At 59.7% G+C, this 230,686-nt stretch carries 215 protein-coding genes, 4 tRNA genes and 1 riboswitch (2 of these 220 cut by a window edge); of the genes, 91 read left to right on the top strand and 128 right to left on the bottom strand.

Annotation, left to right across the window (positions count from 1 at the left end; translation table 11 throughout):
- Positions 1-907 carry the 5' portion of a serine/threonine-protein kinase gene (locus ACIOJF_RS02800; protein ID WP_146112907.1) on the bottom strand. The gene continues 692 nt to the left of window position 1, outside the view, so the window shows 907 of its 1,599 coding nt (coding positions 1-907); it begins with the start codon at positions 905-907; its stop codon lies off the left edge, out of view.
- On the opposite strand from ACIOJF_RS02800, the gene lipB reads away from it, so the two are divergent.
- The 3 genes from lipB to ACIOJF_RS02785 all read left to right on the top strand — a co-directional run bounded on the left by lipB (position 899) and on the right by ACIOJF_RS02785 (position 3,522).
- Entirely contained in the window at positions 899-1,573 is a 675-nt protein-coding gene (lipB, locus tag ACIOJF_RS02795) for a lipoyl(octanoyl) transferase LipB (RefSeq protein WP_286134117.1), read from the top strand. The genes ACIOJF_RS02800 and lipB overlap by 9 nt on opposite strands.
- Positions 1,574-1,607: 34 nt before the next feature.
- A complete protein-coding gene (gene lipA, locus ACIOJF_RS02790) occupies positions 1,608-2,606 on the top strand; it encodes a lipoyl synthase (RefSeq protein ID WP_105656778.1) in 999 nt (332 codons plus the stop codon).
- A 166-nt stretch (positions 2,607-2,772) separates the two neighbouring features.
- Positions 2,773-3,522 carry a DUF4191 domain-containing protein gene (locus ACIOJF_RS02785; protein ID WP_105656779.1) on the top strand — a complete coding sequence of 250 codons (750 nt, stop codon included), beginning with the start codon at positions 2,773-2,775 and terminating at the stop codon, positions 3,520-3,522.
- A 70-nt stretch (positions 3,523-3,592) separates the two neighbouring features.
- On the opposite strand, the gene ACIOJF_RS02780 is transcribed toward ACIOJF_RS02785, so the two are convergent.
- Positions 3,593-4,030, bottom strand: a complete 438-nt coding sequence (locus tag ACIOJF_RS02780) for an RDD family protein (RefSeq protein WP_105656860.1) — start codon at positions 4,028-4,030, stop codon at positions 3,593-3,595.
- 274 nt (positions 4,031-4,304) lie between these two features.
- On the opposite strand from ACIOJF_RS02780, the gene glnA (ACIOJF_RS02775) reads away from it, so the two are divergent.
- Positions 4,305-5,729 (top strand): type I glutamate--ammonia ligase, encoded by a 1,425-nt coding sequence (gene glnA / locus ACIOJF_RS02775; protein ID WP_105656780.1) that lies wholly within the window; start codon positions 4,305-4,307, stop codon positions 5,727-5,729.
- A gap of 162 nt (positions 5,730-5,891) precedes the next feature.
- Here the strand turns inward: glnA (ACIOJF_RS02775) and ACIOJF_RS02770 are convergent, their stop codons facing one another.
- From ACIOJF_RS02770 to glnA (ACIOJF_RS02755), 4 genes are all read right to left on the bottom strand, one after another.
- The gene (locus ACIOJF_RS02770) at positions 5,892-6,362 is read right to left on the bottom strand and encodes a nucleoside deaminase (RefSeq protein WP_105656781.1); all 471 of its coding nucleotides are present in this window, start codon (positions 6,360-6,362) and stop codon (positions 5,892-5,894) included.
- Between the two features lie 105 nt (positions 6,363-6,467).
- Positions 6,468-6,950: a DUF1990 family protein gene (locus ACIOJF_RS02765; protein WP_388022446.1), complete on the bottom strand. Its 483-nt coding sequence runs from the start codon at positions 6,948-6,950 to the stop codon at positions 6,468-6,470.
- 8 nt (positions 6,951-6,958) lie between these two features.
- A complete protein-coding gene (locus ACIOJF_RS02760) occupies positions 6,959-9,985 on the bottom strand; it encodes a bifunctional [glutamine synthetase] adenylyltransferase/[glutamine synthetase]-adenylyl-L-tyrosine phosphorylase (protein ID WP_402741160.1) in 3,027 nt (1,008 codons plus the stop codon).
- Between the two features lie 52 nt (positions 9,986-10,037).
- Positions 10,038-11,378, bottom strand: coding sequence for a type I glutamate--ammonia ligase (gene glnA, locus ACIOJF_RS02755; RefSeq protein ID WP_105656784.1), 1,341 nt, complete (start codon positions 11,376-11,378; stop codon positions 10,038-10,040).
- 136 nt (positions 11,379-11,514) lie between these two features.
- Between glnA (ACIOJF_RS02755) and panB the strand changes: the two genes are divergently transcribed.
- Positions 11,515-12,351 (top strand): 3-methyl-2-oxobutanoate hydroxymethyltransferase, encoded by an 837-nt coding sequence (panB, locus tag ACIOJF_RS02750; protein WP_402741159.1) that lies wholly within the window; start codon positions 11,515-11,517, stop codon positions 12,349-12,351.
- Between the two features lie 110 nt (positions 12,352-12,461).
- On the opposite strand, the gene ACIOJF_RS02745 is transcribed toward panB, so the two are convergent.
- Entirely contained in the window at positions 12,462-12,656 is a 195-nt protein-coding gene (locus ACIOJF_RS02745) for a hypothetical protein (RefSeq protein ID WP_105656786.1), read from the bottom strand.
- A 133-nt stretch (positions 12,657-12,789) separates the two neighbouring features.
- Between ACIOJF_RS02745 and map the strand changes: the two genes are divergently transcribed.
- Positions 12,790-13,665, top strand: coding sequence for a type I methionyl aminopeptidase (map, locus tag ACIOJF_RS02740; RefSeq protein WP_402741158.1), 876 nt, complete (start codon positions 12,790-12,792; stop codon positions 13,663-13,665).
- A gap of 82 nt (positions 13,666-13,747) precedes the next feature.
- On the opposite strand, the gene nrdR is transcribed toward map, so the two are convergent.
- The 24 genes from nrdR to dinB all read right to left on the bottom strand — a co-directional run bounded on the left by nrdR (position 13,748) and on the right by dinB (position 42,114).
- A complete protein-coding gene (gene nrdR, locus ACIOJF_RS02735) occupies positions 13,748-14,236 on the bottom strand; it encodes a transcriptional regulator NrdR (protein ID WP_105656788.1) in 489 nt (162 codons plus the stop codon).
- 84 nt (positions 14,237-14,320) lie between these two features.
- Positions 14,321-15,673, bottom strand: a complete 1,353-nt coding sequence (gene hisD, locus ACIOJF_RS02730; protein WP_105656789.1) for a histidinol dehydrogenase — start codon at positions 15,671-15,673, stop codon at positions 14,321-14,323.
- Between the two features lie 77 nt (positions 15,674-15,750).
- Positions 15,751-19,314 (bottom strand): DNA polymerase III subunit alpha, encoded by a 3,564-nt coding sequence (gene dnaE, locus ACIOJF_RS02725; protein ID WP_105656790.1) that lies wholly within the window; start codon positions 19,312-19,314, stop codon positions 15,751-15,753.
- Between the two features lie 106 nt (positions 19,315-19,420).
- Entirely contained in the window at positions 19,421-20,365 is a 945-nt protein-coding gene (locus ACIOJF_RS02720; RefSeq protein ID WP_105656791.1) for an RluA family pseudouridine synthase, read from the bottom strand.
- The gene (gene lspA / locus ACIOJF_RS02715) at positions 20,362-20,943 is read right to left on the bottom strand and encodes a signal peptidase II (protein WP_332485981.1); all 582 of its coding nucleotides are present in this window, start codon (positions 20,941-20,943) and stop codon (positions 20,362-20,364) included. Before lspA ends, ACIOJF_RS02720 begins: the two co-directional genes overlap by 4 nt.
- A gap of 97 nt (positions 20,944-21,040) precedes the next feature.
- On the bottom strand, positions 21,041-21,790 hold the full coding sequence (locus ACIOJF_RS02710) for a DivIVA domain-containing protein (RefSeq protein ID WP_105656793.1): 750 nt from the start codon (positions 21,788-21,790) through the stop codon (positions 21,041-21,043).
- A gap of 230 nt (positions 21,791-22,020) precedes the next feature.
- Positions 22,021-22,317 carry a YggT family protein gene (locus tag ACIOJF_RS02705; protein ID WP_105656794.1) on the bottom strand — a complete coding sequence of 99 codons (297 nt, stop codon included), beginning with the start codon at positions 22,315-22,317 and terminating at the stop codon, positions 22,021-22,023.
- A gap of 23 nt (positions 22,318-22,340) precedes the next feature.
- Entirely contained in the window at positions 22,341-22,892 is a 552-nt protein-coding gene (locus ACIOJF_RS02700) for a cell division protein SepF (RefSeq protein ID WP_105656795.1), read from the bottom strand.
- A gap of 125 nt (positions 22,893-23,017) precedes the next feature.
- Positions 23,018-23,740, bottom strand: coding sequence for a polyphenol oxidase family protein (locus tag ACIOJF_RS02695; RefSeq protein ID WP_105661482.1), 723 nt, complete (start codon positions 23,738-23,740; stop codon positions 23,018-23,020).
- A gap of 20 nt (positions 23,741-23,760) precedes the next feature.
- Entirely contained in the window at positions 23,761-24,960 is a 1,200-nt protein-coding gene (ftsZ, locus tag ACIOJF_RS02690) for a cell division protein FtsZ (RefSeq protein ID WP_105656797.1), read from the bottom strand.
- Positions 24,961-25,179: 219 nt separating this feature from the next.
- Entirely contained in the window at positions 25,180-25,914 is a 735-nt protein-coding gene (locus ACIOJF_RS02685) for a cell division protein FtsQ/DivIB (protein ID WP_105656798.1), read from the bottom strand.
- Positions 25,915-25,976: 62 nt separating this feature from the next.
- Positions 25,977-27,374: a UDP-N-acetylmuramate--L-alanine ligase gene (gene murC, locus ACIOJF_RS02680; RefSeq protein ID WP_105661483.1), complete on the bottom strand. Its 1,398-nt coding sequence runs from the start codon at positions 27,372-27,374 to the stop codon at positions 25,977-25,979.
- A 4-nt stretch (positions 27,375-27,378) separates the two neighbouring features.
- A complete protein-coding gene (gene murG / locus ACIOJF_RS02675) occupies positions 27,379-28,500 on the bottom strand; it encodes an undecaprenyldiphospho-muramoylpentapeptide beta-N-acetylglucosaminyltransferase (protein WP_105661484.1) in 1,122 nt (373 codons plus the stop codon).
- Positions 28,501-28,599: 99 nt separating this feature from the next.
- Positions 28,600-29,853, bottom strand: a complete 1,254-nt coding sequence (gene ftsW / locus ACIOJF_RS02670) for a putative lipid II flippase FtsW (RefSeq protein WP_402734768.1) — start codon at positions 29,851-29,853, stop codon at positions 28,600-28,602.
- A 43-nt stretch (positions 29,854-29,896) separates the two neighbouring features.
- Positions 29,897-31,441 carry a UDP-N-acetylmuramoyl-L-alanine--D-glutamate ligase gene (murD, locus tag ACIOJF_RS02665; RefSeq protein ID WP_105661486.1) on the bottom strand — a complete coding sequence of 515 codons (1,545 nt, stop codon included), beginning with the start codon at positions 31,439-31,441 and terminating at the stop codon, positions 29,897-29,899.
- The gene (gene mraY, locus ACIOJF_RS02660; protein WP_105656803.1) at positions 31,423-32,526 is read right to left on the bottom strand and encodes a phospho-N-acetylmuramoyl-pentapeptide-transferase; all 1,104 of its coding nucleotides are present in this window, start codon (positions 32,524-32,526) and stop codon (positions 31,423-31,425) included. The genes murD and mraY overlap by 19 nt, the downstream gene beginning before the upstream one ends.
- Positions 32,523-33,980 carry a UDP-N-acetylmuramoyl-tripeptide--D-alanyl-D-alanine ligase gene (murF, locus tag ACIOJF_RS02655; RefSeq protein WP_105661487.1) on the bottom strand — a complete coding sequence of 486 codons (1,458 nt, stop codon included), beginning with the start codon at positions 33,978-33,980 and terminating at the stop codon, positions 32,523-32,525. Before murF ends, mraY begins: the two co-directional genes overlap by 4 nt.
- Before the next feature lie 50 nt (positions 33,981-34,030).
- Positions 34,031-35,623 (bottom strand): UDP-N-acetylmuramoyl-L-alanyl-D-glutamate--2,6-diaminopimelate ligase, encoded by a 1,593-nt coding sequence (locus ACIOJF_RS02650; RefSeq protein WP_105656805.1) that lies wholly within the window; start codon positions 35,621-35,623, stop codon positions 34,031-34,033.
- Positions 35,617-37,431 (bottom strand): penicillin-binding protein 2, encoded by a 1,815-nt coding sequence (locus ACIOJF_RS02645; protein ID WP_286134108.1) that lies wholly within the window; start codon positions 37,429-37,431, stop codon positions 35,617-35,619. Before ACIOJF_RS02645 ends, ACIOJF_RS02650 begins: the two co-directional genes overlap by 7 nt.
- Positions 37,432-37,505: 74 nt before the next feature.
- Positions 37,506-38,276 (bottom strand): hypothetical protein, encoded by a 771-nt coding sequence (locus tag ACIOJF_RS02640; protein WP_105656806.1) that lies wholly within the window; start codon positions 38,274-38,276, stop codon positions 37,506-37,508.
- 1 nt (position 38,277) lies between these two features.
- On the bottom strand, positions 38,278-39,270 hold the full coding sequence (gene rsmH, locus ACIOJF_RS02635; RefSeq protein WP_181148802.1) for a 16S rRNA (cytosine(1402)-N(4))-methyltransferase RsmH: 993 nt from the start codon (positions 39,268-39,270) through the stop codon (positions 38,278-38,280).
- Positions 39,271-39,440: 170 nt separating this feature from the next.
- Entirely contained in the window at positions 39,441-39,854 is a 414-nt protein-coding gene (gene mraZ, locus ACIOJF_RS02630) for a division/cell wall cluster transcriptional repressor MraZ (RefSeq protein WP_038990697.1), read from the bottom strand.
- A gap of 527 nt (positions 39,855-40,381) precedes the next feature.
- Positions 40,382-40,765, bottom strand: coding sequence for a DUF3040 domain-containing protein (locus ACIOJF_RS02625; protein WP_105656808.1), 384 nt, complete (start codon positions 40,763-40,765; stop codon positions 40,382-40,384).
- 182 nt (positions 40,766-40,947) lie between these two features.
- On the bottom strand, positions 40,948-42,114 hold the full coding sequence (gene dinB / locus ACIOJF_RS02620; protein ID WP_133834285.1) for a DNA polymerase IV: 1,167 nt from the start codon (positions 42,112-42,114) through the stop codon (positions 40,948-40,950).
- 162 nt (positions 42,115-42,276) lie between these two features.
- Between dinB and ACIOJF_RS02615 the strand changes: the two genes are divergently transcribed.
- On the top strand, positions 42,277-43,383 hold the full coding sequence (locus ACIOJF_RS02615) for a polyprenyl synthetase family protein (RefSeq protein ID WP_105656810.1): 1,107 nt from the start codon (positions 42,277-42,279) through the stop codon (positions 43,381-43,383).
- Positions 43,384-43,483: 100 nt separating this feature from the next.
- Here the strand turns inward: ACIOJF_RS02615 and ACIOJF_RS02610 are convergent, their stop codons facing one another.
- Positions 43,484-43,837 (bottom strand): Rv2175c family DNA-binding protein, encoded by a 354-nt coding sequence (locus ACIOJF_RS02610; RefSeq protein WP_105656811.1) that lies wholly within the window; start codon positions 43,835-43,837, stop codon positions 43,484-43,486.
- Positions 43,838-44,043: 206 nt separating this feature from the next.
- On the opposite strand from ACIOJF_RS02610, the gene ACIOJF_RS02605 reads away from it, so the two are divergent.
- Complete coding sequence (locus tag ACIOJF_RS02605) at positions 44,044-45,765, top strand: lytic transglycosylase domain-containing protein (RefSeq protein WP_166650794.1); 1,722 nt, start codon at positions 44,044-44,046, stop codon at positions 45,763-45,765.
- 77 nt (positions 45,766-45,842) lie between these two features.
- On the opposite strand, the gene ACIOJF_RS02600 is transcribed toward ACIOJF_RS02605, so the two are convergent.
- The 5 genes from ACIOJF_RS02600 to ACIOJF_RS02580 form a co-directional block, all read right to left on the bottom strand.
- Entirely contained in the window at positions 45,843-47,330 is a 1,488-nt protein-coding gene (locus ACIOJF_RS02600) for a sensor histidine kinase (RefSeq protein ID WP_105656813.1), read from the bottom strand.
- A gap of 9 nt (positions 47,331-47,339) precedes the next feature.
- Positions 47,340-52,133 (bottom strand): NAD-glutamate dehydrogenase, encoded by a 4,794-nt coding sequence (locus ACIOJF_RS02595; RefSeq protein ID WP_105656862.1) that lies wholly within the window; start codon positions 52,131-52,133, stop codon positions 47,340-47,342.
- 125 nt (positions 52,134-52,258) lie between these two features.
- Positions 52,259-53,506: a chromosome partitioning protein gene (locus ACIOJF_RS02590; protein WP_105661489.1), complete on the bottom strand. Its 1,248-nt coding sequence runs from the start codon at positions 53,504-53,506 to the stop codon at positions 52,259-52,261.
- Positions 53,503-54,168, bottom strand: coding sequence for a flagella basal body P-ring formation protein FlgA (locus ACIOJF_RS02585; protein ID WP_166650796.1), 666 nt, complete (start codon positions 54,166-54,168; stop codon positions 53,503-53,505). The genes ACIOJF_RS02590 and ACIOJF_RS02585 overlap by 4 nt, the downstream gene beginning before the upstream one ends.
- Positions 54,169-54,258: 90 nt before the next feature.
- A complete protein-coding gene (locus tag ACIOJF_RS02580; RefSeq protein WP_133834288.1) occupies positions 54,259-54,885 on the bottom strand; it encodes a hypothetical protein in 627 nt (208 codons plus the stop codon).
- A 56-nt stretch (positions 54,886-54,941) separates the two neighbouring features.
- Here ACIOJF_RS02580 and ACIOJF_RS02575 point away from each other — a divergent pair, with 56 nt between their 5' ends.
- The 21 genes from ACIOJF_RS02575 to ACIOJF_RS02475 all read left to right on the top strand — a co-directional run bounded on the left by ACIOJF_RS02575 (position 54,942) and on the right by ACIOJF_RS02475 (position 74,948).
- Positions 54,942-55,664 carry a hypothetical protein gene (locus ACIOJF_RS02575; RefSeq protein ID WP_146112239.1) on the top strand — a complete coding sequence of 241 codons (723 nt, stop codon included), beginning with the start codon at positions 54,942-54,944 and terminating at the stop codon, positions 55,662-55,664.
- Positions 55,665-55,704: 40 nt separating this feature from the next.
- On the top strand, positions 55,705-56,190 hold the full coding sequence (locus ACIOJF_RS02570; protein ID WP_402741157.1) for an Rv3235 family protein: 486 nt from the start codon (positions 55,705-55,707) through the stop codon (positions 56,188-56,190).
- 29 nt (positions 56,191-56,219) lie between these two features.
- On the top strand, positions 56,220-57,788 hold the full coding sequence (locus ACIOJF_RS02565; RefSeq protein ID WP_402741156.1) for a recombinase family protein: 1,569 nt from the start codon (positions 56,220-56,222) through the stop codon (positions 57,786-57,788).
- 169 nt (positions 57,789-57,957) lie between these two features.
- Positions 57,958-58,284, top strand: coding sequence for a hypothetical protein (locus tag ACIOJF_RS02560; RefSeq protein WP_402741155.1), 327 nt, complete (start codon positions 57,958-57,960; stop codon positions 58,282-58,284).
- Between the two features lie 251 nt (positions 58,285-58,535).
- Entirely contained in the window at positions 58,536-60,119 is a 1,584-nt protein-coding gene (locus ACIOJF_RS02555) for a DUF5906 domain-containing protein (protein WP_402741154.1), read from the top strand.
- Between the two features lie 444 nt (positions 60,120-60,563).
- Positions 60,564-60,728 carry a hypothetical protein gene (locus ACIOJF_RS02550; RefSeq protein ID WP_402741153.1) on the top strand — a complete coding sequence of 55 codons (165 nt, stop codon included), beginning with the start codon at positions 60,564-60,566 and terminating at the stop codon, positions 60,726-60,728.
- A 37-nt stretch (positions 60,729-60,765) separates the two neighbouring features.
- Positions 60,766-61,257, top strand: a complete 492-nt coding sequence (locus ACIOJF_RS02545) for a M23 family metallopeptidase (RefSeq protein WP_402741152.1) — start codon at positions 60,766-60,768, stop codon at positions 61,255-61,257.
- Complete coding sequence (locus ACIOJF_RS02540) at positions 61,223-61,495, top strand: HNH endonuclease (protein WP_402741151.1); 273 nt, start codon at positions 61,223-61,225, stop codon at positions 61,493-61,495. The genes ACIOJF_RS02545 and ACIOJF_RS02540 overlap by 35 nt, the downstream gene beginning before the upstream one ends.
- Positions 61,496-61,661: 166 nt before the next feature.
- Positions 61,662-61,931 (top strand): hypothetical protein, encoded by a 270-nt coding sequence (locus ACIOJF_RS02535; RefSeq protein WP_402741150.1) that lies wholly within the window; start codon positions 61,662-61,664, stop codon positions 61,929-61,931.
- Positions 61,924-63,345 carry a hypothetical protein gene (locus ACIOJF_RS02530; RefSeq protein ID WP_402741149.1) on the top strand — a complete coding sequence of 474 codons (1,422 nt, stop codon included), beginning with the start codon at positions 61,924-61,926 and terminating at the stop codon, positions 63,343-63,345. Before ACIOJF_RS02535 ends, ACIOJF_RS02530 begins: the two co-directional genes overlap by 8 nt.
- 346 nt (positions 63,346-63,691) lie before the next feature.
- Positions 63,692-64,855, top strand: coding sequence for a phage portal protein (locus ACIOJF_RS02525; RefSeq protein ID WP_402741148.1), 1,164 nt, complete (start codon positions 63,692-63,694; stop codon positions 64,853-64,855).
- Positions 64,842-66,272, top strand: a complete 1,431-nt coding sequence (locus ACIOJF_RS02520) for a hypothetical protein (protein ID WP_402741147.1) — start codon at positions 64,842-64,844, stop codon at positions 66,270-66,272. The genes ACIOJF_RS02525 and ACIOJF_RS02520 overlap by 14 nt, the downstream gene beginning before the upstream one ends.
- Before the next feature lie 47 nt (positions 66,273-66,319).
- Positions 66,320-66,589 (top strand): hypothetical protein, encoded by a 270-nt coding sequence (locus ACIOJF_RS02515; RefSeq protein WP_402735820.1) that lies wholly within the window; start codon positions 66,320-66,322, stop codon positions 66,587-66,589.
- Positions 66,590-66,946: 357 nt separating this feature from the next.
- Entirely contained in the window at positions 66,947-67,366 is a 420-nt protein-coding gene (locus tag ACIOJF_RS02510; protein ID WP_402741146.1) for a hypothetical protein, read from the top strand.
- A gap of 2 nt (positions 67,367-67,368) precedes the next feature.
- A complete protein-coding gene (locus tag ACIOJF_RS02505; protein ID WP_402741145.1) occupies positions 67,369-67,743 on the top strand; it encodes a hypothetical protein in 375 nt (124 codons plus the stop codon).
- A gap of 3 nt (positions 67,744-67,746) precedes the next feature.
- On the top strand, positions 67,747-68,040 hold the full coding sequence (locus ACIOJF_RS02500; protein ID WP_402735824.1) for a hypothetical protein: 294 nt from the start codon (positions 67,747-67,749) through the stop codon (positions 68,038-68,040).
- Between the two features lie 145 nt (positions 68,041-68,185).
- Positions 68,186-70,306, top strand: a complete 2,121-nt coding sequence (locus ACIOJF_RS02495) for a hypothetical protein (protein WP_402741144.1) — start codon at positions 68,186-68,188, stop codon at positions 70,304-70,306.
- On the top strand, positions 70,306-71,568 hold the full coding sequence (locus ACIOJF_RS02490; protein WP_402741143.1) for a hypothetical protein: 1,263 nt from the start codon (positions 70,306-70,308) through the stop codon (positions 71,566-71,568). Before ACIOJF_RS02495 ends, ACIOJF_RS02490 begins: the two co-directional genes overlap by 1 nt.
- Positions 71,568-73,436: an SGNH/GDSL hydrolase family protein gene (locus ACIOJF_RS02485; protein ID WP_402741142.1), complete on the top strand. Its 1,869-nt coding sequence runs from the start codon at positions 71,568-71,570 to the stop codon at positions 73,434-73,436. Before ACIOJF_RS02490 ends, ACIOJF_RS02485 begins: the two co-directional genes overlap by 1 nt.
- 571 nt (positions 73,437-74,007) lie before the next feature.
- Positions 74,008-74,412 carry a hypothetical protein gene (locus ACIOJF_RS02480; protein ID WP_402741141.1) on the top strand — a complete coding sequence of 135 codons (405 nt, stop codon included), beginning with the start codon at positions 74,008-74,010 and terminating at the stop codon, positions 74,410-74,412.
- Positions 74,413-74,477: 65 nt separating this feature from the next.
- A complete protein-coding gene (locus tag ACIOJF_RS02475; RefSeq protein WP_402741140.1) occupies positions 74,478-74,948 on the top strand; it encodes a hypothetical protein in 471 nt (156 codons plus the stop codon).
- Between the two features lie 134 nt (positions 74,949-75,082).
- Here the strand turns inward: ACIOJF_RS02475 and secA are convergent, their stop codons facing one another.
- From secA to ACIOJF_RS02410, 13 genes are all read right to left on the bottom strand, one after another.
- Positions 75,083-77,731: a preprotein translocase subunit SecA gene (secA, locus tag ACIOJF_RS02470; RefSeq protein ID WP_105661490.1), complete on the bottom strand. Its 2,649-nt coding sequence runs from the start codon at positions 77,729-77,731 to the stop codon at positions 75,083-75,085.
- 133 nt (positions 77,732-77,864) lie between these two features.
- Entirely contained in the window at positions 77,865-79,037 is a 1,173-nt protein-coding gene (locus ACIOJF_RS02465) for a winged helix-turn-helix domain-containing protein (RefSeq protein WP_402734766.1), read from the bottom strand.
- A gap of 20 nt (positions 79,038-79,057) precedes the next feature.
- Positions 79,058-79,756 carry a ribosome hibernation-promoting factor, HPF/YfiA family gene (gene hpf / locus ACIOJF_RS02460; protein ID WP_105656863.1) on the bottom strand — a complete coding sequence of 233 codons (699 nt, stop codon included), beginning with the start codon at positions 79,754-79,756 and terminating at the stop codon, positions 79,058-79,060.
- A 169-nt stretch (positions 79,757-79,925) separates the two neighbouring features.
- Positions 79,926-80,714 carry a hypothetical protein gene (locus ACIOJF_RS02455; RefSeq protein ID WP_332498147.1) on the bottom strand — a complete coding sequence of 263 codons (789 nt, stop codon included), beginning with the start codon at positions 80,712-80,714 and terminating at the stop codon, positions 79,926-79,928.
- A 69-nt stretch (positions 80,715-80,783) separates the two neighbouring features.
- Positions 80,784-82,487, bottom strand: coding sequence for an LpqB family beta-propeller domain-containing protein (locus ACIOJF_RS02450; RefSeq protein ID WP_105656822.1), 1,704 nt, complete (start codon positions 82,485-82,487; stop codon positions 80,784-80,786).
- Positions 82,487-84,307 carry an MtrAB system histidine kinase MtrB gene (mtrB, locus tag ACIOJF_RS02445; RefSeq protein ID WP_105656823.1) on the bottom strand — a complete coding sequence of 607 codons (1,821 nt, stop codon included), beginning with the start codon at positions 84,305-84,307 and terminating at the stop codon, positions 82,487-82,489. The genes ACIOJF_RS02450 and mtrB overlap by 1 nt, the downstream gene beginning before the upstream one ends.
- Complete coding sequence (mtrA, locus tag ACIOJF_RS02440; protein ID WP_105656824.1) at positions 84,304-84,984, bottom strand: MtrAB system response regulator MtrA; 681 nt, start codon at positions 84,982-84,984, stop codon at positions 84,304-84,306. The genes mtrB and mtrA overlap by 4 nt, the downstream gene beginning before the upstream one ends.
- A gap of 136 nt (positions 84,985-85,120) precedes the next feature.
- A complete protein-coding gene (locus ACIOJF_RS02435) occupies positions 85,121-86,185 on the bottom strand; it encodes a hypothetical protein (RefSeq protein WP_105656825.1) in 1,065 nt (354 codons plus the stop codon).
- Positions 86,178-86,549, bottom strand: coding sequence for a chorismate mutase (locus ACIOJF_RS02430; RefSeq protein ID WP_105656864.1), 372 nt, complete (start codon positions 86,547-86,549; stop codon positions 86,178-86,180). The genes ACIOJF_RS02435 and ACIOJF_RS02430 overlap by 8 nt, the downstream gene beginning before the upstream one ends.
- A 110-nt stretch (positions 86,550-86,659) precedes the next feature.
- Positions 86,660-88,354: an ABC transporter ATP-binding protein gene (locus tag ACIOJF_RS02425; protein ID WP_105656826.1), complete on the bottom strand. Its 1,695-nt coding sequence runs from the start codon at positions 88,352-88,354 to the stop codon at positions 86,660-86,662.
- The gene (locus ACIOJF_RS02420) at positions 88,351-89,337 is read right to left on the bottom strand and encodes an ABC transporter permease (RefSeq protein ID WP_105656827.1); all 987 of its coding nucleotides are present in this window, start codon (positions 89,335-89,337) and stop codon (positions 88,351-88,353) included. Before ACIOJF_RS02420 ends, ACIOJF_RS02425 begins: the two co-directional genes overlap by 4 nt.
- 2 nt (positions 89,338-89,339) lie before the next feature.
- Positions 89,340-90,431, bottom strand: a complete 1,092-nt coding sequence (locus ACIOJF_RS02415) for an ABC transporter permease (protein ID WP_105656828.1) — start codon at positions 90,429-90,431, stop codon at positions 89,340-89,342.
- Between the two features lie 146 nt (positions 90,432-90,577).
- Positions 90,578-92,209 (bottom strand): ABC transporter substrate-binding protein, encoded by a 1,632-nt coding sequence (locus ACIOJF_RS02410; protein WP_133834292.1) that lies wholly within the window; start codon positions 92,207-92,209, stop codon positions 90,578-90,580.
- 227 nt (positions 92,210-92,436) lie between these two features.
- Between ACIOJF_RS02410 and ACIOJF_RS02405 the strand changes: the two genes are divergently transcribed.
- The gene (locus ACIOJF_RS02405) at positions 92,437-92,796 is read left to right on the top strand and encodes a hypothetical protein (protein ID WP_105656830.1); all 360 of its coding nucleotides are present in this window, start codon (positions 92,437-92,439) and stop codon (positions 92,794-92,796) included.
- Between the two features lie 679 nt (positions 92,797-93,475).
- Here ACIOJF_RS02405 and mnmA read toward each other — a convergent pair.
- From mnmA to ACIOJF_RS02390, 3 genes are read right to left on the bottom strand one after another with little or no spacing between them, the layout of a single operon-like run.
- Positions 93,476-94,612, bottom strand: coding sequence for a tRNA 2-thiouridine(34) synthase MnmA (gene mnmA / locus ACIOJF_RS02400; protein ID WP_105656831.1), 1,137 nt, complete (start codon positions 94,610-94,612; stop codon positions 93,476-93,478).
- A complete protein-coding gene (locus ACIOJF_RS02395; RefSeq protein WP_105656832.1) occupies positions 94,609-95,844 on the bottom strand; it encodes a cysteine desulfurase family protein in 1,236 nt (411 codons plus the stop codon). The genes mnmA and ACIOJF_RS02395 overlap by 4 nt, the downstream gene beginning before the upstream one ends.
- Before the next feature lie 29 nt (positions 95,845-95,873).
- Positions 95,874-96,683 carry a hypothetical protein gene (locus ACIOJF_RS02390; protein ID WP_105656833.1) on the bottom strand — a complete coding sequence of 270 codons (810 nt, stop codon included), beginning with the start codon at positions 96,681-96,683 and terminating at the stop codon, positions 95,874-95,876.
- Positions 96,684-96,795: 112 nt separating this feature from the next.
- Between ACIOJF_RS02390 and folP the strand changes: the two genes are divergently transcribed.
- Positions 96,796-97,722, top strand: a complete 927-nt coding sequence (gene folP / locus ACIOJF_RS02385) for a dihydropteroate synthase (protein WP_402741139.1) — start codon at positions 96,796-96,798, stop codon at positions 97,720-97,722.
- Positions 97,723-97,734: 12 nt separating this feature from the next.
- Positions 97,735-98,493, top strand: coding sequence for a pyrimidine reductase family protein (locus ACIOJF_RS02380; RefSeq protein ID WP_105661497.1), 759 nt, complete (start codon positions 97,735-97,737; stop codon positions 98,491-98,493).
- Here ACIOJF_RS02380 and ACIOJF_RS02375 read toward each other — a convergent pair.
- Positions 98,462-99,361 carry a diacylglycerol kinase family protein gene (locus ACIOJF_RS02375; RefSeq protein ID WP_166650798.1) on the bottom strand — a complete coding sequence of 300 codons (900 nt, stop codon included), beginning with the start codon at positions 99,359-99,361 and terminating at the stop codon, positions 98,462-98,464. The two genes, ACIOJF_RS02380 and ACIOJF_RS02375, sit on opposite strands and share 32 nt — an antisense overlap.
- 51 nt (positions 99,362-99,412) lie before the next feature.
- Here ACIOJF_RS02375 and ACIOJF_RS02370 point away from each other — a divergent pair, with 51 nt between their 5' ends.
- From ACIOJF_RS02370 to ACIOJF_RS02360, 3 genes are all read left to right on the top strand, one after another.
- Positions 99,413-100,378, top strand: coding sequence for a J domain-containing protein (locus ACIOJF_RS02370; RefSeq protein WP_146112240.1), 966 nt, complete (start codon positions 99,413-99,415; stop codon positions 100,376-100,378).
- Between the two features lie 44 nt (positions 100,379-100,422).
- The gene (locus tag ACIOJF_RS02365; RefSeq protein WP_105656838.1) at positions 100,423-100,884 is read left to right on the top strand and encodes a tRNA (cytidine(34)-2'-O)-methyltransferase; all 462 of its coding nucleotides are present in this window, start codon (positions 100,423-100,425) and stop codon (positions 100,882-100,884) included.
- A 123-nt stretch (positions 100,885-101,007) separates the two neighbouring features.
- The gene (locus tag ACIOJF_RS02360; protein ID WP_105656839.1) at positions 101,008-101,565 is read left to right on the top strand and encodes an anti-sigma factor domain-containing protein; all 558 of its coding nucleotides are present in this window, start codon (positions 101,008-101,010) and stop codon (positions 101,563-101,565) included.
- Between the two features lie 91 nt (positions 101,566-101,656).
- On the opposite strand, the gene ACIOJF_RS02355 is transcribed toward ACIOJF_RS02360, so the two are convergent.
- The 4 genes from ACIOJF_RS02355 to ACIOJF_RS02340 all read right to left on the bottom strand — a co-directional run bounded on the left by ACIOJF_RS02355 (position 101,657) and on the right by ACIOJF_RS02340 (position 105,907).
- On the bottom strand, positions 101,657-102,418 hold the full coding sequence (locus ACIOJF_RS02355) for a PIG-L deacetylase family protein (protein ID WP_105661499.1): 762 nt from the start codon (positions 102,416-102,418) through the stop codon (positions 101,657-101,659).
- Entirely contained in the window at positions 102,415-103,359 is a 945-nt protein-coding gene (locus tag ACIOJF_RS02350; protein ID WP_133834293.1) for an electron transfer flavoprotein subunit alpha/FixB family protein, read from the bottom strand. Before ACIOJF_RS02350 ends, ACIOJF_RS02355 begins: the two co-directional genes overlap by 4 nt.
- Positions 103,360-103,371: 12 nt before the next feature.
- Positions 103,372-104,193, bottom strand: a complete 822-nt coding sequence (locus tag ACIOJF_RS02345; protein ID WP_181149011.1) for an electron transfer flavoprotein subunit beta/FixA family protein — start codon at positions 104,191-104,193, stop codon at positions 103,372-103,374.
- 190 nt (positions 104,194-104,383) lie between these two features.
- The gene (locus ACIOJF_RS02340) at positions 104,384-105,907 is read right to left on the bottom strand and encodes a S1C family serine protease (protein ID WP_133834294.1); all 1,524 of its coding nucleotides are present in this window, start codon (positions 105,905-105,907) and stop codon (positions 104,384-104,386) included.
- Between the two features lie 319 nt (positions 105,908-106,226).
- Here ACIOJF_RS02340 and ACIOJF_RS02335 point away from each other — a divergent pair, with 319 nt between their 5' ends.
- The 3 genes from ACIOJF_RS02335 to ACIOJF_RS02325 all read left to right on the top strand — a co-directional run bounded on the left by ACIOJF_RS02335 (position 106,227) and on the right by ACIOJF_RS02325 (position 110,432).
- Entirely contained in the window at positions 106,227-108,212 is a 1,986-nt protein-coding gene (locus ACIOJF_RS02335; protein WP_402741138.1) for a TPM domain-containing protein, read from the top strand.
- A 70-nt stretch (positions 108,213-108,282) separates the two neighbouring features.
- Positions 108,283-109,014, top strand: coding sequence for a PspA/IM30 family protein (locus tag ACIOJF_RS02330; protein WP_105656844.1), 732 nt, complete (start codon positions 108,283-108,285; stop codon positions 109,012-109,014).
- A 221-nt stretch (positions 109,015-109,235) separates the two neighbouring features.
- A complete protein-coding gene (locus ACIOJF_RS02325; RefSeq protein WP_402741137.1) occupies positions 109,236-110,432 on the top strand; it encodes an IS481 family transposase in 1,197 nt (398 codons plus the stop codon).
- Between the two features lie 48 nt (positions 110,433-110,480).
- On the opposite strand, the gene ACIOJF_RS02320 is transcribed toward ACIOJF_RS02325, so the two are convergent.
- From ACIOJF_RS02320 to ACIOJF_RS02295, 6 genes are all read right to left on the bottom strand, one after another.
- Positions 110,481-110,554, bottom strand: a tRNA-Met gene (locus tag ACIOJF_RS02320).
- Positions 110,555-110,912: 358 nt separating this feature from the next.
- A tRNA-Met gene (locus ACIOJF_RS02315) sits at positions 110,913-110,986 on the bottom strand.
- A 263-nt stretch (positions 110,987-111,249) separates the two neighbouring features.
- Positions 111,250-111,323: transfer RNA gene (locus ACIOJF_RS02310), tRNA-Met, on the bottom strand.
- 465 nt (positions 111,324-111,788) lie between these two features.
- A tRNA-Met gene (locus ACIOJF_RS02305) sits at positions 111,789-111,862 on the bottom strand.
- Between the two features lie 62 nt (positions 111,863-111,924).
- Positions 111,925-114,960 (bottom strand): UPF0182 family protein, encoded by a 3,036-nt coding sequence (locus tag ACIOJF_RS02300; RefSeq protein ID WP_402741136.1) that lies wholly within the window; start codon positions 114,958-114,960, stop codon positions 111,925-111,927.
- A 130-nt stretch (positions 114,961-115,090) separates the two neighbouring features.
- Positions 115,091-116,038 carry a PDZ domain-containing protein gene (locus ACIOJF_RS02295; protein WP_402741135.1) on the bottom strand — a complete coding sequence of 316 codons (948 nt, stop codon included), beginning with the start codon at positions 116,036-116,038 and terminating at the stop codon, positions 115,091-115,093.
- Positions 116,039-116,387: 349 nt separating this feature from the next.
- Here ACIOJF_RS02295 and ACIOJF_RS02290 point away from each other — a divergent pair, with 349 nt between their 5' ends.
- Positions 116,388-117,815, top strand: a complete 1,428-nt coding sequence (locus ACIOJF_RS02290; RefSeq protein ID WP_105661504.1) for a zinc-dependent metalloprotease — start codon at positions 116,388-116,390, stop codon at positions 117,813-117,815.
- Positions 117,816-117,876: 61 nt separating this feature from the next.
- Here ACIOJF_RS02290 and ACIOJF_RS02285 read toward each other — a convergent pair whose 3' ends face one another.
- The 3 genes from ACIOJF_RS02285 to nudC form a co-directional block, all read right to left on the bottom strand.
- Entirely contained in the window at positions 117,877-118,488 is a 612-nt protein-coding gene (locus ACIOJF_RS02285) for a M48 family metallopeptidase (RefSeq protein WP_105661505.1), read from the bottom strand.
- Between the two features lie 125 nt (positions 118,489-118,613).
- Positions 118,614-120,737 carry an ATP-dependent DNA helicase UvrD2 gene (locus ACIOJF_RS02280; RefSeq protein WP_105661506.1) on the bottom strand — a complete coding sequence of 708 codons (2,124 nt, stop codon included), beginning with the start codon at positions 120,735-120,737 and terminating at the stop codon, positions 118,614-118,616.
- The gene (nudC, locus tag ACIOJF_RS02275) at positions 120,734-121,570 is read right to left on the bottom strand and encodes an NAD(+) diphosphatase (RefSeq protein ID WP_286134575.1); all 837 of its coding nucleotides are present in this window, start codon (positions 121,568-121,570) and stop codon (positions 120,734-120,736) included. The genes ACIOJF_RS02280 and nudC overlap by 4 nt, the downstream gene beginning before the upstream one ends.
- A gap of 259 nt (positions 121,571-121,829) precedes the next feature.
- On the opposite strand from nudC, the gene ACIOJF_RS02270 reads away from it, so the two are divergent.
- A complete protein-coding gene (locus tag ACIOJF_RS02270; RefSeq protein ID WP_105657502.1) occupies positions 121,830-123,140 on the top strand; it encodes a phosphotransferase in 1,311 nt (436 codons plus the stop codon).
- Between the two features lie 23 nt (positions 123,141-123,163).
- Here the strand turns inward: ACIOJF_RS02270 and ACIOJF_RS02265 are convergent, their stop codons facing one another.
- From ACIOJF_RS02265 to ACIOJF_RS02255, 3 genes are read right to left on the bottom strand one after another with little or no spacing between them, the layout of a single operon-like run.
- Complete coding sequence (locus tag ACIOJF_RS02265; RefSeq protein WP_105661508.1) at positions 123,164-126,481, bottom strand: ATP-dependent DNA helicase; 3,318 nt, start codon at positions 126,479-126,481, stop codon at positions 123,164-123,166.
- Complete coding sequence (locus ACIOJF_RS02260; protein ID WP_133833705.1) at positions 126,478-129,690, bottom strand: ATP-dependent DNA helicase; 3,213 nt, start codon at positions 129,688-129,690, stop codon at positions 126,478-126,480. Before ACIOJF_RS02260 ends, ACIOJF_RS02265 begins: the two co-directional genes overlap by 4 nt.
- Positions 129,687-130,076: an MGMT family protein gene (locus ACIOJF_RS02255; protein ID WP_166650728.1), complete on the bottom strand. Its 390-nt coding sequence runs from the start codon at positions 130,074-130,076 to the stop codon at positions 129,687-129,689. The genes ACIOJF_RS02260 and ACIOJF_RS02255 overlap by 4 nt, the downstream gene beginning before the upstream one ends.
- 88 nt (positions 130,077-130,164) lie before the next feature.
- On the opposite strand from ACIOJF_RS02255, the gene ACIOJF_RS02250 reads away from it, so the two are divergent.
- The 4 genes from ACIOJF_RS02250 (at position 130,165) to ACIOJF_RS02235 (ending at position 133,708) form a co-directional block, all read left to right on the top strand.
- Positions 130,165-130,848, top strand: a complete 684-nt coding sequence (locus ACIOJF_RS02250; protein WP_105657505.1) for a 3'-5' exonuclease — start codon at positions 130,165-130,167, stop codon at positions 130,846-130,848.
- A gap of 246 nt (positions 130,849-131,094) precedes the next feature.
- The gene (locus tag ACIOJF_RS02245; RefSeq protein ID WP_105657506.1) at positions 131,095-132,087 is read left to right on the top strand and encodes a methionine ABC transporter ATP-binding protein; all 993 of its coding nucleotides are present in this window, start codon (positions 131,095-131,097) and stop codon (positions 132,085-132,087) included.
- 3 nt (positions 132,088-132,090) lie between these two features.
- Positions 132,091-132,756 (top strand): methionine ABC transporter permease, encoded by a 666-nt coding sequence (locus tag ACIOJF_RS02240; RefSeq protein WP_105657507.1) that lies wholly within the window; start codon positions 132,091-132,093, stop codon positions 132,754-132,756.
- Positions 132,757-132,859: 103 nt separating this feature from the next.
- Positions 132,860-133,708, top strand: coding sequence for a MetQ/NlpA family ABC transporter substrate-binding protein (locus ACIOJF_RS02235; protein WP_105657508.1), 849 nt, complete (start codon positions 132,860-132,862; stop codon positions 133,706-133,708).
- Between the two features lie 176 nt (positions 133,709-133,884).
- Here the strand turns inward: ACIOJF_RS02235 and hemL are convergent, their stop codons facing one another.
- The 8 genes from hemL to hemE form a co-directional block, all read right to left on the bottom strand.
- Complete coding sequence (gene hemL / locus ACIOJF_RS02230; RefSeq protein WP_400288341.1) at positions 133,885-135,192, bottom strand: glutamate-1-semialdehyde 2,1-aminomutase; 1,308 nt, start codon at positions 135,190-135,192, stop codon at positions 133,885-133,887.
- A gap of 4 nt (positions 135,193-135,196) precedes the next feature.
- Positions 135,197-136,180 (bottom strand): porphobilinogen synthase, encoded by a 984-nt coding sequence (gene hemB, locus ACIOJF_RS02225; protein ID WP_105657510.1) that lies wholly within the window; start codon positions 136,178-136,180, stop codon positions 135,197-135,199.
- Positions 136,181-136,242: 62 nt separating this feature from the next.
- Positions 136,243-137,034 (bottom strand): uroporphyrinogen-III synthase, encoded by a 792-nt coding sequence (locus ACIOJF_RS02220; protein WP_105657511.1) that lies wholly within the window; start codon positions 137,032-137,034, stop codon positions 136,243-136,245.
- Positions 137,035-137,043: 9 nt separating this feature from the next.
- Positions 137,044-138,018, bottom strand: a complete 975-nt coding sequence (hemC, locus tag ACIOJF_RS02215) for a hydroxymethylbilane synthase (protein ID WP_105657512.1) — start codon at positions 138,016-138,018, stop codon at positions 137,044-137,046.
- The gene (locus ACIOJF_RS02210) at positions 138,015-139,220 is read right to left on the bottom strand and encodes a ferrochelatase (RefSeq protein ID WP_402741134.1); all 1,206 of its coding nucleotides are present in this window, start codon (positions 139,218-139,220) and stop codon (positions 138,015-138,017) included. The genes hemC and ACIOJF_RS02210 overlap by 4 nt, the downstream gene beginning before the upstream one ends.
- Positions 139,217-139,903, bottom strand: a complete 687-nt coding sequence (hemQ, locus tag ACIOJF_RS02205) for a hydrogen peroxide-dependent heme synthase (RefSeq protein WP_105657676.1) — start codon at positions 139,901-139,903, stop codon at positions 139,217-139,219. Before hemQ ends, ACIOJF_RS02210 begins: the two co-directional genes overlap by 4 nt.
- 92 nt (positions 139,904-139,995) lie before the next feature.
- Positions 139,996-141,588, bottom strand: coding sequence for a protoporphyrinogen oxidase (gene hemG / locus ACIOJF_RS02200; RefSeq protein ID WP_402741133.1), 1,593 nt, complete (start codon positions 141,586-141,588; stop codon positions 139,996-139,998).
- 106 nt (positions 141,589-141,694) lie between these two features.
- Positions 141,695-142,750: a uroporphyrinogen decarboxylase gene (gene hemE / locus ACIOJF_RS02195; protein ID WP_332594821.1), complete on the bottom strand. Its 1,056-nt coding sequence runs from the start codon at positions 142,748-142,750 to the stop codon at positions 141,695-141,697.
- Between the two features lie 148 nt (positions 142,751-142,898).
- Here hemE and ACIOJF_RS02190 point away from each other — a divergent pair, with 148 nt between their 5' ends.
- The 6 genes from ACIOJF_RS02190 to ACIOJF_RS02165 all read left to right on the top strand — a co-directional run bounded on the left by ACIOJF_RS02190 (position 142,899) and on the right by ACIOJF_RS02165 (position 149,686).
- Positions 142,899-144,218 (top strand): glutamyl-tRNA reductase, encoded by a 1,320-nt coding sequence (locus tag ACIOJF_RS02190; RefSeq protein ID WP_402741132.1) that lies wholly within the window; start codon positions 142,899-142,901, stop codon positions 144,216-144,218.
- Between the two features lie 138 nt (positions 144,219-144,356).
- Positions 144,357-144,980 carry a TetR/AcrR family transcriptional regulator gene (locus ACIOJF_RS02185; RefSeq protein ID WP_105657677.1) on the top strand — a complete coding sequence of 208 codons (624 nt, stop codon included), beginning with the start codon at positions 144,357-144,359 and terminating at the stop codon, positions 144,978-144,980.
- 64 nt (positions 144,981-145,044) lie between these two features.
- Positions 145,045-145,266: a DUF3107 domain-containing protein gene (locus ACIOJF_RS02180; RefSeq protein ID WP_105657517.1), complete on the top strand. Its 222-nt coding sequence runs from the start codon at positions 145,045-145,047 to the stop codon at positions 145,264-145,266.
- 121 nt (positions 145,267-145,387) lie between these two features.
- Entirely contained in the window at positions 145,388-146,833 is a 1,446-nt protein-coding gene (locus tag ACIOJF_RS02175) for an RNB domain-containing ribonuclease (protein WP_105661511.1), read from the top strand.
- A 264-nt stretch (positions 146,834-147,097) separates the two neighbouring features.
- Positions 147,098-148,723, top strand: coding sequence for a DEAD/DEAH box helicase (locus ACIOJF_RS02170; RefSeq protein WP_105657519.1), 1,626 nt, complete (start codon positions 147,098-147,100; stop codon positions 148,721-148,723).
- Positions 148,724-148,801: 78 nt separating this feature from the next.
- Positions 148,802-149,686 carry a site-specific DNA-methyltransferase gene (locus ACIOJF_RS02165; RefSeq protein WP_105657678.1) on the top strand — a complete coding sequence of 295 codons (885 nt, stop codon included), beginning with the start codon at positions 148,802-148,804 and terminating at the stop codon, positions 149,684-149,686.
- Here the strand turns inward: ACIOJF_RS02165 and ACIOJF_RS02160 are convergent.
- Positions 149,671-150,516 carry a PHP domain-containing protein gene (locus tag ACIOJF_RS02160; protein ID WP_105661512.1) on the bottom strand — a complete coding sequence of 282 codons (846 nt, stop codon included), beginning with the start codon at positions 150,514-150,516 and terminating at the stop codon, positions 149,671-149,673. The genes ACIOJF_RS02165 and ACIOJF_RS02160 overlap by 16 nt on opposite strands.
- 65 nt (positions 150,517-150,581) lie before the next feature.
- On the opposite strand from ACIOJF_RS02160, the gene ACIOJF_RS02155 reads away from it, so the two are divergent.
- Positions 150,582-152,129, top strand: a complete 1,548-nt coding sequence (locus ACIOJF_RS02155; RefSeq protein WP_105661513.1) for an aminopeptidase P family protein — start codon at positions 150,582-150,584, stop codon at positions 152,127-152,129.
- Between the two features lie 86 nt (positions 152,130-152,215).
- Here ACIOJF_RS02155 and ACIOJF_RS02150 read toward each other — a convergent pair whose 3' ends face one another.
- A complete protein-coding gene (locus ACIOJF_RS02150; protein ID WP_181148842.1) occupies positions 152,216-153,073 on the bottom strand; it encodes a general stress protein in 858 nt (285 codons plus the stop codon).
- 132 nt (positions 153,074-153,205) lie between these two features.
- On the opposite strand from ACIOJF_RS02150, the gene ACIOJF_RS02145 reads away from it, so the two are divergent.
- The 3 genes from ACIOJF_RS02145 to ACIOJF_RS02135 are packed head-to-tail and all read left to right on the top strand — an operon-like array spanning position 153,206 to position 156,214.
- Positions 153,206-154,456 (top strand): magnesium transporter MgtE N-terminal domain-containing protein, encoded by a 1,251-nt coding sequence (locus ACIOJF_RS02145; RefSeq protein WP_105657522.1) that lies wholly within the window; start codon positions 153,206-153,208, stop codon positions 154,454-154,456.
- A gap of 42 nt (positions 154,457-154,498) precedes the next feature.
- Positions 154,499-155,107 carry a DUF1003 domain-containing protein gene (locus ACIOJF_RS02140; protein ID WP_105657523.1) on the top strand — a complete coding sequence of 203 codons (609 nt, stop codon included), beginning with the start codon at positions 154,499-154,501 and terminating at the stop codon, positions 155,105-155,107.
- A 3-nt stretch (positions 155,108-155,110) separates the two neighbouring features.
- Positions 155,111-156,214, top strand: coding sequence for an Mrp/NBP35 family ATP-binding protein (locus tag ACIOJF_RS02135; RefSeq protein ID WP_105661514.1), 1,104 nt, complete (start codon positions 155,111-155,113; stop codon positions 156,212-156,214).
- Positions 156,215-156,226: 12 nt separating this feature from the next.
- Here ACIOJF_RS02135 and ACIOJF_RS02130 read toward each other — a convergent pair whose 3' ends face one another.
- Positions 156,227-156,631 (bottom strand): sec-independent translocase, encoded by a 405-nt coding sequence (locus tag ACIOJF_RS02130; protein ID WP_105661515.1) that lies wholly within the window; start codon positions 156,629-156,631, stop codon positions 156,227-156,229.
- 77 nt (positions 156,632-156,708) lie between these two features.
- A complete protein-coding gene (sigE, locus tag ACIOJF_RS02125) occupies positions 156,709-157,326 on the bottom strand; it encodes an RNA polymerase sigma factor SigE (RefSeq protein ID WP_105657526.1) in 618 nt (205 codons plus the stop codon).
- 138 nt (positions 157,327-157,464) lie between these two features.
- Here sigE and ACIOJF_RS02120 point away from each other — a divergent pair, with 138 nt between their 5' ends.
- Entirely contained in the window at positions 157,465-158,130 is a 666-nt protein-coding gene (locus ACIOJF_RS02120) for an O-methyltransferase (RefSeq protein ID WP_105657527.1), read from the top strand.
- Between the two features lie 96 nt (positions 158,131-158,226).
- On the opposite strand, the gene ACIOJF_RS02115 is transcribed toward ACIOJF_RS02120, so the two are convergent.
- The 3 genes from ACIOJF_RS02115 to ACIOJF_RS02105 all read right to left on the bottom strand — a co-directional run bounded on the left by ACIOJF_RS02115 (position 158,227) and on the right by ACIOJF_RS02105 (position 159,651).
- Positions 158,227-158,394 (bottom strand): DUF3117 domain-containing protein, encoded by a 168-nt coding sequence (locus ACIOJF_RS02115; RefSeq protein ID WP_013349509.1) that lies wholly within the window; start codon positions 158,392-158,394, stop codon positions 158,227-158,229.
- A gap of 123 nt (positions 158,395-158,517) precedes the next feature.
- On the bottom strand, positions 158,518-158,862 hold the full coding sequence (locus tag ACIOJF_RS02110) for a DivIVA domain-containing protein (RefSeq protein WP_105657528.1): 345 nt from the start codon (positions 158,860-158,862) through the stop codon (positions 158,518-158,520).
- Between the two features lie 3 nt (positions 158,863-158,865).
- On the bottom strand, positions 158,866-159,651 hold the full coding sequence (locus ACIOJF_RS02105; RefSeq protein ID WP_105661516.1) for a TIGR00730 family Rossman fold protein: 786 nt from the start codon (positions 159,649-159,651) through the stop codon (positions 158,866-158,868).
- Between the two features lie 177 nt (positions 159,652-159,828).
- Between ACIOJF_RS02105 and ACIOJF_RS02100 the strand changes: the two genes are divergently transcribed.
- The 4 genes from ACIOJF_RS02100 to ACIOJF_RS02085 all read left to right on the top strand — a co-directional run bounded on the left by ACIOJF_RS02100 (position 159,829) and on the right by ACIOJF_RS02085 (position 163,147).
- Positions 159,829-160,560, top strand: a complete 732-nt coding sequence (locus ACIOJF_RS02100) for an amino acid ABC transporter ATP-binding protein (protein WP_181148852.1) — start codon at positions 159,829-159,831, stop codon at positions 160,558-160,560.
- 31 nt (positions 160,561-160,591) lie between these two features.
- On the top strand, positions 160,592-161,422 hold the full coding sequence (locus ACIOJF_RS02095; RefSeq protein ID WP_105657531.1) for a glutamate ABC transporter substrate-binding protein: 831 nt from the start codon (positions 160,592-160,594) through the stop codon (positions 161,420-161,422).
- Positions 161,423-161,561: 139 nt separating this feature from the next.
- The gene (locus ACIOJF_RS02090; protein WP_105657532.1) at positions 161,562-162,239 is read left to right on the top strand and encodes an amino acid ABC transporter permease; all 678 of its coding nucleotides are present in this window, start codon (positions 161,562-161,564) and stop codon (positions 162,237-162,239) included.
- Positions 162,236-163,147, top strand: a complete 912-nt coding sequence (locus ACIOJF_RS02085) for an amino acid ABC transporter permease (protein ID WP_105661517.1) — start codon at positions 162,236-162,238, stop codon at positions 163,145-163,147. The genes ACIOJF_RS02090 and ACIOJF_RS02085 overlap by 4 nt, the downstream gene beginning before the upstream one ends.
- Positions 163,148-163,234: 87 nt before the next feature.
- On the opposite strand, the gene dapE is transcribed toward ACIOJF_RS02085, so the two are convergent.
- Positions 163,235-164,311 (bottom strand): succinyl-diaminopimelate desuccinylase, encoded by a 1,077-nt coding sequence (gene dapE, locus ACIOJF_RS02080; protein ID WP_105661518.1) that lies wholly within the window; start codon positions 164,309-164,311, stop codon positions 163,235-163,237.
- A gap of 82 nt (positions 164,312-164,393) precedes the next feature.
- Between dapE and dapD the strand changes: the two genes are divergently transcribed.
- On the top strand, positions 164,394-165,347 hold the full coding sequence (dapD, locus tag ACIOJF_RS02075) for a 2,3,4,5-tetrahydropyridine-2,6-dicarboxylate N-succinyltransferase (RefSeq protein WP_105657535.1): 954 nt from the start codon (positions 164,394-164,396) through the stop codon (positions 165,345-165,347).
- Positions 165,348-165,409: 62 nt separating this feature from the next.
- On the opposite strand, the gene ACIOJF_RS02070 is transcribed toward dapD, so the two are convergent.
- From ACIOJF_RS02070 to fdxA, 4 genes are all read right to left on the bottom strand, one after another.
- A complete protein-coding gene (locus ACIOJF_RS02070; RefSeq protein ID WP_133833694.1) occupies positions 165,410-165,958 on the bottom strand; it encodes a hypothetical protein in 549 nt (182 codons plus the stop codon).
- 202 nt (positions 165,959-166,160) lie between these two features.
- Entirely contained in the window at positions 166,161-167,447 is a 1,287-nt protein-coding gene (locus ACIOJF_RS02065) for a citrate synthase (RefSeq protein WP_105657537.1), read from the bottom strand.
- A 98-nt stretch (positions 167,448-167,545) separates the two neighbouring features.
- Positions 167,546-168,661, bottom strand: a complete 1,116-nt coding sequence (dapC, locus tag ACIOJF_RS02060) for a succinyldiaminopimelate transaminase (protein WP_105661519.1) — start codon at positions 168,659-168,661, stop codon at positions 167,546-167,548.
- A 12-nt stretch (positions 168,662-168,673) separates the two neighbouring features.
- Positions 168,674-168,997, bottom strand: a complete 324-nt coding sequence (gene fdxA, locus ACIOJF_RS02055) for a ferredoxin (protein WP_013349521.1) — start codon at positions 168,995-168,997, stop codon at positions 168,674-168,676.
- 215 nt (positions 168,998-169,212) lie between these two features.
- Between fdxA and ACIOJF_RS02050 the strand changes: the two genes are divergently transcribed.
- Together ACIOJF_RS02050 and ACIOJF_RS02045 are read left to right on the top strand one after the other, a co-directional pair.
- Complete coding sequence (locus tag ACIOJF_RS02050; RefSeq protein WP_402741131.1) at positions 169,213-169,455, top strand: hypothetical protein; 243 nt, start codon at positions 169,213-169,215, stop codon at positions 169,453-169,455.
- 125 nt (positions 169,456-169,580) lie between these two features.
- Positions 169,581-170,090, top strand: coding sequence for a helix-turn-helix domain-containing protein (locus tag ACIOJF_RS02045; protein ID WP_105657540.1), 510 nt, complete (start codon positions 169,581-169,583; stop codon positions 170,088-170,090).
- A 63-nt stretch (positions 170,091-170,153) separates the two neighbouring features.
- Here ACIOJF_RS02045 and ACIOJF_RS02040 read toward each other — a convergent pair whose 3' ends face one another.
- The 7 genes from ACIOJF_RS02040 to thiO all read right to left on the bottom strand — a co-directional run bounded on the left by ACIOJF_RS02040 (position 170,154) and on the right by thiO (position 176,572).
- Positions 170,154-170,591, bottom strand: a complete 438-nt coding sequence (locus ACIOJF_RS02040; protein WP_105657541.1) for a hypothetical protein — start codon at positions 170,589-170,591, stop codon at positions 170,154-170,156.
- Positions 170,572-172,479, bottom strand: a complete 1,908-nt coding sequence (gene typA / locus ACIOJF_RS02035) for a translational GTPase TypA (RefSeq protein WP_105657542.1) — start codon at positions 172,477-172,479, stop codon at positions 170,572-170,574. The genes ACIOJF_RS02040 and typA overlap by 20 nt, the downstream gene beginning before the upstream one ends.
- Positions 172,480-172,626: 147 nt before the next feature.
- On the bottom strand, positions 172,627-173,169 hold the full coding sequence (locus ACIOJF_RS02030; protein ID WP_181148843.1) for a GNAT family N-acetyltransferase: 543 nt from the start codon (positions 173,167-173,169) through the stop codon (positions 172,627-172,629).
- A 67-nt stretch (positions 173,170-173,236) separates the two neighbouring features.
- Positions 173,237-174,382: a molybdopterin-synthase adenylyltransferase MoeB gene (gene moeB / locus ACIOJF_RS02025; RefSeq protein WP_105661521.1), complete on the bottom strand. Its 1,146-nt coding sequence runs from the start codon at positions 174,380-174,382 to the stop codon at positions 173,237-173,239.
- Positions 174,379-175,200, bottom strand: a complete 822-nt coding sequence (locus tag ACIOJF_RS02020) for a thiazole synthase (protein ID WP_105661522.1) — start codon at positions 175,198-175,200, stop codon at positions 174,379-174,381. The genes moeB and ACIOJF_RS02020 overlap by 4 nt, the downstream gene beginning before the upstream one ends.
- Positions 175,201-175,202: 2 nt before the next feature.
- Positions 175,203-175,448 (bottom strand): sulfur carrier protein ThiS, encoded by a 246-nt coding sequence (gene thiS / locus ACIOJF_RS02015; protein ID WP_105657546.1) that lies wholly within the window; start codon positions 175,446-175,448, stop codon positions 175,203-175,205.
- Between the two features lie 26 nt (positions 175,449-175,474).
- Complete coding sequence (gene thiO / locus ACIOJF_RS02010) at positions 175,475-176,572, bottom strand: glycine oxidase ThiO (protein ID WP_105661579.1); 1,098 nt, start codon at positions 176,570-176,572, stop codon at positions 175,475-175,477.
- Positions 176,570-176,674: riboswitch (TPP riboswitch) on the bottom strand. Its footprint overlaps the gene before it by 3 nt.
- A gap of 10 nt (positions 176,675-176,684) precedes the next feature.
- On the opposite strand from thiO, the gene ACIOJF_RS02005 reads away from it, so the two are divergent.
- Positions 176,685-177,713 (top strand): GNAT family N-acetyltransferase, encoded by a 1,029-nt coding sequence (locus tag ACIOJF_RS02005; protein ID WP_105661523.1) that lies wholly within the window; start codon positions 176,685-176,687, stop codon positions 177,711-177,713.
- 83 nt (positions 177,714-177,796) lie between these two features.
- Here ACIOJF_RS02005 and ACIOJF_RS02000 read toward each other — a convergent pair whose 3' ends face one another.
- From ACIOJF_RS02000 to ACIOJF_RS01975, 6 genes are all read right to left on the bottom strand, one after another.
- Positions 177,797-179,017: a mechanosensitive ion channel gene (locus ACIOJF_RS02000; RefSeq protein WP_105661524.1), complete on the bottom strand. Its 1,221-nt coding sequence runs from the start codon at positions 179,015-179,017 to the stop codon at positions 177,797-177,799.
- A gap of 294 nt (positions 179,018-179,311) precedes the next feature.
- Entirely contained in the window at positions 179,312-179,743 is a 432-nt protein-coding gene (locus tag ACIOJF_RS01995) for an OsmC family protein (protein WP_105661525.1), read from the bottom strand.
- A 31-nt stretch (positions 179,744-179,774) separates the two neighbouring features.
- Positions 179,775-180,209 (bottom strand): GNAT family N-acetyltransferase, encoded by a 435-nt coding sequence (locus tag ACIOJF_RS01990; RefSeq protein ID WP_181149015.1) that lies wholly within the window; start codon positions 180,207-180,209, stop codon positions 179,775-179,777.
- Positions 180,210-180,330: 121 nt separating this feature from the next.
- On the bottom strand, positions 180,331-181,125 hold the full coding sequence (locus ACIOJF_RS01985; RefSeq protein ID WP_181149016.1) for an alpha/beta fold hydrolase: 795 nt from the start codon (positions 181,123-181,125) through the stop codon (positions 180,331-180,333).
- Positions 181,116-181,835, bottom strand: a complete 720-nt coding sequence (locus ACIOJF_RS01980; protein ID WP_219844348.1) for a lysoplasmalogenase — start codon at positions 181,833-181,835, stop codon at positions 181,116-181,118. The genes ACIOJF_RS01985 and ACIOJF_RS01980 overlap by 10 nt, the downstream gene beginning before the upstream one ends.
- A gap of 60 nt (positions 181,836-181,895) precedes the next feature.
- The gene (locus ACIOJF_RS01975) at positions 181,896-182,582 is read right to left on the bottom strand and encodes a VOC family protein (protein ID WP_105661528.1); all 687 of its coding nucleotides are present in this window, start codon (positions 182,580-182,582) and stop codon (positions 181,896-181,898) included.
- Positions 182,583-182,756: 174 nt separating this feature from the next.
- Here ACIOJF_RS01975 and ACIOJF_RS01970 point away from each other — a divergent pair, with 174 nt between their 5' ends.
- The 4 genes from ACIOJF_RS01970 to ACIOJF_RS01955 all read left to right on the top strand — a co-directional run bounded on the left by ACIOJF_RS01970 (position 182,757) and on the right by ACIOJF_RS01955 (position 186,476).
- On the top strand, positions 182,757-182,885 hold the full coding sequence (locus tag ACIOJF_RS01970; protein ID WP_402741130.1) for a hypothetical protein: 129 nt from the start codon (positions 182,757-182,759) through the stop codon (positions 182,883-182,885).
- 23 nt (positions 182,886-182,908) lie between these two features.
- Positions 182,909-184,969 (top strand): FAD-dependent oxidoreductase, encoded by a 2,061-nt coding sequence (locus ACIOJF_RS01965; protein WP_402741129.1) that lies wholly within the window; start codon positions 182,909-182,911, stop codon positions 184,967-184,969.
- A 116-nt stretch (positions 184,970-185,085) separates the two neighbouring features.
- A complete protein-coding gene (locus ACIOJF_RS01960; RefSeq protein WP_105657553.1) occupies positions 185,086-185,985 on the top strand; it encodes a GNAT family N-acetyltransferase in 900 nt (299 codons plus the stop codon).
- Positions 185,982-186,476, top strand: a complete 495-nt coding sequence (locus ACIOJF_RS01955; protein ID WP_332727124.1) for a DinB family protein — start codon at positions 185,982-185,984, stop codon at positions 186,474-186,476. The genes ACIOJF_RS01960 and ACIOJF_RS01955 overlap by 4 nt, the downstream gene beginning before the upstream one ends.
- On the opposite strand, the gene ACIOJF_RS01950 is transcribed toward ACIOJF_RS01955, so the two are convergent.
- Positions 186,473-187,177 (bottom strand): hypothetical protein, encoded by a 705-nt coding sequence (locus tag ACIOJF_RS01950; RefSeq protein WP_402741128.1) that lies wholly within the window; start codon positions 187,175-187,177, stop codon positions 186,473-186,475. The two genes, ACIOJF_RS01955 and ACIOJF_RS01950, sit on opposite strands and share 4 nt — an antisense overlap.
- 183 nt (positions 187,178-187,360) lie before the next feature.
- On the opposite strand from ACIOJF_RS01950, the gene ACIOJF_RS01945 reads away from it, so the two are divergent.
- The 3 genes from ACIOJF_RS01945 to ACIOJF_RS01935 are packed head-to-tail and all read left to right on the top strand — an operon-like array spanning position 187,361 to position 188,744.
- Positions 187,361-187,792: a hypothetical protein gene (locus tag ACIOJF_RS01945; protein ID WP_402741127.1), complete on the top strand. Its 432-nt coding sequence runs from the start codon at positions 187,361-187,363 to the stop codon at positions 187,790-187,792.
- Between the two features lie 5 nt (positions 187,793-187,797).
- On the top strand, positions 187,798-188,085 hold the full coding sequence (locus tag ACIOJF_RS01940; protein WP_105657557.1) for a transcriptional regulator: 288 nt from the start codon (positions 187,798-187,800) through the stop codon (positions 188,083-188,085).
- Positions 188,086-188,126: 41 nt separating this feature from the next.
- Positions 188,127-188,744, top strand: a complete 618-nt coding sequence (locus ACIOJF_RS01935) for an NAD(P)-binding oxidoreductase (RefSeq protein ID WP_332503777.1) — start codon at positions 188,127-188,129, stop codon at positions 188,742-188,744.
- 227 nt (positions 188,745-188,971) lie between these two features.
- Here ACIOJF_RS01935 and ACIOJF_RS01930 read toward each other — a convergent pair whose 3' ends face one another.
- The 4 genes from ACIOJF_RS01930 to ACIOJF_RS01915 all read right to left on the bottom strand — a co-directional run bounded on the left by ACIOJF_RS01930 (position 188,972) and on the right by ACIOJF_RS01915 (position 191,344).
- Positions 188,972-189,733 carry an isocitrate lyase/phosphoenolpyruvate mutase family protein gene (locus ACIOJF_RS01930; protein WP_402741126.1) on the bottom strand — a complete coding sequence of 254 codons (762 nt, stop codon included), beginning with the start codon at positions 189,731-189,733 and terminating at the stop codon, positions 188,972-188,974.
- 129 nt (positions 189,734-189,862) lie between these two features.
- A complete protein-coding gene (locus ACIOJF_RS01925) occupies positions 189,863-190,300 on the bottom strand; it encodes a GNAT family N-acetyltransferase (protein ID WP_332489190.1) in 438 nt (145 codons plus the stop codon).
- Between the two features lie 67 nt (positions 190,301-190,367).
- Positions 190,368-190,754 (bottom strand): VOC family protein, encoded by a 387-nt coding sequence (locus ACIOJF_RS01920; RefSeq protein ID WP_332498454.1) that lies wholly within the window; start codon positions 190,752-190,754, stop codon positions 190,368-190,370.
- 56 nt (positions 190,755-190,810) lie between these two features.
- A complete protein-coding gene (locus ACIOJF_RS01915) occupies positions 190,811-191,344 on the bottom strand; it encodes a GNAT family N-acetyltransferase (protein ID WP_402741125.1) in 534 nt (177 codons plus the stop codon).
- A gap of 181 nt (positions 191,345-191,525) precedes the next feature.
- Here ACIOJF_RS01915 and ACIOJF_RS01910 point away from each other — a divergent pair, with 181 nt between their 5' ends.
- Positions 191,526-191,819: a Fe-S cluster assembly protein HesB gene (locus ACIOJF_RS01910; RefSeq protein WP_105657563.1), complete on the top strand. Its 294-nt coding sequence runs from the start codon at positions 191,526-191,528 to the stop codon at positions 191,817-191,819.
- A 180-nt stretch (positions 191,820-191,999) separates the two neighbouring features.
- Entirely contained in the window at positions 192,000-192,578 is a 579-nt protein-coding gene (locus ACIOJF_RS01905; protein WP_166650721.1) for a CDP-alcohol phosphatidyltransferase family protein, read from the top strand.
- Here the strand turns inward: ACIOJF_RS01905 and ACIOJF_RS01900 are convergent.
- The 3 genes from ACIOJF_RS01900 to ACIOJF_RS01890 are packed head-to-tail and all read right to left on the bottom strand — an operon-like array spanning position 192,575 to position 194,391.
- Entirely contained in the window at positions 192,575-193,102 is a 528-nt protein-coding gene (locus ACIOJF_RS01900) for a 2'-5' RNA ligase family protein (RefSeq protein WP_133833671.1), read from the bottom strand. The genes ACIOJF_RS01905 and ACIOJF_RS01900 overlap by 4 nt on opposite strands.
- Positions 193,095-193,640, bottom strand: a complete 546-nt coding sequence (locus tag ACIOJF_RS01895) for a GNAT family N-acetyltransferase (RefSeq protein ID WP_332489187.1) — start codon at positions 193,638-193,640, stop codon at positions 193,095-193,097. The genes ACIOJF_RS01900 and ACIOJF_RS01895 overlap by 8 nt, the downstream gene beginning before the upstream one ends.
- Positions 193,633-194,391: a class I SAM-dependent methyltransferase gene (locus ACIOJF_RS01890; protein ID WP_402741124.1), complete on the bottom strand. Its 759-nt coding sequence runs from the start codon at positions 194,389-194,391 to the stop codon at positions 193,633-193,635. The genes ACIOJF_RS01895 and ACIOJF_RS01890 overlap by 8 nt, the downstream gene beginning before the upstream one ends.
- Before the next feature lie 647 nt (positions 194,392-195,038).
- Here ACIOJF_RS01890 and ACIOJF_RS01885 point away from each other — a divergent pair.
- The 4 genes from ACIOJF_RS01885 to ACIOJF_RS01870 all read left to right on the top strand — a co-directional run bounded on the left by ACIOJF_RS01885 (position 195,039) and on the right by ACIOJF_RS01870 (position 199,534).
- Positions 195,039-196,187 carry an acetyl-CoA C-acetyltransferase gene (locus ACIOJF_RS01885; RefSeq protein ID WP_402741123.1) on the top strand — a complete coding sequence of 383 codons (1,149 nt, stop codon included), beginning with the start codon at positions 195,039-195,041 and terminating at the stop codon, positions 196,185-196,187.
- A 30-nt stretch (positions 196,188-196,217) separates the two neighbouring features.
- Complete coding sequence (locus tag ACIOJF_RS01880) at positions 196,218-197,810, top strand: fatty acyl-CoA synthetase (RefSeq protein WP_402741122.1); 1,593 nt, start codon at positions 196,218-196,220, stop codon at positions 197,808-197,810.
- Positions 197,807-199,006 (top strand): acyl-CoA dehydrogenase family protein, encoded by a 1,200-nt coding sequence (locus ACIOJF_RS01875; RefSeq protein WP_332489183.1) that lies wholly within the window; start codon positions 197,807-197,809, stop codon positions 199,004-199,006. Before ACIOJF_RS01880 ends, ACIOJF_RS01875 begins: the two co-directional genes overlap by 4 nt.
- Before the next feature lie 63 nt (positions 199,007-199,069).
- The gene (locus ACIOJF_RS01870) at positions 199,070-199,534 is read left to right on the top strand and encodes a phage tail protein (protein WP_332498457.1); all 465 of its coding nucleotides are present in this window, start codon (positions 199,070-199,072) and stop codon (positions 199,532-199,534) included.
- Positions 199,535-199,600: 66 nt separating this feature from the next.
- Here the strand turns inward: ACIOJF_RS01870 and ACIOJF_RS01865 are convergent, their stop codons facing one another.
- Positions 199,601-200,464 carry an MBL fold metallo-hydrolase gene (locus ACIOJF_RS01865; protein ID WP_402741121.1) on the bottom strand — a complete coding sequence of 288 codons (864 nt, stop codon included), beginning with the start codon at positions 200,462-200,464 and terminating at the stop codon, positions 199,601-199,603.
- Positions 200,465-200,493: 29 nt separating this feature from the next.
- Positions 200,494-201,459: an RluA family pseudouridine synthase gene (locus tag ACIOJF_RS01860; protein ID WP_402695935.1), complete on the bottom strand. Its 966-nt coding sequence runs from the start codon at positions 201,457-201,459 to the stop codon at positions 200,494-200,496.
- A gap of 368 nt (positions 201,460-201,827) precedes the next feature.
- Here ACIOJF_RS01860 and ACIOJF_RS01855 point away from each other — a divergent pair, with 368 nt between their 5' ends.
- From ACIOJF_RS01855 to ACIOJF_RS01830, 6 genes are all read left to right on the top strand, one after another.
- A complete protein-coding gene (locus tag ACIOJF_RS01855; protein ID WP_133833663.1) occupies positions 201,828-202,511 on the top strand; it encodes an MSMEG_4193 family putative phosphomutase in 684 nt (227 codons plus the stop codon).
- A 10-nt stretch (positions 202,512-202,521) separates the two neighbouring features.
- The gene (locus tag ACIOJF_RS01850; RefSeq protein WP_133833662.1) at positions 202,522-203,061 is read left to right on the top strand and encodes a DUF3090 domain-containing protein; all 540 of its coding nucleotides are present in this window, start codon (positions 202,522-202,524) and stop codon (positions 203,059-203,061) included.
- Positions 203,058-203,825, top strand: coding sequence for an SCO1664 family protein (locus ACIOJF_RS01845; protein ID WP_133833661.1), 768 nt, complete (start codon positions 203,058-203,060; stop codon positions 203,823-203,825). Before ACIOJF_RS01850 ends, ACIOJF_RS01845 begins: the two co-directional genes overlap by 4 nt.
- 73 nt (positions 203,826-203,898) lie before the next feature.
- Positions 203,899-204,627 (top strand): alpha/beta fold hydrolase, encoded by a 729-nt coding sequence (locus ACIOJF_RS01840; protein WP_286134191.1) that lies wholly within the window; start codon positions 203,899-203,901, stop codon positions 204,625-204,627.
- Between the two features lie 158 nt (positions 204,628-204,785).
- Positions 204,786-205,172, top strand: a complete 387-nt coding sequence (locus ACIOJF_RS01835) for a hypothetical protein (RefSeq protein ID WP_133833660.1) — start codon at positions 204,786-204,788, stop codon at positions 205,170-205,172.
- 271 nt (positions 205,173-205,443) lie between these two features.
- Positions 205,444-205,737, top strand: a complete 294-nt coding sequence (locus ACIOJF_RS01830) for a DUF4287 domain-containing protein (protein ID WP_105657576.1) — start codon at positions 205,444-205,446, stop codon at positions 205,735-205,737.
- A gap of 397 nt (positions 205,738-206,134) precedes the next feature.
- On the opposite strand, the gene ACIOJF_RS01825 is transcribed toward ACIOJF_RS01830, so the two are convergent.
- Positions 206,135-206,722: a GNAT family N-acetyltransferase gene (locus ACIOJF_RS01825; protein WP_402741120.1), complete on the bottom strand. Its 588-nt coding sequence runs from the start codon at positions 206,720-206,722 to the stop codon at positions 206,135-206,137.
- A 297-nt stretch (positions 206,723-207,019) separates the two neighbouring features.
- Positions 207,020-208,351, bottom strand: coding sequence for an NtaA/DmoA family FMN-dependent monooxygenase (locus ACIOJF_RS01820; RefSeq protein WP_105657682.1), 1,332 nt, complete (start codon positions 208,349-208,351; stop codon positions 207,020-207,022).
- Between the two features lie 177 nt (positions 208,352-208,528).
- Between ACIOJF_RS01820 and ACIOJF_RS01815 the strand changes: the two genes are divergently transcribed.
- A complete protein-coding gene (locus ACIOJF_RS01815; RefSeq protein ID WP_286172149.1) occupies positions 208,529-208,669 on the top strand; it encodes a MerR family DNA-binding transcriptional regulator in 141 nt (46 codons plus the stop codon).
- Entirely contained in the window at positions 208,663-208,887 is a 225-nt protein-coding gene (locus ACIOJF_RS01810) for a hypothetical protein (RefSeq protein WP_402741119.1), read from the top strand. The genes ACIOJF_RS01815 and ACIOJF_RS01810 overlap by 7 nt, the downstream gene beginning before the upstream one ends.
- 477 nt (positions 208,888-209,364) lie before the next feature.
- Here the strand turns inward: ACIOJF_RS01810 and ACIOJF_RS01805 are convergent, their stop codons facing one another.
- On the bottom strand, positions 209,365-209,811 hold the full coding sequence (locus tag ACIOJF_RS01805) for an NUDIX domain-containing protein (protein ID WP_105657580.1): 447 nt from the start codon (positions 209,809-209,811) through the stop codon (positions 209,365-209,367).
- 807 nt (positions 209,812-210,618) lie between these two features.
- On the opposite strand from ACIOJF_RS01805, the gene ACIOJF_RS01800 reads away from it, so the two are divergent.
- Together ACIOJF_RS01800 and ACIOJF_RS01795 are read left to right on the top strand one after the other, a co-directional pair.
- Complete coding sequence (locus ACIOJF_RS01800) at positions 210,619-210,864, top strand: hypothetical protein (protein WP_105657581.1); 246 nt, start codon at positions 210,619-210,621, stop codon at positions 210,862-210,864.
- Complete coding sequence (locus ACIOJF_RS01795) at positions 210,861-211,850, top strand: Clp protease N-terminal domain-containing protein (RefSeq protein WP_105657582.1); 990 nt, start codon at positions 210,861-210,863, stop codon at positions 211,848-211,850. The genes ACIOJF_RS01800 and ACIOJF_RS01795 overlap by 4 nt, the downstream gene beginning before the upstream one ends.
- A 102-nt stretch (positions 211,851-211,952) precedes the next feature.
- Here the strand turns inward: ACIOJF_RS01795 and ychF are convergent, their stop codons facing one another.
- From ychF to ACIOJF_RS01780, 3 genes are all read right to left on the bottom strand, one after another.
- Entirely contained in the window at positions 211,953-213,038 is a 1,086-nt protein-coding gene (gene ychF, locus ACIOJF_RS01790; RefSeq protein WP_105657583.1) for a redox-regulated ATPase YchF, read from the bottom strand.
- Between the two features lie 72 nt (positions 213,039-213,110).
- Positions 213,111-214,202 carry a 4-hydroxy-3-methylbut-2-enyl diphosphate reductase gene (locus ACIOJF_RS01785; RefSeq protein ID WP_402741118.1) on the bottom strand — a complete coding sequence of 364 codons (1,092 nt, stop codon included), beginning with the start codon at positions 214,200-214,202 and terminating at the stop codon, positions 213,111-213,113.
- A gap of 100 nt (positions 214,203-214,302) precedes the next feature.
- A complete protein-coding gene (locus tag ACIOJF_RS01780; protein ID WP_166650720.1) occupies positions 214,303-215,496 on the bottom strand; it encodes an SH3 domain-containing protein in 1,194 nt (397 codons plus the stop codon).
- A 277-nt stretch (positions 215,497-215,773) separates the two neighbouring features.
- Here ACIOJF_RS01780 and xseA point away from each other — a divergent pair, with 277 nt between their 5' ends.
- Both xseA and ACIOJF_RS01770 read left to right on the top strand, forming a co-directional pair.
- Positions 215,774-217,036 (top strand): exodeoxyribonuclease VII large subunit, encoded by a 1,263-nt coding sequence (xseA, locus tag ACIOJF_RS01775; RefSeq protein ID WP_105657586.1) that lies wholly within the window; start codon positions 215,774-215,776, stop codon positions 217,034-217,036.
- Between the two features lie 28 nt (positions 217,037-217,064).
- Entirely contained in the window at positions 217,065-217,295 is a 231-nt protein-coding gene (locus ACIOJF_RS01770) for an exodeoxyribonuclease VII small subunit (RefSeq protein ID WP_105657587.1), read from the top strand.
- A gap of 17 nt (positions 217,296-217,312) precedes the next feature.
- Here the strand turns inward: ACIOJF_RS01770 and ACIOJF_RS01765 are convergent, their stop codons facing one another.
- From ACIOJF_RS01765 to ACIOJF_RS01750, 4 genes are all read right to left on the bottom strand, one after another.
- On the bottom strand, positions 217,313-218,176 hold the full coding sequence (locus ACIOJF_RS01765) for a PPK2 family polyphosphate kinase (protein WP_105657588.1): 864 nt from the start codon (positions 218,174-218,176) through the stop codon (positions 217,313-217,315).
- Between the two features lie 303 nt (positions 218,177-218,479).
- The gene (locus tag ACIOJF_RS01760; RefSeq protein ID WP_105657589.1) at positions 218,480-219,700 is read right to left on the bottom strand and encodes a pyridoxal phosphate-dependent aminotransferase; all 1,221 of its coding nucleotides are present in this window, start codon (positions 219,698-219,700) and stop codon (positions 218,480-218,482) included.
- A 92-nt stretch (positions 219,701-219,792) separates the two neighbouring features.
- Positions 219,793-220,698: a glycine betaine ABC transporter substrate-binding protein gene (locus tag ACIOJF_RS01755; protein WP_105657590.1), complete on the bottom strand. Its 906-nt coding sequence runs from the start codon at positions 220,696-220,698 to the stop codon at positions 219,793-219,795.
- Positions 220,699-220,738: 40 nt separating this feature from the next.
- Complete coding sequence (locus ACIOJF_RS01750; protein ID WP_105657591.1) at positions 220,739-221,209, bottom strand: NUDIX hydrolase; 471 nt, start codon at positions 221,207-221,209, stop codon at positions 220,739-220,741.
- Positions 221,210-221,321: 112 nt separating this feature from the next.
- On the opposite strand from ACIOJF_RS01750, the gene ACIOJF_RS01745 reads away from it, so the two are divergent.
- Positions 221,322-221,828, top strand: coding sequence for an Lrp/AsnC family transcriptional regulator (locus ACIOJF_RS01745; RefSeq protein ID WP_105657592.1), 507 nt, complete (start codon positions 221,322-221,324; stop codon positions 221,826-221,828).
- A gap of 68 nt (positions 221,829-221,896) precedes the next feature.
- On the opposite strand, the gene ACIOJF_RS01740 is transcribed toward ACIOJF_RS01745, so the two are convergent.
- Entirely contained in the window at positions 221,897-222,730 is an 834-nt protein-coding gene (locus tag ACIOJF_RS01740; protein WP_105657593.1) for a hypothetical protein, read from the bottom strand.
- Positions 222,731-222,910: 180 nt separating this feature from the next.
- Positions 222,911-223,531: a GNAT family N-acetyltransferase gene (locus tag ACIOJF_RS01735; RefSeq protein ID WP_105657594.1), complete on the bottom strand. Its 621-nt coding sequence runs from the start codon at positions 223,529-223,531 to the stop codon at positions 222,911-222,913.
- A gap of 85 nt (positions 223,532-223,616) precedes the next feature.
- Between ACIOJF_RS01735 and ACIOJF_RS01730 the strand changes: the two genes are divergently transcribed.
- Positions 223,617-224,231 (top strand): 5-formyltetrahydrofolate cyclo-ligase, encoded by a 615-nt coding sequence (locus ACIOJF_RS01730; RefSeq protein ID WP_105657595.1) that lies wholly within the window; start codon positions 223,617-223,619, stop codon positions 224,229-224,231.
- A 61-nt stretch (positions 224,232-224,292) separates the two neighbouring features.
- Complete coding sequence (locus ACIOJF_RS01725) at positions 224,293-225,003, top strand: RcpC/CpaB family pilus assembly protein (protein WP_105657596.1); 711 nt, start codon at positions 224,293-224,295, stop codon at positions 225,001-225,003.
- A gap of 4 nt (positions 225,004-225,007) precedes the next feature.
- Here ACIOJF_RS01725 and ACIOJF_RS01720 read toward each other — a convergent pair whose 3' ends face one another.
- The 3 genes from ACIOJF_RS01720 to guaA form a co-directional block, all read right to left on the bottom strand.
- Entirely contained in the window at positions 225,008-225,325 is a 318-nt protein-coding gene (locus tag ACIOJF_RS01720; RefSeq protein WP_402741117.1) for a hypothetical protein, read from the bottom strand.
- Entirely contained in the window at positions 225,325-229,548 is a 4,224-nt protein-coding gene (locus ACIOJF_RS01715) for a DUF4011 domain-containing protein (RefSeq protein ID WP_402741116.1), read from the bottom strand. The genes ACIOJF_RS01720 and ACIOJF_RS01715 overlap by 1 nt, the downstream gene beginning before the upstream one ends.
- A gap of 185 nt (positions 229,549-229,733) precedes the next feature.
- A protein-coding gene (guaA, locus tag ACIOJF_RS01710; protein WP_105657599.1) for a glutamine-hydrolyzing GMP synthase crosses the window boundary here: on the bottom strand, positions 229,734-230,686 show its 3' portion. The gene runs 634 nt beyond the window's last position; only the last 953 of its 1,587 coding nucleotides appear in the window; its start codon lies off the right edge, out of view — the gene reads right to left on this strand; its stop codon occupies positions 229,734-229,736.

Raw genomic sequence — 230,686 nt, 5'->3', positions numbered from 1 at the left:
TGGTCTCCATCAGATGAGTAGCTTCTGGAGCTACATGCCCTTCCCAGCTGATGGGCTCTGCCGGACAGCTTGCGAACAACGTTCGAGCAAACTGATCTGCGGTCGGTCGTGCTTGCGGATCTGGATTCAGCGAATCGATCAACAGTTCATGAATGATCGAAGGGATTCCGGGGAACATCACGCTTGCCGGTGGACGCATCAGTTCCTCTTCGGGAATCCGTCCGGATAGGAGAAACCACAAGCAGGCGCCCAGCGAAAACACGTCCTGCTCTCCAACTTGGCTTTCCCGTACCCCGGCCTGCATTTCAGGGGCCATGAATCCTGGCGTACCGGAGCCGGTGAGCGCCTGCCGTGCTGAAGCTGATTCCTGGAAGTCAATGATCTTCGGCATTCCCTTGGCAGTGAGCAATATATTGGCCGGCGATAAGTCTCCATGGCGTTGGCCCTGCGCATGCATCACCGAAAGCGTCTGCGCGATGGGTGCCAGCGCGGTCACGCACTCCCCCAGGCCAAAGGCGCTTCGACTTGCCACAAGATCAGCCACGCTGCCACCGGGGCAATATTCCATAGCCAGCCCCTCGCCCAATTGTGTCGACAGGGTTCCGTAGAAATCAACGACATATTTCCTTGACTGCTTTACCTGCTCTTGGCGAAGCGAAGTGATGTTTTCCATAGTCAGGCTAAGTTTTAGCGTGAGGTACAACTGGTCGCTTTCCCTCCGGATCAGCCAAACTTTACACGGTGACTTGGAACTTAGCGGCCTTACCGTGACATGCCCGGGGCTTGTCGGCCACGCTAGAACATTCGTAGAATCATCCATGACTCCGTTGTAACCCAGAATCGTAAATTGCAAGCTGGATATCCACAGATGGGTTCGACGGCTCTGAATTAGCGACCGATCGTTCAAGAGCGTAGGCTAGCCGTCATGGCGATCGAATTCGAACGAGTCGGACTAGGCTCAAAATTTGTGCCCTACATGGAAGCTTGGGATTACCAAATCCAACTGCATGATGCGGTAGCCGCGGACACGCAAACCCCAAAAGTCCTGTTCCTGGAGCACGAAGCGGTTTACACCGCAGGCAAGCGAACTGAACCTGAAGATCTCCCGATGGACGGGACCCCCGTGGTGGATGTGGATCGCGGTGGAAAGTTGACCTGGCATGGCCCGGGACAGCTCATTGGCTACCCCATCGTCAAGCTACGCAAGATCAGCGCAATCCGACTTTACGTGGAGACCTTGGAAGAAGCCCTGATTAACGTGGTCAGCGAGCTAGGCATTCCGACGGCCCAGATCAAGGGCCGCTCCGGGGTCTGGGTACCGGGCAAAGATGGCGCTCAGGACCGCAAAATCGCAGCCATTGGAATCCGCATCAACCACGGTGTCACCATGCACGGTTTCGCATTGAACTGCTCTAACGCGCTTTCCGCCTACGAACAGATCATCCCCTGCGGCATCTCCGATGCAGGTGTCACCACCATTTCCGAAGAACTCGGCCGTACCGTCACCCCCGAAGACGTCGTTGACCGCGTACAAACCGAAATAGAGCGTCTGCTCACCCCTCAAGTCGTCTAGACAGTCACGCCCTCACCAAAGAAAGAGCTGTTTAATGAGCGTCGAACCAGAAGGCCGCCGTATGCTGCGCGTAGAAAAGCGCAACGCTGCCGTACCTGTGGAGCGTAAGCCAGAATGGATCAAGGCCAAGTTGAGCATTGGCCCTGAATACGTTGGCCTGAAAAATCTCGTACAGAGCGAAGGCTTGCATACGGTCTGCGAAGAAGCAGGCTGCCCGAACATCTTCGAGTGCTGGGAAGACCGCGAGGCTTCCTTCCTGATCGGCGGTTCAGAGTGCACCCGCCGTTGCGACTTCTGCCAGATCGCCACCGGCAAGCCCTTGGCAATTGACCGCTCAGAGCCATTCAAGGTCGCCATGAGCGTGAAGAAGATGGATCTGCGCTACGCCACCGTAACCGGCGTCGCCCGTGATGACCTCGAAGACGAGGGCACCTGGCTGTATGCCGAGACTGTGCGGCAGATCCACAAGATGAATCCAAGCACCGGCGTAGAGCTGCTGATCCCCGATTTCAGCGGCAAGCCGGAGAACCTGGATACCATCTGCGATTCGGAGCCAGAAGTCTACGCCCACAACGTAGAGACTGTGCCTCGCCTGTTCAAGCGCATCCGCCCGGCTTTCCGTTACGAGCGTTCCATGGATGTGATCACCCATGGCCGCAAGCGTGGCTTGATCACCAAGTCCAACCTGATTCTGGGTATGGGCGAAACTCGAGAAGAAATTTCCGAGGCCATGCGTGATCTCCATGAGGCAGGCTGCGATCTGCTGACTTTGACCCAGTACCTGCGCCCAACCGACCTGCATCTGCCAGTCGACCGCTGGGTCACCCCGCAGGAGTTCCTGGAGCTTCAGCAAGAAGCCGAAGAACTCGGCTTTGCCGGAGTCATGGCGGGGCCACTGGTCCGTTCTTCCTACCGCGCTGGCCGCCTGTGGGCCGGCGCCATGCGCAAGAAGGGCCGCGAAATCCCAGAGGCATTGGCACATATCGAGTCCTCGGGCAACACGCGCCAGGAAGCAGCTTCGCTGATCAAGTAGCTCGGTCCAGTGGACCCCACGGCTAAGGCCCCGGAACTCCTGATGGAATCCATCGAGGGTTCCGGGGCTTTCCCACTGCCCGTCCATGGGCAATTCAGCTGAAAATGCCGTGTTCGATCCGGCTCGGCTTAGAACTATCAACTTCATCGCGTAGAATTAAGGCACTATGGCCAAAAACTCCGACAACGACGCAGCCGCGCCTAAGCGTGGCTTGTTTTCGCGTAAACCAAAAGCTGAGAAGAAGAACAAAGAACCGGGCCGCCTGAAGCAAATTGGCCAGGTCTTCCAGATGACTCGCCGCAATGACCCGATGGTCGTGTGGTGGATGGCATTGGCAGCCTTGGCCGTCATTGCTGTCTGCTTGGTCATCGGCTTCTTGATCAAAAACTGGATCACGATGTTGATCATCGCAATCCCGCTGGCGCTCCTTGCTGCAATGTTCGTGATGTCCCGCCGCGCAGAGAAAGCTGCGTTCTCGCAGCTTGAGGGCCGCCCCGGCGCTGCCGGCGCCGCCATGAGTGTGCTGCGTCGCGGCTGGATCCTGAAGCAGGAACCAGTTGCCTACAACCGCCACCAGGATCTGGTGTTCCTCGGTATCGGTCGCCCGGGCATCGTCCTGGTCACTGAGGGACCAAAGAGCCGGGTTCGTGAGCTTGCCTCTTCCGAGCGCAAGCGCATCGCCCGCGTTCTGCCGAACGTTCCCGTGCACATCATCAACGCTGGTTCCGAAGAAGGCCAGACCCCGTTGGCTGAAGTCGGCAAGGCAATGAAGAAGCTTCCAAAGTCGATTACGAAGCTGGAAGTCAGCGCAATCGACAAGCGCTTGAGCACGTTGACCGCGAATCGTCTGCCTATCCCCAAGGGCGTAGACCCGAACCGCGTCCGTCCAAACCGCCGCGCTACGCGCGGACGCTAAAGACAACTACTAAAGAAGCCGCAACTGGAATTTCTAGTTGCGGCTTCTTTCTTGCTGTCCGGATCTATTGCTAGGAGATATTCACCAGGATGGTCTTGGGCAAACGATCATGCAGTCCACGCTGGTCCTTGTCGGTGACGAAGGCCGGAATAGCCAGGCAAAGCAGCAAGGAACGAATCAGGCCTTGGAACGGCTTGATTGCGGTTCCATCCAGCGACTGCACCTGCATTCCAAAGGTACGGTGCCCGATCGTGTGCCCGGTGAACCCGACACCGATGATCTGCCCGGCGCAGAACAGGCTCAATGTTGCCAGATCGTGGCTGTCAAACAGCCACCAGCTCAGCAGCATCGAGAGCCCCCAGTCCAAGAGCAGTGCACCGACCCGTCGCGGGAATCTGGCAATGGAGCCGGGGCCCTTCTCGGGGCGCCCCATATCCTGCCCGGGCCATTGTTGCGTATTATGCTGCGGCGGCCCTTCAAGCCACGAGCTGAAGTCTTTTCTTTCCACCAATACAGTCTATCCAGCGATTCTGTGCGCCAGTTAGAACGCGATAACCAGGTAGCAAGTATCCAAGTCAGATTGTTACAGCAGGCAATCAGCGCAGATCAGCGCGATACGACACGCCCGGATTCTCCGCTTGTAACAGGTTGGAAACAATAGAGACACCATTCAGAAATGGATTATAGGTAAGCTTGATACGTAAGCAAGAGGACCAGCCGGATCATTCCGGCTACCGGTTCCGTTTACCAAACCTTATATCTCACCAGGGAGTCACCTGCACATGTTTACCAGTCCAGAAGAAGTCTTGGCATATATTGCCGAAGAGGACATCAAGTTCGTCGATATCCGTTTCACCGACCTACCAGGTGTACAGCAGCACTTCAACGTGCCTGCCAAGTCCGTGGATGCCGACTTCTTCGTCAACGGCCAGCTCTTCGATGGTTCTTCCATCCGCGGCTTCGCCGGCATCTCTGATTCCGACATGCAGCTGATCCCGGACGTCACCACCGGCTTCATCGATCCCTTCCGCCTGGAAAAGACCCTGGCCTTCAACTTCTCGATCATCAACCCACGCACCGGTGAGCCGTACCACCGCGACCCACGTGGCGTTGCGGAACGTGCCGAGGCATACCTGGAATCGACCGGTATCGCTGACACCGCGTTCTTCGCCCCAGAAGCAGAATTCTTCATCTTCGAAGACGTTCGCTACGAATCCAAGCCACAGGGCGCGTTCTACTCGATCGATTCCGACGAGGCACCTTGGAACACCGGCCGCAAGGAAGAAGGCGGCAACCAGGGTTACAAGACCCCGTACAAGGGCGGCTACTTCCCAGTTGCACCGACTGACAAGCAGGCTGACCTGCGCGACGCGATCTGCGTCGAGCTGGACAAGGCTGGCCTTGAGGTTGAACGCAGCCACCACGAGGTGGGCGCTGCCGGCCAGGCAGAAATCAACTACAAGTTCAACACCATGGTTCACTCCGCTGATGAACTGATGCTCTTCAAGTACATCGTGAAGAACGTCGCTGACGCGTGGGGCAAGTCCGCAACCTTCATGCCAAAGCCAGTCTTCGGCGACAACGGCTCGGGCATGCACGTGCACCAGTCGCTGTGGGCCAACGGCGAACCGCTGTTCTACGATGAAAAGGGCTACGCTGGCCTGTCCGATACCGCACGCTGGTACATCGGCGGCCTGCTGAAGCACGCAGACGCCGTGCTCGCGTTCACCAACCCAACCGTGAACTCCTACCGCCGCCTGGTCAAGGGCTACGAAGCTCCAGTGAACATGGTTTACTCGCAGGGCAACCGCTCTGCCGGTATCCGTATCCCGATCACCGGTTCGAACCCTAAGGCGAAGCGCATCGAGTTCCGCGCTCCGGATGCTTCCTCGAACCCATACCTGGCGTTCGCAGCCCAGCTGATGGCTGGCCTGGACGGCATCAAGAACCGCATTGAACCTGCAGAGCCAATCGACAAGGACCTCTACGAGCTTCCTGCCGAAGAGGCCAAGGAAATCCAGCGCGCACCTGAAAGCCTCGAAGAGGCGCTCAAGGCCCTGGAAGCTGATCACGAGTTCCTGCTCGAAGGCGGCGTCTTCACCGAGGACCTGATCCAGACTTGGGTCGAGTACAAGCGTGAAAACGAAATCAAGCCATTGAGCCTGCGCCCGAACCCATACGAGTTCGAGCTCTACTACGGTTGCTAATCAGCTGACGGGGCATCGCCCCGTGTAGTTTGCAGAGGAGTCTGCACAAAGCGCAAGAACTATGTTCTGGCACTTGTGCGGACTCCTCTGTTTAAGCATCAGTGTGGGCCCGCACATGGGCGGCCATCGCGCTCAGGGCAAGTGCCGCCCCGATAACAAGTACTAGTATTCCTGCTTGTCGCTCTTTGCTTCCCAAAGCTCAAATGCCCTGAGCGCACCGGAATCTTCAACCTTGGTAAACGGAATTTTCCGCTCGCTCATGGGAAGCTCAAGCTCCTTGTAAATGAAATCATCATCGAAGCCGATCTTCGCGGCTTCGTCGCGCGTATTCGCGTAGTAGACATGCTCGAAGCGGGACCAATAGATGGCACCCAGGCACATGGGACATGGCTCGCAGCTGGTGTAGAGCTCGCATTGCGACAGATCGAAGGTTCCCAGTGCTTGTCCCGCTGCGCGGATGGCATTGATTTCGGCGTGCGCCGTTGGATCCTGGCTACCCACCACCGAGTTGTAGCCAGCGGAAACGACTTTTCCGTCAAGGACTACCACCGCGCCAAATGGTCCGCTGTCATTGGATTCCAGGGCCAGCAAGGACTGATCAATGGCAGCCTGCAGCATCTTTGGGTCCAGCATTTTCGAAGCTCCCCTGCACTCATTATTCGCGTAGAGATTACAATCCCCACCCTAGTCCCCCGCATCCTGTTCCGGCGGGAAGCGCAGGAAATTGCCGGTTGCGGACTAAGGTTTCAGCGCACGAAGGTAACGCTGACGTGTCACCCACTGCGCCAGGAGCAGCGCCTTGAAGACTCGACGCCAAGCAGGCACATCAGAAGGTGCCGTGACCGACCTGATCAGCAGGAAAACTTGCTCGTCCGTGCGTTCAAGAATGAAAGCTTCCACACCCTGAACTGGATGCCCCGGCAGCGTCCGGTAGGAAAACCCTACCCAATCACTTTCCGCAACGACGTCAACGACCTCCACAGGTTCATGGATGCGCAATGGTCCGACACCGATGGTGATCAAGGGTTGCTGGCCCACGGCGACCGGCAACTGCGGCTGAAGCCTGAACCCGCTGCGTGTCTTGACTTCCCAACGGAGCAAGGCAGCGCACGCAACGTTCCACAGGGCTACTCCCCTACCTAGCAGCACGCGGCGTTGCCACGGCCTGGATGAAGCAGCCAGCGGGCTCCAGGTACGTTCCAGCAGCGTTTCAACGGCCACCGCGGTTCCTAGTTCTCAAAGCCGTAGAACAGCAGTTCAAAGATGCCACGCGCGTGCCGGGTTGCACGCAAGTAGTCCTCTTCGAGTTCCACGCCAAAGTGCGGCTCATAGCCGCACCACCGAGCCACGGCTTCCATATCGCGCGCCGAACTCGGCAAGACATCGCTGGAACGTCCGGACGTGATGATTTCAGCACTGCGAATCTGCGTAGCCAGCCGCCAAGCAATCGCCAGCAGTTCGCTATCGTCTTGCGCAATGAGCTCCAATTTCGCCAGCTCTTCCAACGCCCGGAGCGTCGAGGTGGTGCGCAGGGATTCGTGCTTCCAGGCGTATTGCAACTGGTAGAACTGCACCAGCCATTCAATGTCCGAGAGCGAGCCTCGTCCCAGTTTCAGGTGGCGGTTGGGGTCGGCACCTCGTGGGAGCCGTTCGGACTCAACGCGGGCCTTGATCTTGCGGATATCCCGGATCTCCGACTCGTCCAGTCCCTTGCCGTAGCGCACCGGCCTAATCAATTCCATGAAATCTTCAGCCAACTGGTCATCGCCGGCAAACGGGCGTGCACGCTGCAACGCCTGGCGTTCCCAGATTTCCACCCATCGCTGGTAATAGGTGGCGTAGGCGTCGAGAGAACGGACCAGCATTCCCTGGCGGCCCTCGGGGCGCAGATCCGAGTCCACTTTCAATTTCACTTCAGCTGGAATGGCTGGTTTCAACGGTTTGGCGGTCCACGACACCAGGTCGGTAACTACCCGAAGCGCTTGTTCTTGAGCAGCTTGGGCCGTGGCGCCAGGAACCGGGCGCTGCACGAACAGGACGTCCGCATCAGAGCCGTAGCCGATTTCCCGACCGCCTTGGCGGCCCATGGCAATGACCGAAACGACAGCATGTTCCCCGTGCTTGGCCTGGTCAGCAGCCAAGAGGACCGTCAGCACCCCGTCAACCATGGCGGCGTCGATGTTAGAGAGTGCTACGCCAACTTCGTCAACGGTCAGCAGGCCGGCGCCGTCGGCAAGCGCGACACGCAAGAACTCGCGGCGGCGCACCATGCGGATCATGCGGATGGCAGCTTCTGGCTGCTTCGTGCGATGGATGATCGAGGTGTTCTGCTGCAGCAGGTTCTCGAATGTCTGCGGCGTCAAGGACGCGTCGGAGCCCAGCCAAGCGGCCGCCGCCGGCTCATTGGCCAGCAGGTCGGTCAGGAAGCGCGTATTGGAGAGCAAGTGGCTCAGCCGTTCGGCGGCAGCGTTGGTATCGCGCAGCATGCCGAGGAACCAATGGGACTTGCCCAGCGCTTCGCTGAGCCGGCGGAAGCCCAGCAATCCAGCATCCGGGTCCACCCCGCGGGCAAACCAGTCCAGGAGTACCGGCAGCAATTGCCGTTGCAATGACGCACTGCGCGAGACCCCACCGGTCAGGGCTTCAATGTGCCGCATCGCCGCCTTCGGGTCGAGATAGCCCAGGGCGCGCAGGCGGGCTTGCGCCGATTCGGCGGTGAGCTTGACATCATCGGCCGAGAGGTTGGAACTACTGACCAGGAGCGGACGGTAGAAAATACGCTCGTGCAGCGAACGCACCATGCGCTTGGTTTCATTCCAGCGGCGCATCAGCTTCTCCGGGCTGCTGAGCTGCAGGTCTCCGGCACCACGGATCGATCGTGCAAGCACGCGCTGGGCGCTTTCTGCCAGGGGCATCAAGTGGGTACGGCGCAATTGGCTGAGCTGTATCCGGTGCTCCAGCAAGCGCAGGAAACGGTATGAGTCATCGAAATTCGTCGCATCATCACGGCCGATGTAGCCGATATCGCTCATCGCTTGGATGGCCAGGGTGGTGGTTGGCACCTGGATGGCGGGGTCGACTCGACCATGGACGAGTTGGAGCAGCTGGACGGTGAATTCGACATCGCGCAGTCCACCGGGGCCCAGCTTGATTTGCCACGCAACATCTTGCTTGTCGATGTTGTCGCTGACGCGTCGGCGCATGGCCTGGACGGATTCAACGAAGCCCTCACGCTCGGAACTGGACCAAACCATTGGCGAAACCATCCGCTCATAAGAGCGTCCCAGTTCCTTGTCGCCGGCAATCGCGCGGGCCTTGAGCAGGGCTTGGAATTCCCATGAATGGGCCCACCGGCGGTAATACGCTTCATGGGATGAGAGCGTACGGGTCAAGGCCCCGTCCTTGCCCTCGGGGCGAAGATTCGCATCCACTTCCCAGAGCATCGGCTCAGGGCCAGGGACCATCAGTGCACGTGCCGTGTTCCCGCAGATCACCGTCGCGATCGCGGCGGCCAGGTCGTCATCGATTCCCGGCATGGAATCGTGGACGTAAATGACATCGACGTCCGAAATATAGTTCAGTTCACGTGCACCGCACTTGCCCATGCCAATGATGGTGATCTTAACCCGATCAACGTCGCCAGCATCATATTGTTCGGCGGCTTCGGCCCGGGCAATGGCCAATGCCCCCTCCAACGCGGCACCAGCCATGTCGGCCAGTTCGGCGGCGACCAGGGGCAGAATGCGCTGCGGCTGGGTGGAACCCAAGTCCCGGTGGGCCAGCGAGAGCAAGGCCTTGCGGTAGGCGGTGCGCAAGCGCTGTCGCGCTTCAGCACCGGTATGGGAAGAGACCCAGTGCCCGCCGTCTGATTGCTTGGCCTCGATCGATGCCAGCAAGTCCTCGACCAGCTGTTCCGCGGGCACGGGGACGAATTCACCGGGTGGGGCGTGGCGGACGATCTCCAGCGCCTCGGGACAACGCATGAGGAACTCCCCGAGCGCAGAAGAGCTGCCCAGAAGCCTGACGAGCCCTTGGCAGCTATCGGGCTCCAGGAAGATATCGATGACTTCCGGGTGCCGATCTACCAACCGCAGGGCCAGCAGCAGTGCCTGGTCCGGATCTGGCGCATGCGCCATCTTGCTCACGATCAGGCTGGGATCAATCCGGGACAGTTCCTCGGCCTGAAGGAATTTCTTGGCCCTTTCGATGTCGCTGAAGCCAGCGTTGAGCAATGCTCGCGAGGGTACTTCCGGCATGGTGTCTCGTGTTCTCCCGCATTTCGCCGCGCAGCTTCACGCGGCGAAGTCTCTAGAGGATTCCCAAATACTTGTTCAGTTCGTAGGGGGTAATGACCTGACGGTACTCTTCCCATTCGGTGCGCTTGTTCGACAGGAACGAGTTGAATACCTGCTCGCCGAGGATCTCGGCCATCAGTTCCGACTCTTCCATGGCGCGCAATGCGTCGTGCAGGCTGCCAGGCAGCGGAACGTGGCCCGAGGCGCGGCGTTCTGCCGTGGACAGGCTCCAGACATCATCCTCGGTTGGCTCTTCCAGCTCGTAGCCTTCGCGGATGCCCTTCAGCCCAGCGCCCAGCAATACTGCGTAGGCCAGGTACGGATTGGCTGCCGAGTCGATACCGCGGTATTCCACGCGGGCGGACTGTCCCTTGCCTGGCTTGTACAGCGGCACGCGGACCAGTGCCGAGCGGTTGTTGTGCCCCCACGAACGGTGGCTCGGCGCCTCGCCTCCACCCCACAACCGCTTGTACGAGTTCACGTACTGGTTGGTGATGGCGGTCATTTCCGGCGCATGGTGCAAGATGCCGGCGATGAAGGACCGGGCCACATCGGAGAGCTGGTATTCGCGGCCAGCTTCGAAGAACGCGTTAGCGTCACCTTCGAACAAGGAGAAGTGGGTATGCATGCCGCTGCCCGGATGGTCGGCAAATGGCTTGGGCATGAAGGTTGCGTGGATGCCTTTCTGCATCGCCATCTCCTTGATGACGGTACGGAAGGTCATGATGTTATCGGCGGTCTGCAAGGCATCTGCGTAGCGCAGATCGATTTCGTTCTGGCCTGGACCTGTTTCGTGGTGGGAGAACTCCACCGAAATGCCCAGCGCTTCCAGCGTGGTCACGGAAGCACGGCGGAAGTCCTGCCCCACGCCATCTGGCACGTGGTCGAAGTAGCCACCGTTGTCGATCGGCTGGGGACGGCCATTGGCATCCAGTTGATCGTTCTCCAGCAAATAGAATTCGATCTCCGGGTGGGTGTAGCAAGTGAAACCCATATTCGATGCTTCGGCCAGCTGGCGCTTGAGCACCTGGCGCGGATCTGCATTGGACGGCTGGCCCTCAGGGGTCAGGATGTCGCAGAACATGCGGGAGGTCGGTTCGACTTCGCCGCGCCACGGCAGGATCTGGAAGGTGGCAGGATCTGGCTGAAGCAACATGTCAGACTCGGAGATCCGGGACAGTCCATCAATGGAGGAACCATCGAATCCCAGACCTTCTTCGAAAGCATCTTCAACTTCAGCAGGAGCCAACGCCACCGACTTGAGCGAACCAACGACGTCAGTAAACCACATTCGCACAAATCGAACGTCGCGTTCTTCAATGGTGCGCAGTACAAATTCCTGCTGACGATCCATTTTCCACCACCTTTGGGATTCTGATATCCGGCGCTGATCACAACCGGTAAGAAAATTGACCTGTGGCAACACTATATCGGTTCAGAACCGTCCCAACGATCAGCATCGCCCTGTCCAAGTGCGATAAAGTCGATTCATGCCACAACCATACCTAGGGAACCCTGAAAAAGTCCCGTCCCGTATCCGACTTCATCATTTGCAGCAGGCCAAGGACAATGGCGAAAAATTCGCGATGTTAACTGCTTATGACGTAATGATGGCAGAGATTTTCGATTCGGCCGGGATCGAGATGCTGCTGGTTGGCGACTCCGCTGCCAATACCGTACTCGGCTACGAGTCCACGCTGCCGATTACCCTCGACGAAATGATCATGTTCACCAAAGCTGTCGCCAACGGGGCCAAACGCGCCATGGTCGTTGCCGACCTCCCGTTTGGCAGCTACGAGCAGTCCCCTGCCCAGGCCGTTGCCACTGCGGTGCGCCTGATGAAGGAGGGCCATGCCCACGCGGTCAAGATGGAGGGCACCGCGCAATACGCCGAGCATGTCCGCGCCATGGTCCTTGCCGGAGTTCCCGTTATCGGGCACATCGGATTCACTCCGCAGTCCGAGCATGCATTGGGCGGGTACCGTGTGCAGGGCCGTGGCGACGCAGTAGAGCAGATGAAGCACGACGCTGTGCAATTGCAGGATGCAGGCGCCTTCTGCATCCTGATGGAAATGGTGCCAAGCCCGGTCGCTGCCAAAATCGATGCCGCGCTGAAGGTGCCGACCATCGGCATCGGCGCTGGCAATTCCACCACCGGACAGGTCCTGGTTTGGCAGGACATGCTGGGTCTTGGCGGGGCCCGCACCCCGCGCTTCGTGAAGAAGTACGCTGATCTGCGTGAGGTTGTCGGCAACGCGGTGCGCGAGTACCACCAGGACGTGGTTTCCGGCACCTTCCCCTCGGCAGAGTACGAGTTCAAGGAATAGAAGCCGGCTCACGCCATATCGCAAAGCGGTGCGCTGCCTCGATGTCATCCATCGTGGCAGCGCACCGCTTTGCCATTCGCCGCACCGGCCTGGCTCGGTGCCCTTGACTTCTACTCGTCGTCTTCCTCTGCGTCGTCCCACGCCTCATTGCGTGCCTGGACCTTCGCCATTGCCGCTTCGGCTTCAGCAACCGTGTCATATGGGCCAAGCAACTGCGACCAATCAGACTGCGGGCCATTCTCCACGGTCTTGGTCGAGACGTTGTACCAGTACTGCCCCTCGCCCGGGGTGCCAACTGAGCTCATGGAAAACTCCTCTATTCTCGATTCTTGCTGCTTCTTCCACGGTATCCCAACCGGCGGAAAATAGGTGCAACACCACCTGTTCTATCGGCTATCTCCTAGCGAAGCGGCAGATACGTGAAGCTAGAATAAAAGCATGGCTATTGCTTCAACTGCACCCCTTGGAAATCTCACCGCCGGCACGGTCTCCCCGGAACTTCCGGTACCGAAACACATTGAACGCCCCGAATACGTTGGCAAGAAGGAACCTGCCAGCAACACGGCTTCGGAAATCAAAAGCCCAGAAGTCATCGAACGCATTCGCATAGCTTCAAGGATTGCCGCTCAGGCACTGCAGGAAGTTGGCAAGGCTTGCCAGCCGGGAGCCACCACCGACCAGCTCGATCGGCTTGGCCACGAATTCCTCATGGATCACAACGCCTACCCGTCAACCTTGGGCTACCGCGGATTCCCCAAGTCGCTGTGCTCCTCGTTGAACGAGGTCATCTGCCACGGCATCCCGGACACCACCGTGTTGCAAGATGGCGACATCATCAATATCGATATCACCGCCTTCATCGGTGGCGTTCACGGAGATAACAACGCCACCTTCCTGGTCGGTGACGTGGATGAAGAATCGAGCCTGCTGGTCGAGCGCACCGAAAACTCGCTGAAGCGCGCCATCAAGGCCGTGATGCCAGGGCGTGAGATCAATGTGATCGGCCGAAGCATTGAAACCTACGCCAAGCGGTTCGGCTACGGCGTGGTCCGCGACTTCACCGGCCACGGCGTCGGCGAGGCCTTCCATTCCGGCTTGATCATCCCGCACTACGATGCGGCGCCGGCCTACAACACTCCCATCGAGCCGGGCATGGTTTTCACCATCGAGCCGATGCTCACCTTGGGCACCGTCGAATGGGACATGTGGGAAGACGACTGGACCGTGACCACCAAGGACAAGAAGCGCACCGCGCAGTTCGAGCACACCCTGCTGGTCACCGATGATGGCGCGGAAATTCTCACCCTGCCATAGCCGCTGCGACGCCTACGCCAAACGCCAGTGCCCTCGACCTCGAAAGGTCTGGGGCACTGGCGTTTGCTCTATGCGAAAACTGCTAGTCAGCCGAGAGCGGACGCTGGTTTCCCTGCGGAACCTTGCCACGGCGATCGCGCAGCCGGGCAATGGCGGTCTCGAAATCAGTCAGCGACTGGAAGTTGTGGTAGACACTGGCAAAGCGCAGGTAAGCGACCTCGTCGAGGCGCGACAATGGCTCCAAGATGGCCAAGCCCACCTGGTGGGCCGGGATTTCAGCAGCCCCGGAGGTCCGGACCGCCTCTTCGACTTCCTGGGCCAGGACGGCAAGATCGTGATCGGTGACCGGGCGGCCCTGGCAGGCCTTGCGGACACCATTAATGACCTTGTTGCGCGAGAACGGTTCTACGGCACCGGACTGCTTGAGCACGTTGAGGCTGGCAGTCTCGGTGGTGGTGAAACGGCGCGAACAAGCCGTGCACTGGCGTCGGCGGCGGATCGAGACGCCGTCGTCGGCAACTCGACTATCGACCACTCGGGAATCCGCATTGCGGCAATACGGGCAGTTCACGGCACCTCCATCTGTAGCCTAAGAAGCATTCTCGGTTCACCCATGGTGGCAAGAATCAACTCATGTCACCTAACAGTTTAGCGTCTATTGCGCGTTTCGCACCGCGACCGCGTCACCATGGGCTGGCAGGTCCTCGGCATTGGCAAGATTAATCACGTGAGCGGCCACTTCGCCCAGCGCTGCCTTGTCGTAGTTGATCACCTGGATGGCTTTCAAGAAGGTGTTCACGTTCAGCCCCGACGCGTGCAGCGCGGTGCCACTGGTCGGCAGCACGTGGTTGGATCCTGCGCAGTAGTCGCCCAGCGAAACCGGGGCATAGGCGCCGACAAACACTGCGCCAGCGGCGGTGATGCGGGCCGCGGTGGATTCCGCCTCGGCCACCATGATTTCCAGGTGCTCGGCGGCGTAGGCGTTGCACACCTCGATCCCCTGCTCCAGGTCCTTGACCAAGATGACGGCCGATTGGGATCCTGACAGTGCCTCTGTCACACGGGCGGAGTGCTTGGTGGCGGCAACCTGCACCATGAGTTCCTTGCGCACGCCAGCAGCTAGTTCAGGTGAATCGGTAATCAGCACGGCCGCGGCGTTGGCATCGTGTTCTGCCTGCGAAATCATATCGGCAGCGACGAAGCCCGGGTTAGCTCCCTTGTCGGCAAGAATCGCGATTTCCGTAGGACCAGCTTCAGCGTCAATGCCTACCACGCCCTTGACCAAGCGCTTGGCGGTTGCCACGAACACGTTGCCTGGACCGGAGATCACGTCAACCGGTTCGATCCCGCCACGCTCATCGTTCGGCATGTCCACCCCGTAGGCGAACGCGGCAACAGCCTGGGCACCGCCCATGGCGTGCACCTCGTCGATGCCCAGCAGCTTGGCGGCAGCCAAGATGGTGGGGTGCGGCAGTCCGGCGAATTCCTTCTGCGGCGGGCTGGCCAGGGCTAGCGAGCTGACGCCGGCTGCCTGGGCAGGTACGGCGTTCATGATGACCGAGGACGGGTAGACGGCCAGGCCACCTGGCACGTACAGGCCGACGCGGCGCACCGGGACCCAGCGCTGGGTGACAGTTGCCCCGGTAGCGTAGCGGACTTCGGCGTCGTCCGGGCGCTGGGCCTTGGCGAATACGCGGGCGCGGTCAATGGATTCTTCCAACGCCAGGCGGACCTGCGGGTCCAGTTCTTCCAGGGCGCGGTCCAGCTCGTGCTGCGGCACACGGGTATGCTCCAGCTCAACGTGGTCAAAGCGCTGGGCCAGGTCCTTGAGTGTTTCCATGCCATGGGCGCGGACATCATCGATGATCTGCTGCACGGTTTCGGCTGCGGTCTGGGAGTTCATCTCCGGGCGCGGCAGCTTGGCTTTCAGCTGTGCGTAGCCCAGGGATTCGTTGCGCCAATCAAGGGTGGCGAGTGCTGAGAATTCGGTTTCTGGAATAGTGCTCACCTACCTAGTTTAACGCCGATGACCGGGGAAGGTTCATTAGTTACCTTCCCCGGTCATCCAAGCCGTGATCCGTTTCCCTATACGTCCAGGCAGTGAGGGCCCAGCAGCACCTTCAAATCGCCGAACAGGGCAGGATTGGGGTTCACCCTGAAGTTCATGCCCAGGCGCAGCAGCGAGGTGCCGCGGCTGCCGGTGAGCTTCACCCGCACCTCGGTGTTGCCGCTGTGGGTGCGCAGCACATCGCCCAGCTTCTGCACCAGGGTCTCGGTGGCCTTGTGTGTCGGAATGCCGATGACTACCGGTCCCCCGTTGGCATCCTCGGAAATTTCCGGGATCATCATTTCCTGCGCGTTCAGGGTGATGGAGCCGTCATCGCGGCGCTGCACGCGCCCCTTGATGACCACGATCAGGTCATCGGCCAGGATCTCGGCGATCGGCTGGTAGGCCTGACCGAAGAACATGACCTCCATCGAACCGGAGAGGTCTTCGATCTCGCAGCGCGCATACGGGTTGCCGCTCTTCTTGGCGATGCGCCGCTGCAGACCGGAAATCATGCCGGCGATGGAAATGATGTGGCCATCCTGCGGGCCGTCATCCGAGAGCACGTGCGTGACCGGCATGTCAGCGTACTGGTCCAGGGCCGAGCCCAGTCCCTGCAGCGGGTGGTCGGAAACGTACAGGCCGAGCATGTCGCGCTCGTAGGCCAGTTTTTCCTTCTTGTCCCAATCGGGCATGTCGGGGATCGCCACGTGCATCGACTCCGAGGACTCATCCGCGCCCAGGGCGCTGAACAGGTCGAACTGGTTGGCCGCCTCGTTGCGCTTGACCTGGATCACCGAATCCACGGCTTCTTCGTGGATGGCCACCAGCGCCCGGCGTGGATGCTTCATGGAGTCGAAGGCACCGGCCTTGATCAGCGATTCAATGGTTCGCTTGTTGCAGACCACGGCCGGGACCTTGCCCAGGAAATCGTTGAAGTCGTTGTAGTTGCCCTTCTCCGTGCGGGCCTCGACCATGCCGGCCACCGCATTGGTGCCGACGTTGCGGATGGCGCCCATGCCGAAGCGGATATCCTTGCCAACTGGGGTGAAGTTCAACGCCGATTCGTTGACATCCGGCGGCAGTACGGTGATGCCGATGTGGCGGCATTCGTTCAGGTACAGTGCCAGCTTGTCCTTGTCATCGCCCACCGAGGTCAGCAGCGCGGCCATGTATTCGGCCGGGTAGTGCGCCTTGAGGTAGGCGGTCCAGTAGGAGACCACGCCGTACGCGGCCGAGTGGGCCTTGTTGAACGCGTAGTCGGAGAATGGCAGCAAGATGTCCCACAGGGTCTGCACGGCGGCGTCCGAGTAGCCGTTGTCGTTCATGCCCTGCTTGAAGCCGGCGAACTGCTTATCCAGTTCCGACTTCTTCTTCTTGCCCATGGCACGGCGCAAGATATCGGCCTGGCCCAGCGAGTAGCCGGCCAGCTTCTGCGCAATAGCCATAACCTGCTCCTGATACACGATCAGGCCGTAGGTGCCGCCGAGGATCTCTGCCAGCGGTTCAGCGAGCTCCGGGTGGATTGGGGTGACTTCCTGCAACCCGGTCTTGCGCAGGGCGTAGTTGGTGTGGGAGTTGGCGCCCATCGGGCCCGGACGGTACAGCGCGATCACTGCGGAGATGTCTTCGAAGTTATCGGGGCGCATCATCTTCAGCAGCGAGCGCATGGGACCGCCATCGAGCTGGAACACGCCCAGGGTGTCGCCGCGGGCCAGCAGGTTGTAGGCCTCGGGGTCCTCGATACTCAGGGTCTCGAGGTCGATTTTGGTGCCGGTGTTGTACTCGATGTTCTCCAGGGCATCGGAAATGATCGTGAGGTTGCGCAACCCCAGGAAGTCCATCTTGATCAGCCCCAGGCCTTCACAGGTCGGGTAGTCGAACTGGGTAATGACCTGTCCATCCTGGATGCGCCGCATGATGGGGATGACGTCGATGATCGGGTCCGAGCTCATGATCACGCCGGCGGCGTGCACGCCCCACTGGCGCTTCAGGCCTTCCAGGCCCTTGGCCGTCTCGAAGACGCGGGCCGCCTCCGGGTCATTGGCCACCAGGTTGCGGAAGTCCCCCGCCTCCGAATAGCGCTTGGATTGCGGGTTCTCGATGTCGTTCAGCGGGATGTCCTTGGCCATCACCGCCGGCGGCAGCGCCTTGGTCAGGGTCTCGCCCATGCTGAACGGGTAGCCGAGCACGCGCGATGAGTCCTTCAGCGCCTGCTTGGTCTTGATTGAACCGTAGGTCACGATCATCGATACGCGCTCATCACCGTACTTCTCGGTCACGTACTTGATGACCTCGGAACGGCGGCGATCATCGAAGTCGACATCGAAGTCGGGCATGGAAACACGTTCCGGGTTCAGGAAACGCTCGAAGATCAGGCCGTGCACCAGCGGATCGAGGTCCGTGATCCGCATGGCGTAGGCGACCATGGAGCCTGCACCCGAACCACGCCCCGGGCCAACACGGATGCCGTGGTCCTTGGACCAGTTGATGAAGTCGGCCACCACCAGGAAGTATCCCGGGAAGCCCATCTTGATGATGACGTCCAGCTCGTAGTCTGCCTGCTTGCGCGAAGCTTCTGGGATGCCGTTCGGGTAGCGGTAGTGCAGTCCCTTGTCGACTTCCTTGATCAGCCAGCTGGTTTCGTCCTCCCCCGGCGGGCAAGGGAATTTCGGCATGTAGTTGGCGTTCGTGTCGAAGGAGACCTCGACCCGGTCGGCGATCGCCAGGGTGTTGTCGCAGGCTTCAGGAAATTCCTTGAACAAATCGCGCATTTCGCGCGCCGATTTCAGGTAGTAGCCGGTGCCGGAAAAAGCGAAGCGGCTGCCGCCCTGGTCATAGGTGGGCTCGTCGAGCGTGGAGCCGGAGTTGATGGCCAGCAGCGCCTCGTGGGCCTTGGCATCGGATTCATGGGTGTAGTGCAGGTCGTTGGTAGCCACCAGCGGAATGCCCAGTTCCTTGGCCAGGCGCAGCAGGTCCTTGGTGATGCGGCGTTCGATCTCCAGACCGTGGTCCATGATCTCGCAGAAGTAGTTTTCCTTGCCGAATAAATCCTGCAGTTCAGCCGCGGCCGCCTTCGCCGCATCGTACTGGCCCAGGCGAAGCTTGGTCTGGACTTCACCCGAAGGGCAGCCGGTCGTGGCAATGAGGCCTTCGTGGTGCTCGTTGAGCAGCTCGCGGTCCCAGCGCGGGTATTTGCCGAACACGGAGTCCAGCGAGGCGCGGGACGAACCCTTGAAAAGGTTGTCCATGCCCTTGTTGTTGTACGAGAGCAGGGTCATGTGGTTGTACAGGCCGCCACCGGAAACGTCATCGCCCTTTTGCGATTCGTCGGTACGCCATTTCACGCGGGTCTTGTCGTCGCGCGCGGTGCCCGGGGTGACATAGGCTTCTACGCCGATGATCGGCTTAACGCCAGCTCCGGTGGCTTGGCGCCAGAAATCGAAGGCACCGAACAGGTAGCCATGGTCGGTAATCGCCATGGCTTCCATGCCCTGCCGGTTAGCTTCGGCGAAGAGTTCGCCTAGGCGCGCCGCACCGTCCAGCATGGAGTATTCGGTGTGGGTATGAAGATGGACAAATCCGTCACGTGTAGCACTCACCCAACCAGTCTAGCGATCAAACCCGGACTTGGGCCCACCCCGGCGCGGTGCTGTGGCTAGCACGACACAAGGTGCTGCCGGCCAGTGGCCAACAGCACCTTGGAACTCAGTATCCGCCTTCGCGCAGCAGCTCGACGGCGCCTGCCAGATCCGCAGGATATTCGCTTTCGTATTCCATCCACTGGCCGGAGACCGGATGGGAGAATCCAAGACGTTTTGCATGCAGCCACTGCCGGGTCAGGCCCAGAGCGGCACCCAGCTTGGGATCCGCTCCGTAGGTCTGGTCTCCGGCACAAGGGTGCCCGAAGGCTGAGAAGTGGACGCGGATCTGGTGGGTGCGCCCGGTTTCCAGTTGCACCTCGACCAGCGAGGCGCGGCCGAAGGCCTCGATCACCTTGTAGTGGGTGACCGAGTCCCGCCCGCCATCCAGGACAGCGAACTTCCAGTCGTGGCCCGGGTGGCGCCCGATCGGCGCGTCGATGGTGCCTTCCAGCGGGTCAGGCAGGCCCTGCACCACCGCATGGTAGATCTTCTTGGGGGTGCGTTCCTTGAAGGCGCGCTTCAGTTCGGTGTAGGCGCGTTCGGTTTTCGCCACGACCATCAGGCCGCTGGTGCCCACGTCCAAGCGGTGCACTATGCCTTGGCGTTCGGCGGCACCGGAAGTGGTGATGTTGTAGCCCTCGGCCATGAGTGCGCCGACAACTGTCGGGCCCACCCACCCCGGGGATGGATGGGCTGCGACACCCACGGGCTTGTCGATGACCACATAGTCATCGTCGTCCGCGATAATCTTCAGCTCTTCCACTTTCTCAACCTTAATTTCTAATGGGTCTGCCTGCGGCGGGATGGTGACTACCAGCTGGTCCCCCGCCTTGATCTTCAGAGATTTGGCAATGGTTCGTCCGTTGACCTGGATCTGCGAATCCTTGCAAAGGCTCGAAGCCAAGGTGCGCGGGATCTGCAGGGACCGGGAGATATAGGCGTCAAGGCGTGCGCCGGCATCGGCTGGGTCAACCAGCAGTTCGTGAATGGTGGTTTCGTTCGAGATCATGCGTTTGGTTCTGCTTCGTCCTTGTTGGACTTGTCTTTCTTTGGAGGATCGCCAATGCTGCCATCGAGGTTGCGCCCGCGGATGAGCATGTACGCCACCGCGATCATGGAACAGACGATGAACGAGTCGGCGACGTTGAAGATAGCGAAGTGGGTGACGGAAAACATGTCTACCACATGGCCGAATCCGAAGCCCGGTTCACGGAACAGCCGGTCCACGACATTGCCCAGGACACCGCCGAGCAGGCAGCCCAGGGCTATGGCCCAGCTTCTGGACAGCACCTTGCGGAAAAACAGGTAAATGACGTAGACCGCGACTGCCGATTGCAGGATCGCGAAGACTATGGTGAAGTCTTCGCCGATGGAGAAGGCGGCACCAGGGTTCAGGATGTAGTGGATGTTGAAGAATCCGGGAATCACTTCAATCGATTGGCCAAGCCGCATGTTCTGTTCAACGGCAATTTTGACGGTTTGGTCCAGTACCAGCGCGATCAGAGCGATCACGAGGCCAAGGCCAACGTATTTCTTCGCCTTCGCGCCCGCGTTTCCGGATTGAACTGCGTCCACAGTGGTACCCATTATTTCCTCTTAAACGTCAACGGTGGTGATCGGAATGTATCCGTTCACCACCGTTGATCTTACTTGATAGCTAGATCAAGTTATGAACTGTCAGCGACTAGCTGGTCTTGCCTGCCGCACCAGCATCGATCGAACCCTGGGACTCAAGGTCACGCAGCTGTCCTTCGATGTAGGTCTTCAGGCGAGCACGGTAATCGCGTTCGAAGCCACGCAACTGCTCGAGCTTGCGCTCCAGAACCGACTTCTGCTGCTCCAAGGCCGACAAGGTCTTGCGGCTCTTCTCTTCAGCGGTGGTGACCAAGGTGTTAGCTTCGGTCTTCGCTTCGGAGATGATCTTGTCGCGCTGCTCGACACCGGCAGCGACGTACTCGTCGTGCAGACGCTGAGCCATGGACAGCACGTTGGCTGCCGACTCTGCGGATTCGGAGCGAGGAGTTGCAGCTGGCGCTGCTGCTGCGGCCGGAGCTGCAGGTGCCTTCTCAGCGGCAGCTGGCTTAGCTTCTGCCTTCTTTTCCTCAGCTGGCTTGGCAGCTGGGGTTTCTGCCTTCGCTGGCTCTGCAGGCTTAGCTTCTGCCTTCTTCTCTTCAGCTGGCTTAGCAGCTGGAGCAGCAGGAGTAACTGGAGCGGCCGAAACAGGTGCAGGAACAGCCTGCTCCTTCGATACCGAACCCGCATCTTCGCCAAGTTCGGCAAGGCGGCTGCGCAGAGCCTCGTTCTCACCGGTTAGGCGACGCAGCTCCACAACGATTTCGTCGAGGAAGTCATCTACCTCGTCTTGGTCGTAGCCTTCACGGAACTTGGTCGGCTGAAACCGCTTATTGACTACGTCTTCTGGCGTCAGAGCCATTGGGTCACCTCAATACTGGGATCATTTCCGCACGACCATTGTCTTGCCTTGCGAAACACTTACCGTTTTTGTCAGTGTCGCGACCGGTGAAGTCGGAGCACCATTTCCTAAAGGATATAACGATTTGGACAATTATTACGAAATCGAGCTTACGCGCGAGTCTCTTATTCTTTGAATCTACAGCTTTTGACTGCTCAGGACAATCCCCGTGAAGCACGGAAATGCCCTAATCAGATCCCTGTCCTGAGACCCAGGTTGGCTACCACCGCTTTAAGAATGATTACGACGATGAACAACACAAGAAAGGACAGGTCAAGACGGATTCCGCCGAGATCCAGGGGTTTGATCTTCCGGCGCAACCAGCGCAGCGGAGGATCGGTAATCGACACGATTGCACTTGCGACAATCAATGCGATGCCTTTGGGTCGCCAGTGGCGAGCAAAGCTTTCCGTTACATCCAACACAATTCTCATTAAGAGCAGAATCTGGAGGATGGCTAAGGCGAGATAGATGATCCCGAACACCATTTTGTGCTTGTGCTCCTGGTGTCTTAGCTCTGATTAAAGAAGGTTGCTTGCGCTTCGGACTGCTTGCGATCTTCACCGAGGACCTCAACGGTCGCTGGTGAGAGCAAGAAGACCTTGTTCGTGACTCGCTCAATGGAGCCGTGCAGGGCGAAAACAAGACCGGCCGAGAAGTCGACGAGGCGCTTGGCATCGGTTTCACCCATGTCGGTGACATTCATAATCACCGGGATGCCGTCACGGAAGTTCTCACCGATGATCTTGGCATCGTTATAAGAACGAGGGTGGACGGTAGTAATCTGACGCAATTCGGAATCCTCATCCCGTACTGAAGGGGCACGCTTAATAGGGGTGACCGGAGCACGGTATTCCGTCTCTGGTTCTCTAGCTTGTGTTTGCGGCGCAGCCTGCCTTGCAACAGGCTGTGGGCGTGGGGCTTCGGCAGGTCGCTTTGGAGCTGTGTCCTCGACTACCCGAACCTGGGTTTTGGGCTCAGCGTGTTGTGTCTGGGTCTCTTCCTGCTCGACGGCGTCCGCCAAGCCGAGATATACCATTGCCTTACGCAGTCCGTCAGCCACGATGTTTCTCCTCGTTTATCCCATGCATGCAACCCCATTGCACGCTTCCGCTACTTCGACGCTACCGCACAAAATAATGCAGGCATCGTTCATTCGATCAATTCTTGGCGGTGTGTCGCGCACGCCTACGCGGCGGTCCAGATGAGTCCGGCAAGTCGTCCTGCACGGCTTGAACGCCGGTAGGAATAGTAACTTTCGTCTTCCAAGGTGCAGACACCGGATTGCCGCACGTCCACCCCGAGGCCGCGCAGTTCTTGTTCGGCTGAGGCCGGAAGGTCCAGCCCATGGGTCCCCCAGCGAGTCGTGGTGCGAATCCCGGTGCGCAACTCTTCGGATTCCTGGGCCATGCTTTCTGGAACTTCATAGCATCGGCCGCAGATCGAAGGGCCGATCACGGCTTCCACTGTGTCGGCACCATGAGCCTTCAGGCCCTCGACCGTTTTTGCCAGGATCCCGTCGAGCAGCCCGCGCCGGCCGGCGTGGGTTGCGGCACTCAGGGTTTGCCCATCGCGCGTGTTTCTTCCGACAAAGAGCACCGGAAGGCAGTCGGCGACCATCACTGCCAGGGGCTGGGTGCCAGTTGGGTCCAGCAATCCATCGCAGGTTGGCGCTGCCGGCTCTAGCCACGAGGTGCGCCGCACCGGCGTGACCTCATATACATCGGCGGAGTGCACCTGGTTCATGAAGTTAAGCGAGAAGCGTCGAACCCCGATCAAGTCCTCCAATTTGGCTCGATTCTCCGCCACAAGGCGGGGATCGTCATTCACGTGCAGGGCGAGGTTTCCCTCAGCCTGCGATGTGAATGCCAGTTGGATGCTCGGATCGAGGTTCGACGCGAAATGTAGCACTGCTCAGCTTCTTGCTGTTTTTACTTCAGGAAGTCCGGGACATCCAGGTCGTCGTTCGAACCATTCAGGTCCGAGTCGACAACATCTGGAAGGTCCTGGAAGGAGCTAGCCTGCTCTGCGGCAGCTGGCTTCTCATGAGCAACCTGGGCTGGCTTCGCAGCTTCGGTTGCAGCAGGTGCTGGTGTTTCTGGAATGCTCGCTGGCACTTGCTCAGCCGGGCGCGCGGAGACAGCTGGCTTTGCTGCGACCGGTGCCATTGGCTTGCTGGTGACATCTGGCTCGTCGAAGCCGGCTGCAATCACGGTGACACGTGCTTCGTCGCCCAAGGCGTCGTCAATGACGGCACCGAAGATGATGTTGGCTTCCGGGTGGGCAACTTCCTGCACGAGGCGTGCAGCTTCGTTGATTTCGAACAAGCCGAGGTCGGAGCCGCCCTGGATGGAGAGCAGGACGCCGTGGGCGCCATCGATAGAAGCTTCGAGCAGTGGCGAGGCAATAGCCAGCTCCGCTGCCTTCACTGCACGGTCTTCGCCCCGCGCCGAACCGATGCCCATCAATGCCGAGCCTGCGCCCTGCATAACGGACTTCACGTCGGCGAAGTCGAGGTTGATCAGGCCCGAGGTAGTGATCAGGTCGGTAATGCCCTGCACGCCGGAGAGCAGAACCTGGTCTGCCTGGCGGAATGCATCGAGCACCGATACGTTGCGATCCGAGATCGACAGCAGTCGATCGTTCGGGATCACAATGAGGGTATCCACTTCGTCGCGCAGGGCTTCGATGCCCGACTCGGCGGAGTTAGCGCGGCGGCGACCCTCGAAGGTGAATGGACGGGTGACCACGCCGATGGTCAGCGCGCCAAGCGAGCGGGCAATGCGGGCCACGACCGGCGCGCCGCCGGTACCAGTACCGCCGCCTTCGCCAGCGGTCACGAAGACCATGTCCGCGCCGCGCAGGACGTCTTCGATTTCTTCTACATGATCTTCCGCTGCCTGGCGTCCCACATCAGGGTTGGCGCCAGCGCCCAGGCCACGAGTCAGTTCGCGTCCTACGTCGAGTTTGACGTCGGCATCACTCATAAGCAGAGCCTGGGCATCGGTGTTAATGGCGATGAACTCTACGCCCTTGAGACCGACTTCGATCATTCGATTGACTGCGTTTACACCGCCACCGCCGATTCCGACGACTTTAATGACCGCGAGGTAATTCTGTGGAGCTGCCACGTCCCGCTTCCCTTGTTAGATGTGCTACATATTTCACGACTCCAGCTAAAGACCTTCACCTTTAGCCTTAAGGTTAAGATTCTGTCAAGCTGTCGTTATTAGAAACGCTATGAGTCGTGTGGTCTTTCTGCAACGACCGCCTAGGCGTGTCGCTTATTCAAAACTATCTTTCCAGAATTTCTTGGCTTATTGGTCTTCCCGCGCCCAGAGCACCGCGACTTAATAGACCACGGGATTTTCTGGGTTGGTGACGTCGATGGTCGTCTTGGCCGCGTGCTTTTTCTCAAGCTCTTTCAAGAAGATCGTCGCCACTTCATTTTTCAGGGCCGCTTTCTTGGCGTCTCCCCAAATCAAAGTGCGGTTCTTCGGCAACGCCAGTTCGGCGAACCCTGCCTTGGACAAGGATGCCGTTGAGACTTCCTTGAGCACTTTCTTGTCAACGGTGCTCAAGATTCCGGTCAGCAGCTTGAACTGCTCCGGATCAGCAGTGACGTCGGTGGCCTTGATCTTGGGCAACTGGTCCTTGTCATTCTTGCCGACGGTGCGAAGCTTCTTGCCGGTCTCGGAGACCAGGTACTGCTTCTTGCCCTCCAGCAAGATGGCCACCGGCACAGCTTCGATTACCTCAACGACCAAGGTGTTGGGCATCTGGGCCTTGACCACGATTTCGTCGATGGCCGGCTGCTCGCCGATCAGCTCCTGGACCCTCGATTCAGAGATCCGCGGCAGCGGAACGCCCTTCAATGGTTCCAGGGACTTCCCCAGCTTCTCGGAATTGACCAGCTTGGTGCCGGTTACTTCGATCTTCTTGGCAGCGATCACCGGTGAGAAGCTCAAGATCAAAACCGCAGCGAGGCTGAGCACGACGATGCATGCCGTGAGAATAATCAGGATCTTGCGCCGTTTTTTCTCCGGGCTCTCCGGAAGTTCTACGACTTTTGCTGCTTCACCCATGGATCACCTTGGTAGACGGAAGTGGACCAACTGCGATGGCCTCGGACTCGGGACGGAATTCGTCAGCTCAGCGACTTGACGATGTCTGGGCCTAGCGCTGTGACATCGCCGGCGCCAATGGTCATGATGACATCGCCCGGCTCGGACTGCTCAACCACGTGCGCTACAGCGGCTGCCGGCGAAAGTACCTGGGCAGGAACCTCGATGCGCGATGCGATCAGTTCGCTGTCCACGCCATCGATAGGTTCTTCACGTGCCGGGTAGATATCCAGCACGGCCACCGAATCGGCCAGGGACAAGGCCTGGGCGAATTGGCGGAAGAACTCTTGGGTACGGCTGAACAGGTGCGGCTGGAAGACAATGTGCAGCCGGCCGTTGCCGGCCACCGTACGGCCGGCGGTCAGCGCTGCCTGCACCTCGGTCGGGTGGTGCGCGTAGTCGTCGTAGACACGGACCTCTGCGGCTTCACCCTTGAATTCGAATCGGCGAGCTGCCCCGGAGAAACTGGAGAGCGCCTGCAGCGCTTCGTCAACGTCCACACCTGCATCAATGCCGACAGACAATGCGGCGGCAGCATTAAGCAGGTTGTGCTGGCCGGGCACTGCCAGATCCAGGATGCGGCTTTGTCCGCTGCCCCATTCGATGGTTGCGGTGAAGCGGCCGTCTTCGGTGGCGCGGGCATCGGAAAGGCGGCGGTCGGCGTGATCGCTGAAGCCGTAGGTCTGCACGCGGATTTCCGGACGCTCTGCGCGCATCTTGTGCGCCAGATCGTTGGAACCCTCATCATCTGCACAGCAGATCAGCAAGCCGTCTGCCGGCAATAGCCTGGCGAAGTCCACGAAGGCCTGGTGCACTGCTTCAGCGGTACCGTAGTGATCCAGGTGGTCGGCTTCGACGTTGGTCACGATGATGGCATCCGGCCGGTAGTTGAGGAAGGAAGCGTCGGATTCGTCCGCTTCGGCCACGAAGTAGGATCCGGCCCCGAGCTCGGCGTTGGTGCCCAGGCTTGGAATATTCGCTCCCACGGCGAAGCTCGGACGCGCGCCAATGGTCTTGAGCATATGGGCGGTCAGCGAAGTGGTGGTGGTCTTGCCGTGAGTACCGGCGATGGCCACGATCTTCTCGTGGCCGCGCATGGTAGCTTCCAGGCCTTCGGAGCGGTGCAAGATTCGCAGTCCGCGGCGCAGGGCTTCGTCATATTCCGGGTTTCCGGCCTTGATGATCGAGGAGATCACCACGGTGTCGGCGTCGCCGAGGTTCGCTGGGTCGTAGCCTACGTGGATTCGCGCGCCGCGCTCACGCAAGCCATCGAGCACCGGGAGATCCTTGGCATCGGTGCCGGAGACAGCCAGGCCGTAGTCGAGCAGCAGCCGTGCAACCGCTGATACGCCAACCCCGCCTACACCCATCAGGTGTACCTTGCCCAGATCGGCGTTCAGTTCGTCGGCTCGCAGTGCCATGGTTCTAGCCTTCCTGACCCGCACGGCGGCGGGTTGAAACTTCATCAATAATCCGTCGCGCCATGATCTGCGCGGCGTCGCGCTGCCCCAATGAGGCAGCGGCTTGAGACATCTTTTCAATTTTATGCTGATCGGTCAGCAGATTGATGACATTTTCGCTGATATAGGACTTTGTGAACTCCGCGTCGGAAACCAGGACGGCTCCCCCGGCAGCGACCAGTTCACGGGCGTTGAGCTTTTGCTCGCCGTTGCCGATGGGCAGCGGAACCAGTACCGAGGCCGTGCCAGCTACGGCCAGTTCGCAGACGGTGCCCGCGCCGGAGCGGCAGATCATCAAATCCGCGACGGCGTAGGCGTAGTCCATGCGGTCCACGTATTCGGTCTGGCTGTAGCCTTCATGGGACAGCAGATTGCCCGAGGCGTCCAGAATCTGCTTTCCGCGTCCGGTGATGTGGATAGTGTGGATGCCAGCTGCGTTCAGCTCGTCCAGGGACTGCTCGATGGCGGTATTGATGCTCTGCGCTCCGGAGGATCCACCGGTGACCAGAAGTACCGGCTTCTGCCCGGTGATACCGAAGTACCCGCGTGCTTCGCCTCGCAGCGCGGCTTTGTCCATGGTGGCAACGTTGGAGCGCATCGGCATGCCCACCTGCATCTCACCGGGCAGCCCGGTGTTGGCGAAAGTGGTTCCGACGAATGCCGCGTTCTTTGCCCCGAGCTTGTTGGCCATGCCGGCAACGGAGTTGGCCTCATGCACGAAGATCGGCAGCTTCAGCTGCTTCGCGGCAAGATATGCCGGGGTGCAGACATAACCGCCGACGCCCAGGACGGCCTCGGCCTTGGTAGTGCGCAGAACGTTCTTGGCGTTGTTAATGGCCTTGATGAAACGGAAAGGGAACTTGAGCAGATCCACGTTGATGCTGCGTGGCATCGGGGCCTTGGGGATGAGTTCGAGCGGGTAGCCGGCTTCCGGCACCAGCTTGGTTTCCAGGCCACCGGGAGAACCCAGTGCTGTGACCATTGCTTCGGGATGCTCGGCCTTCACGGCATCAGCTATGGCCAGCATGGGCGAGATATGGCCGGCAGTTCCGCCGCCGGCGACGACTAGACGAAGTGCTTCGCTCATCTGTTGCTGTACTCCTTCGTCCTGCCAATGGGCAGGATCAACGTCCACCGCAGATTCAGCGATGGGCCTCTGCTTCTGATAGCGGCCGCTAGCGGCGCACTATTTGGTTTTCTTGCTCTTTGCCGGTTTCTTTTCCAGCGTTGCTTCGAATTCAAGTTTTTGCGCCCGGGCCGAGGAGAGGACATAGCCCATTGCCAGCATGATGGCGAGCATCGCCGAGCCGCCGGAGGAAATGAACGGCAGCGGAACACCGATCACGGGAAGTACGCCGGTGACGGTACCCAGATTCACGAAGGTCTGGCCGATGACCCAGGACATCAGGCAACCCATGAGCACCTTGGTGTACAAGTCCTTGGCGCGTGCTGCAATGCGATACATCGCCAAGGCCAGCAGCATGAACATGACCAGGACGAACAGCACGCCGATCAGGCCGAACTCTTCACCCAGGATGGAGAAGATGAAGTCGTTCTGCGCCTCAGGCACATAGGACCACTTCATGCGGGACTGGCCTGCGCCCACACCGAACCAGCCGCCGGAGGCGAAGGCGTGAAGGCCCATGCTGGCCTGGTAGCAAAGGTCGCTGCTCGGGCCGCAATCGGTATCAAGCCAAGCGACGATGCGCTGGCGGCGGTTGGAGGAAGCGAAGATCGCCACGGACAGGCCCAGGACACCGACCACCGAAAACGCCGCCAGCCACTTCATCCGGATGCCGCCCAAGAACATCGCCGAGGCAATGATCATCAACAAGACCAGCGCTGTACCTACGTCCTTGCCGACCACGATGAGGCCAACAATGAAGACCCCCACCGGGGCAACCACTGGGACGACCAAATGCTTGATGTCGTGCAGCAGATGCTGCTTCTTTTCCAGCATGAACGCGGCAAAAACAGACAACGCCAGTTTGGCGAACTCGCTGGGCTGCAGGCCGAAGCCGCCGATGCGGATCCAGTTTCGGTTGCCGAGCACCGTATGGCCCAATGGCGTGAACGCCACGAGGAACAACAGGACCACTGCCGCAATAACGGAAGGCCAGGCCAGCCGCTTCAGCGTTTCCGGCTTGATCCGCTGCATGACCAGCATGCAGAGAATACCCAAGGCGGCAAAGCCACCCTGGGACAGCGCCACGGTGAAACCGTCCCTGCCCTTCGCGATCGCTTCAACCGACGCCGATGACTGGACCATGACCACACCGAAAACGGCCAGCACGATGGAGCCCACGAGCACCAGCCAGTAGTCCGTGGAGGCCATGCGGCCGCTGGAGTTCTCGACGGTTCCGAGCATCCTGCCGAATCTCGCGTACCAAGGGAGTTCGGCTTTGGAACCTGCTGGCTTCTTGTTCATTTTCATCGCCATCGGTGCCTCCTGCCTCGGTGTCGTTTATTCGGTCAGCTTTCGATTACTGGTCTTCGCCAGTTTTATCCATCAGATCACTGACGGCAGCGATAAATGCGTTGCCACGCTGGGCGTAGGAACTGAATTGGTCCATCGAGGCCGCGGCGGGAGCCATGAGCACGGTATCCCCTGCTTCGGCTACTTCGGCAGCCTTGGAGACCGCACGCGTCATGACCTGGGCGCCGCTTGGAACCGAACCGTCACCGCCCTGCGCTGCCCCAGTGATGTCGATGACTTCAACCTCTGGCGCGTGGGCAGCGAGTGCTTGGCGCAAACCGGCGGTGTCGGTGCCGATGAGCAAGACCTTGGCCAGGCGCTGCGCGTGCTTGGCGATCAAGTCGCCGTATTCCACGCCCTTGGACAAGCCACCGGCAATCCAGACCACACGGGTGAATGCAGCCAACGAAGCATCGGCCGCATGCGGATTAGTGGCCTTGGAATCATTGATCCACAGGATGTCGTTCTTGCGGGCGACGGCCTGGATCCGGTGATCGCCGGAGTCGAAGTTCGCCAAACCCGCAGCGACAGCTTCTGCATTCACTCCGTACGCGCGGGTCAGCGCCGCCGCGGCAGCCGCGTTCGCGGCGGTGTGGCGCGGAACAATCTCGCCGATGTCCTTCAGGGCGATCAGTTCCACGGCACTGGTCTTGCGCTCTTCGATGAAGGCGCGGTCCACCAGCAGGCCTTCGACAACACCCACCATCGATACTGCTGGGGTATCGGTGGTGAAGCCGATAGCACGGCAGCCTTCGATGACTTCAGCGTTTTCCACCATGGTGATGGTGCGCTCATCGGCGGCGTTGAAGATCGCTGCTACCTGGGTGCGTTCGTAGATCTTGGCCTTGGCGGCCTTGTAGTTGTCGAAGCCGCCATGCCAGTCCACGTGGTCTTCGGCCAGGTTCAAGACCACCGAGGCAAGCGGAGAAATGCTATGCGTGTAGTGCAGCTGGAAGCTGGAGAGCTCGACGGCGAATACGTCATAGTCCACCGGTTCGCGTACGGCATCCAGGATCGGGGTGCCGACGTTGCCGACGGCGATGGCCTTCAGCCCATCGGCGCGCAGGATCGCCTCGGTCATGCCCACAGTGGTGGTCTTGCCGTTGGTGCCGGTAATCGCCAGCCACTGTGGTGCTGTGTGGCCGGCACGGTTCTGCACGCGCCAAGCCAGCTCGATATCGCTCCAGATCTCGATGCCCTCGGACTCGGCCTCTGCGATGACCGGATTACGGGGATTCCAGCCTGGGGAAACCATGACCAGCTGGGCCAGCTTGCCATCGACCAACGGCAGGGCTTGTACGTTCCCGTCGCCCAGCAGCACCTCATGGGCCCCGACGATCTTCAGCGTCTCGGCACGTTGCTGGTTCAGCTGGTCATCGCGGCCGTCGATGACGGTGACGATGGCACCCAGCTCGATGAGGGTGTCGGCCGCAGAGAATCCGGAGAGTCCCAGTCCGGCGACGACTACGCGCAGGCCTTTCCAATCAGCATCCCAGCTGGTTAGCGAGTCAAGAGATTTGCCAGCGTCTACGCTCACAGTGCGACAACCCATTCAGAGTAGAAGAGACCCAGGCCCGCGGCCACGAACAGGCCGGCAAGGATCCAGAATCGGATAACAACGTTTTCTTCGGACCAGCCCGAAAGCTCGAAGTGGTGCTGCAGCGGCGCCATCTTGAACACGCGCTTGCCGCCCGAGAGCTTGAAGTAGCCCACCTGGATGATCACCGACAGGGAGATGATCACGAACAGGCCGGCAATTACCACCAGCAGCAGCTGGGTGCGCGAGAGGATCGCGAAGGCAGCCACGGCGCCGCCGATGGCCAGCGATCCGGTGTCGCCCATGAAGATCTTCGCCGGCTTGGCGTTGAACCAGAGGAAGGCGATCAGCGCACCGGAGAGGGTGGCCCCCAGCAGGGCCAGGTCCTGCGGGTCGCGTACCGAGTAGCAGACGTCCAGCGAGTCCATGTTGCTGCAGGCCTGGTTCTGCTGCCAGATGCCCATCAGGGTGTAGGCGCCGAAGACCATGATCGAGGCACCGGTAGCCAGTCCGTCCAGGCCATCGGTCAAGTTCACGCCGTTGGTAGCACCGGTAACGATGAAGTTCGCCCAGAGCACGAACAGGATCATGCCCAGCATCGGGCCTGCGAAGGCCAGGTCGATGTTGGTGTCGCGCAGGAAGGAGATCGCGGTAGAGCCCGGAGTCAGGCCCTGGTCATTGGGGAACTGCAAGGCCAGCACGGCGAAGCTGATGCCGAAGAATGCCTGCAGGACAATCTTCTGCCAGGCGCGCAAGCCCAATGAGCGCTTCTTGAAGATCTTGATGAAGTCATCGAGGAAGCCGACCAGTCCCATGCCGCCGAAGAGCATCAGGACCAGCATTCCGCTGGCGGTAATTCCCGAAGAAGTGCGTCCCATGAGCGAAAGGATGCCATGGGTGGCGAAGTACGCCACGAACACGGCCAGGACGAAGACCACTCCGCCCATGGTCGGGGTGCCGGACTTGATGGCGTGCGAGTTCGGCCCGTCGTCGCGCACGACCTGCCCGTATTGCTTCTTGGTGAGCAGGCGGATGTACAGCGGCATGGCCACCATGGTCAGCACGAGGGCAATGCCGGCCCCCAGAATCAATGCGATCATGCGTTGTCGCCTTCCTTCGCGAATGCTGCAATGTCGTCGCCGAGGAAGCGTAGACCGGCCCCGTTAGAGGACTTGAACAAGGCGATGTCGCCTGGCTGAAGCTGCTCTTGCAGCAGCGCGCGAGCCTCATCTACGTCTTCAACGTAGAAGGCCTCGTCGCCCCAGCTGCCTTCGAGCACAGCGGAGTTGTAGGCGGGCTTTGCGCCACGGCCTACCACTACAAGTTTCTTGATGTTCATGCGAACTGCCATGCGGCCCAGCAGGTCGTGCTGGTGGATGCTGTCATCGCCCAGTTCCAGCATTTCGCCCAGGACTGCCCAAGTGCGTCGGCCCGGTGCGCCGTCGGCGCCCAGGCCCAATTCGGCCAGGGTCACCAGCGCAGCGCGCATTGATTCAGGGTTCGCGTTGTACGCGTCGTTGATGATGCTCACGCCGTCAGCGCGCTCGATGCGCTCCATGCGCCAGCGGCTGCCGGCAGCGCGGCCTTCCAGGCCTGCGGCGATCAATTCCGGGGCGATATCCAGGGCCAGTGCAGCGTTGGCCGCGGCGAGGATATTCGAGACGTGATGGCGTCCCAGGAGGCCCGAGGTGATGCGCTTGCTGTAGCCGCCAGGGAATTCAAGAGTGAGTTCTGGCTGCCCGTGGGAATTCACAACAACGTCGGTGGCCCAGACCCCAGCGTTTTCCGGCTTGTTCTTTCCGGTGCCGAAGAAGCGCACGGCTCCCCCGGAACGCAAGTCCATGCGTGCCACGCGGGGGTCTTCAGCATTCAAGATGGCCGTGCCATCGGCTGGCAGGGCTTCAACGAGTTCGCCCTTGGCCTTCTCGATGTTCTCCACCCCGCCGAATTCGCCGGCATGGGCGGTACCGACGCACAACACGACACCGACCTGCGGGTGCACCATATCTGTCAGGTACGTCAGGTGGCCAATGCCGGTGGCCCCCATCTCGATGACAAAGTACTTGGTCTCTTCGGTGGCGCTGAATACCGTCAGCGGGACGCCGACTTCGCCATTGTACGAGCCGATTGGCGACACGGTCGGCGCCACTTGCGACAGAATACCGGCGAGCAGGTCCTTGGTGGTGGTCTTGCCGGCCGAACCGGTGATTCCCACGACCTTGGCGTCGTTCTTTTCCTTGAGAAGCGCAACGATGTGCGCGGCAATTTTGCCCATTGCTTCTACCGCGTCTTCAATGATGATCGCCGGGTGTTCCCTGCGGTCTTCATCGTGGGTAATGCGTTCAGCTAGGGCCAGCACTGCGCCGGCGGCGCGTGCACGGTCGATAAAGGCGTGCCCGTCGGAGAGTTCTCCGGGCTTGGCGACGAATAAGGCACCCGGGACGACTTCGCGCGAGTCAGTGGTCACGGAAGTGATCACCGTGTCGGAGGCGGCTGTAGCAGTCGCTTTTCCGCCGGTGATTTCCAGCAGGTCGGTCAGAGACAGTTCAATCATGGCAATAAGGACTTTACACTTGAGCGGTGGCGATAGTGGACTTGTACGTTCTAGGAATTGGTCACAAATCCATGAAGATTCAGTGCTTTCGCTAGTTCCACTCGATCATCCAGTTCCACGTCAATTCCCGCGACGTCTTGGCTGACTTCATGTCCCCGCCCGGCCACGAGAATCGCGTCGTTGGCTTCGGCCAAACTCACAGCGAACTCTACGGCTTTGGCGCGTGGCGCGATGTTGTGAAGCTGCACCTGCGGACGCTCGGAATCGAGAACTTGCTGTGCTCCGGCGGCAACCTGGGCGCGGATCGGAGCCGGGTCTTCGCTGTGCGGGTCGTCGTCGGTCACAATGACGATATCCGCGTGGCGGGCTGCCACCGCTCCCATATCCGGGCGCTTGGTCTTATCGCGCTCTCCGGTGGCGCCGAAGACGACGATCCGGCGTCCCTGCTCCCCCGGACGGATGGAATCCAAAGCCTTTGCCAGTGCATCCGAATTATGGGCGAAATCGACTACGGCTACCGGAGATTCGGCTACGACCTGCATCCGCCCTGGAACGGCGACCGACAGCGGATCCTTGGAGTCCAAGGCCTGCTGCAGGGCTTCGAGGTCCGCACCGCCGGCCAGCACCATCAAGGCCGCCAGTGCTCCGTTGGCGACGTTGAACATGCCTGGAAGCAGGGTCCGGGTCCGCAGCTGGCGTCCATCCCGGTGCACCAGGGTGAAACTGTGGCCCAATCCGCAGTGCGCCAGTTCGGCAACCCTCCAGTGCGCCGAAGGGTGTTCGCCGTCGAGGCTCAGGGTCTCGGTAGGCACCAGGGCGCGCTCGGCCAGGCGCTGGCCGTATTCATCGTCTACCATGACCACTGCGCGCTCGGAGCGTTCCGCGGTGAATAGTTCGGCCTTGGTTTCGAAGTACTCGTCCATCGTGCCGTGCAGGTCCAAGTGGTCCTGGGTCAGGTTGGTGTAACCGGAAACGGCAAAGCGCAGGGCATCAACGCGGCCATAGCTCAGCGAGTGGCTGGATACCTCCATGGCCACCGACGTGACTTCCTGCTGCGCCATGCGCGAGAGCACGCCGTGCAGCTGGGTGGACTCCGGGGTGGTCAGCACGCTGGGGATGATCTGCCCGCGGGCGGACATCTCAATCGTGCCGATCAGGCCGGTTTCTTCACCCAGCGCATCCAGGATCGCGCGGATCATGAAGGTTGTGGTGGTCTTGCCGTTGGTGCCGGTGACAGCGAACAGCTTCGGGCTGCGCTGGTCGGTTCCGTAGACGCTCTGCGCGATCACGGCTGCGGATTTGCGTACATCTGCAACGACGGCCACCGGGATCGAGAGGTCATCGCTGAGGAATTCGAGTCCTGCAGTATCGGTGATCAGTGCGACAGCACCGTTGCCGATGGCGGTTTCCACGAATTCGGCACCGTGGCGCTTGGCGCCGGAAATACCCAGGAAGACGTCACCGCTCTGTACGATCTGCGGGTTGAGGCTGACGCCGAGGATTTGCGGAGCGGCATTGAGCAGCGCTCCAGTTCGCACCGCGCCAGCTGTGCCGCAGAGCTGGTCGAAGCCAAGACCGGCGATGCTCTCTGGGCGTAGGTACCGTTCTAGCTCACGCGGAGTGTCGGGGTTCTGGACTACCAAGATTTCTTCTGATCCTCACCTACAAAGACGTCATACGCCTCTGACTTTGTCGTGCTCGGTGGCACATTGAATGTGTTGAGAGTATGGCTCATAACATCGGTAAACGTGTCAGCTACCGAGAAGTCTTTCCAGTTGCCCTTTGGCCTGTACATGGTTGCCACGACGACGAACTGCGGATCTTCCAAGGGAGCGACACCTGCAAAGGAATAAGTATATCCGTCATAGCCCTTGGCGCTTGCCGCCTGGCCTGTACCGGTCTTGCCGCCCACGCGGTACCCGGGAATGCGCTCCTTGTAGCCGGTACCGTCGTCAACGACCGATTCCATGAGCTTGAGCATTTCGTCAGCGGTGCTTTTCTTGACCACGCGCTTCTTTTCCGGTGCGGGGATCTTGGTGATGGTACCGTCTTCGTTGCGGTAGCCCTCAATCAGGCTTGGCGAAAGGCGAACGCCGCCGTTGGCCAAGGACTGGAAAATTGAAGCGGTGTGCAGCACGGTCTGCGAATAGCCCTGGCCGAACATGGTGGTGTACTGCTGGCGGCGGTCCCAATTATCGGGATGCGCCAATTGGCCAGCGCTAGCGCCATTCAAGCCGACGCGGATGGGCGAACCCAATCCGAAGGCACGCATGTAGTCGTAACGGGTCTGCTTGCTCATGGTATTTCCGACCATCACGGTGCCGGTGTTGTAGGAACGGGCGAAGATGCCCGAGACCGTCATGTCGTACGTTGGGTGTTCCAACGAGTCATTGATGGTTTCCTTGGTGAACGTCTTCTTATTCGGCACACGCATCTCGGTCAGCGGATCCACTCCGCCCTGGTCGATGGCCGCCGCGAAGATCGCGGCCTTGCCGGTGGAACCTGGCTCGAAAGCACGGGTGATGGAGGTGGAGCGGCGGAACTCCGGCTTGGTAGCGCCTGGATCATTCGGGTCCAATTCAGCGGAGTCGCCGATGGCGAGGATCTTGCCGGTATCCGCTTTCATGACGACCACGGAAACCCACTCAGCGTTGAACTGAGCTTGCTTCTTTTCTGCTGCACGCTGGGCAACGTAGTTGATGTCGGAGTCGATGGTCAGGATGACGTCCTGGCCATCGACTGCAGGGGTTTCTTCGACCTCGGTGACGGGAATGCGCACGCCATCGGCGCTGATCTCGAACTTGCGGCTGCCGGCCGTGCCGGCCAGGTGTTCCTCCTGGCTCAGTTCCAGGCCTTCGGCTCCCACCACGGCTGTTTGGTCTTCGGAGTTGCGCACGAACCCCAGCAGTGGTCCTGCAATTACGCCTTGCGGGTACTGGCGTTCGCTGCGCAGCAATGAGGCAAGTCGCGGAATACCGATTTCGAGGACTTCGTTGCGTACTTCCGGGGTCACGCTCTTGGCGAGCATGACGTACCCTTTGGGCTTGGCATCGCCCTGCGGGCGAACCTTCGTGGCAAGTTCCTCACGGTCCTGGTCAAGGGTATCGGCTAGTTCGTCAATGGCTTGGTCCCACGTGATGCGTTCCTGGCCATTGGTTCCATCCCGCTTCGCACGGCGAATGTTCTCACCCTGCTCGCGCTGGTCGATGACCAGATCATAGCGGTCTACTGAGACGGCGAGGGTGGTGCCATTGCGGTCTTCGATGGATCCTCGATTTGGCGCAATGTTTTCAACGCGTTCGCGGTTTTCCTGTGCAGCGTTGGCAATGGTTGCCGAGTTGATGCCCTGGACCCAGACCAGCCGGCCCAGGATCACCAGCAGCAAAACCACGGAGAGGAGCAGCACAAAGCGCATTCGCTTTTTCGCAGTGTCGATTGCCGTCGAGCTCACAAAAGAACCTAACTTTCCCTCAGCGTGGTTTTCCAGCAGCGTAGGCCACCTGTATCTAGCTTAGAAAGGGCTAACTACTCTGCTGGGGATTTGATGCTTGGTGCAGGGATCGTGCCCCCGTTAAGCTCAGCGTCATTGAACACTGGGCGGCCATCACTGGCAACTTCACGTTCAGCTTTCTCCGGCTTCACCTCTGGTTCCTTGGAACCTTCAGTGGCACCGGACTCCTTCTGTGAATCTGCTGAGGCTTTACCCACAGTGGTCTTCGGCGTGTTTGATGCGTTGGCTTCAGTTTTGCTTTCACCCTTGCGGATGCTGTCGCCCGGCAGCGGAATAGTTCCGTATTCCTGCTTGCTGTTCTTTGCCTTGACCGCCTTCTCAGCGTCTTGGGCAACCTTGCCCTCAGACAGGCTGATCAGCCCTGGAGCACCTGGCGAAACCAAACCGAGGTCCTTTGCCTTGGCGGCCAGTGCCTGTGGCGCCGCCAACGACTGGGCCTCCTTCAGCAGTGCCTGATTCTCTTGGGAAAGCGCACGCTCTTGCGAACGCAAGTTCACGATGTCGTACTGCCGCTGAGCTACAGAAGTATTGAGCAGCACCAGCGTAACAATCACGCTGAATGCCAAGACAACGAGCACCGCAGACATGGTGAACATGGAGCGCTTGCTGGTTTCGTTCATCTTAGGAACCAACGAAAGAGTTACGCGCTGACGCGAATCGCCTTTAGGCAGGTTGCTAGCTGGGACGGGCTCGGGTCGCATTGCACGCGCAGTATTACCGTCGACAACAGGCTGGTTGTTCACGGCTGCGGTCTTCTGCACGCGGCGCTGGGCTCGTTGGCTCATGCTAGCTCCTCTTCAACACTCGTTCCACAGCTCGCAAGCGGGCTGAGGCTGCACGTGAATTTTCTGCTATTTCGTGGTCGCTTGGCTTCTCGGTGCCCTTGGTGAGCACCTTGTATTCAGCTTTGTGTTCGTCCAGCTCCACCGGGAATCCCGGAGGGGCCGACGAGGTAGATCCATGGACGAAGTGCCGCTTGGTGATTTTGTCTTCCAAGGAGTGGTAACTCATCACGACGACTCTTCCGCCGACGTTCAAAGCTCCCATTGCCGCCGGGATCGCACGTTCCAAGACGTCAAGTTCCTCATTCACTGCAATACGCAATGCTTGGAAGGTCCTCTTGGCCGGGTGTCCATGGTTTCGAGCAGCCGCCGCGGGCACAACGCTGCGGATCACTTCAACTAGTTCAGCAGTGGTAGTGATGCGGCTCTTGGCGCGTGCCTCGACGATTGCCGTCGAGATGCGTCCAGCAAACTTCTCTTCGCCCCACTGTCGAATAATTCGAAGCAGTTCGTCGCGTTCCAAGTCGTTGACCAGGTCCTCGGCAGTTGGGCCAACAGAGGTGTCCATGCGCATATCCAGCGGTGCATCATACGAATAGGCGAAACCCCGTTCACGCTCATCGAGCTGCAGCGAGGAAACGCCAAGGTCGAACAGAACGCCGTCGACCCCCGGGAACCCAAGATCTTCCACGACATCCGCAATTTCGTCATACACCGCGTGCACGAGGTCGATGCGGTCCTGGAACGGGGCGAGTCGTGCACCGGCAAGTTCGTGAGCCTGCTCGTCACGGTCTAGACCGATCAGGTGCAAGTTGTCGAACCGCTTGAGGATGGCTTCGGAGTGCCCACCCATCCCGAGGGTGCAGTCAACCACAATTGCCCGACGGCCTTCAGCATTGGCTCGCTCAATACCTGGAGCTAGCAAATTAACGCATCGGTCCAGAAGTACTGGAACGTGGCGTTCGGATGCTGGTCGCTGGGAATCCTGATTTGGCACTGCGCCCCCTTTCGCTTTCGATCTGCTGTTGAGATCAGATCCCCCTCCAACCAAGTGGCGATCCAACCTTCTGGCTCCGGGGAAGTGAAGCCAGACGATTTTCTACCCCAAGGTGGCTGGAGATCTCATCTCAACAAACGTGGTGTTTTGTCGGTGTAGGGCACAAAGCCCTAATCTTCGTCAGTATCGGAGAACACGTCTTCTTGTTCATCCAAGTACTGCTGCCATGCGGTCGAATCCCAGATTTCAATACGGTTGCCCGCACCGATAACTGTGACCTCCCGATCAAGGCCTCCATAAGTGCGCAGCACTTGCGGAATCGTTACGCGCCCCTGCTTATCTGGAACTTCATCCGAGGCCCCTGAGAGGAACACACGCGCATAGTCGCGTGCTCGCCGGGAGGTCAAGGATGCCTGCGCCAGCTGCTCGTGCTGCTTCTCAAATTCCCGCTGGCTGAAAACGTATATGCAACGCTCTTGGCCGCGAGTGAGAACCAGCCCATAGGACAGCTCATCTCGATATTTAGCTGGAAGAATCAACCGACCTTTTTCATCAAGACGCGGTGTGTAAGTTCCAAGGAACATGCACACCACCTTTCCCGTGAAGTGGCCAGAAGCCCCATTCTTCTCTACTTGCCTCCACTTTACTCCACAACCCTCCACTGTCAATGCAATTTCAGTGGTTTCGCGAGGGTCTGGACTTAAAAAACACCTGAATCTAGCGGATGCTCAGCCTATGTTCAGGTGGAGGGATGGGAATCGTCCAGCTGCATGATCCAGTATTTTTCAGAGATTCCACACGCAAATCCGCGGAATATTGCTATTTTTAGGCGCGGTGGTGGGAAGTGGAGGAACCTGGGGAGGGAAGTGGGGGCCTGCCTGACCGGCGAGGTGGACGTGAACCTTGGAATCTGCAGAGAATTCAAGATCACTTGCAAAGTCGCGCGGCCTTCAGATAGGCGCACCGAATATCCAGGACATCCAACTTCCCGAATTGAATGAAACCCATGCGCCCCGGCATGAGGTGCACGGTGACCGTAGGGATGTGAGAAGCGGGGCTTAAACAGAAAAGAGGTGCAACCCTAGGGGTCACACCTCAATATCAATGCAGATCAGCTATCGGACTGATCACGCTTTCGCTGGTTCCATTTTTCTTCCAGGCCGGAAAGGAACTGCGAATTGTTCTTGGCTGCAGATTTTGATCCCGTTCCGTTGGACGGACCAATTTTTCCAGTAGCCGATTTAGTCAGGGCAAGCAGTACACCCGCGAACATCACCGCAAAGCCGAGAACGCCTACGATGATGATGTGCTGCGAGATTCCAAAGATGAGTCCCGCTAGGCCGACGATTACCAGCAAGATACCCAGAGCAATATTGCGGGTCGACAAACGTCCCGTGCCCGATGGGCCTTTCATGCTCGAAGCGAAGCGACGGTCTTCATGCAGCTGCTTTTCCAACTGCTCCAACAAACGCTGCTCGTGTTCCGATAGCGGCATCGTCTTCTCCTTCCAAAGGCAATCTCGACGGTCGTCCACCGTCTTCAAGTTCAACGTCGGGTCGAAGGGAAAAGTTCCCTGGATTCGATCGAACTTAATTCAAGGATAGTCTCTTTTGCACCCGCCCTGCTAGTTGATCTTCCCCACTGTCCAGATATCCATACGTTCTACACAGAATGTGTTTATTCCTTGGGGCGCAGAAAACGTGCTGGGGTCACGATGGACTGCGGGAATCTCTGTCCGATCTGGTCAGCGATGCGTTCCGCTTCTCGGGCTTTCTCTTCGCGGGGGTCCAAGCTAAATTGCAGACCCAACTCGTAATCTTGCAACCGTTCAGCTTTCACCCCGATCAGCCGGACCGGTTGCGGCATAGGGGTCAATTTTCGCAGAAGGGCCAGCGCGGACTCGCTAATTTTCGTTGAAGAATCTGTCGCAGCTGCGAGCGCCTTCGAACGCGTAATTCCAGAAAAGTCCTTGTACTTGATCTTGAGCCCAACACCGTTGGCTGATTTGCCGTGCTGCCGCAGCCGTTGACCGACCTTATGGCTCAGCCGCAAAAGTTCGCCCTCAAGCACCTGGGGATCGGTGATATCCACCGCAAAGGTATGTTCCGATGAAATGCTCTTCTCATCCCGGCTAACCTCCACCGGACGGTTATCGATCCCCCGCGAGAGCAAATAAAGGGCGCGGCCGTGTTCCCCCAACCGGCTAATCAATCTTGCTTCTGGCTCGCCAGCGAGTTGCCCCACGGTCTCAATCCCCAAGGAGTGAAGCTGACTAGCGGTTCGTTTTCCCACGCCCCACATTTTCGACACGGGTAATTCGTGCAGGAATTCTTCGGTTCGCTCGGGCGCAACTACCGCCATGCCGTCAGGCTTGGCGTACGTCGAAGCGAGTTTCGCAACGAATTTATTCCTTGCAATGCCCACGCTGGCCGGCAGTCCCATTTCTTTGCGTATATATTCGCGGATCTGCTGAGCGATCTGCACTGGCCCGCCAAGCATGCGCATGCTTCCAGTAACGTCTAGGAACGCTTCGTCGACACTGACTTGCTCAACCAGAGGCGTCAATGTGCGGAAGTACGCCATGATCTGGGCCGAGGCTTGCGTGTACTTGTGATGGCTCGGCTCGATCACGGTAGCTTGCGGTAGCAGCGGGATGGCTTGGCTCATCGGCATAGCCGAATGGATCCCGCGAGCTCGGCAGTCATAAGACGCAGAGAGCACCACGCTCCGGCCTGAACGGTGGCCTACAATAACTGGCTTGCCTACTAGGTCAGGGCGGTCCCGCAGTTCCACTGAAACAAAGAAGGCGTCCATATCGACATGGAGGATTGCACGATCCACCATTTCAATTCCTCTCCCCTCGTTCGGCTGCACCACCAGCTTACTCGAATGTATATTCGGATTCCGTTCCCACCCCGCGTACTTTGGGTGCCTTCTTCGCCGGGCGGGAATCACCGGTAGAGTTGTTGCTAACCACTAGTTGTTTACCCGTAGAAATGATTTTGCATGTCGATGCCTGATTCTGTGCCGGACCTCAACACTGAAGCCCAGAGCTTGAGCCGTACCTACACTTCTGACGTTGCTCAGTTATTGGAAGAATTCCTGGCTGCGAAAAGCGTTGAAGTTGGTCAGATTACTAGCAGCGCCGTCGAAATCGTCAATGCGATCACGTCACTGACCCGTGGCGGCAAGCGGCTTCGCGCCCTGTTCGCTTTCTGGGGTTACCTCGGTGCAGGTGGTCGGCCCGATGAACGCGACATCGTCCAACTCGGGGTGGCCTTGGAACTCTTCCAAGGAGCCGCGCTGATTCATGACGACATCATCGACAATTCCGATACACGACGCGGTCAGCCGAGCGTTCACAAGCGCTTCGAGGCCCAGCACCGAGAACTTGGGCTTGCGGGGAGCGCAACGAGCTACGGCATGGCCAGCGCAATCCTTACCGGCGACCTATGCCTGTCGTTGAGCGAGGAAGTCTTCTCAGGTATTGCTTCCCTCAACGCTCGGGCGCGTACCATCTTCAATCAGATGCGCACCCAGGTGATGGCCGGGCAGTATCTTGATGTTCTAGAAGAGTCTGCGGGCCCCGCCTACGATCCGAAGGAAGCGGTCAAGCGAGCTCGCACTATCGTGCGCTTCAAGTCAGCCAAATACTCCACTGAAAACCCATTCTTGCTTGGCGGCGCGTTGGCCGGCGCCAGCGAGGCTCTTATGGAGCGCTACTCCGCATTCGCGCTTCCGCTGGGTGAGGCATTCCAGCTACGTGACGATGTTCTGGGCGTGTTTGGCGATCCAGCAGTCACAGGGAAGCCGACCGGCGGCGATTTGCAAGAAGGCAAGCGCACGGAATTGATTGCCCACGCCCTCTTGCTATCAACTTCTGACGAACAGGACTTCATTCAGAGTCGCCTCGGCGCAGTGGATCTCAGCGAAGAAGAAGTGTTGAGACTAAGCGGTATTCTGCGCGATAGCGGCGCCCTGGCGGCCACCGAGCAGAGCATTAGTGAGTTGACCACCCAATCAGATCTCGCCCTGAACGCATTGCACGTCACGCCCCTCGCCTTAGCGGGAATGCAGCAGCTCAGTGATGCAGTGACAAAGAGAAGTAAATAGCGATTCGTTACTAAGACATAACGAAAGGTCTCAACCATCCATGCGATATGGAATACGGTTGAGACCTTTTGTTATTACTGAGGCTAGTTCGTCCGGGCCATTACCAGCCCATGGCCTGCGCCCGCCGACGGATTTCAGTTTTACGTCCGGTGCGCAGAGCATTCATTGGAGTGCCGGGCAGCGATTCATCCTCGGTGAACAGCCAAATAACCGATTCCTCATCGGAGAAGCCGGCATCCAAGAGTACCGAAAGAGTGCCCTTCAGGCTTTCCACCACTACTCCGTCTTGGAGAAAATCTGCAGGGATCGAACGGACATTGCGAGCGCCAATTCTCAACGAAACAATGGCACGCTCATCCAGCAGTCGGTGCACGCGGCGAATATCTACATCTAATTCTTCAGCCACATCGGGCAGGGTCAGCCACTGGCCGACGAGATCTACGGTTTCCTTCACCCCTTAAGGTTCCCACAAATTCCTGATCCGCGCAGAAATTTGGATGAAACTCACCTCAGCAGTTCCCATGAGTCACAGGAGTAGTGTAAATTTTCTTGTATCACTTTGATAACAATTGCATCACAGTCAACATGGGGTACCACTTCCCCTCTGTTACCTGCGGAGCAAAGCCCGTTATTTTCACCGTATAAATGAGGATTGACTCCATGCCCCACGAATCCAAACATGCTTCCAAGCATGCGTTAGGCGTTGTAGCAGGCGCGGCCATTCCCGCTGCGGTCATTGGCAGCCTCGCCTTAGCTCCCGCAGCGCAGGCAGCACCGATGACTGTTCCCAACACCTCAGGAAGCTTTGCCAAGTCGGTAACTCCGGAGACCATCAAGGTCGCTGAAGACCAGATCAAGGCCCACCTGATCGCTTCGCGAGTATCTACGCTGGGATTACCAGCTAAACGAGATGTTTCCGAAATCAAGATCCCGGCAGGTGCGTCCCTATGGAGCATCGCTCGGGAATATGACACAACCGTGTCAGAGCTGAAGAAGCTCAATAATCTTAAGAATGATTCAATCGTCGCCGGCAAGACACTCAAGGTCTCCGGTCATGCTTCGAAAAACAGCCCCAAGGGCAAGTCTTCGAGCTCGTCATCTTCAAGTACCGCCACTTACACCGTCAAGAACGGTGACACCCTCAGCGGCATTGCGAGCAAGCACGACATGAGCTTGTCTGATCTGTTGAAGAAGAATGACATCTCTGCAAGCAAGGTAATCTTCCCCGGCAATAAGCTGAAGGTCAAGGGTTCGGCGTCGAGCTCCAGCAATACGACGCAGACGAAGAAAACTTCTTCTTCGTCGGGTTCTTCAACCTACACTGTGAAGAACGGTGACACCCTCGGAAGCATCGCCATCAAGCACAATATGAGCTTGTCTTCGCTCCTTAGCAAGAACGATATCTCGGCCAGCAAGGTGATCTTCCCTGGCGACAAGATCAAGGTCAAGGGTTCTTCGTCCTCTGGCTCTTCGTCGAAGTCCTCCCAGAAGAAGTCCTCCTCCTCCGGTTCTTCAAGCTACACCGTCAAGTCCGGTGACACGCTCAGCGGCATTGCGGCCAAGCACGGCATGAGCTTGTCCGATCTGTTGAAGACCAATGACATCTCTGCCAGCAAGCCGATCTTCCCAGGCAGCAAGATCAAGGTCTCGGGTGGCACGTCGTCTTCGAGCTCCTCGCCGAAGAGCACTGCTGCGCCCAAGGCCAAGGCCAAGACGTCGACCTACTCCGTGAAGTCCGGCGATACTCTCAGTGGCATCGCGACCAGCCACGACATGAAGCTGGCCACCTTGCTGGATTTGAACCCCGAGTACAGCTCGAGCACGCCATTGAAGATCGGCGCCAAGCTGAAGGTTTCGGGCTCCTCGGTTGCACCGTCGGGTCAGGTCAAGAAGCAGAAGATCGGCAATAGCTTCGCTGGTCGTACCTACGCAGATCACGTTGTGCGAGATGCTAACTCGAACAAGGACTACCTTGACTCGATCAGTGTCCCGAGCCGCGGCGAGATGCAGGACCTGATCCGTTCCACTGCAAAGAGCATGGGCGTTGACCCGGCTCTGGCGTTGGCTCACGCGTACCAGGAGTCTGGCTTCAACATGCGTGCGGTCTCCCCTGCTAACGCCGTTGGCGCCATGCAGGTACTGCCAAGCACCGGTGACTGGATCGCATCGGTCATTGGCCAGGACCTGAACGTCCTGAACCCACGGGATAACGTTGTCGCTGGTGTCGCAGTAATTGCCTACAATTTGGACAACACCGACAACCTGGACAACGCAATCGCATCGTACTACCAGGGCCTGGCCGGTGTTCGTAACAACGGCATGTACGAAGACACCAAGCATTATGTAGCCAGCATCAAGGCTCACATGAAGAATTACCGCTAAATAGCCAAAAGGAGAGGCGCTTCCAACACGGTGTGTTGGAAGTGCCTCTTTTTTTGTTGCAGCTGATCAGGCTGCTCCTAGCCTGTACGGTGGTCAAGATCCAATGGCATGTCGATTACCACCTTGGTCCCGCCCTTCTCGCTCTGTACCCAACGGATTTCACCCGATAGTTCGCTGGTAACCAGAGTGCGGACAATTTGCAGCCCAAGTCCCTCGCGGCGTGGCTCTTCTGGCAACCCGTGGCCGTCATCTTCAATGACAACCCGTAGCCAATCCTTGCTATCGGCACCCTTGTAGCGTTCGGCAACCAGCGCGACTTCACCGTTGCGATGCGCTAGTCCATGTTCCACGGCATTAGTCACCAGCTCATTGATCACCAGTGACAACGGTGTCGCCAAATCAGCGTCAAGCATGCCGAATTCGCCTTCACGACGCGTGGATACCCTTTGCTCCGGAGAAGCGATTTCCACGATCAGACGGAACTGGCGATCCATCAGATCATCAAATTTGACGGTTTCGTTCAGGCCCTTGGACAGGAAGTCGTGGACCGAAGCGATAGTGGAGACTCGTCGCATTGCCTGCTCCAGGCCCTGCTTGCCGTCCTCTGAGCTCATCCTGCGCGATTGCATGCGCAACAGCGCCGCGACAGTCTGCAAGTTGTTCTTCACGCGATGATGGATTTCACGGATCGTAGCGTCCTTGGTGACCAGTTCTTTTTCGCGACGGCGCAGTTCGGACACATCGCGGCACAGCACCAGTGCGCCCCAGCGCTTTGATTCGTTGCGCAGCGGAATGGCACGCAGGGAGAGGGTGACTCCGCGATGTTCCACCTCGGTACGCCATGGCATCTTGCCCTGGAGCACCAGCGGAAGAGTTTCGTCGACTACACGACGGTCGCTGACCAGTGCCATCGTCAGATCAGCCAGTGGCTGGCCCTGGAGGACATCAGCTGCGCCTAATCGGCGGAAAGCTGAAACAGCGTTCGGGCTGGCGAATTCGACGGCTCCATCAACGTTGAGCCGGATGAAACCATCACCGACGCGCGGCGCGCCACGGCGGGAGCCGGTAGGGCTGGCGAAGTCCGGCCACAGCCCTTGGGTACCCATCTGCAACAGGTCATCAGCGCTTTGCCGGTAGACCAATTCCAGATTGCTGGGTGTGCGGGACTGGTTCGGATCGAAGTGGGAAGTGATGACCGCAACCGGTTGGTTCTGGCGCACTAGCGGAATCGCCTGCACCGTGGTCAACCCCATGATGATATCTTTGCCGGCTTGTTCGGCCGAGCGTTGCACTTGCTTGGTTTCCCAAGCGCGGTCCACCATGATGCGCAGATCCTTGCGGATCCGTTCTCCCACGAAGTCGCTATGGAAGGCGGTATGCGAGGTGGAAGGGCGCACGTGTGCCAAAGCCGTATAGGAACCGTCCCCGGTGGGGAACCAGAGCACCAGGTCTGCGAATGCTAGATCCGAGACCAGTTGCCAGTCCCCCACCAGGAGGTGGAGCCAATCCTCATCACCGGGCGCTAGTGCAGCACGTTGACGTAATTCTTCGGTGATGAGGGCCATTGGCGGTATTTACCTTCGGACGATGGAACGCAAGAGGCGAAGTGCCACGGAAAGTGAAGCCATGTCGTCTCGTTCCAGGCTGTTCACTTCCGCGAACATAGTCTTCGCACGATCAAGGTTAGCCGCGTTTGCCTCTTCCCATGCAGCAACACGCTCTGCCGGGTCAGCAATATCGCCGTGGGCATCCAGGATGTTGCCGGTCAGGTCGATGATCGTGGTGTACAGGTCATCGCGCATTGCGGCACGAGCCAGCGCCTGCCAACGATCCGAGCGAGGAAGGTTGGTGATGCGATTCAGCAGGCTGTCCACATCGAACAAGTCGTAGAGCACGTAGTATGTTTCTGCAACCTTGACCGGAGCGGTCCCGGTGCGGTGCACATATTCTGCCACGTCCAGCAGCGCGTAGGATTCGAACTGAGTCGCCCACATGCTGGCACGACGCTCCGGGATCCCCTGGTCCATGGCCTCTTCACGCCACTCCTGGAATCTCTGGAGGTCAGTGCCCCGAACCAAGGTTGGCAGGGCCTCACGCAGTTCGGTAACCGTCGCTTCGTAGCGTTTGACCGCTTCGGTGACCAGCAGTTCCTGATCGACGCGGTTGATGAACCAGCGGGTGGCACGGTCCAGCAGGCGGCGCATGTCGTGGTGCTGGCGGCCCCAGTGTTCCAGATCGGTTCCGGCAGGCTGTGCATTGATCGCATCGAACTGGCGGTCGAATCCGTAGATCTCACGCAGCGCGCAGAAGACCTTGGCAATCTGGACTTCGCTGGCACTGGTTTCTTCCATGGCACGGAAGACGTAGGTGATGCCGCCCATGTTCACGATGTCGTTGGCGATCACGGTCGCGATGATTTCTCGGCGCAACGGATGGCTTTCGAGCTGATCCCCGAAACGCTCTACCAACTTGGTTGGGAAGTAGCGGCGCAGGGTCCGGGTGAAGTACGGATCATCGGCGAGATCGGATTCGGTCAGCGCGTTCGCCAGCTGGATCTTCGCGTATGCGGCCAGCACCGAGAGCTCTGGGGTGGTCATCGCCTCGCCAGCGGCGCGGCGCTCTTCCAGCTGATCCGCGTTTGGCAAGAACTCCAAGCCACGGTTCAAGTCAGCATGGGCTTCCAGCCACTGCATCAGGCGCTCGTACGCTGGTGTCCAGGTCAGTGCCGCATGCTTCTCATTGAGCAACAACACGTTCTGTTCGAAGTTGGTCGTCAGCACCAGATCACCGATGTTATCGGTCATCGAGAGCAGGAACTCCGTGCGTTCAGCCTCGGTGAGATTGCCCGCCTTGATCTGGCGGTCCACGAAGATCTTGATGTTCACTTCGCGGTCAGAAGTGTCCACGCCAGCAGAGTTGTCAATGGCATCGGTGTTCAGCAGGACGCCCTTGCGGGCTGCCTCAATACGGCCCAGCTGGGTCATGCCCAAGTTGCCGCCTTCGCCAACAACTTTCACGCGCAGATCTGCGCCGTCGACGCGGATGGCGTCGTTGGCTCGGTCGCCGACCTGGCCGTGGGTTTCAGCCGCTGACTTCACGTAGGTACCAATACCGCCGTTGTAGAGCAGGTCCACTGGCGCTGAGAGGATGGCCTTGAGCAGTTCGTTAGGGCTCAGCTTGGTGGTGCCGGCGTCCAATCCCAGGACCTCGCGGACCTCGGCGCTAACCGGCACGGACTTGAGGCTGCGCGAGTACACGCCGCCTCCGGCCGAGAGCAGCTCCTTGTTGTAGTCTGCCCAGCTGGAGCGTGGCAGATCATACAGGCGCTGGCGCTCGTCAAAGGCGACCTGGGGATTCGGGTTCGGATCCAGGAAGATATCACGGTGGTCGAAGGCCGCCACCAGCTTCACGGTGGGGGTACGGCGCAAACCGTTGCCGAACACGTCTCCGGACATATCGCCCACGCCGACGGCGGTGAATTCGTCCTTCTGGGTGTCGATGCCCAACTCGAAGAAGTGGCGCTTCACCGATTCCCAGGCGCCGCGTGCGGTGATGCCCATGCCCTTGTGGTCGTAGCCCACCGAGCCGCCCGAAGCAAAGGCATCGCCCAGCCAGTGGCCCTTGTCGGCCGAGATCGAGTTGGCGATATCGGAGAAGCTCGCGGTGCCCTTGTCGGCAGCGACCACCAGGTAGGAATCATCGCCATCGCGACGAACCACGTTGGCAGGGGCTTCGATGTGCTCACCGTTTTCGTCGGTAACCATGTTGTCGGTCAGCTCCAGCAGGGTGCGGATGAAGACCTTGTACGCGCCCTTGCCTTCTTCCATCCATGCACCGCGGTCGAGAGCTGGATTGGGAAGCTGCTTGGCGTAGAAACCGCCCTTGGCACCAGTTGGCACGATGACGGAGTTCTTGACCATCTGGGCCTTGACCAGACCTAGCACTTCCGTACGGAAATCTTCTCGGCGATCGGACCAGCGCAGGCCACCGCGGGCCACGGCGCCGAAGCGGAAGTGGGTACCCTCAACACGCGGCGAGTAGACCCACAGTTCGTGCTTCGGACGCGGGAATGGCGCGAAATCGATCTCTTCCGGGGCCAGCTTGAATGCCAGTGCCTTGTGGGTGGTGAAGTAGTTGGTGCGTTTGGTCGCTTCGATCACCTTCACGAAACGGCGCAGCAAGGTGTCGGCATCCAACGTTGGCACGGATTCCAGCGCTTCGGCGACCTTTGCGTGCGCCTTCTGCCGAGCAGCTTCCGAAGCCACGGAGCTCAGCTGCGGGTCGAAGGTGGCCTGGAACAGCTCCACAATGGCGTGGGTGACTGACGGGTTGCCAACCAGGGTGCTGGCGATGAAGCCAGTGGAGTTCGGAACCCCGAGCTGCAGCAGGTAGTGGGCGTAGGCACGAAGCATCGAGACTTCCTCCCACGTGAGTCCCTCGTGCAGCACCAGTGCGTTAAGGCTGTCGGATTCGGCGAGGTTGCGGACCACTGCGCAGTAGGCCTCAGCCAGCTTGGCTTCCACGGCCTGGAAGTTGATCTCCTCATCGATCTTCAGGCCCATGTCGTAGATGTAGCGTTCGCCGATTCCTTCTGGATTCAGCTCGTAGGGGCGTTCATCGACGACTTCCAGACCCAGATGCTGCAGAACTGGCAGTATGCGCGAGAGCAGCAGCGGCTTGGTCACATAGATCTTCATGCGCTTGGAAACAGCAGAATCCTCATCCTGCTTCTCGTCATCGTAGAAGGAGACAACCGGGCCATCGACTTCTGGACTGCTCAACTCGGTGAGCAGGTCAATATCCTTCAGCGCATCTTCGATTTCGAACTGCACCTTGTAGGAAGCCGGGAAAGCTTCGGCCCAAGCATTGGACAGCGTGTTGGCATCGCCCAGTTCCAGGCGCGCGCGGGCGGTGTCAACGATGGCGTCAGACCAGGAGCGCACGGCCTTGGCAATACGATCCTCCAGTGCCTTGCGGTCAACCACGGGGGCCAGTCCGTGGCGTTGCAGGCGCAGCCGGTAGAACAAGCGAACGAGCGCGCCGGCACCCAGCTGCGCTTCATATTCAACGGATTCTGCGTTGAAGCTGCGCTGCAGCTCCTGCTCCACCCGCAGGCGCACTGCGGTGGAGAAACGATCACGTGGCAGGAACACCATGGCAGTGACGAAGCGGCCGTAGTCGTCCTTGCGAAGGAAGACCGAGGTGCGGCGGCGTTCCTGCAGGCGCAGGATACCGAGGGCAATCTTGGTCAACTCGTCGACAGAGATCTGGAACATCTCATCGCGTGGGTAGCTTTCCAGAATGGTGGTGATGTCCTTGCCCGAGTGGGAATCAGGCGCGAAGCCGGTGCGCTTCAGCACCGCTTCAACCTTTTCGCGTACCAGCGGGACGGTCTTCACGCTCGAGGTGTAAACACTGGAGGAGAAGAGGCCGATGAAACGGCGTTCGCCGTTGACTTCGCCATTGGCATCGAAGCTCTTGACTCCGACATAGTCCAGGTACACGCCACGGTGAACGGTGGAACGGGAGTTCGCCTTGGTCACGATCAGCGCACGCTTGTCGCGAGCGGTGATGCGGCCGCGCTTGGTCAGGTGCTGTGGACCTTGGTCCGCCAGATCGCGCATCAGTCCCAAGCCGCTGCCTGGGCGGGCGACCAGGACGTCTTCGCCGTTGATGGTTTCCAGCGAGTAGTCGCGGTAGCCCAGGAACGTGAACTTTCCGTCAGCTAACCAGTCCAGCAGCTCCGATGCCTGCTGCACCTCGGCGATTTCCTCAGCCTTCGGAGTCTGCGGAAGGCTCTGCGCAATATCCTTGGCCCGGTCCAGCATGGCCGGCCAGTCCTTCACTGCAACACGCACATCTGCCAGAACGCTATAGAGGCGCTCAACAAATTCCTTGGCCTGCTCATCGCTGAGCTCGCGAGCGAGCTCGACTGAAATCCACGATTCGATGCGGGTTTCTGCACCGGCCGAAATCAGGGTGCTCAAATCCGAGAGCGCAGCGGTGTCACCGCTGGCAACATGCTGCAGACCAGCATGGCTGATCTTTGAAATTTCGCCGGTCTCGGTCTTGCGGGAGACAACGAACGTCGGATGCACTACCAGCTGAATTGGTGAATTCAGCTGCACTAGTGCGGCAGTTACCGAATCAACAAGGAATGGCATGTCATCGGTGACGATGTGGACCACTGAAATTCCGTTGTTGCGGGTAATGGCGACATTAGCGTTTTCAGCATCACGCTGATACCCGATTTCCAGATGTGCTGCCACGCGAGCTTCGAGTTCGTCTGGCCGGTAGGCCGCCACGTCTTCGGTCGCAATTTGGCCATAGTACTCGCTCACCAATTTCGAGGTGAGTGTCTCATCCATGAATGATTCTGACATGCTGGATTCCGACGAGTTCAAAAGAACGCCTCCAAGAACAAAGTTCGATCAACCCGCGCCTTTGCGGATCTCTAGTTTTACCCACATTACTCGGTTTTCACCTCTGGGGTTCAAGCTTCGGAGTGAAATCGACGACTATTCCATTTCTTGGGTGAATCCGTGGAATTTATGCCGGCCAAAGACCGTATTTCCATACGCAATAGGCACCGAGGTGCGATTTCGAGCAATGGGCTTCCTCCCAGCACTGCCGCGTTGCACGCGGCGCTGTCCTCGGGCAGATACCCTGCGATTTGGTGCGTCGGCCCAAACCGGTCCCACGCTTCAATCAACCTGCGCTTCGGGCTGCGCCCGGTACTGCTGGCTCCCACGCGGTTGAAGACGATTTTCGGATTCAGCCCGGGCAGTGCATCCTCCAATTCGTCGATGGCGCGAAGTGCACGCGGAATTCCCAAGCTGTCGGCACGCACGATCATGAAAAGCTCATCGGAGCACTGGAGCATCTCGACGGTGACAGCGTTTCGCTGTGGTGCTTGGGTATCGAAACTGAGCTGTTCGTCCAATTCAATGTACGGAGCCAAATCCAATACGACCAGGTCGTAGTGAACTTTGAGCAGCATGGCCGCTCGCCGCAGCGCCGAGGCCCGGACCTCGGGCCACCGGCTAGCACGCGGGATTCCGGTCGCCACGCGCATGGTCGCCTCCCCGACCTGGACCAAGGAACATGCAGCGTTGAGTCGGGCAACATCCATCGAGCCGGCGTCGATGGCACGGCACAACTGCGCGATGGATGCCGATTCGTCCATGAGCCCCAATTGAATGGCGATGCTGGCGGCGTAGGTATCTGCGTCCAGAAGCACCACGGTTTTTCCTGCTGCCGCCGTTTCCACCGCATAATTCAGCGCGACGGTACTGCGCCCGGGAGATCCAGGGGCGCTCCAGAAGCTGACGATTCTTCCGTTCCGGCCCGTAGAGTCGTCCTCCGGTTCGGGAACCGCGAGCGTTCCGTCGGTTCCAGAATGATTCAATGACTGAACTACGCCCCTGATGCGTCCTTCCAGCTCGGCCATGCCGGAATCCGCAGGCAGATGAAGGACATCAGGCAATGGCTTCCAGTCTTCGGGCCGGTCAAAGAACAGGACAACCGCTGTCTGGCGCATCAGCAACGCATCAAGTTGTTCCATGGGCGGCACCAGCTGGGCGTCGGCAACGATCAGCACATCAGCCATTCCGGTATCGCAAGCGGCAATGGCTTCGGCTATGCCGGAGCAGACGCGGGTGACCATCAGTTCCCCGCGGTACCCTTCGATTTGCCGGACGATTTTCTCCTGGTCGCCGAGCACTACGACCGAAATACTCATTGTTCGGTCCCGGCCGGGTTGTAGACGACGATAATTCTCGATTCGTTTGCCAGCGCTTGAAGCAGCGGTTCAAGCTGATTCGGTTCCACCAGCAGTTCCAGGTTGGTGCCTTGGGTTCCCACCAGTCCCCCGCCGCTTTCAACGCGTGCGGCGACTTCGACCATGGAGGAGAGCTTTTCCGGGACTCCGTAGGTGCTGCCGCTGGTTTCGCGTTTGGCAATCCATACGTCAACAAAGCTACCGGGGGTAATCGACGAAGAAAGGTCTGCCGGAAGATCGACATTGACCGGCCTGCGCGATCCCACTTCACTGTGCATTATCGAGGTGACTGGAATCAGCTGCCCTTCGCTGATAAAGGTGTTCGCTCGGGCGTCCTGGCCGAGCTGCGCATCTGTGTGCAGGTAGTTCTCGAGAGTTTCGCCAAGCTGGACTTCTTGAGTTTTCATGTTCTCGCTGGTCAGCTTTTCTCCGAGGGTGATATTGGTGCTGGCGACATACACCGTGGACGTCTGATGCAATTCGCCGACCAGGTACACGGTTCCCGCGACCGAAGCGACTACGAGCACCGCGCCGAGAGCCAGGCGTGGGTCCTTCCAACTAGGCCGTCGCACACGCGAGGCCGAGGTTGTCCGCGCGTCCTGGGCGATCTGTTCTGTGATCAAGGCTTTGACCTTCCGCCAGCATAGGTGCTTATGGATGGTGAGCCTACGACAACTTGGTCCTGCTGGAAAGACCTTGCGTGCACTTGTGGATCACGAAAGAGTGATCGCTTCGACCCATCCGATAGCATCCAGTGGAATCAGCAGTTGCGTTGAGGCCTGCTGGGCTCTGGCGAATTCATCGCGAGGATGCACCAGAATAATCAAAAAATCCTTGGCTACCTGAGTCAGAGTTCCTTCAGCCATGGAGCTGCCCGCACGGCCAAAAACATGGCATCGTGCGCGGTCCCGGAGCAATCCCCGCAGAACCGAGGAAAACTTCACCGAGCGGCCCGGCGCCCGCCGTTCCACCGCAGGTGCGCGCCTCGGCGGAAGGGCAAAGGATTCAATCGCTCCACTGCGGATCACCCATTGGGCCTGCTCTGTTTCCAGGCAGATGTAATCGGTCGCGCAAGGGCCGAGCTTCGCGCGGAGTTCGCTTCCCCCGGCCAGCCGGAGGCTCAATTCGTGTCCGTAGAACCGCATCAGAGTAGGCAGCAGTTCGGCAGTTGCCCGTTCAACCCTGATGTTTTCGGCAATTTCTTCACGCAGCTGCGCCCGGCTCTGTTCTGCTAGCTGAGCCTCCAAGTCGTCGAAGAGTGAATCCCACCGCATGCGCCCACTGTACGAGAATAAACATTTTTGCGTAACCCTATTCACAAAACGATCTCTAAGTGTCACTATGAACATCAAACAACATCAAATGACATCAAAATTCATTCAAGGAAGTGATTCGGGTGTCTCGCCAACGGCAAATATTCGTGCTGCTGCTCTTTTCGGCAGCGTCATTGGTCATTATCTATGTGGGAATCCAGTGGATATCTGATTACTTCCGGTCCCCAGTCGATGGGCTCGCCACAGCGGACCACATAAGGCTTCTCGTCAGCCTTTCGTTCCTGGCGTTACTTACGCTGTACTTGCTGCGCGTGGCCTTGGCCCAGATGATCCGCTGGGCGTTCACCCACCGCAAGCCGAAGCTAGCGCGGTTCTTCGAACGAATCGCCCCCGCACTGAGCAGAAGAATTCTAGGCTCAATGCTTGGAACCTCGATTGCCCTCTCTTCAGTCGCTGCAGCCTACGCGGGTGAACCACTGGCAGTTTCCCTGGCACAGGTCCCGGCGGAAAACGCCAGCCAAGAACTAGCCAGCTATGCAGGCCCGCAGCAAAACTCCGTACCGAGCCCGCAATGGTTCCCCGAATCCATGAGCGTTCCCCTGAGCCCACTGGTATCCCCCGGGGCCAGGAATCCAGGCCAACGTTCGGTGCAACGCACAGAAGTTGTCGTCGCTGAAGGGCAGAATCTGTGGACCATAGCGGCAGAACATCTAGGTGCCCAGGCCACCGTGGAAGAAATTTCTGCCTATTGGCCAAAGATCTATCAACGCAACAAGAAGTCCATCGGCACCGACCCGGACCTGCTGCGAGTTGGAACGGTACTTGAACTACCGCCAGCCGGCTAAGCGCATTCAAGAACTTCCCCACGCCCAACTAGGAGTCATCATGAGCACCATCGCCATCAGCCCCCGTAGCGCCAACACCGGCTACTATCAACCGGACATCTACGCAGCCAACCTCCCAGACCCGAACCCGGCTGGCGCCACCTCGGCCGCCGAGCCTTGCCAGGCTCCGGCTCACCTGCGTCGGGCAATGGACAATATCTTCCATCGCTCTGCTGTCTACCGCAGCGAGCACCGGGCCATCGTTGAGATTTCGCATGCAGTAGCCCGCGCGGTCTTCGAAATCGTGGCTGGGTACCGCACCGTGAATCAGCTGGCATTCGTGATGGAGCCCTCTTGCATTGCCAAGCTCCGGCGCCGGGCCCTCCTGGAGACCCAGTGCTACACGCTCGAGCCGCTGCCGGGCACGGCACACGGGCAGATCATCTCATTGCACCTGGACCGGTGCATATCAGGTTCTTGGGAATGCACCGTCATCTTGGGCTTTAAATACCGCGTCCGTGCCGTGGCTCTGAAATCAGGGCATTAATTAAACCCTGTAATGCTAGAATTTTTGGCATGGACATGATCGCGTACACACGTATTTCTCTGGACGCTCAAGGCGAGATGCTGGGCGTGAAGCGTCAGGAGACAGAGATCCGGGAATGGGCTGAAGCCAACGGCCACAATATCCTAGAGGTCTTCCAAGACAATGACATCAGTGCAACAAGCGGAAAAACTCGCCCTGCCTTTAATAAGGTACTGAAACACGAATGCCCTAACCTTGTTGTCTGGCACCTAGACCGGTTAGTTCGCATGTCTAGCGATCTTGAAAAGGTTCTCAACACCGAGAAGACGGTATATCAAGTTAAAGCTAATGACTTGAACCTCACTACTCCCACAGGCGAAGCGCTTGCCCGAACGATCGTTGCATGGGCAACAGCAGAGGTTAAACGAAAGGCCGAACGTCAGCGCTCCCGAAACAAGCAATCAGCCAAGGCTGGTGAGCACTACTGGAACAAGGGAAACCGACCATTCGGCCATGAGTTAGACGGCTCCCTTAATAAAGAGGAATCGGACGGCCTGAAACACGTCATCAATCGGATCATGCAGGGCGCTTCCATTGCCGATGCTTGCCGAGATCTAAACAGCAAAGGCCTAACCCCGGTCAAGGGCGGCAACCGCACGGCTGAATGGTCTATCTCCAGCCTTGGCGCGATCCTCCGGAACAAACGGATATGCGCAATCCGTGTATACGAGTACCCAGATCCAGCCCCCGAAAGAAAGGGCGAATTCATTACAGGCGAGTTCCCCGCTAACTGGGAACCAATCATCAGCGTGGCGACATTTGAAGCCCTACAGCTCAAGCTCAGAACCAAGACGCGCACACGCAGAGGCCTGAAGCGGGAGAATCTACTATCTTCCATTGCCCAGTGCGGCACGTGCCTGGACTCTGGCAAGCCTCACAAAACCGTTGGTCAATCCCAGTACACCACCAGCACCGAAACCATTGCTACGTACCGATGCAGTACCGAGAAGCACAACACCAAACGAGCTGACTATGCCGACGACTACGTGAGGGATGAAACCCTTATGGTTCTATCCGTTCCCGAGGTGCTGAACTCATTGGGCGTAGAGACCGGCAAACTCGATCAGCTCCGAGCAGACCTATATAAGGAAATGGCAGAGTGGGACGAGTGGCTAAAAGAGGCATCGGACGAAGGACTTCGCCCATCGGAGTATCGAGCACCGCGAGCCAAGCACGAGCAACGAGAATCTGAACTCCTATTACAAATCCAAGCCGCCGAACAGTCATCGGTCTTTGGCGAGGATTTCAGTTGGTTGTCAGTCATCACGAAATCCGATGCAGACCGCGCCGAGATGTGGAACTCGATTCCTTTGGAGAAGCGCCGCATGTTCGTAAAAACCGTCTGGGAGTCGATCACTATCTACCCCTCACCGCGAGGCAAGACAGGTTTCGACCCAACGTCGATCGTTCTGGAACCACGCCCCGATATCGCACCATTCACCGGCAATGAATTCAAACTCCGCTCAGTGCTCAAGGCTGGACTGGACTCACCACTTCCCACGGTTGACGAAATCAACGAGGACATTAGAACCATTCTTGGCACCTCCGAAAAGAAGTAGTTACTAACATCCCAAAGTGTTGACACCGGCCTACATCCCTTTATTTGCAAGGATTCTGGGTCGGTTCGCATTTAACGCGCACACAACCCCCAAACATGTGTTACTCAAATCCATGGGATAATGGATTATAAGCAAAAAGCTTATGACCAGTAACTATTTAGGAGTACACATGTACGTTCAAAAAGATTGGGTCAACGACCCCACACTAGAAATCACCCAGATCATCAGCAAGAGCACTTCCCCGGTAACGACTTTCCAGCACAGCTACATCGACGAGCAGGACAGCGAGACCGTCTACATGGGCTGGAACTTCATCCCCGCAGGCGGCTTGAGTGGCTGGCTGGATGATGTGGACTTGACCCTAGATGACCTAGTGAGCGCCAACTACCAGATTCACTACTCCATCGAGAAGCATGAAAACGTAGCTTTCGACGGTGGCGAAGCGTACGAGTTCCCGGTCATCTATTTCGAATTCAAGGCAGGTGCCCAGTGGTAACCATTCTGACCGGCCTTGGATGCCTTGCCGTGGCGAACGTGGCACACAGGCTACGAGTCAAAAAGTTGACAGCACAAGGCTATATAGCGTAATCTGGCCCAGTGTCTCATTTTGGGCAACGAAACGTGAGGGGAAATCAACCCTCTCTATTAATAACACGCCTCAGACCCAGATGCAAGACCATTGAAAGATAACCAACCGCGCTAGGAGAGCAAACCATATGAAAATTTACAAGACAGGAAAAACCCCTAATGAGAGAACAAAATACTGATTTAATCCGCAGCGTCTGGAACTCAGACAAGCAAATTCAAGTATCCGACTACTACACCGTGGCCGACCACCAAACCTCATCGTTCAACCGCTTCGCGCAGGAATGGGCAGATCGCACGCCGCAAACCGAAATCGAGTTTGCCGAGCAAGCGGCCATGAAGCTACCGATCAGCTACAACGGAGCCACGCGAGAATGGCACGTGTTCAACGGCTATATCTGGGCAGTGACCGACAAAGACGTGATCATCCGTCTACTGGGCAAGCTGGCCCAATCCATTCACCGAGGCCTAGATTACGTTGGCACTCGCGCACAAACCGAAATCCGCACCCGTGGAGCCGCTGGCGAGCCTAAGGCCGAGGTCGCCAAAGCAATCAAAGAGATTCAGGACATCCACGTTAAGCCGCGTAAGCCGCTGGTTCTCCGTATGCAGACCTCAGCAGGACTGAAAGCGGCACTGGAGCTATTGCAGGGAATCGCCCCGCTGAACAATGCCCAGGCTCTGGAGGATGACAAGAATTACTTGGTATTCCGCAATGGCGTGCTGGACGTTCAACAGGTCATCGATACCGGCAAGGCAACCCTCAAGGAACATTCCGATGTTCGCCTGTGCTCCCGTATGGTGGACTTCGATCTAGACCTAGAGGCCACCGCCCCGGACTGGGTGAATTTCCTCCACGAGTCGATCCCAGATACCGAGGAAGTCATCTACCTAGAAAAATCGCTGGGCTGTGCACTATTCGGTGAACGTGACACCCGACGCATCATTTCGCTTCAAGGTGCCCCGCGTTCTGGCAAGTCAACGATTCTGGATGTTATGGGCGATATCTTCCCCATGTACTCAGCGACCCCTCAGCACGCCGCGATTACCGCAGGGCATAGCGCCAAGGCAGTAGCCAACGCACGCTACGATATGCGCTATTCCCGCTTTACCCTGTTCTCGGAAGTTCGTTCCAAGCTGGACAGCGATTTCCTGCTGGGCTATTCCACCATCGACAAGTTCACGGCTGAACAGAAGTTCAAAGAGTCAGGATCCTACGCACCACAGGGAACCCTATTTATTGCTTCCAACGTGCCGCTGAATCTGGATAAGTCAGATCCCGCCATGGCAACACGTCTGGCTAAGGTCACCTTTCCGCAGACGTTCAGCGAGCTTGACCCAGAGCACACCATGGATCGACAGCTCCCCCAGAAGCTCCGCGAACAGGCACCCGGCATCATTGCCCGTTTGGTGAATGCGTTCATCCTCAGGCATCAGCAGGGCATCGACCGCCCGGAGAGTATGCAACGTGAGCTAGAGGCCGAGCGCATGGAAGATGACCTAGTGCTCCAGTTCTTCAAAGACATGGAAGTTACTGGACGCTTGACGATTGACCCAGAAGCTAGAACTAACAACTGTGCGCAGGTATCGGCACTGTACACCGTGTTTGTTGACCAACTAAGAGGCCACAACGTCGATAAGGCAGATATCCCCCCGAGGAATCTCTTCACGGCCTCTATCGAGCGCATGGGGTACGTCAGATCCAAATCTAACGGCATCCGCTTCTCCGGACTCCGATTCAACTAAATAACCCGAGCTGGGCACTTCATCCGAGGTGCTCAGCTCTGGAAGTTTCTGGAAGAAATCTTCGGCTAAAAAGGTTCCACAGCGGCTATCCAGAGAAGTCACGTAAATCGCTCTTATCATCACACATTGTTCACTTCGGAGAATTGGAAAAAATATCTTCCGAGGAATCCGGATCTTCCAGAGAATCTTCCAGAGCTTCAGATCCTCAAAGACCCCTAGAATTCAAGGATCTAATACTACTAACTACCACTAAATATATAACTTTGGAACTTTGGAAGTAAATATATAATAAATAAGAAGAATAGTAAATAATGGTAAAACAGTGGTCTAGGCAACACTATATATGCATTTATATTAATAGTGAGCTTATAGTCAGAAAAAAGTTCCAAGTTCCAAACCGGGGGCTATTCCTGCTAATGGGATAATAGATAGGAAAGGATCAATATGGAAATCTACAATCTCCTATCTACTCTTGATCCTTGGATGCTCTTTGGTCTCGGTCTGGCTTATCTAGGCTGGCAAGCGTGGAAGTCATATCTGGATAAGCGTTGCCCGGATGATGAAGAGGATCAAGAGCAGGAAAAAGAAACCGAGGGGCTGGGCGAATAATCGTTCAGCCCTTTGGGCTATCCAAGAATGGAAACACATGCAGAAACTACAGTGGCCGCTCTACAACCTCAGAGCGCCTATTACACAGCCCTACGGAGCTAATCCGAGGGTATACCAACGATTCGGATTATCGGCTCACAACGGGCTTGATATCGGCATTGTGGCAGGAACGGCAGTCCTGTCATCGGCTCCAGGAATCGTCAGGTTCGCCGGCGACGGAGTTGGATCTCCCATCATGGGAGCAAGTGCCGGCCTATGCTTGCTAATCGAACACGAGGGACAAATACTGACCGAGTACGCGCACCTCAGCAAGATCTACGTAGAAGAGGGCCAGGAGGTAGACAGGGAGATAATCGCACTCTCTGGAGCCACCGGGGCGGTCTCAGGTGACCATCTCCACTGGGGAGTGCTAGAAGTGCCCCTAGCCCTAGATAACGGCTATATGGGGCGCGTAGACCCTACCCCCTACCTAACCGGGGAGGAGGTGACCGGGGATGAGCTGGACAACAGCCCAAGCGAAGAGGCTTAGGCCCATGGTCATTGCCCAATGGGGAATGCACTGTCATCTGTGCGGCAAGAGCATTGCTGGATTGGAAGACTACTCAATCGATCACGTTGTGCCACGCGCTCAAGGTGGGAGCAATGAGCTGAGCAATCTCAGGTCAAGTCATCGAGCTTGTAATTATTCGCGACAAGATCGAAGCATCGAAGAATATCAATCGCTGAACACTGATCAGGTGAACTGGTTCATCGGATTGGCCGCTTAGTTGACGAGGTGGGATGTTTTGAAAGCAAACCTAAGCCCAGATCATCCCGCGCCCGGTGATCTCTCCCTCTCTGAATTTTTCATGAATATCGAGCTGACTAGCGTTTAATTAGTACAAAAGTATGCTATAATGGATGTATGAATAAAGTACTAATCAAAGGCATCACATGGCATCTAATCCCCTACTCACAGGAATAAACAAAACTCTTCGCATCCTCAAGCAACAGGAGTTGCTAGAAGACAGGCACGCCGGTTACGTCGCTCTGGTCAAGCAATTGGCCAAGGATTACCAGCTAGCCACCACGAGCACACAGCAAGCGGCACTCTCCAAGGAGATTCGCGAGTGCCTCAAGGCCTTGCCGACTCCCCCAACGGAAGAAACCCCAACCGCACAAAATGACACCCAAGACGTTTGGGAGTCCATAGCGAATGTTTGATCTGGGCACTCTCGGAAGTGCCCAACCGAAATACGCAACAAAGCAAGATCCAAGTCTTCCCAATGAACTCGCTTCAGTGGAAGCACTCGCCAAGGTTCTGAGAATCGAACTTCTCCCATGGCAACGACTATTCGTTTCAGTCGCAACTCAGTATTATCCGGATACCGGAGCTTACCGCTATCCATTCGTAGGTCTCACCGTTCCCCGCAGAGCTGGCAAGACAACCATCATCGGATTGATCCAGTTAGCCCGTTGCATCCGCAAACCTCAGCGCCGCTCATGGCTCACAGCCCAAACCGGTAAGGACGCACGCGAGAGGCTTTTTGATCTGGCCGACAAGGTCACCGCCTCACCACTTGGCGGCAAAGCCAAGGTACGCAGAGCGGCTGATTCACCGAGAATCGAACTCCCGAACAATTCCCGCTATCAGGCATTCCCACCTACGCCGGAATCACTCCATGGTTATCTAATCCATTGCGCGGCGGCAGACGAAGTATTCTCATTCACCGAAGAGCAGGGCAACGGCTTGCTAGGTGCGCTTACACCGGCCATGGCTACGGTGCCGGATTCCCAGTTCCTCTGGCTTTCGACCATGGGAACCTCTGAAAGCATCTTCATGAATGAACTTGTCCGTAAGGGCAGGGAATCAGTCAACGATCCAGAATCCACCATGGCCTATTTCGAATGGTCAATGGAAGACGGCTTAGACCCCAAGGATGATGAATCGTTTGGTTTTCATCCCGGCCTACAGGGTGGGCTGATCCAGATCGCGGATATCCAACAGGCACGCGAAACACTGAGTCCAGGCGAATTCATCCGCGCATATGCGAACGTCATCACGGCCAATGAAAACCCGCTCTTCGACTGGGAATCTTTCGCCAAGGCCACCGCTCAGCAGAGCAAGCCAGAACGCCGCGATATCGCCATTGGGTGGGAAGTCAACGCAGACCGTAGCAGAGCCGCAGTAGTGGCCGCTTGGAGAGATCAGGGCAAGGTCTCACTCAAGCTATTACGCAACGGTTCTAACCCCTCTAGCTGGCTCCCAGAGGTACTGGTGGAAATCAACGATGCAAGGCCACTGGCGCTAGGCGCTGACCGATACCCGCAGAATCTGGCCATGCTCAGAGAAGTGGAAGAGCTGGATACGGCATTCTCAGAAGAGCACCACCTACTGACTCCAGAGCAGGCCAAGACAGGTGCAATCTTACTGAAGAACTACACCGAAGATGGAAAGCTCCACCACAACGGGCACGACGCACTGGTGAGCGCAGTTCGCACGGCAACCTCAAGAAAGATGGGCGAGGGCTGGGTGCTCTCCCACAACTCGGAACCTGAAGTCTTGGCGGCAATGACCGCCATTCAGCTACTTCACGAGAACCGACCACAGGCCAAGCCAATGAGCGTGATTCTATGACCATGGAACGCGCAACAATCACTATCGATGTCTCCGATGAATCCATTCTCTGGATGTGCGATAAGTGCAACGTGAGAAGAATTTACGTGCTCTCAGACCGTACGAATGCCATTACGGAAATGCGCTTGCATCGTCATATCAATCATGGGAAGTCTGATAGCTGGAGAATGCACTCCACGCGAGGCAATCACTACGACTATCGCATTTAGTCCATTCGATTGTGGTATAATAGATATGTAAGTTCTTTTCTTACGTTTTTCCTCTTTCTAAATGGTTATCACACGGTTTGCCCTGCTGGGTATCTCTCAGCAGGGCACCTCCATTTAAAACAACTTCAAAGGCACTCATGGGATTTTTCAATCTATGGGGAGCGCCGAAACAATCAGGTTTACTGGCAACTCTGGATAACGATTCCACACTAATTGCCGAGCAATATCTCAGCCCATGGTCTGACAGTTCACATCTGGAACAAATCACATGGGATGCGCTTTATCCGAACACTTCAGCGGATAACGCACCGCTGACAAGATCTAGCGCAATGCAGATAGCCAGTGTTGCCAAGGCTACGCAAATTTTGAAATCCATCATTGCCAGACAGCCACTTATTGCTACCGATAAATCGGGAACTCCCCTCAAAACACAGCCGACGTTTCTCAAGCAGATAACGCAGGGCACACCGAATTACATTCTTTTATCAGCCGTCATCGACGATCTGATTTTCTACGGCAGGTCATACCTGCTGATCACTGAACGCGACAAGCGAGGCTATCCGCTTCATGCCCGATTCATCCCCAAGGATGCACAGGAGCACGACGAGCACGGCCAACTGATCAAGGCGTTCGACAAGCCAGTGAAGCCTACCGACTTCATCAGGATCGACGCGAACCACTCAGGCATCCTGAGCTATGGCCGCGAGGTCTTACGCGAAGCCCAGGATCTGGAACGCGCCGCACGCGAGGCAAGCCTCAATCCGATTCCATCGCTGATTCTCAAGAATCAAAAGGGCGAACTCGGCCCCGCTGAAGTTCAGGAGCTTCTAGCCTCTTGGAATGCCGCACGACGCAAACGCGGTGGCTCAGTCGCTTACATCAATAGTTCGCTTGAGGTGGAAGAGATGGGCGCACACATTCAGGAACAGCTCTTGATCGAGGGCAGAAATCAGGTTGCTCTACAGGTAGCCAGAATCTTTGGCCTACCGGCCTCAGCATTGGATGTTTCAGTTCCGGGCGCATCGATGAATTACATCAACCGCTCCGCTAGAAATTCGGAACTCTTAGACGCGGTGGCACCGTATCAGGTCGCCGTAGAAGAGCATCTTTCCCTATTCCTACCTAACGGGCAGTCCGCACGCTTCGACGCTTCAGGCCTCCTGCTGGAGGAACCCGGCTCCCGCTATCAGGCATACGCAACAGCTATTAACGCTGGCGTTCTCACGCCCAACGAGGCACGCCAAAAGGAGCATCTAGAACCGCTCCCAGAACCACAGGAACAACCAAATGAACAAGCTTAATCTTTACGGCCAACTACTGGCCTCCGAGGATCAGGACTCCCGCGAACTGACCTATCAGCTACTCCCCTACGGAGAAGACGGTTTCACCAATCTTGGCAAGGTCAAGGCATCACATGGCGCTTTGGACTTCCCAGAAAATCTGGAATCGCTACAGCTCAATCTTGAGCACGACTACAAGAAACCCGTAGGCAAATTCACCGCCCTCACGGATGACGAAAACGGCATCATTGCCACAGTCCGAATCTCGGAAACATCCCGAGGCAACGACGCACTTCTAGAAGCTCGCGAGGGTCTACGTACCGGAATCTCCATCGAGATCGATTCCCCGATCATCAAAAGCGGCCAGATTATCGCCGGTCGCATCACAGGAGCTGGCTTAGTGGTCAGACCCGCTTTCGAAAACGCACAACTTATTGCCGAGGATTTCGGCGCATCAGAACAGGATTCAAAACAAATGGAAAACGAAACTCCACTAGTAGAGCAGGGCGCACCACTAACCGCCGCTCACTCAGACAAGGTAGAGCTAGGCAAGGTTACTTTCGAGGCTCTACGCAATGGCCAGAACCTAGAAGCCGCACTAGCCGATCAGCTCACCACAGACGACGCTGGCAAGGTCTACATCAAGGATCAGGAAGTGGGCGAACTTTGGGAAGCACGCAAGACTGAACGCCCATTCGTTAACAAGGTCGGAGTAAAAAACCTAACCGGAATCGTACTAACCGGACACCGAAAGAACCGCACTTTTGCCGTGGCTGATTGGGCAGGTAACAAGGTAGAACTACCAACAGGCAAGTTCACCACCGAACGCGAATATTGGAACGCGAAAAGTAAGGGCGTCGCGGTCGACATCGCGATTGAACTATTGGAGTTCGGCGATGCAGACGTTATTTCAGACCTTTACGAACAGGCTGTAGATTCCTACATCGAGCAGACCGAAGCCGAACTAAAGGCCGCTGTAAATGCCGCCGCTACTCCGGTTGCTGGTATCACCAATGTGCTTGACGCAGTTTCCAAGGGTGCCGAGGTTCTAAACGGAATCGGCGCACGCATGGATTTCATCACCCTGTCCCCAGAGCTTTACAGCAAGCTAATCAACCTCAAGGGTGCAGACGCGCCATTCTGGTTAGCCGGTCAGTCAACGGTTGACGTTGCCGGTCAGAAGATCACCGCCTCAGGTCTGGTCATCTCTTCAGATGTTTCACTTCCAGCCGGGTCAATTGTGCTTGGCGATGTACGTGCAATCGACTACCGCGAAACCCGAGATTTCCGTTACCGTGCCGCTGATATCGCCAAGGGCGGAATCGATATTAGCCTTATCAAGTTCAACGCAACCAAGATCACCGATGCCGGTTCAATCCTGAAGTTCTCAGGCGTAACCGATGCAGTAGCCCCAGCTCCAGTAGAGCCAGCGGCCTAATCATGCTTACGACAGCCCAAGTTATTAGCTGGGCTGATCTAAGAATCTTGACCGATGACGAGGATCTAACCCTTGTCGTGGATTTCGTAAACCACTATGTGGATCAGTTGCCAAGCGTCGATAAAGACGAATTCGGCGCTTGGCAACCGAACACCACTTACGGGGCACTCCTCTTAGCGAACAAGCTCTATCGCCGTAAGAATTCACCCGATGGGATTGTTTCACTCGGTAATGACACCGTTTACGTGTCACGCTTCGATGCCGATATCTCCCGCGCTCTGAATCTCGGAGACCACCTCAAGCCGGTGATCGGATGAAATACGGCGACGCACTGGCAGAAGTCCAGACCCAAATCGAGGCCGCAGGAATTCTCTGCTTTATCGATGCTGAAAAGGCTATGGCTCCGTGCGCCCTACTAGTGCCAGGAGTCCTACGCTTCGACCGTCTTTCAGGCTCAGAAGACTATTCCGCGGAAGTGGACGTATACCTCTTGGCTCCCGGAAACAATTCGCTGGACGCACTGAATCATCTTCAAGATCTCTTGGAACAGCTATCCACAGCGTTCCCAATTCCCGAGGCGGAACCAATCTCGTTTCCCCTCGGAAGTGCCGGAAGTATCCCGTTACCGGGTCTGGCAATCACCCTAAATCTTAACGTTTCAAAGGATTAACAACATGGCAGTAAATGCACAAACCCTAGGAGCTGGCACCCTAACTATCGGCGCTTCAACCGATATCATCCAGCTTGCCTCACAGGTTACCGAAGTAGAACTAGCTCCCGAGGTGGATCGAGGCGATCCAATTCGCGTTCTATCTGGCGAGTCAGTCAATGGTGACCGTACCGAAAACTGGACGCTCTCAGTAACGTTCCTAACCGACCTCGGAGAGACCACCTCCGTATGGGAATACCTCTTCGAGAATCGTTCATCCGTGATGCCGTTCACCTTTACACCAAACAACTCCAAGGGCAAGCAGATTAACGGCTCCCTTACCGTAGAAGCCGCTTCACTCGGTGGCGAGGCTGGAGCTACTAGCACCTCGGAAGTTGAATTCTCCCTAGTTGGAGAGCCAACCATCAGCGCTATCACGCCGTAATCATGGCTCAGCTCTACATCGTCGGGGGCGCGAGGCTACGCAGAACATTCAAACAAGCCGGGGGCAATATGAAAGACCTCAAGGCGCTGAATCGTGAAGCCGCTGGAATCGTCGCAGACGCATCCAAGCCACTCGCTCCCGTCGATAGTGGCAAGCTCAAGCGCTCCATCAGACCCTACGCAACTACACGCGCTGGCGTAGTCCGAGCAGGTTCGAAACGTCTCCCCTATGGCGGCGTTGCTAACTACGGCTGGCCAGCCCATAACCGCGAAGCAACACACTTCATCAACGAGGCCGCACAGCTCACCGAACACACATGGGTGAACCTGTACTGGTCGAAACTCAACAAAGAACTATCAAAAGTAAAAGGAATCTAAAACATGTCTTCCACGCAGACCATGAAATTAGTAGTAACCCTCGCAGATGCAGAGGCTCAGGAAATCTCCATCAACTATTCCGACCTAGTGAAGTACGACGTTCTACGCGCACGCAAGAACTTCCCGAAGCGCGAGGAATCAGAATTCCTCTTCATGGGCATCGTCACTTACGCGGCAATGATCCGCACTGGCAAGGTGCAAGGAATCGAGGTCGATAAATTCCTAGAGAAGATCGAGGCTATCGAACCGGTAGAGGACGAGGCAGAAGCCGAATTTCCAGTTTCAGAATCTGACTAACGAGACTCAGGCGGTCATTGGTCTGTCATACAAAACGGGCATTCCGTTCCAAGACTTGGCAGACCTGCCGCCGCCCATCTTTGCCGGATATCTCCATTTACTTCAAGAGGAAATCAAGCAATCCAACAAAAAGTAAGGTCACCTAATGGCGAACAAAACCGCGATCCTTAGCGTTCGCATCGTCTCGGACTCCAAGCGCTTCAGAACAGGAATGAAGCAAGCCGAGAGCACGATTTCAAAGTTCAACAAAGCCGTAGGTAAGACTTCGCGTATAGCCGCAACCACAACAGCCCTAACAACTCTGGGCGCAATGGCGACGGCATCAGCTTCTAACGTCGCCGCTCTCACAGCTTCACTCAGTGCAGTTGCGGGAGCGGCACTCGCTTTACCCGGAATAGTTGGGGCGTTCGCAGTTGGTCTTGTGGCCATGGTCGCCGCACTGAAAGACGCACCCAAGGTACTAGGAGATCTGGCCAATAAGTTTGGTTCTCTCCAAGATTCAATATCTACGGCGTTCTGGGCATCAGCAGAAAAGCCAATACGAAGTCTTATCACAAGCACACTTCCCGCATTGGAATCCGGACTGTCAAAGGTCGGAGATTCCCTAGGCAAGTGGACAGGCGAACTAGCCGCCTCCATCGAGAAAGCCGCTAGCAACACATCACTACAAAACCTCTTCGAGAAGACCGCCGAGTCAATCGATATCGCATCTCAAGGGCTACAGCCACTAGTTGACGGCCTTAAGGCAGTTGGCGGAACCGGGCTGGAATATCTGGCACCACTGGCACAGGCATTCACTGACCTATCCACACGCTTTGGAGCATGGGCACAGCAAGCCGCTGAAGATGGATCACTCCAACGCTGGACAGAGCAAGGCATCACAGCATTGCAAAACCTAGGCGGCATTCTGCTGGGCTTAGGCGGCATCCTCTCCGCTATCGGCACCGCCGCACAATCCGCCGGAGGCGCTGGCATCGCTGAACTGGCATCAGGTCTACAACGAGTGGCCGATGTGATGAATGCCGAGCCATTCCAAGGCGCACTAACTACCGTCTTTGAGGGCGCGCATGACGCAATGGGAACCCTCGGAACCGTGCTGGCTCCACTCGGTGATCTATTCGTAGCACTGGCTCCAGTTATAGCCCAAGTGATGACTACAGCCGCCGAACTTTCAGCCGCCGTCATTTCTGGTCTAGCCCCTGGCCTCTCCGGATTGACACCGCTAATCAGCTCAGTTGTCAGTCTCTTTGGCTCACTGGCTCCGATTATCACCGTCGTGCTGGGCATTGTCTCGCAACTGGCGATCTGGATCGGACAGAACAGCACTCTATTCATGACGCTGGCCTCAGCCGTACTGGGAGCCATGGCCGCAATCTCCCTAATCCGTGGTGTACTCGCGGCATACACAGCAGTTATGGCCGTCGTGAAAACCGTTCAAATCGGCGTGACAACAGCAATGGCCGCTTACCGAGCTGGCCTTACCTTAGCCACCGCCGCACAAATCGGATTGAATGCCGCACAGCTAGCTAACCCGATGACGCTAATCATCGTGGCCGTTCTGGCACTGGTCGCAGGGATTATCTATCTCGCTACGCAGACGCAGTTCTTCCAGACAATCTGGGCGGCAATGACTTCATTCGTGCAAACCGCTATCGCCGTAGCTACCGCGTTCATCGTGGCCGCATGGCAGAAAGTTAGTTCATTCTTCACCGGAATGGTAGCCGGTATCCGTGGTGCATGGGTCGGATTCACAACCGCCGTTCAAACGCTGATAGCCGCCGCAATCGCCGTAGTTCGATCAACTATCGAAACTGTCAAGAGCACCGTAGACAGCGTGATCTCTGGAGCGCGTTCACTCTTTGAATCCGGATTCAATTTCATGCGTTCCGTAGCCGAGGGCGCGATAAACGGCGTGATCGGCCTGATCAACAATATCTCTGGCGCAGTACAGGGAGCCATTAGCTGGGTACGAGATCTCTTCTCATTCGAAATGCCCGGCTGGATGTCTTCAGTCTTTGGCGGTGGCATGACCGGCTCGGACTTCACCGGAACCATGAGCCTGTTACCTGCTGGCGATTTCGGCACTGGCGTTACTGGTGGAGGTTTCGCACTCGGTGCGCTCTCCAGAGGTGGCAACAAAACCGAAATTCATAACACTAACGTCACGGTCGAATTCAAGGGCTTAGTGACCGACCGCGTAGGCACAGCACGCGAGATCCGAAAGGTACTTCAAGACGCTGACCTACTTACAGGAGCTGGTGCCTAATGGCCACTTTTACCCCACAACGCTTAAAACGCACGCTTAGCCCAATTACCGGCGATCAATGGCAATTCGCTTTCAGCGCCGCATCATTCGTCGAGTACGACGACACGATCACTAGCATCTCGATCAACCGAGGAGTAAGTGATCGCAATGTTGGGCACAATCCGAATACGTGCGAAGTCACCTTTACTGGCAGACGCGACAATTTCCTAACTGGAAACCTTATGCGCCTGTCCCTCCGCGAGAGTGTGGCGCAGAGGCTAGCAACACATATCGGTGCCGATCCAGAGAAGATCATCCGCAGGTTTACCGGACGGCTAGCCACGATCGATATCGAGGATCTGGGCGGCGACAAGTTTTATACCTCTGTCGCTGGCTCCAGCCACCTAACACAGATGAACTACTCAGTCGCTTCATTTACGCCGAACGCTGGGCAAAACCTGGGATCGATTCTAGCGGACGCTACGAAAGCTAATGAACCTATCCGAGGCGTGGATTTTTCCACCAATCTAGGCGCTGTGAATATCCATCAGTTCGCGGCAGGTGAGCAGATGCTCTTCAAAGACGGCCTAGGTAAATACGCGACAGATATCGGGATCACTCTTCAGGAATACCGAGACGGTTCTACTAAGGCTCTTGGGATCCCGTGGCGTATAGACACCGCCGCAAGCCGAGTAGTCACCGAATACCCGCTTATGCGCAATCAGGCCATAGCTCCCGGCAACTACTCGCAACACAGTGAACGCCCCGCTGTGAGAGTGGAGTACACGATCAAAAACGAGTCTGGAGGTACGGCGACCCGCGTAGCAGAGGTGGCTAACCCCACCGGTGAACTACGAGAAACCGTATCAATTGATTGGTCCTACTTGCAGGTAGAAGACGTTCAGAATCAGTTAGTTCGCGAAGCGTATGCACGCGTATTCGGTTCAAGCTCAAGGCTATACACCCTGCCGACCGTGAAAATCGACATGTTGCTACTTCTCAAAGACGGTAGCCCCTACTCCAAAAAGATCGCTAAGCAAATCCTGGAGATGGAAGTTAGCGAATCCGTATCCCTCTCAGGCGACTGGCCTAAGTCACTTCAAGGCGTTCACTTTGCCGAGGGAATCAAAGAAATTATTACCCCTGACTCATGGGAATTCGAACTCTCATTAGTGCCACATGCAGTGGCCACAGGGAACGTATCACCAACCGTTCAGCCGAGGGCGTGGGACAGCGCAACCAAGGTTTGGAACGATGAAACTCGAGAATGGAATCAAGCATAATGGCTATTGAAGATAGCACAGTATCAAACATGGGTTTTGCATTACCCGTAGGAACAGACTTCATTAGCGCTGGCGACAACGCGATTAGTCAAAATGCTAGAGCCGCCGCTGAGGGCATAGCTAACGCCCGTTGGAAAAAGGGCACCATCCCTAACGGCGTGGACATCCGCGAATATATGTATGGGAAAGACGGTCAATACACGTCTTTACTAGGTTCAAGCACAGCCACTATGACAGGACTACCGGCCGAGTTGGTCGCTAATCCAGTCGGTTTTACCGCAGTAGCGGAAACTCTAGGCAATGGCACCACAATTACCCTTACCGATTACAGCGTTTGGTCAACAAACCGTTGGGTATGTACCTCGGCCCCAAGTACGGGCGACGGATGGAGCCGCTGGAACAAAATTAAATGGGATAACGGCGAAACTAACGAGGCACAGGACAGCGCGAACAAAGCCAGCGGATTCAAGACTTTACCTCTAATCCTCACGGCTGGGCGTGGCGGCGGTGAAGCATTAGCCCCATTATCTGCAAACGTGGAATACGACGTGAACCTATCCCCGGCGATCCACGTGTCTCGTTACCGCTTAGCAATTCGCGACGGTAACCCCCGTTGGGGAACGTTCACCGCGCAACGCATCGCACTATCTAATATCAGCTTTGGCGGTGTGCAGAAACTTACCAGTATGGCTACCGACTCAACGGGAGCGATTACATACAGCCGTTGGTTCGAAGGTGATTTCGGCAATCTGAAGTTCGACTACGTTGCCCCGCAACAGCCCCGTTATATTATCGGCGGTGGCAAACTAAACGGTACCCGACGCACTGAAATGCCATTCGAACTATGGCTAGAGGTAGAAGTACCGGCAAACACCCCGGCAATCGGACTGGTGGGCGACTCCAACAGTGTTGGCGTGAATACCACCATTCCCATTCATGATGCATGGATGTCTATCTATTGCCGCAACATGGGATTCTTTCCTGTGCTCTACGGGCATAGCGGTGACGGGACGTCACAGGCGCAAACCGTAGATCACTACAAATGGAACCGATGGAACCATCTTGATCGTCCGGATATGGTTGTGCACGCAAACGGCGCTAACGATATTCCCAGCACTGAGGGCGGCGTGACGCTAGCCCAATTGCAGGATTGGGCGCGTGCCGAGTGGGCAATTTCCGACGAGAAAATTAGCAAGAACAAACACGCCGCAGTTATAAAATCGCGTGCATCAGGAATCAATAACACGGTGCGCGTGCAATACAACAATTGGATCAAGTCGAAACCCGATCCAATCCGAGATTGGCAGGACATCGCGTCACCTGTAACCGCAAACGACGCTGGCGGTTTGCTAGCGCAGTACATCAGTAGCGACAACATTCACATGAACACAGCAGGGCAGACAGCTATCGCAACGTCTGGACTAAAGGTCATGACAGTTCGCACCGGGCTAGTCTTCAATCAAACCGCAGGGCGCACGGTCAAGGCGTGGGATTATTTGAACCAGCGTGAGCAACTGATTTATGGCGACACTGGAGAACGCCGCATGACCGATCCAGCTTTTGCAGGTGGATCGCTAGATATTTCGCGACAGGGAAACCTAGTCACTTTAAATATCGTCGCTCTGAAATTCTTCGGAACAGGAACAGTCTCACTTTCAAACTTCATCCCAGTTGGTTTCAGGCCGAGATATGTTGTTCTGGAATCCGCCGCAAAGTACTGGTCTACAGATACAGATGGAACAGCACGAGTTACAAGTTCTGGAACTTTCATGGTTCCCAACGTTCAAGCGAGTACTCAAATTTCGCTGGCAGTAACTTGGCGTACCGATGATCCATGGCCAACCACCTTACCGGGCACAGCCGCGTAACCCTTAGACCCCTTGCCCCAGTGGTGGGGGGTCTAACTTATGCTAGGGCTATGCAGAATTTTGAACTGTCCAACGAACTCTTCGCGGCGCTCATTGGTATTGGCATTGCTCTAGTGTCTCAGGTCCTAGTTAATGTCATTCATTCCATCGACAGTGGCAAGAAATGGAAGCGGCAACAAGTAATGGAGAGTTATAAGGAGTGTTTAGCCTCTACTTCAAAAATCTACACAGATATAAATATGTTGATCAAGTTTGGCGGAAATAGCGAAGCAACGAGAGAAGCACATTTGTCTCAATGCAGGACGTCTCTCGAGAGATTTAACCACTCGGTAGGAGCAGTTGACCTAGTAGCCAGTAGTAGATTCAGCAACGAATTGGGGAAATTTAGCGCGAATATGTCACTATGCGCAACGGAGATAACGACTGATGCCAACCACCTATGGACTTCTGAGCGCCATAGAGAAGTGCACTCGCCCATTCTAAGTCGACTCCGTGACCAAGCCCAGCGTGATCTCGGATTCCGTCACTGGTGGAATCGTAGACCCAAAGCCGACTAGCCTAAGCTGAGTCTATGGACTGGACTATTATCACTTCCGTTTTAGGCGGTGCCGTTGGCGCATCGATCATCACAGCATTCGTTAACTGGAGAATCAAGGTCGGGGAAGAACGGAATAGCCACACGCGCTGGCTCAGAGACAAGAAGATCGAATTTTACTCAGAAGCACTTCAGATATTTGTCGGCGTAAGACAGCAAACAGACGTGGACTGGATCGCCACGGACAAATTGAATGAACGTAGAGACGAAGTCCTCAAGGCCAACACACAGCTAGCCCTGCTGGCTCCTATTGAAGTACACAACAACGCAACCGCCGTAGTCCATTCATATTTCGACCGGGCCACGGAGCCTAGGGCAACTTATGACGAGAAGCTCCACAAGCTCCAAAAATCCATGCGTGAAGACTTAGCCGTTAAGTGACGTGAACCCCTTGTAACGCTTAGGCCCCTGCCCCAGTGGCAAAGGGTCTAAATTATGCTTAGAGTATGATTCAACTTTTCTTCAAAGCTGTGGATGTAACTACACCAACAGCCGAACAAGCGGCGAATTCTTCACCGGATCTGTTCTGGACGATTATCGCCAGCGCCTTTGGCGGGGCGCTGCTCACTAGCGCTGTAACTTTATTTACAAAGTGGCGAGACTCTAAGAATGAACATAAGAAATGGCTCAAAGATCAGAAGCTCAAGGCATACTCTGATTTACAGGCAATTTTCATACAGAGTCGAACCCATGACCCTATCGCGGGCAAGTCAAGCGAGGTACAAAACGACTTTATAGACAACTATTTCGCCCTGAATTCTCACATGAAATTATTGGCTCCCGACTCAATAAACGTCGCACTACGGGAACTGGTACAGGTTTTCAACTTGAGGCAGGATCCAGAGAAGGCGCATATCTACGACAGCCACCTGACCAAGGTGACAAACAATATGAGAAAAGACTTGGGCGTAAAGTGACACGAAAACCCTCCTAGAAACTAATCTAGGAGGGTTTCCCCATGTCAGGCCAGGATTTCAGAACAGGGTTTACGACATGTTCCGCAAATTGAGCCCTGGCACGGACGGTGGCAGGTGACCGATGTGGAGCTAATCTAGCTGCGCTTGGCCTTCTTGTTCTTCTTCTTGCTCGACGTTGCCTGGGCGCGAGTGGTGCTGGCTTCGCCATCTTCATCCGGGCCGGTGAACTGCAGGTTCTTCGGCTTCGCCGATTCGTCAACCACTGGCGCGGCAGCTGCTTCAGCTCCGGTGGGGATCTCCAAGTTGAAGAGGGTTCCGATGCTTTCCTCGCGGATGCCTTCCATCATGGTCTGGAACATGGTGTAGCCTTCACGCTGATATTCCACCAGCGGGTCGCGCTGGGCCATGGCACGCAGTCCGATTCCTTCCTTGAGGTAATCCATCTCGTACAGGTGCTCCTGCCACTTGCGACCGATGGTCGAGAGCACTACACGGCGCTCCAGATCGCGCATGGTGGAAGAACCAACAAGCTTTTCCCGCTCTTCGTACTGGTACTGGGCATCCGAGAGGATTTCGCGTTCCAGGAACTGCGCGGAGAGGTGCCCCACTCCGCCGGCCTCTTCGAGAACTTCATCGATGGTGATGCCGATCGGGTACAGCTGCTTGAGGTTGGTCCACAACGACTTGAGCTCCCAATCGTCCGGGTCGCCGACCTGGGTCGCTTCCAGGACCATTGCCTTGACGACATCTTCCAGGAAGTGGCCGACCTTTTCTTCGAGGTCGTCGCCTTCCAGGATGGAACGGCGGTCAGCGTAGATCGCTTCACGCTGGCGGTTCATCACGTCATCGTATTTCAGCACATTCTTGCGCTGCTCGGCGTTGACGCCTTCCACCTGTGCCTGGGCGGACTCAATGGCGCGCGAAACCATCTTGGATTCCAGCGCCACGTCATCTGGCATCGACGGGTTGTTCATGATGCGCTCGGCCATCCCGGAGTTGAACCGGCGCATCAGGTCATCGGTCATCGACAGGTAGAAACGCGATTCGCCCGGGTCGCCCTGGCGGCCGGAGCGACCACGCAGCTGGTTATCGATGCGGCGTGATTCGTGCCGTTCGGTGCCCAGCACGTACAGGCCGCCGAGCGCCGCAACTTCCTTCGATTCGTTGGCGACGGTTTCCTTCGCCTTGTCAAAGACTTCGTCCCAGACCGTGTTGTACTCTTCCGGGTTGTTCTCCGCATCCAGGCCACGGCGCTCCATCTCGGCCACGGCCAGGAACTCAGCGTTGCCGCCGAGCATGATGTCGGTACCGCGGCCGGCCATGTTGGTAGAAACGGTCACCGCGTTCTTGCGGCCGGCCATCGCGACCACGGCAGCTTCGCGAGCGTGCTGCTTGGCGTTGAGCACCTCGTGGCGGATGCCCTTCTTGGAGAGCAGCCGGGAGAGGTATTCGCTCTTTTCCACGCTGGTGGTGCCCACCAGGATCGGCTGTCCCGTCGCATGGCGCTCGGCAATGTCCTCAACCACAGCATTGAACTTGGCGACTTCATTCTTGTAGATGTAGTCCGACTGGTCCATGCGGATTGCTGGCTTATTGGTGGGAATCTCCACCACGCCCAGCTTGTAGGTACCCATGAATTCCGCGGCCTCGGTCTGCGCCGTACCGGTCATGCCCGAGATCTTGGCGTACATGCGGAAGTAGTTCTGCAAGGTCACGGTGGCCAGAGTCTGGTTCTCGGCCTTGATCTCAACGTTTTCCTTGGCCTCGATGGCCTGGTGCATGCCCTCGGAGTAGCGGCGGCCAGCCAGTGCACGGCCGGTATGCTCGTCAACGATCATGACTTCGCCGTTGACAACGACGTAGTCCTTGTCCTTCTTGAACAGTTCCTTGGCCTTAATGGCGCTGTTCAGGAAGCCGATCAGCGGGGTGTTGTTCGCTTCGTAGAGGTTATCGATGCCCAGGTAGTCCTCGACCTTTTCGATGCCCGACTCCAGCACGCCGATGGTGCGCTTCTTTTCGTCGACCTCGTAATCGTCTTCACGCTTCAGTCGCGAGACGATCTTGGAGAATTCGGTGTACCAGCGGTTCACATCTCCCGAAGCCTGTCCGGAAATGATCAGCGGGGTACGCGCCTCATCGATCAGGATCGAGTCGACCTCATCGACGATGACGAAGTTGTGTCCGCGCTGGACCAGCTCGTCCTTGCTCCACGCCATGTTGTCGCGCAGGTAGTCGAATCCGAACTCGTTGTTCGTGCCGTAGGTGATATCGGCTTCATACTGCTTGCGCCGCTCGGCAGGCTTCTGGCTGGAGAGAATGCAGCCGCAGGTCAGACCGAGGAAGCGGAAGACGCGACCCATCAGATCCGACTGGTACTGGGCGAGGAAGTCGTTGGTTGTCACCACGTGCACGCCGTCACCGGTCAACGCGTTCAGGTAAGCCGGTGCGGTAGCGACCAGGGTCTTGCCTTCACCGGTACGCATTTCAGCGATGTTTCCCAGATGCAGGGCAGCACCGCCCATGAGCTGGACATCGAAGTGGCGCATGCCAAGGACCCGGTCCGAGGCTTCGCGGACCACCGCAAAAGCTTCTGGGAGCAAGTCATCCAACGTCTCACCGTTAGCCAAACGTTCGCGGAACTTGTCGGTTTCACCCTTGAGCTCTTCGTCCGAAAGTTCGCGAATTTCGACTTCCAACGTATTGATCGTGTCGGCGTACTTACGAAGAGTCTTCAGAATCTTCTTGTCGCCGGTACGCAAAATACGTTCTAGCAATGATGCCACGTGGTAGCTCCCAATATCTCAAGCACAGTAATTTCTGGCGTCTTCAGTCTACGTGAGGAAAACAGCACATCTGGCTATTTCAATCCCATTTGCGCTGTTCTTATAGCGAACAGCGATTTGATCAACAGGCCCTTCACAGCCCGATTTCCACTCGTTCAAGTTCCAGCCAGCGCGCCATGCGATCCAGCTCGGCTCGCAATCCAGCCTCGACACTGGCGTCGACACCCTGCTCGTAATGCACCTGCTTTGCGTGCAGCACCGACCTGGCCCGGTCAGCTTTCAGATCCACTCGGCCCACGAACTCTTCGCCGAAAAGCATCGGGAAAACGTAGTAGCCGTAGCGGCGCTGATTTTCCGGCACGTAGATTTCGATGCGGTATTCGAACCCGAAGAACTTCTCCAGCCGGCGGCGATTGAAAACCATCGAATCAAAAGGTGACAGCAAACGCAGGTCAGGATCGATCCTGCGCGGAATCTCGGTGCCGGCCTGCAAATAGCAAGGCTCGGCAATGCCGGCAACCTGTACTTCTTCGATGAGACCAGCACGTGCCTGCTGGGCGAGCTCTTCTTTCGCCGCGCGCACCGGAAGACGGAAATACTCTGCGACGCAGTGAGCGGTGGCGATGCCAAGGGCATCCATGGCCCGGACAACCAGCCGGGCGAGGGCCTCGTGCCGCTGCGCCGCATCGAGTTCCTGTTGCGTGCCCACCACATCCGCGGCTAGTGCGTAACGGCGTTCAAACTGGGAGTTGCGTCCCAGCGTCAAGATCTTGGCTTGGGCGAAAAGGGACTCGGTGACGAACTTGGTGTCATTCCAATTCCACCCCCAATGCTTTTTCTCCCCGACCGGGGCGACGTCCAAAGCCTGGCTGATTTGCCGGGCGCTGGAGCCTGGATTATTGGACAGGTATTCAAGGACGCGATCCGAGAGGTCATGCTGTTCGGCGGAGAACCCATCTGATTTATCGATCCAGGTTCGGCGCTGCCATACCCGCAGGTCTTGAATGAGTTCGGAGCTGACCACCGAGGCCTCATGGGCCCAATATTCGGTGATAGGGCTGAGCGGTTTGGCCAGAAGCTGGTCCAGCACCTTGGTGTCATAGGCGCCGAGCCGGGCGAACATCGGCATGTAATGGGCCCTGCGAACGACGTTCACCGAGTCAATCTGCAATTGCGCGATACTGCCGATAGCGCTGACGATTCTCCGCGCGGTGACGGGTTGTTCTTTCCTGCCCTTGGACAGGCCTTGGGCGGCCAACGCGATTCTTCGTGCCTGCTTGAGGCTGAGAATGCGTTGGCCGCCCACGCTAGTTGTGGTTCCGATGACTAGCCTTCTGTTGCCAAGGCTTTGTCACGGTAGCCGCGAGTTTCCCTGGTGGCTTCTTCATTGGAGTTCAGTGATGGATCCAAGGAGATGACACCGTACTGGTACTGGGTGCGGCCATAGACCACGGCGTGCTCGCCGGTGGCTTCATCGATGAAAAGGTAGAACGGATGGCCGACCAGTTCCATGCGGTCCACTGCGTCATCAACGCTCATCACTTCTGCAGGGAAGGACTTGCGGCGGATGACCACTGGCGAGTACTCGGCGTTGGCCTCGACTTCGGCAGCTTCCGCGGCTTTCTGGGCTTCGATGGTTTCTTCAACCAACGACTTGCCGCTCGATGCGGTAGGCAGGCCGCCAGTTGCCTGGTGGACAGCCAGCGGGGTGTGGTTGCCGCGATGCACCTTGCGCTTGTCGCGGGCCTTGCGCAGGCGTTCAAGCAGTTTTGCGAACGCGATGTCGAAAGCCGCGAACTTGTCAGCGCCGCGAGCCTCGGCTCGAATTGCTGGGCCACGGCCAACAACGGTCAATTCAACGGACAGTGCAGTGCTCTGATCACGAGCGTGTGCTTCTTTGAGGACCTTGACGTCGATGCGCTGTATTTTGGTGGCCAGCTGGTCAACCTTGGTGATTTTCTCGTCAACATACTCACGGAAACGATCCGAAATGGTGATGTTGCGTCCGCTGTAGTTCAGCTCCATGGTGTCCTCCAATAGGGAGTCGGGTGACACAACAGTCCGAAAGTTCCATCCTTTCGGACTGAAGATGGGCTTTTAGCTGCATCTGTGATGCATCCCATACTTCACCTTATGCCACCGTGGCCAAGATTCAAGTATCCGGGCTCACAATTTCCGATCGCGGTAAGCGTAATTACTGTTCAGGTGCATTATTTGGCGGTCTCGTCAAAGCCAGTACCACAGCGCTGGTGACGTCATATCCTGCCTCATGGCAGGCCATGGCCGCGTGCCGCAACGTCGAACCGGTGGTTAGGACGTCGTCGACCAGGATGACCGGCTGGCCATTAGCGCTGGCACGCTCGGCAACGAAATGGGTCCGGCCGCCGCGCCGGTCTGAACCGCTCTTGGTTTTCTGCGCCCCGCCCAAGGCGGAACCGAGGCGGTAGTGCAGCAGCGTGCGGCACTCTAGATCTGCCGACAGCAGCCCGCGAGCGAAGCCGTGGTCGAGCATCGTCTTCACCGGAGAGTAGCCACGCTGCGCTGTTGCCTTGAGCGAACTGGGCACCGGCACCACCAGGGTAGGAAGATTCGCGCGCTGCGGGATGCATCCGGCGTTCAGCGCGGCAGCAAGATAAGGGGCGAAGAGCGAGACGAGGAAGTAGCGCTGCTTGTTCTTGAATGCCAGCAAAGCCCGAGCCAGCTCCTTGCCGTAAGCGCCGCAGGAACTAACGGCAAGCTGCTGGCCGAGCGCGGGAAGCTCGACATAGAGATGATGCGTGTCCGGCAGGGGCGGCAGGCTCAGTTGGCGTTGGATTTCACTGCGGCATTCGGGGCAAAGCCGAAAATCTGCCCGGGCGCAGACCGCGCAACAGGCCGGAAGCAGGAAGTTCGCGATTTCCCTGGTGCCGAATCCCAGCCAGCGCATGGGCCTGCTGCGGGACAGCTCATCGACGCACCGCAGCCACTCCTCGGGAATTTCCATACGGCCAGACTGGCCGATGAACCGCGTCGATCGGTCTGGTCGCCAACGAGCTGTGGAGCAAGGTCCTGCTTAGCCGGGATAGGCGACGTCCTGGGCAAAATCCTCAAGCTCGTGCCAGGAATTGCCCACGCGGGTATACAGCTTCTCGTTGGTCTCGGCATACACTTCGCGGCGGCTGCCGACACCGGTAGCGATGCCGACCATGCCCAACAGCAGCTGCAGGTGCTCGCTGCCGCCTTCGAAGGTGATCTGGGCCGCTTCAACAGCTTGGTCATCACCGAGCTCGGCAACAATAATGGATCTGTCCGAATCCCATAGCGCGGTATTCACCGGAACTTCTGGATAGATCTTCATTGGCGAATCCGTGAGTCCGCGGGGCACACCTTCAGCATCGCGGATCACGCCGGCGACGTAAACCGACGTGGTCTTGCCGATGGTTGCCACGATCAGCGCCCGCGCGCCGTCGCGGGAAATCCGCAAGGAATCGATCTGGGCATCTTCCAGCCAGGCCACATCGATTGGACGGGCTTCACCCTTCATTTCGGTGTCGGCAGGGACCGCCCTGATCGGGGTAGCTGCCCCGTTATCCGCGGTCCAGGTCCAGCCGGCCAGATCCATGGACGGCTGGATGAGCTCCTCGCCCTCCAGCGAAAGGCGCAGGCTGCCCTTGTCGTCAATCCCCCACAGCTGGGTGCGGCGGCCGTTGAGGAAGGCATAGCGATTGCCGACCGGAGACATGGCCGGGTCCCGTGGGTTGTATCCGGAAATATCCGGGACGCCGCCCACCGGAATGATCGAGAGTCCCTTGACGTAGACCAAGTACTGGTCCGAAATGCCGATCAGCGTATCCTGCGTGCTGGGGTTGGACGTAGCCGGCTCGAAGTTAGTGTCTTCGGTCGAAAGGTTGACTTCGTTTTCCTCCCGCAGCAGCTTTACCGAGTCCACCGGAGCTAGGCTGGTCAGCGTGGCTTCCATCTGCTGCTTCATCAGCAAGATGCTCCGGTCGGTAGCATCTGCGAAGGTATTGGAGTTCAAATCGATGGTCGCTTCGCCATCGCGCACCGGCACCGCTGAACGCACCAGTCCGCTGGCCGTCGAGAAAGCGGAGACGACAGCATTTTGCAGGTACGGGGCTGGTCCTGCCAACAAGGCTTCCACCATCGACGTGGTGGTGCCCGAACCCGAGGTGAACCACCGTATGTCGGGAACCAAATAGGCGAAGCTCGCATCGTAGAAGTACAGGGTCTGCGCGGCAAAGATCTTGGTGAACGTCGAGGCTTCGAGCATCGTGCCGTCCGGGGCTTTGGTAATGCGCCATTCGTCGTCTACCTTGGCGACTTCGATATCCACTGCACGGGTCGAGTGATCCGGGTAGTCGGTGCGCACGCCATGCGCGTCGACTTCACCGGTGATTTCGAGCTGGATGGTGTACTTGTTCGCATCGGCCCCGTTGACCACATTGAAGGCATCGTAGATCAGCGTCTGCGTATCACCGCGCCAGGTGTTGCTCAGCTGCGCGTCCATGAATTCGCGGGAGACAGCATAATCTTCGGATACCGAACGCCCAGCCTCGACGAACCCCTCGACGATGGCCCTGGCATCAGCACCTGCTGCCGGTCCATCGGCCGCATAGCTGTAGCTTTCAGCCCCGCTGGTGTCGGTTCCGGCTTCAATCTGCTGGACGGTGGAAGTTCTAGGAATCGAGGCGCAGCCAGAGATCGCAAGCGCAGCAGCAAGGATGATCGCGAGGCTGGAAAAGAATTTCTTCCGCATCAGCTCTCCCCTTCCTTCTTCTGCTCGTTGCTGCCGAGGTTCGGATTGGTGACATCGTCATCTGGCGAATCCGCATCCAAATCCGGATCAAGAACCAGCGGCGTGTATCCGATCTTTGGCACTTCACCGGTCAGCGGGAAGCTGTCTCCCAAAATCACCGTAGCCAGGCTTTCAGGAACTGGCGGTTCCAGTGGAAGCGGCGACGAAGCGATCTCCAGGTCCTCGCTGCGTGGCAAGGTCAGGCGGAAGACCGAGCCGACCCCCGGCTTGCCCCACGCTTCCAATCGGCCATCGTGCAACCTGGTGTCCTCCATCGAGATCGACAAGCCCAGGCCGGAACCTCCGGTGGTCCGTGCACGGGCCGGATCAGCGCGCCAGAATCGGTCGAAGACGTGGTTGCACGCCTCTTCGGACATGCCGATGCCGTAGTCGCGCACGGTGATCGCCACCGCGCTCTGGTTGGCGCCGATGGTGATATCGATTGGCTTGCTTTCACCGTGCTCCACCGCGTTGAGCACCAGATTGCGGATCACACGCTCGACGCGGCGCGGATCCACTTCTGCGACGCAACCGTCGCTGGGCGCGTTCAGGCGGATGAGCGAACCGTATTCATCAGCCACCGGGGTGGCGGTATCGATAACCTTGCGGGCTATGACGTTCAAGTCCGTTGACTCACGGTCAAGCACCGCGACGCCGGCATCGAAGCGGGACACTTCCAGCAGGTCATTGAGCAGGTGCTGGAAACGCTCGATCTGGTTGTACATCAGTTCGGCGGACCGCGCGGTAAGCGGATCGAAGTCCTCGCGGGCATCGTGGATCACTTCGGCAGCCATGCGCACGGTGGTCAGCGGGGTGCGCAATTCGTGCGAGACATCGGAAACGAAGCGTTGCTGCATGGCCGAGAGATTATTCAATGCGGTGATCTGCTCTTGCAATGAATGGGCCATGTGGTTGAAGGCCGTCCCCAATCGGGCCACCTCGTCCTTGCCGGCGACCTTCATTCGGCGGTCGAGGTCACCGGAAGCAATCCTCTCCGAAACATACGCGGCATCGGCCACCGGGCGGACCACGGTACGGGCGACCGACCACGCAACGAAGCCAACCACTGCCAGCAGAATCAGCCCGGTGAAAGCCATCGCACGATTGATGAATTCGAGGGTATCCTGCACGCTGGACAGGTCGTAGACCAGATACAGTCCGTACTCGCGTCCAGGCGGAATCAGTACCTTGGTGCCGACAATGAGACCGGGCTTGGTTGCGGTATCGGCACCCAGCTCGATGGAACGCCAATAGATGCCTTGCTCCCCTGCAACCCGCTCCGCGAGATCGCCAGGGATCACGCGGGTGGTCAGGGAACCGGAAGCCATTGGCCCAACATAAAGGCTTTGGTCACCGGCAATGGGCATCAGCACGAAATCGCGGACTACGGTTGCGCCATCGCCTTCCAGGGAAGCCAAGGTCGAATTCACCAGGGCCTGGGTGGAGGCGCGATCGGTGGTGGAAGCCGATTCGAGAATGGAGCGGGCCTGGACCAGGCCGCGTTCCGATTCCTTGGATATCTGGTTCACGCGCTCTTCGAAAAGCGTGGAGGCGATCTGGTTGGAAAGGAAGGCGCCGGCGGCAACCAAAGCCAGCGCAGTGAAAAGCAGCGTCGAAATGACGGTGCGGAACAGCAGGTGGCGTTGCCAACGCAGCTTGGCGGTGTGCCAGGGACGCTTGATCCACTGCTCGATTTTGCTCCACCGGGCGGGTTTGGACTGCGACTGGGCATGCACATCGACCGGAACCAACTCTGCACCGGTCGACGTGTGCGAACTCAACTTGCCGAACCAGCCTTGTATCCGACACCGCGAACGGTCTCGATAATCTGCGGCTTCTCCGGGTCAATTTCAATCTTCGAGCGCAGGCGCTGCACGTGCACGTTGACCAAGCGGGTATCTGCAGCGTGCCGGTAGCCCCAGACGGCTTCCAGCAGCTGCTCGCGGCTGAAGACCTGCCATGGCTTGCGGGCCATGGTGACCAGGAGGTCGAATTCCAGCGGGGTCAGCGACACGACATCGGTTCCGCGGGTCACTCGGTGCCCGGCCACGTCGATGGTCACTTCGCCAACTTGCAAAGTCTCCGCGGCGTGGGTTTCGCTTGGACGCAAACGGGCTCGCACGCGGGCCACCAGCTCGGCTGGCTTGAAAGGCTTGGGCACGTAGTCATCGGCACCGGATTCCAGCCCGCGGACAACGTCGGCAGTGTCCGACTTGGCGGTGAGCATCACGACGGGAACGTCGGATTCCGCGCGGATCTGCTTGCATACCTCGATGCCGTCAATGCCAGGCAGCATCAGGTCAAGGAGCACCAGGTCGGGGTTCGCTTCACGGAATGCTTCCAGAGCACCGGAACCGTCGTAGCAGAATGAGGCATCGAAGCCGTCATTTTGCAGGACAATGCCAATCATTTCCGACAACGCTTCGTCATCGTCAACGACTAAAATCCGTGCCTTCATCCCATGTCCCCCTAAAACCGTAGGTTTGAGGTTTCAGCCAACTGGCCAAACCGGGTAGATCCGCTACCCCACTATTCCTAAGATACATGATCAACCGCCCTTTTCGGGCTGTGACCGGCAGGAATCAGGCAGTTAGCTACGCATCGACGCGTGTCTGCTCCAACGCTTGGGCGTAACTGGCCAGCCGTCGCAGGTTCTCGATGGCCTGCGCCGAGCTGCTGCGCGAGAAGTCTCCACGCGGCATCAGGGTTAGTGCACCTAGCTGCCCCAAGCCCAAGCCCAGCTGACGCCAAGGACGAAGAATGGAGTTCACCCCTTCTACAACACCTGGTGCCCGGGTTCCGGGGGCGAGCACCTGCAAGAAGACGCGGCCCCCGCCTTCGACAAGTCCCGCTACCCGCTCCCACTTGCGGTGCGTCAAGCCTCCAGGGTCGATGACCAGCGCGCCGGCACCGGCTTGGTGCAGCAGATCCACCCGTTCAATCCAGTGTTCATCCTGGGTAGGCAGATTCAGCAGCGAGGTGACCCGTTGGCCTTCGGCCTCGCCAGCGAGCACCTTGAAGAACTGCGCATAGGCGCTTCGCACTTCGGCGCGTGGGATCGAGCGCAGGGTCCGGTATCCGCTGGCGGTACTGATTGTGCCGTCGAGCGCGTCGCCCAGCAGCGGCTCATCAATCTGGATAGTGAAGTCCGCCAGCGAGGTAATGCGGGCCAGTCGGTCCAGATGCTCGCGTGCTCCGTGGGCGTAGGACTCGATGATGTCGCGGCGCGCCCCATGATCGCTGATCACCCGCTCCCCGTTCGACAGGTACAGGCTGGCGGCCAAGGTCCACGGACCGAGCAAGGTGAGCTTGAGGCGCTGGGCAGGTTTCGCTTCCGCGCCGAGTACATCAGCTAGCAGATTCTCGTCACTGCGCAGGATGCTGCGGGCACGACGGGCATCGATACCGTCCTTGGCACCGATCCTCCAGCCGTGCGGCTGCAGATCGAAGCCGAGGTCTGCCAGCAAGGTGGCGCTGCGCCCTACCGCATCGGCGCCGACGCCACGATCCGGCAGCTGCGGGAAGACCGCGAGGTTGGGTTCTCCCAATTCCCCGCGCACCACTTCGTGGATGGCCGACGGGTCGCTGCCCGGGAACTGGCAGAAAGCGGTGGCGTGAACATCGCGGCGTTCAGCGGCCTCGTGTTCCTGCTCAGTCATTGTTGTGCGAGTCAGAAATGTTCTGGTGGTGGCGGATGACTTCAGAGATCACGAAATTCAGGAATTTTTCGGCGAATTCTGGATCAAGATGCGCTTCGTGGGCCAGGGCGCGCAGGCGCTCGATCTGCGCCTTCTCGCGGCTAGGGTCGCTCGGCGGCAACTGGTGCTCGGCCTTCAGGACCCCTACGCGCTGGGTCGCCTTGAAGCGTTCAGCCAACAGGAAAACCAGCTGCGCATCGAAGTTGTCGATGCTGCCGCGGATGGCGTACAGCTCTTCGAGGACTTCATTCTGGACCTCGCCCTGCAACGAGCTGGCGTGCGGGTCGAATGACTGGGTGGTCTCAGTGTTCTTCGGCTCGTTCATGATCACCAGTTTACGGGTTCGCATGACGGATTACCCACAAGGTGACATGCCCCGGACACGGTGCCTGACCGTGCCCGGGGCATGCCCGTTGTTCCTTGATTGCCAGCTGCTCAGGAGGCGTTCAGCTGTTCAATCAGTTTGCGTCGCTGCGCCTGTTCGCGCGGGTCCGGAACCGGAAGCGAGGCGATCAGGCGCTGGGTGTATTCATGCTGCGGGTTGGCCAGGACCTTGGAGCCCAAGCCTTCTTCCAGCAAGGTGCCCCGGAACAGGACGCCCACCCAGGTAGCCAGCTGGTCCACCACTGCCAGATCATGCGAGACGAACAGGGCTGCGAAGCCCAGTTCGGTCTGCAATTCGCGGAACAGCTCCAGCACCTTGGCCTGCACCGAAACGTCCAGTGCGCTGGTTGGCTCATCGGCAATCAGCAGCTTCGGCTCCAAGGCCAGTGCGCGGGCCAGCGACGCGCGCTGGCGCTGGCCGCCGGAGAGTTCGTGCGGGTAGCGGTTGGCAAAACCGGCTGGAAGCTGCACGGCCTCAAGCAGTTCGGCCACCTTGTTGCGGGTCTGCAGCGGGTTCAGATCACGGTGCACGGCCAGTGGCTCGGCCACGCATTCGCCTACGGTCAAGTGCGGATTGAAGCTTGCCGCTGGATCCTGGAACACGAAGCCGATCTGCTCACGCAGCGGCTTGAAGGTGCGTTCCTTGAAGTGGGCCATCTCGTAGCCCAGCACCTTCAGCGAGCCACCGGTGATGCGGTTCAATCCCGCGATGCTGCGTCCGATGGTGGTTTTCCCCGAACCGGACTCGCCCACCAGTCCGTAGACCTCGCCGGCGTGGATCTTCAGATCCACCTCATCGACCGCGGTGAAGCCCGGGGCCCCGAGGCGTCCCGGGAAATGCACCTTCAGGCCCTTGGCTTCCACCAGCAATTCAGCATCCTGGTTCGGACGTTCGACTAGTCCCTCCGAGGCGCTTTCGCGCCCCAGGTGCGGCACGGCAGCCAGCAGGGACTTGGTGTAGTCCTCTTGCGGTGCTTCGAAGAGCTGGATCGATGGTGCTTGCTCAACGATCTGCCCCTGGTTCATCACGATCACGCGGTCGGCGATATCGGCCACCACCCCCATATTGTGGGTGATGATGACGATCGCGGTACCCAGCTGATCACGCAGGTCGCGCAGCAGCTGGAGAATTTCAGCCTGCACCGTGACATCCAATGCGGTGGTTGGCTCATCTGCCACAATCAGTTCCGGCTTCAGGGCCAGCGCCGCGGCGATGACCACGCGCTGCTTCTGGCCACCGGAGAACTGGTGCGGGTAGTAGTCCACGCGCTGCTCTGGATCCGGGATGCCGACCTGGCGCATCGCCTCGATGGCGCGCGTCCTGGCCTCCTTCTTGGAAATCCTGTTGTGCGCGCGGATGCCCTCCATGATCTGCCACCCCACGGTGTACACCGGGTTCAGTGCCGTGGATGGTTCCTGGAAGACCATGGCCACATCCCGGCCGCGAGCCGCGCGCAGCTCGCGGCCGCGCAGGGTGAGCATGTTCTTGCCTTTGAGGTAGACCCCGCCGTGCGAGGCACCGTTCTCGGCCAGGATGCCCAGAGCAGTGCGTGCCGTGACGGACTTGCCGGATCCGGATTCGCCCACGATGGCCAGGATCTCGCCGGCCCTGACTTGCAAATCAACGCCGCGCACTGCCGGCACTGCGCCGGCGTCCGTGACGAAATCAATGTTCAGGTCTTCGATGCGCAAGACAGCGGGTGTGCCGACGTTGGCCTCGGAGTCGAGGAGAGGACTGTTGGTCATTTGTTTGCTCCTACCTGTCCGGACTGGGTGATGCGCTTGGCCTTCTTGCGGCTGAAGCGGCGCAGGCGCGGGTCATTGAGGTCATTCATGGACTCGCCAACCAGGGTCAAGCCCATCACGGTGAGCACGATGGCCAAGCCCGGGAACAGGCCGGTCCACCAGATTCCGCTAGTGGCATCTGACATCGCTCGGTTCAGGTCGTAGCCCCATTCCGAAGCACTGGTCGGTTCGATGCCGAAGCCCAGGAAGCCCAGGCCCGCCAGGGTCAGCAATGCCTCGGTGGCATTCAGCGTGAAGATCAGCGGCAAGGTGCGGGTGGCGTTGCGCAGCAGGTGCGCGAACATCACTCGCCATGGGCTGGCGCCGATCACCTGTGCGGATTCTACGAAGGGTTCCGCCTTCAGCCGCATCACTTCGGCGCGGACCACGCGGAAGTACTGCGGGATGAATACCACGGTGATGGAGATGGCCGCTGCCATCACGCCGCCGAAGAGCGAAGACTGGCCCTGGGAAATCACGATGGACATCACGATGGCCAGCAGCAGGGATGGGAACGCGTAGATCGCATCGGCCAACACCACGGCGATGCGGTCGAACCAGCCGCCGAGGTAGCCGGAGATCAAGCCCAGCAATACGCCCAGGAACAGGGACATGACCACGGCCGCCAGGATCACCCAGATGGCCGTCTGCGCACCGAAGAGGGTCCGCGAGAACACGTCATAGCCGGTGGCGGTGGTGCCCCAGATGAATTTGCTGTCCGGAGCCGCCTGGCGCGGGAAGTCCCCGGATGCATCCGAGGACTGCGCGAAATCGAAAGGCGCAATCAGCGGCGCGAACAGGGCGGTAACGATGAACAGGCCGGAGAGCGCCAGACCGGCAACCAGCATGCCCCGCTGCAGGCCCGAGGACATGCGCAGGTGGGAGATGACCGGGAGCCGGTCCAGCCAGGACTTGTTCGAAGCCGGCAAGGTAGCTGTACTCATGATTAGTACCTGACTCTCGGGTCGATCAAGGCGGCCAGCACGTCAACGATGAAGTTGGTGACGGCGACGATAATGGCCAGCAGCACCACGATGCCCTGCACAGCCACGAAGTCGCGGGCGGTGAGGTATTCGGCGAGCTTGAAGCCCAAGCCGGACCATTCGAAGGTGGTCTCGGTCAGCACTGCTCCACCGAGCAGCATGGCAATCTGCAGGCCCATGACGGTGATGATCGGGATCAGCGCCGGACGGTATGCGTGCTTGGTGGTGAGGCGGAATTCGCTGACGCCGCGCGAACGGCCGGCTTCCACGTATTCGCGGCCCAGCGTGCCAATTGCGTTGGTGCGCACCAGGCGCAGGAACACGCCGCCGGTGAGCAGGCCTAGTGCCAGGGCTGGCAGGATCGCATGCTCGGTGACATTCCAGAAGGCAGCGCTATTGCCGCTGCGCAGCGCATCGAGCCAGTAGATGCCCGATGGGCTCTGCAGGCCGGTCAGTTCAAGCTCGGTCTGCCAGTCGGCACGGCCGCTGATCGGCAGCCAGCCTAGCCATACGCCGAAGACCAGCTTGAGCAGCAGGCCGGCGAAGAACACCGGGGTAGCGTAGGAAAGGATTGCAAGGATGCGCAACACGGCATCCGGGTAGCGGTCGCGGAACTTCGCGGCAACCAGGCCCAGCGGGATGCCGACCAGCAGTGCGACGAGGACCGCGTTGATGGCCAGTTCCAAAGTTGCCGCGCCGTAGGTGGCCAGCACCTCGGTGACCGCCCGGTTATCGCTCATGGTGCGGCCCAGATCGCCGGTGAAGATCTGGCCCAGGTACTCGAAGTACTGGATCAGGATCGGCCGGTCGTATCCGGCTTCATGGATGCGCTGGGCCAGCTGGTCCGGGGTGAGCCGTCCGCCCAAGGCTGCGGTGATCGGGTCGCCGGTCACGCGCATCAGGAAGAACACCACTGTGATGAGGATGAAGACAGTGGGAATGATCAGCAAGAATCGGGTAATCAGGTAGCGGAGGAATCCTCCGCCTTTTTGCTTTGCTGGTTTGGGTGTTGCTAGCGGGCTTGCTTCTTGGCCCGGTGGCGACGTGATGGTCATCGTCTGTCCTTATGGTTCAGGATGCGTGGCAATGCGCCGCCTTGAGCGGTCAATGACGGCGCATGCCAAGGGGATCCACCGCGCGCACCAAGGGTTGGCGCGTGGCAGATCCCCTCAGGTTTGGTGTCTGCGAGGCGAGAGCCGAATTACTTGCTCAGCACACCGAGACGGAACTTGAACGATGCGTCCAAGGTCTTGTCAACGTCCTTGACGTCCTTGCCTGCAATGGCCACCTGGGCACCCTGCAGCAGTGGAAGCGTGGACAAGTCCTCAGCCACCATCGTCTGCAGTTCTTCGATGGCCTTGGTGCGCTCCGCAGCGTCGACCATTCCTCGCTGATCGGAGATCAGCTTGTCAACCTCGGGGTTGTCGTAGTTGTTCGAAAGGAAGTTCTCCTTGGCAAAGAACGGCGAGAGGTAGTTGTCCGCATCCGAGTAGTCCGGGAACCAGCCCAGCTGGTAGGCCGGGTAATCCGTGACGCGCTGCTTCTGGTAGGTCACCCATTCGGTGGACTTCAAATCCACTTCGAACAGGCCATCGGCCTCCAGCTGCTTTTCAACCAGTGCGTATTCGTCACCGGAGTTCGGGCCATAGTGATCCGGGTTGTACTGCAGCGCGAGCTTGACCGGGGTCTTCACTCCGGCATCTTCCAGAACCTTCTTGGCCTTGGCTGCATCCGGCTTGCCGTCGGTGCCGTACATGTCCTTCAGCGGCTCGGTGGCGCCGGTGAAGCCTTGCGGCACGTACGAGTAAGCCGGGGTGTAGGTGTCCTTATAGACGTTCTTCGCGATGGCTTCGCGGTCCACAAGGTGCGCCGCTGCCTGGCGTACGGCCAGTGACTTCGCTTCATCAGCATCATCGGTCTTGGCACCGTATGGCATGGAATCGAAGTTGAAGACGATGTAGCGCAGCTCGCCACCCGGTCCCTTGTGGACCGCCAGATTCTCATCCTTGCCCAGGTCTTCGATGTCGGTTGGGGTCAGCGAACGCCATGCGACGTCGATCTTGCCTTCTTGGACTTCGAGCTTCAGGTTATTGGCGTCCGCGTAGTACTTGATCGCTGCCTTGTCGTTGGCTGCAGGGCCCAGAACGCCCTGGTAGGACTCGTTAGCGCTGAAGGAGATCAGGTTGTTCTTGTTGTACGAATCAATAACGTATTGGCCTCCGAAGGCCTTGGCCTCAACGATCTTCTGGTCGTCCATGACTGCGTCTGCGGGGAAGACTTCGTCATCGACGATCGGGCCGACCGGGGAAGTCAGCACCTGCGGGAAGGTCTGGTCATTGCCGACCTTCAGCTTGAAGACTACGGTAGTGGCGTCAGGCGCCTCGATGGACTCAACGTTGCCCAGCAGCGAGGATGGGCCGTTAGGGTCCGCGATCTTCAGCTGGCGGTCGAAGGTGAACTTGACGTCCTTGGAATCAAGGTCGTGGTCATTGGCCCACTTCAAGCCCGGCTTCAGCTTGACCGTGTATTCAGTCGGGGTGGTGAACTCTGCGGACTCGGCAAGGCTCATCGATGGGTCCGGGCTGCCCGGCTCGGAGTTGAGCAGGAATGGGTAGATCTGGTTCATGACCATGAACGAACCGTTGTCGTAAGATCCAGCAGGGTCCAGGGAGGTCACTTTGTCGGTGGTGCCCAGGGTGATTGGAGCGCTGGCATCGCCGCTGCCGCCCTCTTCATTGCCACTGTCTGCAGCTTGGGTGCAGCCGGTCAGAGCCAGGGCAGAGATACCCACAACGGCTGCTGCGAGTCGCAGCCCGTTCTTCTTGCGAGTCATGAGTCATCCTTCGTCTAGGTACATGCATGGGCTGTGATGATTAACACATGCTTCACATAGCCTAAGTGATGCAGGGCACAAAATACGAATGGAACCGGCGGAAATTGGCAAAAACGTGGTCTCGACGCCCACTTTTTGTGCTTCAGCCCATAGCCTTTCTAACTCAATGGTGAGATGGGTTGGGATTCCTTCCGGCTCGTTGGCCAGGTGGCATAAGCTAGATGTCAATGATGACTCGTAGAGACGCGGCAATCGCGTTGGATATCCCAGTAGAAATGGCCAAGCGCCACGGCATTCCTTCCAAAATGAGCGAAGCAGAATTCCGTGAGCTGAACACCAATCCACCAGCTTGGTTGGAGCAGTCGCGCGCCAACCGCACCGGCAAACGCCCCGTGTGGATTCATCTGGTCTGCGAAGTCTGCGGCTTCAGCGAATACGAACGCCCCAAGAAGTGGTGGCCTGCCTTCGATTTCGTTCACTGCCACACCCACTCCCCGGCGCAGCTTCCAAAGCTGGAAAAGGGCAAGACCCGGGTGGAGTACCAAGATATTTCCGCTCATATGTTCGGCATTGTCGATGAAGGCTAAAAGCTGAATACAACACAATGGCGAAGGGTGCCGGACCGATATTGGTCCGGCACCCTTCGCTGTCGCGCAAGCTCGTGCTCTTCACTCGGTTCATCCCCCTGGGCGTCCTTTCCGCCACGGGAATGCATGCAGCGGGCAACCGGACAGAGTCCAGCATCATCCAGTGCAGGTTCCATGCACCGGCCGTCGGCTGGATCTTGCGAAGGCCTTGAGTACTGCTGCCCGAGCCCCTCGGGCATCTAGCTCGTGGAGGCCTTCCGGATTGGTACGAATTGGTTCTGCCGACTGGAATGATCCGTTGTTCTGGACGATGCGCCCCTATCCGCCCAGCTACCGCTGGTGAGCATTCTCGAGAACATCGCAGCGAGCGCATTGGAAGCCAGGGCATCCGGTGGCGCAACAGGGTCGGCAGCCCAATTCAATAGCGAAACCTAGAGGGTCGAACCAATGCAGTGAGCCAGCAAGCCCCAAGCGGCCCTTGAAGACAGGCCGAATCCCACACACCACCGGTAATCGCCGGCAATGCCGGGCGAATACGTGCCGGACGCCCACGGCCGAAGCGGATGGCCGCCGAGCTCCGTTGCAACCAGCCGTTCGTCTAACTTGAATCACGACGCGAAGAAACCCTTGGTCCAGTTCATTATCTTGAACTGGACCAAGGGTTTCTTTGGATGGCTAATTAATTGACCATGCTGGAGTCCCATTCGCTGGAACGAGCAGAATCGATGGTCGCTTGGCCCAGCACGCGGCTGTCCTGGTAGACGACCATGGTCTGGCCCGGCGCGACTCCACGCATGCCTTCGGGAAGGTTGACAACCAACTCGTCGCGGCCTTCTTCCGAGCGCTCCATGTGGGCTACCGCGGCGACCGGATCGCCGTGCGCGCGCACCTGCACCATGCAGTCGAACTTGTCTCCGCTGAAAACTTCAGCGATCGGCAGGCCAGCCCAGGAAATGCGGATGCCGCGCAGCTGGTCCACAGCCAGCAGGGCCTCTGGACCGACGATGACCTTGTTGTCCTTCGGACGGATTTCCAAGACGAAGCGCGGTTTGCCGTCGGCGGCCGGACGACCCAGTCGAAGACCCTTGCGCTGGCCAACCGTGAAGGCTTGGGCGCCTTCGTGCTCACCGAGCTGGTTGCCCTCGTGGTCAACGATCTCGCCTGGTTTCATCTCGATGCGTTCAGCCAGCCAACCGCGGGTATCGCCATCGGGAATGAAGCAGATGTCATAGCTATCTGGCTTGTTCGCCACGGTCAGTCCGCGCGCTGCGGCTTCGGCGCGAACTTCCGCCTTGGAGGGAGTCTCGGCTAGCGGGAACATGCAGTGTTCCAGCTGTTCGTGGGTCAGCACGCCCAAAACGTAGGACTGGTCCTTGGCCCAGTCTGCGGCTCGGTGCAGCTCCGGGTTGCCCTCGGAATCGCGCAGCACCTTGGCGTAGTGCCCGGTGCATACCGCGTCGAAGCCCAGGGCCAATGCCTTTTCCAGCAAGGCAGCGAACTTGATCTTCTCATTGCATCGCATGCAGGGATTCGGGGTGCGGCCAGCTTCGTATTCATCCACGAAGTCCTGCACCACGTCTTCTGCGAAGCGGTCCGAGAAGTCCCAGACGTAGTATGGGATGCCCAGCTTGTCGCAGGCACGCCATGCATCATTGGAGTCTTCCAAGGTGCAGCAACCGCGCGAACCGGTGCGAAGGGTCCCCGGCATGCGAGACAGGGCCAGGTGCACGCCGACCACATCATGGCCGGCTTCAACTGCGCGGGCCGCGGCTACCGCCGAGTCCACGCCTCCGGACATCGCTGCTAGTACTTTCATCGTGTAAAACCTGTTCCTGCCGTGTGGATGCTGCTTTCATCGGCTGCCATGCCAGCCTTCTTTGCCTGAGCATACGCTTGGGGCAAAGCCTCTAATAATGCGTCAACGTCGGCGCGTGTGGATGTATGCCCCAATGTGAAGCGTTGCACACTGCGCGAGGTGCGCGCATCGCGTCCCATAGCCAGCAAAACATGCGAAGGCTGCGGAACACCAGCGGTGCACGCCGAACCGGTGGATGATGCGATGCCAACCATGTCCAAGCCGAATAGCAAGGAGTCCCCCTCGCATTCCGGGAAGGTGAAGTGCAGATTGCCCGGGAGGCGCTGGCCCTCATTGCCCTGATCCCGTGGTCCGTTCAGCACCGCTTCCGGAATCAAGCCGGTGATCTTCTCAATCGCATATTCACGCAGTTCGCTCAGCCGCGCAGCTTCCTGCCGCAATCCAGAACGCACCGCGGTAGCCGCGGCGGCAAAGCCGGCCGCGTGGGCAGCATTCAAAGTCCCCGATCGCAGCTTGCGTTCGTGTCCACCGCCGTGCTGGACCGGGGTGAGCACAATATCGCGGCGAACCAGTAGCCCGCCGATGCCTACCGGGCCACCGATCTTATGCGCGCTAATCGCCATGGTGGCCAGATTCGAGGAGCCGAAGTCGACCGCGAGCGCACCAAAGGCCTGCACCGCATCCGAATGCACCGGGACCCCGTACTTGCCAGCTAGGGCAGCAAATTCACGGATCGGCTGAACGGTGCCGACTTCATTGTTGGCCCACATCAAGGTGGCCAAAGCGATCTGCTCGTGCTGCTCTTCAAATAGCTTTTCGGCCGCCTGCAGATCAACGACACCGTCTTCATCCACGGCGAGCCACAGCAAGGTGGCATTCTCATGGTCCTGCAGCCAGGTAGCCGTATCCAGGACCGCATGGTGCTCAATGCCGGTGAGCACGATGGCACGCGCCTGCTCATTGGCCGCCACGCGGTTCCAGAACAGTCCCTTCAGCGCCAAGTTATCCGATTCAGTCCCACCAGATGTGAAGATCAATTCGCTGGAGTGCGCCCCGGCGGCCATGGCGATAGCTTGGCGGGCATCATCCACCGCACGGTTGGCGCGACGTCCGGCCCCATGCAAAGAAGACGGGTTTCCGGTGCGGGAATACTGTTCGGTGATGGCAGCCAGAGCTGCTGGATTCAGATCGGTGGTTGCCGCGTGATCCAGGTATACGGCGGAAGTTTTCATAACACTTCAATGGTACGGGGTGGGGCGCCCTAGTTTGAATGGCCGATCCGTGTGAATTGGCCAACCTCAATGGCCTCCAGCGCCGGATTGTTCAAGACCGCCTCAATCAATGAAGCAGGACCACCCAGGATGGTGCAATCATCAAACGGTTCTGTCGACAGCATCCAGGAATGGTCCGCCGCAAACGCCAGCGCCGGGCGCTGGCGTTGGGCGCCGTCGGCAGTTCTGGCCCATTCGGGCTGCGCCAGGAACTCCGCGTCCGCTTCGAACAGGTGGTAGTTCCGGTATCCGCCACCCAGGTCGAACGGTTCTGCCTGGATGATCTCGGGACCAAAGGCAGGTTTCTGCGCCTCGGCGAGCGCCAACTCGTACACCCGCTGGTTCTCGTCATCGCTCAATGCAGGATCCGGCTCGCGCTCAATCTGTATGCGTTCCCCGCCCGCGATAAATGCGTAACCGGCCCACAAGCCCACCACGAACTTCTGGTCTTTGGCAGAAACCCGGACCATTTCGGCGGCTAGTGCTTGCCATTGTGATTCCGGGAGCTGGTCCAGCGGCAGGTCGGTATCTACCCAGGCGTCTTCGGTCGCAGGATTGCCTTGCGCGTCCAGTCCGGCCACGGTTTCAAAAAGATCCGCGGCGGTGATGATGTGCTTGCGGCTCTGTGCCACCGTCTCCCAGCGCACCAACTGGTCATCTTCATCCAGTGCTGGGTGAAGGATGCGGACGTAGCGTTCGTAGCCATGCGGGATCTGGGCTACTACCGTGCTGGGGTCGGCTGATGCACAAGCTGCGGCGATCCATTGCCCGTGGGCTGCGGAGAGGTGTGAAAACTGCATGGTCCAAGCCTAGCGAGAGCAGCGGGCGGATTCCTCCTCCGAACCGTGGTCGGTGGTATGAATAGAGGAACAACTGATGACGTGTCGATTCCAGCTAAGGGAGCCTTCCTGCATGTTCAAGCCTGATTTCTTGGTTCCAGTCCATGATTTCTCCCAGCGCTCCTTGGATTTCTCACAGCGGATCGCGGTGATGGCAGTGATCAACCGCACTCCGGATTCTTTCTACGATGCCGGGTCGACCTTTGGCTTGGATGATGCTGTGGCCGCTGCCATGCGTGCGGTCGAGGCAGGTGCTGACTGGGTGGATATCGGCGGAGTCCCCTTCTCTCCGGGCCCGGAGCTCCCGTGGCAGGAGGAAGCAGAGCGAATTGTGCCGGTTATCCATCAAGTGCGTAGCCGCAGTTCGGTGATTATTTCTGCAGACACATTCCATCCACAGGTGGCGCAGGCTGCCATTGATGCCGGCGCTGATGTCATCAATGACACCACAGGCTTTTCCTATCCCGGTTTGGCCCGGGTGGTAGCCAAGAACAACGTGCATGTGGTGATCACCCATTCGCTAGCCAAGCCCCGCACCGTTTACCCACGCCCTAGCTACGACGATGTGGTGGCCGAGATCCGCCAGTATCTGCTGGAGAAAATCCAGATTGCGTTGGACGCTGGTGTTTCTCCGGCAAAGATCATTGTTGATCCAGGGCACGACCTGAACAAGAACACCCGCCACACTCTGGATTTGACCGCTGGGTTCCAGGCCTTTGCCGATTTGGGCTATCCGGCCTTGGCAGCGGTCTCGAACAAGGACTTCATCGGTGAAACCTTGGACTTGCCGAAGGCTGAGCGCATGGTTGGTTCTATGGTGGCAGCAACGATCTGTGCCATGAACGGTGCCCGCATATTGCGGATGCACAATATTCCTGAATCGGTGCAGACAGTACGCCTGCTCGAAGCAGCACAAGGGTGGCGGGAGCCTGCTTACCAGATACACAACATGGGGGATGTCAATCCTCCTGCTCACCCAGAACCCGAAGTCAGCAAGTAAGGATTTTCCCAGATGCGTGCCCTGCTTCCCCAACCAGCAGATCAGGTTGATGACCAGTTCCTGCTTGAGCGCTATTCCAGCGAGCATCGCCCATTCGTGCGTTTCAACTTCGTCAGCAGCATCGACGGAAGTGCCCAGGTTGATGGGCTCTCCAAAGCATTGGGCTCTCCTGGCGATCAGAGGGTTTTCGCACTCTTGCGCCGGCTTGCCGACGTGATCATGGTGGGTGCTGGAACGGTTCGTGCCGAGGGCTACGAAGGCCAGCTCCTGTCCGCGGAGGACATGGCGTGGCGTATCGAACATGGCCTGCCGCCACAGCCCGTGCTGGCGCTCATCTCACGAGGATTGCATCTGGAGCCAACGGCCCCGGTGTTTGCCCAATCCCCGGTTCCGGTTCTGCTTTTCACCAGCGTTCAGGTCACCGACGAACAGCGTCGGTCCTTTGGACCCAATGCCACTCTCGTGCAGGTTTCCGAAACCGAGGGCGGGTGTGATCCGACCGAAATCATCGCATATCTGCATTCCAAGGGATACGGCTTCATCCACGCTGAAGGCGGTCCTCACGTTTTTGGGCAGTTCGCCTCGGCTGGCGCGGTGGATTCGGTTTGCATCAGCTACTCTCCTGTCCTTGTGGCAGGTGATGGCATGAGAATAGCGGTTCACGATCGGCAGGGGTTCCACGCCTTCGAGCTGCATTCCTTGTTTGAAGAGGACAGCATGCTCTTCTGCGACTATCGACTTAGGAAATCAGCTGGATCCCCGCGGGAATAACAGCTAGCTCAAAGGACCCGGCCCCCATGCATTCCCCGTCAGCATAGCTGTCCCGGGATGTCTCGATGCGGGCCCGCGTGAGGTTTGCGCTGACCTTCCATGGATGCGGCGCTCCGGTGAGGATCCTTGCCAGATACGGAAGGACCCGCAGAATATTCGGTCCGCGTACGATAGCCAATTCCGCGGTACCGTCGGTGAAATCAGCATGCGGGAAGAGCTTGATGCCGCCACCAAGGGACTTGATATTCGCGACGCTGGCGGCCAGGACGCTTCCGCTGAATCGCAGCCCGTCGGCCCTCACCCCACTGGGGCATCCGCGCAGCTGGGGAAGGCACAGGATCAAACCGGCGATATACCGCAGTGCTCCCAGCTGCCGCGGCAACGCGTTGGCTTTCGCGTTGACGGTGGCTTCAAATCCCCAGGACACGGCACCCAGTGCATAGCGCGGTGTTCTGCCGGCCTGGTCAAACCGCAGCTCCAGCACGTCAATGGGCATAGTTGCTCCCGGCTGCTTGCAAAACGCAATCACCTTGGCCAAGGATTCTTCTGCATTCGCGTCCCCTGTCATGCGCCAGAAGTCGTTGCCGCTGCCTGCGGGGATGACACCGATGGGAATCGAAGTTCCCGCAACGTGCTGGATGCAGTGGTGGATCAGCCCATCTCCGCCAATGATGACGATCGCCCGCGAAGCTCTGAGCTGGTCCCCCACCAGTTCCACGCTCGTCCTTGAAGTATCAACTAGCCCATGTTCCAGCCCGAGCTTGCCAAGCGCGTGGGCAAGCTGCTGGGCAAGGCGCATCCCCCGGCCTCGGCCTGAGGCGGGGTGGAAGATGATGCGGATTTCTGCGGTGCGACCAAACGAGCTCATGACCATAGAGATTACCCAGCAACTTGACGCTTCTACAAAGAATTTGCTGGGTTGGATTCGCTAAACTGGGGAACACTGGCCATCCGGTCTTTTTCACCGAGAGGATTCCTCCGTTCAATGAGTACACCAAGCCCATACGAAATTCTTGGTGTCGCGCCTACTGCGAGCATGGAAGATATCAAGGTCGCTTACCGAAGGGCCGCTCGCGCGACCCATCCCGATCTCGGTGGCAGCGAAGAAAAGTTCAAAGAAGTACAGCGCGCTTTCCAGCAGCTCAGCGAGATGGCGTCTCCGCTGGGTTATGAGCAGACCTTCCAGTCTCCGGGCAACGCTCCACGCGCCGGGTTCAGCGCCCGTCCTTTTGACGAGCGCCTGCGCAAGAGCCCTCAGCAGCCCAAGGCGCAGTTGCCCACCGAATATGTTCCACCGTTCTCGGATACGTCTCCTACATTGCTGGACAGAAAAGTCTGTGAGCAGCGCGTTCATGGAGAACCCCGAAAACGCGGTCTGTTCTCCAACCGTGCACGGCTGATCCGCGAGGCGCAGACCATCAACCTGCTTTCCAAGAACGTCCTGAATATCTTGCCAGCTGCCCGTTTGGTCAACGGCCTGCGTTCGCCCGCGTCGGGGCACTACGATCATGTGCTGATTGCCGGTTACCGCATGGCGGTGATCAATACGATGACTCTGCCCGATGGCTACTATTCATTTGATGGCAATGTCTTGCGCCACGGCAATAAGCTGACGCAGCCTCCGCAGTTCTCCATCTCCGGTTTGCAACGGCAATTCATGCAGATGAACGTAGTTGCGTTCACCTTGGTGCTTTCTGCCAACGGCAATCACCACGAACCGGTCATTGAGTACCGGCGCAATGCCGATCCAACACTTGCATCGACTCCGAATGTGCTCAATGCAGCGGGATTGATTCGCGAGTTGAAACTCTTCTTGGGCTCTGGCCCATCGCCGAATGTCGTCGATCGCCTAGCCCTGGCGCAGTTACGTGAAGCGATGTACTAAGGTCAATGGCCTATTTCTTGTTGGTGAGAGCTTAAACTGGTTGAGTGTTTCGTATCGTTTTCAATGCCCCAGAGATCCCGGGTAATTCCGGCAACGCTATCCGACTAGCCGCCATCACCGGCGCAGAACTGCATTTGGTCAAGCCATTAGGCTTCAACTTCGAGGATGCCAACCTGCGTCGCGCAGGATTGGACTACCACGACCTGGCTTACGTCACGGTGCATGAAAATCTTGACGCAGCCTTTGAAGCACTGGGAGAAGGCCGGGTCTTTGCCTTCACATCCGAAGGAACTACTGTCTATTCGGATATCAGCTACGAGGCCAGCGACATCCTGCTCTTCGGCCGTGAATCGGTTGGCTTGAGCGCAGAAGACAAGAAGCATCCGCGCATCAACGACCTGGTCCGCTTGCCGATGCTTCCAGGCCGCCGATCGATGAATCTGGCCAATACCGCTTCGGTGGTAGCCTTCGAAGCTTGGCGCCAGCACGGCTTCGCTGGCGCATAAAGTACCAGCCAGCCCGCGCCACGCATACAGCTTTACCTAATCTTTATAAAGTAGGCTCGAGTCTGTACCCGCAGTTTTCGGGTATTGAACTGTGCCGACTACATTTCGGGAGAATCCAAGACAATGAACGGTAGCCATTCTCAGCACCGCGACGAGCCCCAGGACGAGAACCTGGGTCTAGATCTGGTGAGCCAAGTGGCCAGCAGTTCACGTGCAGCCAAGAAAAAGCCTAAGCGCTGGATCTTCGCTGTCACGGGACTTGCCATCATCGTTGTCCTAGCGGTGGTCATTTTCTCCCTGCTCAATGGAGGCACCAAGGCGTCCAAAGCATCCAAGGCCGATGATGCAGTCACCGAGACCGTCGAATTGAAGAGCGGAGGCCAAGCGGTGCTCAGCTCGTCGAAGTCCGAAAGCGCTGTGGGTGTCGAGCTCTCCGAGCTGCCTGCCCTGGACGGTTCGGAACAGTACGTTGCATGGGCCGTGCATGAGTCCGGCAGCGTCTCCGTGATCGTTTCCAGCACCGGTGAAGATGCCGCGGCTGGGCTGTCTCCAGCTGAAGACGTGATTGCCCTCCACATCACCATTGAGGGATCCAAGATCCCTGACGCTCCATCTGAAGATGCTGAAGCATCGGTCGACCTGCCACTGGCTCAAGACAAGGCAACGGAAGACGAGAGCTAGCAGCTCACCTCTGGCCAGCCAAAAAGTTCGGGGCGAAGATCAATTCTTGATCTTCGCCCCGAACTTTTTCCGGTCTGCTTTGCCTGGATACTCAGAACCCGGCTATCGTGTCGCGGGCGTTCACGGCAACTGCGTGGAATGCTTCGGCAAGCTTGCCCTTTCCCAGCTGGCCACGCTCGGCGTTTTCCTCGCACTGCTGCAAAACGTAGTTTTCCATGGCGGCAACATCCGGGTGCTGGGTGAAGTGCGAACGCAAGGCGTCCATCTTCTTCTCGAAGAATTCGGTGATGTCCACATAGGCGTTCTCGCGTTCCTGCGGAGCCCCGCACAACCAGAGCCAAGGCACCTTGTAGGCTTCCAGTCCTTCGCCATGCAGCAGCTCCGGGTAGGAGAACGGATTCTCCACCGCCGGGTAGATCGCACGGGTGACCGCTTCACCGCAGGCCAGATGGTCTGGGTGCGAGGCCTGTATCCGATCCCACTTGCGCTCCGGGTGCATTGCAATCACGATGGTTGGCTTCACCTGGCGCATCAGCCGGACCACCTTGCGCATGACATCGTGGTTGGCTTCCAGGAAGCCATCGCGTTCGCCAAGGAAGTGGACCGTTTTCACACCCACCTTGGCGGCGGCCTGTTTCTGCTCTTCGTGGCGCAGCTTAGCCGTTTCCTCAGGATCCCGGTCATCAAAACCGCCGGCGTCGCCGTCAGTCATGATGCAATACTGAACCTCTGCCCCCGCCGCGGTCAGGGCCGCTACCGTCCCGGCTGCCCCAAAGTCCAGATCATCGGGATGGGCGCCGAAAGCCAGGACCCGTTGGGCGCCTGCACCAATGAATTGCGCTGTATCGATCATGCCTTGCGACGTCGAATCTCTTCGGCGGCCTGCGGCAGGACCTTGGCCAGGTCACCAACGATACCCAGGTCTGCGATCTCGAACACCGGGGCGTCGACATCCTTGTTGATCGCGATGATGAACTTGCTGGTCTGCATTCCGGCCTTCTGCTGTATCGCTCCCGAGATGCCGGCAGAGATGTACAGCTGCGGTGCGACGGTGGCACCGGTCTGGCCGATCTGCGCATCGTGCGAGATCCAGCCGGCATCGGTAGCTGCACGAGAAGCGCCCACGGCAGCTCCCAGGGCATCGGCAAGGTCTTCAACCGGGCCAAAGTCTCCGTTGACACCACGACCACCAGCAACCACGACGCGCGCTTCGGTCAGGGCAGGTCGATCACTTGCGACTTTCGCCTCCGCCGCAGCAATCCGGACCTTGGCATCGTTGGAGTTCTCCAAAGCCAATTCCTCAACTGCCAAGGCGGTGCTGGAGGCCGCTGGCGCGTCTTCGATGCTGTTCGGCTTCAAGGTGGCAAACAGGGTGCCGTTGGTTGCCCTGGCCTGAACGCTGTAGCTTCCTGCCAGTTCATCCTTGGTAGCTACAAGATCCCCGCTGATGCCAATGACGTCGGTGATAATCGCACCGTTGCGGCGCACAGCCAAACGGGCACCGAGCTCACGGCTGAAATTGTCATTAGCAAGCAAGACCAATTTGGCGGCAGTAGCCTGCACGGCTGCGTCAAGCACGGAAATTTCGTGCTGGCCGAAAACTGGGGCATCGCCGGAAGCGGTGAATAGCTTCACCACGCCATAGGAAGCGAGAACCTGCTGGGCTTCGTCGCTGACTTGGTTGGCAACGGCCACGGCCGGGTTCTCGAAACCAGAGACCAGGGTCAGCAGTTCGCGCTGGCCTTTGGAGGGAGCCGCGGAAAGCTCAGTGAAAAATACTAGTGCTGAAGGCATGTTCAATATTCCTTAGATCAGCTTCTGTTCGGCCAAGAAATCAACCAAGGCGATACCTGCCTGGCCGCTGTCGTTGATGACCGTTCCGGCTTGGCGCGCAGGGCGGGCTTCAGCTGCGATAACTTCGGTGTTCGAGCCGAGGGCGCCGACCGCGGCTGCATCCAGGCCGATAGCGGCCAGGTCCAGCTCGGTGACAGTCTTCTTCTTGGCAGCCATGATTGCCTTGAAATTCGGGTAGCGCGGCTCGTTGGCCTGGTCGGTGACCGAGAGCACTGCCGGCAGGTTCGCCTTCAGGGTCAAAGTGCGGTCCAGGTGATCGCGCTTAATGGCCAGTTCACGCTGTGCGGCATCGAACTCAACGGCCAGCGCGTGAGTCAGCTGCGCAAAGCCCAGCCGTTCTGCGAGCTGGGCTGGAACAACCGAGGTTTCAGCGTCGGTCGAGGACATCCCGGTAATAACCAGGTCCACGTTGCCGGCATGCTCAACCAGCGCCGCAAGCGCTTTCGACGTGGCAATGGTGTCGGAACCGGCCAAGGCGTCATCGTTCAGATGCAGCCCTGAGCTGGCACCCATCTGCAGGGCCTTCTTGACGGAGTTGCCCGATCCCTTGCCGCCCATGGTCGCGGCGATGACTTCATGCCCGGCGGCGAATCCGCCGTTGGCTTCCACGATGGAAACAGCAGCTTCCACGGCGTATTCGTCAAGTTCGGAGAGTACTGATTCTGCACGGTCAAGGCGCAGCGTTCCCGAATCGATATGACGGTCAAATTGAACATCTGGGACGTGTTTGACCAGGACCACTATTTTCAGTGGAGTGGTGCTTTCCTCGCTCATTCGCGCCTTCCTACGAGCTTCGATGCCCGCACCGGTGCGGGGCACCGGGGCAGGCTAATTCCTTCAGTGTCTATCGTATCGACACAATGCAGTTCACTGGGTGTTTATCGCTCTCAGATCAACAAGTGACGCGGGCTAGTCGATCACCAGCCCGCGTTACTTGTTTCACAGCGTCATCATGACGATTTGTTTAGTTATTTGACAGCGCTCCGACAGTTGCTGTTGCGGTCTGTTCCTTGCCATTGCGAAGGTAGCTGATTTCCACTTCTCCCCCGGCTGGAATCTCGCGGATGGCCGCGGTCACGGTCTGCGAGTCCTGGACTGCACGGCCGTTGACGCCGGTGATCACGTCACCGGACTTCAGACCGGCCTTATCAGCTGCCGAGTCAGGGCTAATTTCAACAACGCGGGCACCCACCGAGAACGCCGAAGCGTTCTGCTGGTTCGATCCAGCTGCGCCCTGCGGGGTCACCGTGGCTCCGAGCAGACCGTGGGTAGCCACGCCGTTATCGATCAGTTCCTGGGCAACACGCTTTGCGTAGTCGATAGGGATCGCGAAGCCAACGCCAATCGATCCGCCTTCTTCACTGTTGCCTGCCGAGGCAATAGCAACGTTGACACCAATGATTTCACCATTGGCGTTGACCAATGCGCCGCCGGAATTGCCGTGGTTGATCGCCGCGTCAGTCTGGATGACGTTTACGTAGATCGAACCGCTTGAACGCTGCTGCTCTTGTTCCTGTCCCGGGAATTGGAAGTTGAATTGGTTGCCATCCCCGCCCTCGCTCTGGTCGCTTTCCTTCGGAACGGCCGAAGAAGCGATGGAGATGGTGCGGTTCAAGGTGGAAATGATGCCGTCGGTGACGGTGCCGCTTAGACCCAGCGGTGCGCCGATGGCGACAGCGGTATCCCCGACATTCAGCTCGGCCGAGGAACCCACGGCGGCAGGCACCAGGCCGTCGGCCTGGATATTGATGACTGCCAGGTCCGATAGAGGATCTGTGCCTACCACGGTGGCACTATGCACCGAACCGTCGTTCATCTGGACCGAAATTTTGGGATTGGCAACTTCGCCACCCAGGGTAACCACGTGGGTGTTGGTCAGAATATTGCCCTTGTCGTCCATGACGATGCCCGATCCGGAACCGCCAGAACCGTTGCCGGAAACCTCGATGGTCACCACGCTTGGGCTTGCCTTGGCGGCAGCGGCGGTGACTTCGGTGACCTTGTCCGGGTTGTTGATCACCACGCCCTCACGCGGCGAACTGCTCACCGAGGAAGACCCCGCGTCGTCATTCATCAGGTAGGTCGTGCCAGCGGCAGTGACGCCACCTACCAAGGCCGCGGCAATCATTCCGGCGATGAGCGTGCTGCCAGAGAAGGACTTCTTGTCCTTGGAAGGCTTCTCGGGCGGGATCGGGTAATTCGCAGGCTCGTTGGACGGAGGGCCGTAAGGGGAACCGTAGGGAGAGCCGTTCTGGACTTGCTGGGCGTCGGAATGCTGTCCGTGGGAGTGGGCCGCGTTCTGCGTTCTGTCAACGGACGGCGCGGGGTAAACGCTGGTTGGATTCTCGCTGGCGCTTGGAGCCTGATTCACTCGCGGGTAGCGCACCGTAGGTTCGGCCGAAGCAATTGGGTCGTTATTGGTGTCGTTAATTGGCTCTGCTGAATCGCCCGCATCGTTCCCACGTGGCTCATTCGGTGTCTGGCTCATGGCTTGCCTCTTTCGAACTGTCGAATCTCTTGAGTTCTATTATCCAACTCTGGTCTGTGGCATCGAATTGTGGTGTCTGAGCACCGGCTGTGAGTTAACTATTCTGCCAGCTGAATGTCGTAGACGTTGTTCATTAGGGCAAATAGAATCAATCATAAGTGTGAACCCAATCTCGGGGATCACCAGATCGGGATTCTCCCGATTTTAGATTGACTGATGCATTTCAGGTGGGGAACAAGACATGCGTATGAAAGCTCGACGGCTCATTGCTGGAGCAGTATTGGCAACGGTAGCCTCTTTCGGCTTATCGGCACCTGCGATGGCTGAATCGCCTGTAACGATTCCACCTGGCGACTTCGTCGTCGATTCTTCAGGCGTGCTCGGCTCCGACGAAGCGCGTTTGGAATCCGAAATTAAGGAACTTCGCAGCAATACCGGACTAAACCTGTTTGCGATATTCGTCGACGAGTTCTCCAACCCAGGCCAGGCTGATCAATGGGCCGCCGAAGTTGCCAACCAAAAGGGTTTGGGCAGCGCTGACTCCATCCTGGTGGTGGCAACCGAGACCCGCCAAGCATATTTTGCTGGCGCCGAAGGCGGTCCGATTGCCAAAGCCGATACTGAAATCTACAGCAGCCAAATCAGCCCGGCACTCAGTGAGAAAAACTGGGCCGGTGCAGTCGAGGGGGCCATCGCTGGCATGCGCAGCGTTGAAGGTGGGGACAGCCCAGATGGTTCATCCTCTGGCGGAGGTTTCCTAACCGTCGTCCTGGCCATTGGTGCCGTTGCTGTGGTTGGGTTCCTTTTCCTTTCACGGCGCAGCAAGAAGAAGACCGCGCAGCTCGGCCAGAGCCAAGGCCAACACCCAGGACAGTACGGCGCCCCTGCTCCGCAGCAGCAGCTGGTCCCCCTGGACAAGCTCCGTTTGCAGGCAGACCAATTGCTGGTGGCTGCAGATGACTCGATCCGTTCTTCGCAGCAAGAATTGGGCTTCGCCGAAGCACAATACGGCAAGCAGGCTGTCCAGGTCTATGTGGAGGATATTGAACAAGCGAAGAACCACCTGACTGAATCTTTCCGCCTGCAGCAGCAGTTGGATGACGATATCCCCGATACCGAGCAAGATCAGCGTTCATGGTTGAATGAAATCATCGACCGTTGCAAGAAGGTCAACAGTTCCCTGCAGGCCCATGCCGACGAGTTCAAGCAATTGCGCCAGCTGGAGCAGAATGCCGAGGATCGCATTACTGAGGTATCGGCGAACCAGGAACCGCTCAACCAGAGGCTGTCGGCCCGCGTGGCAGACTTGGAACGCCTTGCCGGCCAATATGACGCCAGCGCAGTATCGCAGATCAAGGACAACGCCGACCAGGCCGCCGAGCGCCTGACCTTTGCTTCTTCCGCCTTGAAGCAGGCATCAGAGAAACTGGCCACTGACCGATCCAATGCCGCGATCTTGATCCAGAATGCGGAAGAAGCCCACGACCAGGCCGATGTGCTGCTCAAGGCCATCAACAAGGCTGGCGAAGCCTTGGGGCAGGCCCAGCAAGACTTGAAGTCCGCAATCGCGCTGGCCGAACGCGACGTGGCTCAAGCGAACGCCTTCGTGGGCAACGGAGCAAATCCCCGCCTTTCTAGCGCCGCGGCCGGTGTCGAAAGCACTCTGGCGAATACCAAGCAAGCACTGAGCAGCGGCAAATACAACCCGCTGGCTTTGATCACCCAGCTCGATGAGTCCGTTCGCCCGCTTTCAGAAGCTCTTTCAAGTACGCGTAACCAGGCTCAGCAGGAACAATCAGCCCGTGCACAACTGGATTCGTTGCTGCACACCGCAGCGTCGCGCATCAGCGGTACCGACGATTACATCCGTGCCCGTCGCGGCGGCGTCCGCTCTTCAGCTCGAACCCGCCTTGCTGAGGCCCAGCGCACCTTCGATGAGGCGCGCTCGCTTTCTGGCAGCGATCCGCTGCGTGCTGTAGGTTCCGCACAGCGTGCCATTCAGCTAGCTGACCAAGCTGCGCAGATGGCCGAAAGCGACGTCAGCGGATTCGACGGCTTCGGCGACTCGCGCGGTTACGGGAACTACGGCCGTGGCCGCGGGGGCGGGATGTTTGATGGCATCGGTGGCGCGATGCTCGGAGGCATCCTGATCAATACCATCCTCGGCGGCGGAGGCCATGGCGGTCATTCCGATGGCGGCGACGGTGGAGGTTTCTTTGGCGGGGGCGGCTTCGGTGGCTTCGGCGGCGGCGGAGGCGGCTTTGGAGGAGGTGACTTCGGAGGCGGAGGAGGCGGCAACTTCTAGCTTGCCGGACCAGTTTCACCAGAAGGTTTCAAGTTCATAGTGTTTTCTTGACGGACAGAAAGGTCCAACCATGATCAAGCAGTCAATCTTCGGACGCATTTCACAGTTGGCCAAGGCCAATATCAATGCAATGCTCGACTCAGCTGAAGATCCCCAGAAAATGATGGATCAGATGGTGCGCGACTACAACGACAATATTGCTGAAGCAGAGCAGGCGATTGCCCAGACCATCGGCAACTTGCGCATGCTGGAAGACGACTTCCGGGAAGACGAGCAGGCAGCTTCCGAGTGGGGCAACAAGGCTCTGGCAGCATCCAACAAGGCAGAAGAGTTCCGAGTTGCAGGCAATGCCGATGATGCCTCGAAGTTCGACAACTTGGCTAAGGTCGCCATCCAGCGCCAGATGCAGGCAGAGTCCGAGATGAAGACCGCCGAGCCGACGATCGCCTCGCAACGCGAGATCGTGGACAAGCTCAAAAGCGGCTTGAACATGATGAAGGAAAAGCGTACCGAACTGGCAAGCAAGCGCGACGAGCTGGTCGCCCGTTCCAAGTCGGCACACGCTCAAAACCAGGTCAATGAAGCCATCAAGTCCGTGAACATCATGGATCCGTCCAGCGAAATTGGTCGCTTCGAAGAAAAGGTTCGTCGCGAAGAAGCCCGCGTTCGCGGTGCTGCAGAATTGCAGGCATCAAGCCTGGACTCCCAGTTCGAGTCTCTGGAAGATCTGGGTGAGCAGACCGAGGTGGAAGCCCGTCTGGCCGCTCTGAAGGCCAAACAAACCGATGCTTTGGAGAGCTAAACTTTCTGCTCTCTGAACTGTGTCAATTGGCTGGCAGTGCGAAAGCATTGCCAGCCAACTTCTTTAATGCTTAAACCAAAAGCGGAGACCCTTCCGGATCTCCGCTTCCACTTTCGTGGCGGGGAGAGTGTGTAGATTCACGACATATTAGACACATGAGTCGGGACATCCTAGACACTCGCATCTTGACCGATGAGTCGCGTCATCCTTGACACTATTACATGTCTAGAAACCACGTCATCGTCCACCAGATCCGCGACGCCGGCATGAGCGTCACCGAAGCCTCCCGCCACTACAAGATCTCTCGCCAACGCATCTACCAGCTACTACGCGCCTACGACCACGGCGGCGATGCCGCGCTGGAACCTGCCAGCAAAAAACCACACACCAACCCGCGCGCCACCAGCCCCGAACTCACAGCACGCATCCTCGAATTACGCCGCACGCTCACCGCCAACGGCCTCGACGCAGGCCCCATGACCATCCAATACCACCTAGGCAAAGAGCACTTGCACGTGCCTTCCACGGCCACCATCCGCAGAATCCTTCACGCCCACGGCCTGATCACCCCAGAACCGAAAAAACGCCCGAAGAGCAGCCTGCACCGATTCCAATCCGAGCAACCCAACGAAACCTGGCAATCGGACTTCACCGAAGCGAGACTAGCCAACGGGCACACCGTCGAAATCCTGCACTGGCTCGATGACCACTCGCGATACCTACTGCACTGCTCCGTGCACGAAGAGATCACCACACAAATCGTCATCGACAGTTTCACCTGGTGCATCAACCACTACGGCCCACCGCAAAGCACCCTGACCGAAAATGGACTGGTTTACACAACACGGCTGCTCAAAGGCCTGAACAAGTTCGAAAAACTACTGATCGCCCTAGGGATACGCCAGAAAAACGGGAAACCTTATCACCCGCAAACTCAAGGAAAGATCGAGCGTTTCCACCACACAGAACACCTCTGGGTCAACGCGCGACCACGCGCTGAATCGATCACCGAACTGCAAGAGATCCTGGATGAGTTCCAGAAGGTTTACAACCATGAACGTCCACACCGTGCACTGAATCGGGAAACACCGAGCCAGTGGTACCACCGAACACTCAAGGCCCGGCCGAACCTCAAGAACGTCACGCGGGACCGCGAGTTCCGCATCCGACATGACCGGATCGACAAGGATGGAAAAGTAACCCTGAGACACGAGGGAAAACTACGTCACTTAGGGGTGCGGAAAATACACCGTAGAAAGAAAGTCGTGATGCTCATCGACACTGAAGAAGTCACGGTGATGGACGTAGAAACTTCAGAGGTGCTTAGTCGCCACTCCATCGACCCCGGCAAATCCTATTGGCCCGATAAACAGAAATCCCCCGGGCGGTGGCCGGGGGAAACTGATAATAATTTGTAAAGCATGTCGCAACTCATCTGTAAACGATGTCTCGACTCTCCACATTCGTGGCGGGGAGAGGATTTGAACCTCTGACCTCCGGGTTATGAGCCCGGCGAGCTACCGAACTGCTCCACCCCGCGTCGGTAAATACAACATTACCAATCAGTGAATGACTTGGCCAATCCTGGGATAGTGCATTGCGTCACCAAGAGACCCCTGGCTCATGAAGCGGGGAAATCGCCCCACTCCCCACGGCATCTCCACAGGGTCAAGGGAAAGCTTTTCAGGACCATCCGGCGGGCTCGAAACAAAATCAACGCCATGGGTCCGCTGCCTGTCCGCCTCGGCCCAGTGAATGCGGACATATTAGTTGCTCCCCCATCGGGAAGTCGATCATGTGCCTACTGGCGCTTGGCCACGCTCACCCGTTGGCGCCGTCCTGAGAAATCCAATTAAACCAAAAACGGAGACCCTTCCGGATCTCCGTTTCCACTTTCGTGGCGGGGAGAGGATTTGAACCTCTGACCTCCGGGTTATGAGCCCGGCGAGCTACCGAACTGCTCCACCCCGCGTCGGTAAATACAACATTACCAATCAGTGAATGACTTGGCCAATCCTGGGATAGTGCATTGCATCACCAGGACACCCCCGGCTCGCGAAGCGGGGGCAACCGCCCAACTCTGCACAGGCTCTCCCCCGGATGAAGGGAAAGCTTTTCAGACCCATCCGGCGAGCTTGAATAAGAATAAACGCCACGGTCGCCCATTGGCGCAGGCCTGAGAAGTCCGGTTAAACCAAAAACGGAGACCCTTCCGGATCTCCGTTTCCACGTTCGTGGCGGGGAGAGGATTTGAACCTCTGACCTCCGGGTTATGAGCCCGGCGAGCTACCGAACTGCTCCACCCCGCGTCGGTAAATACAACATTACCAACTGGTGAACTCAATAGCGAATCGAAAAGAGTGTCCTTAATCGCACTACGCCTAAATGTCCGACCTGATCCGAATTATCCTTTGGTTATATCCAGATGCCTCGGCCCGGCGTTACCCGGGTTTCAAAGACCCCAGGGGTCTTCCGCCGCATGATTGCACACTCCGGCGGGTAGCCCGTCGCCACAAGGTGCCTGAGAGTCTGCTGCGATCACCCTAGCCCGCTCAGGGGAAGATTCTCGGGCCTTCCAGCGCCCGGGGCCCTGCGGTAGGCCTGGAACTGCGTCAGCCTTCGGCCCCAACTTACACATATGCCGGCGACCGCCCCCTTCCCGTACATGGGTTGACGGCAGTTCCCGCATCAATTCACGGGTACTGATCCGGCAACGGGCAACTTGCAGATTAACGCAAAATGGAGATCCGTTAGGATCTCCATTTTGCCATTCGTGGCGGGGGCAAGATTTGAACTTGCGACCTCCGGGTTATGAGCCCGGCGAGCTACCGAACTGCTCCACCCCGCGATGACTAGACAATTCTTGCATCATCGCGGAGTGAAAGCAAATCGGTCAGCTGATGCTAGTGCTTAGCCTTCAGCACCGTCCTGGGGTGCTGGCGATTGGGCTGCGTCCTGATTTTGTCCGTCGTCCAGTTTCACATCCCCGTCAACCTCGGTGCCGTTGATGGCCGCATCTGCGTCCATCGCGCGGGTCAAGGCATCCTCCAACTGCTTCTGCGATTCGCCGTAGGCTCCGAAGTCACTCTTGGCCAGCGCTTCCTGGCCATTCTTGATGGCTTCATTCGCATCAGCCAGAGCTTCGGAGAGCTTCTGGGTATCAGTCTTGGTTGGTTCCTTCTCGCCCTTTGGATCATCCTCTGGCGTAACGCCTTCGGTCTCACCAGTCACTGCACCGGACTCACCGCCGAAGACCTCATCCAGTGCTTCAGCCAAGGTATCGGCGAAGCCAACCTTGTCGCCGAAGGAAACCAGGACCTTACGCAAGGTCGGGTAGCTGGTCTGTCCCGAGGACTGAACGTAGACCGGCTGAACGTAGAGGATACCGCCGCCAACTGGCAGCGACAGCAGGTTGCCGTTCTTGACCTCCGAAGCACCCTGACGCAGCAGGTTCAATTCAGTGGTCACGCGTGTGTTGGTATCGAAGTTCTGCTGTGCTTGGCCTGGGCCAGGAACCGCAGTATCTCGTGGCAGCTCGAGCAGGCGCAGCTTGCCGTAGTCTTCGGCCTTCGCCCCAGGTTCGGAGCCGGCATCGGCGTTGGCCGAAAGGAAGCCGAAGAGCACGTTGCGCTGCTGGCCGTTGGCCGCGGCAGCAGGGATAAACGTCGAGGTCAGCGAGAACGACGCTTCATCCTGGGTCGGCATCTTCAAGGACATGAAGTATGGCGGCTGCTTCACGCCAGCGGCGGATGAGGTCGGATCATCCGGCACAGCCCACGCGTCGTTGGACTCGTAGAACGCGTCCGGGTTGTCCACGTGGTAGGTGGTTAGCACTTCGCGCTGCACCTTGAACATGTCCTCAGGGTAACGTACGTGCTCCATCAACTCAGCCGACATGTCATCCAACGGGTTCAATGCCGTAGGGAAGACCTTCTGCCAGGACTGCAGGATCGGGTCTTCGGTGTCCCAGGCGTAAAGCTTGACCGTTCCGTCATAGGCGTCGACGGTGGCCTTCACCGAGTTGCGCAGGTAGTTCACGCGGCCGGTCAAAGACAGGTCCTGCGCATTAGTCAGCGAGTCGGTCACTGCCGAGTCCAATTGCTGCTGCTGCGAATACGGGAAGTCGTTGGAGGTGGTGTAGCCATCGATGATCCACTGCACGCGGCCATCAATGATGGCAGGGTACGCCTGGGAATCCAGCGTCAGGTACGGAGCAACCTTGCTCACGCGATCGCGAGGATCACGATCGTAGAGGATCTGCGATTCGCTATTGACGTTCTGTGAGAGCAAGAGGTCAGTGGAGGCGAACTTCAGTGCGTAGACCAAGCGGTTGAACATGTTGCCAACGTTCGGACCGCCATCGCCCTGGAAGGTATAGCGGGTGTCTTGGTTCTCGCCACCGGTACCTGGACGGTCAAGTTCCTGGTCGGTCCATCCCTCATCCGGCCCGCCGACAATGGAGTAGGACGGAGAATTCTCACCGAAGTAGATCCGCGGCTCGTAATCCTCGTCGGTAATCAAATCACCGGAGGTCGGGATGCCACCGAGCATGAAGTCCGGACGACCACCGGCAGCCACGCGGTTACCGTAGGCAGCCACCAGGCCGTAGCCATGGGTGTAGTTGATGTGCTGGTTCACCCACGTGTCGGTTGGGTCCACGTTCACTTCACGGGCGGCAATAACGGTATCTTCCACCTTGCCGTCGATCTCGTAACGGTCGACGTTAAGGGTCTCGGCGAAGGTGTAGTAGCCGCGGAACTGCTGCAGCTGCGCGAAAGCAGCCGAAACCAGGTTTGGATCCAGCAGGCGGATATTCGCGGTGGTTGAGGTTTCCTCGGCCAGCGCATTCTTCTCAGTCGAGATCTTCGCATCGTAGTCAGTAACTTCGACATCGTCGAGACCGAAAGCCAAGCGCGTCATTTCGATGTTGCGCTCAATATAGTCGCTCTCCAACGCCCTTTGGGAAGGGACCACCTTGTACTGCTGGATCAGGAACGGGTAGACGCCGCTGGCAACGATCATCGTTGCTACCAGCATGGCGGTGCCGATCAATGGCAAACGCCAGCGACCGTTGATTGCCGCAATCACGAAGGTGATGGCGATAAGGACTGCCACAATGGCCAGAATCATCTGTGCAGGGATGACAGCGTGGACATCCTTGTACAGTGCACCGGCGACACGGCCGGACTGGTCGGTGAGGGTCTCGTACTGGCCGATCCAGAAGTTCACAGCCTGGAAGATCAAGAAGACTCCGACAACAACTGCGGTGTGCACCCGGGCGGCCTTGCCAACGGTTATGCCGCCACGCTCTTCAACGCGGATTCCGCCGTAGAGGTAGTGGGTCAGCAGACCAGCCACGCCGCTGAGCAGCACGACCGAGATCAGGAAGCCGTTGACCAGTGCGATGAATGGAAGGGAGAAAACGAAGAAGCCCAGATCCATGTTGAACTGGGGGTCAGTGCTACCGAAACCGACCTGGTTGAAGAACAGCAAGATGGTCTGCCACTGTCCGGCCACGGCAACGGCAGCGAAAATGCCGATCACCAATGGAATGCCAACCATCAGGAATCGGCGGACTGGTTCCAGCTGGGCCTGGTAGCGCGACATGGAATCAGGTCGGGTCGAGTTTGGCGCATAGACAGGGCGGTGCTTGTAGGCACTGCGCATCGAGAACCACATTGGAACCGCCATCAGCACCAAAGCGATCAGGAAGATCACTATTTTGGAGATCCGCTCAGTCCAGTAGACCTCGGAGAAACCCAGCTGGTTGAACCAGAGGATATCAGCGTAGAAATTCGACAAGAAAACGAAGACTGCGACGAGAATGACCACCGCGAAGATGGTCAGGGTCAACGGCGAGGCTTTCTTGCCCGAAGGGTTGGAAGGTCGTTGTGGTTCTTGGGGCCGCGGCGGACCCCCGAACGGACTATCCGATCCGAAAGACACTATCTATTCCTTACTTTGGGTTCTTCCCGTTGTTCCCAACAAGAGAACTCGTGTACCTAATTCTTGTACGGGCGTTGTGTACGAGACTGGTTTCCTTGCATCACATTCTTCCCTTGATGCCCGGCTAAATCTATTCGCATGTCGTGAAAGTCGCCGGGTCTTCACCTGCGGCGATCTTCTCCAATGCCTGGCGAGCTTCTGACAGGGTTGCAACCTTGATGACATCCAGTCCGGCAGGAATACGCCCTATGGCTTCAGCGCAGTTGTCGGCTGGGGCCAAGAAGACGGTTGCTCCGGCATTCTTCGCCGCCACCATCTTCTGGGCGATTCCACCGATTGGACCGACCTTGCCATCGGCTGAAATCTCACCGGTACCTGCGATGTGGTGGTCTCCCGCCAATGAGCCTTCCGTCAGGCGGTCAATGATCGCCAAGGCAAACATCATGCCGGCGCTGGGACCGCCAACATTTTCCAACCCGAAGCTCACATCGATAGGGAACTCGTATTCGTTGCCCAGGAAGACACCCAACTGGCGTTCGCCATTCTCGGCTTCCTTGGTGTTCACAGTGACATCTACGTCGCTGTAGACGCCATGCTTATCCGGTCTGCCAACGGTCAAGATTGCTGGTTCTGCACCGCGGGAATTCAGTTCTTCCTTCAGCTGTTCCAGCGAAGTGATCTTCTCTCCTTCGAATTTCAGAAGGCGATCCTTGGGCTCAAGCACTTTTTCATTCGTGCCGGTGGAGAACTCAGCGACCGTAAGCCACTCGGTAAAGCCCTGATCCAGCTCGGCCAAAGCCGCTGCCACAGCCGAGTCCTGCGATGAAGTCATCATGAAATCATTTTGTTCATTCTTCTCTTCTGAAGAGACACCACGAGAAATGATGGTTTCTTCAGGAACTAGATCCTTGGCCGGATTGACCAATGCTTCAAGTACGACAGGTATGGTGATTCGGTTCTGCCCGCCACCCTGGACGTAAATGGTCAACAGATCCAAGACGCTCTCCGAAGGGTATGACTGGGCTCCCTTGATGGAGACCACATCGTGCCCGTTGTCCTCGCCAAGAGTGTTAAACACTGGGCCAGGCGACCGGATCATGAAATTCGTCGGGAGAAACATCATGACGCCGATCAGGAGGAGCGCAACGACGCCGGAGCTGGTGCGTTTCATGGTTTTGGAACCTCGCGGAGTGCGGCTGGAATCGCCTGGCTCCAAAGTCGAGTCTTGTGGTTCCTGTACGTGCACTGATCCTGCTCCCGCCAACTGTCAAAAAATACGCGGATCCGTCCTTGCAGACATCCCCACCCTTAGCCTACTGAAGCCCTGGGTTTAAAAGCATCAGCATCAAGGCGTATTCGATGTGCCGAAAGCGAACTGAAGCCCAGATTCATGGGAACTATCAGCTACTCGCGGTAGTTTTAAAGGCATGGCACAGAACCCCCCGAATAACCGCCCTAACGGCGATGACGACGAAAACAATCCGCAGGACCCATTTTCTGCAATGTTTGGTCAGCTCTTCGGTGGCGGATTCGACCCGAATGACCTCCCGCCGCAGCTTCGTGATGCCCTTGGTGCTCAAGGCGATCCGGCTGCGATGCAGAAAATGATGCAGCAGGCCCAGGCCATGATGTCCGCGATGATGAGCAATAACGCGTCTTCCGGTCCGGTGAACTGGAAGCTTGCATCCGACACCGCTTTGCAGGCATATGCCAGCGATGATCCGGCGGTATCGGACGCGCGCAACAACGCCATCAGCGATGCGTCAAACCTTTCTGAACTGTGGCTGAACAACGCTACGGTGTTCGAGTCGAACGGCCGCTCGACCGAGGCATGGACTCGTAAACGATGGTATGACAAGACCCTGGCCACCTGGAAGCAGGTCACCGAGCCTGTTGCCGAGTCGGTAGCTAACGCAATCACCACCGCGATGAAGGATCAGATCCCCGAAGAGATGAAGGGCATGCTCGGCAATTCCGATGGCATGTTCCGCAATCTCGGAGCCAGCATGTTCGGCATGCAGCTGGGCACTGCACTGGGCGGCTTGGCAACCGATGTGCTTGGCGGCACCGATATCGGCCTGCCTTTGGCAGGAACCACTCCAGGCATTATCGCGGCCAACGTCAGCAAGTTCGGCGATGGCCTTGAAATCCCAGAGCAGGAAGTCCTGCTGTATGTGATTCTGCGGGAGAACGCACACGCACGATTGTTCAACCGGGTCCCTTGGCTAAGCTCCAAGTTGATTGGTGCCGTGGAATCCTATGCTCGGGGCATCCATATCGACATGTCGCGCATTGAAGAAGCAGTACGCGGTATCGATCCGTCCAACCCTGAAGCGCTGCAGTCGATGCTGGGTGAAGGATTGTTCACCCCGCAGCGCACCCCCGCTCAGGAGAAGGCTCTAGAAAACCTAGAACTGACGTTGGCATTGATCGAGGGCTGGGTTGATCATGTGGTCTCCTTGGCCGCCCAGAACCTTCCATTTGCTGGTCACCTGCGCGAGACGATGCGTCGCCGCCGAGCTTCGGGTGGCCCAGCTGAGACTGCCTTCGCATCTCTGGTTGGCCTTGAATTGCGCCCACGCAAGCTGCGCGAAGCGGCTGCCCTGTGGGAGCACTTGTACGACGAACGTGGAATCGAGGGCCGTGATGCCGTATGGGATCACCCAGATCTGATGCCTACCGCGGAAGACCTCACCGATCCCAAGGGCTTCACGCATCGCCGTGAAGTTGCCGCGACCGAGTTCGACGACTTTGACGCAGCACTGGGTAAGCTTCTGGACGGCGGCTTCGACAACGCTGAACCCGAAGCCGAAGGCGATGACGGTTCAGGGAATCCAGAGGATCCGAAGAACTGATTAGATCGAAACCTCGAAGGAGGGATGTGCACGAGTGCACATCCCTCCTTCGTGCATTGAGCTACTGTTCCTCGTCATGGCCGAAACCCGAAAGTTCATCCTGGGCCCGGCCCAATTCCTTGGCGTGAGCGTTGTAGCCTGCGTGGAATGCCTCCAAGAAAATATCCGCCTGCGCTCGGCGTTCGAACCGGTTCAGCAAAGCCTGGAACCTAGGTCCGTGGCCGGCCCGCGGGACCACCAGATGCGCAAGCTCGTGGACTAGAACATAGTCCTGCACCCAGCTGGGCATATGCTGCAACGTGACCGATAAGCGGATGCTGCGCTGCCGATATGAAGCCGAACCCCAACGCTTATTTTGGTTGGCTACCCAACGCACGGATTGCGGCGCGGCTTCGCCGGCGAAGTACTGCTGGTCAAGAGATGCCGCTCGGCGCTCCAGCGCATCATCGGTATGACCCGCGGTACGCGCTTGGCGTCCCTTGCGATACTTCGAGATCATCTCATCAACGAAAGCGCGTTCCGTTTTTTCGTCCAGCGCTGCAGGGACTTGGATAATCAGCCGGTTATCGCGCCACTGGGAGGAAATGGTCTTCTTGCGCTTGGCCGAGCGGAGAACCCGCACTGGAATCTCATCCGGCGCGACGAAGTCGACGGTGTTTGGAAAAGCTGGCATTGCATTGCGCCTCTTTCCTCATCTATGGCAGCGGCCGGGGACCTTCCTGTCCGCTCACTACGTGATCTCTAAGCTACGTCCTAGCCTGAACAGCTTCGGACCAATTCGCCAACTTGTGGAGAACCCTATGCGCGGCGCTCGTCAACGACCGCAAGCACCGCCTCGCCATATCGTTCAAGCTTGCTACGTCCCACCCCGGGAATCTTCGACAATCCCTGGATTGAATCCGGCTGGTGCTCCGCGATGGACATGAGGGTTGCATCGGTGAATATGACGAATGCCGGGACCGCGTTGGATTGGGCAACCTCCGATCGCCATTCACGCAAAGTCTCAAACAACGCTTCATCATAGGCAGCAGGGCACGAGGCGCAACGTTTGAGCTTTCGCTCTTTTGCACTGGTCAAGAAGGATCCACAGGTCATGCAGACTGCGGGCGTGATTTTCTGTTCGCGTTTGCGGTAGGTGGTCTGCTGCCTGCTGCTGGCTTGGCGTACCGATTTAATTCCATCGAGGAATCGTGATGGGTATCGGTGCGCGCGTCCGCCCGGGGTCCTTGCCAGCGACCAGGACAGGTACAGGTGCTTCCGTGCGCGGGTAATACCCACGTACAGCAGCCGCCGTTCTTCATCGAAGCCCGCTTGGTCCTTGGCATAGGAGATCGGGACCAGGCCTTCGTTCAATCCAACCAGGAATACAGCATCCCATTCCAGCCCCTTGGCTGCGTGGAATGATGCCAAGGTGACGCCATCCAGAGTTGGCGCGTGCTGGATCGCTGCGCGGTCTTCCAATTCCTTGACCACATCGTGCAATGTGGCATCAATGTCTTGTTCTTTTTTAAGCGCAACGACTTCGTCGGCCAGGCGAACCAGTGCCGACATCGATTCCCAACGCTGGCGCACCGCACCAGTGCCGCCGCTTGGGGCATTCGCCGAGTAGCCGTGCGAGGAGAGCACATCGCGCACCATCTGCGCAACCGGAGTATCTGCGGCGACGCTCAAGCCGGCCCGCAAGGCCAGCATCCCTTCCTTGACTTCGCGACGGGAGAAGAACCGCTCGGCACCACGCATTACGTAGGGGATGGAATACGCCGTCAGTGCTTGCTCAAAAGCCTGGGACTGCCCGTTAGTGCGGTACAAGATGGCAATCTCGGAGATGTCCTGGCCGTTTTTGAGCAGCTGCTTGATGCGCTGGGCGACTTCCTCGGCTTCATTTTCGTCATCCGTCGCTTCAAAGAATTCAGGGGCCGGACCGTGATCGCGTTGCGCGATGAGTTCCAGTGGTTCGGGCCAGGTCACGTTACGGTCAGGGACTTGGGATTCAATGCGCCGATTAGCAAGCACCTTATTCGCCAGGTTCACGACTTCAGGAGTGGAGCGGTAATCGCGTACCAGCTTCACGACCTTTGCTTCCGGAAACCGTGTGCCGAAGTTCAGCAAGAAGTCTGGGCGTGCACCGGTGAAAGAATAGATGGTCTGGGAGGCATCGCCCACCACGCACAGTTCGTTGCGCTGGCCAAGCCAGAGATCCAGGAGCCGTTGCTGCAACGGCGAAACGTCCTGGTACTCGTCGACGACGAAGTGGCGGTACTGCTGGCGTACACTGGCTGCGACTTTTTCATTGTCTTCAAGAATTGCAATGGTCAGCAGCAGTACGTCTTCAAAGTCGATAACTCCGCGGTCATCTTTGAGCTCTTCGTAGGTTTGGAAGATGCGGGCCATGCTCACTGCTTCGAGACCGTTGGGCAGTTCTCGGGAAGACGCAATCTTGGCGTAGCTTTCCGGGGTATGCATGGAGACCTTGGCCCATTCGATTTCCGCAGCCAGATCACGGACCATGGCGCGGTCGCTGGAAATGCGCAGGCGACGCGCCGCCTCCGCAATGAGCGGGGCCTTGTGTTCTACCAAGTTCGGCAGGGTACCGCCAACGGCCTGCGGCCAGAAGTACTGCAGCTGGCGCAAGGCAGCTGCGTGGAAGGTACGCGTCTGCACGCCGGGTGCGCCGAGCTGACGCAAGCGGGTACGCATCTCCGCAGCTGCACGCGTGGTGAAAGTCAGCGCGAGAACACTGGTCGGGTTGTAGATGCCAGTATGCACGCCGTGGGCGATCCGGTGGGTAATTGCTCTGGTCTTGCCGGTTCCTGCGCCCGCCAGAATACACAGTGGACCGCTGAGGGTTTCAGCTGCTTGCCGCTGTTCAGCATCCAGTCCCGCCAGCAAATTGTCTGCTGGCGGATTGTCGTATTCGGTCACTTGCTCAGGGCCTCCGGAAGGGGTTCGCCGTACCAGGTACGGATCAATGCGTGGGCTATCGAGACTCCGCGCGGTATATCTATTGTTCCTGATTCCAGAGCTTCACGCAGTTCGGCTCGTGTGAACCAGCGAAGGTCCATGATTTCTGCACCATCCGGAACCAGCTCTTCGCTCAAGGCTTCAGCAGCGAAACCGAGCATCAGCGATCGCGGCATTGGCCAGGGCTGGGAACCGCGGTAGGCGACCTCTCCAATACGCACACCGGATTCTTCAAAGATCTCGCGGCGCACAGCAGACTCTAGGGACTCCCCTGCTTCGACGAATCCTGCAAGCACCGAGTACATCCGGTGCTTGAAGGTGGCGTTGTATCCGAGCAGCAATCGATCTTGGCTGTCGATCACCGAGGCAATGATTGCCGGGTCGGTACGTGGAAAAAGCTCGTGGTCATTGTTCACGCAACGCTGGCCCCACCCGAAGGTGGCAGCCCTAACGGGTGAACCGCAGCGTGGGCAGAATTTCTCTGAACGGATCCAATTGGCGATCGCCTGCGCTTCAACGAAGAGTTCTGCATGCAGTTCATTGAGCAGGTTGAAGCCTTCACGTAGCGTCGTCCAGCGCTCGATGCCGCTGGAGGCATAGTCCTCGGCATCAACGAGAGCCAGAACGTATTCCGTGCCTGATGCACGCCCCAGGTACACCTGGCGCTCGGAGTCTTTTGCGAGGTAGTCCGTGCCGTTGAGAAAGAAGAGATCAGAGCCGATAGTTGCCGCGCCACCACCACTGATCAGCAGCACCTTGGTGCTGCGCTGCTTAAATAGGCCAGGCAAAAGCATCGGGTCTTGCTTTTCGGTCAGTGGGCGCTCAATCAGAGACTGTCCGAAGTGAAGTCCGGTAAGTGGGGTTCGATAAGTTTCTGCCAGAGCCATACCTCTAACCTAATGCACATAGCGCTCCAGAATCTTGATGCTTGCTCAATGTGGATAGCTGTTGATCAATGAGATTCGTCGCAACTCTGAATGTTGCCGGTGAATCCCGCCATATTCCGTGCGTCATTCAACGATAGAAAAGGGAATCTCGCATACGGTGGAACTTGTGAAACGCACTGCCATGGAACTCGCCGCAATTGCCACCGCCGCCGTCCCCGGATTGACTCCGGTAGGCTTCGCGGCGCTGTCCGACGATGCAGAAGATTTTGACTCAGCATTGATCGTCGACGCACTCAAGCATCGCTGGCGCGTTCGTTCACCTCGGCATGACGAGGCAAGCATGCGTCTGGAAGCAGAGCTTTCGGCCTTGCGCGCTTTCTCCGCCAAGGTCCGCGCTTCACTGCCGTTTTCCTTGCCTGCCGTAGCCGGCACCGTGCGCCAGGGCCCACTGCGCACCTTTGTCTACAAGGATATGCCCGGACACGTTCCGACCCTCGATGAATTGGTTGATGTCGGCAGCAACCTGGCCAAGTCGCTGGGCCAATGCATGGCTGCCATCCACCAGATCCCAGATGAAGCTGTTGAAGTGGCAGGCCTGCCGACCTACACTGCCGACGAGATTCGACAGCGCAAACTCAACGAACTGGATACGGCCGCGGCTACGGGCAAGGTGCCAAGCGGTTTACTGCGCCGTTGGGAACACGCCATGGAGGACGTGGCGCTGTGGCGTTTCAACGCTGCCGTAGTTCACGGCGACTTCGATGAAGAGCAGCTGCAGATTTCCCATTCCAGCATCACTGCAGTCAAGGGCTGGACAGATTTGCACGTCGGTGATCCCGCTGATGACTTCGCTTGGCTTTCGGCCATAGAAGACCAGAGCTTCAGCGAGCGCGTTTTCACCGCCTATGTCGAAGCCCGCGGCAAGGCTGCGGATCCGCACATCATGCGTCGCGCCGCGCTGGCCGCCGAATTCGCGCTGGCGCAGTGGCTGGTGAAGTCTTTGGATTCCAAGGACTACGAGCGCATCGCCGAGGCCGAAGAGATGCTACGCGAATTGGACCAGAACATCGCGGAGTACGGTGGCCAGCCATTGTCGGTCGTGGAAGCTCCGCGCCCTTTGGCTCCCCAGCCAGAAGCACCGGCCCAGAAGGCTCCGGAAAAGCCGGCCGCCGTCGCCGCGCCAAGCATTAACACCGACAAGGTCACTCCCCTGGCAGCGGAATCGCCGAACTCCGCAACACCCCGAAGCACAGCGTCCAATGTCCAGGCCGCGCCAGAGGAGTCTGGTGACCAGCCAAAATCTGATGCTGTTCAGGCTGATGCCAAGAACAGTTCGCCTGCGAAGGATGAACCCGCCTCCAAGGCCGCCGAACACGATAGTGATGCAGCGGAGGCCGAGTCAGCTGCCGCACGGCCAATGAGCACGGCTGAGCCTGCTGAAAAGAACAACAAGCCTGTTGAGGACGCCGAGAAGTAAAGACTTCCCAGCGTCCTGAGCGGCTAGCCTTCGAGCTGTTCAAACGCGCTGCTGATCATCTGTTCCAGTTCTTGCTCATCGGAGAGATACTCCGCGTGGATCGTAATGCCCGCCGCCACATAGTAGAAGGCGGCCTTGATCTCCTCTAGCGGGATTCCGTGCAGGCGTGACCAGCCCAGACGATACACCGCGAGCTGGACCAGCTTGCTCTTCAGATCCTTGCCGCTAGGAACTCGACCGGTTTTCCAGTCCAGCATCAGCCACGTACCGTCGTCCATCCGGAAGACGGCATCAATGCGGCCACGCACAGCCACCGGACCCACACGGGTCTCCAATGGAACCTCGACATAGGCCGGCTGCAGCTTGGACCATTCGCTGCATAGGAACGCTTCCTTCATGGATTCAAGGTCCAGCGCCTCATCAAGATAGCCATCTGCCGGATCCTGCAGGTCTCCCAGATCAAGCATTGACGTCTTCTCGTAGAACTCTTCAATCCAGGCATGGAACGCGGTACCGCGCCGTGCAGCGAGCCCCGGTCGACGCGGCACCGGGCGTCGAAGGTTTTCCAGTACCCCAACCGGGTCCTCGGCCAGCTCGACAAACAATGAAGCACGCACATGCTCTGGTGCCTCGATGCTGCGCTCACGGCCAGCCAAGAACTCGCGCTGGCCTAGAAGTTTCTCGGCTTCTTCAGCCCACTGCCTCCCGAAGCTGGTCAGCGGCTCATGATCTGTTGGAACGGATTCGAGATCCTTCGCCACTTCCGCAATGACATTGCGCCGTGAATACGGGTATGGAGTCTTTTGCACTCCCCCCGTGACGACGGGGCCTTCCAATGGATCGTACGGCCACAGCGCTTCAAGGGGCGTCAAAGTGCTCGGGTTTTGTTCCGGCGCTTCTTCGTCCTTCACCCAGACCCCGATCTCCGCCTGGGGTTCCTCGCCTTCGGCCAGCGGAAGCAAACAGGTGAAGAATTCTGATGGCTCGGTTGGCTTGGTACGGGTGCTCGTCCAGACGCTGCTACTGCAAATCAGCAATGACTTGGCGCGGGTCACCGCAACATAGGCCAGGCGACGCTCTTCGGCAATGTGGTGGTCCTCTACCTGGTCCTTGAAGACCGATTCGGCTTCCAGCAGTTCCTTCAAGGCCGGCTGTTCGGTGTCCCATTGGGGCAGGTCGCGGGCGTCGCCACGGATTTCCCAGGGCAGCGCTTTGTCACCGCTGGTCCACCGGTCGGATTTGGAACCCGGGAACACCCCGTCGTTCAAGGTCATCACCGCCACGATGTCCCATTCCAATCCCTTGGACGCGTGAACCGTCAGCAATTGGACTGCCGCGGGGTCAGCATCTTCGCTTGGCAGCGGTAGTCCCTTTTCCTTTTCGGCGGCCTGTTCCAGCCACATCAAGAAGCCGGACAGTTCAACGCGTGGCGCATTGCGGCAGTATTCGCGTACCACATCGGCGAAGGCATCGAGGTTGGCTCGCGCCTTGTCTCGAGATATCCACGGACGGGCAGCCACCTCGATGTCCAGGTTCATGGCGCGTTCGGTCTCGCGAATCAGCGTTTCAAGGTCGTCATTGGCCAGCAGCCGCAGGCCGGCGAGTTCATCGCGCAGGGCCGCCAAGCGCTCGTAGCCCGCTGCGCTAATGGTCCTGCCGTCATTGCTGGTCCACCCTTCCCTGGGCAGGAAGTCCAGTGCTTCGACGAGGCTGGCCGCATCATTGAGTTCGGCGCGGGCCGCCTCGGTCACTGCTTCTTCGGGGCTCTGCGCCTCTTCGCTTTCTGCCGGGTCTGGCTGCAGCCCGCGGGCTCGCCGCCGTTCCAGCTGGCGGGACCAATCGGCGAAGGCCATCAGGTCTGCGGCACCCAGCCGCCAGCGCGCTCCAGCCAATAAGCGCATGAGCTTGTCGGAGCGCAGCGGGTCAACCAGCACGTGCAGGTACGAGACCAGGTCGGTGAGCTCAGGGGTGCTCAGCAATCCGGATAGTCCCACGAGCTGGTATTTGATGCCCCGCTCAGCGAGCACCTCGCCCATGATGCTCAACTGGGTACGATTTCGCGAGAGCACCGCACTGGTCTTCGGCTCGGAAGATGCCCTATTCTCGGCAACAATCATGTCGGCTATGGCGTCTGCCTCGTCGCGAACCGTTGCGCAACGGTTGAGCACCACACGACCTGGCTTGGCATGCGCCGAGGAATCCAAGGGCTTGACCGAGACCGGGCCTTGATGCTGCGGCCCGCCGGCAGTGATGCTATTCGCTGCCGCGAGCACGTTGACGGTATTGCGCCATGCGATGGTCAGGTGCTTCACGTGGGCGACGTCCCGGCCTGTGTCCCGAACAATCGGGAAGACTTCTGGGAATCGGAACAGCTGACCGGCACTAGCCCCGCGGAATCCGTAGATGGATTGGTTAGGGTCACCCACCGCGGTGACCGGATGGCCTTCGCCATAGAGTTGAGAGAAGAGCACCATCTGCGCGTGCGAGGTGTCCTGGAATTCATCCAGCAGCACCACCTTGTGGCTAGCCCGTTCGGCGAGCGCAGCTGCCGGCACCTCCTGGGCGATACGCGCTGCGTGGGCCACCAAGTCGCCGTAGTCCATCACCCCGAGGCGCTTCTTTTCCCGGGCGTACTCTTCAGCCAACTCAGCGATGGTGGCACGTGAAGCCAGCTTGTCGATGAGCTTGAGGGCTGCTTGGGTAGTTTTCTTGGGCTTCTCTGCGTCCATCGGCAAGGTGCGCAGGCGTGCCACCAGGTCATCAATCCACTGATGGGCCTCAGGTGCGGTGACCAAGTGCTCGGATGCTTCCGAACTGAAGGAAACGATGGCATCAATCAGTGTGCTGGTGGCACTGTTCAGGTGCTCGTAGTTGCCGGTGTATCTTTCCAGCACCGAGTGGGCCACCTGCCATGATTGGGCCGCGCCCAACAAGGCACTGTCTTCTTCAAGGCCAAGCCGCAGCCCATGGTCTTGGACCAGGGTGTTGGCGTAGGAGTGGTAGGTGGATACCGCAGGGTCAAGGAAGTCCCGGGTTTCTTCTGGGCTGAGCAGACCGGTGGCCACAAGCTGCGCGATCTTGGCACGGATACGCACGGAAAGCTCTCCCGCTGCCTTGCGGGTAAAGGTCACCCCGAGAATCTCTTCCGGCCGGACCAGCTGGTTGGCTACCAGCCAGACGACTTTATCCGCCATGGTTTTGGTCTTGCCCGAGCCGGCGCCGGCGATGACCAGCATCGGTTCCAATGGCGCAGCGACTATCTCAGCCTGCTGCGCGGTGGGCGGAAACTGCTCGCCCAGGGCTGCGGAGAGTTCTTCTGGAGTGAATCTGATATTGCTCATGGTTCGGTGACCTGTCGTCCTTGGGCGCACAAAGGGCAGATTTCAGGCAGCGTGCAGTTGCCGAGGATCCCTGCGGCTCCCGAAACGTGCCGGGTGATGAATTCACTGTTTCCCATCAGCGAGGCAGCTTCGAAGATGAGCGCGCGGGCCCAGTCCCCTTCACCAATTGATGGTTGTTCACGGACCGAGGCGCCCTTGGTGCTGGTACCGACGTAGACCAAGGATGCGCCGGCTGGCTCATCCGGGAGTCCTGCAGTTTCCTCGTGATCTTGCAACGCGCCGAGCTGGATTGCGGTTTGGTAGACGCCTAGCTGCGGGTGTTCCAAGGTTGCGTCCTTGGATGGCGCAGTGGAACCGGTTTTCAGGTCAACGACCCTCACCTTGCCGTTGGCGTCAGCTTCGACGCGGTCGATAATTCCGCGAAGCTGGATATGCGTGCCGTCAGGGGCCGGGACCTCGATCTGGAACGGCATCTCGCGAGCCACCAGTTCGCGTCCTTCTTGGCGCATGGTGACGCAGTAGGCGGCGAACTTCTTGAGCATGCTATTGGCACGGTCGAAGTCCCTTTGACCTTCCCAGTTCTCCAGTTTTTCCAGCTCTGGCCAGCGTTGCTCCAGGATCTGCTGGTATTCGCTTCCGCTTGCATCGGGATGCTCTTCGGCGATGGAGTGGATCAGCGTACCCAAGGAGGCCGCGAAATCGCGGGCAGCGGTTCCACCAGCGCTTTGCACAAACCAGTTCAGCGGCGATTTCACCAGGGTTTCCACCTTCGACGGTGACACCCGCCGAGGCTGGTCTTCCGGGATAACCGGTTCATGGGTAGTCAGTTCGCGCAACCCCCACCAGGAACTTGGATGCGCTCCTCGCACCGGGCGCTCTGCCTGAGCCAGGCGTCCAAGCACGTGGGTGGCGTCCTGGTACAGGTTAGCTGCTTCCACATCGTCCGGCGCTGGCGCTGCCCCAAGGCCGGCGGCCCTGGCTCTCTCGGCGGTGCTGCGCAGCTCTGCCACCAAGGTTGGAAGCGAACGGATGCGCGGAACCGCGGTTGGTTCCCTGCCTTCTGGCCCCGGTGGCTCGACCAGATCCAGGAAAGAGGAAGGCTGGCTGTCTTCGTTATCGACCGCCGTGCAAATCAGCTGGTCTCCAGCACGGGAGACGGCATTGCTGAAGCTGCGCAATTCGTCGTTGCGGATTTGGCGTACCAGATGCGTTGGCGTTCGGGTGGCCAGGAATTCAATGCCATGCTCCGCGGCGTCGGCGAGCGCATTGGAACCGAGCAGCTCGCCACGGAGCCGGAGGTTGGGCCAGGAGCCTTCTTGCAGCCCGGGGATAAAGACCACTGGCCATTGCTTTCCGGCAGCGGCAGCGGTAGTGAGAACCGTGACGGTTTGCCCACCGGCAGCACGGGTTGCCAAGGAGTCCATGGGCAATTCCTGCTGCAAGATGTGCTCGATGAACTGCTGGACGCTGGCGCCGGGAAGCTGATCCACAAAACGTTCTGCGGCTTGGAAAAGCGACAGGACAGCATCCAGGTCATGATCTGCGCGGCGGGCGGCAGTGCCGGTGCCCAGGGCCTCTTCGCGCCAGGCCTTTGCCCGGCCCGAGGCCTCCCACATCACCCAGAGCGCTGTTTCCGGTGTAGCGGTTCCGCTGGCCAGTTCGTCTTGCAGCGCGGAGTACATCTTCAGCAGCCGGTTCAATCCGTAACCCGGCTTGCCCAATTTCTCGGCCATTGCCGGTTCACGCAGGCAGGATTCAAGCAACTCCTGGCTGGAGCGGCGTCCGCCGGCTGCGGCTTCCTGCTGGCGCAAGAGCTGGCGGATCCGGCGGATTTCCAAGGCAGTGCTCATCCCATAACGCGACAGCAGCAGGTTCTGCATCAGGAGCGGGTCATCGGTGACAGAATCGCTGAACGCCAAGTTCAACAGGTCAAGCAGCGGACGGACCGCACCTTCATCCTTCAATGGAATTTCGGCCGGCGGCACCTGCACGCCGATTCCCTGGCCTTCAAGAAAACGGCTGAAGGAGCGCACCTGTGAACCGTTGCGCACCACAATCGCAATTTCAGCGAGGCTGCGGTTCTCGTAGAGGTTCAGATGCACTATCCGCTGGGCAATGAAACGTTCTTCCAAGGTGGAATTCTCGAATACCAGTGCCTGGCACAGTTCGTGTTCCGGCACGTTCAACGGCTCAATAGCTCGTCCGCGCAAGCCTGCAGCCAGCGGCACGCGGCTGACGATCCGTTTCCATGCCTCGGTGATCTGTCCAGACATTCGATAGCCGTGGGTCAGTTCGAGGCAGGTCGCTTCGCCAGCACTCGCGTAATTCTGTGCGAAACGATGCAATTCATCGGTGCGGGCACCGCGGAATCCCTGAACTACGCTGTCGGGTGCAGCGAAAGCGACCATGGCGCGGTCCTTGCCGAGCAGAGCCAGGAGGCGGTGCTGCGACAGGGTGGCTTCTTGCAGGTCATCCACGAGGATCAGGGCCAACCGGTCCTGTTCTGCGTGCAGGAACGCTTCATTGTCTTCCAGAATTTGTGCCGCCCGGGTAATCAGCCCTGCCGGGTCGAAGGCTTCGGCGCTGCCCAAGTCCAGCAGGTCGCGGTATTCCTGGTAGAACAGCGCAGCAGCGTGCCATTCGGGGCGGTTGGCTTGCTGGCCGAGGTCAGCGATGTCTGCAGGTTCCAATCCCAGCTCTGAAACACGGTCGAAGAACTCGCGGATTTCCTTGCGGAAGCCGCGAGTCCCTACTGCCAGCGCCAGTTCGCTTGGCCACTGCGGTCCTTCGGTGAGGCCTTCGGCATGGCCTTCCAGCAGGTGGCCGATGAGGGTGTCCTGTTCCGGACCGGAGAGCAAGCGGGGAATGCGTTCGAGCTGGGGCAAGAGTCCTTCAACGCGGGCACGGCGGATCAAGTCAAAGGCATAAGCCGACCAGGTGCGAACCACCGGTTCGGTGAAAGTCCGTTCTGCTCGGCGGCTGAGCTCATCACGGATCGAGGCAGCGGTCAGTCGAGTTGGCCCGATGATCAAGAGGGCCTGCGGATCGAGCCCGGCGTCAAGGTGCGCCACCGCGGTGTCGATGAGCAGATGGGTCTTGCCGGTACCCGGAGCCCCAGTGACCAGGACCGGGCTTTCCACCGAATGCAAGTGGCCAAGGACCGAGGTGGCTTCTTCGCGGGGCTGGCTTCGGGTCTCTTCCATACTCATAGTTGATCATCCATCTCGGACATTTTGGGGTTGCCCAGCGCCGTACGCAGCGCGTCAATTTTTTCCCACGCCCAGTCGTTGGGGTTCCAGCGGTATCTATTCATGTTCACGTGACGGCCAGGTGCTGCCAGTTCTTCTGCGATCCAGTGCCGTTCTGCTGCTTCGGCAAGCGCATCGGCCATGGAACCGTTGGAGCGGATAATCCGCCACCATGGTGTCCCTTCCGGCGCGCTTGCCATCGCCTTGCCCGTTTGGCGTGCTCCCCCGCTTCCGAGAAGTTCTGCCACGTCCTTGTAGCTGAGCACCGCCCCTGCCGGGACGAGTGCTGCGAGGCGATGCACCGCCTCTGAATAGTCCAGGGGCTTTTCGGCTGCGTCAGATGTCATAGCCCTATTCTGCCAATTAGCTTGCAGGACTCCACAACACGCAATTCGCAGGGCCGTCCTGTCCCGCCTTGGCTGTAGCGTTATATCCATGACTGAATGGCACAAGGGCCTGGCAATTGGCTTTGATTTGGAAACCACTGGTGTTGATACCAATACTGCACGCATCGTTACGGCATCGGTTGTCTTGCTGGATGCCGATGGCAAAGTGGTGAACAACCGCGAGTGGCTGGTAAACCCCGGGGTCGAGATTCCAGAGGCCGCGGCCGCAGTTCACGGAATCTCCACCGAGAAAGCCCGCGCCGACGGTGCCCCGGCGAAACAGTCCGTTCAGGAGATCTTGAATTTGCTGAAGTTCGCCTCGGAGCAAGCGCCAATCGTTGCTTTTAATGCTTCGTACGATTTCTCAGTGCTCTACAGCGAAGCCGTTCGCTACGACCTTGAGCCGTTTTTCCCGGGCAATGTGATCGATCCGTTCATCATCGACAAGCAGGTTGACAAGTTCCGCAAGGGGAAGCGCACCCTTGCGGCGGCTTGCGAGTTCTACGGTGTAGTCCTCGAAAATGCGCACACCTCGTTGGCCGATGCAGTTGCCTGCGTCGAGGTCGCTCGCCAGCTGGGCGAACGCTATCCGCAGTTGCAAGTAGATCCGATGGTGCTGCACGGCTGGCAGATCGGTTGGGCGAAAGAACAGGCAGAAAGTTTCCAGAAATACTTGCGCAAGACGAAGCCTGAAGCTGTTGTCGACGGCGCTTGGCCTATCACCGAGTCGTAAAGATTGAAATAATCAGCTTCTTGTGCCCCGTTTCACATGGGGTCAACAGGCCTCGCGACCACCATGCGGAAGCCAATCGTTCATTTTCTGTCACAAATCAACAAATTATATTCGAAGGCTCCCCCATTAAGGCCTCATACTAAGAATCTTGACTGTAATTTCCCCTTGATTCGGGCGATTTTGTTCGATGATGATTCAATGGAGGGTACTCTCTACACCCTTTGAGAATCTGAAGGAACACGCCTAGTGATCACAGTCAGTGACCTGCGCAAGGTCTACCAGCAAGACGGCAAGGATGTTGTTGCCCTTGATGGTGTCAGCCTTGAAGTCCCTACCGGGAAAATTCATGGCATCGTCGGACATTCCGGAGCGGGTAAATCCACTCTCGTCCGTTGCTTGACCTTGCTCGACCAGCCCACATCCGGAACCGTTGCCGTTAACGGCAAGGAGCTGACCAACGTCAGCACCGACGAGTTACGGAATGCGCGACGTCGAATTGGCATGGTTTTCCAGCACGCGAACCTCTTCGACTCGCGCACCACCGAGCAGAATGTGGCATACCCGCTGGAGCTTGGTGGCATGCCCAAAGCCGAAATTGATGCCAAGGTCGCTGAACTCCTGGAGCTCGTGGGCCTGACCAGGTTCGCCAAAGGGTACCCATCCCAGCTTTCCGGTGGCCAGCGCCAGCGCGTTGGTATCGCCCGGGCGCTGGCCACCGATCCGGATGTCCTGCTCTGTGATGAGCCGACCAGTGCCTTGGATCCGAAGACCACCGATGAAATCCTCGATTTGGTCAAGAAGCTGCGCGATCGGTTGAACATCACCGTGCTGATCATTACCCACGAAATGCACGTCGTGAAGCAAGCCTGCGATTCCGTTTCGCTGCTGGAAGGCGGCAAGATCGTGGAGCACGGCAATATCGAACAGGTCATCACCAACGCCGAAGGCACTTTGGCTTCCACGTTGCTCCCGCTTCCGGGCGACGCACCACGCATCGAGGGCGAAGGACCGATCCTGGACCTGCTCTACACCGGCGGCCAGGCGACCCAGCCTGTCATCTCTTCCATTGCCCGCTTGTTCAATACCGATGTCAATGTCTTGGCTGGTTCGGTCGAGCAGCTTGGCAACCAGCAGTACGCGCACTTGCGCCTGCAGCTGGCTCCCGACGCGGATCTGGATGCAATCGTGAACCACCTGAAGTCCACCGGCATCGCCGTAACCGTGAAGGGAGCCAAGTAAGCAATGGATTTCTTCACCCCCACCGTACTCAAGGCCGTAGGCCAAGCGACCGTCGAAACCCTGCAGATGGTCTTGATCTCAGGTGTGATCACCGTGATCATCGGACTGCTGCTGGGTATCTTGCTGCATGTCACTGGCAAAGGCGGACTGGCGCCGGTCCGCTGGCTAAACGCGATTCTCTCCACGGTGATCGTGAACATCACCCGTTCCGTCCCGTTCGCCATCTTAATGGTCGCCCTGATTCCGTTCGCCGCGATGCTCATCGGCACCGCGCTGGGCCCGATCGCTGCCTCGGTCTCTTTGACCATCGGCACGGTCCCATTTTTCGCCCGCCTGGTGGAAACCGCCTTGCGCGATGTTTCCGCTGGCAAGGTCGATGCCGCGCTGGTGATGGGTTCCACCAAGCTGCAAACCATTCGCAAGGTCCTGGTGCCTGAAGCCATGCCCGGCATCATTTCGGCCGTCACCACCACTCTGGTGACCTTGATCGGCTACTCCGCGATGGCTGGCTTGGTAGGCGGTGGCGGTTTGGGTCGTCTGGCCTACAACTACGGCTACGTCCGCTACAACATGCCCATCATGCTTGCGACCATCGTGATTATCGTGATCATGGTCCAGCTGGTGCAGGTCATCGGTGATGCGATCGCCCGCAAGGTCGATCACCGCTAGTCAAAACTTCCGCCGGTCTATCCGGCGGAGCCGTGGAACCGCTGAGGACACGGCAAATCCACTCGCATCGTGCCTCACGGCTCTACCTAAGGAAAGACAAGTTATGCGCAAGAAACTCGCACTCGCCATCACCGGTGTTGCCACCGCATTCGCCCTGACTGCTTGCGGCAGCAGCGAACCAACTGCTGATGCTGCAGCGACCCTGGATCCGGCAAACCCTACGGTTATCAAGGTAGGCGCCAGCCCGGTCCCACAGGCAGACATCCTGAACTTCATCGATGAGAACTTGGCGAAGGAAGCCGGCATCGACTTGGAAGTCATGGAGATCGATGACTACGTCACCCCGAACACCGGACTTGCCGACGGCTCGCTGGATGCCAACTACTTCCAGACCGAGGCCTACCTGGCTACCGAGATGAAGGAAAAGGGCTACGAGTTCGCGCACGGCGCTGGCGTTCATGTGGAGCCAATGACCGTCTTCTCGAAGAAGTTCAAGGACGCCAAGGACGTCGCAGAAGGCACCAAGGTACTGCTGAACAACGACCCGGTGAATCAGATCCGCGGCATGCGCGTCCTGGAAGAAGCAGGGCTGCTGCAGAACCTCAGCGATGATGATTCCCTGCTGACCGTCAACGGCAACGCGGACAAGAACCCGCTGAACCTCGAAATCACTGACGCCAACGCCGAGCAGGTCGTCCAGTACTACAAGTCCGATGATTCCATCGGCTTGGCGGTCATCAACGGCAACTACATCGTCCAGGCCAAGCTGGACAAAGCAGAGATGCTTGCCCAGGAGTCGGGCGCGAACAACCCCAACGCCAACTTCCTGACCTGGCGCGACGGCGAAGAGACCCCGGCTGTTGCGAAGCTTGAAGAGCTGTTGCACTCCGATGAGGTCCGCGATTACATCGAGAAGACCTGGACCGACGGCAGCGTTATCGCCGCTTTCTAATCCGGTTTCCAGCCACGGGGCATTCCCGAACGCTTGAACCTTGACTGCCCGAGTTCCGTATACGGAACTCGGGCAGTTCCGTTTCCCACCGTCTTTCCAGGCTTAAATGAGCCAGGGCCAGGCAAGCACCTCACGGTGCCTGCCTGGCCCTGGCTGTTGCCCTCGGGAGCCTGCAATTAGGCCGTGGCGGCCGCAGCGGCCCGGGCAGCTGCTGGGAGGGCCGCGAAGATCTTCTCCATTGCGGCATCATCATGGGCCGCCGAGACGAACCATGCTTCGAAGACGCTTGGCGGCAGGTACACCCCGGAGTCCAGCATCGAGTGGAAGAACGGTGCATAGCGGAAGGCTTCCTGCCCCTGCGCGTCAGCGTAGTTGCGCACTCCCCTTTCGGAGGTGCCGAATGCTACCGAGAACAAGGTACCGGCGCGCTGGATCGAGTGGTCCAGGCCAGCAGCATTGAAGGATTCGGTGATGGCACCCTGCAGCGCCTCGGACTGCTTGGCCAGGTGCGCGTAGACGTCCTCGGTCGCGTGGGTCAGCTGGGCGATGCCGGCAGCCATCGCTACCGGGTTGCCCGACAGCGTGCCTGCCTGGTAGACCGGACCCAATGGTGCCAGGTAGTCCATGACCTCAGCGCGTCCGCCCAGGGCCGCGGTGGGCAAACCGCCGCCGATGACCTTGCCGAAGGTGTAGAGGTCTGCGTTCCAGCCCTCTTCCTTGCCGGTCAGGCCCCAGTAGCCCGATGAGGAAGCGCGGAAGCCGGTGAGGACCTCGTCGAGGATCAGCAGCGCGCCGTGCTTGGCGGTAGTTTCCTTCAGGAACTTGTTGAATCCGTCCTCTGGAACTACGACACCCATGTTGCACGGAGCAGATTCGGTAATCACCGCAGCGATATTCGCACCGTGCTCGGCGAAGGCCGCCTCGATGGCGGCGCGGTCGTTATAGGGCAGCACCAAGGTCTCTGCTGCCGTGGCAGCGGTCACGCCGGCGGAACCTGGCAAGGCCAGGGTGGCAACACCCGAGCCGGCGTCGGCCAGCAGGCCATCGAGGTGGCCGTGGTAGCAGCCGGAGAACTTGATGACAAGGTCACGGCCGGTGTAGCCGCGGGCCAGGCGGACGGCGGTCATGGTGGCTTCGGTGCCGGTGGAGACCATGCGCACGCGTTCCACCCCGCCCATGCGGGACTTGATCAGCGCGCCGAGCTTGGCCTCATCCGGAGTGGATGCGCCGAAGGACAAACCGCGGTCCACGGCCGCGTGCACGGCAGCCTGGATCTCCGGGTGGGCGTGGCCCAGCAGTGCCGGACCCCATGAGCACACCAGGTCGACATACTCCTTGCCGTCGGCGTCGGTCAGGTATGCGCCCTTGGCACCGACCATGAATGGAGGAACACCGCCGACCGAACCGAAGGCGCGCACCGGGGAGTTCACGCCACCTGGCATGACTTCGCGGGCTTCGGCGAAAAGCTTTTCAGAGTTCGACATGTTATTACTTGCCTTCCTTGAGCCAGCCGGCAACTTCGGCTGCATAGTAGGTGAGGATCTGCTGGGCACCGGAGCGCTTGATCGACAGCAGCGATTCAAGCACGGACGCCTTGCGGTCAATCCAGCCGTTGGCGGCGGCGGCCTCGATCATCGAGTACTCGCCGGAAATCTGGTAGGCGGAGACTGGAACTGGGGAAATATCGGCAATATCGCGCACGATATCCAGGTAGCTCATGGCCGGCTTGACCATGATCATGTCCGCGCCTTCGGCAATATCCAGTTCAGCTTCCAGCACCGCTTCGCTGCGGTTGGCCGAATCCATCTGGTAGGTGCGGCGGTCCCCCACCAGCTGGGAGTCCACTGCCTCGCGGAACGGGCCGTAGAAGGCGCTGGCGTACTTGGCGCTGTAGGCGAGGATGGAGACATCCTGGCGCCCGGCAGCATCCAGTGCCTGGCGGATGACGCCGATCTGGCCGTCCATCATGCCCGACGGGCCCAGCATGTGGGCGCCGGCCTCGGCCTGGGCCACTGCCATCTGGCCGTAGATTTCCAAGGTGGCATCGTTATCCACGTTGCCCTGGGCATCGAGCACGCCGCAATGGCCGTGCGAGGTGAATTCATCCAGGCAGACATCGGACATGACTACCAGTTCATCGCCTACCTCGGCGCGCACCGCGGCAATGCCGCGGTTCAAGATGCCCTGCGGGTCCAGACCGGCCGAGCCGTTCTCGTCGCGTACTTCCGGGATGCCAAAGAGCATGATGCCACCCAGCCCCAGCTCGGCCGCGTACGCCGCGGCAGCCTTCAGCGAGTCCATGGTGTGCTGGTAGACCCCCGGCATGGAGGTGATCTCGTTGGGTTCGACCAGTCCCTCGCGCACGAAGGCAGGCAAGATCAGTTGGCGTGCCGAAAGCTCATTTTCTGCCACCAGGCGGCGGATGGCAGGATTCTGCCGCAACCGGCGCGGGCGATGCTGAGGGAAACCCATGGCTCCTCTTTCTCCAGTTCTCATAACTTCTTATTCCGTTGTGCACACTTCCGGTCCCGGAGTTACCGGTGCCGGAGCAAATCTTGGGCCGCACGGGCCAGGCCCTGCGGGGTGGGAGCGGAGGCCACGGCATGCACCGGCAGCCCGGCACGCTCCATAGCCCGGGCCGTTGGATGGCCAATCGCGATGGTCTGCAGCTTCCCGGGCAGCTGCGTCCCTGCCAGCTGCACGAAGCGGCGGACCACGCTGGGCGCCGAGAAGACCACCAAATCCTGTTCTTCCAGTCTGTCACCGATCCGGTTCGCCGGTAGGACGTTGAGTCCGGCTGCCGCTTCCGGCTCAGAGACCGGGGTGCCGGGCGCCGGGGCATCCACGGTTTCATAGGCAATGAATTCGTTGACCTGCACCGGGTATTTGCCCAGCCCATCAGCCAGCGTGGAGCTGGCCAGATCGCCGTGCGGATAGCAGATCCTGGCACCCGGCTCAGGGATCCATGCCGCAAGCATGCCGGCAGCCGATTGCTCTTCAGCTTCGAAGTCCACGCTGCGGCCCAAGTGCCGCTTGATGGCCTCGGTGGTCTTCTCTCCAACCGAGGCCAGACGCAGCTGCTCCGGCAGGAGCGCTCCAGCCAGCACCTGCTGCACCACCTTGACGGTATTCACCGAGGTGAAGACCAGCCAGGAGTAGTCTCCGGCGACCAGATCGCTGGCCATGCGCTGCAATGCGCTGCGGTCGGCGGGCCAAACAGTTTCGATCAGCTGGGCGCACCACGAGGTGATGCCCAGCCGATCGAATTCCTGCACGGTGGCCGCGGCACGTGCCGGGTTGCGCAGGATCAGTACTTGATAAGCCATGGTCCGGAACTAGGCCAGCCCGGCAACTACGGCAGCGCCATCAGCGATCATCGACTGCGCCAGCGAACGGCCCAGCTGCTGTGCTGCATCCGCCGTGCTGCAGGAGATCCGCGCACTGCGGCGCATGGTCTGCGAGCCATCGGGGTTGCAGGCGACCGCATCGAGGACCAGCTCATCGCCCTCGATATGGGCCAAGGCGCCAATCGGGGCAGCACAGCCGGCTTCCAATTCGGAGAGCAGCGCACGTTCGGCCTCCACCTGCATGCGGGTAGCGGCATCATCGAACTGCGCCAGAGCCGCATCCAATGCGCCGTGGCCGGTGCCCGCGGTACGGGTTTCCAGCGCCAAGGCGCCCTGGCCCGGGGCGGGCAGCATGATGGAGGGATCCAGGTACTCGGTGATGTGCTTGTCCAAGCCCAGGCGGCGCATCCCGGCAGCTGCCAGGATCACCGCGTCCAGGTCACCCTGGGTGCCGCGGCCCACGCTGCCATCATCCAGCGTCTTCCCGACACCCTTGACCCGGCCCAAGCGGGTGGGGACGTTGCCGCGGATATCGACAATCTCGAAGTCGCTGCGGTAGGCCAGCAGCTGGGCTGCACGGCGCGGCGAACCGGTACCGATCTTCGCACCCTGGGGCAGCTGGTCCAAGCCCAGCGAGTCGCGCGAGCACAGGGCATCGCGGACATCCTCGCGCGGCGGGATCGAGGCCAGGACCAGGCCCTCGGGCTGCGCAGTGGGCAGGTCCTTGAGCGAGTGCACGGCCAGGTCGCAGCCGGAATCGAGCAGGTGCTGGCGCAGCGCGGCGGCGAAGACGCCGGTGCCTCCGAGGGTGGCCAGCGAGCCGGTCACCACATCGCCTTCGGTCTTGACCAGCACGGTCTGCGCGGCCAACCCGGAAATCCCGGCCAGCTTCTGCGCGGCCCATCCGGTCTGGGTGGTCGCCAGCGCGCTGCCGCGCGTTCCTACGCGAAATGCTTCGGTCATGGCTGGGGTACACCAACTTCTGAATCGACTGCGCCGATGGTCGGGCGCAAGGTTCCGTCCAGGGCGCGCTTCTCGCAGCAGCCCGGACGGCAGACATCAAACCATGGGCCGCATTCGAGAACCGAGGTGCGGCCGGCGCGCAGGGCCTTGCCATCGGGGCCGGCCAGGCGTTCTTCGACCAAGTCCACCAGTCCGGAGATGAACGCCTGGTGGGTGCCCGGGGTGGCGACGCGGTCAAAGGCCAGGCCCAGTTGGGCGCAGCTGTCCTTGGCTTCGGTATCCAGATCCCACATGACTTCCATGTGGTCCGAGATGAAGCCGATGGGCACGACCACGACGCCGGCGACACCGGCTGCGGCATCCTCTTCCAGCGCGTCGTTGATATCCGGTTCCAGCCATGGCACATGCGGTGCCCCGGAGCGGGACTGGTAGACCAGGCTGTGGTCCAGGCCCTTGGCCTCCTCCACCTGGGACAGGATGTAGTTGGCCACCGCCTGGTGCTGGCTGGTGTAGAGATTCCCGTAGCCTGCGGCCCGGATACCTTCGGGTCCTGCGGCCTCGGCGTCGGCCATCGGAATGGAGTGTGTGACGAAGACGATCTTGATCGCCCCGTCTTCCTTGCCCGCTTCGGCCAGCTGCGCACGCACATTGGCCAGCGAGGAACGCAAGGACTGCGCAAAGGGCGTCACGAAGGCAGGAGTGTCGAAGAACTGGCGCAGCTTGTCCACTTCCACCACACCGTCCAGCCCGGTGTTGACTAGGCCCATGCCCGCATCCTCGCGGTACTGGCGGCAGGCCGAGTAGCCGGAGTAGGCGCCGGTGCCCATAAGCAGCACCTTGCGGTGGCCGTCGGCAGCCAGCTGCTTGAGGGTGTCGTCGATAAACGGGTGCCAGTTGCGGTTGCCCCAGTAGATGGGCAGGTGGATGCCGCGGGTAGCCAGCTCTGCCTCCAGCGCGGCCTTCAGTGCACGGTTCTGCGCGTTGATTGGCGAGACGCCGCCGTTCTTGCGGTAGTGCACCGCAACTTCTTCCAGGCGCTCGTCAGGGATGCCGCGGCCCTCGGTGACCTTGCGCAGGAACGGGATGACATCATCCTGCCCTTCCGGTCCGCCGAAGGATGCCAGCAAGATGGCATCGTAGGACTTGGGAATCATCTGGCCGTTGCGGTCATATCCCTCGCGGGGGTCAAAGGCCTGGCTCACTTCAGTACCTCTAGCGCTTCAGCTGCCGAGATGCGGCGGCCGGTGTAGAACGGAGTCTCCTCACGCACATGGTGGCGGGCTTCGGTGTAGCGCAGGTGGCGCATCATGTCGACGAGATCGATCATGTCGTCGGCTTCGAGGCAGATCTGCCATTCGTAGTCGCCGAAGGAGAAGGCCGCTACGGTGTTGGCCAGCACGTTCGGGAATTCGCGGCCCAGGATGCCGTGGTCGCGCAGCATCTTGCCGCGGGCCGCCGGATCCAGGGTGTACCACTCGGTGGAGCGGACGAATGGGTAAACGGTCATCCATTCCTTCGGATCCAGGCCGCGCGCGAACGCTGGCGAGTGGTCCTTGGCGAATTCCGCTTCACGGTGCACGGCCATGGTGGAGTAAACGATTTCGGTGCCGGCCAGCAGGGCCGAACGGCGGATCTTGCGCATCGATGCCTGCAGCAGCTGGGCCGATGGCCCGTGCACCCAGAACATCACGTCAGCGTCCTCGCGCATGGCCGAAACGTCGTAGATGCCGCGCACGGTGGCGCCTTCGGCGGCCAGCTCGGCGACCAGCGCATCGAATTCAGCGGCAGCAGCCTCGGAACGCTCGACAATTTCCGAACGCTTGAAAATGGTCCAGAGAGTGTAGAAGAACGTCGGGTTTTCTCCTGCATTTTCGCGTTCACGAATTACTGGGGAATTATGCTCCGGTGCGTTGCTCACTTGATATTCTCCTTGATCTGGTTTCGGACAAAAGTCCAGGATAGTTGGCCCGGGTGCGGTTAGCGGGCGCTGATCGCGACGGCACTGCGGGCTTGGGCGATAACTCGCGCCAGTCCGGTGCCGGCAATCCATGCGCCAACCACATCGAGCCCTTCGAAGCCCGACAGGCTGCGCTGCAGTTGCGCGCGGCGCGCGGTAGCGGCCTGGCCCTGCAGCGGAACCATGTCGCTGAAGCGTGAAACGGTGCTGCCCAAGACATCATCAAGATGCAATTGAACACCGAGAATCTTTGAAGCATCTTTGATTGCCTGGTCGATGAGAGCTGAATCATCTCCGGATTCGACAAGTTGCTCATGTTCGCCGATTCGTCCAAAGGACAGGCGCAGTATGTGGGTGCCAGGGCCGGCCTCTGCGGCGAGCCAGGGCCACTTGGCCGTGGAATGGGTCAGCGCCTTGGCCGTCAGCGGGGCGTTCCTGGAGACCAGCACACCCGATCCGCGCGGGGCATCATCGAGTTCCGGCTTATCGACCACCAAGATCGCCAAGGCAATGGCATTGGCACCGCTTTCGCCGGCGATCCGCTCTTCTGGTGCCAGCAGGGGGTTCAGCAGGTCCAGTGCCGGCTCGGCCGGCGTCGCGAGAACTACCCGGTCAGCGAGCAGTTCATGGCCCAAGGTCGTGACTGCATACGGAGTTGGCGACTGCGCATCGTGGCGCAAGGAGGTCACCGGCGAATTGCGCACCAGCGCAACGCCAGCCTGCTCCAGCTGGGACACCAGGGCTTCGACCATGGTGTACATGCCGCCGTTGAGGCCAGCCACACGGGAACCAGCCGGAGCCGAAGCCTGCAGCCGGGTGACGGCGCGGGCCAGCGAACCGGTCTCCTGCATGGCTTGGCGCAGTCCAGGCGCGGCGGCGTCAATGGAAATCTTGGCAGGGTCGGTGGAATAGACGCCGTTGATGACCGGGGCCACCAGCTGGTCCAGTACCGCCTGTCCCATGCGGGAACGGACCACTTCAGCGATGGTCAGGTTCTCCGTGGCCCACTTCTTGTTCATTGGCGTGATCAGATCCGCTGCGGCACGCACGGTGGCCGGTCGGCCAATGATGCCGCGCACCTCGTCGGTGCGCACATTGCCCGGGATGCCCAGCATTGCGGTGGCAGGCATCTGGTGAGCATGAATTTCCTGCTCTTCCCCCTGGATGAGCCAGGCCCGCTCTCCGGAGGTCCTGGCGATCTGCCCGCCTAGATCCAGCTCGTCGAGGTAGGAGGAAACAATGCCGCCACGCAGGGCGAAGGATTCCGCGCCAGCATCAATCTCCATGCCGGCAACTTCGGTGGTGCGCACGCAGCCACCGAAGTTCGCGGTTGCTTCCAGCACGGTCACTTCGTATCCGGTCTGGCGAAGTTCACGGGCAGCGACCAGGCCGGCGATGCCGCCACCGATCACCACCGCATGCGGGGCCAATGGCTTCTGGGCCTGATCGGCCGATTCGCTCTTCGCTAGGCGTGCTTCGCTGGCGCTGCGCACCTTTTCCAGCAGGCGCAAGGCATGCGCTGCGGCATCGTTGGCAATATCGCGTCGCGGTTTGGACGCCCCGGTGGCTTCAGCTGAATCCCCTGCGCGCAGATTGCGCTGTTCCTTGCTCACGTGCCTAGCACCTTCTACCTTCACAATATGCCGATGCCCTGTTCCCTGCCCATGGCCTCGGGGGCCAGTTGGAACACAGCGTTAAACCTAGCTTAGACCTGTTGAATTACAGCGAGTGAATGAGCTCCACCACACGGGTCAACACGGTTGGGTCGGTGGTTGGCGGAACGCCATGGCCCAGGTTCACCACATGTCCGCGGGCCTTCTTGCCTGCTGCAACCACTTCGCGCACGTGCGCCTCGAGAACTTCCCACGGGGCATCGAGCAACGCCGGGTCGATGTTGCCCTGGACCGAAACGTCCTGGCCCAAGCGTTCAATCGCGGTTTCCAGCGGGATGCGGTAATCCACGCCCACGGTATCCACGCCAGCATCGCGCATGGCGGTGAGCAGTTCGCCGGTGCCGGTGCCGAAGTGGATCAACGGCACGCCCAGGTCGCGGACGTAGTCCAGGGACTTCACCGAGTACGGGGCGACGTGCTTCTGGTAGTCCGGAAGCGAGAGCGAACCAGCCCAGGAGTCGAAGAGCTGCGCGGCCGAGGCGCCGGCTTCAACCTGCGCCCGCAGGAACTTGCCCGAGGCGTCGGCAGCCCAGGTCATCAGTCCGTCCCAGACGTCCGGGTCGGTGTGCATCATGGTGCGCGGTCCCAGGTGGTCTCGGCTTGGCTTGCCCTCGACCATGTAGGCGGCCACGGTGAATGGCGCACCGGCGAAACCGATCAGCGGGGTCTTGCCCAGCTCGGCCACGGTCAAGCGCACGGCTTCGCGGATGGGTTCCAGCGACTCGTCCGTCAGCTCCGGAAGGGCAGCTACCTGCTCCCTGGTGCGAATCGGGGTGTCCAGCACCGGGCCAACGCCTGGCACGATGTCCACGCCAATGCCTGCAAGGCGCAGCGGGATGACGATGTCCGAGAAGAAGATGCCGGCGTCCACCTTGTGGCGGCGCACCGGCTGCAAGGTGATCTCGCTGGCCATGGCAGGGTCAAGGCAGGAGTCGAGCATGCTCACTCCTTCACGCAGCTTCAGGTATTCAGGCAGCGAGCGGCCAGCCTGGCGCATGAACCACACCGGGTGATGCGACGGCTTCTTGCCGGTCAAAGCGTGGATCAAAGCGGAATCTTGGGTACGTCCATCAATCAACGGATGGTTCTGCGACAGGGTCATGCCCCAATTCTGCCAACTCTTCAGATTAAAAGCCCATTTACTGCGTTCGCCCGCAGGGGAAGGTGAGCAAACTAACCCCTTGGAACCATGCGGATTTAGGCACACCTGCGTTGTCTGCCGGTATTTTCCGGCCTATTCTGGGGTCACTGTGGTTTTCTTATCTCTTGTCGCATCGCATTCCCAGCTCGATCTGGAGACCGTCGCACAAATCAGTGCTTCGGCCGACGGGCTGGCAGCTGCCTCCGTTAACGGTTCGGCGGCTATCAATGGCGCCGTCGTGCTGGCCACCTGCAACCGCTTCGAAGTCTACGCAGACGTGGACCACGTGGAGGACGCAGCAGAACATCTGGTCAACGAGCTGGCAGCAAGCACCGACCTCTCCCCCGAATTCCTGGCCCGCCGCCTCACCACGCTGGAAGGCGACCCGGTAGTTGAGCACCTCTTCTCCGTAGGCGCCGGACTGGACTCGGCCGTTGTCGGCGAACGCGAAATCGCTGGCCAGGTGCGTCGAGCACTGACCCAGGCGCAGCAAGAGAAGACCACAACCAGCAACCTCACCCGCCTGTTCCAGAACGCCACCCGCGCGGCCAAGGATGTCGGTTCGAATACAGACCTTGGCACCCAGGGCAAGTCCGTGGTTTCGGTGGCCCTCGATCTGGCCGAAGAACTGGCCACTGAAGACCGCGACTGGTCCGAGCAGGATGTTGTGCTCTTTGGCACCGGTTCCTACGCTGGCGCCACCATGGCGTTGCTCAAGGAACGCGGCGTCCAGCGCATTTCGGTTTACTCCCATTCCGGGCGCGCCGCAGATTTCACCGCGAAGCGCGGCGGCTTCCCGCTCAGCGACGAATTGCTGCCGCAGGCCCTGCGCGAAGCTGACATCATCGTCGGCTGCTCCGGCGGCGGTCACCAGTTGGCCCGTGCAGAGCTTGAAGCGCTGCGCGTGAAGAAGCACCCGCTGATCGCCATCGACATGGCGCTCACCCACGACTTCGATCCGACCATGGTCGAACTGCCCGATGTTGAACTGATTACCTTGGAATCGGTGCGCATGGCCGCCCCGACCGAGCAGGCCACGGCCGTTCACGCGGCTAGCCGCATCGTCAAGAACGCCACCGCAGAATTTGCCGCCGCTCAGCGTGAACGCGAGGCCGACTTCGCGATTGTCGCGCTGCGCCAGCACACCAAAGCCGTTCTGGATGCCGAGATCGCGAAGGTCCGTGCCCAGCACGGCTGCAGCGCCGCAGCCGAGGAAGTCGAGCTGGCCATGCGCCGCATGGTGCGCCAGCTTTTGCATGTGCCTACCGTGCGTGCCCGCGAACTGGCAGGCGAAGGCCGCACCGGCGAATACGTCTCGGCCCTGGAAACCCTCTACGGCTTGGAGCTCTCGCAGCCGGAGCCCGGGAAATCGGAGACTACGCAGGCCCTGGGCAACTGTCCAGCCGCCCCGGAAGCCAAATCAGCGTAGAAAACCTGATTTCCCCCAGCATATTTCCACTTTCCGCACAGAAGCATGGAATACTACTTCCAAGTAGATTATCCACCCGAGAATTCCTTTGATGACTTGGGAGCTGATCACTCTGCAGCTGGAAAGGCCCCATTCGACATGACGGAACTCGAAAATATCAAAGGCACCCGCCCGCAACGGATGCCCCGTGAAGCGCGTCGTCGCCAGCTGCTGCAGGCAGCGCACCAGGTTTTCGTGGCCCATGGGTACCATGGTGCGTCCATGGACGAAATCGCTGAAGTCGCCCTGGTTTCCAAACCGGTGCTCTACCAGCATTTCCCCGGCAAACGCGAACTCTACCTCGCCTTGCTGGATTCGCACCTGGCCGACTTCAGCCGTCAGCTGGATGAAGCGATCCGCTCCACCAGCGACAATCGCGAGCGCGTCTTCGCCACCATCAACACCTACTACAGCTACATCAAGGGCGAATCCCAGGCGTACCGCCTGATCTTCGAATCCGATGTGCTCTCGGACCCGCTGATCGCCCATCGCATCGAGCAGTTCAACAGTTCGCTGGCTTCCTCCATCGCCCGCGTCGTGGTCGAAGATACCGACATGAGCGAGGAGGAAGGCCTGCTGGCAGGCCGTGCCCTGGCAGGCCTCTCCCAGGTTTCGGCGCGTTACTGGGCCACCAGCAGCTCCTCGGTGGACCAGAATGCCGCCGTGGATCTCATCTCCCGTTTAGCTTGGCGCGGAATTTCGCAGTTCCCGAAAGAAAACTAGCTAAATTAGTGTTCAGAGGCCCCATACGGGACACCTATTTCGTTCGAGAGGATCTGCGACAATCATGGAAATCCGCATTGGCATTCAGAATGTAGCCCGCGAAGTTGTACTTGAATCCGAGCTCAGCAACGCCGAAGTCAATGAGCTGGTCTCGAAGGCGATCGCCGACGGCACCGTTCTGGCACTGAAGGATCCAAAGGGCCGCGAGGTCCTGGTGCCTGCTGCTGGCATCGCTTACGTTGAGGTTGGCCCGGAAGAAGTCCGCCGCGTCGGCTTCGCACAGTAGAGCTTGTTGCGCGCCGAGGCATCGCCTTGGCAGCTGGTGGCCGGTTTCGCTTAGAAGCGAAACCGGCTATTTCTTCGCCCAAATGGTGATTTGACTCACCGAGTCATGGTATTGCTAAGGGGTGACTGAACGAAGAATCCGCAGCCCCCGCCCGGTTCCCGCCAACTCGCTGGCCCAGCTACTGCTCGGCCTTGAAGCAGAGTTCGAGGTACCGGCACCCTTCGACGAGCAAACCCTGAAAGCCGCGGAACTGGCGGTAGCCCAGGTCCAGCACCCCGAAGAAGACGCCACCGGCATCCCGTTCTTCACCATTGACCCGCTCGGCGCCACCGATCTCGACCAGGCGATGTTCCTTGAACGAAACGGCCAGGGCTATACCGTGCACTATGCGATCGCGGACGTTCCCGCGTTCGTGACCTTGGGCAGCCAGCTGGACCAGGTGGCCCGCCAACGCGGTCAGACCTATTACCTGCCGCACCGCAAGATCACCTTGCACCCGCCCCTGATTTCCGAAGACCAGGGCTCGCTGCTGCCAGACCAGGACCGGCCGGCCTTCCACTGGAAAATTTCCCTGGATGCCGATGGCGCCCTGGGCGAGGTCCAGCTGAACCGCGCGCGCATCCGTTCCCGCGCCCAGCTCGACTACGCCTCCGCCCAGGCCCGGCTGGATTCGGGGGAACCCGATGAGCAGCTGGAATTGCTCGCCGAAATCGGTGCTGCGCGCCTGCTGCAGGAGCAACTGCGCGGCGGCGCCTCATTGAACCTGCCGGACCAGGAAATTGAAGAAGCAGGCGACGGCTACAAGCTGGTCAGCCGCACCCCGCTGCCCCTGGAAGGGCACAACGCGCAGATTTCCCTGCTCACCGGCATAGCCGCAGCCCGCATCATGCTCGAGGCCGGTGTGGGCATCCTGCGCACCATGCCCGCACCGGATGAAGCGGACCAGCAGGAATTCCGCACCCAGACCCAGTTGCTGGGCACGCCGTGGGACGCAACGCAAAGCTATGGGCAGTACCTGCATGCATTGGATGTCAGCGACCCGAAGCAACTGGTGATCATGCATCGTGCCGCTGCGCTGTTCCGCGGTGCGGACTATCGGGTCATAGCCGGGCAGCCCGAAGAGGAACTGATCCAAGCGGCACTGGCGGCACCCTACGCGCACACCACCGCGCCGCTGCGCCGGCTCGTGGACCGCTTCGTGCTGCTCACCTGCCACCTGCTTTCCACCGGCCAACCGATCCCCGAGCAGCTCGCCTCGGCCCTGGAAGAGCTGCCCGGGCTGATGCGTACCAGCAGCATTGCCGCCAACCGGGTGAACAATGCTGCCGTCGACCTGCTCGAAGCCTATGTGCTCAAAACACGTGTCGGGGGAGAATTCCAAGCCATCGTGCTGAAGTCAGCCGAGCAAAAGGAAGATGGAAAGATTCGTCCCGGAGTGCTGCAGCTGGCCGATGAACCGGTCACCGGAGAGTTTTCCGGTTCCGCCCAGCCGGGCGCCTTGGTGCGCGTAAAGCTGGTCCAAGCTGATCCCGTGGCCCGCAAGATCAGCTTCGAAATCGTGGCCTGAGACTCCTAAACCCGGGTTTCCGGGCAAAACCGGCTATGCTTGGCCTATTAGTAAATAGGATGCCCGATCGCAATGGGCTGATAGATGAAACAGTTTTATGGCGTCTTCCCAGCGGCCGCCATCCCGCAGGTGCTTGACCAAGCCACCTAACGTGAAAGTAGCGATCGGCTCCGCTGGATTCGTGCGGTATCCGCATGCTCCTGGCTTGTTGCAAGCCGGAATGGAGCAGGTACCGTGCCCACATGAAACGAGAACAAAGACATCGTGACTGACACGACGCTTTCGGCCCCAGTGGCCGAACCACAAGACAATGAGCCAACCATCGCAGAGCCGATCAAGCAGAGCTTTGCCGATTTGAAGGTTCGCGAAGACATCGTTGCTTCGCTTTCGGAAGCCGGGATCGAGTACCCGTTCCCCATCCAGGCCCTGACCCTGCCAGTTGCCCTGGGCGGCAACGACATCATCGGCCAGGCCAAGACCGGCACCGGCAAGACCCTGGGCTTTGGCATCCCTGCCCTGCAGCGCGTGATCCGCGAAGGCGACAAGGGCTACGGGGATCTTGAATTCCCCGGTGCCCCGCAGGCACTGATCGTGGCCCCGACCCGCGAGCTGGCCATCCAGGTCGGCGCCGACCTGGCCCAGGCATCGAAGCACTCGAACATCTCGATCACCACCATCTACGGCGGCCGTCCCTACGAAGAGCAGATCAATGCCCTGAAGGCCGGCACCGACGTGATTGTCGGCACCCCGGGCCGCTTGATCGACCTGAACCGCCAGCGCGTGCTGAACCTCAAGCAGGTTCGCACCGTGGTACTGGACGAGGCCGACGAGATGCTGGACCTGGGCTTCCTGCCCGATGTCGAGCGCATTCTGGCCGCCTTGCCGCCGGTACGCCAGGCGATGCTGTTCTCGGCCACCATGCCCGGCGCCGTGATCACCATGGCCCGCCGCTACATGACCCGTCCCACCCACATCCGCGCCCAGGATCCCGGTGATGATGACTCGCTGACCAAGCGCAACATCCGCCAGCTGGTCTACCGCGCGCACAACATGGACAAGGACGAGATGGTGGCCCGCCTGCTGCAGGCAGAAGGCCGCGGCAAAACCATCATCTTCACCCAGACCAAGCGCTCGGCTGCCAAGCTGTCCGATGAGCTGGTGGACCGCGGCTTCAACGCCGGTTCGCTGCACGGCGATCTGGGCCAGGGCGCCCGCGAGCAGGCCTTGAAGGCCTTCCGCGCCGGCAAGGTCGACATCCTGGTAGCTACCGATGTCGCGGCCCGCGGCATCGACGTGGATGACGTCACCCACGTGGTCAACCTGCAGTGCCCGGATGATGAGAACACCTATCTGCACCGCGTAGGCCGTACCGGTCGTGCCGGCAACACCGGTATTGCGGTCACCTTCGTGGATTGGGATTCGGTGCCCCGCTGGTCGCTGATCAACAAGGCGCTGGGCCTGAACGTTCCCGAGCCGGTAGAGACCTACTCGTCCTCGCCGCATTTCTTCGCCGACTTGGGAATCCCCAAGGGCACCAAGGGCCGCTTGCAGCGTGCCAAGAAGACCGCGGCAGCTGAGGGCGATGGCTCGCCACGCCGCGAGGATTCGGCGCGCACCCCGCGCCGCCGCAGCAATTCGCGTACCCGCACCCGCACCGTGAACGGCGAGCAGACCCAGCAGCGCGGTGCGCAGGACTCCGGCGCCGAACAGGAGGGCGCACGCCACGGCCACTCCAAGGGCAAACAGGACCGTCCGGCACGCGAAAACGAGCGCCACCGCGAAACCCATGCTTCCGGCGGGGAGCAGGAGGCGACCGAGGGCGCATCCGCTGCCCGCCGACGCCGTCCGCGCCGTCGCACCCGCAGCACCGAAGCAGGCGGCCAGGACTAATCCCCAGTCCAACCGGTCAGCCAACTTTTCCGAAAGGAACCCACACCAGCGGTGCTCGCTCTACCCGAAGAACCAGCTTTGCCCGACGCTGGAACGCAGGATGCCCCGGCGTCCGTCGTTCCAGCCTCGGGTAATACCGTGTATCACGGTGATAACCTCTCCATCCTTGGCACCCTGCCCGATCAAAGCTTCACCTTGATCTATGTGGACCCGCCGTTCAACACCGGGCGCAAGCAGACCCGTGCCCAGCGCACCATGGTTCGCGCTGCCGAAGGCGAAGGCGACCGCACCGGATTCAAGGGACGCGAGTACAACACCGAGCTGGGGATCGCCCGTTCGTATCACGATACCTTCGACGACTACCTCAGCTTCATCGAGCCGCGGCTACGCGAGGCCCACCGCCTGCTGGCCGAGGACGGCACGCTCTATGTGCACCTCGATTACCGCGAGGTGCACTACGTGAAGGTGCTGCTCGATGGGATTTTCGGCCGGGACTGCTTCCTGAACGAACTGATCTGGGCCTACGACTATGGTGCCCGCGCCAAGAGCCGCTGGCCGGCCAAGCACGACACCATCCTGGTCTACGTGAAGGATCCGAAGAAGTACCACTTCGATTCGGCCGAGGTGGACCGCGAGCCGTATATGGCTCCCGGCCTGGTCACCCCGGAGAAGCGCGCCCTGGGCAAGTTGCCGACCGATGTCTGGTGGCACACCATCGTCTCGCCGACCGGCAAGGAAAAGACCGGCTACCCGACGCAGAAGCCCGAAGGCGTGCTGCGCCGGATTGTGGCCGCGTCGTCGCGCCCCGGCGATTGGGTGCTGGACTTCTTTGCCGGCTCAGGCACCACCGGTGCGGTGTCCGCGAAGCTGGGACGCCAGTATGTGCTGATTGACCAGAACCCCGAGGCCATCGAGGTGATGAAGGCTCGTTTGCCTGGAAGCACCAGCTATATCGAGGCCTGAGTTCCGTTCCCCTGGGCAATAATCCTATGCAGCATTTCCGGCTCGGTGAGATTCTCGCCGAGCCGGTTCAGCTTTCCGGTGCCGTGGTAGTCGGAGGATCCGGTGACAATCAGATCGCGATCTGCGGCCAGCTGGAGCAACCAGGCCTTTCCCTCGGCGGTATTGTCCCGGTGGTGCACTTCGACCCCCGCTAGCCCGGCATCGATCATCTCGTAGAAGGTGGAATCGGGAACTACCCGTCCGCGTGCAGAGGCCTTGGGATGCGCGAACACCGGAACGCCACCGGCTTCCCGCACCAATTGCACCGCAGTGGCAGGATTCACCGCTGGATGCGAAACGTAGTAGCGCGAACGCGAGGAGAGGATGTTGGCGAACGCTTCATTGCGGTTATCCACCACCCCCGCGGTCACCAGCGCATCGGCAATATGCGGGCGGCCCACGGTTGAACCCGGCAGGCAATGCTCCCCCACCAGATCCCAGCTGATCGGATAGTCCTCGGCCAGCAGGTCGACAATGCGGCGGGCACGAACGATCCGCGAGTTCAGCGCAATATCCAGCTCATCGAGCAGCGGCTGGTAGGTGGGGTCATGCAGGTAGCTGAGCAGATGCACGCTGATGCCGTGGGTATCCTGGCAGGTGATCTCCATGCCCGGTATGAATCCCAGTCCCAGCTTCCCGGCTTGCGCCGCGGCTTCGGCCCAACCGGTGGTCTGGTCATGATCTGTCAACGCCACGACATCCAGGCCCGCAACCGAAGCGGCGCGCATGAGCTCGGCCGGAGTTTCAGTTCCGTCGGACACATTGGAGTGGGTGTGCAGGTCGATTCGCATATGCCTAGGTTATCCCCTGCGCTGATTCTTTGCTGGGATACAGCTGATGGTGACACACTTGGAACATGACCAATCAAGATTCATCTGCACCAAGCACTGATCAGCCGTTGGAAGACCGCGTGAACAACCGTTCCCAGCGTCCAACGTCCAAGGCATTCCAGGACTTCATGGCCTCCTCGTGGGCGCAAGACACTTCTGATCTGCCAGAACAAGATGCCGCTGCCAGCTACGCAGCCGCTCGCCGTGCCAAGCTCTCGGAGAATTTCCCCGGTGAGCGCATCGTCATTCCGGCAGGCCCGCTCAAGGTCCGCTCCAACGATACGGACTACCGTTTCCGCCCGCATTCGGCGTTCGCCCACCTGACCGGCCTGGGCGTCGACCACGAGCCCGACGCCGTACTGGTCATGGAACCGACCGATGACGGCGTGGGCGAGCACGGCTCCAACCACGTTTCCACCCTGCATTTCGCGCCGATGGCCGGCCGCGACACCACCGATTTCTATTTGAATTCGCGTTCCGGCGAATTCTGGGTGGGCCCGCGCCCAACCCTGTCCTCGCTGTCGGCGCGCACCGGGATGCCCACCGATTCGTTGGAACAGCTGGAAATCGCGATCACCAAGAATTCCGGCCCGCAGGCCCTGGGCGGCATCCGCATCCGTCTGGTGCGCGAGGTGGATCTGAACATCGAGGCGCTGGTGGATACCTCGCGCATCAACACCGGCCAGGACCTGGAAGCCAGCGATGCCCTGGATACCGAGCTGGCCGAGTTCGTTTCCGAGCTTCGCCTGGTCAAGGACGCGTACGAAATCGCCGAACTGCGCAAGTCGGTTGCCGCGACCATCAACGGCTTCGAAGACGTGGTGCGCAACCTGGACAAGGCCGTCGCGCACGAACGCGGCGAACGCGTTGTCGAAGGCGCGTTCTTCGCCCGCGCCCGGCTTGAAGGCAACGAGCTGGGCTACGACACCATCGCCGCCTCGGGCAACAACGCCACCATCTTGCACTGGATCCGCAACACCGGAACCGTCAAGCAGGGCGAGGTGCTGCTGCTGGATGCAGGTGTCGAGGCCGAATCCCTGTACACCGCAGACATCACCCGCTCGCTGCCGGTGTCCGGCAAGTACACCGAGGTGCAGCGCAAGGTCTACCAGGCCGTGCTGGATGCCGCCGATGCCGCCTTCGCTGCGGCCAAGCCGGGCCTGAAGTTCCGCGACCTGCATCTGGTGGCTACCCGCGTTTTGGCTGAGCGGCTCTCCGAGTGGGGCATCTTGCCGGTATCTGTGGAAGAAGCCATGGATCCAGAGGGGCAGCATCACCGCCGCTGGATGCCGCATGGCACCAGCCACCATCTCGGTCTGGACGTGCACGACTGCGCCCAGGCACGCGCCGAGCTGTACCTGGATGCCGAGCTGGAGGAGGGCATGGTCTTCACCATCGAGCCCGGACTCTACTTCAAGGACGAGGATCTGGCGATCCCCGAGGAGTACCGCGGCCTGGGCGTGCGCATCGAGGATGACATCCTGGTCACCGCCGATGGCGCCGAGAACTTGAGCGTTGCCCTGCCACGCAAGCCTGAGGAAGTTGAAGCGTGGATGGCTAAATTGCGCGGCTAATTCGTCCCGCAGCGTTAACCAGCGAAAGGCATGGGCGCAGTTACCGAGGTAACTGCGCCCATGCCTTTCTTTGGCCTAGCTGGTCCCTATGCTTCAGGATCCTTGCGAGGCGCTGGTTCCTGGACCGGGGCCTGAGGCTGCTGCGAAGTATCCACTCGCGGCTCTACCTGCGACAGGTCCTGCGTGTCCTTGGCCTCGGCGGCCGGTGCTTGCGCTTCGTCCTTGGCTGGCTGCTCGACCGGCGCAACTGGCGCAGCTGGCTTGGCTTCGTTGACGCGCACGCCATAGCGGGGACGCCCATCGGGCAGGTCGGGGAACTGCGAGCTGCGCTCTTCCTCGGAGGCCGGCTGCGCAGGCGTGGCCGGTACTGCGGCGGCTGCCTGGGCCGACGGTGCGGCAGCTGCGGCAGGCTGCTGCTGCGGGGCTTGGGCAACTGGTTGCGCAGGTGCCTGCTGCGGACGCATGGGCAGCTTGGAGGCCAGGATGCGGGCCGACTGCGCATGCTCGAAATCCACCACCACGTCAAAGCTGGTGGCCACGAACTGGCTGGAGGACGCGAAATCGCGCTTGCCGCGACGCGTCGAATAGCTGATCACGCCGGCGATCATCCAAATAGCCATGCCCAGGCCGATGGCGGAGAGAATCTGGTACAGCCCGTTGCCGCCACCGCCGAAGAGGGTCAGGAGCAGGCCGACAAACAGGCCCATCATGCCGCCCTGGGCCGCGCCAGCCAGCGCCACGCGCGGGTAGGAAAGTTTCGCGGTGACTCGCTCCACGGTGCGTACGTCATTGCCGACGATGCTTACCGCGGCGACCGGGAAATCATTATCGGCCAGGTAATCCACGAGCTTCTGCGCGTCGAGATAGCTGGTGTAACGTCCAAGCAGTTCTCCGCGCGGCAGGCCGCTGGTGCTAATCGAATTTACTCCATGAGGCGAGGTCATAACTATATTGTGCACAGGTTTACTGTGAGCCTGCCTAGTTGTGAAGCAACTATCGCTGAGGGTGAAAGAAACAGCACTGGCCCTGTGGCTTTGCACACCGGGAACGGGGCTGAAACGCGATAGTCTAGGAGGGTGAGCGCACAAGTGTCTAAAATCTTCGTCGCCCGGCTGCTCGGGCTTGATGTCTTTGACCCCTTGGGCGACCGCTTAGGCCGCTTGCGCGATGTCGTGGTGGTCTCCCGCGGCCCCAAGAAACCCGCCGCCTGCGTGGGCTTGGTCGTCGAGGTCCCCGGCAAACGGCGGGTGTTCGTTCCGATGACCCGCATCCAGTCTATGGAAGCCAACCAGGTGATCTGCAACGGCCTGGTGAACATGCGCCGCTTCCAGCAGCGCGGCCAGGAAATTCTGGTTGTCGCCGAAATGTTCGACCGCACCATCACCTTCGTTGATGGTTCCGGTCGCGGTGTCATCGAGGACATCGGTTTGGCGCAGACCCGTCGCGGGGACTGGGAAATCAACGAATACTATGTCCAGCGTGGAGAACCGACGGCCAATTTGCTGGGACTGCGTTCGCGCCGCCGCAACAAGGTGCTGGTCTCCTGGGACGAGGTCAGCCACGGTTCGAAGAATGAACCGCAGTCCGCTGACACCTTCGTGGCCGCCCACGATGAGATGAAGCCTGCCGACTTTGCTGACGCCCTGCATGAAATGAATGAGAAGCGCCGCCTGGAAATCGCGGCCCATCTGCAAGATGAGCGCCTGGCCGACGTGCTCCAGGAACTTCCGGACCGCGAGCAGGTGGAGATCCTTTCCGCCCTGGGCCTGGAACGTGCCGCGGACGTGCTTGAGGAAATGGACCCGGATGACGCGGCCGACCTTCTGGCTGAAGTCAGCGAAGAGACCAAGCACCAGCTGCTGGATCTGATGAACGAGGAAGAGGCCAAGGATGTCCGCCGCTTGCTCGCCTACCCGGAAGGTACCGCCGGGTCGATCATGACCCCGGTTCCGGTGATTCTCACCCCTGAATCCACGGTCGCTGAAGCCCTGGCTTCGGTGCGCCTGGAGGAATTGAGCCCGGCGCTTGCTTCGACCGTATATGTGGTGCGCCCGCCGCTGGAGACGCCCACGGGACGCTACCTGGGCCAAGTCCACATCCAGGCGCTGCTGCGTGCCGCTCCCCCGGAGCCGCTGGGCGATATCCTTGATACGGAGCTGGAGCCCATGTCGGATCTGGCCAATATCACCGAAGTGGTTCGCCATTTGGCCACCTACAACCTCACCAGCGTAGGCGTGACCAACAAGGAAGGCCGGCTTGTAGGGGCCATCACCGTGGATGACGTGCTGGACCACATCCTCCCGGATGACTGGCGTTCCCAAGACTAGCCAACGCCCCACCCACCCATCAGCAGCAAAGGAGTTCCAGCTATGGCTGAGCAGCGCAAGAGTAACGGCCTGGATACCCCGCTTGCAGCACGACAACGCTTCTGGCCCCGGTTCTCCCCGAACCCCGACCTCTTTGGTTCGGCCACGGAGAAGTTCGCCCGCTTCATGGGCACCCCGACCTTCCTGCTGTACATGACGGTGTTCTGCGCCTTCTGGCTGATCTGGAACTCGGTCGCCCCGATCAATTGGCGTTTTGACGATGCCACCATCGGCTTCACCGCGCTGACCTTGATGCTCTCCTTGCAGGCCTCCTACGCGGCTCCGCTGCTCCTGCTGGCGCAGAACCGCCAGGATGACCGCGACCGCGTCTCGCTGACCGAGGACCGCGCCCGTGCTGAACGCAATCTGTACGACACCGAGTACCTGACCCGCGAGCTGGCTTCCCTGCGCTTGGCACTGCGCGATGTTGCCACCCGCGACTACGTGCGTTCCGAACTGCGCAATGTGCTTGAAGAGCTGCTGGAAACCTCTGATGGCGAAGAGCTGCACCTGCGCGCGAAGAAAAAGGGCGGCAATAAGAATTCACACCCGCAAACCGGGATGATCGAAACCGTCAAGCCCCAGCAGGGCCAGCACCGGAAGAGCAAATAAGCATTGAGCACCACGCCAGAACTCCTAGCCGCCCTCGCAAAGGTCAACGACCCGGAGCTTCGCCGGCCGATCACCGAATTGGGCATGGTGGAATCAGCTGTCCTGGCCGATGGCACCGCCAAGGTCAAGATCTTGCTGACCATCGCCGGTTGCCCGATGCGCTCCACCATCGAGGAAGAGGCCACCGCGGCCCTGCTGACCGTAGCAGCGGTGCAGCGCGTTGAGGTGAGCCTGGGCGTCATGGATCCGCAGCAGCGCGCGGAGCTGCGCGAGTCACTGGCCAGCCGCCGCACCCCGTTCTCCGATCCTGCTTCCCTGACCCGGGTGATCGCTGTGGCCAGCGGCAAGGGCGGCGTGGGCAAGTCGTCGATTACCGCGAATCTGGCCTGCCAGCTAGCCTCCCAGGGCTTGAAGGTCGGCCTGATCGACGCCGATGTCCATGGTTTCTCCATTCCCTCGCTGATGGGTATTTCGCAGAACCCCACCCGGGTTGATGACATGATCCTGCCGCCGGTGGCGCACGGAGTGAAGGTCATTTCCATTGGCATGTTCCTGGATTCCAACCAGCCGGTGATCTGGCGCGGCCCGATGCTGCACCGGGCCCTGGAGCAGTTCCTCTCGGATGTCTACTTCGGGGACCTGGACTACTTGTTGCTGGACCTGCCGCCAGGCACCGGGGACATGGCCATCTCCGTGTCCCAGCTGCTGCCCAATAGCGAGCTGCTGGTGGTCACGACTCCGCAGTCCACGGCTACCGAGGTTGCCGAACGCGCCGGCACCATCGCCTTGCAGACCCATCAGAAGGTGATCGGGGTGGTTGAGAACATGAGCTTCCTGCAGCTGCCCGACGGGTCGCGCATGGAGGTCTTCGGTTCCGGTGGCGGTGCCAAGCTCAGCGAATCGCTGAGCCAGCAGCTGGGCTACCCTGTTGGGATGCTGGCCCAGATTCCGCTGGAAGAGTCCGTACGCGTGGGTTCGGATCAGGGCCAGCCGGTAGTGCTCAGCACCCCGGGGGCACCGGCCGCGGCAGCGATGCGTGAATTGGCCGGGAAATTGGAACAGCGACCGCGCGGGCTTGCCGGGCGATCGCTGCCGATGTCTTTCTGAGGACTTCTGGGCCTAGGTGGCTTCTGAGTCGAAGGGGGCCGATTCGTTGGCGCCCAGCTGCAGCTGCTGCGCGGTAGCCGAAGGGACCGCGGTGCGCACCGGTGCTGGGGCCACGGTCTTGGCTGGAGAACCCTTTGCGGCATTCACGGCGTCGTCGAATTCATCGACAAGCGCCTCCTTGATGATTCGACGTGGATCATACTGGCGCGGGTCCAGCTTCTTCCAGTCGATGTCGGCAACCTCGTCGCCTACTTCCTCGCGCAGCTGCTCCTTGGCGCCATTGGCCATGCGCCGCACTTCCTTGACCAGGTTCGCTAGCTTTTTGGCGTACTCAGGAAGCTTTTCGGGGCCCAGAATAACGACCGCCAGCACGGCGAGAACGATAAACTCGCCACCATTAATACCAAAAAGATCCACGTAAGAAGATTACCTTGTTCCAGTGCCACTAACGAAGTCACCGCGCCACGCCAACGGTGAACACGCGATGAACGGGGTTAGCTGGCGGCGCGCAAGCCTCGCGGGATGCGCGGCAACGACATGGTCTTTGCAGGGCGGTTGGCTGGATTGCGGTGAGCGAGCGCATCACGAAGCATGGCGCGGCCACGGTGGATGCGAGAACGCACGGTCCCGAGCTTGACATCCAGGATGCGTGAGACTTCCTCGTAGGAGAAGCCTTCCATATCGCACAGGACAATAGCGGCACGGAACTCCGGCGACAACGCACGCAGGGCTTCTTGCACGTCGACATCCAAGTTGTTGAATTCGAAATAGCGTTCCGGGGTTACCGCGGTACCGGGCATCCGGTCTTCGGATCCCTCGGCGAAACGGTCGAAGCGGATCTTGCTCTTGCGCCGAGCCTGGTCCAGGAACAGGTTGGTGGTAATGCGGTGCAGCCACCCGCCCATGGTTCCGGGGGTGTAATTTTCCAAGGCTTTGAATGCGCGAACGAATGCCTCCTGCGAGAGGTCCTCGGCATCTTGACGGTTACCAGTCAAACGGTAGGACAAACGGAAGACCCGTTGCCCATGTTCTTGGACCATCTGATCCCATGTCGGAGTCGTGGTTTCGGCAGTCACCGTAGAAGAAACTGTTTCACTTCGTGCATTGTTCACACTCCAAGTATGAAATGGGAAGCTGAGCTGAAGCTAAGAATACCCTGCGCGAGAACCTCCAAGTTCAACAACTTCAGGTAACGACGTAGGTACGATGGGAACTGGCCCCGCCAATTCAACCCTTGAGGACCTCCGCCGATGCCATCGATGAATCCAGAACTCTTCGCGAGCTGGACCTATACCCAGAACCACGTCAACGAACCAGAGCATGTCGCCCCGGTTCGCGAACGTGCGGAAGACCTGGGCGTGCGTTGCATCGATCAGGCCGGCCGCTCGATGCTGCAGATGCTCTGCACCCTGCGCCAGCCGCGCAATATCGTGGAGATCGGATCCGGTGTGGGTGTCGCATCGCTGGCGATGCTCGAGGTCATGGGCAACGCCATGACGTTGACCGCGATTGAATCGGATCTGGAGCACGCCAACGCGATGCGCCAGGGCCTGCGCGATTCAGGCATCCCGACGGCCCGCGCCCGCATTATCAACGAGCGCGCAGAGAACGTGCTCTCGCGCTTGGCCGACCACGCCTACGACCTGGTACTCATCGACGCCGGCGCTGAGCTGCTGCTCGAGTACGTGGCCGAGGCCAAGCGGCTGGTCGGAACCGGCGGAGTGATCATAGTGAACAACGCCTACGACGAGCACCGCCTAGCCAAGCCCGCGGTTCGCCGCCCCTCCACCGTCACGACCCGAGATGCGCTGCGCATGCTGCGCGAGGACCCGCGCTTGCAGACCCACCTGTTCCCTACCGAGCAGGGCCTGTTTGTGGCCACTGTCCTTCCCGCCAAGGCCGCGACCCGCCTCTAGCGGCTGATTTCGGGAAAAACAAAGGACCGACATTTCTGTCGGTCCTCGATTGCCGCACCAGCAACCCGTGCGGCCAAAGCTAGAACTTGGGCAAGCTTACTCAGTTACCTTGAGCAGGCACTCACGCAATTCGGTTGCCTCGTCGTTGTTCAACTCGACTACCAGTCGTCCGCCTCCGTCGATTGGCAGGCGCAAGATGAGGCTGCGGCCTTCCTTAGCGACTTCCATTGGTCCATCACCGGTGCGTGGCTTCATAGCAGCCATTAAGCTGTTCCCTTCGTCTGTGGCTAACGCATGCACTGGCGCTTGCCGTGCATACAACCGAATGCCTAGTCCATCCTCAGCAAGGATTCCCTGCTGAGTTGGGACACTTATCTTTTATTATTACTAATTTTCGCCCGTGTCGCTAATCACACGCCGTGACTCAAGGTCACGAACCGTATTCTCCAGCTCGGTAATTTCTGCCGCGAGGACATCGAGCACCTCATCCACCTGGTCGCAGCGGTAACCGCGCAAGCCCAAGGAGAAGCGAACTTTCTCCACATCTTCAGCGCGCGGATTCTTGGCCAGCAGCACCGGCGGCAACGAAGCCTGGTGCTCTACCAATCCCGTGATGGGCTCCCCAGTGGATTCGAAGTGGCGACCTGCCGGTACATTCTTCCGCTGGCTGGACAGCAGCAGCGCAACAGCACCCACCAGCAATACTGCGATGGCAACAAGGAGGAACGGCATCGCCTACTGCCCCTTCGCCAGGTCGCCGACCTTCAGGTTTTCTTTATGCGCACGCAGCACCAGATCCACCGCTTCATCAGGATCATCGGTGATAGTGAACAAGTCCAGATCACCGGGCGAAATGGTGCCTTCAGCAACGAGCGTCTTGGTCATCCAGTCCACCAGGCCGCCCCAGTATTCGGTGCCCACAAGCACAATCGGGAAGCTGGTGATCTTCTTGGTCTGGACCAAGGTCAATGCTTCGAACAGTTCGTCCAGGGTGCCAAAACCCCCGGGGAGCACGATGAAGCCCTGCGAGTACTTCACGAACATCGTCTTGCGCACGAAGAAGTAGCGGAAGTTCAGGCCCTTGTTGACCCAGGCATTCAGTCCGGTTTCAAAAGGCAGCTCAATGCCCAGGCCTACGGAAACGCCGTCCTTGTCAGCAGCTCCCTTGTTGGCCGCTTCCATGGCGCCGGGGCCGCCACCGGTGATGGTAGTGATGCCTTCCTCGGCCAAGCGGCTGCCGACACGCTGGGCCATCGCATAGTACGGGCTGCCTGGATCCGTGCGCGCGGAACCGAAAACCGCGATGGCAGGACCGGTGCCGGCCATATTTCCAAAGCCGGAGACGAATTCCGATTGGATTCGCAACACGCGCCACACGTCGCTATGCGTGACATCGACCTGCGGGCTTTCCAGAAGATGGTGGTCAAGCTGATCTTCCGGTTGCTTTCCTGGCCAGCTCGCTTCGATGTGGCGCTTTTGCCCGACCCGGGCATTTTCTTCACTCTTACGCTGATGAACCATAGCTTCACTCTATCGGTTACTCCTGCGCATCTTCGGATGTGACCTACCGCGGATTGGAGAACAGTTTGATAACAACTAGGTGTGACATGGTCGACGGGTCGCGTAGTCGCCGTCACATCAAGTAATGTCTACAACATGAAAAGCGATCATCAGGCTCAAGCTTCTTCTGAAGGCCCTATCGTCCAGCTGACTGGGGTCAATAAGCACTACGGTGCGCTGCATGTGCTCAACGGCATCAATCTCGAAGTGACCAAGGGCGAGGTCGTTGTGATCCTCGGCCCGTCGGGCTCGGGCAAGTCCACGCTGTGCCGCGCCATCAACCGACTGGAAACCATCGACGAAGGCACCATCAAGATTGATGGCAAGACCCTTCCCGAAGAGGGCAAGGCACTGGCCAATCTCCGGGCCGATGTCGGCATGGTCTTCCAGTCCTTCAACCTCTTTGCCCACAAGTCGATCTTGGAGAACGTGACCCTCGGTCCGATGAAGGTCAAGGGCATGAAGAAGGATGAGGCCAAGAAATTGGCGATGCAGCTGCTGGAGCGTGTGGGCGTGGCCAATCAGGCCGGCAAACTGCCCGCACAGCTTTCTGGCGGCCAGCAGCAGCGTGTGGCGATCGCCCGCGCACTGGCCATGAAGCCGAAGGTGATGCTTTTCGACGAGCCAACCAGTGCCCTGGACCCGGAAATGATCAACGAGGTCCTGGACACCATGGTGGGTCTTGCCAAGGAAGGCATGACCATGCTCGTGGTCACCCACGAGATGGGCTTCGCCCGCAAGGCGGCGGACCGCGTGATCTTCATGGCCGACGGCCAGATCGTCGAGCAGGCCACTCCTGAGGAATTCTTCACCAATCCCAAATCCGACCGTGCCAAGGATTTCCTTGGCAAGTTGATCACCAACCACTAATTTCATCATCACGCATCCAATAGGAGGAACAATGCGCAAGACTCGTTTCGGCACTGTAGCCGCAATGGCCGCCGTCGCAGCCCTGGCCCTGACTTCATGTGGCGGCTCCGGCGACAGCGAAGCCGACGGCGACAAGATCCGCATCGGCATCAAGTACGACCAGCCGGGACTCGGCTTCAAGGACGGCGATAACTACACCGGTTTCGACGTTGACGTCGCCAAGTACGTAGCCAGCGAACTGGGCTACACCGAGGACAAGATCGAATTCATTTCGGCACCGTCGGCCAACCGCGAGACCATGCTGCAGAACAACCAGGTTGACATGATCTTCGCAACCTACTCGATCACCGATGAGCGCAACAAGGTTGTCGACTTCGCTGGTCCATACTTTGTCGCCGGCCAGGACCTGCTGGTTCCATCCGACTCGGATATCGCCGGCCCAGAAGACCTCGATGGCAAGAACCTGTGCTCGGTCACCGGTTCCACCTCGGCCCAGAAGGTCAAGGACAACTACGCCCAGAACACCAACCTGCAGGAACTTCCGGGCTATGCAGAGTGCACCACCCAGATGAGTGGCGGCACCATTGACGCGGTTACCACCGATGACATCATCCTTGCCGGCCTGGCTGCGCAGCCTGCCTACAAGGGCAAGTTCAAGGTTGTCGGCGCGCCATTCACCGAAGAGAACTACGGCGTGGGCCTGCCTGATGGCACCGACAAGTGCGGCGACATCAATGCGGCAATCACCAAGATGATCGAGTCCGGCGAGTGGCAGAAGGCCCTGGACAAGAACACCGAAGGCACCGGTTACAAGCCGAACGCTGAAACCAACCCGCCAACCCTTTCGGATTCCTGCGCCTAGCAGCATCTGATGCGATGGGGGCCAAACGCAGCGTGTTTGGCCCCCATCTGCAATCTGCGTTTCCCAGGTACCAGCTAATGCAGGTACCGGACCCATAGCCGCTTGGCCGGTTTTCCGGCCATCGAGACAGAGGCTTGCAGTGGAGAATTACTTATCCATATTCACTGAGTACGACATTCCCGGAGCTTTCTGGGTCAATATCCAACTAACTTTCTGGGCTGCCATTGGCGCCCTCGTGCTGGGCACCATCTTGGCCTTGCTGCGCATCTCCCCCGTGGGGAGCTTCCAGGCCCTGGGCACCAGCTACGTTAACCTGATTCGCAATACCCCGCTGACCATCATCATCCTGTTCTGCGTGCTGGCCCTCTACGGCCAGCTCGGATTCGTGCTCAGCAGCGATTTCCAGGGAAACTTCTTCCGCCTCGCCGTCCTTGGCCTTGCGGTTTACCACGCGGCGTTCGTGTGCGAAGCGATCCGCTCGGGCGTGAACACGGTTCCCCTGGGACAGGCAGAAGCTGCTCGTGCCATCGGCCTGAGCTTCTTGCCCGCAGCGCGCTTGGTGATTCTGCCGCAGGCCTTCCGCGGCGCGATTGTCCCCTTGGGCAACACCTTGATCGCCTTGATCAAGAACTCCACCGTCGCAGCGGTCGGTTCGGTTGCCACGGAATCCTCCTCGGTCATGAAGACCATGATTGAGTTCCGCGCAGATATCGTGATCCCGATCTTCTTGACCTTCGCAGTGGGCTTCGTGATCATCGTCATTCCGGTGGGCCTGTTGACTACTTGGGCTTCTAAGAAACTGGCGGTGGCACGATGAGCGCGTCGATTCTTTTTGATACTCCCGGGCCAAAGGCCCGCCGCCGCATCTTGGCGGTAAACATAGTCGGCGCCTTGATTGCCTTGGGCATCGTGGCGTGGATCGTCCTCGGCCTGGCCGCCAAGGACCAGATGCAGCCTTCGCAATGGGATGACTTCATCGAAGGCAGCACCTGGAAGAACTACCTGCTTCCGGGCTTGTGGAACACCACCAAGGCAGCAGTCCTGGGCATCATCGGCTCGGTGATCTTCGGCCTGATCTTCGGTGTCGGCCGCTTGGCGCAGAATAAGCTGATCAACGGAATCTCCACCGTGATTGTCGAATTCTTCCGCGCGGTACCAGTGCTGCTGATGATCGTGTTCTTCAACGTCTTCTTCTCCCGTTCCCTGCAGCTGTCAGGTGATACGGCGATGTGGGCCGTGGTCGCGGCGCTGATCTTCTACAACGGCTCGGTCGTTGCGGAGCTGGTCCGTTCCGGCGTTCACAATCTGCCCAAGGGACAGCGCGAGGCAGGCATAGCGATCGGCCTGACCCGTGGCATGTCGCTGCGCCACATCGAGATTCCGCAGGCGCTGGTCGCCATGCTGCCGGCGTTGATCGGCCAGTTCGTTGTGATCTTGAAGGACTCGGCTTTGGGCTACATCATCAGCTTCAACGAGTTGCTGTTCTTCGCCCGCACCTACTCCTCGCCTAACGGCAACGTCCTGCAGGCGCTGATTGTGGCGGCAGCCATCTTCATCATCATCAACTTCACCTTGAGCAAGATTGCCGTGATTGTCTCGCGCCGGCTGAGCAGCCGGGTGAAGAAGGAGAAGAATGCCCCGGCCGGCCCGGCCGCAGCCATAGTCGGCGCCCCAGCCGGCCTCGACGTGCCAGCGCCACAGGATCCTTCCGATCCCAAGGCCTAGCAGCTGAAACAAAAAAATCTCCGTACCGCATGATTCGCGCGGTACGGAGATTTTTTGTCTCTTCAAAGGCTGATCATCCCAGCCTCGCTAGCCCAACCAAGTACGCAGGGTCTGCAGGCAATCGCGGATGGCCTGCTGCGGCACATGCTCATCATCGCTGTGCGCCAGCAGCGCATCGCCCGGGCCGAAGTTCACGGCAGAGATGCCCAGGGCGGAGAAGCGGGAAACATCGGTCCATCCGTACTTCGGCTTCGGTTCCTGGCCCAGTACCTTGATCAGGTCTGCGGCGATCTCCTGGTCCAAACCGGGTTTGGCGCCATCAGCGCCATCGGTGCGTTCAATGTCGAAGCCGTCGAAAAGCTCAAGGACCACGGCTTCAGCTTGGGCCAGTGTCTTGTCCGGAGCGAAGCGGTAGTTCACTTCCACCTCGCAGTAATCGGGAATCACGTTGCCGGCAATGCCGCCGGCAACACGGACCGCGTTCATGCCTTCACGGTAGTCCAAGCCCTCAACGGTGATGGTCCGGGGCTGGTAGGCAGCCAAGCGCTGCAGGATCTCCCCCGCATCGTGGATCGCGTTATGCCCCATCCATGCACGTCCCGAGTGGGCTGCCTTGCCGCGGGTGCGGATGACGAAGCGGCTGGTTCCGTTGCAGCCGCCTTCGACGGTGCCGTCGGTCGGTTCCAGCAGGATCGCGAAGTCGGCCTCCAAGAGTTCCGGGCTGTTCTTGGCCAGGCGGCCCAGACCGGATTTGGCTGCTTCTACTTCCTCGTGGTCGTAGAAGACGTAGGTGATATCGTATTTGGCCTCGGTCAGTTCTGCAGCCAGCGCAAGCTGCACGGCGACCCCGCCTTTCATGTCCGTGGCACCACGGCCATAGAGCACCCCGTCGATGACTTCTGCGGGCACGGTGCCCTTGGCGCCCTCGGTGCGCGGCAAAGGCACGGTATCGAGGTGCCCGGCCAGCACGACGCGGCGTTCGCGGCCGAAGTTGGTGCGCGCTACGATGGCGTCCTGGTCCCGGTGCACATCAAGGTGCGCCTGCTTCCGCAGCGCCTGGTGCACCTTGTCGGCCAGCTCTTGCTCGTTGCCGGAAACGGATTCAATGTTCATGATCTGCTCGGTAAGCAGGGCAACGTCTTGCTGCAGGTCCAATTCGTTCACGGCTGGCTACGTCCTGAGTCTCTAGCTTCACTTTTTTGTCATTTATCAACGTTACCCCGGGCAACAAAGATACGATCAGTGTATGACTTCAGAATCTGTGACATCCAGCGAATCATCTGTCCGTTTAGCCTCAGCCCATGGCCTGGCAACGGTCGCATCCGATGGAACGATCCTTGATGTTTGGTACCCGGCTCCAGTCTTGGGCGAACTCGCCAAGGCTGAAGGGCTCTCCGGTGAACTCGCTGCCGCCGCGCAGGACGATGCAGCCCGCGGCACCACCCAGAAGGTCGTTTCACTGACCATTAATCTTGATGTAGCACCAGCTGACACCGCCGATGTGTGGCTGCGCCTGCACCTGCTCTCGCACCGTCTGGTCCAGCCGAACAGCATCAACCTCGACGGCATCTTCGGCCACCTCGCCAATGTCGTGTGGACCAACTTCGGGCCTTGCCAGGTAGAGGGCTTCGAGGTGACGCGCTTGAAGCTGCGCGCCCGTGGAGCGGTCACCGTGTACGGCGTGGACAAGTTCCCGCGCATGGTCGACTACGTGGTCCCAGCCGGCGTACGCATTGCCGACGCTGGCCGCGTGCGCCTCGGCGCACACCTGGCCGAAGGCACCACCGTCATGCATGAAGGATTCGTCAATTTCAACGCCGGCACCTTGGGCACTTCGATGGTGGAAGGCCGCGTGTCCGCTTCGGTCGTTGTCGGCGATGGTTCGGATGTCGGTGGCGGCGCCTCGATCATGGGCACCCTCTCCGGTGGCGGCAAGGAGCGCATTGTCATTGGCGAACGCGTACTGCTGGGCGCCAACGCCGGTGTAGGCATTTCCATCGGTGACGACTCGGTAGTGGAAGCTGGCCTGTACGTGACTGCCGGCACCCGAGTGGTTCTGGGCGAGAAGCAGGTCAAGGCGCTGGAGCTTTCCGGCGTGCCGAACCTGCTCTTCCGCCGCAATTCGATCACCGGCGCCGTTGAGGCATTGCCGCGCGCCGGCCAGACCGTAGAGCTGAACAGCGCACTGCACGCCAACTAGTTCTTGCCCTGCAATCCAACTGGCAGATCACGGAAGTGATCTGCCAGTTTTTTATTGCTCGGCTATCCGCCGGGGAAGATGATGGTCACCATCGGCTGGATGAAGCCGTGGAAGGCCTTGGAGTCGCGTAGCAGCGACGTACTGGCAACGATGGTAGCCGTGCCGGTCAGCCATGCCCTGGGCTCGTCCAGGGGCACGTCAATGAGCTGGATTTCCTGGCGGGTGGATTGCATGCCGTGCTCCACCCCGTGGTCGATGAGGATTCTTTCCAGCTCATCCATGCGGTGCGGCACGTACTTGCCACTGTTTTCTGCAAAGTCCTGGGCATGCTGCTGGGCAAAAACCGTGGCCTGGCCGTAGTGCGCGCGGGCCAGCCGGGCCAGGGCCGGGTAGCCGTCGTCTTGAAGCCGTTCAATCAGTGCATCGCTGGCCGCCGGCTCCTTGGCCGGCGCTATTGCGGTCAGCGAATCCCACCAGGAGCTCCATTCCTGCTTGAGCTGTCCATGCGAGTCGTCGATCTTGTTGCGGTTCTTGATATTGGAAGCCAGCCGGCTATTGGGTCCGGCCTCCGCGGGGTGGACGCCTGACAGTTCGCGCAGGTACAACGCCATCAGCATATTCTGATTGGTATTTATGGCTAGCGACCAATTATTTCCACGACGTTGGTACATGCATACCACCTGACTCTTCGGCACACTTGTCGTTCCCTCTGCCTCATAGGATACTCCCGAAGTACCGCTTAAAACAGGGAAGGACCTGTCGCCCCACTTGTGTGGGAAGACAGGTCCTGCCGCCGGGATCCGGAAACTCGCCCTAGGCCTGGTAGCCGGGATAGTCGCGAGCGGTTTCACCCATGTACAGCTGGCGTGGGCGGCCGATCTTCAGCTCTGGGTCCTTGATCATTTCGCGCCACTGTGCGATCCAGCCTGGCAGACGGCCGATGGCGAACAGCACGGTGAACATCTTTTCCGGGAAGCCCATGGCGGTGTAGATCAAGCCGGTGTAGAAGTCCACGTTCGGGTAGAGCTTGCGCGAGATGAAGTACTCATCATTCAGCGCAGTTTCTTCCAGCTTCATCGCGATCTCAAGCAGCTCGTTCTTGCCCTGCTTTGCCAGCAGGTCGTGAGCGGTCTTCTTGATGATCTTGGCGCGTGGATCGTAGTTCTTGTACACACGGTGGCCGAAGCCCATCAGGCGTACGCCGTCTTCCTTGTTCTTGACCTTCTGCATGAAGTCTTCTGGGGAGATGCCGGAGGACTGGATCTCGCGCAGCATCTTCAGCACGGCTTCGTTGGCGCCGCCATGGGCTGGGCCGGACAGTGCATGGATACCTGCAGAAACCGAAGCGAACATGTTGGCTTCGGAGGAACCGACCAGGCGCACGGTGGAGGTGGAGCAGTTCTGCTCGTGGTCAGCGTGCAGGATCAGCAGCAAGTCGAGGGCCTTGACCACATCCGGATCCGCAAGGTAAGGCTCGGCAGCGGTGCCGAAGCACAGGCGCAGGAAGTTCTCGACCATGTTCATCGAGTTGTCCGGGTACAGCAATGCCTGGCCGATGGACTTCTTGTGCGCGTACGCAGCCAATACCGGCAGCTTTGCCAGCAGGCGCAGGGTCGAACGCTCAACCTGTGCGTCATCCTTCGGATCCAGCGAATCCTGGTACCAGGTCGACAGGGCCGAAACAGCCGAGGACAATACCGGCATCGGGTGCGCGTCGCGCGGGAAGCCGCCGAAGAAGCCCTTGAGCTCTTCGTGCAGCAGGGTATGGCGGCGCAGCGAATTGTCGAACTCGGCCAGCTGATCAGCAGTCGGCAGTTCGCCGTAGATCAGCAGGTAGGTTACCTCGATGAAGCTGGACTTCTCGGCCAGCTGCTCGATTGGGTAACCGCGGTAGCGCAGGATGCCCGCGTCGCCGTCGATGTAGGTAATCGCGGACTTGGTAGCCGCGGTGTTCATGAAGCCGGGATCGTAGGTCACGTTCCCGGTAGTCTTCAAAAGTGGGGCTACGCCAAATCCGTCATTGCCCTCTGCTGCCTGAATTACTGGCAGCTCGAGGTTGGATTCTCCAAAGTGTAGCTGTGCAGATGTGGTATCTGTCATTGCATCTCCTAACCGGAAAGCGTGTAGTTCCGAAAGGTCAGTCGTCACCGTAGAACATACCGCGATTTGACCCATTCAAGCTAATTAGGGTGTCATCTTCACCGGTTGGCGGAAGAATTCAACCGTTCAACGGCAGCCGCGATCCGCTCATCGGAGGCGGTCAAGGCCACGCGTACATGGCGTTCCCCCGCGGTGCCGTAGAAAACGCCAGGACCGGCAACGATGCCCAGTTCCGCCAGCGCCCCGATGGTTTCGAAGCTTGGCCGCCCAGCGGTGCACCACAGGTACAGTCCTGCCACCGAATCATCGATGGCCAAGCCGAAGTTCTCCAGCGCTGGCCGCAGCATGGCCCGGCGTGCCCGGTACAGCTCGCGCTGCGCCGCAACATGCTCGTCGTCATTCAATGCCACCACCATGGCGTGCTGGATTGGACCGGGCACGATCATGCCCGCATGCTTTCGACTGTTGACCAGAGTTGGCATCAGGTTCGGGGCGCCGGCAACGAAAGCGGCGCGGTATCCGGCGAGGTTCGACTGCTTGGACAGCGAGTACAGGGCGAACAGGTCATCGAGGTTTCCTCCGTTGACCGCCGGGTCCAGGATGCTTGGCACCTGGCCCTCGTATTCATCCCATCCCAGTTCGGCGTAGCACTCATCGGAGGCCACTACGGCACCCATCTCACGCGCCTGGGCCACGATGCTTGCCAGCTCGGCGGTAGCACGGACCTTGCCGGTCGGGTTGCCTGGCGAGTTGACCCAGATGAGCTTCACGCGTTCACGCTGCTCAGCAGTCAAATCCGAAAGGTCGTCGGTGGCGATGGGGGTCGCGCCAACCAGCTGGGCGCCGATGTCATAGGTGGGGTAGGCGATCTCTGGACGTACCACGATGTCGCCGGCACCCAGGCCCAGGAACAGCGGCAGCCATGCCACCATTTCCTTGGAACCGACCGTTGGCATGACATCATCGGTGCTCAAACCGGTGACATTGCGGCGACGGGCGAACCAGTCGACGATGGCCTCGCGAACTTCAATGGTGCCGTGCGTGGTCGGGTATCCGTGCGAGTTCGCCGCCTCGGCCAGCGCCTGCTGGATCAGTTGCGGCGTGCCATCGATCGGCGTGCCGATCGACAGGTCCACGACTCCCCCCGGATGCGTGGATGCTTGCTCGCGGTATGGGGCAAGCTGGTTCCAGGGGTAATCGGGGAGCTCAAGCATAAAAGTGAAAACCTAGCCTTGGTTCTGTGGTGGCAAGGCGCTGATCAGTGGGTGGTCAGTGCCGGTGTTACCAATTTTAGCGGCGCCGCCCGGGGATCCAAGTTCATCGAAAAAGTCGACGTTTGCCTTGTAATAGTCGGCCCATTCATCCGGCACGTCATCTTCGTAGTAGATGGCTTCAACGGGGCAGACAGGTTCGCAGGCGCCGCAGTCAACGCATTCATCCGGGTGAATGTAGAGCGAGCGCTCACCTTCATAGATACAATCTACCGGGCACTCTTCGACGCACGCCTTGTCTTTAACGTCGACGCACGGCTGAGCGATGATGTAAGTCACGAGGGCCGAGACCTTTCCTTGCACTGGGTGGTTTCAACAGGAGCTAGTGGTCTTCCTCAGATGCTCTTTGAATCCTTTACCAGCTCAAACTACAGTCTAGTCCTGATACCCATGCATCGGACCGCCCATTGGCTCGCTGTGACGTAATCGACCATTCACATTTCAGCTTCCCGGGGTCCAGATGAATTCTTCTTACGAAAAGATGACGTTTCCAAATGCTTAATTTCAGTGATGTGACGCCCGGTGAACGGCTTGTTGTCCGCTACCGCTTGGCCGACGGCCGGGCCGGTGGGCATTTTTCCGATGCACTGGGCGAGTTGCAGGAAGTGACGGAGGAATCGGTGAGCATCCAAACCCGGGCTGAACTGGTATGCATCCCCCGCGCGGCGATCACTCACGCCAAGCGGGTACCGCCGGCTCCGGCGCGCCGCAGGCCCCGTGCCCCTCGCGCCGAGTAGCAGCCTGCAAGCCGCGCAATTTTCCTGCTTCCATGGGTTGCTGCCGCGGGCACACCCATACCGCTTGGGACGACATGTGATTTGAAACTGCCAATCACTCAGCGCTTTTCGCGTATGCTGTTTCCATGCCCTCCGATAAACTTGTCCAATCGCGAGCACGAGCCCTCAGCTCCCCGCTGAGGCTTCGCATCTTGCGCTTGTGCCTGCATGAGTCACGAACGAACAAGGAAATTGCGGACATTCTCGATTTGAATCCCGCCACCTCCTTGCATCACGTGCGAACCCTGGTCAGCAACGGTTACCTCGCGGCAGAAGAATCGCGCCGAGGCAACCGTGGCGCCAAAGAAGTGCCCTACCGCAGCACCAAGCAGTCCTGGGGCACGCGCATTCCCGACGCGGCCCCCATGCTGGTGGACACCTTCCTGCAGGAAATCGAGGGACTTGATCCCCAGGAGATACAGGTAATCCGCTTGGGCCTGAAGCTCAATGAAGAAAGCCAGAAGGATCTCATGAGCCGGCTGCGCGCTGTGATCGAGGACTACGCGATGCGAGATCCGGATCCAGATGGCGTTGCCACCTCGTTGTTCTTGGCCCACCACCTGGATATCACCGGCAATGCGCGCAAAGACCAGTAGCCTGCTTTTCGCCTAATTAAACACAGAAGGAGCTCTTCCCGTTGGGAAGAGCTCCTTCTGTTTTCAGTTCTGGCGTTGTTGCTTTCGCAGCACTCGCAAGGAGCACAGCAGGGCAATCACCGATGGAATAACCATTCCATACATCCACAAGGCCGAGGCCAGCGTTGGCCCGGGCAGGTACTTGTAGTACTCCATGCCCAAGATCAGCTGGTCATCGCCCACATAGGAAATCAGGCCAACGGTCACATAGCAACCGATGAACCCCAGCGCACCGGCCCACAGCTTCGATGAAGAAACCGCAGCCCAGTACACCAGAACCCCGAGCAGGAGCCAGGCCAGACCCACACCCCAAACCAGCGGGATGTCGTTTCCGACATAGCTGATGGAGGCGTGGATTGCGGTCCCGAATAATCCTGCTGCCACGGCGGCAACAACACCGCGCCAGAGCGCGGAGAAGTTGCTGCCGAGGGATTTGCGCTTATTAGGAGCGAGCGCGTGCACGGGTAGCCTTGGCACGGTCGTTGGCGTTCAGCAGAACCTTGCGGATGCGGATGGCTTCCGGGGTAACCTCAACGCACTCGTCTTCGCGAGCGAATTCGAGCGACTCTTCCAAGGTCAAGTTACGTGGTGGGGTCAGGTTCTCGAACGAGTCCGAGGAAGCAGCACGCATGTTGGTGAGCTTCTTTTCCTTGGTGATGTTCACGTCCATGTCGTCGGCGCGGGAGTTCTCGCCGACGATCATGCCCTCGTAAACCTCTTCGGTTGGCTTCACGAAGAAGTTCATGCGCTCCTGCAGGTTGATCATCGCGAATGGAGTCACAACGCCTGAACGGTCGGCAACGATCGAACCGTTGATGCGGTATTCGATTGGGCCTGCCCATGGCTCGTAGCCTTCAGCCAGCGAAGCAGCAATGCCGGCGCCGCGGGTTTCGGTCATGAAGCGGGTACGGAAGCCGATCAGGCCACGTGCTGGAACCATGAATTCCATGCGAACCCAGCCGGTGCCGTGGTTAGCCATGTCGGTCATGCGGCCCTTGCGCGATGCCATCAGCTGGGTGATAGCACCCAGGTACTCTTCAGGTACGTCGATGGTCATGCGTTCCATTGGCTCGTGAACCTTGCCGTCAACCATCTTGGTAACAACCTGTGGCTTGCCAACGGTCAGCTCGAAGCCTTCACGGCGCATCTGCTCAACGAGGATGGCCAGTGCCAATTCGCCACGGCCCTGGACTTCCCAAGCATCTGGACGCTCGGTAGGCAGGATGTTCAGCGAAACGTTGCCGATCAGTTCCTTGTCCAGGCGATCCTTGACCTGTCGTGCGGTGACCTTGGCGCCCTTGACCTTGCCAGCCAGTGGCGAGGTGTTGATACCGATGGTCATCGAGATCGCAGGTGGATCAACGGTGATCAGTGGCAGCGGCTTAGGGTTCTCAAGGTCGGTGAGGGTCTCGCCGATCATGATGTCTTCGATACCGGCAACTGCAACGATCTCGCCTGGACCAGCTTCGTCAGCTGGAACGCGGGTCAGGCCCTGGGTGGCCAGCAGTTCGGTGATCTTGACCTGCTTCATGGTGCCATCCTGGCGGGCCCAGTTAACCTGCTGGCCCTTGCGCAAGGTGCCGTTGATCATGCGCAGCAGCGCCAGGCGGCCAAGGAATGGCGAAGCGTCAAGGTTGGTGACGTGGGCCTGCAGGACTTCACCTTCGGTGTAGGTCGGTGCAGGAACGTGCTTGATGATGGTCTCGAACAGTGGCTCAAGATCTTCGTTGTCCGGCAGGGTGCCATCGCCAGGCTGGTTCATCGAAGCGTAGCCGGCCTTGCCCGAGGCGAAGACGACAGGAACGTTCAAGATTGCGTCCAGATCCAGATCCGGAGCTTCGTCAGCCAAGTCCGAAGCCAAGCCCAGCAGCAGGTCCATGGAGTCGGAGATGACGCCATCGATGCGGGAGTCGGGACGGTCGGTCTTGTTGACCACGATGATCACTGGCAGGTTGGCGCTCAATGCCTTGCGCAGCACGAAGCGGGTCTGCGGGAGCGGGCCCTCGGATGCGTCAACGAGCAGAACCACGCCGTCAACCATGGACAGGCCGCGTTCCACCTCGCCACCGAAGTCGGCGTGGCCTGGGGTGTCAATGACGTTGATGGTCATCTTCTTGCCCTCGGCTGCTGGGCCGTTGTAGAACACGGTGGTGTTCTTAGCAAGAATGGTGATGCCCTTCTCGCGTTCCAGCTCACCTGAGTCCATCACGCGATCTTCGGTTTCACCATGGCTGTCGAATGCGCCAGTCTGCTGGAGCATGGCGTTGACGAGGGTGGTCTTGCCGTGGTCAACGTGCGCAACGATGGCTACATTGCGAAGTTCATCGCGAGTAATGGTGTTTGCTGACATGCGTGAAGGCTCACTTCCGCTCGAAAATTTGGGTCTGTGGAGTCGGGGCCAAAGTCGACCCAACAATCCAGTTTACGCGCTCGAGACTCATAGTCTGTTGATCTGTGTCAGAACATACAGGAATTTCATGTATCTGTCGCAAAGAATTCAGCGGATTAACCGCGTTGGCATCCAAAAACGCAGCTTGCTAGGCCCAAAGTTGACTTCAATTTCCGGGAGTTCAGCGTCTAGCAAGCCGCCGCATTTTTCTATGGTGGATTTTGAACCGATGTTATCGGAATCACAGGTAACCAGCGCATGTTCAATTCCTGATTCGCGAAGTTCCTGCAACCCGAATTTGCACAGTTCCTGTGCCACACCACGGCGACGATACTCGGGAACTACACCATAGCCGATATGTCCGCCGACCTGAAAAAGGCTCTCGTTGATTTCATATCTGACGGAAACCCGGCCCACCAGGTCCCCCTCGTCAAAGGCGGCGAACAGCGCCGAGCGAACCCAGCCTTCTGGAATGTGCTCGCCTCGGCGCCCTGCCTTCATCCGGTAGATATAGTCCTCCCAGTCCTCGGCTGCAGACCAAGTCGGCAAGAACTCGAAGTCTTCGCGAAGCATCAAGTGGTGGGCGTCGATTGCCTGCTGTTCGTCCTGGCTTTCCAATTCACGGATCTCCAGCGTCTTTCCCAACGTCATAGCGCCAGTATGCCAGAGCGCCTCCACTTCCCACCGGTGAATTGCGCGCCAAAGATGCGCCTGAGCCCTAGTAGGCCACCTGCTGGCCCCGCACTTGCCTGGCCCATTCCACGGTTCCGCCGCTGAGGCTGTAGACGGCAATGCCTGCATCCCGACCGGACATGGTGATCCGCGCTGCCTGCTGCGAACGGGCACCGGTTTTGCACACGAATACGACCGCCGAAGCGCTGTGCGCGAGCTTTCCCAGTCCCCGTTCTTTGAGCTGCGCGAGCGGAAGGTGCTGGCTGTGCGGGATCGCTATGATGTCGCGTTCCCAGGATTCGCGCACATCCACCAGCAATACCGGTTCTTCCGTTTCCAGCTCCGCTAGCTGCTGAACCGTGAGCTCCGGGACATGCCCTTCGGCAGCGCAGGAAACCGGCTGGTACTCCCCCAGCCCGGTCACCGGCTCACGTTGCGGATCCCTGGCGAATTCGAGGGTCCGCACAGTGGCTTCCAGCGCATCATAGAGCCAGAGCTTGCCGCTCAGGGTGGTCCCGATTCCGGTAATGAGCTTCAGGGCTTCGGCGCACATCACCGAACCGATAACGCCGCACAGTGCGCCGAAGACTCCTCCTTCGGCGCAGCTGGGCACGGAGTCCGCGTCGGGGATTTCCGGAAAAAGATCACGCAGCATCGGGCCGGTGCGCGGATCGAAGACGGACACCTGCCCGGAGAACTGGAAGAGGGTTCCCCACACCAGCGGGGTGCCGGTGATTTCCGCGGCATCATTGGACAGGTACCGCGTGGCAAAGTTGTCGCTGCCGTCGATGACCAAGTCATATTCACTGAAAAGTGCCACGGCGTTGGATTCATCCAGCTTTTCATCCACGGTGATGATCTGGACGTTCCGGTTCTGCTCGTGGGCCATCCGCCGCACCGAATCCACTTTCAAGCGCCCTGCATCCTGTTGCCGGTGCATGGTTTGTCGTTGCAGATTGGACAGCTCGACGGTGTCATCGTCGATGACCCCGAGGGTGCCGATTCCCGCAGCGACCAGGTAGCTGGCAATGGGACTGCCCAGGCCCCCGGCTCCGATAACCAGCACCTTGGCGTTGGCGATGCGGCGTTGCCCTTCTTCTCCCACCCCGGGCAGGGACAAGTGCCGGGAGTAGCGCGCCAGCTCTTCCGGTTCCAGCTCCGCGCCGGGTGCGACCAGGGCTTCCCGGCTCACGAGAAGTCACCGACCAGGGTTTGCATCATGCCTTCGGCCGGCGATGAGGCCAGTGCGGTATCGCGGCGCGGGATCCGGCCAGCGAGCCGCGCGGCGCGCCCGGCACGCACAGCATCCTTCATGGCCCTGGCCATGAGCGGCGCGTTGTGCGCCCGGGTCACCGCACTGGCCAGCAGCACCGCGTCGCAGCCGAGCTCCATGGCCAGGGCCGCATCCGAGGCGGTGCCCACCCCGGCGTCAAGGATCACCGGTACCTGCGCGCGGGAGGCGATGGTGGAAATATTGTGCGGATTCAGGATCCCCAGGCCCGAGCCGATCGGCGCTCCGGCCGGCATGATTGCCGCAACCCCGGCGTCTTGCAGGCGTTGGGCAAGTGCCGGATCATCATTGGTGTAGGCGAAGACCTGGAACCCGTCGGCCACTAGTTGCTCGGTGGCCGCATGCAGTTCCAGCGGGTCCGGCAGCAGCGTGTGCTCATCGGCAATTACTTCGAGCTTGATCCAATTGGTTTCCAGAGCTTCACGGGCCAGGTGCGCGGTGAGGATCGCATCGCGGGCGGTGAAGCATCCAGCAGTGTTGGGCAGCGCAATCACGTTGTTGCGCTGCAGCAGTTCATACACGTTGCCTGCGCCGGCCGCCGAAAAGTGGCGGATGGCCACGGTGGTCAGTTCCGTTCCGGAGGCCCGCAGGGCGCTTTCCAGGGTGGTCAGCGAACTCGCTCCCCCGGTGCCGAGGATCAAGCGCGAGGACAAGGTGCGTCCGGCGATTTGGAATGGGTCGCTGTGGATGTCCAGCTCGGTGATGTTGCGCGTTTCCATGCCTAGCCTCCCTGGGCCGCGGTAACGAGTTCAATGCTGTGCCCTTCGGCCAGCAGGTAGCTATTCCAGGCGCTGCGTGGAACGACAGCGCCATTGACGGCGGCGGCAACTCCGAGCTTGCTGCCGTCAGCGGCCACCGAGTTGGCGTCCAGTTCCTTGCCGATTTGCGTGCTGATGAATTCGCGAAGGGTGGTTCCTTCGTCCAGGTTCAGTTGCCGTGAATTGAAATTGATGCCGATGCTTGTCATGGTTGCTGCTCCGTTCGGTGAGCGGTCTAGGTTGCGTTGGCAAAGCGGTGGGGATCCACAGCCTGGTGCAAGGGGTGGGATTGGTGGCCGTGGGCGAGATCCGCAGTGAGCGTTGCGCCCAGCGGAGCCAGCAGCACGCCGTGCCGGGAGTACCCGGTGCAGAGCAGCAGCCCTGGATCAAGGCGTCCAAGCAGCGGCCGGTCATCTGGCGTGGCGGGACGTGCCCGGGCCGTTGCCTCGTTCAGCGTGCAGTCGCTGATGCCGGGGACCAGCTTTCTCGCGTTGTCCAGCAGCAGGTGCATCGCGCCAATGTTCACCGCTTGTTGCCGGTCTTCACGGACGCTGGCGCCAAGGACGAGGCTGCCGTCCCTTCTCGGCACCAGATACACCTGTTCCCGGTGCACGATGCCGCGGATGGTGCGGGTGATGAGCGGCGGGCCTGCTGGTCCCTGGATCCGGAGGATGTCCCCGTAGACCGGGCGCAGCGGAAGTTCGTTCAAGCCATCGAGGGTGCCAAGACCGGTGGCCACGATGGTCTGCTCCGCTTCGAGGATTCGGCCCGATGCGGTCCGCACAGCGGTGGTCCGCTTCCCGTCGGTCACCAGTGCCTGCGCCCGTTCCTCGACCAGGTGCGGACGCAGATGCTCCAACAGGATCTTGACGATGGATCGAGGGTCGACCTGGTGGTCATCTTGGCACAGGACCGCGCCGGCAATATTGGCGGCCAAGGCTGGTTCGAGCTTGCGGGCTTGGCTGGGCAGCAGCTTTTGCGCTGACAGGCCGAGGGATATCTGCAGTTCGGCCAGCTCGTGCAGGGCTTCGCGGTCCGCAGGCTCTGCGGCGACAACGAGCGTGGAGTTCTGCAAGTAGTCCGGGCGTTGCCCGGTGGCCGATTCGATGCGCTCGATGAACTGCGGATAGGCGGCATTCGAGGCGGCAAGCAGCTGGTGCAGCGGGCCATTGCCCCAGACCGTTTCAGCTGCCGGGGCCAGCATTCCTGCTGCCGCGTAGCTTGCACCTTGGCCGGGTGCCGGATCGATGAGGGTGACGGTGTGTGCGCGTGATTCCAGCTCGAACGCGACGGCCAGGCCGATTATCCCGGCGCCAACAATGTTGACATGCACAAGGGCACGCTTCCTTCCTACGGCGGCATGACCCGCATCAGGTGTAGCGGTCGGCTCGGTGCCCTCTCAGCCTGGTCGATTCAGGCTCCCGCGGATTACAGCGATTATAAGCATGATGCAGCTCATAAAGTCGAACTTCATTGAACGCAGTTCCGTCATCTTCTGTGATGTACTTGCTGACATGGCATTCCATGACTTCCCTATCGTGCTTCCCCAAGGTTCTGCGCTATCCAGCACCATCATCTCGTTGGAGCAAGAACTCTTGGAATCCAGCCAACGCCATAGCCAGGAGCAATTGCAGCGGCGCTTGCATCCTCGGTTCGCCGAGGTGGGAGCCAGCGGGCGAGTCTATGATCGCGAGGCCATCATTGCCCAGCTGGCCCGGGAGCCGGCACGGGATGCCGGGGCGTTGAAAGTCGAAAGCCCGGTGGCTCTCCAGCTTTCAGACCAGCTGGTGCTGCTGCGCTGGAAGCTGCTCGCCGGTTCCCCCAGCGAACGCAGTTCACTGTGGATCCATGAGCAGGGCCGCTGGCAGCTGCTCTTCCACCAGGGCACGGCCGCCGCTCATCCGCAGCCATCCGCAGGACCGGAGGAAGCCGTGCATGCCGACGGTGAATTCTCGGTGCGCCGGCTGCGCCTTTCGGATGCCGAAGCGGTCTACGAGGCATTTTCCTCGAACCCCGACATGTTGCGCCAAGGCGACGCCGATTCCCCGCAAAAGGCTGAGTCGTATGTGCGCGCACTGCTGGAGGCCGGGGAACGCCAGCAGGCGTTGGCCGTCGCATATCGGGATCGGCTGGTGGGACTGGTGTGCGGTACGGTAGACCCGGCCAATCGGAACGCGTGGATTTGGTATTGGATGAACCAGAATTACCGGGGCCGGTCGCTGGCCACCCGCGCCGTGGCAACCTTAGTGGATTACCTGTTCGACGAGCTGGGACTGTACCGCTTGGAGCTGGGCTTGCGGGCAAATAATCCCGGGTCGAAGCATGTGGCAGAAAGCAACGCCTTCCTGCACGAAGGTGTCGAACGGGGCAAATTCCTGGTTGCCGGAGAACGCATCGATGTGCACACCTACGCACGGTTGCGTACCGATGGCGGCTCTGCGGTCATGCCCTTGCCGTGGGGCACGCAGCAGTAGCTTGGCGGGCATCAAAAAAGTCGCGGAATCCGGTCTTGGATTCCGCGACTTCTTATCTGTCCCTCAGGTTTTGTGATGCGTGGTTAGATGCCTGGGCTCGATGCCGGTGGCGTCGAGTCCGGGCCATTGGTGGTCTGTTGGGCCTCCATCTTTTTCAGCGTGCGGGCCGCAGCATCACGACCGCCGAGGCCAAAGGCCAGAGCCGCTGCCAATGCTGCGCCAATGACGATTGCGCCGAAGGCCATGTTGATGATCGAATCGGCGATACCCATGTACTTCAGGCCCATCGCCACGAACAGCGCAATTGCCGTGTAGCGGATGATCTTCGAAGCAGTAGTGTCACCCAAGAAGCGGCCAATGACGTTGGCGATGACGAAACCTGCGGCGATAATTGCTGCGCCGAAGAGGATCTTGCCGCCCAAGGCCAGGATCTCATTGAGGATATTGGTGATCGCTGGGAAGTTCAGCATCTGGGCCGCCATCACACCGAAGAACAGCACGATAGCAATCTTGACGATGCCAGCGATGATTCCCGAAGCGCTCTTGCCCTCGGGAACTACGCCCCACTGGGCAACAACAGTGTCGGTACCCACGCCGTGGAGGGAGGATTCAAGTAGCTGCCCGACGAACTTGGCAATCAGGATACCCACGGCCAAGAGCACCAAGGCCATGATGACCTGCGGGATTGCGGTGAAGACCAGCTGCAGCATCTGCTGAGCAGGTACCGAAATTGCCGCGATGCCCAGAACCTGTAGGGCTGATATTGCGACGACTAGCAGGATCAAGGCGAAGACGATGTTGGCAATGATGTCAACGATCTTCGCTTGGGATTCGCGAGACTGAACTTCATCTACTGGTTCGTTGCCTGGGGTGACCTTGCGGACCAGTCCGCTAAAATCGACAGTTCCCAAACCGGTCCTCAGCAGCTGGCGAACAATATTCGCGATGACGTAGCCAATGAAGAAGATGAAGCCCGCACCGATGAGGTTGGGGATGAAGGCCATGACGCCGCCGAGCATGCCCTGCACCGGCGATAGCACTTCGGATAGAGCGAAGACTTGCAGGATTGCCACGAGGCCGAAGAGCCAGACAATCAACCCCGCGACCTTGCCCAGGGATTGGCCTATTTGTTCTCCGTCATTGCCCTGCCTTTGCAGGAACTTCACCCTGTTCACCAGTTTGGCGGCAGCCCAACGAACTATGCGTGCAACTAGCCACGTAATGATGAGGATGATTAGCGCGATGCCAACCTTTTGTAGCATCGACGCCCAGTCGATATTGCCTAAAACGTTCTCAGACTGCATTGCTGCTCCTTCAACGTAGGGACAATCCGACCCTACGATGAAGGTTCTCCGCTGACTAGGGCAAAGACCCATGCTCCCAGCTTGAATCATTGGACTTTCACAGCTCGAATTGCGAAAAGCTGACTATATCCCGATGGATTCAACGAATTCCGAACAATAAGGCCCTACCGACAACCGATCCACGCAATATTAGAAAGTTCGCGGCTGCGTCCAAACCCGTGAATTGCCATGGAAGCTATTGCGGATTCAGCCATTGATCTTTATCAATCCGGCAATTACCGGAAGTCCCGCTACCTAGTTGATGACTTCGCTCCGCACGGAAGCACCCAGTTCAACGGTGCGGGAGACGGTGCAGTATTTGTCATGCGAAAGCTTGACGATGCGCTCCACCATGCTGGCTGCCTTGCGGCCTTCCTCGGTGTCGGGGAACTTCAAATCGAAACCAAGATGAATGTCCTCCATCCGGCTCGCCGAGTTCTCAGAGACCTTGTAGCCGCCCGCTTTGACTTCGAATTTCTCAGGCTCGCTTCTCCTGGTGGTCGCCACATCAACATCAATTGCGGAACACCCTGCGATGGCAGCAAGCAGCAACTCCACCGGGGTTAGCAACCCTTCGCCCTGGCCGAATTCTAGGCTGGCTCCCGATTCGAGGCTGGTGGCCTTGTACTTGCGTGCCTCGACGCGTTCGATGCTGACTTCACGGATCTCACGGCTATTTTCACTCATGAAACTATCGTGCCACGATCCAGGCTGAAGACTACACGTGGCGCAATACGACTCGTTGCGGCGACGATGCAGTTTCCCCGGGCACAGGCACGAATCCGCAGTCGCCAAAGAACGCAATGGCAGGCTGGCGCTGGCAATCGAGATGAACGCTGATCCCGGGAATGCTGGCGATGATTTCATCCAGCAGTATGCGGCCCACACCCTTCTGGCGATCAGTGTGCCTCACCCAGAGCAGTTCGATGCGTGTACTGCTCCATGCCGCAAAGCCAACAATGCGTCGACCATGCTGGGCAATCCTGACTGAGACCGATTGGCTATAGACAGCTTCCAGGGCGACGGCCACCGCATCAATATCAGCAGCCGAGAGGAAGTCTCCCCGGCGTTCCACCGAACTGCGCCAAATGTCGAGCAGGTCAGGCACTTCATCCACGCTCGACAGCTCGCGCAGCAGGAGAGTCTCTTCCATGCCATATTCCTTCATGCTCAAGCGAATCCGTACTTGCTGATTCGAAATGTAGCCGGGTGCCAGCGATTCCTCAAGTTTTCATGGATCGTTGCGGCACACCAGCATGCGGTTTTTCCCCGGCTTAAGCCGGCTCGTTCATGCGGCCCGTGCGGTGGGCCCAGTCCCGCAATTCGGCCGCGGCCTGCTCGGGCTGCTCAAGGTGCACGTTATGCCCTGCAGAATCAAGCACGCGGATCCTCATCGAGGGGTACCGGCGCGATAGCTGCTCGGGATCCCGGTATCCGGTGATGTGGTCTTGTTTCCCGCACAGGATGGTTACCGGAATATCCAGCTGGCGTTTACGCTCCACGGGCAGAGGATCCAGGAAGTAGCGCTTGGATAGCTTGGCCATAGAGCGCAAGTTCGCGCAGTCCAGCCCGGGCAGCACCCACTGCGCGAAGCTCTGCCACGCCTGCTGCGATTGCACCACGGCAATATCGGAGAATTGCTGTGCTTGGCGGGGATCTATCCGGGCCAACAGCCCGGGATCCTCTACGACTACCTGCGCTTCGGGCACAGTGCGCCGCGAGGCATCGGGAAAGACCACTGGGGCCAGGAGGAATAGTCCTTGGGTCTGGCCGGGAAACCTGTCGGCCATCTCCTGGCAGAGCAAGGCGCCAAGAGAGTTGCCCAGCAGTGCGAACGGCCCCTCTCCCGCGGTTTGCCTGATCAGTTCCTCCAACCAGTTTGCAAGTTCTGGCAGTCCCCCGGGGTTCCCTAGCGGTGGACAGGTTCCGAAGCCGGGCAAGTCGACGTAGTGCAAGTCGAAGATCTGCGCGTTGGCCAGCTCTGCTTCCAGCGGCTTGAGGATACGGTGGTCTACCCCGTTGCCATGCACCATGAACAACGGGATCCTGCTCTTTGGCGCTACTCGCATTTCACCGTGCTCTTCTCCTGTGCCTCGCGCTGGCTCGCAGCGTAGCTGATCATCCATTGGCCAGCTACGTAGGTGAGCATAATCCAGAATCCCATTCCGGGGACATCGATATCCGCAAATGAGCGCAGTGCGATCAAGGAATCGGAGAGGAAGAATATTGCGCCGCCGAAGCCTGCGATCGGACCCAGCCCGGTACTGAGGATGGCCATCATCATCAATGCCAAGCCATAGATGATCACCGGGGCGAGCAGCACTCCCGCACCGGGTAAGCAGAGGACCAGCAGCAGGGCAAATGCGGCAAGATAAGGAAGCGGCATCCACCAATGGCGCAGTATCGAAGATTTCCAGTATCTTGCCAGAGCGGCGATGTAGAAGAACTGCGCAACCAGGAATGCGCTAACCATGGCCAGGAATGCAGAATCGCCGTCCATGAACCGGGGCAAGGTGTCACCGACCCAGGAGAAGAAAAGGGCTATGAGCACCAGCCGGATCAGTGTGCCACGCGGCGAGGTGGTGAGGGCGAGAACCGTTCCTGCCAACAGCGGCATCAGCAGGATCTGCGTGGCGTCCGCCAGCAACCCCGAAGGCCAGAACAGTTGTGCCAGCAAATGGGTGGCAGTTGCGAGCAGGAGCGCCAGAGCCGCGATCCCGCGGCGTGACTGCCCCGGGATCACCGCAACGGTGTGCTCATTGCCTAGGTGTGGTTGCACTTTCTTCCTTGGGTAGTGCCGATAATTGCGTTTAGCGGCCTCGGGGCGTTGCCGGATCCGTCACCGGTTGGAAGCCGACGGGGCCAGGACGCAGAATTCATTGCCCGAGCGGTCCTGGAATACCCGCCATGGCAGCGTACCCCACGGACGGTCCAGTTCCTTGCCGCCCAATGCGCAGATGATTCCCAACGCGTCCTCCATGCTCTCGGCCTGTTCGAGACGCAGGTCCAGATGGATCGCATTCTTCCCCGCAGTCTTGGGTGAAGCTTCCCGGACAAGGACCAGCCGCGGGCCCGCGCCTGATGGATGAGCCAGAACCACTGGAGACCGCGCAACGATGTCCCATCCCAGCAGCTGCTTCCAGAATTCTGCATCTCCGGCCGGGTCAACGCAGGCCAGTTGCAGGGCTTCAAGCACCAAGCCGCTTGCGTCCTGGTCGTGGGCACGGAGCAGAAATTCGTTGCCTGCGGCATCGAGCCTGGACTCCATGGCATCCCGGTGCCGATCGCCAAGGCGTTCGCTGAAATGGGTGCCGGATCCGAGGATCAGGTGCACGCGCTGTTGAGCACGGTCCGGGTTCCGGACAGCGGGGAAGCACAAATCCAGGTATCGCGGTCCGGCCAGCTGCAGTCGGGTTTCATAGCCGTCGGCGTTATCGGTCAGCATCTGGCACTTGAGCAGGACCTCCCAGAATTCCCCTTGCTGTTTCGGGCTTTCGGCATCGAAGACGATATTTTCCCAGTACATGCTTCCAGCTTACCGCTGGGGTGATTCCGGTCACTTCGCGCATTCGTTGAACCGGCCAATAATATCCACATATGGAAATTGATTATCGTTGACTTAGGCAATGGAAACAAGAATTCTTTTCGCAGGATTTCCATAAGAATTAGTTGCAATGCTAATTTCTAACACCATGATGACATGCTTGAATTTGAGCAAGTTGTTTATCTTAGTGCCATTAATTCCAATTCCAAGATTCTCCTGGCGGAAATTGGAGCATTTTCCGCCGGTATTATGTTGCCATCAGCAACACGGATTTTCCCCACCTGATGTCAGAAGGCCGGATCGGGCCTATGAGCACCGCCAACCGCATTGTCCTTCCCGCTATGGACATGAACGTTTCCGAAGGCGGTGAAATAGAGCAGTCGGAAATCGACCACTATGTCGCGCGTGCCGCCGGCGGAGCCGGACTTGTCATCACCGGCGCATGCGCTATCGCCTTCCCTTACGGAGCGGCCTCGATGAAAGAACCGGGACTGTCAGAGGACAAATACATCCCGGGCATCAAGGCACTGGCCGACGCCATCCACGCTGCAGGCTCCAAGCTGTGCATCCAGTCCACCCACCATGGCAAGGTAGCGCGCGTAGACACCGCCAACGGACGTCCAGTCATGGCGCCGAACAAGCCGGACTACAGCTACTCCATGAGCGCGCTGGCCGACTGCACCCCCGAGGAACTCGCGAAGATGGGTGCTGCCACCAAGGGCAAGCAAGCCAGCTACCACGAGATGGCCCAAGAGGACATCGACTGGCTGATCGCCGCATGGGCCGACGCGGCAGAACGCGTAGCCAAGGGCGGAGCAGACGCCATCGAGATCCACGCGGCGCACGGATACATCCTTGGCGTCTTCTTGAACCAGCGCGATAATCTGCGCACCGACCAGTACGGCGGCTCGCTGGAGAACCGTGCCCGCCTGGCCTGCCAGGTCATCGCCGCCGTCAAGGAACGTGTGGGAGATTCCTTGGCGATCCTGGTGCGCGTAGCCGGAGAGGAATACGGCCAGGAAGGCGCGTTGAACCTTGCCGAATCCATCGAGGCGTCCAAGATGTTCGAAGCCGCAGGCGCTGACGGCATCCACGTGACCGGTTGGGGACGCAACCCCTTCGACAACTTCACCGACGGGCCGCTGCCGAACAAGGTCGGGGCCTACCTGGAGAATGCCGCAGAGATCAAGAAGCATGTTTCCATTCCGGTGATCGCCGTGGGCCGCATGCTCCCGGACATTTCCGAGAAGGCGATCGCCCAGAACAAGGTGGACTTCGCTGCCATGGGACGCCAGCTGCTGGCCGACCCGGAGCTTCCCAACAAGCTGCGCGACGGAAAGCTTGACCAGGTGCGCCCATGCATCAATTGCTACCTGTGCGTGGCGGAGAACTTCTTCGATGACACCCCGTTCTGCGCAGTGAACCCGGCACTGGGTAACGAGAAGCTGCTGCCGTTGAAGCCGGCAAGCGCCTCGAAGCATGTGGTTGTCGTTGGCGCGGGCCCTGCGGGCATGGAGAGCGCACGCGTGCTCACCGAGCGCGGGCACCGGGTGACCATCGTCGACAAGGCCGACCGCTTGGGCGGAACCATGTGGTTCTCCACCATGACCACCCCGGATAACGAGCGCCTGCTGCGCTGGTTGAAATCCGAGCTCAAGCGCCTGCGGGTTGCGGTGAAGCTCAATACCCCAGCCACCGCGGAAACCATCCGCGGGCTGAACCCCGACCACGTCATTGTCGCTACCGGCGCCGTGCGCCCGAAGCCGGACATGCCAGGCGGCGACCTGCCCAACGTGCAGACCGGCGACACCCTGCGCGCCATGATGCTGGGTACCGCTACAGCCGAGGAAGCCGGACTGGTGCTGAGCACCATGGGCAAGCTCGGACGGCTCTCGGGCTTGACCAAGTCCCCGGAATTCGTCCGCCAGTTCACCAAGTTCTGGCTGCCGATGGGCAAGGACGTTGTAGTCATCGGCGGCTCGCTGGTGGGACTGGAACTGGCCGAGTTCCTGGCCGAGCGCGGCCGCAACGTCACTCTGGTCCATGAGAGCCGGCAGCTGGGCTTGCCGCTGGCCATGCCGCGCCGCTGGACCGCCGTCAAGGAGACTCTCGCGCATGGCGTCAAGATCCACCGCAATGTCTCGGTCACCCGCATCACCGAGAAGACCGTGGAATGGACCGAAGGCGAAGAGCAGTTCAGCGCCCCGGCCGACATGGTCATCTACGCCGATGGCACCACCAGTGCCGCGCCGGTAGCCGATCAGCTGCGCGGTGCCGGATTCAGCGTCGATGTCATCGGCGATGCCAGTGCGGTCAACTACATCCACGGTGCCGTGCATTCGGCGTGGAAGGCCACCGCCGACCTGTAGTCCGATGCAACTTGCACGCCCATAGGCAGCGGGCCAGCAGCATCCGGCGGATGCTGCTGGCCCGCTGCCTGTCGCGAACCCTTGTCCCATGGCAGGCCCAGTGCTTGAATGGGGCAATGGGCCTTAGAATGCTTACCCCCGCCGCGGCGCAGGTTGCCGACCTCGTCGATGAGCTCGCCAGCTGGCAACGCGATGGCCTGCCCCTGCAGCTGCATCCCGGGGATGTGGGCTGGTACGCAATGCGGGGTCTGGAAATCACTGCGCAAAGCCTGCGGGTCTGGGCGGATCGCGAATCGATTTATGCCATTGGCCTGCTCGATGGCCCGGATCTCATGCGAATGGCCCTGCATCCGGACTACGTCGGCATCCAGCCGCTGGCCGAGCAGATCCACACCGACCTCCTCTCGCCGCAACAGCGGATCTTCCCTTCCTCATCCGCCAGCATCGAAGCCCGCGGCGCGACGGCCTTGGGCCAGGTCCTGCAGGCCAACGGGTGGGTTCCGGGCGAAGCATGGACTCCCTTGCGCCGTTCGCTGGACACTCCGGTGCATCTGCCGGAGCTTACCTTTCGGCGGGTCGATTCCGCCCAAGCCAGCCAATGGATGGAAGTCCACCTCAATGCCTTTCGCGGCGCCGATTTCTCAGCAGAAGACTTGGCGCGTGCGGTGCAGCGCTGGCATACCATGGCCAGTACTCCCATCTATGCCCAGGGGCAATGCCTGACCGCCTATGACAGCGACATGAACCCGCTGGCTGTCGCAGCGGTCTGGTCTGCTGGTCCCGGACGGCCAGGGCTGCTGGAGCCCATCGCGGTGCATCCGGCATCCCGCGGCCAGGGGTACGGCACGGCGATCAGCCTGGCGGCCGCTGCAGAACTGCGATCCATGGGAGCATCCAGCGCCTTGGTATGCACTGCCAGCGACAACACTGCCGCCGTTGCCACCTATCTCGCCGCCGAATTCATTGCCGATAACGAATCCTGCGACTGGCATCGCGGGAAGAACGAGGAATCATGAAAGTCTCCGAGCTCCTGTCAGACTTGGCCCAGCGGACAATTGACGCGGCACGCGCGCTACCGAAGCTGGGCAATGAACAGCTCAACGCGCACCCGGGCAACCACCCCAACTCCATTGCATGGCTTCTATGGCATTCAGGGCGCGAAGCAGATATCCAGCTCTCGGCGCTGAGCGGTCAGCCTGAACTCTGGGAGCAGTTCCGGGACCGCTTCAATTTGGGCGAGCTCGGCGATTCGATGGGCTTCGGGCACAGCGCCGAGCAGGCTCGCTCGATCATCGTCAACGACCAGCAGCTGCTCCTGGACTATTTGGAGGCGTGCTTTTCCGCGCTCGGCGGCTACGCCTCAAGACTGCGCGAGGACGAACTCGACGAAATCATTGATCGAAGCTGGGACCCGGCGGTTACCCGTGGGGTGCGCTTGGTATCGATCATTGACGACGCCTCGGTCCATGTCGGGCAGGCTGCCTATGCCGCTGGCGCCTTGGGCTAGGCTGCAGGCAGGCTTTTGGCCCTCTTGGCGATCCACCAGAAGATCACCAGCTGGAGCACCAGTACGATAGCCGAGATGCCGGCATCGCCCCATCCCATCGAATACCCAGCCTGCAAGGTCCCGATTCCACTGGCTAGTGGGTAGAACAGCGGCCACAACACCGCGAGGTTGCGCATCATGGCAAAGGCAATCGCGAACAAGATCGCGAAAACACCGAATCCTGCTGCAGCTGCCACCGGAACCGAACCGAGGTGCTGAACCATGAAGCCGAGGCCAGTCAGCGCAATAGCTGGCAACCATCCGAAAGCGCGTTCCCACCGCAGATACAACCATCCAAAGACAAAGAACGGTTCCCACAAGACCAAGAAGTTCGCCGCCAGATGGCTTGCGATATCGGCGCCACTGGCGTTGGCCAAGGTGACCAGCTGGTAGGCGGACCCGGCACCCAGCACCAGGGAAATAGCGAGGGATGCCAGCAGGAGTTTTCTCGTGATCCCCACCCCTGCAAGAGTCTCTCGGCGCCGGTGCAGCACCGTCCAGAGAGGGACAAAGGTTCCGAAGACCAAAATGCCGAGCCAGAGAAAAAGGCTATCAATCGCGGTCCCCGCGTAGTAGCACAGGGAAAACGCCAGCAACGTGGCCAAGGCAATGAGCGTATCGGCTTCAGGTCGCCACGCGAATGCACTCCGACGGTGATCCATGGCTGTTTCAGATCGAGCAGAAAAAGCATTCATGTTGACGTGCCTCGGTGCCGTGGGTGGTTTAGCTGGCTCCGTCCGAGAATAGCAGTTCCTCAACCGTCCGATCATAAAAAGCATGAACAGATACGGAATTGAAACAAAATACTACTTGCAAATATTGCAACTAGTTGCAAAGATTGAGGCATGAGCCAAGATTCCAGTTCATCCACCCCGCTATCGCCCGGCAAGGCGCAGCAACTGCTGGGCTCGGTCCCCCACCGCCCCCGCCGCGAATTCAAGGCCGTCGATCACGCGATAGCGATCTTGGTTGTTGCCGCATCATTGGCGGCAGGACTACTGGCACTGTCCGGATACGGTTGGATCTCCATAGCGCCAGCAATTATTGCCTTTTTGTCAGCGAATCACTGGTTCGCTGCGCGGCAGCGCCGCATCAATGAACCGCGTTATCCCGGTGCCCGCACGATCCTGGCCATTTTTGCCACCTGGTTGCTCCTGCCTATTTGGCGAAGCATCGTCCATCATGAAACCGCACCTTGGCCTGAAGCGCTGCTGCTGGGAGGCTTCGCACCGATGCTGTGGCTTGGCTACTATCTCTTCCTGTTAATTCGGCGCTGAGCTCCATGAATTACCAAGAACTTGATCCCTTGCTTCTGGCGCCCAAAAGATTCGTTACGCTGGCGCATCTGAGCCAAGTAGAACAGGCGGATTTCGCTGGACTCCAAGCAGCCACGGGGCTGTCCACCGCCGACCTTTCAAAGATCCTCAAGGATCTGGAAAATCGTGAACTAATCCACCTGTCAAAGGAACGCAAAGACCGCTACGGCATCACCCTCGTGTGCCTGTCGGAGAGTGGCCAGCGCACCTTCAAGAAACTGATGAAAACTCTCAACCGTATTGCGGGAGAATAGTGCGGGGCACCTGATGCCTTCACGCTTCAAGGAAAGAACTCATGAAACTCGTTATTATCGGTGGCAACAGCGGAACCGGCGCTGCGCTGGCTAAACTCGCTCGCCAGGCATCCCATGAAGTTACCGTCGTCTCGCGAAGCGGTTCCCGCACCGCGCATGGGCAAATAAATCAGCTCAACGGCGATGCCTCTGATCCTGAATTCGCGGTGCAGGCGATTGCCGGCGCCGACGCCGTAGCTATCACCGTGGGTGGCAGCAAGGGAAAGAAAAATGCCCGCACCAGCGTGACACGCAGTGTTATCCACGCGATGCAGGCGAACGGTCCCCAGCGCCTGCTGATCCAGTCTTCCCTGGGCGCCGGAAACTCCGGTTCGCAACTTCCCGGCGTCATCGGTCTCATCTCCAAAATGCTATTGGCCAAGCCTTTGGCCGACCACACCGAGCAGGAAAAGCTAGTGGAAGATTCTGGCTTGGATTGGAGCATTGTGCGCCCCACCGGATTGGGCAGCAAGCCTGCCCTCGGCAAGTGGACCGCACTGCAAGTTGGTGAACCAGGCCGGCTGGGTGGAAGCATCACGCGTGATGATCTTGCCGCGTTCATGCTCGAAACACTTCAAAGCAACCAGAGCATCAGCAAGGCCTACGGCATCAGCAACTAATTCGGCTGCGGAAAGCCAGGGGCCCCTGACGCCCGTTTGGTGCGGGCCAGTCCCGGCAATGCCGGAGCCTGCCGCCAAGGCGAAATACCCTGACGGCAGATTTTCCAAGTATTCACAGAACTGAAATGTCCTGGGAGGTGCCGGACTGTGCCCGGGTTGCCGTTCCTCGTTGCAACCAGCGTGCGGCCGTCGCCCGCCTGGCGCGCACTGCCTGATCCGGGGAAGGCCTAGAGCCAAGCTCCGAGCTGCTTGCCGGACATCTCCGCCAACCACATTTGCCACAGCGGTCCGAAGCTCACGCGACGAACCCCTAGCTCACGCAAGGCTGCGAGGTCACCGGCCGGGTGCGCGTTGACTGGGTGGGCCGTCACGTTCACCGGAATGCTGACTGCTTGCACGACCTGAGCAACCTGATCGTCATTGGCCAGGGCCACCGGATACACGCTACGCGCACCAGCCTGCTCCATCAGCTTGATGCGCTCGATTGCCTCGCCCAGCGGGTCTGCGAACTTATCGGCCAGCTTCACTGCATCGGTGCGTCCGTTGATCACGAATTCGATGCCTGCTGCATCTGCTGCTTGGCGGACGCCGTTAATGTAGTCCGCATGCTCACGGCGTTCACGGACACGGCCGCCTTCACTGTGGAGAACATCTTCGATATTCACGCCGACAGCGCCCGCTGCCGCAACGCGTTCGAAGAGTTCCTTCGGATCCCGGCCGTAGCCGGATTCAACGTCAGCGCTGACCGGCACATCGACACTGCTGGTGATTCGCTGAACCGCGGCCAGATAGTCTGCGAAGTCCATCTTCTCGCCATCTTCACTGCCCAAGGCATCGGCGACGGGGTGGCTTCCGACAGTCAGCGAGGCGAAGCCAGCGGATGCCGCGATGTTGGCGCTGAAGGCATCCCACACGGTTGGCATGACCAGCAGTTCACCTGAGGCGTGCTGCTTGGCGAGGTTCTGGGCGAGAGCTGAAATTTCAGTCAAGGATATCTCCTAGAGTCGTGACGGAATCCACCCAGTCTACGGCTCGGAGTCCACGATGGAAACAACTGGAAGATGAACTCCCAGGATTCGGCATGAGCGCTGGAACCAGGCATCATTTCAATCCTATTGCTACTTGCCAGGTAGCGGTTTAACCATGGTCAAGCAGGGCGTCCCAGCTCCCCAGAGGCTAGTTTCCTCCAGGGGAAGGAAGCCCTGCTTTTCATAGAATCGCCGAGTTTTCGCGTAGCCGGCATCCGGGTGCGAAGGACCCAGGGTCTTGACCTGCAAGAGCTGCACTCCGCCGGCGAGCGCCTCGGCTTCAATGGCTGCGCACAAAGCCGAACCGATTCCACCGCCGTGGTATCCACGGTCGACCACCATCAGATGGATCTCAACGGAGTGGTGGTAGTGCCGTTCTGCCAAGAGCACACCGAGCACTGCGCCTTGGGCATTGCGAACGGTCCAGGTTTCCTTGGTCCGCGCGGACTGGATGTACTCTGCGTTTGATTCAGGTTGGCCAAACCATTCAGGAACGGTGGCAAGCAACCGCGCAACGTCGTCTGGCACGGGATGGTCCCTGGTTGCTGCAAAGCTGGATTGTTCCACGATGGCTCCTGACCGGATAGTACTTGCGCTAGCTAGATGGGGTCATGATTTCCAGACGATTCCCGAACCCGTCGCGGGCATGGAACCGCAGATATCCTTCAAAGGTTTCGCGCTCTGCCCAAGACAGTTCATAGCCCATGGAATCGATACGGCCAGCGAGGGTTTCCCACTCCTCTACCGAGTCGCAGACCATTCCAGGATGCGCTTTCTTGGCTGGAATGAATGGATCGTCTATGCCCAGATGGATTTCCGCCACAACGGCATCTGCTTTGAAAGCGCGGAACCAGCAACCTCCCCTGCCGGCAAGGGAAGGCGGCTTGGGGACTTCGATTAGCCCCAGGGCTTCACCGTAGAACCGGCGGGCTTCAGCTTCCTGGCCGCGTGGCATCGGCAACTGAACGTGATGGAGTCTCATCTGGTCCCTCCTCGTCGCTGTTGCTGCCAATATACCTGCAAGGAGACTGCCCAGGGCTAGGTTCGGCCAATATTGAAGATCAGGGTTTCAGCCCGTGCGGCGTCGCTGTCTGGATCTTCAACCCGGCGTCCTTCCGGCTTGAATCCGGTCTTTTCAAGGACTCGGATGGAAGCTGCGTTTCTCGCATCGCAGGTTGCACTGATCCGTTCCAAACCAAGATCCTCGAATCCCCGACGGAGCAGGAGTCCAGCAGTTTCGGTGGCGTATCCGTTTCCCCAGTATTCTCGATTCAGGGTGTAGCCGATCTCCCCTGCCTTGGCTTTCCGGTCGGTGACCCACACCGAAGCCGAACCGATGAGAACATCACCGAGCATGACCGCCTGCAGGACCCTATGCGGTTGCTCGAGCAGTGCATCGGCGAGAAATTCCCGGGTGTCGGCCAGTTGGTTGGGTCCCCATGTCGAGTACTGGCACACCACTGGGTCAGCGGCAAAGGCATGGATTGCAGGCAAGTCCTGCGGTTGAAAATCAGCCAAGCGTATTCCGTGCCCAGCGGTATTCCTGCCGCTGGCTGCCTGAGCATCGCGCATTATTTCTCCTTTGCAGGGCAACGCCAGTCTATGTGTTGGGGCGGACCCTATCGGGCTGGCGGGGTTCAAGTCCAAGCATGTTGCGCAGCTGTTAAGCGGTGTTGAGATTCGTTGCGTTTTTTGGAATCGTGGCACCCACATGCCCTGAACTTGGTATGTCCTCAACCGGAAGGAGAGCCTCGTGCTCGCACTGACCGACCAAGCAGCATCGATCGTGACCGCGATCGTCACCAACCAGGCCGAGGAAGAAACCGCTGGTCTGCGCATCATGCAGGCAGACAGCACCCACCCGGAAGATGCCGCTTTCGGCCTGCAGATTGTCCCCGCTCCCGAAAGCACCGACGGCGTCGTGGCTTCCGAAGGCAGCCCAGTCTACGTGGATGAAGCGATTGCCGACGCTTTGGAGGGCAAAGTACTCGACGCGGCGGTGGATGAGCAGGGTGGCGTAAGCTTCCAGCTCCTTGAGCAGGGCTAATTCTGCACCCTGCCCTTTAGCTTTGGCTGCGGGGGTCGTCCTTCGGGACGGCCCCGCAGTTCGTTAACAATCTCCCTGCACCGGTACGCTGGACGGATCATATTTGCAGGCCAGATGCCCCGCACCCTTGTATATTGCGACGCAGTGCGTCATCGTTCAACTAAGGGAAAGGGGAAAGCAGTGGAAACGCGCGCGGTACGCAAGCATGAGTGGGCGACGATTCCGAACGCCATCACGATTATTCGCTTTCTCCTGGTGGTTCCCATCGTCGGCTATTTGCTGGCCGATACCGAACCGGCACTGACAGCGGTTCTGCTTCTCGCCTTCGGCCTGAGCGACTGGGTTGACGGGTTTATTGCCCGCAAGTTCAATCAGGTTTCGCATCTGGGCGTCCTGCTGGATCCCATAGCTGATCGTTTGGGCATCGTGGCTATCGCGATCGCCCTGGTGGCCAATGGGGCGATCCCCTTATGGGTTGGCCTGGCCATTTTCATCACCGACCTGATCCTGCTGTGCACCTATTTCTTCTTGCGCCTGGGCTCCCCGCCAGCTTCCACGTGGCTGGGAAAGATCCGCACCGCCATCATGATGCTGGGGCTGGCCTGCGTGGCGTGTGGCAGGATCCCCGATTTTTCGGTGCTGGCAACACCGGGCGTAGCCATTTTGACTGCCGGTACGGTGCTGCATTTATTTGTCGGGTTCGGCTATCTGCGCATCATGCGTGCTTCTGCCAAAGAGCAAGCTGCATCGGCCAGCTAGTCGCGGTTTTCCTGCTGCATTGCTCCGGCCAGGAGCGTCAGTTCGGGTATTCGCGGCTTCCACAAGGCTGCCCGGCAGGCAGTCAGTTCCCTGAGCTGCGTTGAGGCCAGCTCTTCAAGTGCCCGGATATAGTCGGGAACAATTTCGCGTGGCAGCCGCAACCCCATGGTCAGGTGCGGGGTCCACCGCGGTCCCCGCCCATCGGGATTCAGCGCGCTGATTTCCCGGGCTGCCATTTCCAAGGCATCCGTGGTTTCCAGCAGCCACGCAACCGTCTGCTTGCGCTTTGTGCCAAAGACAATAGTGCCCACCCGTTGGAAGCTCGCGGGGATGAGCGCAGGCAGTAATTCTGCCGCCCGCTGCGTCACGACCTCGCTCATGCTGGGCGAAAAGGTAATGGTGATATGCGGAGTCTGGTGTTGCGCGGGGAAGCCGCGCATCTCCAACTGGGCAAAGACCTCCTGCACTTGCTGCTCCTGCTCTGCTGGAAGGTGCAGCAAAATGTTGTCCGGGGACCTACTCATCAAGGTTCTCCTTCCTCATGCTGGTGATCTGGCGCGACCACGTGCGCGCCCATGACTGCTTGTCCCCCACCGCGTAGGTGCTGATTTCTCCGGTCGGCGCATAACCAAGGCTCTTCCAGAACGGTTCAACTTCAGCAGCATTTGCATCGACTATCGAAATCCGGCAGGCGGTGATCAACGGATGATCCTGGATCACATCGAGCACCGCTTCATGGATCTGCTTCCCCAGGCCCCGTCCGTGCCTGGCACCATCGACCATGAGCAATCCGATGTGGACCGTATCTGGTCTGGGCCAGCCGACGATCAGATCCGCGAATCCGGCCAGTTCTTCGCCTTCCCATAGGCCAAGATCAATTTTCTGCTCGGATTGCGCCTTCGGTGGCAGGGCGCTCAATGCCTGAACTGCGGCGTCGGATGCGGGGCCGGCGCCGGTGACACGTTGGGAATATCCCGGGTTGCTTTCCATCAGCCGTTGCAGGCACGCTGAATGCTTGATGGAAAGCAGGGTAACCGGCAACTTGGAAGGTTGCCTATCCATGAGCAGTTTCCCCGTCCACTCCCCTGATCGCTTCAGCTTCGAAGATCATCAGTGGTTGCTCTCCGTTGAAGCGGTTCTTCTGCCAGTCACCCCAAATTGCGCGAATATTGAACCCTGCGGCAACTAGATCTGCACTGATCTGCTCGGCGCTGCGGAAAGCCAGGTCCAGCTTTTCGACCAGTACTTCCTGCGAGTGCTCAATCTTGACATAGGACGTCAAGCGCACGAGTCCCACGCTGGTTTCTTCCGCATCGCACCATTCGGTCAGCGGACCGAATTGCGTGTCCCGGGTTACTGCTTCTTCGTCATTCCATGTCTCCCAGGCGCGAGTCGATGGGTTCCTGCTTTCAAAGGCCAGCACGGCCCCGGTCGCCGCGGCAGCGCGGAGTTGTTTCAGGGTTTGCGCCCACTGCGGATCCGGGATGTGCTGGGCTACGTTGCCGGTCATCATCATCAGGTCAAAGGGCCCGCCGTCGATTGCCGAAGCGTCGCCGTCAATCCATGTGACTCGCTCAGCGTTGGGCCGTTGCCTGGCGTAGTCCATCATTACCGGTGAGCGGTCAACTCCAACGACAGTTCTTTGCGCAATGGCAAGCGTAACCGTCAAAAGGCCGGTGCCGCAGCCTAGATCCAGAATCCGGTGCGCTTTGGTTTCAGCCGCTAAGGCACGGTAATAGTCATGATCCGGTCCGTCGGGATTATCCGTATCGTAGAGCGCAATGATTCGTGGATCGTAGTCAGCGAAGCTCACTTGGGCCTATTCCGTTCTCAAAATTTCCGTCGAGGTGCAGTGTGCTCCATCAATTCTTGCATTGCCTAGATGCAGCCCGCCCATTGGCAAGTACTTCCATCAGGCGTGTTCAATTCGCCGGACACCACGCCGAGTACTCGCGCCAACACCGAGGGCACCGCGCTCCTGCTTTGACCTTCCAGGACTCCAGCCTTGGCAAAGCGCGGAACCGAATTGGTTGCCTTCCATGCCCTGTCTCCACCTGGCAGCACCCGGAATCACGCCACGAGTTGACCGCGGCCTTGGGCACCGCAGGTCCAGCGGAGGCCGGATGAGTCCCGGCAATGGTTGCAGGCTTCCCGAAGCAAAAACGATCAGACGGTCTTGTGCCCGTGACTCGGCGACGTTTAGCAGGTCCGGGTTGGGGTCGCTGAACCTGGACTGGGCGCTATTCCGGTCGCAGGCAATTTCCCGGCTCGCTTCGCCCGCGCATCCGTTTTCCGTTCTGGAGCATATTCCCCAGCCAAGCCGCGCCTATCGGTAGCGAATTTGGAGCTAGTGGCATTTTCCCAAGCCAAGCGTGGCAATTGTGACCTAGACAACCGTTGATGAATTGGGCATTGTTGGTTCAGCAGACGTTTCCTGTCAAAAACTTCCTGGAGGAGCCCATGCCCGAGGCCTACATCATCGATGCGCTGCGTACACCTGTCGGACGCCGGGGAAAGTCTCTGGCGCATATGCATCCGCTGGACCTCGCCGCCGCGCCGCTGGCCGAACTGGTGAACCGCAACAACATTGATTCCGAGCAATACGATGAGGTCATCCTCGGTTGCATCGACCAGCTGGGACCCCAGGCAATGGACATCGCCCGCAACGCATGGTTGGCCGCCGGCCTTTCCGAACATGTCCCCGGGACAACGGTAGAACGCCAGTGCGGCTCCGGGCAGCAGGCGATCTCCTACGCGGCCCAAGCGGTCATGAGCGGAAGCAGCGACCTCGTGGTTGCCGGTGGCGTCCAGTCCATGTCGAGCATTCCGCTGTCCTATTCCAACTCCGCCGCCAAGGACTTCGGCTTCCCCGATCCCTACACCGGCTCCACGCTGTGGGCGTCCCGCTACGGCAAGCAGGAAATCTCGCAGTTTCGCGGCGCAGAGATGATGGCAGAACGCTGGAGCCTCACCCGCACCCAGCTGGAGGATTTTGCTGTGGCCTCCCATCAGCGGGCATTGAACGCCCAGGCGCAAGGCTACTTCGACCGCGAGATCCTCGCTTTGGATTCCCTGGCTGCAGATGAGGGGCCACGCCCCGTGGTCCGCGCCAAGATGCAGTCATTGGCACCGATTGCCGAAGGCGGTGCGCATACGGCAGCCACAGCATCGCAGATGTCTGACGGCGCCGCGATGCTGCTCATTGCTTCCGAGGCCGCGGTCAAACGCTATGGGCTGAAACCCCGCGCCCGCATCCACCACATCTCGGCCCGAGGCGATGACCCGGTCATGATGCTTTCGGCCCCGATCCGCGCCACCAAGCATGCCCTGGCACGCGCCGGGATGGGCATCGAAGACATGGACCGCATTGAAATCAATGAGGCCTTCGCCGCGGTAGTGCTTGCCTGGCAGCAGGAAACCGGCGCCGACATGTCCAAGGTCAACGTCAATGGCGGCGCCATCGCCCTGGGCCACCCCATCGGTGCCACCGGTGCACGGCTGATGACCTCCTTGCTCCATGAGCTGGAACGCAGCGATACCCGCTTCGGCCTGCAGACCATGTGCGAGGGCGGCGGCCAAGCCAACGTCACCATCATCGAACGCCTCTAGCTACCCGCACCCGCCGCAAAGGAAACTACCATGAGTGCATTGCGAGCCACCTCGGCGATGAATTCCGATGACCAGAACACCATTGGCGCGCTGCTGCGCCGCTCGGTGGCCCGCTGCCCCGCGGACAATGCTCTGGCCTTCGGGGAACGGAACTGGACCTACAGCCAGCTGGCCGACGGGGTGAATCGGGTGACTGCCCGGTTGCGGCAGGCAGGCCTGCCGGCCGGTTCGCGAGTTGCTGCCTATGCAGCGAACAGCGACGCCTATGCCATCTTGTTCCTCGCCTGCGCCAGTGCCGGGTTGGTCCACGTGCCGGTGAACTTCGCGCTCAGGGGCGACGAGTTGCGCTACCTGCTGCACGATTCCGGGGCCGCACTGGTCATCGCCGATGAGTCACGCCTCGAACTGGTCCAGGAACTGCGCGATGCCGGCGGCCTGCAGGCAGTCAAGGATGTTTGGCCGCTGCTGCCCGGAACCGGAAACAGCACCAGCGTGCTGGAAACGGCGATGGATGAAAGCGTGGAGGCCGCGCCGCCTGGAGCTGCGGTGGCCGGCACGGATCTGGCCCAGCTGCTCTATACCTCCGGAACCACCTCGGCACCCAAGGGCGCAATGATGACCCATTCGGCGCTGGTGGCCCAGTACGTCTCAGCCATTATCGCCCTGGATCTGGAGGGCACGGACCGGCCCCTGATCGCGATGCCGCTCTACCACTCGGCGGCCATGCACGTGTTCCTGCTTCCCTATCTGTCATTGGGTGCCAGCATCCGCTTGCTCGCCAAACCCGATATCGGCGAAATCCTGGAACGCGTCGAATCCGAACGCATCGGCTCGCTGTTCTTGGCCCCCACCGTCTGGGTGCCTCTGAGCAATCACCCGGATCTGGACACCCGCGACCTGGGCTCGCTGGCCAAGGCGCAGTACGGTGCCTCGATCATGCCGGTAACCGTGCTGGCCCGCTTGCGCGACCGCTATCCGCAGATCGGGTTCTACAACTGCTTTGGCCAGTCCGAGCTCGGCCCGTTGTGCACGGTGCTGCGCCCCGAGGAGCACGATGCACGCCCCGCGTCCTGCGGCCGCCCGGTGTTCTTCATCGAAGCGCGCGTGATGACCGCCGAGGGGAAGCTCGCCGATGCCGGTGAGCCCGGAGAGATCCAATACCGTTCTGCACAGGTCATGAGCGGCTACTGGAACAAGCCGGCGGAAACCGAGCAGGCATTTGCCGACGGCTGGTTCCGCTCCGGGGACCAAGTGGTCAAGGACCAGGGCGGCTACATCCAGGTGGTGGATCGCATCAAGGACGTCATCAATACCGGTGGGGTGCTGGTAGCCCCGCGCGAAGTGGAGGACTGCATCTACGAATTGCCCGAAATTGCGGAAGTCGCGGTGGTGGGCATCGATGATGAACGCTGGATCGAGGCGGTGACCGCGGTCATTGTGCTCAAGGCCGGCGCCACGCTCACCGCCGTAGAGGTGCGCGAGCACGTCAAGTCCAAGCTGGCGCACTACAAGGTTCCCAAGCGGGTGGACTTTGCCGCACAGCTGCCCCGCAACCAATCGGGCAAATTGCTCAAGCGCCAGCTGCGTGCCGAACGCAACAAGACTTCGGGCGGCACCCATTGACCCGGGACCCATGGGCACCCTACGACCTGGCCTCGGCTTTGGACATCGATTATCTATCCGCTTTCGATGCTGCCACCGACGAGGATCGCAAGCATTGGGCCCGCGCCCGGCACTACGGAGTAGAGATCCTGCCCAGCATCAACCAGCATTGGGAGAACGCGCATTACCCGCTGGATCTGGTTCGCCGCATGGGCGAACTCGATTTGTTCACCGACGGTCTTGAGATTCCAGGCCACGCCCACTTCTCCCCGCTGGCCGCGGGCCTAGTGGCCATGGAGCTTTCGCGCGCAGACGGTTCGATGGCCGCGGCCGCCGCGGTGCAGGGCGGCCTGGTGCTGCGCAGCCTGAAATTCTTCGGCAGCCCCGAACAGCAGGAGAAGTATCTGGAACCCGTGGCCTCCGGTGAGCTGCTCGGTGGTTTCGCCCTCAGCGAGCCGCATCATGGCTCGGACTCTGTTGGCCTGGATTCCAGTGCCCGGCGCGACGGGGATCACTGGATCATCAATGGCCATAAGAAATGGATCGGCAATGGAGCCGCCGGAGGCATCACCATTGTGTGGGCACGCGACGTCGCCGACTCCCGGGTCAAGGGGTTCATTCTCGACCAGCAGGCCCCTGGCTACGAGGCTTCCCCGGTGCGCGGCAAGGGCGTGCTTCGCGCGATCGAACAGGCAGAGATCCGGCTCACGGACGTTCGCGTTCCTGAATCCGCCAGGCTCACCGGGGCCGGCGCATTCAAGGATGTCTCGCGGGCACTGGTTGAAACCCGGGTGAATGTTGGTTGGTCGGCGCTAGGCCATGCCCAGTTCGTCTTCGAAGCGGCCCTGCAGTACGCCAAGCAGCGCACGCAGTTCGGCAAACCCCTGGGCGCGCACCAGATGGTGCAGGAACGGCTGGCGCAAATGCTCGCCGAAATCACCAATATGCAGTTGCAGTGCGTGGCCGTGGCCGGCGCCCAGGCTGCCGGCCGGTTGAAAGACACGCAAGCTTCGCTGCTGAAGTACCACAACACCCGGGCTGCCCGCCGGGTGGCAGCCACCGCCCGCGACCTGCTCGGCGGCAATGGAATCTTGCTGGAAAATCACGTGATTCGCCATTTCGGCGATATCGAAGCCTTGCATACCTATGAGGGAACCGAGTCTGTGCAGGCATTGATCCTCGGCAGGGACCTGACCGGATTCAGTGCCTTCGGCTAGTTTCGCGGAGTACGATAACAACGAATTACCGAATCCACGGGGCCAACGCCCGAAGGGACGTCCATGCCATACCTTGTTGATTTCAAAGACGTATCCACCCAGGGTCTTGAGACTTCGCCTGTTGCTGACGCGCTGGCAGGCTTGCGCGCCAACGAAGCGCGCTATCTGAAGAACAAGTTCAACCACGACTTTGCCGTGGAGCAAGCAGACGACGCAAGGGAAGCCATAGCTTGGGTGCACACGATTCTGGCGCAGGAACGCGACTTGCACATCGCATCGAAGCCATTGCAGGCAGCTGTGTTCGAGGCGGATGGCGCCAAGCGCGCCTACGTCTTCTACGCGTCCGGCTTGTCCATCAATGTTCTCTACGGCCTGGATCCCGGCGAGAAGCGCGCCGTGGGCTTCAAGCTTTCCGATGGCATGGCTGTGCCCAGCGAGCTGGAAGGGAAGTTCAAGTTCGCTCGCCAGAAGTCCAAGCTTGCAGGGACCATCCGCGGCTCGTACTTCGTGATCAAGAACGAATACTGACATTTCGCCCATTCCGCCGCTGCCCTCAGTCGAGTGCCGGCCATGAGGTCATTTCGTGCTCTGGCTTCATGCGCCGCGCTTTCCTGGTTCCTTCGCGTTACCCGGCAGCTGCGCGTAGGCATCTTTGGCAGCTTCGAGAAGGAAATCGGCAGGCCACAGTTCTTGCAGCTCTGCAGGGAACGCAATGTCCTTGATTGCCGCACCCTTCTCATGAGCCGAACCCAGGGTCGTGGCGAGCAGCTCGAAGCAGTGCATTTGCCGAACGACGAATTCCCGGTCGACGGGCTCTCCATGGCCTGGAACAATCACGTCTCCCGGCTGGATGCGCGCTAGCAGGGATTGGAGCACCACAGGCCACTTCATCGGATAGGCGCCCGAGCCGAACATCGGTGGACCAGACTGCTCGATGACGTCGCCAAGGAACCACGCCTTGGCATCAGGAATATGGATCGCAAGGTCGGTGTCGGTATGCCCGGCACCCAGCGGGATCAGTTCAACTTCCCGTCCGCCTAGATTTGCCGTGCAGGGTTCGGCCAGCAAGTGGCTAGGCGGCGTCAGCGTTACACCGCTCCAATTCATTTCAGGTTCGAGTTCCGTCGAGCGCTGCACCATTTCAAGCCGGGGCTTCTCGAACTGCTCGAAGTGCGCGGGGATCCGGTGATGGCCGTAAATCGGGATTCCCCGCTGGGCAAAGAGCTGGTTGCCGAAGGTGTGGTCATAATGCGCGTGGGTGTTGATCACGGCAACGATTGGCAGTCCGAATTGCGTTGTGGCTTCGTCAAGGATTTCTTGTGCTTCGGGTGCGTTGTTGCGGGTATCGATGATCGCCACGCCTTGCCCGCCGAGCACCGCGCCCACGGTAATATCCAACGGATCATATCTGCGCTGGAATACTCCCTCGGCAACGTGCTTCCAGGGTCCTTCAGCCATCTTTTCCCCTCGTGCCAGCCTTGCTTGGGCTATAGCCCCGCCTTCAGCAACTGCTTCCAGCGCTGCGGCATGGGTGCCTCGATCACCAGTTCCTGGCCATCGGGCTTGGGAATCACCAGCTTAGTCGCATGCAGGAACAGCCCGCGACCCCCAAGCTGTTCGACGCGGCGGTTGAACTTCGCGAAGCCATACCGGTCGTCTCCTGCAATCGGATGGCCTTCGCTTTGCAGGTGGACCCGGATCTGGTGCTTGCGCCCGGTCATCAGTTGCACATCCAGAATGGTGGCGCGCTGGCCTACGCGCTGCTTCACGGTGACATGTGTTTCGGCTCGCTGCCCGTTCGGATCAACCACGACCTTGTCGGCACGGCGCAGCAGCGGCGAGTGGATCGATTCGGTCTTTTCGCTCCAATGCCCTGCAACGAGCGCAAGGTAGTGGCGTTCTATCTCCTCTTCGCTCTCCCGAAGCATCTCATGCAGGTAGCGCAGCATGCTCGGGGTCTTCGCCAACACCAGCAGCCCGGAAGTATCGCGATCCAGCCGGTGGCTCAATTCCAGGTCCGGCAGCTCGGGGCGCAACTGGCGGAAAGCTTCGATAACCCCCGCAGGAATATCGGTTCCCCGGTGCACGGCGACGCCGGCAGGTTTGTCAATCACCAGGACGTCTTGGTCTTCGTGCAGGACGCAGTTGCGTAGCCGCTTGAGCAAGGGTGCCGGGACATCGAAGGCTGGTGCCACGCCCTGTTCTGCATATAGCGCCGGCAGCGTGATCTGGTCGTTTACGGCTAGCCGGTAGCCTTCCTGGACTTTCCTGCCGTTGACACGCAGTTGCCCTTTGCGCATCAGCCGGAAAAGCTGCCCGGCGGGCACCGTCTTGAGCTGGACCCGGAGGAACTTCTCGATCCGCCGGCCAGCATGCCCACCGTCGACAAGGATGGTGCGTGTCTTGGAATCAGACTGCTGTTCTGACGCTGGCTGCTGGAGGACTCCGGACAAGAATTATCACTCCGTTTATAAGGCCACATCCAGTGGTGGATCATGGCGTCGCCGCTTTCGACGAGTCATTTGCAAGGGACTTCCGGGAGCTGCCGCCCCCGAATTGGCCAACTTTCATGGTACCCCGATGCCGTGAGCCGGTACGAGCAAAGGCGCTGTTATGAGGACTGAACTCACACCTCGCCCGGCGCTCATCGAGCCATAGCGTTCGCTCGGCGAACCGATGAACAGCCCTGGCCCTCGCGTTGCAGCAAGGGTGCAACGGGTGAAGGTACCGCACCTCCAGAACCTGCCGGGCTCTTCGAAGCCCCGGACCTGTTTTCAGCCCAGGAGTCGCTTGCCACCATCTCCATGACTAGGCTGGGTTCATGGCCACAGTAATCCTTGTGCGGCACGGACGCACTACCGCCAACGCCACCGGCGTACTGGCCGGACGCACCCCCTCAGTATTCCTCGACCAAACCGGCGAAGAACAGGCGATTCGTACCGCCGAACGCCTAGCAGCGCTCCCCTTGGCTGGCGTTGTCTCAAGCCCGCTGGAACGCTGTGTGCAGACGGCGGAGTTCGCCATGCAACGGCAAAGCCCAGCGGCGCATTTGCTGATTGAACCCGAACTCTCGGAATGCGACTACGGCCAGTGGCAAGGCCGCACGCTGCAGGACTTGGCCGCCGAAGACCTCTGGAAAGCAGTGCAGTCAGCTCCGTCCTCGGTGACCTTCCCGGATGGCGAATCCATGGCCGGGATGCAATCCCGGGCAGTAGCAGCCATCAGGCGCCATGACGCGGCCATCGAGGCCGAACATGGTGCCGGAGCAGTATGGGCAGCCTTCAGCCATGGCGATATCATCAAATCGATACTGGCTGACGCGCTGGGAATGCATTTGGATCTGTTCCAGCGACTGAATGTGGGCCCGGCTTCCGCATCAATTGTGCACTACGGGACCGGTGCGCCTCGCGTGTATTCCATCAACACCGACGCCGGAGACCTCTCCTGGCTAGCCCCAGGAATCAAGACAACCGACGCCCCAGTCGGCGGCGGAGCAGGACACTAAGGAGAGCGAAATGACGGCAACAGTCAACGAATTCAATTGGCCAGACCGCATTGTCATTGGCACCATCGGCGAGCCCGGGTCCCGCACCTTCTACCTCCAGGCAAGAGCCGGCAAGGAACTGTCCAGCATCGCCTTGGAAAAACAGCAAGCCGCGGTGGTTGCCGAGATGATTGACGAGATTCTCGATCAGCTCTCTACCGTCAAGGGCAACCCCTTCAGCGTTCCCGAACATACTCCGGTGGAACTGGTTGACAACGATCCGCTGGAAGAAGTCAACGAGTCCTTCCGGGTGGGTTCCATGAATCTCGGATGGGATGCCACCGTAGCGCAGGTAGTTCTGGAAGCCTTCTCCTTGAACGAAGAAGATGAAGCCGACTTTGATCCAGATGGACCGGGCGCGCTCCTGCGCGTGCGCATGCCCGTAGGCACTGCACGCGCTTTCGCCATGCGCACCCATGAGATCGTGGCTGCTGGGCGGCCTATGTGCGCCAACTGCGGTTATCCGATTGATCCGGATGGGCACACTTGCAAAGATGAGAATGGCGAATGAGCTCTCCCGATCTGCTGACCGCGCAGCTGGAACTCACCGGCCGCATCACCACCGCCTCCAACGCAACTTTCCTGGGCAGCATCGGCGAGAACAGCGTGGTCTACAAGCCCATTGCTGGCGAGAAACCCCTCTGGGATTTTCCCCATGGCACCCTCGCATACCGCGAAGTTGCCGCCTTCCTCGTATCTGAAGCCCTGGGCTGGAACCTCGTCCCGCGCACTTGGCTGCGCGAAGGGCAGTTTGGCGAAGGCATGGTGCAGCTATGGCAAGAAGTTGATCGAGGACAGCACCCAGTGGACATCGTAGCCGCGGACATGGTGCCAGCTGGCGGTTGGAAGACCATTCTGCATGGGCAGGATGAATCGGGGCGGCAGATGACCTTGATCCACGAGGATACACCTGCGCTGCGGCGCATGGCGGTCTTCGATGCACTGGTCAACAACGCAGACCGCAAGGGCGACCACGTTCTAGCCATGCCCGGTGGCCACCGCTACGGAGTCGATCATGGGCTCTGCTTCAACGCAGAGCACAAGCTGCGCACCGTGCTTTGGGGTTGGGTTGGCCAACCGCTGGGTGAAGAAGAACTGGCCGGCCTCCGAACAGTCAGCGATGCCCTGGACGCAGAACTTGGCCAAGAACTGACCAACCTGCTAGACGATGAAGAAATCGCGGCGCTCGCCGAGCGCTGCGCTACCCTGCGCAGCGAAGGGCACTTCCCTGCTCATAGGGGGCAGATGCCCGCCGTGCCCTGGCCGCTCTTCTAGAACTCCGATTCCTATTGACCCCAGGACGGCAGGCAAGCCATCCTTGGATTCTGATAGCAAAGGCAGGTCGCGCATGGGAACGGTTGAAGCCAACGGTGTGGAGCTCGGTGCCGAATCCTTCGGCAGCAAAAGTGATCCATTGGTTCTCCTCATCGGCGGAACCACTATGCTTGCTTGGCCAGATACCCTGTGCCAGGCTCTGGCCGCTGGCGGGCGCCATGTGGTTCGCTACGACCTGCGGGATTGCGGTGAATCAACGGCCGGGAACCCGATGAAACCCGATTACAACCTGCGCGATCTGGCCTCGGATGCCGCAGCGCTGGCCAGATTACTGGATAACCGTCCAGCGCATGTAGCCGGTATCGGAGTCAGCGGCATGATCGCGCAGATTGCGGCGCTGGATCATCCCAAATCATTTGGCGCCCTGACGCTGATAGGCACACGACCAGTAGCTCCCGGTCCGGTAGACAAAGATTTGCCAGATCATGACCAGGCAACCATGGGCAAGCTGTTTTCCCGCCCTATGCCGGATTGGGCAGACCGCGCGGCCGTTGCCCAATTCTCCGCCGAGGGTTCGCAAATTCTAGGCAATGATCCAGAAGTTGCCATGGACTTGGCCTCCCGCATCTGGGACCGTACGGCCAGCGCAGAGCCCGAAGCCCATCTGGCAAACCAGATCGGGATCGTCTTTTCCAAGCTGGACTGCACTCCGCGCTGGCGCGAGCGGCTGTCCGAGCTCGATATCCCCACCTTGGTGGTTCACGGTGCAAAGGATCCGTTTTCCCCGTCGGCAACGGTATAGTGCTAGCCGAAGAAATCCCGAACGCTTCCTTGCTCGTCCTTGAAAACGCTTCAACTGCCATTCCGTCTTCGGCGATCTCCGAGGTAGCTTCTTCGATGCTGCTGCTCTAGGAACGTAGCGATGCAATTCCTAGTCACAGGGCAATATAGGCTGTCCCCATGGATAACCGACCTAAGCGAGTCCCAGGCGGAGAACTTCGACCTGCTGAACTAGAGCTGCTGGCCTTGCTCTGCAGCGGCACAGATGCTGAATCAGCAAAGGCTCGACAGCAACTGAAGTTTGCGCGTTGGGGCGGCTACCAGTTCAAAGAATGCGAGTGCTTCTCGATTTCCTTCACAAGCAAACTCGATTGCCAAAGCGTCCGGCATGGTGGTGGCCCATTCTCCACTGTTCTCGTTTCAAAAGATGGCAAGGAGCTGGGGCATCTGGATCTCTGGGTTGTTGCCGGATACCTGCATTCAGTCGATTACATGCCGTTTGAAGACGATCCCGGGCACCTGCCAACGGCGGAGAATTACACGTTGGAATTCAGCGAACGGAACTAGGCTTCAGCACTTGCGGGCAGCTGTTCTCCACTGTCCCGAGGCATGCGTCTTTACTTGCCTGCGGGTCATTTCAACCAGCCTGGTTGCTGCCGATCAGGGCGCCATCACTGGTGGCGATTAGACGCGGAAGGCCGCAAGGATGCCAGTCGTGGAGCACACCGTGGTTCTCGTGCGCTGGCCGCGTGGCATCCTCCGGCTACTACTTCTATGCGCGGCGTGGGATTCGGTCTAGTATTCGAGGCACCTATTCATGCCTTCGAGAGGTTTCTCCATGTCATTTCAAGCCTATCTGGACACCATAGAAATGAAGACCGGGCTCACTGCTCGCCAGCTGATCGAGATCGCCCGTGAGAAAGGCCTTGGCCAAGAAGGGGTCAAAGCAGCAGAGATCCTGGCATGGCTCAAGGAGGACTACCAGCTGGGCCGGGGCCACGGCATGGCGATGGTCCATGTCATTCAAAAGGGACCGAATATCTCCAGCAAGCACGTTGGATCCGGAGGCAAGCACAATGACGAATCAGATGTTCTGTGGCTCGACGGCATCGCAACTAAGCCTTCCAACTGAACCAGCCGAAAGGCAGGGGCTATAGTTCCGGCTCGGAGTACTCGGTTCCAGTGTCTTGCCGTTGGTCGCGTACCGCAGTGATAGCGGATGTAGCAAGAGCAATTGCTATCGCGATCCAGAAGCTGCCAAGAGCCTCGGCGAGCGACCGGCCGGAAATCATGCAATAGCACGCAAGGAACAAGGCCAGCCCCAAAATCGAGATGCCAAGGTACACCGAGACTCGTAGCCAGGCTACCTTGGGAAGTTTCCTCATTCGATCTGCCTCCACTTCCCTAGCGCTCGATCCTTTTTCTTCCAACGGTATGTTGAGCTGTGGGGATATACAACATCGACCGTGAAAAATAGCCCGGGCTATCGCCAAGCCCGGTCATATCCTGCGTAGGATATCGCTTGGGCGTCACCACGCCCGCCCGCGAAGGTCGACTTCCCCTTGTGGCCAGGAAGCAAGCTGGGACTCGATGGGCAAAATGAGCAGGGGTTGGCCCGCCGGGTCGTAAAGTGCTTGTCCTCCACGGCTAATCGAACGCTCGGCAGCGGAAATCCGAGTCCATCCACACGAGCTGTAGAAAGCGGCCACCTCCTCGCGGCAACCGAGATAGCCGAACGCAATACCGCCGGCATCAACCATCGATGAAGCCACGAGATTCATCAGGATTCCGCCTAGGCCGCGGCCCCGCGCGCGCTCGGAAACCAACACTCCACCCACACCTGCAACGACAAGGTCGCGGCCTCCCACACCGATCGTGCGTCGCGCCCACCCGACATGGCCGACAACCTCGCCTTTGCACCGGGCCATGATGTGGAAATCATGCGGGGCATAGCCATATGGCAGATCCGGATCCCAGATGCCGGCATCCCGCAGGTACTCGGCATCGAACAGTCTGCGAAGCTCCGCGGCATCTTGCTCTGCCAGTTCTGCGTGCGCAACAATCTCCAGCGCAGTTTCAAGTATCGTGGCTTCGCTCGAATCGTCTGCTCGCGTCAACGACAGGCCTCCTTTTGGATTCCGGTAACTGCTTCAAGTATCAGGGGTATGCGTGGGATATGGATTACTGTCTCCTGCCATATTTCCCTTGCCAGTATCCCGCACCAATGCGCGGATCCTGCCCTCTGTCTGGCGCAGCTCATCCAGTAGTCAACGTGAAACGCGACTATACATTATCCCTGGACTCCACGAGGTTCCGGCACAGGCCAACCTCTGCTCTCGCGACCCGCAATCAGACGAGCGGCGCGACCAGCGGCACCCGCACGAGCGAGTTCGCAGGCATCCGATCAGGCGTGATCACTTCAGCCAGTCGCCGAGTCCGTACTGGCCGGGGACGCCGAGGTTCTCGCGCAACGTGGAGCCCACGTAGTCCTCGGGATAGAGGCCGCGTTCGCGCAGGATCGGCACGACCTCGTCGACGAACGCGTCAACGCCGTCCTCATAGACATCGGGCGACAGCCAGAAGCCGTCGGCAGCACCGGCCTCGAACCATTCCTGCAGGTGATCGGCGTGCACCGTTCCCGGCCCCACGGTCACGGGATGGTAGTCGATCACGCCGTGCGCGAGGATGTCGCGCGGCGACCACCCCTCGCGCGCCACCTTGAGCGCGATCCCGGAGCGCGGGTCCTGCGGCGAGGCGTGAGCGCTGGCCAGCTGTTCGGGCGTGAGCGGCTTGTCGATGCGCTCGGACAGGATCGGCACACCGATCATCGCGCTGAGGTGCGGCAGGCGCGCCTCCATGACCTCGCCTGACATCGACAGGCGCCGGTCGAGCCCTTCGCGCACCGTTGGGGACACTGTGGTCATGATACCGACGATGAACTTCACGTCGTCGGGGTTGCGGCCAGCTTCCTCGGCGGCCCGGCGCAGCGCCCTGCGCGCAGCGCGAGCCTCGTCGATCGTCCACACCTCCGTGATGAAGCCGCTCGCATAGCGCCCCGCCAGCTCGAGCAGATGCGGGCTCGGTCCTCCCGAGGTGAAGACGACGGGCTGCCCTTGCTCCGACGGCGGCAACGCGAGCGGCCCACGGGATGCGACGTACTCGCCGCTGAGGTTGATCGGCTGCAGCTTCGCGGGGTCGATGAAGCGGCCCGATTCCTGGTCCTTGATCCAGGCATCCATCTCCCAGCTGCCCCAGAGCGACTGCACGATCTGGATCGATTCATGGGCGCGCTGGTATCGCTCGGCCCGGTCCGCGACGGGCTTGCCGTAGTTCGACGCGACGAGCTGGTCGCTCGTCGTGACGGCGTTCCAACCGGCGCGGCCACGGCTCATGATGTCCAGCGTCTTGAACTGCCGGGCCGTGTTGAACGGTTCCTGGAACGTTGTGGACCCCGTGAGCACGAAACCGATGTTGTTCGTCGCTTGCGAGATCGCGGCCGCCTCCATGAGCGGATCCATGATGTTGCTGACGGTCGAATGCTCCAGGCTGCCCCGCACGGCCGGGAAGTCGGGCGTGAATACGAACGAGAAGCCACCGCGCTCGGCGGCTTGGGCGTAGCGAATGTTCGCCTCGACCTTCGAGTAGTTTCCAGGGTCGACGTGCGGTGCCCGCCAGGCACCGGGCAGGGTGCCGTAGCCGTCAGTCAGCGCCAAGCCGAGAATCATCTTGCGTTGTTCCTTGTCCATGGAACCATCATCGAACATTGACATCCATGTAAAGGTCAAATTACCTTGCCTGCAGGCCCGCGGACTCTGGCACCATGGCCGATTGCGCGCAGCCTGCGGGCGGATTCGATGAGGGCTGCCGTGGCCGGGAGGCAGTTCCGACCCGTATCCTTGACATGGATGTGAAGGAGAACGGGAATGCGGATCGGCGAGCTGGCCAATCGAACTGGGGTGCCCACGCGCATGCTCCGGTACTACGAGGAGCAGGGACTCATCACGCCGCTGCGCTGGAGAACGGGTACCGCGACTACGACGAGTATCTCGTGGAGCGCGTGCTGAAGATCCGCAGGCTGCTCGACTCAGGGGTCCCCACCCGGATCATCCGCGACATGCTGCCGTGCCTGAACGACATTGGCAGCACGATCGTTGCCGATCCCGATCCTGAACTGCGCGCGATGCTCGTCGATCAGCGCGACAAGCTGGCCGAGCGCATCGTCCTGCTCCAGCAGAACCGCGACGCGCTGACGCGATACATCGACGCGATGGATCACGCCTGACTTCCGCACGCACAAGGTGCCGGAGAATCCCGTCCTCTGCGGGGCATGATCGGCAGGGCAGCTCCTTGCGCGCCGCGGGCAGTGGCCGCAGGGAGCTCAGGCCGATACTTGAGTGCCCATGAACTCAACAGGTCCCTAATCGCGCCTCGGGGCTCCACCCAAGTAAGAGCTCTAGAGCGCACGGCGGAGTCCGACCGGAATGCCTCGCGGATCCGGCTCCCAGACAGTCGGTTAGATCGCCGTAACGCGGGGCCTGGTGCCTTAGCCTGCTTGCGGCGTTGCCCCATAAGGGAAATGGCCCATGCACCTTGAACGGCATCGCTAATGTGGAGGAGCTTTCCTTCCGGCGCCACTTCGTGATGAATCAAGGGCACGATGCAAAAAATCGCCCCCGGCTCCAAGAGAAACCGAGGGCGATTGAGACATGAGAATTACACGTTGAAGCGGAACTCCACCGAGTTCTGGCACGAAGTAACCTTAGAGATCGCCATCGATACCGATGCTGCCAAGTCGCGCGCCAAAGCCAGCACAGAGAACGTGGGCATCGCTCAGCTTCATCCACCAGCACGTCCAGCTGACCGGTTGCCCGCCGTCAGATGCATCGTTCTCACCGCACTTCCACCTAACTTGAACGTCCGAGTCCACCAGCTCAAGTTGAAAGAAGTGCCGTTCGTGCACCTCAGGCTTCGCAGGCCACATGTCGTACGACTCGACGCCCAGCGAGCGAACGATCCTGGCTGCGAGGCCGGTCTCTTCCCCCACCTCGCGCACGACGGCATGCGCAGGCGACTCGCCCTCGGCGATTGACCCAGCGGGCACCTGCACACCAGTGACTTCCACCGGGTAATCGTCGTGTGTGAACACGAGCAGGTTTCCGTCGTGGACGACGTACCCGACTGCCTTTTTGACCGAACGTCTACTCATGCTCACGATGGTACAGCTTGTTGTACGGCAGACCACACCGTGCGTTTGAATCCCCTAGATTTGGGGCAGCCTTTGTTCTCGACTTCCGATTTACCCGACGATACGCGTTGGACTCTGAGATCAGACCAGCGAGAGTGGGATCACTTCATTCGCCTGCTAGGCAAAGCACTGTCGGAGAATCTCAGACATTCGGCTTTCGATGCAGCGGGCGTTCCAGGGAAAAACGACACGAGCCAGCATCCATTCGGGACTATTGGACGTCTTCAAGAACTCATGACCATGAATCATGTGACTCCGGAACAAACGGAGCGGGCTGTCACGCCTCGCAAGTTGGTGAGGTCGGCTCGCCAGAAACCGGCGCACGCGCTACGCAAGAACGTGACTGACCGCACTCTAGTTCGGAAGTAGGCGGATCTGCTCCGATTCGTAAATGAAGTTCTGGTCAACATACGACAGTGGCTATCGAGTCAACCCAAGAATAAGGACTGGGAAGAAAACTGGCCGGACGCTAACGACTACTTCCTCTGACGCCTTCAGCCAGCGATCAACGCCGATCTTTGGCACAGACATGGCGCAAAGGGCAGTTTGACACATTTATTTTGTGTCAAACTGCCCTCAAAAAGCGCGGGATTGCGCGCAACTACACGTTGAAGCGGAACTCAACCACGTCGCCGTCCTTACCAACCTCTCAGTACCCGGCGAATCCCCGAAGCGTCGACCCTCTCCTGGCCCAGCGAACACCAAACTCGCCGAGCAATTAGGCAACCCAGGTTGACATCCGGCCACTTAGCAACATAGGTTGACGACATGGAGTCTCCGCGGATCGCAGCAGTAGCAGCCGATACCAGCGACCCGAAAGCAGGATTGCGGGCCGTAGCGTCCTTGCGCGTGCTCGCTGACACCTTGGAACTCCGGCAGGTCGAGGCCGCGTTGCGTTCGGGCATGAGTTGGCAGGAGATCGCCGACGCGCTCGGAGTGACGCGACAAGCTGCCCACAAGAAGCACTCCAAAAGAATTGACCCCGCGATCTCGACACCCAGGAGGAACAAATGAACAAACTCGTCCGCGCCGCTCAGACCAGCCAATCGCTTTCCCTGGCCGCCATGGAGGAAGCATCCCGGCTCGGGCTCCGCGAAGCCGACATCGACCACCTGTTCCTCGCATTGGTCATCAACGACCAGTCTGCCGGCTGCGCACTGCGCGAGCTGGGTATCGACATTGACAGCGCCCGTCTCGCCGTCGAGGACCAACGTGATGCACAGCTGACTTCACTCGGCATCGAGGCGTCGTTCCCCGAGGCCGGGCGCATCGTGTTCCATGAGACGGATGGGTACGAGTGGACTCGTCGCGCTCGGGACCTCATCGCGAAATCCAGCAGCAAAGGCAAGTCGGGCGACGCTGCCGCCGTTCTCCGGGAACTCGTCGCAGAGCCCAGCGGCCTGATCACGGATATCCTCGGCCGCCTTGGCACGACATCCGATGCGCTCATCGAACGCCTCGATCGGGCCGTCTCGCCCTCTATGAAGTCCATGCCCCTCGCAGCGAAAGTGAAGGGACGGACCACGGGAACGATTGAGACTTTCGTATCCGCACCACTGGACGAAGTGTGGGCGTACCTCACAGATCCCGCACGTATCCCCGACTGGGAACCGAGCATCGGCACCCTCGACCAGACCGCTCAAGAAGCGATGCCGGGTACGGTCTGGGAGGGCACGGCACCCGCAATCTATCCAGACGGCAAACCTGTGAAGATCAAGCCTCAGTTTCGTCGACGCAGTGTTGAGCTCATCGCAATTCACCAACCGGACAGGATCGCATGGAGCTTTGGCTATCCCGACGTCGCGCAGGGTAATTCGATTCTGACTGAATTCACCTTGGCGAACGCGACCGGTGGCACACAGCTGCGGATCAGCAGGTCCTGGTCGCGACGCCAAGGGTGGCGAGGACTTGTCGCATGGCCGCTGCGTCCAGTCCAGAAGTTCCTGGTGTGGATCACCCTGTTCCAGACCGGCAGCGCGATCAGCCGAACATTTCGCTAGTCCCAGGCACGGCGACTCGCCTGCTGGTCGCACATAGATCAAGTGCCCGGATCTCCACAGGGAGATCCGGGCACTCGAGCGGGACACTGAAGCGGAACGCGACTACACGTTGAAGCGGAACTCCACGACGTCGCCGTCCTTCATGATGTATTCCTTGCCTTCGATGCGGGCCTTGCCCGCAGACTTGGCATTAGCCACCGAACCAGCGGCAACGAGGTCTTCGAAGCCGATGACCTCGGCCTTGATGAAGCCGCGCTGGAAGTCGGTGTGGATGACACCGGCTGCCTCAGGCGCGGTGGCGCCCTTGGCGATGGTCCATGCGCGGGTTTCCTTCGGGCCAGCGGTCAGGTAGGTCTGCAGGCCCAGGGTGTCGAAGCCGACGCGGGCCAGCTTGCCCAGGCCGGACTCGACGATGCCGGCATCTTCCATCATTTCGGCCGCTTCGTCTTCTTCCAGTTCAGCCAGTTCGGATTCGAACTGGGCATCCAGGAAGATCGCCTCGGCAGGGGCAACCAGCTCGGAGAGCTTGGCCTGCATCTCGGTATCGGCCAGGCCAGCCTCATCGGTGTTGAACACGTAGATGAATGGCTTGGTGGTCATCAGCTGCATCGGCGCGAGCTCTTCAAGGTCCACGCCCTTGGTCTTCGCGGCGGCGAACAAGGTGATGCCTTCTTCGAGCACCTTCTGCGCGTTGAGCACTGCGTCCAGGAACGACTTCTCGATCTTCTTGGTGCGCAGTTCCTTTTCCAGGCGAGGCAGCTGGTTCTCGATGGTCTGCAGGTCCGCGAGGATCAGCTCGGTAGCGATGGTCTCGATATCCGAGGCCGGGTCCACCTTGCCGTTCACATGGATCACGTCGTCATTCACGAATGCGCGGGTGACCTGGCAGATCGCATCAGCTTCGCGGATGGTCGCCAGGAACTTATTGCCCAGGCCTTCGCCTTCCGAAGCGCCCTTGACGATGCCGGCGATATCCACGAAGGAGACGGTCGCAGGCAGGATGCGCTCGGAATTGAAGATTCCGGCGAGCACCTTCAGCCGCGAGTCAGGCAACGGCACGACACCCACATTGGGTTCGATGGTTGCGAACGGGTAGTTGGCTGCCAGCACCTGGGCACGGGTCAGCGCGTTGAACATGGTGGACTTGCCGACGTTTGGCAGTCCGACGATTCCGATAGTAAGAGCCACGGGAGGAAATTCTACCTTTTACTAGTGATGAGCGCGCAATGGTGTACTGGCGCTTGAATTCTTATGGAGAAATCAGGCCTGCGGGCGGGCGTGTCCGCCCAGGGCACGTTCCTCGTCCCCGGCTTCCTTGAGCTTTCCGCGGATTTCCTTGGGCAGCGAGAAGATGATGTCTTCCTGCGCGGTGGTGACCTCGGAAACGTCGGTGAAGCCGTACTCTGCCAGCAGCGCCACGACTTCGCGGACCAGCACCTCTGGCACCGAGGCACCGGAGGTCACGCCGACGGTGGAGACGCCCTCGAACCAGGCCTCGTCCACTTCGTTGGCGAAGTCCACGCGGTAGGAAGCCTTTGCCCCGTGGTCCAGTGCCACCTCGACCAGGCGCACCGAGTTCGAGGAGTTCGCCGAACCGACCACGATCACCAGATCCGACTGCGGCGCAATGTTCTTGATCGCGGCCTGGCGGTTGGTGGTTGCGTAGCAGATGTCATCGCTGGGTGGATCCTGCAGGTTCGGGAAGCGCTCGCGCAGCCGGCGCACGGTTTCCATGGTCTCGTCCACGCTCAGGGTGGTCTGCGAGAGCCAGATCAGCTTGTCCGGGTTCTTCACCTGGACGGTGTCGGCTTCCTCGGGGTTGTTCACGATGGTGGTGACCTCCGGGGCTTCGCCGTAGGTGCCCTCGACCTCTTCATGGCCTTCGTGGCCGATCAGCAGGATCGCGTAGTCGTTCTTGGCGAAGCGCACGGCTTCGCGGTGCACCTTGGTGACCAGCGGGCAGGTGGCATCGATGGTCTGCAGGTTGCGGTCCGCCGCGGACTGCACCACGGCCGGGGAGACGCCGTGGGCGGAGAAGACCACCAGGGCGCCCTCGGGCACTTCCTCGTTCTCCTCGACGAAAATCGCGCCGCGGGATTCCAGCTCGGAGACCACGTGCAGGTTGTGCACGATCTGCTTGCGCACGTACACCGGCGGGCCGTAGTGCTCCAGCGCCTTTTCAACGGCAACCACTGCCCGGTCCACGCCTGCGCAGTAGCCGCGAGGAGCGGCCAGCAGGACCTTGCGCTCGGTGACCGTTGGGGAGGCAGCTGCAATCTCGGCCGGGGTGCGGCGCACCCGCGGGATCCGAGGCATTGACAGCGAGACCGTAGTGGAAGTGGAAGTAGCCATACCTCTAGTCTACGAAGTGCATGCAAGTTAGCCCATGCTCATATGATGCGCGCCACCCTCCGGGGACTGTGAGATCTGCCTCCGAAGGGTGCATGCCGGTTCAGCAGGGCAGCGAACTGGGCAGCAGCACCGGGGTGCGCACCACCGCGCCGGTGCCATCGGACCCGCGGTAGGCCCGGCACACGCCCACCGAGCGGGCGCCGAGGTTCGCCTTGATCTGGCGCAGCGCATCGGGCGAGAAGCCATACCACTGCATGTGCATCAGCACGGTGTCCCCGGGCACCGCGGCCGAGGCCCGCGAGATGGTGATCGACTTGGATTTCACGTCCCAGTCGCGGGTGTCGCGGGACCAGGTCCAGATGGCCATCCCGCGGCTGTCGTAGCCGCAACGCACCGAAGCGTCGATGGCTCCGAAAGGCGGGCGCCCGAAATTCGTGTGCACTCCGGAGCCGCCCAGTTGCGCACCGGCCTGCTGGCAGGACAGCGGGCGCAGATCCGGGTGGCTGATCGAATGGTTGATCACCCATTGGCCCTTGGCCCGGGCCAGCGCGGCCAGGTCCACGCCGTAGCGCGACTTGAACGAGCCGAGGCAATCGCCGGTGGGAGCGATCACCAGGCCGATGTTGCTGCTGGCGGCGTAATCCATCACCGAGGTGAAGGCGCTCAGCGTGCGCGGGCAGTCATCGAAGGTGAGCACCACCCTCGATGTCCGGTTGGGACCGGTGGACTGCGGTGCGGAGGGCGGCTTCGGATAGGTGGTCACGTAGCTGCCGCTGACCCAGCCGGTGTACCCTCCGTAACTGGCCTTGTACCATCCGTTGGAGGCGCGGGCGTACGCGGGCACCGTCTTCCCTTTCGGGATACTCAGCAGGACCCGGTAGCTGGTGGATGTGCCGGTGCGCAGATTCAGGTCATCGAGCGTGCGCACCGAAGCGGCGACCACGTAGTAGCCGCTGACGTACCCGGTGTACCCGTTGTAGCTGACCTTGTACCAGCCGTTGGAGGCACGCCCGGATACCGGAACCGAGGTCCCCGTGGGTATCTGCACCAGGATCCGGTAACTGGTCGAGGCGCCGGTGCGCATATTCAGATCCGCCGTGGTGCGCACCCGGACCGGCAAGTCGATGGATATGGCACTGGCAACGTGCACCGTTGCGGCCGGCACTGCCGCAGCCGCCAGCGCGGGCATCGAGGCCGCGGCGGAGAGCGGAATGGAACCGGCCAGCAAGCTGAGCGCTGCCACCCAAGTCCACCCCGAACGCGCAATATTCTTATTCCCCAATGCCCCACGCATGGCCCTGCATCCTTCTCGAGTGCTTCCCCAATGCTCAATAGTGTCCACCCGCACATTGCCCCTCGCAATGCCCGCAGGCAGGCTTGTCCCAATTGTTGGAAAACCCCGTTTCCCCGGGTCTTGCGGGGCCAATCGGGTATGAAAATCGCCCATTGCGATACCTGCGCTCCACCTACCGCGGCCTAGCCCCAGCCCCCCGGGGATCCGGCCAGCCGTCGGTGCCATGCGGTAGTCTCACAGATGCACCAGAGATTCGACTTTCCAAGGAGCGGCACCGATGGATCCCCAAGCCCCCGCCAGTTTGCCGGCGACCGCCGGGCAGACCACCGCGGACAATCCTTGGCCGCTGCGGCTGCTCTCGGAGAAGCTGAAAATCCATATCGAGAACTCTCCGGTGGTTTGGGTTGAAGGCCAGTTGCTGGAAGCCAATGTGCGCAACGGCCACGCCTACCTCACCCTGCGCGATGTCGATGCGGACTTCTCTTTCTCGGTGACCATTTGGGCCTCGACGATGCGCAAGCTGGATGCCACCCCGCAGGTGGGCTCCCGCGTGGTGGCCCAGGTGAAACCGAGCTTCTACGCCAAGACCGGCCGGCTTTCCTTGAATGCCACGGACCTGCGCCCAGTTGGCTTGGGCGAGCTGCTGGTGCGCCTGGAACGATTGCGCCAGGCGCTGGGAGCAGAAGGCCTCTTCTCCCCTGAGCACAAGCGCCCGCTGCCGGTTCTTCCCCACCGCATCGGCCTGATTACCGGGCGTGATTCGGATGCGGAGAAGGACGTGCTGCGCAATGCCAGCCTGCGCTGGCCATCCGTGCAATTCAAGGTCATCAATACCGCCGTGCAGGGAATGGATGCCGCCAACCAGGTCATCGCAGCCCTGCAGCAGCTGGATGCGGACCCGGACATCGATGTCATCGTCATCGCCCGTGGCGGCGGGGCCCTGGAAGACCTCTTGCCCTTCTCCAATGAGGATCTGGTGCGTGCGGTCTTCGCCGCCCAGACGCCGGTGGTTTCGGCCATCGGCCACGAAGCGGACCGCCCGATCCTGGACGATGTGGCCGATCTTCGCGCGTCGACCCCCACCGATGCAGCCAAGCGCATTGTCCCGGATCTGCAAGAAGAATTCGCCGGCTTGGAAATCGCCCGCAATCGCTTGGACCGTTCCATCAACAATCTTCTCCAGCGCGAAGCCCAGCTGCTGGCCTCGGTGCGCGAACGCCCGGTGCTGGCCAACCCGCAGGTGATGGTCACCTCCCGTGCCGAAGACCTGGAGCGCTGGAAGCAGCGCTCGACGGATCTGCTGCGCCACCGCGTGATGCGCGCCAACGACGAGATCAACCATCTGAAGAACCAGATGCGTGCCCTGTCTCCGCAGCAGACCCTGGACCGCGGCTATTCGGTCACCCAGCTGGAGGACGGAAGCATCGTGCGCGAGGCAGCCCAGGCGCCAGCAGACAGCAAGGTGCTCATCCGGGTGGCTTCCGGGCAGCTGGTTGCACGAACCCTTGAATCCCTCCCTGCCGGCGACAACGCAAGCTAATCACCACGAATACCAATTTGGAGTAATCATGACTGCACAAATCCCTGACGACATTGCCAAGCTTTCCTACGAGCAGGCTCGCGAAGAACTGCTGGCCGTGGTCAACCAGCTCGAGACCGGCGGAGTTGCGCTGGAAGCCTCGCTGGCATTGTGGGAGCGTGGCGAAGCACTGGCAGCCCACTGCGAGAACTGGCTCAACGGTGTCTCTCAGCGTCTGGAGCAGGCTCGCGCCAAGCACGAGCAGGCCGCCGGCGAATAGCCTGTCCTCACCCGGACCTACTTCGCGGCCGCCAGCCGGGCCTTCTCCTGCTCCACATCGAAGGTGGCAACGGGCCAGTCCGGAGCGACACGCTCCAGGGTAGCCAGCAGCAGCTCAGCGACGCACAAGCGGGCCTTCCACTTCTGGTCAGCGGGAACGATATGCCATGGTGCGCCCTGGTTATCGGTGCGGTTAATCGCCACCTCGTAGGCGGACTGGAAGTCATCCCACAGCAGGCGATCATCGACATCGCCCGGCGAATACTTCCAATGCTTGTCGGCACGCTCCAGGCGTGCCGAGAGGCGCTCGAATTGTTCTTCTCGGCTGATATGCAGCATCACCTTGATCGGGTGGATGCCCTGCTCGATCAGCTGCTTCTCGAAGTCGACTATTTTCCCGTAGCGGGACTCGACCGCATCCGGGGTGGCGAAGCCCTTCACTTTGGCGACCAGAACGTCTTCATAGTGGGAACGGTCAAAGACTCCCACTAGTCCCCCGGCGGGCAATTGCCTGGTGATGCGCCAGAGGAAGTCATGGGCTGCTTCTTCCTCGGTTGGCGCCTTGAAGGCATGGTGCTTGACGCCCTGCGGATCCAGCATGCCAAGGACGTGGCGAACAGTCCCTCCCTTGCCGGACGTATCCATTCCCTGCAAAATGAGCAGGACTGCTGGGCCTTGTCCGCCAGCTACCGAGGCGGCGAAGAGCCTCTCTTGCAGATCCGAGAGCAGTTCAGCCAGCTGCACCATGCGCTTCTCGGCGGCCTTCTTATCCTGCGGGGCGTCCCCGGGCCACCAATCAGCATCCTTGGTTGCGCGCTCTGAAAGCTTCACGCCCGGTTCTGCACGTAGTGCTTCTAACAGGTTGGCAGGGTAGGCGCTCATCATTAAGTCCTCACGCGTGTGTCGAAGTGATGCGATTCGTTGTTGCCAGCCTACTGCCACTGCAGGCGCCGTGAGAAGCGGTATTCGTCAACGGCGAAGCACCCATCACGGCTCGATGCTCAGGATCGCTGAGCCCCGCGAAAACGCAATTCTTCGGCTGCAGGACACCAAATTCTCCGATCGCAGTCGCTGGCAGGCGATACCCCTGAAGTTCCCGGGACCGCATTCCCCGGTGGCCGCGTTAACGCACAACCGGCCCAGAATCACGTGGGTGATTCTGGGCCGGTTGCGCATCCGGGCAGCCTATGCGCGAGCGCGCCAGTCCTCCAGGAACTGTCCGATGCGTCCAACCGCATCAGTCAGGTCGCGCACGTTGGGCAAGGTGACCAAACGGAAGTGGTCCGGACGGATCCAGTTGAAGGCGGTGCCCTGGGAGATCAGGATCTTCTGCGCCTTGAGCAGTTCAAGGGCGAAGGTCTCATCATTGTGGATCGGGTAGACCTCGGGATCCAGCTTCGGGAACATGTAGAGCGCGCCCTTGGCCTTCTGGACGCTCACGCCAGGAATCGCGCTGAGCAGGTTGTAGGCCGCATCGCGCTGTTCAAGCAGCCGTCCGCCAGGCAGGATCAAGTCATTGATCGACTGGTACCCGCCCAAGGCGGTCTGGATTGCGTGCTGCGCCGGCACATTGGCGCACAGGCGCATGTTGGTCAGCAGGTTGATGCCCTCGATGTAGTCGCCGGCCTGGTGCTTGGGACCGGAAATGGCCATCCACCCAGCACGGAAGCCGCACACGCGGTAGGCCTTGGACAGGCCGGAGAAGGTCAGTATCAGCACGTCATCTGCCAACGAAGCGGTGTTGATATGCACGGCGTCTTCGTAGAGGATCTTTTCGTAGATCTCGTCCGAGAACACAATCAGGTTGTGCTTGCGCGCCAGCTCGAGGATTCCCTCCAGGGTTTCCTTGGGGTACACCGCACCGGTCGGGTTATTGGGGTTGATGATCACGATGCCCTTGGTGCGATCGGTGATCTTCGCTTCCATGTCCTGAAGATCAGGAAGCCAGCCCTCTTCCTCGGTATTCATGTAATGCACCGGGGTGCCGCCAGCCAGCGAAACCGAAGCGGTCCACAGCGGGTAGTCAGGGGCGGGAATCAGGATCTCGTCGCCGTTATTCAGCAGCGCATTCAACGAGAGGGTAATCAGCTCGGAGACACCGTTGCCCAGGTAGACGTCATCCACGCCAATGGTCTGGATGCCACGGGTCTGGTAGTACTGCGAGACGGCGGTACGTGCCGAGAGAATGCCGCGGGAGTCCGAGTATCCTTGGGCGTTAGGCAGGTTGCGAATCATGTCAACGAGCACCGCGTCGGGCGCCTCGAAGCCGAACGGCGCGGGATTGCCGATGTTCAGCTTCAGGATGCGATGTCCTTCGGACTCCATGCGCGTGGCGTGCTCAAGCAGCGGGCCGCGGATGTCGTAGAGGACGTTGTGCAGTTTCGTTGATTGTTTGAATTCTGCCATGGTTACACTTTCTCACGTCAGGTGCGATCGACACACCTTGTTACTCGACCGCTATGGTCAGCGGTCGAAATCCTGGGAGAGCTGGCTGGGGCCTACTCTTCGATGATCCATTCCCAACGGGTGGCCGCTTGCTCTGGGCTCAGTCCGTCGGCCTGGCTGACCATCCGGTTCAGGTCCACGAGGGACTGCTGCGAGAATTCGCCGGTGACCTTGTCCAGTTCTGCCCGGGCCTTGTCATCCACGTCGCCGTTGGCCAGCACCATGTACTGCTCGGCGTTGAAGAAGGCGGCGCTTCCCGGAATACTGTAGAAGCCTTCATCTGACATGACGGCATCTCCCGACCCGAGCGCCACTGCGCTGTCCACCGAGGCACGCAGCTTGCTGGCCAGTTTCGCCGGCTCCTCAGCCACGACCTTCGGCTTCCCGCAGCCAGCGTCCTCCAATGATGCCTTCAAGGATGCGGCGTTGGCTTCATCGCTAATGATCGTCAGATCTGTGCAAGCCGCAATCAGGGTTTCCACCGAATCGACCTTGTGCAAGGTTGCCTGGGCCTGGCTCATGACCAAGACCTTTCCCGCATCAGCTGGGCTGAGTTCCAAGGCAGAGAGCTCCCCCTCAGCGTCATTGATGGCGCTGCGCAGGTTCTTGGATTCCTCGACGCTCAGCAATTGATCTTCACCAGTGATGGCCGCCGGGTCAGCAACCAGGGGCAGCGCCTTGGCCGCTTGGTCCACCGCCAAATCGGCTTTTCCGTCGACCACCTGCTGGTAAGGATCAGCACTGGGCTTGTTCAACGACACCTTATAGCCTTCGGCTTTCAGCGCATTGGCATAGACATGGACCAAGGCCTGGTCTGCAGGTTGAGAACCGGCAGCAATCTGCAAGGTGATGGCCTTGCTTGGCTCGGCCGTCGGCGTTGCCTCTTCGGTGCAAGCAGACAGGGTTAGCAGCAGGGTTGCGCTGAGTGCGCCAACGGTGATGGTATTTCGCAAGTTCATGTCCCTATTGATTCTAGGGCAGGCCAGCGGCGATCCGCCGCTACTTGCCGGGTGCGGTCAGTCGCAAGATGCTCTCAACGCGTTCAATGCAGTTCAGCTTGGCGATCTCCTCGCGGGTAAACCAGGCGGCCTGGCTGGTAGAACCGTTGACTTCATGGCGCAGTTCTCCACCGGTCAGTTTGGCCCGATAGGTGACCGCCACCGTTTGCATGGCATGGCCTTCGCCCGAGTAGCGCTTGGAACCGGGAATAACTCCCGTGCTGACATCCAGGAGCCCCAGCTCGCCCACCGCGTAGCCGGTCTCTTCATAGACTTCACGGCGCGCGCCTTCTTCGATAGGCTCCCCCAAGTCGATGCCGCCGCCGGGAAGGGACCAGCGCGGGGTGAAGCGTGGATCGCGATGACGCATATCCCAGAGCGTAAGCAGTACCTTTCCTTCGTGTTCCACCAAGCAATAGGCCGCCAGCCTGGTATCAAAGGATTCACCGGTGTGCTCAGAACGACGTGTCATATCCCCAATATATCCGTTTGTTCACCGATTATTTACTCGTACGCGGACGGCATACACCGATTTTTCTGCCAAAGATCCCACTGATATCTCGCGAATATGATGAAATATTCTTATGGCCCAGCAATCAGAGCTTTCATCAAACGTCGATCTGGACGAAATCGATCGAATCATCATCGACGAATTGGTCGCTAATGCACGTATCTCCAATGCGACCCTCGCACAGCGTGCGGGCATCGCTCCATCCACCGCACTGTTGCGCACCCGTTCGCTGGTCGAGCGCGGCATCCTCACCGGCTACCACGCCGAGGTATCGCTGGGCGCTGTAGGCCGTACCGTGCAGGCACTGATCTCGGTCAAGCTGCGCGCCCACGACCGCGAGAAGATTGACGCTTTCGTGGCACGCATCCCGCAGCTGCCCGAGGTGCTGTCCATGTTCCATGTTTCCGGCGGCACCGATTACCTGCTGCATATCGCGGTCGGTTCCACCGATGCACTGCGTGACTGGGTGCTGGACAACCTCGCCACCGACGAGTCGGTGGGCCATACCGAAACCACCTTGGTCTTCGCGCACCACCGCGGCAACCGCGGCCCGCTGCCATTCGATGACATGATCAGCTAGCAGCGCTTAAGCGACTTGTGGCCTGGACCTCGCGAGGTCCGGGCCACAAGTCTTTGTGCTTGGAATGCTTATGCGCGGCGGCGCTGCATGACCGCGTCCAGGTTCAGGCGAGGCTTGGTACCCGCGGCAGCCACGGGTGCGGCTTCCGGTGCGGGGGATGGCGCTGCAACGGTTTCCTTGGCAGCTGGTGCGCTCTCGGTACGCTTGGCAACTACCGAAGCGACCGCTGCGCGCTCTTCGGCCGAAACTTCGGTGGCCAGGCGCTTTGCATCTTCCGATGCCTTCAGGCTGATCTGTTTGCTCGGACGCAGCGGTTCTTCCACCGGCAGTGCTGCCTTGTGGGTCCGCTTGGCACCCTGTTCAGCTGCCAGCTCCGCGGTCTTGGCGATGCGCTCGCTGGCTTCCACGTAAGTTGGCTTGGGCACGTGCGTTGGTTCCCAAGTACCTGGCTGCTTTACGCCGCCATAGCCGTGAGCAACTCGCAGCGCTTCGGCGCGCAGCTCTTCAGCGGTAATCGCTGGAGCGCGGCGGGACGAACCCGGGCGAGCGTCGAAGACCTCGTCATCCTCATGCTTGCGCGAGATGACCTGGTTAGCCGCGTCGTCAAAAGCGGGAGTCCGCAGCGCCTGCTGCCGGGTGGCTTCGAGGTGCTCGAGCAGCTTGCGGTTGCGGTCGCGGACAGCCAGCCCGCGCAGGGTGGCGAAGGATGCTACAGCAATCAGCGCGAACAGGCCTACGGTGCCGAAGGTCAGAGCAGTGAAAGGAGCCAGAATGAGACCGAAGACGGTCGCGAGGACTGCCAAGGCACCGACGAGCGCGACGGACAACCGGCCATAGCGCACACGAATCTTGAGTTTGGTCGCAGCACTTTCCTGCGAAGCGCTCTGTGACGTGCCAGCCATGTGGGTCCTCCATCACCGATTGAGTCGGTCAAATCCTCGTGGAACTAAATATGGTTCCTTCGAATCAACACTATGCAACCTTGGGTGCGCGCTCATGCACATCCCTTGGCGTGTCTGCATGTTTTCAATGCAGTTCTCTCATATCAGAGCTCGATTGAACGAAATAGCACGAAATCCGCCTCAGTATTCGTAGATGCGTTCGAGCAGCGTCGTTTCCACCTCTTCACGGGTCAACGCAAAGGTGCGGTGATCCCGCCACTGCCCATCGATGTGCAGATAGCCTTTGCGCAGCCCTTCATCGCGGAACCCGAGCTTGTCCACCACCCGCAGGCTGGCCGAATTCTCCGGACGGATGTTGATTTCCAGGCGGTGCAGCTGCAGTTGCTCGAAGCAATGGTCTATGACCAAGGCGCAGGCTTCGGGCATCAGGCCGAAGCCGGCATGGTTGCGATCCAGCCAGTAGCCGATGGACGCTGTGCGCGCGGCACCATATTGCACCGACGCCACGGAAACCTGCCCGATTAATGGCGGGCGCCCCTTGTGCAGCTGGGGAAGAGCCAAGGCCCAGGTGAATCCGCTGCCGTCAACTGCTGATTCATCCTTGGCCCTGAGCATCTCGCGAAAAGTCATGGCTTCTGGCGGGCCCAAGGGACTGGTGGGATCCCATGGCTTGAGCCATTTGGAATTGGCGTAGCGCAGATTGATCCACTCGGCTTCGTCACTGGCAGTCAGTTGGCGCAACAACAGCCGTTCCGAGGCCAGATCCGGAACCAGGCGCTTTGCTCGACGAGAGAAGAACATGTGCACATCGTATTACTTCGTCATGCTTGCAGCTGGCAACAGCGCTAGCAGGCAGCGTTTCGTTTCTTGCACGTAAGCTGTAGGCATGAATCCCACCGCTGATCTGAATTCTGGCGCCGGCAAGAAGGCCGCGCGTGCCGCTGTGCGCACTTGGCGCAGGGCACTTGATCCGAGCAAGCGTGAGCAGTTCGGACTGGATCTGGCGCACACGGTGATTGGCTATCTGAGCCAGAGCACCGGTGTCGTCCAGAAGGTCGCGGCCTATTGCTCGGGTCCGGATGAACCGTCCACCGAGGCGCTCTTGGATGCTTTGGCCAAGGAAGGCATTGAAGTCTACCTGCCGGTGTGCGAACCGGAGTACGCGCTCTCGTGGGTTGAGTACTCCCCCGGCATGGAATTCCAGCCAAGTACCTTGGCCCCGGTGATGGAGCCGGTGGGCAAGCGGATGGGCACAGAGCTCTTTGACGAGATCAATACGCTGATCATGCCTGCGCTGTCCATCGATTCGAACGGGCTGCGTTTAGGCCAAGGCGGTGGCTACTACGATCGCTTCCTGCCCTTGATCGACGATGCGCCGGTCCGTGTGGCGGCCGTGGTTTATGAGCACGAGTATGTTCCGGCCGGTTCCTTCCAGATCGATGAGCATGACCAACCCGTGGACTTGGTGTTCACTCCGCAGCAGGTGCATCAGATCATCTGATTTACACACAGCTCGCGGGCAGCTCGCAGTGTGCCGCTGGACCTGAAGGTTGCATGGGGTTATGAGCTTCTTCTCCAGACCGCATGCTGCCTCCCGGCCCCCGGTGATTCCCAAGCCGAAGATCCGTCCCGTGCGCAACCGCAATGAGTTGTTGCGCCGCTACCGGAAGCCTTTGGCCATCGCCTGCGCGCTGCTGGCCTTGGCGGGCGTGCTCAATGTGTTTTCCTCCGGGCAATTAGCGCAGCGCGAGGTCGTGGTGGCGCTGAGCGACATTCCTGCCGGGTCCCGCATATCCGCCAACCAGCTGACGGTGCAAACGGTGCGGCTTGCCCCGGAAGATGCCGAAGTCTTTGAAAGCATCGATGCCATCTCGGGGCAACGGGCAGCCGTGGCACTGACTGCCGGAACGGTGCTGCGCAACTATTCCTTGGTGGGGCCACAACTTTTGACCGGTTCGCCGGAAGGCACCGTGGCCGTTCCCTTGCGCTTGAGCGATCCTGCCACCGTGACGCTGCTCCATCCAGGGCAACTGGTGGATATCGTATTGACCACCGGAGATGGCTTTGAAAAGGACATCAGCTCGCAGACCATCGCCAAGGCGGTGCCGGTGCTCTGGGTTCCGGATAATGCCAGCAGCTCCGAATTCGGCATGCTCAGCGGCGCGGCTCCGACCGGTGAAGGAATTGTGGTGGTCGCGGCTGCCAGCAGCCTCTCGGATGATCTGGCCGGGGCAGTATCGCGCGGCAAGGTTTCAGCCGTCTTGGTGAATTAGGAGATCAGCCCCAGTGCGGCGGCTTCTCGCGCTTCATCATTTCAGCCAGGTCTTCCTTGGCGTCGCTCCAGTTTCTCGGGTCCTGGTCTTTGGCCAGCAACTCGGACAGCGGATCGGCGGCCGGCTGTTTGGCGCGGGACGCCATCGCCGCAGCAGAAGTCTCGGCGGGCTGGTGGCCGGCTAGTGCCCGGTTCACGGAGTCTGAATGCGGCACTGGCGCGTAGCTGCCGGTGAGTTCAACGCGAGCAGTCAGATGCTGCGGGGGTGCGACAACGCGCGGCCGCTTGCGGCGGCCGCGCGTTGGTTCTTGCTCAGAAGTCATTACTTCTTTGGCTCCGGATCCTCGTTCTTGCTGGTAGCCGGGACAGGGGCTGGAGTCAGCGGCTTATCCGCGCTGTCCTTTGCAGGTGCGTCGCCAGCTTCAGCTTTGGCACCGCTTTCAGCAGCTGGCGCTTCCTGCTTGGTCTCGGCCTTTGGTTCCAGTCGCGCCTTGGCGGACTTGAGCAGATTGGACTTTTCCTTCGGCGTTTCCGCCTCGGTGGTGACTTCACGGGCAGACACCGGCCGAGCGGCGGCCACACCGGTACGGGTCGAAGCCTGGGCTGGGGCCGCAGGCTTTTTCAACCCCAGTGCATGGGCCAGGCGATCGGTGACAGCACCCGGATCGGTGAAGACGTCAATGGTCCACAGCGGAACATAGCGCCAGCCGTGCTTCTCGAAGAATTCCGGGCGCAGTCGGCTGCGTTCACGCACGGTCAGTCCGGCATAGTGCTCGGTGCCGTCGTAGACCACAGCCAATGGGCGGATGCCGCTGTGCGCAGAGTCGTAGGCGTGAGCCGACAGGTCCAGCACACCGCGGTAGTCCTCGGAAACGATGGCACCGCTTTCGCGCAGGCGGCGGGCCAGATCGGAGACCAATGGATCGAAGCGCGGATTGCGCATCGAGCTGACTCCGGAATCCCCTGCCTGCACGCGTCCGAACAGTTCGAAGAACTGGCGGGCACCACGGTAGACGCGGTTCAGGTCCACGTCTTCGGGCAACAGGCTGGACACCAAGGTCATGCGGGTCCGCGATCGGGTCATGGCGGCGACGAACAGCTGTTCGCCGCCCTCGCGGGACAGTGCACCGAATTCGTGCAGGGTCTTGCCGTGCGGAGTACGTCCGTAGCCCCAAGCGAAGATGACCGAGTCCCGGCGCAGGCCGATCAGCCGGTCCATGGTGGTCACCACGAATGGTTCGCGCTTGGAGCGCAGGTGCTCCATCGCGTACTTGTGGTTTGGCAGCTGCACACGGATCGCTTCGGCGATGGCCGAGGCATGGCTGCGGTTCGAGGCAATGACTGCCAGCGATTCGCCCCCGTGGTTCTTGAAGTGGGCGAAGACCAGATCCACCACGCGCGCCACTTCTGCTGCGGTGGTCTGCACGCCGTCTTCGCTGCTGGACAGCGAGCCGGTGGCATCTGGCACGTATTCGCCGCGCAGCAGCGAGGAGTCGCCGGTGAGGTTCACCGCCATTGGCAGGCGCGAGAGCGCCGAATCGTAGTAGGTGGCGGACAGCTGTTCCACCAGGCCTTCGTCGATGCCGCGGTACACGGTGGACAGCGAACCGGTCACCAGGACCTTGTTCAGGGCTTCCAGCGCGGAACGGTCCACGCTCTGCTCGCGAACTCGTGCGGTCGGGTCTACGGAGACCTCGAAGCGCTTCGGACCGCCCAGCATTTCATCGCCAATGGCAATGACCTGGCCGGAGCGGCGGATCGCATCCAGGACTTCACGCAGGGTGAGGTAGTTGGCTTCCAGCAGGATGACCGCATCGAACTTCGTGTCCTCCGGCAGGGCGCTGCCCAGCAGCAACGGAGCCGAGACGATGACCGGGGTCAGCGAATTGGCCAGCGGTGCTCCAAGATCCAGCAGCCCGGCAATGCTCGGGGTTCCGCCCTTGAGCATCTCGCGCAGCGCGCGGGAACCGGCTCGGTGGTCAGCCAGCGCTGCCTTCCAGTTGCGAGTCAGCGCCCAGCGGATGCGCTGCGGGCCGGCAGCGATGTGCGCGCCGTCAGCCAGACGGTAGTCAGCCTCGATCTTCTCCAGCTTGGAGCCGTCATTCATGGCCAGGAAGTCGTCACCGGAGATCATGGCATCCAGCACGGACTGCCACCAGGCAAGCTCCAATTCGCTGTCTACCTGGTCGGCGTCGATCTCGCGTTCGGCGAAGTCATCAAGCAGGTCGCCCAGCCCGGCTTCGGCCAGCTGCTCGGAGATCAACGTGCGCTCGGGCAGCTCGCCCAGGTCCTCGCGGCGCTCGACCAGCGCTGCAATCACCGAGAGCAGCTCCTTGATGGGCATTTCGCGCAGGCGCGAGCCCAGGGAAGACGGCAGCATTTCGGCCAGCTTGTCGATGCGGGCACCGGCGTCGTGGTATCCGGCTTCAACATCCAGCAGGCCGCCCGGGACCTGCGGGTTGCGCTGGCTGGTGGCAATGGCTCGCCAGGCATCGCGCTGGACCGCCACCGCCTGCAAAGCGGACTGCAGGTCAGCTACGTGCATGCCCGGGCGGACGTATTCCTTGGCAATCTTGCGCAGCCGGGAACGGACAATGGAGCCCATCTCCACGCCGTGCTCGCGGCGCCATGCGCTGGTTGCGGTAGCGGCGATCAAATCATCGATGTCGCCCTCGAAGATGTCGGCCTCGAACTTGTCCAGCGATCCGCGGACGGCGACCAGCAACTGCAGCTGGTCTCCCCACTTGTCGTAGCTTTCTTCCAGGCGGATCTGCGAACGCTCGGCGATCTGCAGCATGTGCTCATGCAGGATGGGCAGGTCGCGGCCCAGCCCGCTGGCCAGGTTCAAGGCCTTTTCGGTGGCTTCGGTGTTGCGCAGCGGTGCACCATGCCATGGGCTGGTGGTGTGCATCTTGGAGAAAGCGCCAAGCTGTGCTGCGCGCTTGAGCTGCGCGGCAACATGTCCGCGCTGGCCCATGGAGTCCAGCACCGAACGCTTCAGGCGCACGGTGGTGGATGGCGCTGGTTCCAGTGCGGAGAGCCGTGCCAGTTCCTGCATTGCCTGGTATGGCGAGCAACCCCAACGGCTGCGCACCGAGTGCAGCGACTTCACATGCTCGTGCAGTGCGTGGCGGGATTCGCGCAGGCGCTTGAACATGGAGCCCAGCTGCGGCTCGGCAGCGCGTTCGTTGCGCAGAATTGCCTTGGTCATCATCGCGCGCAGCGCTTCTGGATCCTCGTTGGGTTCCAGCAGCATGCTGCCTGCATCCAGGTGCTCGTTGAAGCGGGTCACGAATTCTTCGGCGGCAGAACGCTGTTCCGCAACCACCAGTACGCGCTTGCCCTGGGCGGCCAGCAGCGCGGCTGCGTTCAGCGCGGTCTGTGTAGCACCGGTACCGGCAGCGGCGTTGATGGCCACCGATTCGCCGGCAGCGATGTAGTCAAGCATCTTGGACTGGGACTCGTCCGCGTCCAGCAAGAACAGTTCATCTTCAGGATCACGGTCATCAGAAGACTTGGCAATGGTGGTGGTTCCGGTGTGGACCTTGCGGGCAGAAGATTCTTCGGAGGCAAGGCTCTGCTTACGCGAGCGCGCGGTTTCCTTGAGAATGTTCTTCACGCGGCTCAGGCGGGAGCCGGCAGCTTCATGGCCCTTGGCATCGGCGGCCTGCGCTTCAGGCTGCTCTTCGTCCTGCTTCTTTTCAGCGGCAGACTCGTCCTTGGCTTCTTCAGGCTTTGAGCCCTCGGTTTTGGAAGCGCCCGGCTTGGAAGCGACCAGGTTGGCCAGCGCTTCGGAGGTCTTGCTGCTTTGGCTGTTCCCAGCCTGCTTTTCCGCGGAGTCGTGACGAATTAGCGCCTCGATGACCGGGTGGGACCCATTGAGCTTGGCCGGGTCAGCTGGGTCCATCAGCTCGGAGAAGGTGGAGAGCAGCAGGCGGTGGCCTACCACTACGCCGGGAACCTCGGACATCTGGTGGCGCAGGGCATCCATTCCGCGGACCGGGTCGAAACGGGCGATGGAGTACGCTTCGGCGTCCACCGCGGCGACGTCTACCTTGGCGTTGTGGTCGGCTTCGAATTGGCGCACGAAGGCCGGGGATACGGTGGCGCGGCCGACCAGCTGCAGGTCGTAGTCGTCAGCATCAACGTGCTTGGTCAAGGTGATGCGGCCGAGCATGATGGGAGCCGAGACAGGCTCGCTCTTGCCATCGTGGACCGCACGCCAGTTGGCGACACCGGCGGCCAGGTAGCCGACGTCGATGCCGCGTTCTTCCCACAGTTCATTAATCTTGGCCGAGAGCGCACGGGCGGTGCGGCGCGCGGTAGCGTACTGGTCCGCATCGTGCAGCAGCGTGGACAGGCGGGTACGCCGTCCGGCAAGGAACTGGGCCAATCCCGATGGATTGGCATGGGTTATGTCGATGCTATTGGAGGTCGACGGAGCAAATCGCAGGGTGGTATCCGCCCCGGCACTCTGTCCCAGGGATTTCACCCAGGCAGCTACACGCTCGGCGGCAGCATTCTGTCCACTAGTCACGACAGTCATTCCCTTCACTGAACCGACCACATTCGGGCGCACCACAGGTGCAGATACGCCTCTTTCTAACGTAGTGCACGCACCGTGCAGAACCGGTGCGCGAAACACGTTTTAACTGCGGGAAGCGGAACCGGCGTACCGGATCCGCTTCCCATTCACCCGCCAAAGCGCAGTGAATTAGCAGTCTTGGGGATTTACTCCCACTCGATGGTTCCAGGTGGCTTGGACGTAACGTCCAGCACCACGCGGTTCACCCCATCTACCTCGTTGGTGATGCGGTTGGAGATCTTCGAGAGCAGATCGTATGGCAGGTGCGACCAGTCGGCGGTCATGGCATCCTCGGAGGAAACCGGACGCAGCACGATTGGGTGGCCGTAGGTGCGGTGATCGCCCTGTACGCCTACCGAGCGTACGTCAGCGAGCAGCACTACTGGCATCTGCCAAACTTCGTCATCCAGTCCTGCAGCAGTCAGCTCGGCGCGAGCGATCGCGTCAGCCTTGCGCAGGATGGACAGGCGCTCTTCGTTGACGGCACCGATGATGCGGATACCCAGGCCTGGGCCAGGGAATGGCTGGCGGCCAACGATTTCCTCTGGCAAGCCGAGCTCGCGGCCCACTGCACGGACCTCGTCCTTGAACAGGGTGCGCAGTGGTTCAACCAGCTCGAAGTCCAGGTCCTCTGGCAAGCCGCCCACGTTGTGGTGGCTCTTGATGTTCGAGGTGCCTTCGCCACCGCCGGATTCGACGATGTCCGGGTACAAGGTGCCCTGGACCAGGAACTTCACTGGCTCGCCCTCGGAAGCGGCCTCGGCGATGATCGCCGCTTCTGCCGCTTCGAAGGCGCGAATGAATTCGCGGCCAATGATCTTGCGCTTGGTCTCCGGGTCGGTGACACCGTCCAAAGCAGTCAGGAAGCGCTCGCGCTCGTCGGCAATGTACAGCTTGGCGCCGGTGGAAGCTACGAAGTCCTTCTCAACCTGCTCGGCTTCGCCTTCGCGCAGCAGGCCGTGGTTGACGAACACGCAGGTGAGCTGGTCGCCAATGGCGCGCTGCACCAGGGCAGCTGCAACAGCGGAGTCCACGCCGCCGGACAGGCCGCAGATGGCCTTGCCGGTGCCGACCTGGGCGCGGATGCGCTCGATCTGCT

It is taken from the genome of Glutamicibacter sp. NPDC087831, assembly GCF_044742845.1.
Classification (GTDB): Bacteria; Actinomycetota; Actinomycetes; order Actinomycetales; family Micrococcaceae; genus Glutamicibacter.
Note: the sequence above shows the minus strand (reverse complement) of the source record. Positions and strands in the feature narration are given on the sequence as shown.

Coding starts and splice junctions, on each gene's coding strand:
- ACIOJF_RS02605 (WP_166650794.1), top strand. CDS start 44,044: ATGCCCCACGAATCCAAACATGCTTCCAAGCATGCGTTAGGCGTTGTA.
- dapC (WP_105661519.1), bottom strand. CDS start 168,661: ATGCTTGAGCTCCCCGATTACCCCTGGAACCAGCTTGCCCCATACCGC.
- ACIOJF_RS02710 (WP_105656793.1), bottom strand. CDS start 21,790: ATGGCTCTGACGCCAGAAGACGTAGTCAATAAGCGGTTTCAGCCGACC.
- ACIOJF_RS02155 (WP_105661513.1), top strand. CDS start 150,582: ATGACCAATCAAGATTCATCTGCACCAAGCACTGATCAGCCGTTGGAA.
- ACIOJF_RS02395 (WP_105656832.1), bottom strand. CDS start 95,844: ATGAAAACTTCCGCCGTATACCTGGATCACGCGGCAACCACCGATCTG.
- ACIOJF_RS01920 (WP_332498454.1), bottom strand. CDS start 190,754: ATGAGACTCCATCACGTTCAGTTGCCGATGCCACGCGGCCAGGAAGCT.
- dinB (WP_133834285.1), bottom strand. CDS start 42,114: ATGGTGGATCGTGCAATCCTCCATGTCGATATGGACGCCTTCTTTGTT.
- ACIOJF_RS02475 (WP_402741140.1), top strand. CDS start 74,478: ATGATTCAACTTTTCTTCAAAGCTGTGGATGTAACTACACCAACAGCC.
- ACIOJF_RS02745 (WP_105656786.1), bottom strand. CDS start 12,656: ATGAGCTCAGTTGGCACCCCGGGCGAGGGGCAGTACTGGTACAACGTC.
- mtrA (WP_105656824.1), bottom strand. CDS start 84,984: ATGAAGGCACGGATTTTAGTCGTTGACGATGACGAAGCGTTGTCGGAA.
- murG (WP_105661484.1), bottom strand. CDS start 28,500: ATGAGCGAAGCACTTCGTCTAGTCGTCGCCGGCGGCGGAACTGCCGGC.
- glnA (WP_105656784.1), bottom strand. CDS start 11,378: ATGGATCGTCAGCAGGAATTTGTACTGCGCACCATTGAAGAACGCGAC.
- ACIOJF_RS02685 (WP_105656798.1), bottom strand. CDS start 25,914: ATGGGTGAAGCAGCAAAAGTCGTAGAACTTCCGGAGAGCCCGGAGAAA.
- ACIOJF_RS01945 (WP_402741127.1), top strand. CDS start 187,361: ATGAGCCAAGATTCCAGTTCATCCACCCCGCTATCGCCCGGCAAGGCG.
- ACIOJF_RS02415 (WP_105656828.1), bottom strand. CDS start 90,431: ATGACCATCACGTCGCCACCGGGCCAAGAAGCAAGCCCGCTAGCAACA.
- ACIOJF_RS01745 (WP_105657592.1), top strand. CDS start 221,322: ATGGCCCAGCAATCAGAGCTTTCATCAAACGTCGATCTGGACGAAATC.
- ACIOJF_RS02625 (WP_105656808.1), bottom strand. CDS start 40,765: ATGCCGCTATCGGAACACGAGCAGCGTTTGTTGGAGCAGTTGGAAAAG.
- ACIOJF_RS01880 (WP_402741122.1), top strand. CDS start 196,218: ATGAGTGCATTGCGAGCCACCTCGGCGATGAATTCCGATGACCAGAAC.
- xseA (WP_105657586.1), top strand. CDS start 215,774: ATGGATCCCCAAGCCCCCGCCAGTTTGCCGGCGACCGCCGGGCAGACC.
- ACIOJF_RS02240 (WP_105657507.1), top strand. CDS start 132,091: ATGGATTTCTTCACCCCCACCGTACTCAAGGCCGTAGGCCAAGCGACC.
- hpf (WP_105656863.1), bottom strand. CDS start 79,756: ATGGAGCTGAACTACAGCGGACGCAACATCACCATTTCGGATCGTTTC.
- map (WP_402741158.1), top strand. CDS start 12,790: ATGGCTATTGCTTCAACTGCACCCCTTGGAAATCTCACCGCCGGCACG.
- ACIOJF_RS02430 (WP_105656864.1), bottom strand. CDS start 86,549: ATGAACGAGCCGAAGAACACTGAGACCACCCAGTCATTCGACCCGCAC.
- ACIOJF_RS02555 (WP_402741154.1), top strand. CDS start 58,536: ATGAGAGAACAAAATACTGATTTAATCCGCAGCGTCTGGAACTCAGAC.
- murC (WP_105661483.1), bottom strand. CDS start 27,374: ATGGCACTGCGAGCCGACGAACTGAACGCCGATCTGGGCAAGGTACAC.
- ACIOJF_RS01830 (WP_105657576.1), top strand. CDS start 205,444: ATGTCATTTCAAGCCTATCTGGACACCATAGAAATGAAGACCGGGCTC.
- ACIOJF_RS01750 (WP_105657591.1), bottom strand. CDS start 221,209: ATGACACGTCGTTCTGAGCACACCGGTGAATCCTTTGATACCAGGCTG.
- ACIOJF_RS02380 (WP_105661497.1), top strand. CDS start 97,735: ATGCGTGCCCTGCTTCCCCAACCAGCAGATCAGGTTGATGACCAGTTC.
- ACIOJF_RS02560 (WP_402741155.1), top strand. CDS start 57,958: ATGTACGTTCAAAAAGATTGGGTCAACGACCCCACACTAGAAATCACC.
- ACIOJF_RS01950 (WP_402741128.1), bottom strand. CDS start 187,177: ATGGATCACCGTCGGAGTGCATTCGCGTGGCGACCTGAAGCCGATACG.
- ACIOJF_RS02355 (WP_105661499.1), bottom strand. CDS start 102,418: ATGATCGATACAGCGCAATTCATTGGTGCAGGCGCCCAACGGGTCCTG.
- thiS (WP_105657546.1), bottom strand. CDS start 175,448: ATGACAAGCATCGGCATCAATTTCAATTCACGGCAACTGAACCTGGAC.
- glnA (WP_105656780.1), top strand. CDS start 4,305: ATGTTTACCAGTCCAGAAGAAGTCTTGGCATATATTGCCGAAGAGGAC.
- ACIOJF_RS01740 (WP_105657593.1), bottom strand. CDS start 222,730: ATGGCTGGCACGTCACAGAGCGCTTCGCAGGAAAGTGCTGCGACCAAA.
- ACIOJF_RS02495 (WP_402741144.1), top strand. CDS start 68,186: ATGGCGAACAAAACCGCGATCCTTAGCGTTCGCATCGTCTCGGACTCC.
- hemB (WP_105657510.1), bottom strand. CDS start 136,180: ATGGGTTTCCCTCAGCATCGCCCGCGCCGGTTGCGGCAGAATCCTGCC.
- ACIOJF_RS01725 (WP_105657596.1), top strand. CDS start 224,293: ATGAGCTTCTTCTCCAGACCGCATGCTGCCTCCCGGCCCCCGGTGATT.
- ACIOJF_RS02160 (WP_105661512.1), bottom strand. CDS start 150,516: ATGCGAATCGACCTGCACACCCACTCCAATGTGTCCGACGGAACTGAA.
- ACIOJF_RS01760 (WP_105657589.1), bottom strand. CDS start 219,700: ATGGCAGAATTCAAACAATCAACGAAACTGCACAACGTCCTCTACGAC.
- ACIOJF_RS02065 (WP_105657537.1), bottom strand. CDS start 167,447: ATGACAGATACCACATCTGCACAGCTACACTTTGGAGAATCCAACCTC.
- ACIOJF_RS01900 (WP_133833671.1), bottom strand. CDS start 193,102: ATGAGTAGGTCCCCGGACAACATTTTGCTGCACCTTCCAGCAGAGCAG.
- ACIOJF_RS02120 (WP_105657527.1), top strand. CDS start 157,465: ATGCCATCGATGAATCCAGAACTCTTCGCGAGCTGGACCTATACCCAG.
- ACIOJF_RS02760 (WP_402741160.1), bottom strand. CDS start 9,985: ATGCCGGAAGTACCCTCGCGAGCATTGCTCAACGCTGGCTTCAGCGAC.
- ACIOJF_RS01990 (WP_181149015.1), bottom strand. CDS start 180,209: ATGGAAGAGACTCTCCTGCTGCGCGAGCTGTCGAGCGTGGATGAAGTG.
- ACIOJF_RS01985 (WP_181149016.1), bottom strand. CDS start 181,125: ATGCGAGTAGCGCCAAAGAGCAGGATCCCGTTGTTCATGGTGCATGGC.
- ACIOJF_RS01915 (WP_402741125.1), bottom strand. CDS start 191,344: ATGCGCGATGCTCAGGCAGCCAGCGGCAGGAATACCGCTGGGCACGGA.
- ACIOJF_RS01795 (WP_105657582.1), top strand. CDS start 210,861: ATGAACAAACTCGTCCGCGCCGCTCAGACCAGCCAATCGCTTTCCCTG.
- ACIOJF_RS01735 (WP_105657594.1), bottom strand. CDS start 223,531: ATGTTCTTCTCTCGTCGAGCAAAGCGCCTGGTTCCGGATCTGGCCTCG.
- ACIOJF_RS02485 (WP_402741142.1), top strand. CDS start 71,568: ATGGCTATTGAAGATAGCACAGTATCAAACATGGGTTTTGCATTACCC.
- hemE (WP_332594821.1), bottom strand. CDS start 142,750: ATGACCCTGTCGCAGAACCATCCGTTGATTGATGGACGTACCCAAGAT.
- ACIOJF_RS01995 (WP_105661525.1), bottom strand. CDS start 179,743: ATGAGTGAAAATAGCCGTGAGATCCGTGAAGTCAGCATCGAACGCGTC.
- ACIOJF_RS02565 (WP_402741156.1), top strand. CDS start 56,220: ATGGACATGATCGCGTACACACGTATTTCTCTGGACGCTCAAGGCGAG.
- ACIOJF_RS02150 (WP_181148842.1), bottom strand. CDS start 153,073: ATGACCTCGCCTCATGGAGTAAATTCGATTAGCACCAGCGGCCTGCCG.
- ACIOJF_RS02360 (WP_105656839.1), top strand. CDS start 101,008: ATGAACGGTAGCCATTCTCAGCACCGCGACGAGCCCCAGGACGAGAAC.
- ACIOJF_RS02085 (WP_105661517.1), top strand. CDS start 162,236: ATGAGCGCGTCGATTCTTTTTGATACTCCCGGGCCAAAGGCCCGCCGC.
- ACIOJF_RS01715 (WP_402741116.1), bottom strand. CDS start 229,548: ATGACTGTCGTGACTAGTGGACAGAATGCTGCCGCCGAGCGTGTAGCT.
- ACIOJF_RS02050 (WP_402741131.1), top strand. CDS start 169,213: ATGCTTAATTTCAGTGATGTGACGCCCGGTGAACGGCTTGTTGTCCGC.
- ACIOJF_RS02545 (WP_402741152.1), top strand. CDS start 60,766: ATGCAGAAACTACAGTGGCCGCTCTACAACCTCAGAGCGCCTATTACA.
- ACIOJF_RS02615 (WP_105656810.1), top strand. CDS start 42,277: ATGTCGATGCCTGATTCTGTGCCGGACCTCAACACTGAAGCCCAGAGC.
- ACIOJF_RS01960 (WP_105657553.1), top strand. CDS start 185,086: ATGGGCCTTAGAATGCTTACCCCCGCCGCGGCGCAGGTTGCCGACCTC.
- ACIOJF_RS01940 (WP_105657557.1), top strand. CDS start 187,798: ATGAATTACCAAGAACTTGATCCCTTGCTTCTGGCGCCCAAAAGATTC.
- mnmA (WP_105656831.1), bottom strand. CDS start 94,612: ATGAAAGTACTAGCAGCGATGTCCGGAGGCGTGGACTCGGCGGTAGCC.
- ACIOJF_RS01975 (WP_105661528.1), bottom strand. CDS start 182,582: ATGTACTGGGAAAATATCGTCTTCGATGCCGAAAGCCCGAAACAGCAA.
- ACIOJF_RS02525 (WP_402741148.1), top strand. CDS start 63,692: ATGGGATTTTTCAATCTATGGGGAGCGCCGAAACAATCAGGTTTACTG.
- ACIOJF_RS01895 (WP_332489187.1), bottom strand. CDS start 193,640: ATGGATAGGCAACCTTCCAAGTTGCCGGTTACCCTGCTTTCCATCAAG.
- ACIOJF_RS02340 (WP_133834294.1), bottom strand. CDS start 105,907: ATGAGCCAGACACCGAATGAGCCACGTGGGAACGATGCGGGCGATTCA.
- ACIOJF_RS01840 (WP_286134191.1), top strand. CDS start 203,899: ATGGGAACGGTTGAAGCCAACGGTGTGGAGCTCGGTGCCGAATCCTTC.
- ACIOJF_RS02325 (WP_402741137.1), top strand. CDS start 109,236: ATGTCTAGAAACCACGTCATCGTCCACCAGATCCGCGACGCCGGCATG.
- ACIOJF_RS02250 (WP_105657505.1), top strand. CDS start 130,165: ATGACTGAATGGCACAAGGGCCTGGCAATTGGCTTTGATTTGGAAACC.
- ACIOJF_RS02000 (WP_105661524.1), bottom strand. CDS start 179,017: ATGCAGTCTGAGAACGTTTTAGGCAATATCGACTGGGCGTCGATGCTA.
- ACIOJF_RS02405 (WP_105656830.1), top strand. CDS start 92,437: ATGATGACTCGTAGAGACGCGGCAATCGCGTTGGATATCCCAGTAGAA.
- ACIOJF_RS02290 (WP_105661504.1), top strand. CDS start 116,388: ATGGCACAGAACCCCCCGAATAACCGCCCTAACGGCGATGACGACGAA.
- ACIOJF_RS02510 (WP_402741146.1), top strand. CDS start 66,947: ATGGCAGTAAATGCACAAACCCTAGGAGCTGGCACCCTAACTATCGGC.
- ACIOJF_RS02110 (WP_105657528.1), bottom strand. CDS start 158,862: ATGCCGTTCCTCCTTGTTGCCATCGCAGTATTGCTGGTGGGTGCTGTT.
- ACIOJF_RS01780 (WP_166650720.1), bottom strand. CDS start 215,496: ATGCGTGGGGCATTGGGGAATAAGAATATTGCGCGTTCGGGGTGGACT.
- ACIOJF_RS02095 (WP_105657531.1), top strand. CDS start 160,592: ATGCGCAAGACTCGTTTCGGCACTGTAGCCGCAATGGCCGCCGTCGCA.
- ACIOJF_RS02105 (WP_105661516.1), bottom strand. CDS start 159,651: ATGGTTCATCAGCGTAAGAGTGAAGAAAATGCCCGGGTCGGGCAAAAG.
- ACIOJF_RS02535 (WP_402741150.1), top strand. CDS start 61,662: ATGGCATCTAATCCCCTACTCACAGGAATAAACAAAACTCTTCGCATC.
- ACIOJF_RS01885 (WP_402741123.1), top strand. CDS start 195,039: ATGCCCGAGGCCTACATCATCGATGCGCTGCGTACACCTGTCGGACGC.
- ACIOJF_RS02705 (WP_105656794.1), bottom strand. CDS start 22,317: ATGGTGTTCGGGATCATCTATCTCGCCTTAGCCATCCTCCAGATTCTG.
- ACIOJF_RS01805 (WP_105657580.1), bottom strand. CDS start 209,811: ATGAGTAGACGTTCGGTCAAAAAGGCAGTCGGGTACGTCGTCCACGAC.
- ACIOJF_RS02410 (WP_133834292.1), bottom strand. CDS start 92,209: ATGACTCGCAAGAAGAACGGGCTGCGACTCGCAGCAGCCGTTGTGGGT.
- ACIOJF_RS02140 (WP_105657523.1), top strand. CDS start 154,499: ATGGCTGAGCAGCGCAAGAGTAACGGCCTGGATACCCCGCTTGCAGCA.
- ACIOJF_RS02455 (WP_332498147.1), bottom strand. CDS start 80,714: ATGGAAATTCCCGAGGAGTGGCTGCGGTGCGTCGATGAGCTGTCCCGC.
- ACIOJF_RS02595 (WP_105656862.1), bottom strand. CDS start 52,133: ATGGATGAGACACTCACCTCGAAATTGGTGAGCGAGTACTATGGCCAA.
- ACIOJF_RS01720 (WP_402741117.1), bottom strand. CDS start 225,325: ATGACTTCTGAGCAAGAACCAACGCGCGGCCGCCGCAAGCGGCCGCGC.
- murD (WP_105661486.1), bottom strand. CDS start 31,441: ATGGGTTGTCGCACTGTGAGCGTAGACGCTGGCAAATCTCTTGACTCG.
- ACIOJF_RS01955 (WP_332727124.1), top strand. CDS start 185,982: ATGAAAGTCTCCGAGCTCCTGTCAGACTTGGCCCAGCGGACAATTGAC.
- ACIOJF_RS02350 (WP_133834293.1), bottom strand. CDS start 103,359: ATGCCTTCAGCACTAGTATTTTTCACTGAGCTTTCCGCGGCTCCCTCC.
- ACIOJF_RS01800 (WP_105657581.1), top strand. CDS start 210,619: ATGGAGTCTCCGCGGATCGCAGCAGTAGCAGCCGATACCAGCGACCCG.
- ACIOJF_RS02375 (WP_166650798.1), bottom strand. CDS start 99,361: ATGAGCTCGTTTGGTCGCACCGCAGAAATCCGCATCATCTTCCACCCC.
- ftsW (WP_402734768.1), bottom strand. CDS start 29,853: ATGGCGATGAAAATGAACAAGAAGCCAGCAGGTTCCAAAGCCGAACTC.
- ACIOJF_RS02265 (WP_105661508.1), bottom strand. CDS start 126,481: ATGAGCAATATCAGATTCACTCCAGAAGAACTCTCCGCAGCCCTGGGC.
- ACIOJF_RS01855 (WP_133833663.1), top strand. CDS start 201,828: ATGGCCACAGTAATCCTTGTGCGGCACGGACGCACTACCGCCAACGCC.
- ACIOJF_RS02220 (WP_105657511.1), bottom strand. CDS start 137,034: ATGGCTTATCAAGTACTGATCCTGCGCAACCCGGCACGTGCCGCGGCC.
- ACIOJF_RS02450 (WP_105656822.1), bottom strand. CDS start 82,487: ATGCGGAAGAAATTCTTTTCCAGCCTCGCGATCATCCTTGCTGCTGCG.
- ACIOJF_RS02720 (WP_105656791.1), bottom strand. CDS start 20,365: ATGATCTCGAACGAAACCACCATTCACGAACTGCTGGTTGACCCAGCC.
- ACIOJF_RS02045 (WP_105657540.1), top strand. CDS start 169,581: ATGCCCTCCGATAAACTTGTCCAATCGCGAGCACGAGCCCTCAGCTCC.
- ACIOJF_RS02180 (WP_105657517.1), top strand. CDS start 145,045: ATGGAAATCCGCATTGGCATTCAGAATGTAGCCCGCGAAGTTGTACTT.
- ACIOJF_RS02520 (WP_402741147.1), top strand. CDS start 64,842: ATGAACAAGCTTAATCTTTACGGCCAACTACTGGCCTCCGAGGATCAG.
- ACIOJF_RS02335 (WP_402741138.1), top strand. CDS start 106,227: ATGGCTGAATCGCCTGTAACGATTCCACCTGGCGACTTCGTCGTCGAT.
- ACIOJF_RS01730 (WP_105657595.1), top strand. CDS start 223,617: ATGAATCCCACCGCTGATCTGAATTCTGGCGCCGGCAAGAAGGCCGCG.
- ACIOJF_RS02600 (WP_105656813.1), bottom strand. CDS start 47,330: ATGGCCCTCATCACCGAAGAATTACGTCAACGTGCTGCACTAGCGCCC.
- ACIOJF_RS02285 (WP_105661505.1), bottom strand. CDS start 118,488: ATGCCAGCTTTTCCAAACACCGTCGACTTCGTCGCGCCGGATGAGATT.
- ACIOJF_RS02490 (WP_402741143.1), top strand. CDS start 70,306: ATGGCCACTTTTACCCCACAACGCTTAAAACGCACGCTTAGCCCAATT.
- panB (WP_402741159.1), top strand. CDS start 11,515: ATGCCACAACCATACCTAGGGAACCCTGAAAAAGTCCCGTCCCGTATC.
- ACIOJF_RS02115 (WP_013349509.1), bottom strand. CDS start 158,394: ATGGCTGCTATGAAGCCACGCACCGGTGATGGACCAATGGAAGTCGCT.
- folP (WP_402741139.1), top strand. CDS start 96,796: ATGTTCAAGCCTGATTTCTTGGTTCCAGTCCATGATTTCTCCCAGCGC.
- ACIOJF_RS02185 (WP_105657677.1), top strand. CDS start 144,357: ATGACGGAACTCGAAAATATCAAAGGCACCCGCCCGCAACGGATGCCC.
- ACIOJF_RS02235 (WP_105657508.1), top strand. CDS start 132,860: ATGCGCAAGAAACTCGCACTCGCCATCACCGGTGTTGCCACCGCATTC.
- hemL (WP_400288341.1), bottom strand. CDS start 135,192: ATGTCGAACTCTGAAAAGCTTTTCGCCGAAGCCCGCGAAGTCATGCCA.
- ACIOJF_RS01785 (WP_402741118.1), bottom strand. CDS start 214,202: ATGGCTACTTCCACTTCCACTACGGTCTCGCTGTCAATGCCTCGGATC.
- mraZ (WP_038990697.1), bottom strand. CDS start 39,854: ATGTTCCTTGGAACTTACACACCGCGTCTTGATGAAAAAGGTCGGTTG.
- ACIOJF_RS02500 (WP_402735824.1), top strand. CDS start 67,747: ATGTCTTCCACGCAGACCATGAAATTAGTAGTAACCCTCGCAGATGCA.
- lspA (WP_332485981.1), bottom strand. CDS start 20,943: ATGGGTACCACTGTGGACGCAGTTCAATCCGGAAACGCGGGCGCGAAG.
- ACIOJF_RS02030 (WP_181148843.1), bottom strand. CDS start 173,169: ATGACGTTGGGAAAGACGCTGGAGATCCGTGAATTGGAAAGCCAGGAC.
- ACIOJF_RS01770 (WP_105657587.1), top strand. CDS start 217,065: ATGACTGCACAAATCCCTGACGACATTGCCAAGCTTTCCTACGAGCAG.
- ACIOJF_RS01820 (WP_105657682.1), bottom strand. CDS start 208,351: ATGGACAAGGAACAACGCAAGATGATTCTCGGCTTGGCGCTGACTGAC.
- ACIOJF_RS02425 (WP_105656826.1), bottom strand. CDS start 88,354: ATGACCAACAGTCCTCTCCTCGACTCCGAGGCCAACGTCGGCACACCC.
- mraY (WP_105656803.1), bottom strand. CDS start 32,526: ATGATCGCATTGATTCTGGGGGCCGGCATTGCCCTCGTGCTGACCATG.
- ACIOJF_RS02070 (WP_133833694.1), bottom strand. CDS start 165,958: ATGGCGTTGTACCTGCGCGAACTGTCAGGCGTCCACCCCGCGGAGGCC.
- ACIOJF_RS02435 (WP_105656825.1), bottom strand. CDS start 86,185: ATGACTGAGCAGGAACACGAGGCCGCTGAACGCCGCGATGTTCACGCC.
- ACIOJF_RS02505 (WP_402741145.1), top strand. CDS start 67,369: ATGGCTCAGCTCTACATCGTCGGGGGCGCGAGGCTACGCAGAACATTC.
- ACIOJF_RS02785 (WP_105656779.1), top strand. CDS start 2,773: ATGGCCAAAAACTCCGACAACGACGCAGCCGCGCCTAAGCGTGGCTTG.
- ACIOJF_RS01765 (WP_105657588.1), bottom strand. CDS start 218,176: ATGAGCGCCTACCCTGCCAACCTGTTAGAAGCACTACGTGCAGAACCG.
- ACIOJF_RS02770 (WP_105656781.1), bottom strand. CDS start 6,362: ATGCTGGACCCAAAGATGCTGCAGGCTGCCATTGATCAGTCCTTGCTG.
- typA (WP_105657542.1), bottom strand. CDS start 172,479: ATGTCAGCAAACACCATTACTCGCGATGAACTTCGCAATGTAGCCATC.
- ACIOJF_RS01965 (WP_402741129.1), top strand. CDS start 182,909: ATGAGCACCGCCAACCGCATTGTCCTTCCCGCTATGGACATGAACGTT.
- ACIOJF_RS01865 (WP_402741121.1), bottom strand. CDS start 200,464: ATGGCTGAAGGACCCTGGAAGCACGTTGCCGAGGGAGTATTCCAGCGC.
- ACIOJF_RS01835 (WP_133833660.1), top strand. CDS start 204,786: ATGGATAACCGACCTAAGCGAGTCCCAGGCGGAGAACTTCGACCTGCT.
- ACIOJF_RS02590 (WP_105661489.1), bottom strand. CDS start 53,506: ATGAGTATTTCGGTCGTAGTGCTCGGCGACCAGGAGAAAATCGTCCGG.
- ACIOJF_RS02530 (WP_402741149.1), top strand. CDS start 61,924: ATGTTTGATCTGGGCACTCTCGGAAGTGCCCAACCGAAATACGCAACA.
- ACIOJF_RS02570 (WP_402741157.1), top strand. CDS start 55,705: ATGAGCACCATCGCCATCAGCCCCCGTAGCGCCAACACCGGCTACTAT.
- ACIOJF_RS02020 (WP_105661522.1), bottom strand. CDS start 175,200: ATGGAAACGCGCAACATCACCGAGCTGGACATCCACAGCGACCCATTC.
- ACIOJF_RS02260 (WP_133833705.1), bottom strand. CDS start 129,690: ATGAGTATGGAAGAGACCCGAAGCCAGCCCCGCGAAGAAGCCACCTCG.
- ACIOJF_RS02640 (WP_105656806.1), bottom strand. CDS start 38,276: ATGAGCCAACGAGCCCAGCGCCGCGTGCAGAAGACCGCAGCCGTGAAC.
- ACIOJF_RS01850 (WP_133833662.1), top strand. CDS start 202,522: ATGACGGCAACAGTCAACGAATTCAATTGGCCAGACCGCATTGTCATT.
- ACIOJF_RS01845 (WP_133833661.1), top strand. CDS start 203,058: ATGAGCTCTCCCGATCTGCTGACCGCGCAGCTGGAACTCACCGGCCGC.
- lipA (WP_105656778.1), top strand. CDS start 1,608: ATGAGCGTCGAACCAGAAGGCCGCCGTATGCTGCGCGTAGAAAAGCGC.
- ACIOJF_RS02420 (WP_105656827.1), bottom strand. CDS start 89,337: ATGAGTACAGCTACCTTGCCGGCTTCGAACAAGTCCTGGCTGGACCGG.
- ACIOJF_RS02390 (WP_105656833.1), bottom strand. CDS start 96,683: ATGCAGTTTTCACACCTCTCCGCAGCCCACGGGCAATGGATCGCCGCA.
- nudC (WP_286134575.1), bottom strand. CDS start 121,570: ATGCTTTTGCCTGGCCTATTTAAGCAGCGCAGCACCAAGGTGCTGCTG.
- ACIOJF_RS02345 (WP_181149011.1), bottom strand. CDS start 104,193: ATGAGCGAGGAAAGCACCACTCCACTGAAAATAGTGGTCCTGGTCAAA.
- ACIOJF_RS02480 (WP_402741141.1), top strand. CDS start 74,008: ATGGACTGGACTATTATCACTTCCGTTTTAGGCGGTGCCGTTGGCGCA.
- ACIOJF_RS02005 (WP_105661523.1), top strand. CDS start 176,685: ATGATGCAGCTCATAAAGTCGAACTTCATTGAACGCAGTTCCGTCATC.
- ACIOJF_RS02330 (WP_105656844.1), top strand. CDS start 108,283: ATGATCAAGCAGTCAATCTTCGGACGCATTTCACAGTTGGCCAAGGCC.
- hemC (WP_105657512.1), bottom strand. CDS start 138,018: ATGACCGAAGCATTTCGCGTAGGAACGCGCGGCAGCGCGCTGGCGACC.
- ACIOJF_RS02550 (WP_402741153.1), top strand. CDS start 60,564: ATGGAAATCTACAATCTCCTATCTACTCTTGATCCTTGGATGCTCTTT.
- ACIOJF_RS01815 (WP_286172149.1), top strand. CDS start 208,529: ATGCGGATCGGCGAGCTGGCCAATCGAACTGGGGTGCCCACGCGCATG.
- murF (WP_105661487.1), bottom strand. CDS start 33,980: ATGATTGAACTGTCTCTGACCGACCTGCTGGAAATCACCGGCGGAAAA.
- ACIOJF_RS01935 (WP_332503777.1), top strand. CDS start 188,127: ATGAAACTCGTTATTATCGGTGGCAACAGCGGAACCGGCGCTGCGCTG.
- ACIOJF_RS01970 (WP_402741130.1), top strand. CDS start 182,757: ATGCTTGAATTTGAGCAAGTTGTTTATCTTAGTGCCATTAATTCCAAT.
- ACIOJF_RS02540 (WP_402741151.1), top strand. CDS start 61,223: ATGAGCTGGACAACAGCCCAAGCGAAGAGGCTTAGGCCCATGGTCATT.
- ACIOJF_RS01755 (WP_105657590.1), bottom strand. CDS start 220,698: ATGAACTTGCGAAATACCATCACCGTTGGCGCACTCAGCGCAACCCTG.
- ACIOJF_RS01870 (WP_332498457.1), top strand. CDS start 199,070: ATGCCATACCTTGTTGATTTCAAAGACGTATCCACCCAGGGTCTTGAG.
- dapD (WP_105657535.1), top strand. CDS start 164,394: ATGACTTCAGAATCTGTGACATCCAGCGAATCATCTGTCCGTTTAGCC.
- ACIOJF_RS02255 (WP_166650728.1), bottom strand. CDS start 130,076: ATGACATCTGACGCAGCCGAAAAGCCCCTGGACTATTCAGAGGCGGTG.